Source organism: Streptomyces saintjeani (assembly GCF_055409605.1).
On sequence record NZ_CP189624.1, the window covers coordinates 167,782 to 391,602 of the forward strand.

Here is a 223,821-nt window from a genome sequence, read left to right on the forward strand (position 1 = left end):
AGCGCCTTGATCACGGTGCCGGACGTGTAGCGGATGAGGGCGCCGGGGTCGACGCCCCGGCCACCGCACCGGTTCGGGGTGGGCGGTCGGAGCGGTACTTCGGCGGGCCGCGACGAGCTGATCACCGAGTTGGTCCGCGACGCGTACCGCAGCCTCGCCGACACCTTCCGCACCGCAGCCGAGTCCGGCGCCGACCTGCCCGCGCTCGCGCACACCCTGCGTGAATGGGCCCTGCGCGACCCGCAGCGCTCCTTCCTCATCTACGGCACCCCCGTCCCGGGCTACGAGGCCCCCGACGACACCACCGCGATCTCCTCCGAGATCATGGCGACCCTGCTGGACACCGTCGCCGCCCTGCCCCCGGCGGCCCGGCGACCCCGTTCGACGCCCACCTGGCAGCGCACCGCGACTGGGCGGGCGAGACCCTCCACCGGGCGCTGATGTTCTGACCCGGCGGCACGGCGCCCTGTTCCTGGAACTCTCCGGCCGCTTCACGGGGATGGGCGTCGACCCCGCGCAGTTCTACGCCGCCGAGGTGGACGCGATGGCAGGGGCGGGGAATGCTTCTGACGCGCACGCCCCGACCGACGGCTGAGGAGACAGCGCATGAGGATCGTGATCACCGGCGGTTTCGGCTTCCTGGGACGCGAGATCACCAGCACGCTGCTCAGGACCGGGACGTACGGCGGGGCCCCGATCGACCGCCTGGTGCTGGCCGACCGGTACGTGCCGCCGGAGGCCGAGGCGTACCCCGTGGACATCGTGCGGGGCGATCTGACCGACTCTCTCGGCGGGGTGTTCGCGGAGCCCGTCGACGTGGTCGTCCACCTCGCCGCCGCCGTCTCCGCCGAGTGCGAGGCCGACTTCGACCTCGGGATGAGCGCCAACCTGGACACCACCCGCGCCCTGCTCGAAGCCTGCCGGGCCCAGTCGGCGGGCGGCGGACCGGTCCCGCGCCTGGTCTTCGCCAGCAGCGTCGCGGTGTACGGCTCCGACCCGGCGCTCCCTCTCCCGCCGGTGGTCAGCGAGTCGACCCTGCCCATGCCCCGGTCGAGCTACGGCGTCCAGAAGTTCGTCTGCGAGCAACTGATCGCGGACTACACGCGCCGGGGTTTCCTGGACGGCCGTACCGCCCGCCTGATGACCGTCTGCGTACGCCCCGGCAAGCCGAACGCCGCCGCCTCCGGATTCCTCTCCGGCATCATCCGTGAACCCCTCGCGGGGCTCCCGGCGACCTGCCCCGTCGACCCCGGCCTCCGGGTGGCCCTGGCGTCACCGCGCCGCACGGTCGAGGGAATCCTCCGCGTCGCGGAAGCCGAACGCGGCACGGGCAAGGGCCGCCTCGACGGCACCCTCCCGGTCAACCTCCCCGCGCTCACGGTCTCGGTCGCCGAGATGCTGGCCACGCTCCGGCGCATCGCGGGCGACACCGTGGCCGGCCTCGTGACGGTCGCCCCCGACCCGGCCGTCGAGGCCGTCGTGGGTTCCTGGCCGGCCGTCTTCGACAACGCCCGCGCCACCGAGCTGGGTCTGACACCCGACCCGAGCTTCGATTCGGTGGTCCGGGACTACCTCGCCGACCATCCCGACGCGGTTCTGGCCGACGTATAGATGCCGTCGCCGTTCACCGGCAGCGGGACACCGTCACGCAGGCAGATGGGCCAGGACCGCTATGTCCGCGCCGAAACCGACCACCAGCCGCCCGTCGGGCGCTGCCGCCAGTATCTGCCGCCGCACCCCCGCACCGGCGTCACGGTGGACATGCCCTGACGCCCGGTACACAGCGGCTGCCAGCAGTTCCTCCGGCGAGGCGGCACCGTCCAGGCCCGCGAGGATCAGCTCCGGGTCGCCGTGCACCAGCCGGCCGGGATCGGTCAACCGCCCGCCCACCGCCGCGACTTCGCGGGCCGGACCACTGCTTGGGAGTTCACCGGGCATGGCCGGAACGGTAGCCGTGCCACCCTCGTCGACCGGATGACGAGCTGCGCAAAGGCTGCCGGACACCACGCCGCCTCCGGATTGTCGGTGTCGGCTGCGAGACTCGATCCATGATTGCGAAGCTGCCCCTGCACAGCGCTCGTTGGCGTGATCTCGACGGTGTGGAGGTCGAGGAGGTGGAAGCGCTCCTGGAGCAGTTGGCCACCGGGAGCGGCGATGCCTGGAGGCAGACCTGGTCATGCGTGAGCGGCGGCCTGCTGGACGACGGAGTCGTCTCCGACGGGGCCTATGCGGCCCTGCCGCATCTCGTCGAGGCGGCAGCGGCCCTGCCTCCGGAACAGACCGTGGACTTCTGGGTGGACATGGGATGCATCATGACCGCCGACTACCGGCCCCCCGTCCCGGCCGATCTGGAGGCGGGGTTCGCCGCCGCACTGCGCCTGGCCGAGCGGGCGGCCACCCGGAGCCTCCTCGCCGCCGAGGCTCCCGCGCGGGTCTGCGCGCACCTCGTGCTCTCCTGCGTGGCCTTCGCCGGCCACCACCTGGGCGAAGCGCTGGGGCAGTTCCTCGGCCTCGGTGGAAGCGGCCTCCTGCTGGTGTGTCCCGGGTGCGGGAGCGACACGGAGATCCCCGAGTTCTTCATGGACCCGGCGCGTGCGCCTTTCGAGGCTCCGGTGCTGGCTGAGCCCCTCCCCGCCCGGCAGGGAGGGGCTCCCTGGGAGGAGGTCGCCGCAGCACTGCGGGAAGAGGCGCTGGGGAAGGGGTGGGAACCCTTCCTGCGGGTGGCCCGCGACGTCGCGGCGGCAGGGGTACCACCCGGGACACCGGGTCAGGCCGTCCTGTGCCTGGTCGGCGGCATGGTCGCGGTCAAGGGCACCCCGCAAGGGACCGCGAGCGAACTGGCCCGCCGATTGATGTCCCTCACCGGACACTTCCGCTGCTGGGACTGCGAGCAGACGTGGACGATCGCCGACGGCCTGGCGGAGAGCCCGGACGGCGCGACGAACTCTGTCACGGTGGAGTCGGCGGCGCCCGGACGAACAGGTGACCCGGCGACCCGGTTCCGGCAGGACGGGAACACGGTGCACGCGGCCGACGGCACCCCCTGGGGTCGTACAGCGGTGTTCGCGGATTCCGCACCCGGGGATGTCGACGCCCTGGCGGTGGTGTCCCACCCCGGTCGGCCGGCGCTCGTGGCCGGCGCCGGGGACGCGGGCGTGGTGTGCCTGTGGGACGTGACCGACGGCCGGCTCGTCCGTGAGCCGCTGCCAGGGCATCCCGACCGTATCCGCTCGATGACGGCCCTCCCCCTGCCCGACGGCCGCGTCCTTCTGGCGAGCGGAGGCGACAGCGGGACGATCGCCGTATGGAACCCCGTCACCGGGCAGCCGGTCGGCGAACCGTCCGGCGCCGGGCCCGGCGGGGTGACCGGGATGTGTGCCGCGGCCGTCCCCGACGGCCGCACCCTGCTCGTCACCGCCACCCTCAAAGGCGCAGTCCGGCTGTGGGACCCGGACACCGGCGAGTGCGTCGGACGCCTCAACCCCTACGGCAGTCCGATCCAGTCGATCACCGCCGTCCCGATCGCCGACAGCCACACACTGATCGCGGCCTCGGACACCGCGGGCCGCCTCCACGTGTGGGACCCGGCCGTCGACGACCCCTGGGACAAGGGCGCGGCCGTGCAGCTGAGCGCCCGTGCGCTCGCCGATGCCGACCACCGGGTGGCGGCCGTGGCGGCCGTACCCGCACCCGGCCGAGCGATGCTGGCCACGGGAGACGACCGGGGCGCGGTCATGCTGTGGGACCTCGCCACCGGAGCCCCGGCCGGCGACGGTCTGCCCGTCTCCACCGGCACCGCCGGCCTGCCGGTCATCACCGCCGCCACCCCGCACGACGGTCGCACCGTCCTGGTCGTCGGCACCCGTCACGGTCACCGGCTGCGGGTATGGGAACCGGAGACCGGCGCGGTGGGGCACATAGCCCTGGACGTGGCGCTCACCTGTCTGGCCACCGCAGGCCCGGACCTGATCGTCGGACACGACCGCGGAGTCCTCAGCCTCCCGCTCACCGGACGGTGAACGCGTCCGGCCGGAGCAACAGGCCCTGGGACCAAGTGAATCCACGATTGCGGTAGCCCGCAGAGCGTCAGGAGGGGGAAGCGACCACCGGTGCACGTGAGCAGCGAGGACGACTCCTGTACGCGGTTCGCGCCTGACCGGACCTGAACGACCCGTCAGACGGCCGGCCGGTGGATCACCGCACCCAGTGCGCGCGGCAGTGCCGCCCGGGAGGGGATGTCGAGCTTGCGGTAGACGCTGCCGAGGTGGGCTTCGACCGTCCTGGTGCTGACGAAGAGCTGCTCCGCGATCTCTTTGGTGCGTTTGCCTCCGGCCGCCAGTTCCGCGATCTCCCGCTCCCGCTCGGTGAGAAGAGCCGCTGTCGCGCGGGACACCGGCAGCAGGCTCCTGGCCTTTGCCGCCTCCTCCAGAATCCGCTGTGCTCCGCAGGCCCGAGCGGCCTTTCCCGCCGTGTCGAGCCACTCCAGCGCCTGCTGGGTGCCCTGGGCCGCGTGCACGGAAGGCACCCCGGTCACCAGGGTCCAGGCGTGTTCCACCGGCAGGCCCGCGCGGCGGAACGACTCCGCGACGTCGAAGAACAGCCCTGCCGCCAGGCGGTGTTCTCCTTCGGCGGCGTGGAGTTCGGCTCGGGCTCTGCGTACGTGCTGCTGTTGCAGCGGCAGCCCCAGCTGTTCGGCCACGGTCTCCCCCGTCTCGGCCCAGTCGCGTGCGGCGTCGACGTCACCGCACCGCAGTGCCGCGACGGAGGCGAGGGCGAGGAGGGAAGGCTGCCAGGCTCGCAGCAGCCGCTCCAGCCGTGGACCGCCCTCCTCGACGAGGGTGCGCAGGCAGCCTTCCAAGTCCCCGCCGAGGAACTGGGCCTGGGCGCGCAGGCCGACCGCCACGGCTGCCCGCCAGCCCCGCTTGCGCAGGGCGAGAAGGAGCCCTTCCTCGGTGAGTTCGAGCAGCCTGTCGGTGTCCCGCCGCGGACGGGTCCAGAGCAGCCCCGTCGCCCGCAGGATCATGGCGACCCCGGCGGCTTCGTCGACCCCGCTCGTCCGGGCGAGCAGATGAGCCTCCTCGGCACGGCGGCAGAGGGTCTCCAGGCGCCCCGTCAGCTGGTCGAGGTGGCACAGGGCCACCAGTTGGTTGATCCGGATGAACCGCCGGGTGGCACCCGTGGTCGCCTGGAGTCCTCGTTCCAGATGCCGGTAGGCGTCGTGGAACCGCTCCTGGAACAACTCCGCGCAGCCGAGCATCGCCAGGACGTCAGGCATGGTGACGGCGGCGGCGTCCGGCAGGGCGTCCACGATCCGCGCGCACTCGGTGACCTCCACGACGGCCTCGGGCAGCAGCCCGAGCTGGGTGTCGCCGAGGGCGCCCAGGGCCCGCAGGTAGGGCACCGCCGGGCCGGCGGTGCCGGCCGCCTGCGCCGCCTCCCGGACCACGTCACGTGCCTCGCCGTACGTGCCCCGGAACAACTGCACCCGCCCGTACGCGGTGATCAGTTCGGCCGTCGGCCGCGGCAGCGGAACCGGCAGTGGGCGGGGTACGAGGTCGAGTGCCGTCCGGATCACCGCTTCGGCCTCCTGGTGACGGCCCAGCAACCGCTCCAGCTCTCCGCAGACCGCGTAGACGTTCAGCAACAGGTCCTCGGAGAGATCCGACTGATGCCGGAGCAGTTCGTGCACGAGCGTACGGGCTTCCTGTAGGCGGCCCACGGAACTGAGCGCCTGGCAATGGTCGAGCACCAGAAGGACCCGGGGGGCGCCGATCCGCTCGCCGGCAGGCAGGTGGTCCAGCGCCAGGCGCAGCCAACGGGCGGCGGAAGCCGGGGACTTGGCCATCGCCTCCGCCGCACCGTCGACCAGAACCTGCCGGGCCTGAGCACTGCCCGCGCCCACCAGGTGCTCGGCCTGCCGGGCACGCAGGAGCGCCGAGGCCCCTCGTGCGGTGAGCAGGTCCATGGCCCGCCGGTGAGCGCCGACGCGCGTGGACGGCGAAGGGTGTTCCAGGGCGACATGGCCGAGGACGGGGTGCCGGAAGACGTAGCCGCCGCCCCAGGGCAACGGCCGTATCAGGTCCACGTCGACGAGTTCGGTGAACGCTCCGAGGGTCCGTTCCAGACCGAGGCCGGAGACTTCGGCGACGTCGTCCGGCAGGAAGGGGTCGCCCAGAACGGCGGCGGCCTGGACCGCGTGCGCGGCGTCGGCGGTGAGGGAGTCCAGTTCGTTGACGACGAAGACGGCCTCCCGGAGCATGCCGTCCCGGTCCGTACCGGCGCTGAGCGGCCACTCGTCCGGGTCCCACCGCGCCGCGAGCAGAATGCGCAGCATCCGCGGGTTGCCGCCGGAAGCGGCGTGCAACTGCTCGACGTAGGTGCCGTCGACCACGGGCGCCTCGGAGGCGCGCCACTCGGTGTACGCGTGGTCCCGCGCCGGGCGGGAGACGGCGTCGGTGGGGGACCCCGCGTGGCCGAGCAAGGCGGATATCGCCCCGAGGTCCAAGGAGGAGGGGGCCAGGCGGACGACCGAGCCGGTCTCCACTCCGTGTTCGAGCGCTTCTCTCAGCACCGGGCCGGACTGCCGGGGACGGTGTGCCAGGGCCAGGACGAACGGGCCGGGCGGGGGTGTCCGCACCAGCTGCGCGATCAGTCTCGCGGACTGCTCGTCGCACAGGTGCACGTTGTCGAGGACGAGCACACCGCCGTGCCGCGCCGCCCAGCGCCCCAGCGCGTTCCGCACCTCGGCGTCCGGCTCCCGTGTCGTCGAGGGGTTCCGCGCCTCCAGGGCGTCCAGCACCTCGGTGATGATCTGGCCGGGTCGTGTCGCACCGCGCGCGGCGTGGGCTCGCGCCACCAGGGCTCCTGCCTCGGCGGCCCGCTCGGCGAGCAGACCGAGCAGGGTGGTCTTGCCGATCCCGGGTTCTCCCGTGACCTCCAGGACCGCTCCCCGGCCGTCGGCCAGATCCTTGACGACCGCGGAAAGACACGCGACCTGCGCCTGTCTGCCGACGAGAACGGTGTCGTTCCCTCGGGCCCGATCCTTGGGGGGCAAGCGGTCCTCTCCCTTCCCCTGGACGTGCGCACGAACGAGAACACCATCTGTTACCGGCCAATTCGGATATTAGGCCATCCCGTTGGCCGGCTCGCGGCGTGAACGGTGCTCTGCGGGAGGGCCGGGCTCGGCAGGGAACCTAGGTAGGCGATTACGTAGTTCTACGAATGCCTCCGGGAGACGGCGTCGGGAGACTCGCCTCATGAGCTTCCGGGCGGGGCCGTGGTGTCACGGCGGGGGAGCTTGCTGCCTCTGTGCTGGGCAGCCGTCATCAGCGGAACGCCGTCCGGTCGGTCGACAGAGTCCAGCTGAACAGGGGAGAGTCCTCCATTGGTTTCCAAGATTCGTGTCCTTCTGGGCATGCTCGTGCTTCTGGCGCTGGCCATCGGCGCCATCGCCGTGCTCGCGGCCATGAAAGCGGGCGCCGTCTGGTTCACGATCGTTCCTCTCGGCATCCTCTTCATCGGCGCGTCCGTGATCCGGTCGCTCGGATGGTTCGACAAGAAGACCGGCAGCTGACCCGGCGGCTCGCGGGGCACGGCGTTCGGGGAGAGGCAGACGCGCGGGGTGCCGGGAGGGGACGACGAACGGGATCATCGGCGCGTCTCCGATGCCGGCCTCGCCTTCCGGATGGGCAGTTGACCTGACGGCAGGACACTCAGGCTCCGCCGGCACACCGTCAGGCCGGTTCGCGCTGTTGCACGACACGCAGGCGGACGGCCTCGTCAGCGATACCGAAGGCGGCGGTGCGCCACTTCCACGCGTACGGACGGCCGAGCCTCCGCCGCTCAGGTCCTGGTCCGGTACCGCCGTGTGCGCCGCCCTGCTGGCCGAGGACATGGTGGCGCCCTCCCTCACCCGGCGTCTGGTCGAACGCCTCGGCCTGACCGATCAAGAGAGGCCCTCACCCTGGTCGCACGGGGACTGGCCGACAGTGAGATCACGGCCGTCTCTTCATCGAGGAGACGGCCGTCACGCCCCACCTCGGCCGTGTCCACGCCGCCGTCTTCGCCTACGGGAGCGGGCTGGTACGGGCCGTGCCGGGGGCCAGCAGCCGGCGGATGCGCTCGTACTCGGCGGCCATCTCCGGTGTGGCGAGGATGTCGTCGAGGTCGGCGGAGACCTCGTGGTCGATGTCCTCGACGGAACGGATGGCGAGTTCGTAGAGCTCACCGCGCCGGCGCTGCTCCAGGTAGCTCTTCCAATGCGCCAACGCGCCGACGGCGGTGAGGACTCCGGGGTCCAGATCGTCCTCGACCAGGATGCCGTCGTAGATCGTCGCGAGCGCGTCGTGCAGCTCGGCGGCACTGATCGTCAGAACGTTCGCGCAGGCGGTCGTCAGAGCCGCCCGGGCCTCTTCGCTGAGTTCGTCCTCGGCCGCACCACGGAGCAGCTCCGGCCGCACCAGACGCGTGACCGTCTCCTCCCCGAAGGCACGAACGTCGTCCTCGGTGGCCGCGACGACCATCCGGAGGATGTCCTCCTCAAGTTCGCTGTAGTCCACGGCCGCAGCTTAGGCGGAGCATGACCGAGACCCGCGTCCGGGCTCCTCAGGAAGGTCACCGCAGCCTCGGACAGCGGCGTCCCCGGTGACAGACTTTCAAGGACCTGCGTGACGGGACAGGGTTGTCGTGCCCCTCTTGCGGGAGGGCAGCAGGGCGAGGTGTTCCTCGCGGACGAGGCCGAAGCGCAGGGCCACGGAGACCAGGGCGGCGCGTTTGGCCCCGGTACGGGCCGGGACGTCCGGGGAGTCGGTGAGGTCCAGGCGGAGTTTGCGGCAGGCCAGGTAGTCGATGTGGTAGTTCACCGCGGACCGGGTCAGATCCTCGCAGTCCGGCAGACCACGCAGACGTTCCGCGATGTCCCCGGCACCGGGCAGGGTGCTGTCGGAGGGGTCGCGCAGGCGCGGTTCGCACAGGGCGACGAGGACGAGGAAGTACTTCGCGGCCGTGTCGAGGGCGTACGGGTGCACAATGATCGTCTCCACGCCAGATCCCCCCGAACACACCGGCTGCCTCACCAGTAGAGGACGCACACCACGACCATCGGTTGCATCGCTCCGGTGCACCTGCCCTTTCGGATACGGTTTGCCCGCTCCCCTCCCTCTCGTCTGGCCGACCCGCCCGCGAGACCAAGCGGATCGCGAAGGCCGTTGAGGCGATCACCCCGACCGAGATCTCCGTCTCCCGCAAGCTGGCGGCGCACATCCGAACGACACCGAGCCGGGGCGCGTGCCGTGCTGTCGGGGCGGCTCATGCCGAGGCAGTCGGCAGCGGGGCAGAACTTGCGGCGTCCGCAGGGGAGACGGCGCGGATCTCCCGCCATCTGCCGGCGGGGCCCGCCTGCCGCCGAACGCTGCCGGATTCACCCAGAGCATCGCCGATGCCACCCAATACCTCCTGCCCGCCAAGGCCGTCGACGCGACCGGAACCGCCGTAGACATCTACCGGAGGCTGCCCGCCACCGTTCCAGGGGCCTGACCAGGAAGGCCGCCCTCGCGGGACGGCCGGCACCCCGGCAGGCGGCACCTATTGACGACGCCGCACGGTCCGCCCGCGACGCCATCACGATCACCAAGGCCATCGCCAACGACCCGGCGTACCAGGAGAACCACACCAGCTACGGCCGCCGCGTCCTGATCACCGCCCGAGACCTGCCCGAGGAGAAGACGCTCGCGGCCACCGAATACACGGTCGGCCTCCACAGCAGGGCCGTCACCGGAACCCGTACGACCCGGCCCCCTCGACCGCTATCTGCACCGGCCGCCCGGCGGCAGCCGTACGCGTCGGCCGTGGAGGCCAGGGCACCGGCGGCCTCGGTCGCCCTCACCGATGCGAGCGGTCCTGTCCTTCGGCGGGCGCGGTGCGACCGTCGGCCGCCGACCCCGCCAGGGCCCCTTCCGCGACGGCCTTTCCCGCCCGCAGGGCAGCCACAGGGTCGGCCGCCTCGTCCAGTTCGACGAGCACGATCCCGGTACCGGGCGTGCGGGACATCGCGTCGGCCCAGGCCCGCCACTCCACGATGCCGGTGCCCAGTTCGGTCATGTAGGGCTGCTGCTGCGCGAAGACCGTCTCGTCGATGGTGAGTTCGACGTCGATCGGCTTGACGGCGTCCTTCCAGTGCGCGAGCGCGATGCGCTGGGAGTGGCGGCGCGCGACGGCGACGGGATCGCCCCCGCCGAGTGCGATGTGGCAGGAGTCGGGGCACAGCCATACGTAGCGCGGATCGGTCAGGGCCATGAACAGGTCGATGTCCCGTTCGTACCAGAGGGTGCTGTTGGACTCGGTGTGGAAGGCGAGCTTCACGCCGTGGCGGGAGACGGCCTCGCCGACCACGTGGGCGATGTCGGCCATCCGGGTCATGTACGCGGCGTCGACGAAGAACGGCGGACGGGTCCCGAGCGTCGTACGCATCGGCAGTCCGGCGACGAGGAGCCTCGCCCCCGCCTCGGAGAGGAAGGCGGCGCGGCGCTCGGCGTCGGCGACGATCGCGGGCAGGCTGCCGGCCTGCCGCCAGTCGGGGGCGTCGGCGCCCGCGATGAACGCGCTGACCACGGACAGGCCACGGTCCGCGAGCGCGCGGCGGAAGGAGGCCGCGCTCCCGAAGGCGCGCAGCGCGGAGTCGATGTCGCCGGGCGGGAAGGTCAGCTCCAGGCCGGTGATCCCGGCCTCGGCCAGCGCGTCCATCACGCGTTCCCAGAAGGGCCGGGGGTGGTCGTGGGCCCAGTCGCGCAGGGCCTCGGCGGAGTCCAGTCCCCAGAAGTCCGGGTGGTAGAAGGTGACGGCGTCGGTCGCGAAGAGCGGTGTCACGCGGCGCCTCCACGGGCGTTGTAGACGGTGACCCCGTCGGCGTCGACGGCGTCCCGGTAGGCCCGGAACACGGCCAGCGCCTCGCCGCGCAGCACGTCCGGTACGACGGTGATGCCGCGTGCCTCGAACTGCTCGGCCCAGTCCGCGCCGAGGGGGCCTTCGTCGAAGGTCGTGATCTCCTCCAGGTCCGGCCCCTCGCCGGCGACCACGAGGCCGCGCACCCCGGACCACATCGCGGCGCCGTAACACTGCACGCACGGGCGCCAGTTGACGACGAGTTCGTGCGCGGGCAGGCCCTCGCCGCCGAGGTCCCAGCCGCCGGTCGCCCGTTGGGCGAGGCCCAGCGCGACGACCTCGGCGTGCGCGCTGGAGACGCCGGAGGCGAGGACCACGTTCACGCCGACCGAGACGATGCGGCCGGTGTCCCGCTCGGCGACGAGTGCCGCGAACGGCCCCCCGTTGCCCTCTCGCCAGTTGCGGTCGGCCAGGCGGTGGACGAGACGCATCCGGCCTTCGTGGGCGGGGATGACGGCCGGCACGTCGGCGAGTTCGTCATCGATCCACGCGGGCAGGGCGACGCGGTATTCCTTCGGGACGTCGATCATGGTTGCGGATTCCTTTCAGAGGGCGGGCGGCGACGGCGCGCGCGGCGCGTACCGCCGTCACCGCGCCGGCCAGGGTGACGTTGGCGGCCATCGCGGTGGGGATCACGCCGTTGCCCGCGAGGTAGAGGTTGTCGAAGCCCCACACCCGGCCGTCGGGGTCGCACACGCTGGTGCCGTCGTCGGCGAGACCGGCGCGGACGGTTCCGGTCTGGTGCAGCGAGGAGCCGGGCGGGAGCAGGGCCCGTTCGGTGGCGGGGTCGAACGGGCCGAACTCCTCGGCGAGCGAACGGACTTCGTCGAGTGCCCGGCCGATCAGCGTGCGGTCGGCGTCGGAGTAGCCGAACTCGACGGTGATCCGTGGCATCCCCGCGAGGTCGGTCCGGGTCTGCGAGAACACGAGCCGGTTGTCGGGGCGCGACTCGACGGGGACGTACAGCGACAGGCCCACCGAGTGGGCCAGGGGCCGGCCGGTGTCGTCGACGTAGGTGCGGTTCATGACCTGGCCGTGGAACGGCTGCGCCGCTCCGTTGTGCGGCAGCCAGAGCGAGTCGGTGGCGAACTCGCCGGGGCGCGGCAGGGGCAGGGAGTCGAGGCCGATACCGAAGCGGTCGAGGTCGAGGAGGACCCGGGCGCTGATGAACGCGTGCTCGTTGAGGTGACGTCCCAGCGCCCGCGGCCGGATGCCGGACGCGAACAGCAGTTGCGGGGTGCGCAGCGCGTCGGCGCACACCACCACGGTGTCCGCGCTCAGTTCGGACTCGGCGCCGTCGGCGACGCGGCGCAGGCGGGCGCCCAGGGCCCGGCCGTCCTCGGTGACGAGGGCGGTGGCGAGGGTGCCGGTCAGGAGCGTGAAGGCCGGGTCCCCGCCGACCGCGATCGGGGGGAAGATCGTTCCCGGGGCCGTGCGTGGCATGGGTCCCGTCGGGGTCGGGGTGACCGCCATGGGCATCGGCTGCGGCTGCCGGTCGTGCGGTCCGACGCCGTCGAAGCGGCGGCCCAGCACGTCGAGCACCACCCGGCCGACCGGGGTCGGCCCGATCGCGGCGGGCGTGACCGCGAGCAGCCGGCGCGCGGTGTCCAGATCCGTCGTCCAGCGGTCCGGGTCGCCGAAGTCGAACGCCTCGTCCCCGGCGGGCCAGGGGGTCGCGGCGGTCCAGTGCACGCCCATGCCGCCCGCGTTCCAGGCGAGCGCGGCGGCCGGCATCGCCTCGGCGTCCTGGCCGAGGGCGAGCGCGTGGAACATGCCGGGTGCCAGGCCGGTGACGCTGTCCGCGACGTCGCGGACGACGTCGGCGCCCGTGTACAGGCCCTGGACGCCGGTGGCGACCTGTTCGTTGTAGCGCGACCACAGAGCCGGGTCGTCGAGGTCGTGCAGGTGCAGGCCGGGGGCCGCGCCGATCGGCCGGCCGCCGTCGACCATGGTGATGTCCAGCGCCGGATCGGTGTCCCGCAGCAGCCGGGCCACGAGGGATCCCATGATGCCGCTGCCCACGATGAGAACGCCGGTCCTGCTGGTGCCGGTCATGGTCGGGCTCCTGAGGTGTGAGGGGAGAAGCGCGGGTGGGGTGTGTGCTCACGCGCGCGGGACGGGCGGGCCGAACAACTCGGTGTCCATGTGGTCGAGCACGAACTTGACGGCGCCGATGAGCGGGCCGTCGGAGCCCAGTGCGGTGGCGCGCAGTTCGACGGCGGGGGTACGGGCGCCGCGCATCGCCGCGCGCACCCGGGGCAGCAGCACATCGGCCGCGTCCTCCAGCCCGCCGCCGAGGACGATGAGCGACGGCGCGACGGTCCACGACAGGGTGGTGAGGATCGACGCGATGTTCGCCACGAACTCGTCGACCTCCCCGAGCGCCGCCGCGTCGCCCGCCCGGGCCTCGGCGAAGCGGCCGAGCGCGACCCGCCGCCGGGCCTGATCCGGTGAGGTCAGCCACGCCACGGGGCGGTGCTCGACCGAGCCGGCCGGCAGCGACACCGCCTCGGCGATCTCACCCGCCGCGCCTTCGAGACCGCGGTGGACGTCACCGCGGATGAGGATGCCGAGACCGGTCCGGTTGCCGAGCATCGCCCAGACGACGTTGTCGTGGTCACCGGCCGCACCCCGCCAACGCTCGCCGAGCGCACCGAGGTTGGTGTCGTTGTCCGCGAACCACGGCACACCGACGCGCCGCCCGAGTTCCTCGGGCAGACGTACGCCTTCCCACTGCGTCGTGTGCACCAGGCGCCGTACGACGCCGTCGTCGTCGATCGCGCCGACGCCCGCGATCGCGCCGGCCCGCAGCCGGTCCGCCGTCCCGCCCGCGTCGGCCAGTGCCTCCAGGACCAGGGCCGCCGCGTCGTCGAGGGTGGCCTGCGGGTCCTGGTAGTCGCGCAGTGGCCGGTGCGCCCGGCCGACGATGCGACCGCGTACGTCGGCGACGACCGCGGCCCCGTCCAGGGTGGTGATGCGGACGGCCGCCAGCAGCGCGTGGTCGGCCCGCAGTTCGTACCGGCGCGCGGGGCGCCCGGCGCAGCCGCTCACCGGCACCCGGTCGAGTTCGCTCACCCAGCCCGCGTCGACGAGCGAGTCCAGGACGAGTTCGACGGTACGGCGGGACAGGCCGACCCGCTCGGACAGTTCGGCCAGCGTCATCGGCCCGGCCGACACGGCCAGCGTGCGCAGGATCACCGAGGTGTTGACCCGCCGGACGGCGCTCTGGTTCATCCCGGGCATCGGCACGCCTTTGCCGCGTCGTCCCCGAAACCGCGCGCGGGCGCCTCCACCGCGATCACCGCATTCCCGATCCGGCGACGCCCTGGACGAAGTAGCGCTGGAGGAACAGGAAGAGCACGAGCACCGGCAGCATGACGACGATCGCGCCGGCGAGCATCAGGCCGTAGTCGGTGACGTGCGCGGCGGCCTGGCTGGTGGCGGCGAGGCCCACCGGCAGCGTGTAGGTGGAGGTGCTCTGGGCGACGACGAGCGGCCAGATGAAGTTGTTCCACGAGGTGAGGAACGACATGATCGTGATCGTCGCGACGGCGGGACCGGCCAGCGGCAGGAAGATCCGGAAGAAGATCCGCAGCTCGCCCGCCCCGTCGATCCGGGCCGCTTCCAGCAGTTCGTCGGGGACCGACAGGGCGTACTGCCGCATGATGAACACGGACAGCGGCAGCGCGGCGCCGGGCAGGGCGATACCGGTGAGGGTGTCCGCCAGGCCCAGGTCGACGGTGATGACGAACTGGGTGACGAACACGGTGGTGAACGGCACCATCATCGCCGCCATGACCGCGCCGAACGCGATCCGCCTGCCCGCGAAGTCCAGCTTGGCGAGCGCGTATCCCGCGGCCGACGCGGCCACGATGTTGCCGGCGACGACGATGGCCGCGACCACGACGCTGTTGGCCAGGAACCGGCCGAAGCCCTGGGTCCGGAACAGCCGGACGAAGTTGTCGAGGGTGATGTGGTGCGGGAGCCAGGCGCCGGGGTCGGAGCGGATCTCGTCGAGGCCGCGCAGCGAGCCGCTGAGGACCCAGACGAACGGCAGCAGCGTGAGCAGCGCGCACAGGACGAGCGCGCCGTACAGCAGGGGACGGGCGATGGACCGTCGGCGCGCCCGTGTCTGTTCGTGCGTCAGTTCGGCGCCTCGCGGTGCGGCGATGGTGGTCATGCGCGGGGCCTCAGCATTCGGAACTGGACGATGCTCACCAACGTCACGAGGAGGAGTGTCATGAAGGACGCCGCCGAGGACATGCCGAACTCGCCGGCCCCGAACTGGTGGTAGGTGTAGAGGGCCATCGACTCGGTGGAGCCCAGCGGGCCGCCGCCCGTGAGGAGATACGGCTCGTCGAAGACCTGGAGGTAGAACACGGTCAGCAGGACCGACACCATCAGCGTGGTCGGCATCAGCAGCGGCAGGGTGATGTGCCGGAGCTTGTGCCGGCGGCCGGCGCCGTCGAGGGAGGCGGCCTCGTACACGTCCCGGGGTACCGCCTGGAGACCGGCGAGGAACAGCACCATCGCGATGCCGACGTTGCGCCAGACGCCGAGCGCGATGACCACGGGCATGGCCAGGTGCGTGTCGTCCAGCCAGTTCGGCCCGGCGAGGCCGATGGCGCCGAGGACCTTGTTGACGGTGCCGTCGGTGTTGAAGGCGTACTGCCAGATCATGGCGACGGCGACGACGTTCGTGACGACCGGCGCGAAGAAGACGGTACGGAAGACGCCGCGCAGCCGCCGGATGCCGGAGTTGAGCGCGAGGGCGAGCGCGAACCCGAACCCCATGGTCAGCGGCACGCCGACGGCCACGAACAGGACGGTGTTGAGGATGTCGCGCAGGAAGACCGGGTCCTCCAGCAGCCGGGCGTAGTTCTCGATGCCGGTGAAGTCGACGGCGAGCGGATGCCGCAGGTCCGTGCCGCGCAGGTCGGTGAGGCTGAAACCGAGCGCGGCGACGGTGGGTATCGCCGTGTAGAGCAGGAACACCAGGGTGAACGGTGCGAGGAACAGCCAGGCGACAGCCGTTCGCCGGGCGCCCCGGGACCGGCGCGCACCGCGTGGCCTCGTCGGCCCGATGGCGGCGGTCATCGGCCCGTGCCGAGGCTCTCGGCGTACGCCTGCACGTTCGCGGCGGCCTTCGCGGCGGTCCCCTGGCCCTTGGCCACGGCTTCCATCTCCTTGCCCAGCCGGGTGGCGACCTGCTGCCAGTTGCTCACCCGCGGGAACGCCCGGGTGTTCTTCAGCTGCGTGAGGAAGGCGGCCAGCAGCGGCTGGCCCGCGAGGGCCTGGTCGGTCCAGGCGGAGGCGACGGCGGGCAGTGAGCCGTACGCCTTGTACTGCGCGACCTGGGCGCTCGGCTCGCAGAGGTGCCGGACGAGTTTCCACGCCGCGTCCGCGTTGCCGCTGTCGGCGAGCACGCCCCAGCTGCCGCCGGCGGAGAAGGAGACGTTGCCCGACGGTCCGGCCGGCAGGGGTGCGGTGGCGACGTGGGCGGCGGTCCAGCCGGTCTTCTTCGCGACCGCGTCGAGCTGGCCGATGACCCACGGGCCGGTGATCATGCAGGCGGTCCGGCCCGACACGAAGGACGGCTGCGCGTCGAGGAACGTGGGCCCGCTGGTGTCGGCGACGCCCGAGGTGAAGAACGACGCGTTGTACGTGATCGCGTCGGCCATCGCCGGTGTGTCGAGCGTCCACTTGCCGCCGGGCGAGAGCAGTGAGCCGCCCGCCTGCCAGGCGTACATCGCGGCGTCCTGGCCGTTGAAGACGTCCCAGCCGATGTCGGCCCCGAGGCCGTGCCCGGCGCCGGCGCGCTGGAGCGCCTTGAGGAACGGCACCGTCTCGTCCCAGGTCGCCGGGGCCTTGACGCCTGCCTTCTTGGCGAGGTCGGAGCGGTAGACGAGCGCGTAGGTGTAGGCGTACCAGGGCACCGTGTAGGCGACGTTCTTCACCACACCGGCGTCCCACAGGCTCGGGAAGAAGGCGGACGGGTCGACGAGGCCGCCGGGGACGGGCCGCAGGATCGACGGGTCGAGGAACTGGGCCTGCGACTCGGGGAAGAACTGGGCGACATCGGGCCCCTTGCCCGCCGCGATCGCCGACTGGAGCTTGGTGTAGTACTCGGCGTTCGGGATCAGCGTGAACGTCACGTCGAGGCCGGGGTTCGCGGCCTTGAACGGCTTGATGACCTTGTCGAGCACGTTGGCATCGCCCTGTGCGGCCCAGACCTTGACGGTTCCCTCGGCCGGGGAGTTGTCGACGGGCTTCGCGGTGGCCGCGGTCGCCGTGCTGTCACCGCGACCGCAGCCCGCCAGGGCGAGACCGCCGAGGAGAGCTGTGCCGGCGGTCAGCCGTAGGACGCCGCGTCTGGAGGGGTGGGACACGCTGGGCTCCTGTCACATGGGCGCTGGGCGCAGGGGGGATTTCGGGGGAAGTAGCGATTTCGGTCCGGTGGGGCCGGTGGTGCCTGTGCGGCGTGGCAGTGACCGTAGGCGGGGCGGGTTGCGGTGGCATCGCGGATCCGTCACCGGGCAATTTCGGAACTTGTAGCAAAATCCCTCGGCGCTGCGCCGTACGGCCTCCGGGCGGCCGGTACTCCCGCGGTGCTTCGCGCTGTGACCTGTGGGGACGCGGCGGGGCGGCAGTGGCGAGCCACGGTTGGCGCTCGTTCGCGGGGAGGGGCTCGGGCGCGACACCAGGAGAGCGCTTCCGCCGAATCACGCGTCAGGACCCGAAGCTGTCCCTCTTCTTCACCGCCCCCCGACGGCACACGAGCGGGACGCGTCTTCCTGCGTCCTACGGGAGGGGCGGGCCGCCCTGATCCAGCTGCGTCCGATGGGTCGGAGCGGGCCGGATCAGGGAGGGCGAACCTACGTCAGTCCTCCATGCGGACCGGCATCAGGATCGAGAAGGCGCCCTCGTCGTCGGGCCGGCGGATCGCGATCGGCGCTGTGGGGGCCCCGAGCTCCAGAAGCAGTCGGTCCCGGGCTCCGGCGGCCAGCGCGTCCAGCAGGAACTCACGGTTGACCGCGACGCGGTTCGGGTCGTCGTCGCCGTCCGCGCAGAGGGTCACCATGCCGCCGTCCTCCACCCTGAGCACGCTGAGCTCGGGCGCTCCCGCCTCGGCGGCACGGACAGGACCGGTCTCCAGGGCCTTCCGGAAGGCCGCCACCTCGACAAGGGCGCGGCGTCCGCCGGCCGCCGGCAGGAGACGACGGTAGTCGGGGAAGTCGTGGTCGAGGCACTGACCGGCCGCCTGCCGGTCCCCGGCCTCCAGAGTCACACGGCCACCGTCGACGCAGAGCCGTACGGGTCCCTCGCCGTCCGACAGCGCCCGCATCGCGTCGACGAGCGGGGCGGGCACGATGACCTGCACCCGGCTCCCGTCGTGTCCGGCGACGCCGGCCCGCGCGACAGCCATTCGGTACCGGTCGGTGGCCACGGCATGGAGGCTCTCCCCCTCGATGTCGAACAGGACCCCGCCGAGCATGGGCAGCTCCGGGTCGGTGCTCGCCGCGAAACGGACCGTGTCCAGCGCGGCTGCCAGCTCGGGCGCGGCGATGGACAGCCGGACGGTGGCGATGCTGAGCGAAGTCATGACGTTCTCCCTGTGATCGAGCAGTGCTTGGAGCGCGGAGAACTCGCTGCGGGCATCGGACACCCCTTGTTCGATACGGCGCAGGTGTGCCTTGAGCAGCTTGCGGACCAGGCCGGTGTCCGCGCCGGACCAGCCGGCCAGCACCAGCCGGATGTCCGCCAGCGGCATCCCGGCCCGGCGCAGGCGGGCCAGCACCCGGGCCTCTTCGAGCTGCTCGGGTTCGTACCAGCGGTATCCGCTCACCGGATCCACCCAGGCCGGGACCAGTACACCGGCACGGTCGTAGAACCGCAGGGCGCTCACGCCCAGGCCGCTGTCGCGGGCCATCTCGCCGATGCTGCGCATGTCGTTCTCCACACCCGGCACTCTGGGCCCTGCACAAGGTCGAGGGTCAATCCGGCTCCGGAAGGGAGGCTTCGTCGACCGTCTCGCCTCCGGCGGGAACATCATCGAGACCGGCACCAACTCCTACCGGCTCGCCAGCCGACCCGCCTGCCCGGAGGATCCGCCCAGGCGGAACAATCACCCCTCGTGGGAGAAGCACTTCAGGTCATCGGCATCGTCGCGGCCACGTTCGCCACCGCGACCCTGTCGGCGGTGGCCGGGTTCGGCGGCGGAGTGCTTCTGCTGCCGGTGTTCGTCGCGGTCCTCGGCACCCGGGACGCCGTCGCCGTGCTGACCGTCGCGCAGTTGGCCGGCAACGGCAGCCGGGTGTGGTTCAACCGCCGCGAGGTCGACCGGCGCCTGGTCGGCGTCTTCGCGATCGGCGCCGTCCCGGCCGCCGTCGTGGGAGCGTTGTTGTTCGCCACCGCCCCGCTGCCCGCCCTCACCCGCCTCGTCGGCGTCTTCTTGCTGGCCATGGTCGCCTGGCGGCGCTGGAAGCCGCACGCCGCCCGCCTGGACGACACCGCGTTCGCCGCCGTCGGGGCCGCGTCCGGGTTCGGCTCGGCGCTGGTCGGCTCGGTCGGCTCGGTCGGCTCGGTCGGCTCGGTCGGCCCGATGGTCGCCCCGTTCTTCCTCGCCCGCGGCCTGCTGCGAGGCGCCTGCATCGGCACCGAGGCCGCTTCGGCGGTGGTGATGCACCTGACCAAGCTGGTCGTCTTCGGCGCCGCCGCGGTGCTGACCGCTTCCAACGCGCCCATCGGTCTGGCCCTGGCCCCAGCAGGCACCGCCGGCGCTTGGGCCGGAAAGAAGATCGTCGACCGGCTGCCCGCCCACGTCTTCGTCCTCGTGGTCGAGACCGGCCTGATCGTCTCCGGATTCCTGCTGGCCGTCACCGGCGGCTGATCACTGACCCGCATGACGCGTTCCGGCCTTCGGGCCGCGGCGAGACCGCGCTTGTCGCGCTGTGACACGGCGAGGCAGCCGACGAATCCGACGATCGCGGCCCGGTAGAACGTCTCGCGGCGGCGGGTGCGGGCCGAGCGTGCGGGCCAGGAGGTCCGACGCCGTCTCCCCCATGCCGGTGGTCAGCACCTCGACGATCCAGAAGCGGACGGTCACCTCCGGCACCCCTGAACGGCGTGCGCGCGGCAGCGGTGTCAGGTGGTACCGGGGTACTACCTGACGGGCGGGGATCGGTCCGCGGTACGACCGGACCGGGGTGTTCCGGGTCCTAGCGTGGCCGGTGTCCGACAGGAAGAGGCGCGCATGATCGACGCACAGCAACTGACCAAGAAATACGGCGAGAAGACGGCCGTCGACGGGCTGGACTTCGCCGTCGAGCCGGGGACGGTGACCGGCTTCCTGGGCGCCAACGGCGCGGGGAAGTCCACGACCATGCGGATGATCGTCGGACTGGACGCCCCGACGAGCGGCTCCGTGACGGTCAACGGCCACCGCTACGCCCGGCATCAGGCACCGCTCCAGGAGGTCGGCGCCCTGCTGGAGGCGAAGTCGGTCCACCCGGGCCGCTCGGCCTACCACCCAGCACGCCGAAGGCGGCCAGCAGAGAATGGGCATCGAGCACGTTGACAGTGAGCGTGGACATCGTCGCGACCCCTTCGGTCCGGCAGAGTGGGTGTGGCGCACCAGCGCCCGACCAATGACTACAATCCTGTAGACGGTCTACTGAACTGTAGACGACAGCGGGGTGAGGATCGTTCCCATGACCGACCCGAAGGACGAACGCCGGCCCGCCGGCGAACTCGAAGCGGCCGTCATGGCCGCACTGTGGGCTGCCGACGCGCCGCTCACCCCGACACAGGTACAGGTCGAACTCGCCTCCGGCCTCGCCCGGACGACGGTGACAACGATCCTGTCCCGCCTGCACGACAAGGGCGTCGTCGACCGCCGCCGGCAGGGGCGCGGCTACGCCTACGTCCCGGTGCAGGACTCCCCCGGGCTGACCGCCCGGCGTATGCATACCGAACTCGACCGGGACGCCGACCGCGAGACGGTCCTCGCCCGCTTCGTCGCCCAGCTCAGCCCGGACGACGGGGAGTTGCTGCGCCAACTGCTGGAGGCCGACGAGCAGTGATCGCCCTCCTGCTGATGCCGCTCCTGCTGCCCTTCGCCCTGCCGGTGCTGGCCCGTCGCGCCCTCGCACGCCTCGACCCGGTCACCGCTCTGCGCGCGCTGACCGCCTGTGCTCTGGTGTGCGCCGGTGCGTGCGTGGCCGCCCTCGGCGCCCTCGTGCTGATCGGACTGCTCAAGCTCTCCCTCTTCGCGGCGCTCGGCGACCTCGTCCACCCCCTGCGTACTCCCTCGAACCTGCTCGTCCTCCCGGCCGCCGCGCTCGCCACCGGCGCGCTCACCGTCGGCGCCGGGACTCTCGCCCGCTCAGCCCTGCGGCAGGTCCGGGCCCTGCGCGCCGCCCGCGCGGAGGCCGACCGCCGTCCCGCCGCCGGTGACCTGTGCGTCGTCCACTCACCGCACCCGGACGCGTACGCCCTGCCCGGCAGACCCCACCGGATCGTCGTCACCACCGCGATGCTGCGCAGCCTCGGCCCCGCCGAACGGGAGGCCCTCTTCGCTCACGAGCGGGCCCACAACGCGGGCGGCCACCACTACTTCCTGGCAGCCGCCGAACTCGCCGCACACTGCCACCCCGCACTGCGCGCGACACGTGCGGCCATCCGGCTCGCCGCGGAACGCGCCGCCGACGAGAGTGCCGCCGCCACCGTCGGCGACCGCCGCCTGCTCGCCCGGGCCATCGCCCGCGCCGCCCTCGCCGGAGACACGCGGCGCTCCACCCGCCCGGACTTCGCCCCCGGGGCCACCACGGGCCCCGTTCCCCAGCGGGTCGCCGCGCTCCTCACCCCCCGCGACGGCCGCTCGCCGTCCACACGATGGATCGCCCTGCTCCTCACGGTCTGCGCGATCCTCCCCGCCGCGACCGTGACCACCGGAGTGGTGGCCTTCCACCACGAGGTCGAGGTCGCCCAGGGCGAAGAGAACGGCTGAGGGCTCGGCGCCGGCGGGGGAACGGGCCGCGTCGTCGCCGCATCCGCCCGCGAGCGCGGCACAGGGCGGGGCGAGCGGCCCGGATCCGCCGGCCCGCCGACTCGGCTCCGTACGCATCCGCTTCGCGCCTCCCGGCCGGACGGCCGACCGGCAGGGGCACCCGACGGGCGAGTGCTCGCCTGCCGGCGGCTACGGCGCCGAGTCCCTCCGGCCCGGCACGCCCTCCCTAGGCGGGCCGGCCGACCTGGATGCCCCGGCCGTTGGTGGCCAGGTACACCTTGCCGGGGTCGCGGGGGTCTCCGGTGATGGCCTCGCCGAGCCAGCCCCACTGGTGCTGGTCGTCGTTGATGCGCCGCCAGGTTCTCGCGGCGTCGTCGGAGCGGTAGACGCCGGTGACGCCCGCGACGGTGGCGACCTGGTAGACCGAGAGGTAGGAGGCGCCGTCGGCCGCCGCGCCGAAGCCGAGTGTGTACGAGGCCTCGCAGCTCGCGACCTTCGCGAAGGTTCTGCCGCCGTCGGTGGACCGGTACAGCCCGTTGGTCTTGGCGCTGAGCCACAGGTCGCCGGAGCGTCCGGGCGCCGCGACCAGTTTGAACCCGGCGTCGCCGGAGGGGAGTCCGGTGGCCCGGGCCCTGAACGTCACGCCCCTGTCGGTGCTGGCGAACAGCGTCCCCGTGCCGGTGTCGAAGGCGTAGAGGACCGCCGGGTCGGCCGGGTCAGCCACCGGGGTGGCGCCGCTGGGGAAGGAGGAGACCTCCGGCCACGTGGCGCCGTTGTCCGTGGAACGCCGCGTCGGCTGCTTCGTACCGTCCCCGGTCACGAAGGACCACACCAGCACGTTGCCGTCGGCGGTGACGGCGATCGGTCCCGACGCGTCCTTCGCGGCGGCCGGCTGGGACGCGAAGGGGCTCCAGGTCTGCCCGCCGTCGTTCGAGTAGGCGCCGTTGCCGCTGTTCCCCAACCCCGTACGCACCACGTAGGACGGCTGGTCGGCGGCCTGCGCGAGGCCCGTCGCGGTGACGAAGACCGGGTTGGTCGCCAGGCCGCCGGACGGTGAGGCCGTCAGCTGGTCGTGGTACAGGGTCCCGATGTCCCGTGAACCGCTGAGCACGTGTGCCTGGCCGGCGGGAGGAGAGATCAGGAAGAGCACCGAGGTCTCTTCCAGGCCGCGGATCTGCGGGGCCCAGTTCTTCAGGTCGCGGGTCCCGTAGAGGGTGGCGCCGGTGCCGTAGACGATGTGCTGGGAGTCGTACGGGTCGATGGCGGCCATCTGGATCCACCAGCCGAACGTCGGCGCGTCCTTGCCCCACTTGAGGAACGGGGTCTGCGACACGTCCAGCCGGGCCCCGTCCGCGAGCGAGGTCCAGGTCCGGCCCCCGTCGGTGGTGCGGAACAGGGTGTCGCCCGACGACCAGCGGTTGTTGGTGGTGACGACGACGGTGCCGGTGTTCTGGGGATCGACGGCGGCCCCGCCGTACCCGAAGCTGTCGGAACCCTGGGGCTTCACCGGCGTGACGTCGGTCCACGTGCCGGAGGTGACGGCCAGTTTGCGCACGCTTCCGTCGGACTGGCCGTTGGGGCCCGGGGCGTTGGCGTACGTCACGTACAGCTCCTTGGCGCGGCTGTCGTACGCGGCCCGCATCGGCATCTTGGCCTCCGGGCCGGCCGGCTGCCCGGGGACGGGTACCCAGGTGGTGCCGCCGTCGCTGGTGCGGTACAGGGTGATCGCGGCCGAGGTGCCGTCGCCGTCGCCCCAGCCGGCGTAGAGGTCGCGCTCGGCGGCGACGAGGACGGTGACGCCCTGTCCGGTGGCGCTGGGTTTGGGCGGGAAGCCCTTCGCGGCGGCCCAGGTCGCGCCCCGGTCCGTCGACTTGAGCAGGCCGTCGTGCCGGGTGCCCAGCCACAGGGTGTCGCTGTCGCGCGGGTCCACGAGGAGGCGCTCGCCCGCGCCCCGGCCGTCCTCGTTGGAGCCGAGCTTCACGGTGAGGTCGGTGCGGGTCCAGGTGGTCCCGCGGTCGTCGGAGCGCAGGAACGCGCCGTTGCCCGCCCACGGCTGGGAGTAGGTGCCGACGGCCAGGTAGATGCTGTCCGCCCGAGCGGGGTCGATGGCCAGGGATTCGACGCCGAGGAGGTTCTGGTCGGCCTGGCTGATCCAGTCCAGCAGCGGGATCCAGCGGGTCGCGTCGTCGTCCCAGCGGTAGGCGCCGCCCATGTCGGTACGGGCGTAGGCGAGTCCCCGTACGGCGGGGTGGAAGATCACACCGGTGACGAATCCGGTGCCGCCGATGACCGCGTTGTCCCAGTGGTAGGGCTGGGTGGGGGGCGCGGCGCCGGCCCTGGAGTCCGCCGCCAGGGAGCGCCCCTGGAGGGCCGGGAGGCCGATGAGCGCGGCGCCGGCCGCGGTCCCGGCGAGGACGGAACGCCGACTCAGGTCGGACGGATGCATGTCGTACCTCGATCTGTGGAGCTGAGGGGGCCGGTCGCAGTGGGAGCCACTGGCCGAGTCACACAATGATCACCGACGGTCACATTAGATGCACGATGAGTAGTTGGCCTTGCGGTCGACGCCAAGGGAGTGGCGTGGCGTCGAAAAACCGGTCCTCCGCACGCCCTCCGTAAGCCGCCGAGGTCGCGCCGCAGCTGGTTCGAAAGCGCCGCACACGTGTTCTGCCTCACTATCGAGGCCGCTGGGCAACCCTGCCGGTGCCGAGCTCTTCTCCCTGAGGTGAAGATCCTGAAAAGGCGGCCTCGCCTGCTCATACTTCTGGCCCTGGCTGTGGCGGCCGTGGCGGTGACTGTCGTCCTGGTCATCCAGGCGAACAAGATGGAGACGCTCTCCCCGCGCGAGGAGCGTGATCGGGCCGCGTCCGGAGCAGGTGTACCGCCGGGACAGGCGGACTGCCGGAAGGCCAAGTGCATCACGCTCACCTTCGACGGCAACCCGGGCGAACCCACCGACCGGCTGCTGGACCTCCTGAAGAAGTACCAGGCGCCGTCGACGTTCTTCCTGGAGGGCCGGGGTATCCACCAGTTCCCGGCCGTGGTGCGGCGGATCGCCGAGGACGGCCACGAGATCGGGGACCACACCTGGACGCACGCGGTGCTGACCGATGTCTCCGACGCGCAGATCCGCGACGAGCTGCGCCGCACGGCTCGGGCCATCACCGGCATCACCGGCAGCGAGCCGACACTGATGCGCCCGCCCCAGGGCCGCACCGACGACCGCGTCTCCCGGGTCGCGAAAGAACTGGGGATGGCACAGGTGCTGTGGACGGTGACCGCGAAGGACTACGCGACGGACGACACTGCGCTGATCACCGAGCGCGTGCTCGACGGCGCCGCCCGCGACGGGATCGTCCTGCTCCACCCGCTGCACAAGGGCACCGTGCCGGCCATGCCTTCCGTCCTGAAGGAGCTCAGCGGGCAGGGCTACACCTTCGTGACCGTCTCCCAGCTGCTCGCTCCGGCCGAGGCCGAGCCCGGCAGGATCTACAGGTGACCGGCCGCACGGCATGGCGGCCCCGACCGCGGCGTACACCGCCGCCGGGGCTCTTGTCGCCCTGCCGGGTCCCGCGCTAGAAGGTGAGGTTCCAGGCGTCGATCTTGCCTGTGTCGGAGGCGGCGTTGTCGTTGACGCGCAGCTTCCAGGTGCCGTTCGCGGCCTCCGAGGAGGCGTCCACGGTGTAGGTCTGGGCGATGTTGTCGGCGCTGCCGCCGGCGCGGTTGTGCAGCGTGTAGACGGTGCCGTCCGGCGCCACCAGGTCGACCTTCAGGTCACCGATGTAGGTGTGCTTGATGTCCACACCCACCTTGAGGGCGGCCGGGGCGTTGCCGGTCACGCCGGTGACGGCGATCGGGCTCTCCACGGTCGCGTTGTCGTTGATGGCGAAGTCCGCGAGGTTCTCGAAGTACGTGCCGGGCGGCGGGGTGGCTCCGACGGCCTTGAGGGCGTCGACCTGTCCCTCACCGAAGAACGCGTTGTTGGCCGTCGTGCCCGTGCAGCGGCTGTCCGAGGGGCAGGCGATGTCGTTGGCCTGGGCGGCCAGCTTGGCGCGGATCTGCGCCGGGGTGATGCCCGGGTCGGCGCTGGCGATGAGTGCGGCCACGCCGACCACGTGCGGAGTGGCCATCGACGTACCGCTCTTGCTGCCGTAGCCACCGCCGGGGACGGTGGAGTACACGTTGCTGCCCGGCGCCGCGACGTCGATGACGCCCTGCCCGAAGTTGGAGAACGATGCCTTGGTGACGCCGGTGCCGTTGGCCGCGACCGTGACCACGCCCGGCAGCTCGGTCGGGATGTCGAGGCAGGCATTGGTGATGGTGCGGGTGACCGGCGTGGAGTCGTTCGGGCTCGCGGAGTCGGTCGTCTTGTGGGCGAGGTCGTAGTTCTCGTTGCCCGCTGCGGCGATCTGGAGGGAGCCCTTGCTCTCGGCGTACTCCTGGGCGCGCTCGACGCCCTCGATGATGGCGGCCTGGTCGATGTTGTCCGGGCAGTTGAACTGCCACGGGTCGGTGTAATAGCTGTTGTTGGTGACCTTGAAGCCGTGGTCACCGGCCCAGACGAAGCCGCAGATGGTGTTCTCGGCGAAGAAGAAGGAGTTGCCCGGCTCGGCGACCCGGACCGCGGCGATCTTCACCCCGGGTGCCACGCCGACGACGCCCTTGCCGTTCTTGGCCGCGGCGACGGTGCCCGCCACGTGAGTGCCGTGCGTGTCGACGTCCCGCCAGGCGCCGGTACGGGTGTCGGGCTTGCCGTAGGCGCAGGAGACCGAGTCGGCCGCGTCGAAGTTGGGCGCCAGGTCCTGGTGCTGGTCGTCCACACCGGTGTCCAGGATGCCGACCTTGACCGAGGCGGAGCCCGGGTTCACGGCCCACGCCTGGTCGGCCTTGATCTGGCTCATGTCGGCCCGGACCGGTTCTCCGGCCGGGGTGGACGCCTGGGGCGGATTGGCGGGGAGCGCCGGGTTGTAGGCGTCGGCGGGGACGTCCGAGGTGCGCGTGGCACCGACCTGCTGCACGCCGGCGACGCCGCGCATGGTGGCGGCGAATCCGCTGGACGCCGAGTGGGCGACGATCACGCCGATGGCGTCGAAGTTCGAGAAGACGGTGCCGCCATTGGCCTCGATCGCGGAGCGCACCGCCGAACTGTCGCCGGGGGCGGTGATCACGAGGTAGGCACGCGTGCCGGCCACCCAGGCCGCGCTCTGGGAAGCCTGTACGGCGGCCGGAGCGAGGGCCTTGGCGGCCGGCGTGGTGGAGGGCACCACGGGGAGCGTGCCCGCGAGGGCGCTCGTGGCGCCGAACGTGAGGGCGACGCCGAGCGTGGCCGCCAGCGCCAAGGTGCGTCTGGCGCGGCTGGATATGTGGGGTGTCAATGCGTCCTCCGGAGACGGCCCGGCCGTGCGGAGGCACCGGCCGGGTCGTACGAAACGAGTGGTGGATGCAAAATGTCAGGTGCATGACCCTGTAGGGAAGTACCTTTCCGTGCAGGACGTGGCATGGCTGAAAAGAGACGTGCTTCGGGCGTCGGGAGAGCACGTGGGCGGCGCGCAAGCGCGAGCTGACTCCGCTGCCGGCTCTCGGGACAGGCGGCGGCGATGCTTCGCAGCGGTTCGAGGACTCCGTCCGGGCGTGGTGGCTCGTACATGGTCTAAAGGCCCGGCTGCTGGATGCCGCTCAACGCCTCGGCGAGCCCCAGACCCAGCGTGCGCAGCGCCCGGCCGTCCAGCGCTCCGCCCGACGTGGGACCGGGCACGTACAGCGTCGCCAGCCACGGCTGCTCGGCGTCCACCACCGGAAGCGCGCCCGGAACGTACCGGGCGTGCACGACCTTGGCCGCGGCCTGCCGTCCGGAGGCCGAGCGCGCCAGATGGGCGACGCCCGTGCCCCCGCTGCCCAGTCGCCGATGGGCCGTACGGACCGTCTCCGGTCGCCTTTCGCCTTCGGTGCGTTCTCGTTCCGCCGAAGACGGCGCGCGCCGAGAGACACACGGCCGGCACGGGCCTCGGTGTGCTCAGGCTCGCCCGAGTGCCGTGAGCACCTCGCGGGCGACACGTTCGCCGCTTTCCACAGCGCCGTTGAGGTACCCCTGGCTGTGCGTGCCGGTGCGTTCGCCCGCGAAGCGCAGCCGGGAGGTGTCGCCGGTGCGGCGTACGGCGAGCAGCGGCGCGCCGAAGTGCAGGGCGGGTTTGGGCAGGCGGGCGGCCAGTCCGCGGGGGATCAGGTCGTTGCCTCCCTCGACGTGGTACTTCTCGTCCGCGCCCGCAGGGCCGAGGAACTGCTCGATGAGGTTGATCGCGCTCAGATCGGCCGCGCCGCTGCCGTAGAAGGTGCCGACGCCGCACGCGAGACGGGAAGCGAGCAGCGAACTCATCCCCCCGGGCACGTTGACCTGGAGCCAGTCGCGTACGGAGAGCTGGTCGAAGTCGCGGGCGGCGCGGTCCGCGACGTAGCCGCTTGTGGAGGTGCGTGTGCCGGGTGTCGATCCGCTCGCCCCCGTGCTCGGCGAGCTGGCCTCCCGCGAACCCCCTCGCGGTCCAGCAGCGACCGCCGACGCGGTCGTCGCGCGCTTCGAAGACCTGGACGTGGACGCCCTGGCGGGCGCCGACGACGACCACACGCGCGTCATGCGGGGTGGAGCGCCCCATGGCCGCGGGAGAGGGATCCGCAGCGCGGCCGGCGGCCGACGCGGACTGGCCCAGCGGGACGTCGAGGGCGGCTATCCCGGCCGTGGCGAGCGCGCCGCGCATGACCGTGCGCCGGGACATGTCGCGTGAAGCGCGCAGGGTTCGCATCCAAGGGGTACTGCCAGCAGGCACCGGATCTCCCGAGAGGTTGTGAAGGAGGGGGCTCATGTGCCCCGTGAGCGCCTTGCTTGGTTGATCCGTTGACTGCCAGCGTGATCCAACGACGGAATTCGCAGCCTGTGCCCATGTCCCGGGTAACCCTCTGCGACGTGGCCAGGGCGGCCGAGGTCTCGACGGCCACGGTCTCGCGCGCTCTCTCGTATGACCGCGCACACCCGTGATCGCGTCCGCGCGCTGGCCTCGGTCCTGGGCTGCGACGGTGGTTCAGCGGTTCCGCGTGCGCTCGGGCTCGCCGTCACGACGTACGGGTACACGGACTGGAACTTCGCCGAGGTCCCCTTCTTCTCCCGGTCGATCACCGCGGCCACCGCCGCCGCCCACCGCCACGGCTACGCGCTCATCACGCTCCCCTGCGCCGTCCGGCAGAATCTGTGGACGGCGCTGCGCGTCGCCGGCGTCGTCCTGATGGACAGCCCCGCCGGCGACCCCGTCGCGGAGGTTCTCCGGGCCCACGGGATCCCGCTCGCCTTCGACGGCCGCCCCGTCGACCCGAGGCCGGGTGAAGTATGGGTGGACGACGACCACATGGCCGCGACCCGCGGCGTGCTCGACCATCTGGCCGCCCAGGGGGCCCGCCGCGTCGCTCTCCGGGCCGGCGGGGCTACGTTCCGGCGACAGCGCCGTGTGCGCGTTCTCGGGGCGCAGGTGCACCGCGGAGCGCTCTTCGGCCCCGAGGAACGCGGCCATCGTGAAAGCCCGACTCCAACCGCCGTGGTTACTCAAGCGGATAGCCGCCGTCACCCGCGATGCAGGCGCTCAGCGACGACCGAGTGCGCGGGGAACCGCGTGATGAGCGCCCCCGGACGGTTGAGGAGGTCGTTGCCCAGAGGGGTCAAGGAGTGGCGTACGGTGCGTTGTTGGCGGCGGCTGTCGGCAAGTCCGGCCTGCCGCAGCACAGTCGCGTGTTCCGACGCCGAAGCCATGGAGATGCCCAACTGCCGGGCGAGTTCGGCCGTGCTGCTGTGCGGCGCCCGCGCGAGGGCCCACAGGACGCGGGCCCGAGTGCGTCCGAGGGCCGCTGCCAGGGCCTCGTCCATGCGAGTGCCGGGGCTGTCCGCGCCCGGTGCCGACTGCCGGGCCGCATCCCAGGAAGCGGGATGGACGAGGACCGGAGTGTCGGTGTCGTTCAACTGCACCCGTGGGCTCGGCCAGCAGAAGAAGTGCCCGGTGATGACCAGACCGCGCCCCTGTAGGCGCAACGTGGAATCGTGGCGGTACGGCAGGGTGAGGAATGGCGGTTCCCAGGTGACGGACGGGTGCAGCGTGTGCAGGAGCGCGTCCACCCCTCGTGAGGCGAGTGTTTCGGCGCGCGCGGCACGATCGGCGTCGAGGACGGCCCGGATCGCGGGAGCGAACGGGCGTACGGCGGCGTCGTAGAAGGCTTCGAGATCGTCGACGAGAAGGCCGAGACACGGGTCTCCCGCCTCGGCCAGTCGGCCGGCCCAGACGGGCAGGGGGTGATGGTGGGACAGCCGAGCGAGTTCCTGGCGGATGCGGGCGCGGGGCGTGGCCCTGATGACGTCGAACACTCCCGCTTCCGGCCAGGCGCGATCACCTGGCGTGAGGAAGTCGGGCGCGCAGCCGCAGGTGGGCACCAGGGTCTTCAGCACCACCCCAGGCCTGATGCCACGAGCGTGAACGGCCTTCTGCCAGGCCCGGAAGCGCAGAGCCGAATCCCTGCGCCGCAGAACCTGTAGACCCATCACGGCCTCAGCGACGGGCAGGTGCGCCGGGCGGCCGATCGCCAGCCGGCCCAAGTCCCGTGGGCCGAACTCGATGCGCAACGTCATAGCGCCGCCTCCCCCTGACCATCGCCGGGCCGCCCAGCACCGTTCCCGCGGCGACACCCGCGATGTGGGGCGCGAGCCGCCCAGGGGTCCATCGGACCTCGCCGGTCTGACGTGGCGCATGGCATCCAGGCGGCTCCACCACCCATGCCGGCCAAGTGGCAGACCTGGACGAAGGGCATGAGCGCCGCATGGTGGCGTGACTGCTCCGAGCCTGACAAGAGACCTCCAGCACAGCAGAACGATGTCCGCGACCGCAGGGCCCGCGGGCGTCGACGGGGCATCACCTTCCCTGCCCGCCCCTTGTTGCGCACGCCCCGGGCGCCACATGAAACAACTCTCCGGCCGGCCGGCCGTAGCCGGTCCTCGGCCGAAACGCGGTGGTCATAGGTGCGGTTGGCGCGTGGTGGTGCCAAGGTCGCGTGCATCGAACACACCGACGGGGGGAGAGGGACATGGGGCGTCGAGAGGGAGCACTGAATCCGGAAGCCGGTCCCGTGCAGCGTTTCGCTGTCGCGCTGCGCGCACTGCGCCAGGAAGCGGGCGGGCTGACGTACCGAACCATGGCGCAGCACGCGGGTTACTCCGTGGCGACGTTGTCGCGGGCGGCGGCCGGGGAGCAACTGCCGTCCCTCGACGTGACGTTGGCCTACGCGCGAGCCTGCGGAGCGGACGCCGCCGAGTGGGAGCGGAGCTGGCGCGAGGCAGCCGAGGAAGTGGCGGAGGAGACGGCTGCCGAGCGGAGGTCCGAGGACGACTCGCGGGCACCGTACCGCGGGCTGGCCCGTTTCGAAGCCGCGGACGTGGGTGTGTACTTCGGGCGGGACGAACTGGTGGCCCAGCTCGTCGAGCGGGTACGGACGCGTCGACTGGTCGCCGTCGTCGGCGCTTCCGGAAGCGGCAAGTCCTCGTTGCTGCGCGCGGGACTCGTACCCGCCCTCCAGCGGGAAGGGGCCCTCGACCGCCGTCCGGCGGGTATCCGCATCCTCACCCCCGGGGCCCAGCCGTTCTCGGCCCATGCCGCCGCGCTCGCTCCCGCGTCGGGGCGCGGCGACGCCGTCGTCGTCCTCGACCAGTTCGAGGAACTCTTCACCCTGTGCTCCGATCGCGCCGAGCGCTCGGCCTTCCTCGACCGGCTGCTGACGGCCGCGGAGCCGATGAACGGGCTGCGGGTGGTGATCGCGGTGCGCGCGGACTTCTTCGGCCGCTGCGCGGACCACCATCGACTCGCCGCGGCGCTGCGCGACGGCACCCTGCTCGTCGGACCGATGGGCCCCGCCGAACTGCGCGACGCCATCATCGGACCGGCGACCGCCGAGGGACTGATCGTCGAGCGAGCACTCACCGCGAGGATCATCGAGGACGTCGACGAAAGACCGGGCGGTCTGCCGTTGATGTCCCACGCTCTGCTGGAAACATGGCGACGCCGCAGAGGCCGCGCCCTGACCCTCGCCGCCTACCAGGCGGCGGGCGGCGTCGAAGGCGCCATCGCCAGAACGGCGGAAGACCTCTACACGCGGCTGCCCGCACCCGAAGCCGGGCACGTCCGGCGCATCCTGCTGCGTCTGATCGCCCCCGGCGAAGGCACGCAGGACACAAGGCGCCCGGCGGACCATGAGGAACTGGACACCCGAAGCTCTCCCGTTGCCGCGCAGGTGCTTGAGCGCTTGGCCGAGGCACGGCTGGTCACGATCGACGGGAGCACCGTCGACCTGGCGCACGAGGCCCTCATCGCCGCCTGGCCCAGGCTGCGGGAATGGGTCGGCGAGGCCCGGGAACGCATCCGTCTCCAGCGTCAGCTGGGGGAAGCCGCCCGTGCGTGGGACGCCCTGGGCCGCGACCAGGGGGCCCTGTACCGCGGCGCCCGCCTCGCGGCTGCCGAGGAAGCCTTCGCCTCTCCCGGCGGAGCCGACGATCTGAACAGTCTGGAACGGGACTTCCTGTCCAACAGCACGACCGCTCGCGACCATGAACGCCTCGCCGCCGCACGTACGGCGCGTCGTCTGCGCCGTTCCACCGCCGTCCTGTCCATCCTGCTCGCAGTCGCCCTGACCGCGAGCCTTACCGCCTGGAAACAGTACCGAGCCAGTGAACGCCGACGAGAACAAGCCGCAGCGGCACAGCAGACCGCCGTGTCCCGTCAGCTGGCCGCGCAGTCGGCCGCTCTCCTGCACGACGACCCCGACCGCGCGATGCTCCTGGCCGTGCGTGCCTACCGCATCCGCCCCACAGCGGAGGCCGTCTCCAGCCTCTACTCCGCCGCAGCCCTCCCCCTTCGACACCGACTGACGGGTCCCGAAGCCCCCGTCAGCGCGGTGGCGTTCAGCTCCGACGGGCGCTCGATAGCTGCGGGCGGCTCCGACGGCCGCGTACAGCAGTGGAACACGGCGACCGGCAGGCCGCGCACGACCCCGCCCCCGGTGGCAGGCGCAGTCGCGGGCCTGGCCTACCGCGCGGACGGCAACCTCCTGGCCGTCGGCGAAGCCCACGGAACGCTGCGACTGGAGACTGTCGCGGCGCCCCGAAAGGCAACTCCCCTTCACCGTGGCGCGCGGGACGCGGGGCCGGTGGCATTCAGCTCGGACGGCCAGTGGGTGGCTGCCGGCAGTTCCGACGGACACGTGCAGCTGTGGAGTACGGCGACCGGCACCCCGCACACCACCATCTCCGTTTCCGCGCGGGGTGTGGCATCGCTCGCCTTCAGCGCGGACGGTCACCTGCTGGCCGTCTGCGACTCGGCCGGGACGATCCGGGTACGCGACCTCGTCCACAGCACCACCCGTGCGCTCCGGTACCAGGCGGTCGGCCCCGTGTCGTCGATGGCCTTCAGCCCCGGCAATCGCCTCCTGGCCGCAGGCAGCGGCGAGGGCTCGGTGCAGTTGTCGGACGTGTCGACAGGCGCTCTGCGCACCCGGTTCACCGGGTACGCCGGACCGGTGCGGGCGGTGGCGTTCAGCCCGGACGGGCGCCTGGTGGCCGCGGGCAGCGACGACCGCAGGGCGTGGCTGTGGGACACGGCCACCGGCCAGAGCCAGGCCGTCTTCACCGGCCACCTCGACAGCGTGCTGTCGGTGGCTTTCAGTCCGGACGGCAGCACGCTGGCCACCGGAAGCCGTGACCGCACAGTGCGGCTGTGGAGTCTCGCCCAGCAGACGCCCGACAGCAGGCGGGCCGCCTCCGGCACCTTGTCGAGCATGGCCTTCACCGATGACGGACGCACACTGGAGACCGGCGACGGGCAGGGAACGGTGCGCTCCTGGGACGCGGCGGGCAAACAGCCGCGCGGCGCCCGCTCCACCGGTTCAGGCACCGTATCGTCACTGATCCACCGTCGGGACGGTCAGACAATGGCCGCCTTGATCAGCGACGACGGCCGCTCCGTGCGCATCTGGGACGCGCGCACCAGCGCGCTCCGTACGGTCGTGCGCCGGCGTCCCCCGTCCGACACCGTGCTGGCGACGGCGCTGAGTCCCGACGGGCGCGTTCTCGTCACCGGCGGCACAGGCTCGCGCATGCGCCTCTGGGACGTGGCCACAGGCCGAAGCCGGCCTGTCCTCGCCACACAGACAGACGTCGTGGAAGCACTCGCTCTCAGCCCTGACGGACACACACTCGCCTCCGCCGGCGCCGACGGCCGACTACAGGTGTGGGACATCACCACCGGCATGAGACATGTCGTCCTCACCGACCTGGCCGGCTCGGTGGCGTTCAGCCCCGACGGCCGCACCCTCCTGGCCGGACACGCCGACGGAACCGTACGACTGTGGGACCTGGCCACACGTACCGTCCGCGCCACCCTGAGCGGGAGCCGCCAAGCGGTGTCCACGCTGGCTCTCAGCCCTGACCAGCGCACACTCGCCGCCGGCAGTACCGATGGCTCGGTCCAACGCTGGAAACTCACTCTGCCCAGCCCGCTTCAGGCCATCGACATGATCCTCGACGCGCTTCACTGAGGTCGGACTGCGGCAGCCGCGCGCGGGACTCCTTGTCAGCGAGCGCGTGGTGCATCCGGGGCAGCGTAGCGGTGGACACCATGAACCCTATGGCGATCAAGAGCTTCTGCCACTGCCGTTCCGTTTCTCGTACGGCCTTTCGTCTCGCCCGTGTGGCCGCCCGTCAGCGCGAGTCTTCGCGCTGACGGGCGGCCGGGCTGCTCCCAGCAGAGCCGTGGAGCATTCGACCGTCGGCGGCTCCCCTGTTGCCGCCGGCTCAGTCGCGCCTCAGCAGGGCTTCACCCAATAGACCCAGCTCCAGTCGGCGTCGGAGTCCGAGGAGTAGGCGCCGCTGTCCCGCCAGCGCGTCACGTGGTCGGAACTCCTGAACTGCGCGCTGGTTCCAGGGGTCTGGTTGTTGATCCACGAGCCGACAGACGTCCACGGGATTTCTCGCTCGACGCAGCGGTACATGAGGATCGGCGTCCCGGTGAAACCCCGTCCGGGGTAGGCACAGAAGTATTCGTACGGGCAGCTGGCCGCCACCTTCGCCGCGGTCCCGGCGCTGTGCGTCGCCGCACCGGCGGTGGAGGCCATGGTGAGGGCGGCGGAAAAACCGGTGGCGACCGCCACCATGCCGCGCACCCATGTACGACGGCTCCTGCCGTGGTTTTCGGTCATGGTCAAACTCTCCTCGAAGAGAACCTGTCGGTTGACTTCACCGAAGCTAGGTCTGCCGAAGGAACGACGCATCACCCTTCGACCTCAGCCGAAAACAAATCTGAGATCCATCTCTCGATGCCCGGAATCGCCGAGGTCACCGGTGCCCAGATGCTCGCCGGGCACGCCCGCGATGCCGGTGCGCGACTGGCTGGATGCGCTGTTCGAGGACGAGGAGTTCGCGGACCTGTATCCGTCTGACGGGTGTCCGTACCGGGATGCCCACGGTCGGCTGCGCCGGCGCGACGGCCACGCGCTGCCCCCCGGCCTCGCTCCGGTTCGCCGACCGTCTGCGCTCCGCCTCCACGATCCGCGAGTCGGTGCGCAAATCCAGCGCTCGATGCGCAATCGCCACAGCCCGTGGCCGTCATTCTCGATCTCTTTCGGACTTTCAAGAAGGCACATTCCAGGACTCCTTACTGTGCAGATCGGTACGTGAAGTGACGCGAGGGATTGAGGGCCGGGTACGGCATCACGTTCCGGATTTTTTACCGGCCATGCGTTCGGGGACGGTGCGGGTGGTCGACATGAAACCGGCGAGCCAGCCGCAGGACCCGAAGATCGTGGCAGCCCTGACACGGCTGCGGGTACGAAATCTGGTCCGGAGCGGATGGGTTGCGGCTGGAGAACGTGCGGTTCCTGGCCCGCGGCGGTCCGCAGCCACCGACCAGGTAGCGAACACCTGCGGTCGATCAGAAGTCCGTCCGCACCCTCTCACCAGAAACACCTACAAGGAAAGCGGCTCATATATGCCGAATGGACTGGTCAGGGTATCTGACGGTCATCTCGTCTTCGGCGAGGCCGTGTCGCGCATCGCCGATTCACTGAACCCGCTCGGCGCCGCCGCCAGGATTGTCGCCGAATCGTACGCCCTGGCCACCGAGATGCGGCGAATCAATCTGGAGAGGACCCAGGTCGCCGACAGCAAGGAGATCACCCTGGCGCTACTGGACCAACGCCGTCGGGAATCCTCCGCGATGCTACGACAGCGGCAACAGGAACTCGGCCGAGCCGGCACCAGCGCGCAATCCCTGCGGGAGTGCATGGTCAACATGCAGCGTGAAACCGTCAAGCCCGGACTGGCGTCGGAGGAACGCATCGCATACGGCGAATTGACCAAACACTTGACCACCATGCTTGTCCAGCATCACACGGAGCAGGCGGGCGGCCTCGCGGTCGCCCTCGATCAACTGCTCAACGGCGGCGGCGCAACAGCTCTCGCCCCGGCGCCACGCAATGCCGGATCACAGCGGCCGGCAGCGGTCCGGGCGGAATGACGCCGGGCAAACGCCGCGCACTGCGGGCCGTGATCGCGGGCGACGAGGGTGACGACGGGTCGCTGAACTGTGCCCAGTAATCGCAACGGCGGCACTGGTTGCGCCATCGCGCTACTCGTTGTCGGCGGCCCGTGCTTCGGCGTTCCAATGACGATGGCCCTGGCGGCACCGGCGCTCGTGGCCCGCATCGAGTTCAGTGGTGCGCATGGTCTGGCGCCCTACCTGCGGGAATGGCTGTGGGCGTCGATCGCCTCGCCGCTGCCGGCCGTGGCACTGGTCCGGCTGGTCCTCTTCGCGAAAGGCCGGCTTCGCAGCCGGTCAGTGCCCGCGGTGAAACGTTGGCTCGGCCTGCTCGCGCGGGCCGCGATCATGCTCGGTGTGATCAACGTTGCCGTCTTCGTCCAGTTGACCGACGCGGGGCGCACCGACCACGTCATCGCGAACGGGCTACCGCTGTTCACTCTCGCGGCTGCGCTCGGCATCGCCACGCTCATCGCGATCTCGGTGTTCGACCGTCGGCCGACGCCCGTCTCCGTCCAGGAGATCCACGCCGCGACCGCGGAAGCGAAGCGGGCACTGAGCCGGGTCCACGCCGAGAACGAGCGGGTACGCCGACAGGTCGAGCAGGTACAGGCGCGACCGGCGAAGCTCCGCGTTCGAGCTGCCGGTCCGGCCGGCCGTTCGACTCACCTCACCGGCGGACGGGCGAGGGACAGAAAGAATGAGCGCCGGCAGTCAGCTCGATCCGATCTCGATTTCCACGCCCTTCGTGTCTTCCACCGCGAGTCGTATCTCTGTGCCGACAACGCGCATGTGGCGTACCAGTCCGCGCAAACGTCGCTGCGGACGATGTCGCATGTAGTGCGGCGAGCTACGGACACAGGTCGACCAGGGATTGGGCCTGGTACGTACCCTCAATGCCAATACCTCCGATCTCAAACACGAGATCCGCGACAACTACGGTGAGGACGGCCGGTCGTGGTTCGAGGCACTCGAACAGCGCGTCGCGGAAGCTCGAGCCGAGCGTCGCGCGAGCCGTATCGGCTGATGACCGCGTCAGGCTCCGGTCGTTCGGGGGGGGGCGGTACGCGCACACGTTGAGCCTGAGACTCCGGGCATGGCTTTCAGAGGGTTGCCCTCGATGGTTCCCCCACCCGGCCACGACGAGGTCGTCCGGACGGACAGAGCACATCGAACGAACGGAGGAACAGGCGGCCCAGATCTGGGCGGGCACAGACCTCGTCGTCCACCACCACTGCGTGATGGTGGACGACGGACCACCCGACGCCCTCAAGGTCGAGAACGTGGCTCGTCCAGTGACTCACTCGTGACGAGCCGCCCGACACCGCGGACCTCAGCAGCTCTGTCACGCCTGGTAGGCGACCAGGGCCATCATCCCCGCCTCACCGTGGTAGGCATTGTGACAGTGCAGCATCCACTGGCCGGGGTTGTCCGCGTCGAAGAACACGGACACGGTCTTCTTCGGCAGCACGATGGCGGTGTCCTTGCGCGGGCCGTCGGTGCCGAGCTGGTAGGTGTGGCCGTGCAGGTGCATCGGGTGCCACATGGTGGTCTTGTTGACGAAGTCCAGCCGGACCCGCTCGCCCTGCTGGACCAGGATGGGGTTGGCGGTCGGGTCGTCCATGTCGAACCGCTTGCCGTTGATACCCCAGTTGTAGTGCATCATCCCGCCGGTCAGCTCGATGCGGTGCACCCGGTCGGACTTCTTGGAGTCGAACCGGACGTCGTCCGCCGCCTTCAGCTGGGAGGCGGTCATGATCATGCCGTCCAGTTCCTTCGGGCGGACGGTGGGCTTCGGCACGCTGCCGGAGCCGGTGCGGACCAGTGCCATGCCGCTCGCGTCTTTGCCCTCGGCGAGGGCGACCAACGGGAAGACGCCGTCGGCGAGGGTCACCAGCACGTCGTAGCGCTCCCCCATACCGACCAGCAGAGCGTCGAGTCGCTGGTGCTGGACCGGGAAGCCGTCGGTGTGGGTGACGGTCAGCTCGTGGCCACCGAGCGCCACCCGGTACGCCGTGTCGCCACCCGCGTTGATGATGCGCAGCCGCACTCGCTCGCCCGGCTTGCCGCTGTAGACGTCCGGGTCGGCCGGGACGCGGCCGTTGACCAGGTGGTACGGGTACTTCACGTCGCCGGCGTCACCGCCGAGCAGCTCGCTCTCGGCGCCGGTGGGCATGAACTTCATCGACATGCCACCGGAGGCGGACGGCGAGGCGCTCTCCGAGCCCATGCTCATGTCCATCCCCGTCCCGCCCATGCCCCCCATGCCCTGCTCTAGCTCGGCCAAGACCTCGTCGGGGGTACCGGTGACGCCGTCGACCCAGTCATCGAGAACGACGACCCACTCGTCGTCGTACGACAGGGGTTCCTTGGGGTCCTCCACGATCAGCGGGGCGTACAGGCCGCGGTCGAGCTGGACGCCGACGTGCGGGTGGAAGAAGTAGGTGCCGGGGGTGTCGGCGACGAACCGGTAGGTGAAGTCGCTGCCGGCGCGCACGGCGGCCTGGGTGACCGGGGGCACGCCGTCCATGTCGGCGCGCAGGGCGATGCCGTGCCAGTGGATGGACGTGGTGGTCTGGTCCGGCAGCCGGTTCGACAGCTCGGCGGCGAGTGTGTCGCCCACGGACAGACGCAGTTCCCTGCCCGGCGTCTGTCCGCTGAAGGCCCAGCTGTTCGCCATGATGCCACCGCCGAGGTCGAGCATGGCGCGCGCGGCGGTGAGAGTCACCTTCCGCGTCCTGCCGGTGCCCTTGCGCTTCTTGTCGGCGGCGGCGACCGCCGCGCTGGTGGGACCGACCAGGGAGGGGCCGCTACGGGAGCCGCCGGAGCCACTGCCGCACGCGGCGAGCGCGCCCGCGCCTGCGGCGCCGAGGCCGGCCATCAGGACGGAGCGGCGGTTGATGCTGTTCATGTCGGGAGTCCTCTTCTCGATGTGCCGTTGGTCGGACCGTGCGCGGCAGCACCGCTCGCGTGTCTGGGGACGCGACGGTGGCTCGCGGGATCCGGCCTAGAGCAACAGCCGGGAGAGGACAGAGAGATCGGGTGGCGCACGGTGCGACGTTCCCGGCGGATCACGCTGAGCGGAAACGTCGCGGAAGGCGTCCGGTCGGACGATGCCGGCAGTGGCGGGCGGGGGCACGAGTTTCACCGTGCCGATGTCCCCGGCAGAGCAGTGCTGCATGGCGGAGCCCGAGCAAGCGCCGCCGCCATCGTCCATGGCCGTGCCGTGTCGGCCCGAGGCCACCGTCGACGTCATGGCCCCTGAGGTGTGGTCCATACCGGTCATCGCGCTCGTGGCGTGGACGGGCATGGCCACGGACGTCGTGTCGTGGTGGACGAGTACGGCGAGTGCGGCGACCAGCGCGACGAGTACGGTCCACGCACAGCGCACGGCGCTGCTGCGGGGTCCGGTCCGCCGGCCTGTCGCTGTCGTCATCGCTTTCCACACCCCGCGTCATCCGTCAGGAGTCGCCCACTATACCTGGTAGGGGTATCCCGGTTACTTGGCTGTCGACGGCGTACGACGTGTGCCGGCGGTGGTCGGAGCCGGCTGCCCTGCCTCCTTGCGCAGCAGATCCGCTTCGGAGACCACGCCCACGGGCCGGCCGTCGTCATGAGGTCGCCGGCCATCCGGTACTGCTCGGCTTCCGCCTCCTCTTTTCCCTCACGTCCCCGTTCTGCCGTCCTGCGCTCCGGAACGCCGCCCCATCCAGTCAGGCTCGGCACGGGCTCGCACGTCAGGACTGTCGGCAGGGGCACGATCCTCAGATCGTGCCCGCCGGGATCAGCCACCCGGTGACCGCGACCACCCTGATCGAGTCGTATGCGCCGCGTACCAGCGAGCCGGAGGTCCTCCAGGCGAAGGCCGGGAACCCGATCCATGGCGTCACCTCACATCACGAGCGACACATCCCACGGAGTACACACATGTTCTGTTAGCAGTGCGAACAGACCGACCGCACCGGCGCGGCGGGATACTCAGGCCCGCTGGGCAACTGCGGGAAGGACCCCGCCACCGCCGATGTGCAGGACCCGCTCATCCACTCGGTGAAAGGCACCGTCCAGTACGCGAACCGGGCCCGCGCCCTGGACGCCGGGGACGACGAGGCGGCCGGGTTCGTCCTGTACGCCGTGTCCACCACGCTGACCAACGTCAACGTCAACCCGACCCGTTTCGTCGCGCTGCTCCGGGAGGCCGCAGCCGTACGGGACCGGGTCCGGGCAGGTTACGAGGCAGCCGCGCGAGCACGGCCTGGAGCCGCAGCGGCTGCCCGGACCGGCCGAGTGGTGCCCCGCACCGGACCTGGACGGACTGCTGGCGCACGCCCCGGACTTCCGCGTGGATGCCGGCCTCGACCCGGTCGGCCCGGACGTCGTCGGCCTGCGCTCGCTGCACCTGTACGCCCTCAAGGGCATCTGCGCCTACGCCCACCACGCCCACGTCCTCGGCAAGCACAGCGCGGAGGTGTTCGCCGGCGTGGAGGACAGCCTGGCCTACCTGGCGGGCGAGCCCACGAACACCGACGAGCTGCTGGAGCGGGCGGTCGGCCACGGCCACCTCAACCTCTCGGGCATGGAACTGCTCGATACCGCCAACACCGGCACGTACGGCGCCCAGCAGCCCACCGCTGCGCGGACAACTCCCGTGGCGGGCATGGCGATCCTGGTCAACAGCCACGATCTGCGCGACCTGGCCGCCCTGCTGGAGCTGACGAAGGACACCGGCATCAACGTCTACACGCACGACGAGATGCTGCCCGCGCACGCCTACCCGCTGCTGAGAGCCTGTGTCACACCCCCGGTCGGATCAGCGCACGTCGTCTGGTGCCCCCCAAGCTCTGGCGAGCAGGGGGACCCCCAGATCGCAAGGCGGCGGGCGCCCGGCCGGGGATGTGACACAGGCTCTGCGGGCGTACCCGCACCTGGTCGGCGACTACGGTGGCGCCTGGCAGGACCAGCAGCGCGAGTTCGCCAAGTTCCCCGGCCCGATCCTGATGACGTCGAACTGCATCATCGAGCCGTATCCCGCCTGCCGTCGGCGTATCTTCACCGTCGGCCCGGTCGGCTGGCCGGGCGTGCGCCACCTCACCGACGGCGACTTCTCCCCCCCTTCTCCAGGCCGCGAATCGGCGGCTGCGACGGCCCCACGATCGGCCGCGACTACTACCGGGACTTCGCCCTGGGCGCGCCCGACGACGCGGTCGTGCTCACCCTCGGCTGCGGCAAGTACCGGTTCAACCAGCACGACTTCGGTGTCATCGACGGCATCCCGCGACTGCTGGACCTCGGACCGTGCAACGATGCCCACTCCGCCGTCAAGATCGCCACGGCCCTGGCCGACGCCTTCGAGTGCGGCCTGAACGAACTGCCCCTGTCCCTCGCCCTGGCCTGGACCGAGCAGAAGATGGCCCGGCAGATGGCGGAGTGGCAGGACTCTCAGCCGGTGAGGTTCTTCTTCGGCGTGAACGAGGACGAGGACGTCTTCGGCGACGCCGAATTCAAGGCCGTGGCAGCCGCATGGGCGTCCTTCGCGTACGAGGTCTGCGTCTGGCGCCCGAGCGACGGCCGGCATGGTGTCGCAGGCACTCCCGCCGAGCGGGTCACCGAGGCACTGCGCACGGCAAACGAGCCGCCCGACGTGTATGCGTGCGGACCGCCCCCGCTGGCCGAGAGCGTGACGGACTCGGCGCTGACGGGCGGAGTCCCGACGGACCGGATCTTCCGGGAGCGGTTCCTGCCGACATGATGCGTACATGCGACGGCTGCTTCGTCATGGCCGACGACGAGCACGAGATCACGGCGCGGGGCGCGGCAACGCCGCAACACCCCTGCGTGGCGCCTGACCGGCGACGGGAAGGCCGTGGCGGGATTCAGCGGGTGCGTGCGCTGCCGCTGGGTGGAGGCATCGTCGGCTCCACCCGGCGGCGCAGCGGCGGCCCCGCGCAACTGCTGCTCCAGGGACCGCCGTTGCTCCACCACGGCCGGCGCGTCGGAACACGGCAGCAGCGGACCGGGACAGCGGACCGACGCCTGGTTCACCCGCCCCTCGGCGACCAGCGCGGCCACATCCGCGAAGTCACCGCGCGCGGGGCGCAGCAGCGCATACGGCCGGGAGCCGAGCCGGTGGACACGCCCCGGCGTGTTCCGGCAGAGCGCTGTCCCGGCCCAGCGCGGCCAGGCGCACGGTCACGCGATCGGCCGTCGAAACCGGCAGAATCCCCGACGCGGGCAGCCGGGTGAGCAGGCCGCGGATGCGGTTGCTGGTGCGGCGAGGTCCTGGTCGAAGCCGACGAGGACGGTGAGTTCGGCGGCGCCTGCTGTTCGTCGCGGGCGCGGGCGCGGCCACGGCGATCTGAGCGGAGGATCAGGGGATCGGCCGGCTGGTGCCGCCTTCCCGGAGCCGCCCCGCTGAACGGGCCCCGGACACCGCCCGACAGTACGAAGCACCGTCCCGTGCGGCGCCTCGGTGCTCGATACCTTCGCCCGGTTCAGGACCTCGGGTCGGATCCCATCCACGCCATGAACGTCTCCGGGTCGGTGTCGAAGCCGCAAAGCGCGGACCGTAGTTCCCAGACGCCGGTCTCCTTGGTGAACTCCGCGACGGTGGCCGCGCGGGAGTCGGCAAACTGCGCGAAGTCGTCTTTCACCAGTTCGGTGTAGCCCTCGACGACCAGCACTCCGGTGTTCGAGACGTCCCCGAAGGTCTTGGGGCCGGAGGTCTGATGGACCACCACGCCGACGACGACCCGGGCGAAGGAGGGGGCGAGACGGTCGAGTTCGAAGGTCATGGCCTCGACGTAGCCGAGGCCCTGGCCGGTCTGGCTGTGGCGGCTCATGTTGATCGTGCCGTCCGGGGAACGGCTGTCGTAGTGGACGACGTACACCGGCTTCCCGTACGGCGCGTCCGCGGAGTAGGTCGCGGCGACGATGTCGAGGTGATGCGGAGGCTGACCGAAGGGACTGGGGTCCCACTTGAGCCGTATCTCGACCTTCTTCAGCCCTGTGCCGCTGTTCACCTGGTGCTGCCTCTCCCGCCGCTGTTCACTGCGGGTCGCTCCCCCGCACCTGAAGTATGGCTCTGCGCAGGCACGTTAAAGCATCGTCAGGGAAAACGCGGTGGAGCCGGGGCTTCTGTGGGGCAGTCAGCCGTCGAGCACGGGCCCGGCCGTGTCCAGTGCAGCGCCCGCGTGGTCGGCCAGGCTGACGGCGACCAGGCGGGTGCGCAGTGGGGGCGGGGGTGTGCCGGGTGTCGGGGTGAGCATGAAGCGGCCCAGGTAACGGCCGCCCGCCGAGGTGCGCAGTTCGATCTCCTCGGCGGGCCAGCCGTCGGTGTCCAGGTCCCAGGTGGTACGGCCGACCGTCAGCGAACCGTCCTGTTCGAGGCGGGGGTGGCGGCCCAGCAGTGTGCCGTGTTCGAAGCGGCAGCCGTCCAGGCCGAGGACGGCGACGAGGTGCTCCCGCACCTGTTCCACCACCGCGTACGGTGACCCTCCGGCCTGGGCGAGCGCGGCCGTCTTGTGGATGCGTGCCAGATGGGCCGCGTCGGTGACGGTGACCAGTTCGAGGGTGCGGGCGTGGGCCGCGATCTGGGAGACCGCGACGCCGACGGCCAGCAGCAGGACCGTGGTGGTGATGTCGTCGGTGTCGGTGATGGTGAAGTGCTGGTAGGGGCGGGTGAGGAAGAAGTCGAACCATGCCGCGGCCGACAGCGCGGACAGGGCCCCGGCACCGCGGTTGCCCAGCGCGGCGACCGCCACGACGGTCACGACGAGGATCAGCGCCAGGTTCGCGGACGTCATGCCGGTGCGCAGCGGCACCAGGCCGAGGGCGACGGCGAGCGGGACGAGCAGGGCTGCCGCCAGGGCGGCTCGGTCACGCGGGGGCATCCGCATTCCATCACCTCGTGGACGGCAGGAGCGGCGCTTCCTCCCGGAGCACCGCCGGCACGGCCAGAATCCCGCCGCTGCGGGCGTGCGGCCAGCGGCGCACACGTTCCTTGACGCGCTCCTGACGCCGTGTGTCCGGCGGTCTGGAGGGTGTAGCGGTGGGTGGGGTCGAACGGGGCGGAGCCGGTGAGCCGGTGGATGCGTTCGAGGCGGTGGGTGAGGGCACGCACGCTCAGGGACAGCCTCCGGGCCGCTTCCGCGGGCGCCGCGCAGCGGGCCGAGGGCGCTGTCGACGAGGTCGGTCATGGCCTGCCGGTCACGGGTGAGGACGGGGTGGACGAGGAGGTCGGTGGCGTGCAGGACCGGTTCGTCGACCGGGAGGCGTTCGGCGACGTTGAGCGTGTTGAGGGCTTCCTCGTAGGACTGCACGACGCCGGCCGGGCCGAGGTGCGGGCGACCGATCGCCATCTGGCCCCCGCCGGTGACGGCGAACGCCTGCTTCGCGAAGCACGCGAGGACCTCGTGCTGGTCGCCGGGCACGACACACACCAGGCGGCCGTTCTTGGTGGTGAGCAGGATCTCGCGCTCCCCGAACCGGCCGACCAGGGCATGTTCACCGCGCGCAGGACGGGATCGCCCTCGTCGTAGGCGGCCGGGCCACGGGCCACGGCGACCGCGTGGGCACGGGCCGGACACAGGCCGTAGCGCTCGGCGCGCTGGGCGAGACTGCCCAGGTCGCTGCGGCCGTACAGCAGGGCTTCGATGAACTCCCGGCGGGCCGCCTCCTCCTGCCGTACGGCGTGGCGCTACGCGCGTTCGCAGCCTTCGGCGAACGCGTCGAGGGCCTGTTCGGTGACGGCCGGCACCGCGTCCACCGACACCCCCGCCCCTGTCGGGCACCCGGCACGCGTGGCCGCCAGACGCGCGGCGACCAGAGCCCGCAGCCCCACACCGGCCTCCCCCGCCCGCTCCCCCGTCGTCCGCCGGCCGCTCACGCCGGCGTCCTTCAGGATCCCGGCGGGCGAGGACCCACCAGGGAACACCCTCACCCGCCGCGTCCAAGGCCCCGCCTCCACCGCGACCGCCGTACTCGACTGCTCCGCCTGGATCGGCGTCACACGGCAGAACGGCGTCAGCAGGCTGGTGATGTTCGACGGCCTGACCATGGACACCAGCTGGAACACCAGCGGCACCGGCACCGAGCAGGCCCGCGCCGCCATCAGCCCGGGACCGGGCCGCCGGGCGACGTTCTCCCACAGCACCGACGGCACCACCTTCACCCCGCTCGGCCCGGCCTTCACCATGAACGAGAGACCTCATTTCTTCATGGGCTACCGCTTCGCCGTCTTCAACCACGCCACCAAGGCCCTCGGCGGCAAAGTGCGGGTGGAACGCTTCGACCTGCGCGCGTGCGCGCCGACGGCGCAAGCGGCCACTGTGGACACGAACGCCTGGTACGCCGTGGTCAACCGCAACAGCGGCAAGGCACTGGACGTGGCGGGCGCGAGCTCCGCGGACGGCGCCGCGAACCGGTCCCACAGGGGTTCGAGCAGGCACGATGGCAGGACAGGCACGAGCCCTCCGGTGATCACTCAGGCTCGTGCCCGCCCCGTCTCCAGGGCGCCCGCTGGACCCACCCGGCACGCCTGCATCCGCTTTGCGGAGGGGAGCCGTCAGCGTTCCTCGGGGCGGGCGTCCGCCGGGACCGCCGCCGGGCGTGCGCAGTCGCTGGACACCGCGACCGAGGAGCCGCTCTCGGCCGCCGCGAGCAGGGACTCCATGATGTCGAGGACGTGGTAGGCGAGTTCACCGTCGGCGCGGTGCGGCTCGCCCCGCGAGACGGCTCGGGCGAGGTCGGCGACCCCGTAGCCCCGGGAGGCGTCGCGGTAGCCGCCGAGGACCGGAAGCTCCTCCCACTCCTGAGCGCCGGCCCGGAAGAGCCCGACCGGTCCGTCGAAGTGGTTCGGGTCGGGCACGGCCAGCGAGCCGTCCGTGCCGTGGACCTCGATCCGGGGGAGCGTGCTGCCCCACACGTCGAAGCTCATCACCAGCGTGGACAGGGCGCCGGAGCGGTGTTCGAGGACTCCGGTGACATGGGTGGCGACCTCGACCGGGAATCTCGTCCCGGCCCGGTACCCCTGGCCGATGAACCGTTCGGCCCGGGGCGCCGAGGACATGCCGGCGACCCGGTGCACCGGCCCCAGCAGGGTCACCAGCGAGGTCAGGTAGTACGGGCCCATGTCGAGGAGCGGCCCGCCGCCCGGCTGGTAGTAGAACTCCGGGTCCGGATGCCAGCGTTCGGGTCCCGAGTTGACCATGAACGCGGTCGCCGCGACCGGCACCCCGAGGTCCCCCGCGTCCAGTGCCGCCCGGGCGGTCTGCACGCCGGTGCCGAGGACCGTGTCCGGCGCGCATCCGACACGGACGCCGGCCTCGGCGGCGGCGTCCAGCAGCGCACGGGCGGCGGGGGTGGTGGTCGCGAGGGGTTTCTCGCCGTAGACGTGCTTGCCGGCGGCTATCGCCGCGTGGGCGACCGTCGCGTGGGCGGCGGGGATCGTGAGGTTCAGGACGAGGTCGACGTCCTCGGCGTCGTACACCTCGTCGAGGGTCGCCGTACGGGCGCCGGGTGCCTTCCCGGCGGCGGCGCGGGCGCGTTCGGGGTCGAGGTCGGCGACGGCCGTCAGGCGCAGGTTCTCCAGCTCCGCGAGGGTCGTGAGGTAGGCGTCGCTGATCTTGCCGGCGCCGACGAGGCCGACGCGGAGCGCGGGGTGCGGGGTCAGCGGGTCGCCCATGTCATGCCCTTCGTGATCATCGCGTGGACCTGGGGTACGGCCAGGTCGTCCAGGGTGTGTCCGATCGCGGTGACGAACACCCGGCCCGCGCCCCAGGACCGGGTCCAGGTGACGGGGACGACGGTGCCGGCGAGTTCGGGGTGCTCGGGGTCGTCGAGGTAGTCGGTCACCGCGAGGACGTCCACGGCCGGGTCCAGGTGCAGGTAGTACTGCTCGGTGGTGACGAGGAACGGGGTGAGCCCCTCGACGACGGGATGGCCGGCCGCCCCGGGCAGCGGTCTGACCTGGTAGGTGGAGTGCTCCCGGGGGTGGTGGACGAACTGGCCGCCCGTCATCAGGTGGTAGCGCGGCTCGGAGCGGAACGCGTCGACGATCCCGCCGTGCCAGCCCGCGAACCCCGTCCCGGCGCGGACCGCCCGGGACAGGCCGGTCATCTGGTCGGGGGTGATCTCGCCCATCGTCCAGCACTGCACGATCAGATCGGTGCCGGCGAGGAGGTCCTCGTCGAGATAGCTGTCGAGGGAGTCGGAGACGGTGACCTGGTACCCGGCCTCCTTGAGGCCGGCGGCGCGGAGGTCGGTGGCCGGAACCGGGACGTGTCCCTGCCAGCCGCCTCGGACGACGAGGGCGTGCTTGGCGGCCACGTCAGCCGTCCTTCAGGCCGCTGAGGAAGCCGAGGCTCTTCGCGACCGGGTCGAGGATGTCCCCGTCGAAGTCGTCGAGTTCGACGACGCGCAGCGCGTCCGGGGCGGCGGCGAGGATCTCCCCTACCGGGAGCACGCCGTCGCCGACGGCCACCTGCGCCTTGGTGTTCAGCGTGCGGTCCCCGTCCTTGAGGTGCAGGGCGGCGACCCGGTCCCCGAGCCGGCCCAGCAGCGCCGGTACGTCCGCGCCGCCGACGGCCGCCCAGTACGTGTCGACTTCGAGGACCACCTCGTCCGCCAGGCGGTCGGCGAGGATCTCCAGGACGTGCGTGCCGTCCTGCCGGAGTTCGAGTTCGAAGTGGTGATTGTGGTAGCCGACGGTGAACCCGTGGTCGGCGGCCTCGACGGCCACCCGGTTCAGGTCCGCGGCGAGGCCCTCGACACTCTCCCGGGTCTGCCAGCGCTCGGGCGCCGCCATCGGTACGACGAGCGTGCCGACGCCGAGGCGCCGTGCGGCGGCGTAAGCGGTGGGCCGGTCGTCCGACAGCAGCGGCACGTGCGCGGTCGGCGCGGACAGCCCGTGCGCGGTCAGCGCGTCCGACATCCGCTCCGCCCGGTGGACGAAGCCGTAGGGCTCGACGGTGGTGTAGCCGATCTCGGCGACGCGGGCGAGCGTGCCTTCCAGGTCCTCTTCGAGGAGGGAGCGGAGCGTGTAGAGCTGAAGGGATATGTCTCGGTTCGACATGCGGCTCCTCAACAGTGTTGATCTGCAAGGAGGTTCACACGAACCGGGGGTCCGACGACAGAGGGCGCCGACTGCCGTCACCAGGAGTGGGCGGCGGCCACCTGAGAGGTGGCCGCGGTCCGCTCAGTGGAACTCGGTGTGACGCGCGGCCGTCGGAGCGGGACCTTGGCGGAGCGGTCCGGCGCCCGTGCAGGTGCGGCGGGCCGGTTCCCGAGCATCCGGCTACTGAGAGGCACCCTCACGATGACTGGAACGGTCAGATCGATGGGCACAAGGCTGGTGGGCGCAGCGACCGCGCTGACGACCGCCGCGGTCGTCGCGTTCGCCGGTGCGCAGCCCGCGCGCGCGGACACGGTCTCGGACTTCACCGGCTATCTGGGCTACGTGAAGCAGGCGTACGACGCGTACCAGAAATTCTTCGGGAACCAGCTCACGCTCGACGAGGCGACGACCCGGATCGAGAACGCGATCAGCGTGGCGAAGACCGAGATCCTCAACGAGGTCGACGCCGTCGCGACGGCGGACGTGCAGGCGTGCGCCAGGAGCGCCGTCATCGAGGTCGCGGACATCCGCCGGCTGTCCCCGGACAACCTCCAGGCGTTCGCCATGTCCGCCACGTCCTGCGCGACCCTGGCGCAGTCGGACATCAGCAACGTCTCGCAGCTCGACTCCGTCAACCAGCTCGGGTTCGCCCTGAACACCGTCGGTCCGATCGCCCTGTTCGCCCGGACGTACGCGGGCCTGAGCACCGACCTGTTGAGGCAGACGCTCGTCTCCGCCAACCAGACGGTCGTCACGAGGCTGACCCCGCGCTGTTTCGCGACCCCGCTGTGGGGAGACGCCGAACCCGGTGCCCGGTCCGTCGAGGCGCAGCTCCAGTGCACGGCGTTCAACGGCAACATCGGCCTCGACTGGGTCACCGTGACCGGGCTCAGGTACCGGCAGCCGCTGCCGCCGCTGCCCGCGTCCACCTACGCGTACGCCTCGACCCAGGCCGTGCGCTCCACCAGCTATCTGTCCTCCACCGCGGCCCTTCCGGAGCTGACCGCGTAGCGGAAGCCCGGCCGCCGATGTCCGTCCCCCGCATCCCGCCTCGGGGTGCCCCGTCCAAGGAGTGAACCAGCGTGAGAAAGATCCTGACGACCGCCGCCGTGGCCCTCGCCGTGGGCGCCGCGATGAGCACCGTTCCCGCCGCCTCGGCAGCCGAGGCGCAGACGTCCCACCAGACGTCGTCCACCGACCGCAACGTCCGGCGGGTCCCCGCGCACCTGTCGCTGAGGGACGTCAAGTACAGCCCCGGCTGTTCGGGCACGACCCTGCCGATCGACTGCACCATCACCGAGCCGGTCGTGACCGAGCCGTCCACGACCTACTCCTTCTCGTTCCTGCCCGGCGACCACGTCACGGTCGACGGGGGAGGCTGCGTGCAGACCGGCGGCAGGGGGCTCACCTGGAAGCGGTACGTCGACCCGGCCTCGGACAACGACCTGTACCACGGCCTCATCACCATCCCGGGCGCCACCGGCAGCCTGGAGCGCCTGCTGAACGTGGTCGGACGGCAGTACGTGGTCGGCGGCCGGGGCGGCAGTCTCGTCCTCGGCTACCAGGACGACGGCTACTCCGACAACGGCTACACCGCGCACGACAACGGCACCGGGAACCAGTGCCTGAACTCGGTGAACGCCTACGTGCACATCGTCATCCGCTGAACCGCCGGCCCCGCGACCGCCGAGGTGCGGTACCGGATCATGCTGCGGGATCCGGCACCGCACCTCGGCGAGAGCGGGCGTCCGGTACCTGTACGGCCAGTCGAAGGAGGAACCATGCCCACCTCGCACAGCGCACCCGCCGCACTCGGCACCCTCTGCCGCCTCGGCGCGGCAGCGGTACTGGTGTGGGGCGCCACGCTCGCCGCCTCTCCCGCGGCACACGCGGTCCCTTCTGACCCGGTGCCGGTCTGCGACGGCAAGGCCGCCACGATCGTCAGCGACGCGCCCGTCGTCAGCGGAACCGACGGCGACGACGTCATCGTGACCGGGGACGGGAACCACGACGTGCTGGCGGGCGGCGGGAACGACACGGTCTGCACCGGCGCCGGGGACGACACCCTCTCCGGCGGGGACGGTGACGACGACCTGTTCGGCGGCGACGGCCGCGACAGCCTCCACGGCCAGGCCGGCGACGACATCGTGCGGGGAGAGGGCGGCGACGACTTCGCGGTCGACGGCGGTCCGGGCGCCGACCTGGTGGACGCCGGTCCCGGAGCCGACGGGGCACGCGGCGGCCCCGGCGACGACGAACTGCGCGGTGGACCCGGCGACGACCGGCTGGACGGCGGTCCGGGCACCGACGTGATCGACGGCGGCGACGACACGGACGTCTGCGTCAACGCGGAGACCGTCAGCAACTGCGAGTCGACCGGATGACGACCCGGACGCGGCCCGTGCCGGTGCCTGCCTCGTTCAGTCGCGGTCGGGGAGCGCGGCGACGGCCGGATCCTTGCCCAGGTGGTGCTGGAGCCGGTCGCGCAGCGCGGCGGCGTCCGGGTGCCCGAGTTCCTCGAAGAGGGCCAGCGACCGGCTCCAGGCGTCCCGGGTCGAGCCGGTGTCCCGGGCGGCGTGGAGGGTGTCGCCGAGGTGGGCGAGGATGTCCGCCTCGAAGTAGCGGTCGCCCAGCTCGTGGAAGAGCCGGGCGGCCCGCTCGTAACAGGCCGCCGCCTGCGCGTACTCGCCGAGATGGTGGTGGGCGTAGCCGAGGGTGTCCCAGGTGTGGGCCTCGCCGGAGGGGTGACCGGCTCCCTCCAGCAGGGCGAGCGCCCGCCGGCCGAGGTCGACGGCCTGCCGGTGGCGGCCGAGCATCGTGTGGTCCCAGCCGACGTTGTTGAGCGCCATGCCCTGCCAGCCCCGTTCCCCCGCGACGGCGAAGAGGTCCACCGCCCGCCGCGAGTGGGTGAGCGCCTCCGCGCGGCGGTCCTGACGGGTCGAGACCCTGCCGAGGGCCAGATGCGTGTGGGCCTCGCCCGCCGGGTCGCCCAGCTCCCGGTACAGCCGCATGGCGCGGTCGAGGCGTGCTCGGGCGTCCGCCTGACGTCCGAGCGACGACTGGGCGTTCGCGATGTTGCGCAGCGCGCACGCCTGCGCCGCCCGGTCGCCCAGACGCTCGGCGGCGGCCAGCGCGACGGTGTGGGCGGCGGCCCACTCGGACCACAGGACCGCGCGCTGGTGGTACGTGCTCAGCGCGGCGGCCAGCTGCCAGACATGGGTGTCGAAGCCGTCCCGGGCGGCCTGGTGCAGAGCGGCGGACAGCACGGAGTGGTCGGCGGTGAACCAGGTCATGGCGGCGTCCCGGCCGGCCGGTTCCTCGGGGCGGACACCGGGCCGGACGGGGGCGGGCACGATGCGGTCGGCGGGTGGGCCCAGCAGGCGCTGCGCCCTCAGCGCGGTGTGCAGGTAGTGGTCGAGGATCCGGTGCGCCGCCCGCCGCCGGCCGTCCTCGTCGTCCTCGGCACGGGCCAGCTCACCGGCGTAGGCGCGGAGCAGGTCGTGGAAGGAGTAGCGGCCGGGGACGGGCTCGGCCAGCAGATGGGCGGTCGTCAGTTCGGCCAGCAGCAGGCGGGTGCGCGCCGGGGGCTCACCCGCCAGGCTCGTCGCCGCCGGAGCGGAGATGTCCGGCCCGGGATGCAGCCCGAGCAGCCGGAACAGCCTGGCGGCGGCGGGGCTCAGGGCCTTGTAGGACCAGGAGAAGACGGCCCGCACGCGAGTGGCGTGATCGCCTCCGTCGAGCGCGTCGAGGCGGCTGTTCCCGTCGCGCAGTTCGCCCGCGAGGACGGCGAGCGGCAGGTTCGGCCGGTCGGCGGCCCGGGCCGACACCACGGCCAGCGCCAGGGGCAGACCGGCGCACCGGGCCGTGATCTCGGCGACGGCGGCGGGATCGGTCGCCGTACGCGGCCTGCCGAGCCGGTCGGCCAGCATGGACTCGGCCTCGGCGCGGGAGAGCACGTCGATCGCGAACATGTGGGCGCCCTCCACGGCCGCCAGGCTGGTGAGCCGGTTACGGCTGGTGACGAGGACGAGACAGCCGGGCGCCCCGGGCAGCAGCGGTCTGACCTGGTCGGCGTCCCGGGCGTTGTCCAGCACGACGAGCATCCGCCGGTCGGCGAGCAGACTCCGGTAGAGGGCCGCCTGTGCGTCCAGACCCGTGGGGATCCTGGCGGGGGACACCTCCAGGGCGTCCAGGAAAGCGCGCAGCGCCTCGGCCGGGTCCCGCGACGAGCCACCCGGGTCGAACCCGCGCAGGTTCACGTACAACTGCCCGTCGGGGAAGGACTTCCGCACCCGGTGCCCCCAGTGCACGGCCAGCGACGTCTTGCCCACCCCCGCCGTGCCGGACACCGCCGAGATCACCACGGGAGCCGACGGCGCCGTCGTCAGGAACGCGTCCAGCCGCGCGAGTTCCTCCGTCCGCCCGGTGAACCCCCGCACCGCGACCGGCAGTTGAGCGGGAACCACCCGCTGGGGTGTGGCCTTGGCGCCGCTCGGTACCGGCGCCCTCCCCCGCAGCACCGCCTGGTGGGCGGCACGCAGCGCCGGGCCGGGCTCCGTGCCCAGTTCCTCGGACAGCCGGCGCCGGACGGCGGCGTAGCACTCCAGCGCCTCGGCACCCCGGCCGGCCGCGTAGAGCGTCCGCATCAGCGTCTCCGCCAGCGGCTCCGTCAGCGGATGCTCGTCGAGCAGCGCGGACAGCGGGCCGATCGCCACGGCGGGGTCGTCGAGCGTCTGGAGCCGCGCCCACGCGACGGTCGCCTCCAGGTGCTCACGCCGCCACGCCTCGCGCGTCTGCACCACCCACGGACCGTCCAGCCCGCTCAGCGGCTCGCCCCGCCACAGGCCGAGCGCCTCGCCCAGCAGCCGCGCCCGTACGCCTTCCGGCAGCCCGGCACCGCGCGCGTCGCCGACCAGCCGACGGAACCTGTGGACGTCGATCCGGTCCCGGTCGGCCTCCAGGACGTACCCTCCGGACCGGCGCGTCACCCTGATCCGGCCGGTCCCCTCACACACGGTGCGGAGCCGGGCGACGTGCGCGTACACCGAACGCCGGGCCCCCTGCGGGGAGTCCGGGCCCCAGACCCGCCGGATCACCACATCGGGAGCCACCGGCCGGCCGGCGTCCACGGCCAACGCCGCGAGCACGGCGCGCCGTTGCGGCGGTCCGATCTCGGCCGTCCCTGCCTGCGCGGCCAGTTCCACAGGTCCGAGCAACCGTAATTGAGGCATCGACCCCCTCGATCTCTCCCCCGTGCACCAAGTCCGCCCGCGAGTGGGGACCAGGACGGTCTCGACGGCGGGTCACGACAACCTATCGACAACATCTCGCCCCACTCTCGTCCCCCAGCATGGCGATGCGCCGGAGGTCCGACCACCGCCGTGCGCGCGGGAACTCGGGGAGCAGGGGGAATCATGACCGGAATCTCGTACGGCGCGAGTACGTCGACGGGCGGTGCCGGGCGGAGCGTCCTGGAGGGAGCCTTCGCGCTGCTGGCGGCGGTGGAACGCGCGCAGGGAGCGGGGCTGAGCCGGCTGTCGTCCGAGAGCGGACTGCCCAAGGCCACGGCGCACCGTCTGCTGGAACAGCTGGCCGCCCTGGGCGCCGTCGAGCGCCACGCGGGGGGATACCGCGTCGGCTGGCGGATGTTCCAGCTCGGGCAGGACTGGCAGCCGCATCCCGGGTTGCGTTCGGCAGCGGCCGAACCCGCGCGCAGGCTGGCCGAGTTGACGGGCACCGCCGTGGGGACCGCGGTGCTGCGGCGGCACCGGACACTCCTGATCGAATGGTTTCCGGGGAGCGGGAGGGCCTCGTTCCCCGCGCCGACGGACCGCTTTCCCCGGCCCTGGTACACCGCCGCCGGGAAGGCGTGCGCCGCGACGACCCCCGGTCACCGGCTCCCGCCCGGCCCGGTACCGGCCTCCTGGCCGCGGGAGGCACGGGACATCCGGGAGCGCGGCTTCGCCGTGGACCGAGGTGTCCTCGCGCCCGGAGCGCGCTGCGTCGCCGCGCCGCTGTACTGCGCGGGCGACACCCCCGTCGCGGCGCTGTTCGCCGTGGCCGGCCCCGCGCATCGGCTGGAGCGGGTCGCCGAGGTCGTCCGGCGGACGGGCGGCTGCATCAGCACACGCCTCAGCCGCGAGAGCGACTGAGCCCCGGTTCGAAGTGGTGAACGCGCAGCCCGCCCCGTGAAGCAGGTGGCCCCGATCCCCTGGGCGGGCTGCGCGTACGTCCCGCTGCCCTGACGCGGCGGAGGACATCCGCGAGCGCCTCGCGGATGTCCGTGGACGTCTGCGGAGTCGCTCCGCCGGGGCGGATGCCGCTTACGGGCAGCGAGGAATAAGGGGGTCCCGGCCCACGGTGCGGGCATTGCCGTCGGCGTATCCGGCGAAGACGTGGGCGTTGCCCGTCCAGTACCGCCCGCTGCCGTTGTTGTAGTTGACCTGGTTCACCCGGTACCAGGTGTTGCCGTAAGTGCCGATGCTCTGGCCGACGGTCCGGCACCGGGCGTAGACCGAGCCGCCCGGAGGGACATCCGGCCACCCGATCTTGCCGTCCGTGGTGTTGGGGTCGTTGTAGAGACCGACCCAGTGGCCGACGCCGATCGGGACGATGTCGTCGGCGGAGGCGCTCCCCGCTGACGTGATGAGCGCGCAGGCGCTCACGGCTGCGACCGCCGCGAGAGTCGCGGTGCGGCGTCCGGATCCGATCCTCACACGGGTTCTCCTCACGGTGTGGTGTCAGTGGTGCGGCCATGACGGAGCGCACTCAGCCCGGCGCGTCCGTAGCCCGTCGGCGATGTCTTCTCTTCTCACCAAAAGGCTTGCGAACAAGGGGAATTGGGTGTGTTGCGCATTGAGTTGTCGGCACAGGACCTGACTCGGATCCGGTTCGCACCGCAGCCGGCGCCGCTTCACCCTGCTGCCCACGAGGCCCACGGACGCGATCGGCCGTTGATGCCGCTGACCACCGCCACCTGGGCGGAGGGACGGCAGCAGCACCGGTTTCCTGTTCCGTCACTGCTCGGACCCGGCGTCGTGGTCGTCGCCCGACGGTGCCGATGCGGTCCACGTCCGCCTCTGTGAACTCGGGCGGGCGCCGGCCGCATCGCTCATGGCGTCGCCTCAGTCGAACAGGTCGGGCTGTTCCGCGGTGATCTGGTCCCACAGGGGACGGAACTGGAACCAGACCGGCAGGGCGCCGGAGATCTGCGCGCGGACCGTCCTCGCTGTCTCGGCGTCGATGAGCTTCGGCTCTCCGGCGGCCATGGCCAGGAGCTGGGCCTGGCAGGACCGTTCCATGGTGATGAAGTACCAGGCCGCCTCGGCGACGGACTCCCCGACCGTCAGCAGCCCGTGGTTCTGTAGTACGACAGCCTTGCCCGCGCTCAGTGCCACGCCGATGCGCCGGCCTTCCTCGGTGTCGTTCACCACGCCCCGGTAGTCGGAGTAGATGCCGTGGTCCTCGAAGAAGGCACAGGAGTCCTGGGTGATCGGCTCCAGGGGGATGCCGAGGCTGGAGAATGCCTTGCCGTGCGGGGAATGGGTGTGCGCCGCGGCGACCACGTCCGGCCGGGCCCGGTGCACCTCCGAATGGATGCAGAACGCGGCGTTGTTGACCGGGCTCTTGCCTTCCAGGAGCGTGCCGTCGTGGTCGACGAGGATCAGGTCCGAGACCCGGATCTGGCTGAACGACATACCGAAGGGATTGACCCAGAAGGCCGACGGGTTCCCGGGGTCACGGGCCGTGATGTGCCCGGCCACCCCCTCGGAGAACCCGAAGCGGGCGAACAGGCGGAAGGCGGCGGCGAGTTCCCGCTTGCGGATCTCGCGCTCCTGCTCGACGCTCAGGTTCTGCTGGGGCAGCGGCAGATGGACGCCCTCGGGCATGGCGCCGACGGACGCGTGCGGGACTGCGGCAGGTGTCACGGTCATGGGGCCGGCCTCTCGAAATCCGATGATCCGATCAGGGGTGGTGCGGTTACTTGGCACGGCCGCGCGGACCGGCGCCGTACATCACGTCCGCCAGGCGCAGGATGAACCGGTAGGCCGAAGGCTCGTACGGGATCATGTGCAGGTCACGGCGCATGGGGAACCGGTTCGTGCTGACGGCCTGGAGCCTGGTGTACTTCCTGAGCCCCTCGGCGCCGTGGCGGACACCGAGGCCGGACTCCTTCCAGCCGCCCATGGGCAGGCCGAGGGCCATGTAGTTGGTCTGGGCGTCGTTGATGGTGACGCAGCCGACCTCGAACCGCTCCGCCAGTTGCCGGGCCCGCTTCATGTTCGAGCCGATGACGGATGCCTGTAGCCCGTACGAGCTGTCGTTGACCAGCCGGACGGCTTCCTCGGCGCTCGCGACCTTCATCACGGGCAGGGTGGGACCGAAGGTCTCCTCCCGCATGCACCTCATGGTGTGGTCGACGTCGACCAGCAACGTGGGCTCGAAGAACCGGCCGGGTCCGTCGGTACGGTGGCCTCCCACGAGTACCCGGGCGCCCTTGTCCAGTGCGTCGTCGACGTGTTCCTTCATGACGGTCAGTTGCGGAGGGAAGGTCACAGCCCCCACGTCGGTGCTGCCCAGACCTTGCGGCCTGCCCGAGGTGACCTGCTGGAACCGTTCGCGCAGCAGATCGATGAACGCGTCGTACACGGGCTCCTCGACGTACACCCGCTCCACCGAGGTGCACATCTGCCCCCCGTTGGACAGGGCGCCCTGGATCGTGACGTTCACGGCCCGTTCCAGGGAGGCGTCCGCGAGGACGACCAGGGCGTCCTTTCCCCCGAGTTCGAGGGAGCAGGGGATGAGCCGCTCCCCCGCCCGTGCCGCGACCAGCCGGCCGGTCCTCGTCGACCCGGTGAACATCACGAAGTCCGCGGTGTCCACCAGCGCCCGGCCGGTGGCTCCCGCGCCGGTGACGACCTGGAAGACGCCCTCGGGCCAGCCGCACTCGCGCGTCATCCGCTCCATGAGCAGCGCCGTCAGCGGTGTGTGTTCGGAGGGCTTCAGGACGACCGTGTTGCCCGCGGCCAGCGCGGGGATGGCGTCGCCGAAGGAGTTGAGCAGCGGGTTGTTCCACGGACCGATGACGCCGACGACCCCGAGCGGCACCCGGCGCGTGTACATGCTGCGACCGAGAACGAACGGTGAGAAGGAGCGGACCTTCGTCCTGGCGAGAAGGCTCCGGGCCTGCTTCGCCCAGTGGGCGAAGGCGCCGGCGCAGTAGACGATCTCGACGATCGCGTCCTCCTGCGCCTTGCCGTTCTCCTCGACGATGCGGTCCGTGATCTCCTGCCGGTGCGCCATCAGCCAGCGACGGCCGCGCGCGAAGAACTCCGCGCGCGAACGCACGTCCAGCTCCGCCCAGGCCCGTTGCGCCCGCCTGGCACACGCGACCGCTTCAGCCACCTCCGCCGCCGGCGCGTCGAGGACATGGCCGACCACCGCTCCGGTGGCGGGATCGTCCACCGCGATACGTGCGCCCGTCGAGGAGCTGTCTGTCATGAGGGGTCGAGTCTGTGCCACGGAAAACTCCCACTGGAACGTTGACTTCTCTTCGCCCAGAATGAGACGGTCGCTCGTACAAGTCAAGCGACTTGTACGAGCGTCCAAGTACCGTGGGGCGGCTGCGACTCTCTTCGATCCGCGTCACGAAGGAGCGGTTGGATGAAATGGACGGCGGAGGTCGCGCTGAGCGGCCTGGGCGTGCCCGAATCCCTGCGCTGGCACGAGGGAGCCCTCTGGTTCTCCGATCTCGCACACGGCACGGTGCACCGTTGGGGCGGGACCGGTGCGCCGGAAACGGTTCTCGAGGTCCCCGGCCGGGCCGGCGGGCTCGGCTGGCTCCCCGACGGCCGCCTGCTCGTCGTGTCCATGGACGGAGGGCGCGTGTACCGGCGGGAGCCCGACGGCTCGCTGGCCGAGCACGCCGATCTGCGCACCGTCGTCGGCGGTCCGGTCAACGACATGCTCGTCGATCCGCAGGGCCGGGCCTACGTCGGCAACTTCGGCTTCGACTACCACGCCTTCTCACGCGAGCACCCGAACTCCATGCTCTACGCGCCGCCGGGCCCGCCAAGAACCCCCATCGCGTGCCTCGCCCCGGACGGAAGCCTGCTCGGACTGACCGAGCCGCTGCTCTTCCCGAACGGCACCCTCCTGACCGCCGACGGCGGCGCCCTGGTGGTGGCCGAAACCCTCGCCATGCGACTCACCGCCTTGCCCAGGGCCCCCGACGGCACTCTCGGAAAGCCGCAGCCCTGGGCTCCGCTGATCTCACCGCTGCTCTGGCGGCTGGTGAACCACCCGGGGCCGGCCGGACGCGTCACCCGTAAGATCTCGGCGCTCCTCGACCACCCCGCCATCGCGAAGCGTTCCACGTCGCCGATCGCGCCGGACGGCATCGCGTGGGACGTCGACGGCGAGTCGATCTGGGTCGCGAACGCCCTGCGCGGTGAATGTGTACGCGTCGCCCCGGGCGGTCGCGTCCTGGATCGGGTCGCGACGAGCCAGCACACCCTCGGCTGCCTGATGGCCGGACACGACGGGCGGACACTCTTCGCCGCCACCGTGCCGACGGACGACCCGGTCCGGGCCGCCGAACTGGGCGGCGGCCGGATCGAGATGGTGCGGCTGTGGCTGCCGCGATGACGATCAGGTCCCACCCGAACTGGACGATCGACCGAGAGGAAGCTGTCGCCATGCGCCACATATCCGACAAGGGCCGGGTCATTCTCGTGACCGGCGCGGCCAACGGGATCGGGGCCGCCGTCGCGGAGCGCGCGATCGCCCTCGGCCATCGCGTCATGCTGACCGACGTGGACGAGGAGGCCGTCCTGGCCCGCGCCCGTGACCTGGGGCCCCGGACGGCCGCCTGTGGGCTGGACATCCGGAACACCGAAGGCTGGAGCGCCGCGTTCGAGAGAGCGGAAGCCGCTTTCGGCGTCGTCGACGTGCTGGTCAACAACGCCGGCATCACCCATACCGGACACGCGCGGGACCTCAGTCCGCGACAGCACCGCGACATCGTCGAGATCAACCTGCTGGGCACCATCACCGGGGTCTGCACGGCCCTTGAGCGCATGACCGCACAGGGGCACGGTCACATCATCAACGTATGCAGCATGACCTCGTTCCTGCCGCTGCCCGGATACGCCACCTACTGCGGCACCAAGTACGGTCTTCGGGCCTTTCACCACAGCGTCGCCATCGAGGAACGCGACGGGCCACTGGACTTCACGATCGTCCATCCGCCGTCCACCCGGACGGGCATGCTCGACCGGGAGATGGACGATCCCTCCTGCGCCATCTCCTTCGCGGAGAAGTCCTACGCACCGGAACAGATCGCCGAGGCCGTCGTCGACGCGGTCACCGCCAGACCGGTCGAGGTGGTGTTCCCGCCGCTGGCCGGCCGCGTCCAGCGGATCGCCGGCGTGTTCCCCAGGCTGATGCGCCGTGTCATCCCCCTCGCCGAGGCCAGGGGGATGCGCCAGAGGGAGAAGCTCCTCACCGCCCGGCGGACCGCCCCGTCAGCGAAGTAGCGGATACCCGGCCGTCACCAGCAACCTCCCAGAAAGGGTGCGGATGTGAGTACGCACATGCCTTCCCCGCCCGACGTGAAGCAGGCGGTCTCCGCCGTCGCGGGCCCGAGCCAGGTCCGGATGGCCCAGCTGAGCAGGGCCACCGAGCACCTGGAACCGCCGTTCGCCGTGGTGGACCTCGACGCCTTCGACCGCAACGCCGCGGATCTGGCGCACCGGGCGGCGGGGCAGGCGACCATCCGCCTCGCCAGCAAGTCGGTCCGCAGCCGGGACCTGATCCGGCGTGCCGTCCGACGGCCGGGATACCGGGGAATCCTCGCCTTCACCCTGCCCGAGGCCCTGTGGCTCGCCGAAGAGCACACGGATGTGGTCATCGGGTATCCGACGACGGACCGTGCCGCGCTGAAGCGGCTCGCGGCGGACGAGCGCGCGGCCTCGCGCATCACACTCATGATCGACTCCGTCCGCCAGCTGGACTTCGTCGACGCGGTGGTGGGCACCTCCCGGCCCGACATCCGCGTCTGCATCGATCTGGACGCCGCGCTGGAACTGGCGGGCGGCCGGGTCCACCTCGGCCCGTACCGCTCCCCGGTGCACACCCCGCGGCAAGCCGCGGCACTTGCCCGGGCCGTCCAGGACCGGGCCGGATTCCACCTGGCAGGGCTGATGTCCTACGAGGGCCAGATCGCCGGACTCGGCGACAACCGGCCCGGGTCACCGCTCATGCGGGCCGCGATCCGCGTCATGCAGCGCTTTTCCGCACGGGAACTGGCGGACCGGCGCGCCGCGGCCATCGCCGCCGTCGAAGCCGTCGCCCCGCTGGAATTCGTCAACGGCGGGGGTACGGGCTCGATCGAGCAGACCGCCTCCGAACGCGTCATCACCGAGATCGGCGCCGGATCGGGCCTCTACGGGCCCGGGCTCTTCGACTTCTACCGGCGCTTCCGTCCCCGGCCGGCCGCCTACTTCGTCATGTCCGTCGTACGCCGGCCGAACGCCGGCATCGCCACCGTTCTCGGCGGCGGCTGGACCGACTCCGGCCGCTTCGCGAAAACGTACGCATTTCCATTTGGTCACTCGTCCAAGACGCCGAGTTAGGATGAGGTCTCCCAGCAAGCGCGGAGGAGCGGCGCCCGGATGTCTCGCATGGCAGCGAAGGATCGACGAGAGCACCTGATCGCCGCGGCGGTCCGCGTGATGGTCCGCGACGGAGTCGCGAAGGCCACGACACGCGCGATCGTCAATGAAGCGGAAATGCCGTTGGGAGTCTTCCACTACTGCTTCCAGTCGCGCGAGGAACTCCTGCAAGAGGTCATCGCTCGCCTCACGGACAGCAGTGTGGCCACGGCGCGGCAGGTGTTCGCGTCGGAAGGCGATTTCGGCTCGCGTATCACCAACAGCCTCAACGCGTTCTGGCAGGGCGTGGAGAACAGTCCGGGCGAGCAGCAAGTGGGGTACGAACTCACCCACTACGCGTTGCGCCAGGCCGGGTTCGAGGAACTGGCTCAGCGGCAGTACACCCACTATCTGGAAGTGCATCAGGAACTGCTCGCGGAAGCGGCCGAGAGCGCCGGTATCCGGTGGACCGTCCCCCTGCCCGTCCTGGCCCGCTACATGTGCTCCGTCCTTGACGGGGTCGCCCTGACCTGGCTCGTCGACCGAGACAGCGAGTCCAGCCTCGATGTGCTCCGCCTGGTCGGCCGGCACCTCGAGACCCTCACCGAGAAGGCGGAGTAGAGGGTCGGGGCGAGGGCCGACTTTCCCTGTCCGGGACCGCCGACGAGAACGACGTGAGGCCGCTCGGCACAAGCGGGCCGACCGGGCCGCAGTGCCGTGTCACCGGTCTCGATCACATGCTGAACCGCTTGGACGAGAGAGCTGTTCGCGACATCGACCACGGCGGAAAGGCCGGTACCGTCAGGAGCCCCGCGCCCTCGATGACGGGGAGTTCGCCTGTCCGGGGTACGCCTCGGTGAATCGGCGTTGTGTGCTCAGCTGGGGTTTCAGGGTCGGTTGCGCCCAGGGGGCAGGCCGTCCGGCATCGGGAGGGCCCGCCGTCGAGAATTCCGGCCTCGCTCTCTTCTCTCACGCGCTCTCTTCGCCGAGGCTGAGGCGGTCGACCGCCCACGGCATGAGGTCCTTGGCCACCGCGAGGCTGAACGGCCTCACCAGTGAACGGAGTTCGGCGCAGGCGGCAGGGCCGAGCGTGGTGTAGGGGAGGGCCGCCAGCCTGTCGGTGGTGTGCTCGATCTCCGCCCTGCGCCGCGTACCGTCCTCGGTCAGGGCCAGGTCGGGTCCGTCGTCGAGCCAGCCACGCTCACGCAGACCCTGCACGGCCTGTTCCCACTGCTCCGGCGTCCATGCCCGCGAGTCGCGCAGCGCCGCCACGCTGATGTCGCCTGTGGCGGCGTGCGTGACGAGGGCCTCGATCCCGCTCAGTCCGGCAGCCAGCAGTGCCGCCACGTGGCCGTCGCCGCGGAACTCCCGCAGCAGAGTCTGCGCGTGCCAGAGCACGAGGTGGGGTGCGTCCGGCCACGGCAGTGCGGCGTGCGCGGCGAAGAGGGGGCGGCCTTGTGGATGGCTCACGGTCGCCTCGGCAGCGGTACGGGCCAGTTCCGCCGCGCGGGCCAGCGTCGGTGAGGAGACGTCCGTGCCGAGGATGCGGCGGAGCGTGGCGTCGATCCCGGCGAGCCGGGCGGCGGCGAACTGCTGCGGCGTGGCGGCTTCCCATGCCGTGGGTATGGCTCGGCGCACCAGTCGGGGATTGAAGTTGTAGAACGTGGCGATGACCAGATCCGCCGGAGCGGCGCCGAGCGCGGCGGAGCGGGACGCGAAGTACCCCGTCCTGGCGTCCACGCCCAACTCGGCGTACCGGCCTGCGGATTCGGGTGAGAAGTAGACGGCCCCGTGATAGGGCTCGAGCGTTCTCCAGGTCTGGCGCGCGAGGGCCAGGCTGTCGCGGTCCGTGTTCTGCGTCATGAGGGGTTCGCCGTCCTGTGGCAGATGACGTGTTCATCGAGCACACGACGGCGCGCGGGGCACACCCAGTCGTACCGTCTGGTCGGTACGTTATCGGAGAGCGGCTTCGGCGGCTACCGCCCTACGCCCAGTTCCCTCCTGGCCAAGGTACGACCCACACGCCGTCACCAGTCAACGGCGGTTCAGCCTTTGGGGCCGAACAGGTAGGCGCTGGCGATAAGTGCCGCGGTGGTCTCCGGCAGCGCGTGTACGGGGACGCCGAAGCGGGCCGCGCCCTGGTAGTGGCCGGGGTGCGCGTGGCTGATGACCAGGCGGTCGATGACGAGGCCGGCGTAGTGGCCCAGGTCGCGCTCGATCTCGTCGATGCCGATCTCGGCGATGGCCTTTCCGAGTCGCGGCAACCGGGCCTGGAATCCCGGCCGGTCGCACCCGGCGAGGACGAGCACGCGCGTGTCGGGCAGGGCGGCGCGCAGTCGCGCGGTGGCCGACCTCGTCGTCCAGGAGCGCAGCCGCACCCCATGACGACGAGGTCGGGGCGTAGCGTGAGTGCCTGTGCCACGGCCGCCTCGCCGTTCCCGGCCTCGCCGACGACCGGGAGATCCGGCTGGCCGTCCACCACCATGCGCAGTCCGACCCGCATCAACTCCTGGTCGTCACAGACCAGTACGCCGGCCTCGGTCATGGCGCCCCGCCCCCGGACCGCACCACCCGCGCCGACCGGCGCTCTTCGGACACGGCCGGGGCGACGGCGACGGCGACGGCCGACAGGTACGCCGGGGCCGTGGTGAGCGCGGTGCCGGTGGTCATGGCCGTCTCGCCCAGCGCGATGATCACGAACAGGCGTCCGTGCTCCAGCGGGTGTCCGCCAGCTCGATCGTGAGTGCCGCGGCCCACCACGCCGGCCGTGCGCCGCCATCGGCCGCCGCGCCGGTCAGCCACAGGGGTGCGGCGGCGGCGAACCGGACCGGCACGCGGCGGAAGTGCTCCTGGTCGATCGCGAAGACGTGGACCAGGTCGAAGAACAACTCCAGCGGCCTGACCTCGCGGCGTACCTGATCGCCGGTCGACTCCGCGAGGGGCTCCTTGTCCGGGGAAGCGTGCCGACTCCCGTGGTGCCGGGCTTCGTTCAGTGGTCAGCCGGCGAGGAAGGCCGTCACCTGGGCGGCGAAGTCCTCGGCGTGCTGGAAGAGGAAGGCGTGTCCGGCGTCGCTGTAGGCGACGAGGGTGGCGTGGGGCAGGTGCCGTACGGCGGTGTAGGAGGCCAGAGGGGTGATCATCACGTCCCGCATCCCGGTCGCGTACAGGACGGGCTGGTGGATGCTCGCCAGGTCCGCGCGCACCTGCTCGAAGGGGATCGCCCCGTCCTTCGCGATCGCGGTGAACTGGCCCGTGGCCGCCGCCTCGGACACCTCGGGGAGCCCGGTGGCCAGCCGTGTGGCCACCCTGGCGAGGTGGGCGTGACCGGCGGTGCGTCCGGTGTCCGTCTCCGGGAAGAACAGGAACACCAGGTCGTCCCCCGTGACCTCGGGTCTGGTCATGGTGGCCCGCACCTTCGGGTCGGGCTCGGGTGCGCCGGGCACCGTGCCGCCGGGGTTGGCGGCTGCCACGACCAGCCTGCGCACGAGGTCGGGCCGGGTGCGGGCGATGTGCTGGGCGACGGTGCCGCCCAACGTCCAGCCGAGCAGGTCGACTTGGGCGAGGCCGAGCGCCTCGACGAACTCGACGGCGCCGTCGGCCATCCCTTCGACCGAGTCGCGCGGGGTGCCGGTGGTGTAGCCGGTGCCGACGTTGTCGAACACGATCACGTCGCGCTCGGCGGCCAGGTGGTCCAGGAGTTCCGGGTCCCACCAGTCGAGGGTTCCCCGGACCCGGTTCAGAAGGACCAGCGGGGTGTCGCCGGCCGGGCCGAGGCGCCGGTAGGTGAAGGTCGCGGAGGGACCGTCGACGGTGAGGTCCTCGGCGGCGTCCGCCAGATAGGTGCTCATGGAGAGCTTCGCTTTCCTGTCGTTGTTGTCGGGGGCGGGGGCCGAACGTCAGGCGGCGGGCAGGCGGTTGAGCTTGCGCAGCTGCTGGTCGAACATGCGGGAGGGGACCAAGCGGCGCATGGTGCGGACGCGTCCGGTGATGGCGCCGGCGGTGTAGCGCAGCCTGGGCCTGGCGTCGGTCGCCGCCGCGAGGATCTCCTTGGCGACGACGGCGGGGTCGTCGCCGTCCTTGACGGCCTGGGCCATGTACTCCTCGAAGACGTGCCGCTGGCGGGCGTAGACGTCCAGGGGCTGGTCGGGGCGGACGCTGGCGGCATCGAACGCGGTGCTGGTCCAGGCGGGTTCGACCAGCAGGACCCGTACGCCGTACTCGCGGACCTCGTGGTCGACGGACTCGGAGTAGCCCTCGACGGCGTGCTTCGAAGCGGCGTAGACGGCCATGTAGGGCTGCGGCATGAACCCGACGATGGACGAGATGTTGATGACGCGTCCGCCGCGCTGGGCGCGCATGTGGGGCAGGACGGCGTTCGTCATCCGGATGACGCCGAGGACGTTGATGTCGAACAGGCCCTGCGCCTGCCCGGCGGAGCTCTCCTCGGCGGCGCCCGCCGCGCCGATGCCCGCGTTGTTGACCAGGACGTCGATGCGCCCGAACCGGTCGATCACCTCGCCGACCGCGGCGGTCACCGACGCGTCGCTGGTGACGTCGAGGCCGAGGAAGGTCACGCCCTTGAGCGGGGTGACGCGCGCGGTGTCGCGGCTGGTGCCGATCACCTCGTGACCTGCCTCGGCCAGCGCGAGGGCTGCTGCCCTTCCGATGCCGGAGGACGCGCCTGTCACGAGGGCTACGGGCCGTGTTGTCGTCATCTTGGACTCCTGGTTCCGGGACCGGGGGCGACCCCCGATCGGTTTCATCAACGTATCAGTTAATCCAAAAGAAGCAACATCGATGCATCAATTAAGGGGAAACTCGTAGCGTTCACGTATCATCTACAGAGGGACAAGCGCGTGAGCCGACGAGACAGGAGACCGACATGGGCCGAGCACTGCGGGCAGATGCCGAGCGCAGTGTGCGCGCGATTCTGGAGGCGGCCGAGCACGTCCTCGCCCAGGACGCGGGCGCTTCGATGGAGCAGATCGCCGAGGCCGCGGGGCTGACCAGGATCACGGTGCACCGGCGGTTCGCGAACAGGCAGGCACTCCTGGAGGCGCTCGCCGTATCCGCGAAACAGCAGCTCATCGACGCCATCGAGGAGGCCCGGCCGGACGCGGCGCCCGCCCTCGTCGCCCTGCACCGGGTGACCGCGAACGTGCTGCGGGTCAAGAGCACCTGGCGCTTCACGCTCAGCCACGCCACGGCTCACACCGAAACCGCCGCCGCCCTCTGGGAAGAGATCGACACCCACACCGTCTCTCTCCTGACCCGGGCGCAGCACGAGGGGCTGCTGGCCCCGGGCGCCGACCTGGAGTGGACGCGGCAGGTGTACTACGCCCTCCTCAGCGAGGCCATCGACAGGCCCGGCGCGGAGCAGGACCCGGACGCACTGGCCACACTCGTCATCGACACCCTCCTGCACGGCGCCGGACCGCACGACTGAGCGAGTTCCGCGCCAGGCCGTGTTCCGCGAGGTAGGCAGGTTCGAAGCACCGTCCGAGGAGATGCATGATGCCCGAGCGCCGCAGCGTTCTGTACGTGACCGACCTCGCCTACCAGGCCCGGGGGCGACGCTACTGCGACGAGGACATCTTCCTGGCCTCCCGGCTGCGTGACGGCTTCGACATCGCCCTGTGCCACCCGCTGGACGCCGCCGCGCTGATGGACGCCTTCGACGCGGTCGTGGTCCGCAACAGCGGGCCCGTGCTGCACTACCAGAAGGAGTACGACGCCTTCCGGGAGCAGGCCGTGGCCCGTGGCGTCCGGGTCTACAACCCGCTGTCCGGCCGGGGCGACATGGCCGGCAAGCAGTACCTGCTGGACCTGACCGCCGCCGGACACCCGGTCATCCCCACCGTCGACCGGCCCGAGGACCTGCACCTGCTGCCCGAGGCCGGCCAGTACGCGGTCAAGCCGAAAGCGGGCGCGGACTCCATCGGCCTGGCCTTCGTGCCCCGAAAGCAGCTGAGCGACCTGGCCTACGGCGACGTCCTGGTCCAGCCGCGTATCGACTTCCGCTACGAGGTGTCCTTCTACTACGTCGACGACGCCTTCCAGTACGCCCTTCATGCCCCCGATCCCGAGCAGCGCTGGGTTCTTGAGCCCTACGAGCCCACCGACGCCGACCTGGCCTTCGCCCGGCGCTTCATCGACTGGAACACCCTCGGCCACGGCATCCAGCGCGTGGACGCCTGCCGCACCCGGGAAGGCGAGCTGCTCCTCGTGGAGCTGGAGGACCTCAACCCGTACCTGTCCCTGGACCTGGTCCCCGACCGGACCCGTGACGCGTTCGTGGAGAGCATGGCGGCATCCCTCCACCGGTTCCTGGACGCTCGGCCCCGCGCCTGAGGCGGCGTACGAGCGCAGGCCCCCGTCGAACCGCTAGAGCACCCTCGGAGCCTGCGACCACCGCCGCACGCGGTACGGCATCCACCAGACGAACTCCCCGATTCTCGCGGCCAGTTCCTCCTGGAGGAAGTCGTCCAGGACCGGGCCGGGTACGCGGGACGCGGGAGCCCCGTCGGTGAGCAGGCCGATCGCCGCCCGGTACTCGGGCTCGTCGATGGTGAACCGGCGCAGTTCACCGTGGCGTCGGTCGCGGACCTGGACGAATCCGGGTCCCTGCCGGTAGACGCACTTGCAGATGTAGTAGCTGTCGCGCCAGTGCCGGAGCGCCCCCTCCTGGTCCGGCACGCCCAGGATCGAGGTCGGCGGGTGGAGGTGGCTCAGTGGGATCCAGGTGTCGGGACCGGGTCCGGGGCGCACCTGCCAGTCGACCGCGATTGCCAGGCTGGTGAGGTCTCCGACGAAGCTCAGCGCGCGTACGGTCCAGGCGGCGTCGGTCTCGTCGGTGAGGTCCACGAGGCGGGGCAGGGCGACGCGGCGGGCCCCGGCCTCGAAGAGCCGCCGGGCCGCGTCGCCTCCCGGGCCGTCGATGTGCTGAGGGTCCAGGCGCATGCCCGGGAGTTCGTTCACGGTCTCGTCGTGGTCTCGCCAGGCCGTCACCGTGAACGCGTGGGGCCGGGTGGGAGCGGGCAGCGCGGTCATCGTCTTCTCTCCTGTCTCCTGCTTCGGCTGCTGCGGAGGGGGCTCAGGCGGGTGCCGGCACCGGCTCCTGGACGGTGGGCCGGCGCAGGGGATGCATCCTCAGCAGTTCCTCGTTGACCGCGGGCACCGCCACCTGCACGACGTGGCCGCCGTTCTCGAAGGTCAGCCCCAGCTCCCGCCAGCGCCGGAGGATCTCGCCCAGCTCGCGGTCACCGGCCGCGTCGCCGTGCTCCGTACGGAGTTTGCGTACGGCTGCGGCCACGGAGTGGGGCTGGTCGAGCAGGCGGAAGAGGGAGACCTCGACGGGTTCGGTCAGTTCCCGCACGTGCCACGCGAAGGCGCGCCGGGTGCTGACGAGGACGATCCGGTCGCCGAGGTCGCAGGAGGTGAGACGGCTGCCGGGGTACGACTGTTTCCACTGCCTGATCGCCGCGTTGAGCCGTCCCACGACGGCCTCGTCGACGCCGCGCGGCGGTACGGCGAACACGTAGGCGAGGTCGAACATCTCGGCTTCCGGCAGGTCGTAGGTGAGGTGGTACGGCTCGGCCGGCCGCAGGTCCGAGAAGCCGAGTGCGGGGTTGTTGAAGTAGGGGCTGAAGCGTTCGATGGCGATCCTGGCGGATTCGTCGACCGGCGGCTGGAGGTGCTCCAGGGCCGGCAGCTGGACCGTCACGTCGTCGTAGTCCTCGGTGGCCTCGCCCGGGAAGCCGTGCAGGTAGTTCCAGACCACCGACAGCCCTACGGCGGCGCCGTCGCGCATCATGCGTACGTTCTGGCAGCCGGTGACGCCCTTGTCCATCAGGCCGAGGACCCTGCTGCTGAGGCTCTCGATGCCCGGCTGGACGTAGATCAGTCCGGCGTCGGCCAGGGTCTGCAACTGGCCTCTGCGCATGTTCGACTTGATCTCGTAGTGCATCCTCAGGTCGAGGCCGCTCTCGATGATCCTCGGCAGGAGCGAGGAGATGTATCCCATGTCGAGGATGTTGTCGACGACGTACATGTCCAGGATCCGGTGCCGGCGGGCGAGTTCGACGATCTCGTCGAGGAACGCGCTCGGGTTCTTGCTCCTGAACTGCATGAACGAGCCGTTCAGACCGCAGAACGTGCAGTGGTGCTTCTCCCCCCACCAGCATCCCCGGGCGCCCTCGACGACGAGTTTCGGTTCGACCCAGGACCGGGCGGCGGAGGCCGAGAGCCGTTCGAAGTAGCCGGTGTAGTCGGGTGACAGGATCGCGTCGGGCGGCAGCGGCACGGTGCTCATGGCGTTCGTCGTGGACCCGCCGTCCGTGTCGCGCCGGCACAGCCCGGGGACGGCGGCGAGGTCCCCGTCCCCCTCCAGGGCCCTGAGCAGGGCGGGGAAGGACGCCTCGCCCTCACCGCGCACGACGTGGTCGACGAACGGGAAGTTGCGGTGCACGGCCTCGCCCTGTTTGCCGTCGCAGTTGGCGCCTCCCATGACGGTCACGATCCGCGGGTCCAGCCTCTTGACGTGCTGGGCGGCGGCCAGTGCGGCGGTGTTCTGCTGGAAGGTGGAGGTGAATCCGACGACATCGGGTTCGAGTGCGGCGACGCGTTCGGCGATGTGCCGGACGAATTCGGGCGCGGCCGTGTGCAGTTCCCTCGTCATCGCCATCCGTTCGCCGGACAGCCGGTCGTGCATGGCCTCGGTGAATTCGGCGACCCGCCACTGCGGGTCGTCGTACAGGGCCGAGGAGAAGACCCAGTCGCCGCAGCCGAGGAAATAGGAGGCGAGGGAGTAGTAACCGTAGTCCCCGAGAGAGAAATCGGTGCGCTCCGTCACCCAGTCCACGAAATCGATGTTGGCGTGCATGATCTCGGCCCGGCCGCCGGGAACGTGTTCGTCGACGCTGCGTTTGAGGATTCCGAGGGCCAGCGACGGGAGATCGATCGGCGCCCAGGGCATGTTCACCAGGAGTACGCGCACGGCTTGCCTCTTTTCATGGGTCGGGATCGTTCGGCCGGGCGGGGGTCGGCTCGCTGTGGATGTCCGGGCCGACCCCCGGTACTGCTACTGCTCCTGGTGCTCCTGCTCGTCGGCATTGCGGAATCGGATCCTTATGCCGACTCCGACCGCACGGTTCTCGTCGGCGTCCTCAAGCGGGTCGTCGTGGAATACGTCCTTCTGCATGGCGCACCCCCTCTCTGTCGATCGGATCGGGCTGGGTCGTGGTGCTGTTCACCCCGGCTCACTGCGGAGCCGGGACGTCTGGGGCCGGTGCGTCGCGGGCTCGGGTGCCCGCCAGACTCCGGCCGAGGAAGCGCAGGGACCGTTCCATGACGGCCACGTGTTCGGCGCCGTCGTAGCCGTCGTGCCCCGAATCCAGCCAGAGCAGGTCGTGGCGGACCGCGCCGGCGCGCAGTGCGGCGAGGTACACCTCGATCTGCTCGGGCGGGCATTTGGCGTCGCCCCGCGCGGCGACGATGAGCAGGGGCGAGCGGACCGCGCCCGCCCAGGTGGTGGGCGACGCGTGGGCGTAGCGCTCGGGGACCTGGTCGGGGGTGCCGCCGAACAGGGCGGTGTCCAGGGCCTGGAGGGCCGGGGTGGAGTGGCGGAAGGACGTCGCGCAGTCGGCCACCGGTTTGACGGCGACCCCGGCGTTCCACAGCCGCGGGTGGGTGCCGAGGGCGAGGAGGACGAGGTAGCCGCCCCAGGAGGTGCCGCACAGGCCGACCGCCCCCGCGCGGCTGACGCCGCGGCGCAGGAGGTCCGCGCGGACCCGTACCAGGTCGGCCACCTGCGTGTGGCCGACGCCTTCCGGGTAGGCGGTGCGCCAGGCCGGGCCGTACCCCGTGGAACCCCGGTAGTTGACCCGGGCCGCGGCGAAACCGGACGCGGTGAGCGACTGGACCATGGGGTCGTAGGCGTCGCGGTCGTGGTCGGCCGGGCCGCCGTGGAGCAGGAACACCAGCGGCCAGGGGCGGGGCCGGTCGGTGGGGAGGGAGAGCAGGGTGTGTACGGGGCCGTCGGGTCCCGGGGTCCACAGGTCCCGGTGCCGGCCGTGGGCGGGGACCCGCCAGTCGTCGCGGCCCGGCATGCGGGTCCCCGACAGCGACAGGGTGCGCGGCGGGGTGACCGCGTCGGTCCAGAGGTAGTGGACGTCTCCGCCGCCGCGCGGGGCGGCGTCGAGAACGCTGCCGGCGGGGACGGGCAGTGCGGTGACGGTGCGCCGCAGCGGGTCGGCGGTGAACAGGCGGCTGCGGCCGTGGCGGTTCTGGCGCAGCAGGATGCGGCCGTCGTCCGGGTACCAGCGTGCCGTGGTCTCGGTGTCGAACGAGCACCAGGGATACAGGCGGACGCCGTGCGACGGCCGCCAGGTGCCGAGGCGGTAGCGGCCGTCCTGCTCCCGCATGACCAGCAGCAGGGGGTCGGCGCAGGCGGGGTGGAAGCCGAGGGCCCAGATGCGGCCGGCGGTTCCTGGGAGGGTGTCGGCCGTGGTGCCGTCGGGGGTGAGGAGGGTGATCGCGTGCGGGGAGTGGGCGGGGCCGGCGAGCGCCAGCAGGTCGCCGTGCGGGGCCAGGTCGCACAGCCGTGCGTGCCGGTCGGTCCGCAGGACGACGGTGTCGGGGCCGCCGCGTCGGCCCAGGTGGACGCGGAGTCCTTCGGGGTCCTCCAGCCCGGCGGCCACCAGGCCCCGGTCGGTCATGGCCAGGCCGCGCGGCCGGCCGGGGGCCGCGTTCGGGAACGCCGGGAGGTGCGGTCCGCCGTCGAAGTCCTGGACCCGCCAGTGTCCGTGGCCCCGGTGGTCCTCGTCGAACCACCACACGGCCGCCTGCGCGTCGATGGTGCACAGCAGGGTGCCGTGCGGGCGGTCGGTCACCTGGCGGTGGACGCCGGTGGCCCGGTCCCAGGCGAAGATCTCGCAGCGGCCGTCGGCGTCGCCCGCGTAGGCCATCCGGTCGGGGTCGGCCGGGCAGACCGCGGGCAGCAGGGGCCGGTACACGCCGTAGTCCCGCCCGGTCACCGTGGGCGTCCCTCGGGTGCGGGCTCGCGTTTCCGCTCCGCGTCCGGCCTGGGGTCGTCGGCGCGCAGGTGGGTGGCGCCGAAGGTCGCGTAGAGCGCCAGCAGGCCGAGGGCGCCCGCGCAGCCGAGCCCCGTCGTCCGGCCGCCGTACGCGGACACCAGGATCCCGGCCGCCAGCGGCGCGCAGGCCGCCAGGCCCTCACCGGCCGTGCCCAGCACGGTGCCGACGCGGGCTTGGAGGGTGTCGGGCACCACGAGGACGGCGCGCGCGTGCAGGACGATGACGACGGACGGCGCGGTCAGCGAGACGGCGCCGAGCAGCAGCCCGTAGCCCCAGGTCGTGGTGGTGAACGCGAGCCCCACGGCGGCCGGCACCATGATCCACGAGGCTGCCGCGACGACCAGCGCGCGGGGCAGCAGCCGCACCAGCCAGGGTGCGCCGAGCGCGCCGACGAGCCCGCCGACGCCGGAGAAGGTGAGGATCAGGCCGATCGACGAGGCACTGGCGCCGCGGCTCTGCGCGCTGAAGACGGCGTGGTAGTAGAGGGCGCCGAGTACGGCGTTGAGTCCCGCGGTCCACAGCAGGACGAAGCGCAGGAATCCGTCGGTCCACACGAAGCGGATGCCCTGGGCCAGCTCGGAGCGGAACGAGGCGCCCGGACCGTCCCGTTCGGGCGACAGTTCGGCGCGTACGGCCCTGACGAGGGCGGCGGAGAGGAGGAAGGAGAGGGCGTCGGCGAGGAACGGCACCCATCTGGCCATCTGGTACAGGACGCCGCCGACGGCGGGGCCGACGATCTGGGTGGCCTGGTCACGTGCCTGGAGGCTGCCGATCGCGCGCGGGTAGTCGGCCGGCGGGACGAGCCTGCGGACCGTGCCGTGGGCGGCGGCCAGGTAGCACGCGCTCGCCGTCTGTTCCACGACGGCGGCGGCCAGCAGGTGGGTGAAGACGATCCTGTCCCCCGCCACCGCGGCGAACACCGTTCCCATGGCGGCGGCTGCCACGAGTGAGGAACCGATCATCATGGGTTTGCGGGGCCATCTGTCCGCGAGTACCCCCGCGAACGGGGAGACGGCCAGTCCGCTCGCCGTCGCCGTGGTGGCGAGTAATCCCACGAGGCTCGACGGATAGCCTGCCCCTAATAATGTCAGGGGGAGAACCAGGACAGATGCGTGCGTGCCCAGGCCGTCTATCGCACCGGCCGTCCAGAGTAATCGAAAATCCCGCACCCGAGAAAAAGCGGGAAGCTGATCTAATTCACCCCGCGTGGTCATAGCGGCCCCTCCCGCTTCACTCTCCGACCGCGTGCGGAATAATTCGACGCCGTTCGCGATGGAGCGGGCTCAGCGTAGCGAGGCTCCCGGGCTTCCGCAATACTGCGCGTTACGTGGATTCTCGATCTCTGCACGATCGGCGGGCACCGGGTGTGAGCTGCGAGTTCGTCGTCCCATAGATATCGTGGCGACCTGGCCTGCTCTTGATCCGCCATAAAAGAATCTTCGCGGAAATTCCGGAGCGCTATGGAGGGGACGGTTACCGGAATTAAACCCTTCGCAAAATTCCGCCTCGCGGCGGGTCAAAGAGCGGCCTCGGCGGGCCGCGTCGACGTCGCTGTCAGGAGAGCGAAGGCGGCGGCGAACAGGACGGCGGCGCCCGGCAGCACCCGCACGCCGTGCCGGCGCCAGAGCACCGCACAGGTCGCGAACGAGGCCACGGCCACCAGCGCCGTTCCGGCCGCGTGCTCGTGTCCCATTGCCGACGAGTCCGGCTCCGCCCACGAGAGCGGCAACAGCCCCTGTGAACCTTTCCGCCCTGGGCGCCGACTCTCTTGGTGACGCGTGACGCGTGGCGTGGGACAGGGAGGTGCGGTGGACGAGGACAGGCGCAGGGTCCGGGTACCTGGCGGACGATCTCGTCCAGGAGGCGTGGGTCGCCGTGGTGCGCGGGCTGCCGCGCCTGCGGCGGCCGGAGCGGTTCGCGCCGTGGCTGTTCACCATCGTCCGGCGCACCGTGGCCGACCACCTCCGGCAGGCGTACCCGGCTCTGGGCACCTCGGCGGTGGAGAACGGCGCGACCGCCGACGGCGGCGACCCGTTCGCCGCCGTCCTGACCACGCTGGAGATCGAGGCCGGCCTCGGTGGTCTGCCGCCGCTGGAGCGGGAGGTGCTGGTCCTGTTCCCCTTGCAGGACCTGTCTCTGGCCTCGTGCGCGGAGGTACTGGGCGTACCGCCCGGCACGGTCAAGAGCAGGCTGCACCGCGTGCGTCGCTTGCTGCGGGACGTCCTGACCGAGAGGGGTTACAAGGCATGAGCGGGCGGAATCACGGAGTGCCCGAGGAACTGGAGCGCGTGCTGGCGGCGGAGTTCTCGTTGCGCTCCCGGATGCGGTACGTGGCCGTCGGGCTGGCGGGAGGGTGCGCGGCGGCGCTGATCGCAGTGCTGTGGGCGACCGAGCCGGACCCGCTGCCCGCGCGCACGCAGGCCGCCTTCACGGTGCTGATCGCCATCGGGGTGGCCTGGGCCGCCTTCTCCGGCTGGGTCCTGTCCCGGCGCAGGCCGCTGTTCGCCCGGGACCGGGTGCTGGGCGCCCGGCTCGCGCTGGTGGCAACCATGACCACCGGCGTCGCCGGGACGGCCCTGGCCGCGGTACGCGGTACGACGGCCGAGGCGCTGGCGGTCGCGTCGGCCGGCACCGCACTCGCCGCCGCCGCGGGACTGCTCCTGACGCGGGCACACTCCCGGCGCCGGGAACTGTTGCGACTACGCGAGTCCCTGCGGGAGGAACCCTCGTAAGACACCGCCACGAAGCGCCCTTCCGGCTCCGGACAGAGACCGTCCGTGACCCTCCGGGCGATCGAGCAAGACCTCGTACGAGCCGATCCCGTCCGTCAACGCAGGATGGTGCGCTACGGCCACGAATGCCTGTTCCGGTTCGGCGTCGGGCTTTGCGGCCACAAGGTCGCCGACGGCCTCACCCAGCGGCTTCGCCCGGACCCCGGCCGGGCAGGGACCGGTAGAACGCCAGGTGCCGACGCGCCGCCGCGTCCCAGGTGTGCCCGGCGGCAAGCTCGCGTCCGGCGTCCCGTCGGGCCGGGTCCGCGACGGACAGGGCGTCCCCGAGTCCGGCGGCCAGCGTGTGCGGGTCGTCGGCGAAGCGCGCGGCGGGTCCGAACACCTCCCGCAGCACGGGCAGGTCCCGCACGACCAGCGGTACGCCGGCCGCCAGCGCCTCCATCGCGGCCAGGCCGAAGCCCTCCTTCAGGGACGGGAAGGCGAAGGCCGCCGCCGCGCCCACCAGGGCCGGCAGTTCGTCGTCGGCCACCGGCCCGAGCACGACCGGCTCGACCCCGAGTTCACCGGCTCGCGCCTCCCAGCGGGCCCGGTAGTCCCGGTAGTCGAAGAGTGTCTCGCCGCCGGCGATCACCAGCCGCACGTCCGGGTGTCCGGTGCGCAGCAGGGCGTAGGCATCCAGCAGGTCGAGGGAGCCCTTGCGGGGTTCGATGCCGCCGACGGCCAGGACGTAGCGGCCGAGGCGTGAGCGCCACGCTTCCCGCGCCGCCGGATCGGTGGCGGCGAACCGTTCGTACGCCACCCCGTTGGGGATGACCTCCGCCGTCAGACCCCAGCCGTCCTTCAGCTCCCGCGCCACCGCCCCTGAGACACAGATGTGTGCGTACGGCTCGACGATCGCCTTCTCGTGGCAGGCGGCGAGTTCGGGGGTGGTGAAGTGGTCGAGGTGGTGGACGGTCCGCACGCAGCGGCCGACGGCGTTGGCGCTGATGCAGTCCTGGGCGTGGACGATGTCGTAGGGGCCCGGTTCGAAGGCGGCGCGGAGGGTGTCGATGGAGCGCAGGACGCGCGCACCGACGCTCTCGCCGGGCGGGCCGTCCGGGAACGGTACGACGCACACGCGTACGGCGGGGTCGACGCGGCGGTAGAAGCCCTCGTCGCCGCCCCGGCCCAGGGTCCACACGGTGACGTCCTCGCCCAGCGCGGCGAGGGCCTCCGCGAGGGCGAGGGTGTGGACGACTCCGCCGCGCGGTCTGGTGGAGTAGCTGAGCAGGGCGATCTTCACGACGGGGTCTCCCGGTAGGCGGTCGGTCTGCGTTCGTCGAGGTGGCGCAGGACGCGGCGGGCCCGGTCGATCTCCTCGGCGACGTCGACCTCGGCCACCGCGAGTCCCGCCTTGGCCCAGGTGCGGGCGAGGATGTCGCCGCCGGGGCCGACGACCTTGGCCTGGCCGAGGAAGCGCATGCCGCCCATGGCGCCGGTCTGGTTGGAGGAGGCGAGGACGACCTGGTTCTCGGCGGCGCGCGCCTGGTCGTAGAGGTCGAACAGCTTGGCCTGGCGGTCCTGGGCCATGCGCGGTGCGCGGTTGGTGATGCTGGTCGGCCAGGCGGACAGGCAGGCGAGGATCTCCGCGCCGTCCAGCGCCAGCGAACGGGCCGACTCGGGGAAGGTCTTGTCGTAGTCGATGAGCATGCCGAGCCGGCCGGCCGGGGTGTCGAAGGCGTCGAAGCGGTCGCCGGGCGTGTAGGCGGCGGTCTCCCCCGCCGGGAGATGCACCTTGCGGTGGCGGCCGAGGACACCGTCGCCGGACACACAGACGGCGGCGTTGTAGCGGTCGGTGCCGTCGTCCTCGCAGTAGCCGACGCACACCACCATCTCCGCCGCGAGCCGGGCGACCCGGAGGATCAGCGGGTCGTCCGGCTTGAGCGCGGGCGGCAGCGCCCCGGGGTCGGGGTGGCGCAGGTCGGCGAGGTAGCCGCCGAGCGCGGCGTCCGGGAGGACGAGGAGCCCGGCGCCGGAGGCGCGGGCGTCGTCGATGAGCTTGGCGATCCTCGCCAGGTCGAACTCCAGGTCGCGGCCGAAGTGGGCGGCTGCTGCCGCGATCCGGACGGTGCTCATACGGTGACTGCTCCTGCGGGTGTGTAGGCGTCCGGGCGCCGGTCGCGCAGGTGCCCCATGGACCGGCGGGCGGTCTCAAGGGCCTGCGTGACGTCGATGTCGGCGACGGCGATACCGGCCGCCACCCCCGTTTCGGCGAGGATCTCGCCGCCGGGGTCGACGACCTTGGCGCTGCCGACGAAGCGTAGCGACCCGAAGGTCCCCGCCTGGTTGGCGGACAGCCACACGATCTGGTTCTCCAGGGCGCGGGCCCGGTCGAAGAGGTCGAAGCGGCGCTTCCAGCGGTCCTGCGCCAGGTCGGCGACGGCGTTCGTGCGGGCGCCCGGCCAGGCGGAGACGCAGACGCCGATCTCGGCGCCGTCGAGGGCCAGGGAGCGGGCGGACTCCGGGAACGCCTTGTCGTAGCAGATCATCATGCCGATCCGGCCGACGGGGGTGTCGAAGGCGTGGAAGCGGTCGCCGGAGGCGTAGGAGGCGTCCTCGCTCAGGGGCTGGTGGACCTTGCGGTGGTTGCCCAGGACGCCGTCGCCCGTGACGCAGACGACGCTGTTGTAGTGCTGTCCGTCGGGCGCCTCCTCGCAGTAGCCGGCCACGACGGTCATCTCGCCGGCGAGCGCGGCCAGCCGGCGGATCTCGGGCCCGTCGAGGGCGAGCGCGGGCGGGCCCCCGTCGGCTTCGGCACCGTCGTCGAGGCTGAGCAGATAGCCGCCCAGGCACGCCTCGGGCAGCGCCAGCAGCCCTACGCCCTCCTTACGCGCTTCCTCGATCAGCCGTTCGGCGGTCGCGAAGTCCTCTTCCAGGTCGCGGCCGAACTCGGCGGCGACGGCCGCCAGACGCAGGGTGCTCATGCGGGTCCCATCCCGGTCACCGTGGACGTGACCGCTTCGGTGATCTCTCCGTCGGGCCAGCGCAGCCCGACGCCTTCTCCCGTGGTCAGCGCGCCGCACACGGCGCCCGTGGCGGGGCCGGCCGCGAGCGGCGGGCCGCCCGCCGTGCCGGCGGTGAGCATGGCGAACCCGGGGAAGCAGGTCAGCCAGTCGCCCATGGTCGCGGTGCGCGGCCGGGGTACGGCGGCCACGTCCAGCACGGCCCGGCAGCCGCCCGCCTCGGCGAGCATGCCCAGCGTCCCGGCGATGCCCGCCATCGAGACGTCCTTCGCCGCTGCCGGGCGGGCGGCGGCCACCGCGCCGGTCATGGCGCGCAGTTCGTCCGGGCTGCGACGGCTGGTCGAATCCCATTGGCGGCCGGTGTATCCGGGACGCCAGCCGCCACCGAGGTCGGCGGTCAGCCGCACCAGGTGTCCGGGACGGCCGCCGCCTCCGGGAACGGGACGGTCGGTGCGGCCGAGCGCGGTCACCGACAGGGCGGCGGGGACGCCGAGTTGGGTGTGTCCGCCGAGCACCGGGACGCCGTACGCCCGCGCGGCCCGGGTCAGACCGGCGAGGACGCGCCGGGCGTGGGCCGCGTCCTTCGCGCCGACCGCGTCGAGCAGGCCGACCGGCGTGGCGCCCATCGCGGCGAGGTCGTTGACGTTGACCAGGACCGAGCACCAGCCGGCCCACTCCGGGTCGCGTTCGACCATCGACGGCACGATCGCGTCGCACGCGGCGATCACGTCGGTGCCGGGGACGGGCGCGCCGTCGTCGCCGACGAAGCCCTCGGCGCCGGGTGCGAGGGGCGCCAGGAGGGAGCCGAGGGGGGCCTTGGTGGCGGCGACGAGAGCGGCGATCCGGCCGATCGGCCACCGCATCAGGACGTGGGGCGCGGCGGCGACCGTCACGTCCCGCACCCGCTGCCAGCCGAGCCGCCGGAACAGGGTCTCCGCCCGGGCCTGGACGGTCGCGTCGAACCGCAGCACGCCCTCCGACTCCGCCCGGGCGCAGGCCGCCCGGACCAGAGCGGCGCCGATGCCGTGGGCGCTGCGGGCCCGCCGGTCGACGACCAGCCGCCCGCCCTGCCACCAGCCGATGTCGGGGCCGTCGTCGACCGGGCCGAGCCGTACGCCGCCGACGACCGTGCCGTCCTCGGCGGACCTGGCGAGAAGGACGACGGTACGGGGGTCCGCGTCACGGTCGTCGAGGTCGTCGTCCGTGAACAGCCCCTGTTCGTGGACGAACGTCTCCTTGCGCAGTGTCCGGTAGGCGGCCAGTTCGGCCGTGCTGTCGGCCTGCCGGAGGTGGAAGGCCGGGCGGCGGGCGAGGGTGCTGCGGTCGCCGAGCAGCGCGAGGATGTCGGTCTGCTCGCCCACCGGGGGCGCGGCCACGTCGTCGAGGTACACGCCCCTCACCCGCCCGCGGTCCGCAGCACGCCGCACGCCCCGCAGGCCGCGCAGCCCGCCCGCTGGTCGGCGCCGCTCATGCCGGCCGCGCGCAGCTTCGCCGCCACGCCCTCGGTGACGTACCGCAACAGGTCGGCGCTGGGGGCCCGGACGCCGTCGCGGGCGGCGAGGGTGCCGCTCATCGGGCGGAAGGGGACGACGAACGGGTAGACGCCCCGGTCGATCAGCTTCCCCGCCCCGTCGATGAGTTCGTCCGCGTCCTCGCCGAGCCCGACGAGCAGGTAGGTGGAGACCCGGTTCGGGCCGAACACCCGCACCGCCTCGTCCCACGCGGCCTCGTACTCGGCCATCGGCACGGACGACTTCCCGGGCATCCAGCGCCGGCGCACCTCGTCGTCGAGGGACTCGACGTGGATGCCGATCGCGGTGGCCCCGGCGTCGTACAGAGCGCGGATCCAGGACAGGTCGCCGGGCGGCTCGCACTGCACCTGGACCGGCAGCTCCGGTACGGCCCGCAGGACCTCGCGGACGGAGCGGACCAGGGTGCGGGCGCCCCGGTCCGGGCCGGTGGTCGTACCGGTCGTCATCACCATCTGCTTGACGCCGTCGAGGCGTACGGCGGCCTCGGCGACCTCGGCGAGCTGTGCCGGTGTCTTGGCGGCGACGGTCGCGCCGGAGCGCAGGGACTCCTCGATGGTGCAGAAGCGGCAGCGGTCCGCCTCGGCGTAGCGGATGCAGGTCTGGACGACGGTGGTGGCGAGGACGTCGGCGCCGTGCAGGCGGGCGATGTGCTCGTAGGGGGTGCCGTCGTCGGTGACGAGGTCGTAGAACTTCGGGCGCTGTACGGCGGTCAGGGTGAGGCCGGTGTCGGTGAGGTGTCCGTCCTCGTCGCCGAGCCAGACCTTGCCGTCGCGCACCCGGTAGGGGCTCTGTGGGTCGATGGGCAGTGCGGCGTTGGCACCGTCGACGAGGACGTGGCCGTCGTCGCTGGGGCCCGCGCCGTCAGGGCGCCGTACCGGGGCGTCCAGCGCGACTCCCCGCAGGGCGAGTTCGGCGCGGGTCATGATGCGGACGTCCACGGCTGTCGGTCCGGTGCCGACGCTCACGTCGTCCTCCCTTACAGCTGGTAGGTGGAGTTGATGATGGCGCCCTTGCGCGCGTAGTGGATCAGCGCGTCCTGGACGTCGAGGGGGTGGGTGGGGATGACGCCCTCGATGAGGTCCTCCTCGCGGGCGCCGTGCAGGGAGAGGCCGAAGCGGCAGCAGTAGACCTTGCCGCCCTCGGCGATGAACGTCTTGAGCTGGTTGTTGATGTTGTGCTCGCCGGGGAAGGCGGAGTTGCCGACGGTCGGGAAGCCGCGTGTGGCGAGGCAGTTGAGGGAGCCGGGGCCGTAGAAGTAGATGGCGGTCTCGAAGCCCTTGCGCAGGGCGCGGGTGGCCTGGAGGACGGCGACGAAGGACACCGACGACTCGTGGGCGATGCCGTGGACGAGGGTGAAGTAGGTCTCGCCGTTCTCGGCCTGGTAGTCGGGGAAGACCTTGGTGGAGCCGTAGATGCTGGAGCCCTCGGCCAGGGAGGGGTGCGGGATCTCGTCGAGGGACTTCCGCTCGATGTCGCTGAGTTCGGCGGGGGATGCGGACATGGCTGTCTCCTTGTGCGGTACGGGAACGAGAGGTACGGGGAAGAGGGGTACGGGGAAGAGGGGCGGACGTCAGTCGTAGAGCGCGGCGAAGGTGTCCCGGAAGACGAGGTCGCCGAGTTCGCCGCCGCCGGTCGCGGAGGTCATCCGGGCGTACTCGCCCGCGAAGTCGCCCCACGGCTGGTCGCTGGCGAAGAGCACCCGGTCGTGGCCGATGCCGCGGTGCTCGATCTCGCGGGCCAGCCAGTGCGGCAGGAAGCCGATGGCCCAGGAGAGGTCGGTGTAGACGCGTTTGCCGGCCGCGATCCAGTCGAAGAAGCGGGAGCCGGCGAGCTTGATGTGGCCGCTCATGCCGCCGCCGAAGTGCACGAGGTGGACGGCGACCCGGTCTGCGTACCAGTCCACCAGGTGGCCGACCTCGTCGATGTCGGAGGCGGCGCCCGGGGAGGTGTGGACGTGGACCACGAGGTTGTGGCGGGCGGCGGTGGCGAAGATCCGGTCCAGGTGGGGGCGGCAGGCGGGGTCGGTGGGACGGCCGCCGAGCAGGAAGCTGAGCTTGAGTGCCCGTACTCCGGGCTCGCCGGCGAGGCTGAGGGCCTGTGCGGTGTGCTCGGCGTCCTCGGGCCGGGGCGAGACCCACAGTCCGGCTCGGATCCGGTCGTCCGTCTGGGCGGCCTCGATCGCCAGGGCGTTGAAGGAGAAGGCGATGGCGGGGTCGGGGACACCGTAGTTGGGGATGACCAGGGCGCGTTCGGTGCCCTCCGCGTCCAGGTCGGCGATCAGCTGCTTGACGGTGGCGCGGGCGGTGGTGTCGGGGTGGACGGGCGGGCCGCCGTAGAAGGGGAAGGCGGGCAGGACGCCGATGTGGCGGTGTGCGTCGTGGACCATGGGGCGCTCAGCCGATCGGGAGGGCGCAGGCGAGTTCACCGGGCGCGCCGGTCAGGGTGCCGCACACGTCGGCGAGGCGGCGGGAGGCGTCGATGTGGCCGGCGAGGAACTCGGCGTCGCGGCCCACCGCTTCGAAGCGGCCCGAGCCCCACGAGTACTGCCAGGGCAGACCCAGGAAGTACAGGCCGGGCACGTTGGTGACGCCGCGCCAGTGCATGGGGTAGCCGCGCCCGTCGAAGACGGGTATCTCGATCCACCGGTGGTCGCGGCGGAAGCCGGTCGACCAGACGACGGAGGTGATGCCGGCCTCGGCGAGACCGAGTGCGCGGGGCTGCTCGGCCGGCTCCCACACGGGTACGTAGCGTGCCTCGTGCGGGGCGTCGATGCCCTGTGCGGTGATGTGGGCGTCGATGGCGTCCTTGATGCCGTCCGCCACCGCGTCCGCGTGGTCGAGGTTGGCCTTCAGGTCGTCGGCGAACTCCAGGCGCTCGCCGGAGACGCCGGTGAGCCGCCCGTACAGGCGCATCCCGTCCCGGGCGAAGGCGCGCAGGTCGATGTCCCGGCCGCCGTCCCGGCCCGTCACGTAGTGGTTGACGCGCATGCGGACCGCGTCGGCGTCGTCGAACTCGTCGATCGGCCTGCCGTAGTGGCCCATGTCGTCCAGCCAGGCCACGCAGTCCCGGCCCCGGTAGGAACGGGCCACGCGCGGTGCGCCGCCCACGGCCAGGTGGACCTGCCGTCCCGCCAGGTGCAGGTCCTCGGCTATCTGGCAGCCGGACTGGCCGGTGCCCACCACCAGCACCGCGCCCTCGGGGAGCTGTCCGGGGCTGCGGTAGCCGCTGGAGTGGACCTGCGCGACGCCGTCGGGCAGGCGCTGGGCCGACGCCGGAACGGACGGCGTGTGGTAGGGGCCGGTGGCGACCACCACCTGGTCGGCGGTGAAGTCCCCGTCCGTGGTGGCGAGTTCGTACGTCCCCTGCGGCGCCCGGCGCAGCCGGGTGACCGACACGCCCTCCACCAGCGGCGGCCGGAAGAAGGCGACGTAGTCCTCCAGGTACCGCACGATCTCGTCGCGGGCCATGAAGCCGTCGGGGTCGTCGCCCTGGTAGGGGAAACCGGGAAGCCGGCACTGCCAGTTCGGGGTGACCAGGCAGAAGGAGTCCCAGCGGCGCTCGCGCCACTCGTGTCCGACCCGCTTCGCCTCGATCACGACGTGCTCGACTCCGCGCTGCCACAGGGCGTAGCTGACGGACAGGCCCGCCTGGCCGCCGCCGATCACGGCGACCGGGTGGTGCGAGCCGGCGAGCCCGGGTGTCTCGCCGTCGGGCCGGCGCACGGGGAAGTACGTCTCAGGCATGGGATCCTCCGGGGGAGGCATGAAGCGGCGGCCTCTCGCCGCTGCCTTACGGAGAACCACTTCAGCCTTGGCGGATTACCGAACGGATTCATCCGGAACAAGGCACCGTTACCAAACCCTCACCGGGCTTTTCCCCTCGCTCCGGGTCAGGTCACCATGCGGTGATGCCCGCCGTGCCGGGTCCCTGCCGCCGCCATGCCTCGCCGAGGCGCGCGGTAGGCCGCCCCTACCGCGCGGACCGCTTCCAGAAGTCCCTGATCCAGCACAGGATGTCCTGCATGACGTGGTGGTTCTGGTAGGGCCGCAACGCGCCCAGCTGGAAGAACATCACGCCTTCGCTGGGCGGGCCGAGGATGGTCAGGCGCGGGTCGGGGCGGCCGTCCCGGCTCAGGGGGTGGAAGCCGGGGGTGAGGTCGAGGCCGCCGGGGACGAAGTCCGGGGTGCCGGGGTTGCGCCACTTCCGGATCAGGCCCCGGCGCAGGAGGTTGGGGTAGAAGGGGCTCGCGTCGTGCTCCGCGTCGAAGGGGTGGACCCGGGAGTCGACCAGGACGTCCACCGTGATCGCCGCTCCCGTCGCCGGGCCCTCCACCTGGTAGCGGCCGGATACGGCGTCGGTCAGGACTCGCGCGTCCGGGCCCGCCGACACGTCCACCATCCCGGCGCGGATCAGCGCCCGCATCTTCTCCATGACCTCCAGCGCGGCCCCGTTGCACAGCCGGTTGTGGTGGCGCATGAAGACGTCCAGGAAGTCGCGGTGGGAGGGGGCGAGGAGCCCGCCGAAGTCCAGCGCGTCGGCGAGGACGTCGCGCAGGTCCCGCCAGACGCCGTCGGCCGCGGCCTTCGCGGGGTTGGTCAGGTTGTCCTGCGCGGCCCAGCGGTGGTCGCGGTCCATGAAGTCGAGCACGGCCGCCGTGTAGTCGCCGGGCCCGTCCCACTGCCGCCCGGCGAGCGGGTGGACGGTGCCGGCCCAGGAGAAGCGGTGCTCCTCGGCGGATGTGGGGTGCCGGTACGGGGACCGGGCGGCGGCCACCGCGTCGGCCAGGGCCACCGGGGTCGCGTCCAGCAGATCCGCCAGCGGTTTCGCCGACTCGGCGCCGAACACGACGGTCAGGTATCGGCGTACGGCCTCGTCGGCCCAGGGGGTCTCCCGTACCGTCTCCGCGTGCGTGCGGGCTCCCGACAGCACGCCGTCCACGATGTGCACCGCCTCGTCGACGGCCCGCTCCAGGGGCGCCAGCAGCCGCTGCTGGGCGTCCTCGGGTCCGGCGCCCGCGCCGCCGTCGGCCAGGAACGCCTCGTACTCGTCCCATGCGGCGTGCCGTGCGCGGGCGCCGAAGGCGGGGCCGAAGAGGGTCGTGTAGTAGAGGTGGGCCATCTCCAGGAGGAGGACGGGCAACAGGTGGGCGCGGAAGTCGAGTTGGCGCTGGATCCGGTCGCCGACCCGGCGGGGTGCGCCGACCGCGGCGCGCAGGCGTCGTACCGCCTCCGGGACGAGGAACACGCCTCGGTGCTCCAGTTCCTGGGGGGCGCGCTCCTTCGCGTTGTAGGGGCGGGCGAAGGTGAACAGGCCGGCCCGGCTGAAGACGGCGATCGCGTCGGGTTCGGCGCCCGAGCGGTGGTACTCGGGGCGGCCGTCCGCGCCGGTGCGGAACGTGCCGCCGCGGCCCTCGGTGAGGTGCAGGATCACATCGATCGCGGTCAGCCCCATCCCCAGGCAGCCGACGACGGTGCCGGGCCCTGCTTCGCCGGGCGCGAAGGCGTTCTCCAGCGGATACGCGGACGGCACGAACCGCGCGCCGTGCTCACGGGCGAACTCGGCCCAGCCGCGCTGGCGGGCGTAGTGGCGGGGGTCGTTGGAGGAGTGGCCGGTGAGGATGAGCACCTGGTCGGCGCGGACGGTGCGGTCGCCGTCGGAGGTGACGACGGCGAGCCGGCCGTCGGCTGCCCGGTCGTCGAGGTCGACGACCTCCGCGCGGTGCAGGACGACGGAGGCGCCGGCCCGCTCGCGCAGCATCCGTACGTAGAAGTCGAAGCGGTCGCGCAGGGCCTGGCCGTGGATGTACCGCTTGGGCCAGTCCTCGGCCGCCAGGTCGAAGACGGGGTCCCCGGTGTCGCGGAACCGGCGGCGACACCACTCCAGGAGGGTGGGCCGGTCGGCGGGGGCGAGGAGCGGGCCGGCGTCCTCGACGCTCTCGTCGGCCGCGAAGCCGACCTGGCCGACGATGCGGTTGAGGTAGCTGGTGACTGGCTGGTCGGGGCTGTGCACCTGGCCGGCGCCGAACTGCCCGGTGCGGTCGAAGATGTGGATGTTCAGCCGTCGCCCCGTGGCGCCGTGCGCGACGGCCGTGGCGGCGAGGCGTTCCAGGACATAGGTGCAGCTGGGGCCCGCGCCGATGACGGCGAGGGTGGTGGCCGGGGCGGGGTGGGGCGTCGTCCCCATGGAGAAGCCTCTCGTCGGTGCGGCTGTTCGCTCTGGGTGATCAGACCTGCGGTGCGGGCGCGGTGACCTTGTCGTAGGCGGCGAGGAAGCCGGTGATGTCGTCCTCGGTCAGCCGGCCCATCGTGGCCACTCTGAACTCGTGCTCCCCGGGGGACTGTCCGGCGTACACGACGTACCCCTCGGCCTTGAGTCCGTCGTGGAGCGCCTCGTAGGTGAGGCCGTCGGGCAGGCGGAAGGCGGTCAGGGAGCTGGAGCGCTGGTCCGGGGGCAGGCGCAGGCTCAGTCCGCGGTCGGCGAGACCGGCGCGGACCTGTTCGGACAGGGTGGCGTAGCGGGCTCCGCGGGTGTGGACGCCCTCCTGGAGCATGAGGTCGAGGGCGGTGTCGAACGCGTTCATGGTCTGCACCGGGAGCGTGAACAGGGAGGTGCCGGCGTGTTCCTGGGCGGTGTGGTGCCGGTGCAGGTCGAGGGAGAAGGTGCGCGGCGGCACGGTCTCCAGCGCGGCCAGCCGCTCCCGTGGGGCGACGACGAAGCTGAGTCCGGGGTAGCCCTCCAGGCATTTGTTGGCGGTGCCGACGCACCAGTCGACGTGGTCGGCGTCCAGGTCCAGCGGTTCGGCTCCGAGGCTGCTGACCGCGTCGACGATCAGGGATCTGCCGTGACGTGCCGTCAGGGCGCCCAGTTCCCGCAGCGGGTTGAGCATTCCGGTGCTGGTCTCGTGGTGGACGGCGGCGACGTGGGTGAGGGAGGGGTCGCCGGCCAGGGCGCCGTCGACGGCCCTCAGGTCGAAGGGGGCGCCGTGGCCGAGGTCCAGGTAGCGGTGCGGGAGTGCGTGGACGGCGGCGATCTGCCGCAGGCGTTCGCCGTAGTGACCGTTGCCGACGATCAGGACCCGGCCGTCGGGCGGGATCACCGAGCTGATCGTCGCCTCCAGGGCGGAGGTGCCGGAGCCGCCGAGCAGGACGGCGCTGTGCCGTTCGTCGCCGCCGCAGACGAGGGTGACCTTCTGCCGGATCAGGGAGAGCAGCCGCAGCACCTCGGGTTCGCGATGGCAGCGGTCGGGGGAGGCGAGGGCGGCGCGCACGTCGTCGTGCACGTTCACGGGTCCGGGGTTGAGCAGTACCTGCCGGGATGCGGGGACGGTCGGGGATGACGTCATGGGCCGGGCTCCAGGAAGTTGGCGCGGACGGCATGGGGCACGAGGCGTACTCGTGGGGCGGAGGCGCGGGGGCGCACCGCAGGTCCGTGGCCTGGTGGGTGACCGAGCAACTGATCACCGATGAGTAGCGGGAGCCTATGCCCGGCTCCGGGGAGCGGCAATGGAGCACATCCGCAATGACTGAAAAGCTGCGGTCCCGTCGGCGGGCGCTGCGAGGCGGACGCGACCGGAACCGTCAAGGGGTCCCCTCGCTTTGCAGATGAACAGTGATTTACCTCCGGGTTGCCTTCCAGTGGACTGCTGTTTTCCGCAATCCGACCGGAAGGCCGGAAAGCAAGCTTGTTTGAATCCTAAACGGCGTCGTAGGCTATTTCCGGCAGGACCTATCGACCCCCCACGGCATCCAAGGTCGTGCTGCCGTTCCGGGCGGTCGCCCCCCGCTCCTTTCGACACATCCTCCAAGCGTCGACATCCGAGCAGGAATTCAGGTCCACCCCTCCACCGTGCTCGTTGAAGAGAGGGTGTTACACGCGTATGCAGCGCATCACTCACCGCTCGTTCCGTTCGGTCCTCGAAGGCAGGGCCGATGACGTCGTCCGCATAGCCGGCGCCCATGACGCCCTCGGCGCCCTGCTCGCCCAGGAGGCGGGATTCCAGGCCGTCTGGTCCTCGTCCCTGGAGGTTTCGGCCGCTCGCGGGCTGCCCGACGCGAGCCTGCTCGGCATGGACGAATACCTGCGGGCCGCGGCCCGGATGCAGAGTGTCCTGGGCATACCGGTCGTCGTCGACTGCGACACCGGGTACGGCGGCCGGATGAACGTGGCCCACATGGTGCACGAGTTCGAGGCCGCGGGACTGACCGCCGTGTGTGTGGAGGACAAAGTCTTCCCCAAGATCAACAGTTTCGCGGGAGGCGATCAGGCACTGGTCGACACCGATGAATTCGCCCATCGGATAGAGATCGCCAAGAACGCGCAGAGCACGGCGGAAATGGTGGTCATCGCGCGCACCGAGGCAATGATCTGCGGGCTCGGTGTGGATGCCGCACTGAAGAGGTGCATGGCATATGCAGATTCCGGCGCGGACGCGGTACTCGTCCATTCCAAGTCCAGCAATCGCAAAGAGGTTTCCGAATTCCTGGAGAAATGGGATGCCCGCTGTCCCGTGGTCATCGTCCCGACCACCTATCCCGACTGGCACGTCGCGGACATCCGCGAAGCGGGGGTGGCGGCCGTGATCTACGCGAACCATGGGCTGCGGGCGACGGTCAGCGCGCTGCGTGCCACGTTCCGCTCCGTGTACGACCACGGCCACACGCTGGCGGTCGAGGAACGGATCGCCAGCGTGCAGGACGTCTTCGCGCTGCAACGGCTCGACACCTGGCGGGCGCTGGAGGACTAGGGCGTGTTGCGAAAATCCCGTCGTCCGCCCGGAGGGCAGGCGGGACTTCCGCAACACGCCCCAGCCCACCGAACCGAGCCGGTCAGGCGCCCGCCTCGTCCGGCACCGCCCGAGCCGCCACGATCTCCCGGGAAACCCCATGGACAACGTCCACCTGGATGCCTCCGCCGTCGCCGACACCTTCCTCGACGCCGGCTTCGGACCCTTCACCGGTGTCCCCTGCTCCTTCCTCGGTCCGCTGATCAGTGCTCTACAGACCGAGCACCCCGACGCCTACTTCCCGGCCGCGAACGAGGGCGAGGCCGTGGCGATCTCGGCCGGTGCCCGGCTCGCGGGCCGCCGTCCCGTGGTCATCCTCCAGAACTCCGGGCTCGGCAACACCGTCAACCCCCTCACCTCGCTCTGTCACACCCTGCGCCTGCCGGTGCTGCTCCTGGTCACCTGGCGCGGCCGTCCGGGCCATCCCGACGAGCCGCAGCACCGGCTGATGGGCCGCATCACCCCCGAACTGCTGACCTCGATGGAGATCCGGCACGAGCGGTTCCCCGCCGATCCCGGCCGGCTGGCGGGCACCCTGCGGCTGGCGCAGGCGCACATGGAGGCCACCCGGCTGCCGTACGCGCTGATCGTCCCCAAAGGCACGCTCGCCCCCTACCGCGCCGCACCGCCGCCGGACGCGGGGCGCGGGGAGCTCATGCTGCGGGCCGACGCGATCGGCCGGGTCGTCAAGTCCGTCGCCGAGGACGCGCTGATCGTCGCCACCACCGGCAAGACCGCGCGCGAGCTGGAACGGGACTGGGACCGCGCCGGAAACCTCTACGTCGTCGGTTCCATGGGGTGCGCCTCCAGTGTCGGGCTCGGCGTCGCGCTGGGTGCCCCGGACCGGGAGGTCGTCGTCCTCGACGGTGACGGCGCCGCGCTGATGCGCCTGGAGTCCCTCACCACCATCGGCCGCCAGGCGCCGCCCGGGCTGCTGCACATCCTGCTCGACAACGAGGCGTACGAATCGACCGGCGGCCAGCCCACCGTGTCCGGCGGCGTCGACTTCTGCGCCGTCGCCTCCGCCTGCGGCTACCGCTCGGTCGCCGAGGTCAGCGAGGCCGGGATGCTCACGGCCGCGGTGGCCCGGGCCCGCACCCGGCCGGGACCCCACCTGGTGCGGGTCCGTATCCGTCCCGGCTCCGACCCCGCGCTGGGCCGCCCGGCCCTCACCCCGCCCGAGGTCGCCGCACGGTTCGCCGCAGCCGTGGCCACAGCCGCATGACGCCATCCCCCCACTGCAAGAGGAGCGACCCCCGATGACCGAGGAGACTTCCGGAGCGCAGGAACGTGACCTCCGGGTGAAGCAGGGCAAACTCGACCAGCACCTGCCCCAGGAGAGCCCGCTGCGGATCTACCTGGCCGAGAAGGACGAGACCGCCCGCGTCCGCAAGCCCCGCCCCAGCGGACCCCAGCTGCTCGACGTCGCCGAGCCGCTCGGCCGGCTGCCGCGGACCCTGCTCGTGATGCCGCCGATGTGCATGTACGAGGGCGCCGTCAAACGCGTCGTCCCGCCCATCGGCCTGTGCTACATCGCGGGCGCGCTGGAGGCGGAGGGCATCGACATCGACGTCCTCGACTGCATCGTCGAAGGCATCGACGAGGAGGTGCGCGTCGCCGAGGGCGTGTGGAACATGGGCATGACCGAGGAGCGGTTCCGCGCGTACATCGCCGAGAACGACTACGACGTCGTCGGCTTCACCATGATCTACTCCTCCGACCTCCAGAACCTCTACCGGTACGCGCAACTGGTCAAGGAGGTCAAGCCGGAGACGACCGTCATCGCGGGCGGACTGCACGCCAGCATCTACGCCAGCCGCTTCCTCAAGGACGCGGTGCAGGACGGTGTGCCGTTCATCGACTACGTCCTGCGCGGCGAGGGCGAGATCCGCCTCGGTCCCTTCCTGCGCAACCTCGCCGACGGCAGGATCGACACCAACGCGGACGGCCTCGCCGGCTGGCGCGACGGCAAGGTCTTCGCCAACCCCCAGTTCGCGCGGATCACCGACCTCGACGGGCTGCCGTTCCCGGCGTACCACAAGCTCCCGCTGGAGAAGTACTTCGCGCACAACGTGCCGTTCTCCCCCTACCCGCGCGGCAAGCGCGTCCTGCCGCTGTACACGTCCCGGGGCTGTCCCGTCGGCTGTACCTTCTGCGCCAGCACCAACTTCTCCAAGCAGTACCTCGCGCGCACCCCCGACAACGTCATCGCCGAGATCCAGTACTACAAGGACCGCTTCGGGGTGGACGAGGTCCAGTTCGCCGACGACAACCTCACCTTCGACCGCAAACGCGCGCAGGAACTCTTCGAGAAGATGGTTCCGCTGGAGCTGCCCTGGTGCACACCGAACGGCATCATGGTCAACACGCTCAGCCCGCCCCTGGTCGACCGCATGGTGGAGTCGGGCCTCTACCAGATCACCCTGTCCCTCGACAGCGGCAGCGCGGAGACCCTCAAGGAGAAGCACCGCAAACCCGTCGACCTGACCAAGGTCCCCGACCTCATGGCCTACCTCGACGGCCTCGACGTCCTCATGCACGGCACCCTCGTCGTCGGGATGCCCGGCGAGACCGAGGAGCAGATCAAGGACGGCTTCGCCTACGTGGAGCAGCTGCCGTTCCACTCCATCAACGTCTTCATCGCCGCCGCGATCCCCGGCTCCGAACTCTTCGAGGAGTCCGTCAGCAACGGCACGATCACCTACGAGGGCGCCCTGCACATCGACACCGCCCGCTCCACCCTGCGGCTGTCGGAGATCTCCGCCGAGACCCTGGAGAAGCTCGTCAACGGTTTCCTCCAGCGCTACAACCAGTCCATCTACGAACGGGATCCGGTGGCCTGGGAGCGCAAGTACGAGGAACACCGCGAACGGCTGTCCCGCATCTGTGTGGGCTCCGCCTCCGCGATCACGTCCACCATCATCGACGTCAGCAGCGCGGCGAGCTGAGGAGCCACCATGACCGAATGCGCGATCGTCCTCGCCGCCGGGGAGAACCGGCGGATGGGCTCGGTGGAAGGGGTCCCGCTGCCCAAGTCGCTCCTGCCGATACGGCAGGAGGACGCACCGTCGGCGGCGGCCCTGCCCGGTTCGGCCGGGGAGCACACCAGTTTCATGAGCCGGCATCTGGAGCTGTTCCGCGGCATCGGGGTCGAGCGGACCTTCGTCGTCGTGAGTCCGGCCGGCCTGCCCTGGTTCGAGCCCTTCGGCAAGGACGACGGCGTCGAACTCGTCGTCGTGGACACCTCCGGTGAGGAACGCACCGGGTCCAGCGTGAGCATGCTCGCCGGGCTGCGGGCAGCGCTCGCCTGGCGGCCCCAGGGAGCGCGCACCCTGGTCACGGACGCGGACATCGTCTACGAACGCGGGGTGCTGGACCGCATCGTCGCCGAGAGCGCCGCCGGCGCCGGAGCGAGGCTGAGCGTGGTGAAGCGGGTCAGCGGCGACAGCGAGGAGGTACGGGTCTACGGCCTGAGCGCCGACCAGCCCCTGCTGATCGGCAAGGGGATGACCGACGCGATGACCCAGGGGCTGTCCCTGCTGGGCGAGAGCCTCGGGCTGATCGCTCTGGACGCGTCGACCGCCCGGCTCACCGCCGAGATCACCGAGTGGATCGTCGGGGACCCGCCGGAGCGGCGGCCCTACGGCTACAGCGGCCGGCTGTCCGAGCACGAGGAGGTCTGGCAGTACCTGTTCACGCTGGGGCTGCTCGAACTGACCGAGTTCCCCGGGAGCCTGCTCTTCTCGGAGTGCGACTTCCCCGAGGACTACCACGCGATCCGGGAGGGGCTGTTCCCGCAGATCGCGCGAAGGGACGCGATGAAGGAGAAGGCGGGACCGCTGCTCCTCTGAGGGAGACCGCGCGGCGGGGGGAGAGCGTCCTGGTGCGCTCTCCCCCCGGCCGCAGGAGACGGCGCCGTTCCCGTTCGAGAGGCTTTTTCCTGTGCCGCACCCCTACGCGATCGTCACCTTCGCGCTGGCCCTGCTTCCGCTGACGATCGCCCCTGGAGCCAGTCTCACTCTGCTGATCCAGCAGGTCGCAGAGGACGGCCGCAGACAGGCATGGTCCGTGATCCTGGGCACCACCACCGGGATCTACGCGCACGCCACCCTCGCGGCCGTCGGCCTTTCGGCGCTGGTGATGAGTTCGCAGCGCGCGTTCACGGCCGTCCAGTTGACCGGTGCGGTGTTCCTGGTCGGCCTCGGGATCTGGACCTGGCGCAGTGCCAGGCCGACGGCCGCGGGCGAGCCGTCGCGCCGGCGCCGGCCGGCCTGGGCCTCCTCGACGTACTCGAAGGCCCTGATGATGAACCTGCTCAACCCGAAGGCCGTGTCGATCTACCTCATCCTGGCTCCCCAGTTCATCCGTCCGGGACACTCTTTCGCCGCGCAGATGCTCTCCTTGGCCACGGTCCACGCCGCCCTGACCGCGCTGTGGCTGGGCTGCTGGACGTTCCTCGTGGAGAAGGCCGCTCACATCACGCGCACTCCCCGGTTCAAGATGGTCCTCACCAGGGTGACGGCGGTCGTCTTCATCGCCCTCGGGGTCCGCGCCGCCCTGTCCTGAGCGGCGCGTCTCACTCCACGGCGCCGCGCGACGCGAGTTCCACGGCGCCCGGCACGCTCCATCCGGCAGGCATCCGCCAGTCACGCCACGACTCCCACCAGTCGCGCCCGCGCCCGACCGCGTCACGCACCTCGCGGGCGGCGCGGCACACGGCGTCGGCCTCCTCCTGCTCGAACTCGCCCCGCCCGGCGCGCGCTTCGAACTCTTCGAGATCCTTCCACTGCGGCGCCGAGCCGTCGGCCGGGATCACCAGGTCCAGCTCAAGGTCCAGGGTGTCGAAACCCCGGTCCGTACGCCGCAGCGGGCGCTGGAAGTTGACGTACCAGTCGGCGAACTCGTCGCCCTCCCAGCGGCCCCAGACGGCGTACCAGTCGCCCGGCCGCTGGAGCTGGAGGACGCCTGCGGAGCGCCAGAACCGGCCGGACGCCGCCCAGGGATGCTCGCCGAGGCTGAAGTCGCTTCCACCGAAGGTGAGTCGGGTCCCCTGGTGCACGTACACGGCGAGCAGGTCCGGTGTGTCCAGGACGACCCGGACCGGGTAGACGACCCACTCCTTGCCGTCGAGGACCTCGCTGCGGACGATGACCTCACCGGGTGCGAAGGACCGACTCATACGATCACCTCTGGGTGGTAACTCCCCTGACTGATACGCCAGTTGCCGAAGGTATCAGCGCGACCACGGCCGTGTCGGGTGGTTCTCGGTGCGGAAAACCGCATGGGCCGGTGTCATCCGGCGGCGAGGGTCGTCCACTTCTGGTTGGTGCCCCCGTGGCAGTCCCACAGCTGGAGCTGGGTACCGTCGGCCGTCGAGGAGCCCGGGACGTCGAGGCAGCGGCCGGAGGCGGGGTTGCGGTAGCCGCCGTCGTAGGGCTGCCAGACCTGGTTGGCACCGCCGTGGCAGGTCCACAGGTGCGTCTTCGTGCCGTTGGCGGTGCCCGCGCCGACGGCGTCGAGGCACTTGCCGAGGGAGCGCAGGGTGCCGTCGGTGTAGGCGGACCACAGCTGCTGTGCGCCGTCGCCGCAGCTCCAGGTCTGGACGGCGGTTCCGTCGGCGGTCCCGGCGCCGGCGACGTCCAGGCACTTGCCGGCGATGCCGGAGGACACGCGGGCGGGGGCCGGGGCGGGGTTGCGCAGCCAGCCGGCGTCGTCGGCAGCGCGGACGCCGCGGTGGAAGGCGGCGGCCATCTTCTCGTAGCCCGCGTCGTTGGGGTGCAGGGCGTCGGCCAGATCGGCCCTGGTCAGGGCGCTCATGTCCACGTACCCGACGTGCCGGCCCGCCGCCTGCGCCTCGTTCACGATCCCGGGGACGGCCTGGTTGTACGCGGCGCGGTACTGCTCCTCGGAGCCGCTGGTGGACACGACGAGGGAGGCCACGAGGACCGTCGCGTCGGGCACGGCCGCGGTGATCCGGTCGACCAGCGACTTCAGCCGGGCGGTGGCCGTGGAGACCTGGTACGACTCGTTGAGGTCGTTCGTTCCGATCATCAGCGTCACGACGTTGGGCCGGTAGCGGGTCAGCGCGGCGTCGGCGAGCGCGGCGATCTGGTGGATCTTGTATCCGGAGTGGCCCTCGTTGTCGGGGTCGGACATCGAACCGGCTCGCCCGGTGCCGACGAAGTCCACGGGATGACCGTCCGCCGCGAGCTTGTTCCACAGCGAACTCCGGTAGCCGTTGCCCGTGCCGCTGCCCACACCCCACGTGATCGAGTCGCCCAGCGGCATGAGCCGCACAGGGGTGGTGGGGGCGGCGGAGGCGGGGACCGCCGATCCGAACAAGGCGGCGGCGAGCAGGGCCATCAGGAGAATCCAGGGTTTTCTCATGGCGCGTCCTCGTTTCACGGGGTGGTGAAGGGCCGGTCGTAGATCTCCAGGCTGCGGATCGAGGCCCAGGCGCCGGAGGGCAGGCCGGTGACGGTGACCCGTACGTACCGGGCCTGCGTCTGGAAGGCAGCGGCCTGTACCTGTGCGGTGGAGGCCGTGGCGGACAGGTCGGCCAGGGTGGTCCAGCCGGCGTCGTCGGGGGAACCCTCGATCCGGTAGCGGTAGTTCGTGTCCGGGAACTCCCAGGCGATCCGCGCTCCGGTCAGCTGCCTGCGCTCCCCCAGGTCCACCTTCAGCCACTCGCCGCTGCCGCCCCCGGCCGCGCACCAGCGGGTGGCGGTGGAGCCGTCGACGGCCTTGGCCGCGGTGTTGCCGTGGGCGCTCTCCTGGCTGCTCGCCGTGGCGGTCCGGCCCGCGGCGATGTCGGCCGGCTCCACGGAGCGGTCCAGCGTGACGCCGACGACGCTGTCCTCGGGGACACGCGTGCGGTCGATGCCGGTGACGGTCACCGAGCCGTCCGGGCCGACGGTGTACGGCAGGCCGGTGCCCGTGGCGACGTCGAAGACGCGGACGACCCGGGCGTCCCCGGTGGACGGGGTGGTGAAGGCGGTGCCGCTGTGGCCGGGCAGCAGGTGGACGTAGAAGGTGTCGCCCCGGTAGGTGAAGCCGTGGCGGCCGTCCACGGGTTGCCAGGGGCCGCCGCGCGTGCCGTAGACGGCCTGGCCGCAGGTGGTCAGGAAGGCGCCGACCCGGCGCACCGCCGCCGCCTGGTCGGCCGGTATGGCGCCGGTGCGGTCCGGGCCGACGTTGAGCAGGCAGGTCATGTTCCGTACCCAGGCGTTGACCAGGATGTTCATGATGGCGCCGAAGCTCATCACGGGCGCGCCGGCCGTGTAGCCCCAGGCACCGCCGATGGTGAAGCACTTCTCCGCCAGCCTCCCGGAGCGGATCGCGCCGGTCGGCACCGCGCCGCCCTCCTCGCTGGTGTAGTCGCCGATCCAGCCGGAGCGCAGGGTGGTGACGATGTCGGGCTGATGCTTGCGGACGAGGCCGGTCAGGCCCAGGGGTTTTCCCGTCTCGGTGTCGCTGTAAGCGGCGTCCACCGGCCACTCGTTGGCCGGGTCCCGGAACCTGCCGGGTTCCCAGAAGAAGGCGGCGTCCGCGTCGGAGCCCTGCTGTCCCAGCCAGCCGCCGTCCCACCACAGGTCGTCGATCGTGCCGTACTGGGTGACCAGCTCCTTGACCTGCTGGTACACCTCGTTCTTCATGACCCGCGCGTTCTCCTTGTGCGCGGGGTCGGTGACGTAACCCCACTTGTTGGGGAGGCAGCCCGTGCCGTGGACGTCGTAGTAGCCGGGATAGCGCCAGCTCAGGGGCGAGTAGTACAGGCCCACGCGCAGTCCGGCGTCGCGTACGGCGGAGACGTACCGGCCGATGAGGTCGCGCCGCAGCGGGGCCTGGCCGGAGTGCCAGGCGTTCGGGTGCGTGGACGGCCACAGCGCGAACCCGTCGTGGTGACGGGCGGTCAGGACGGTGTACCGGGCGCCCATGTCCCTGGCGAGGCGGGCCCACGCGGCGGGGTCGTACGCGTCGGCGGTGAACTGCTCGGGGCCCGCGTCGGTGACGTACGTGCGGTAGTGCTCCGGGGTGACGGCCGCGTTCTCCATGTACCACTCGCCCCTGGCCGGGCCGGCGTAGACCCCCCAGTGGATGAACATGCCGAGCTTGGCGTCCTGCATCCAGCGGATCTTCTCGTCGGGCTGCTGCTCGACGCCCAGGTCCGGCCGGGGGATCCGCAGCGGGGGCAGGGGCAGGGGCTGGTTCGCGGCGGCGGCGTGGGCGGGGGCCGCCAGGGCCGTCGGCACCACCGCGGCAGCCGTCACGGCGGCCACGCCGGTCAGCGCCGCACGGCGGCTGATCGGTTGGGACACGGCTCTCTCTTGCCTATCCATGGGATGTATTAGCGGGTGCACAGGCGGTGATTGTCCAGAACCGGGACGGAAGTAGCCTTAAAACAGCAGTACTTGCATGGTTCACTCCTGTCCAGGAAACGCTTTACATCGGATGTATCGTCGACGCGCACGTGTACGGGGCGGGCCCGCTCGTCCGGCAGGCCCGCCCCGATCCTGGGATCGCGCGGCTCAGGTGAGTGTGCAGACAGCGTTGCCGGGCAGGCCGGAGGCGTCCCCGGTGGCGTTGAAGCCGAACGTCGTCCGGCCGGAGGGCGGGATCGTGCCGTTGTAGTCGGCGTTCGAGCCGGTGACCGAGGAACCCGACTGCGTCAGCTTGGTGTTCCAGGCGGTCGTCACCTTCTGGTTGCCGGGCCAGTTCCACCCGGCCCGCCATCCCGCGCTGGTGGAGGTGCTGGTGTTGGTGACCGTCACCTCGCCGGTGAAGCCGCCGGACCAGGAGCTGACCAGCCTGGTGGTGGCGGTGCAGCCGGAGCCCCCTGCGCCGCCCGTCGTGACCGAGACACCGACCGAGGCGGCGGAAGTGCCGCCCGCGTTGTCGTGCGCCTTGACCGTGTAGGTGTAGGAGGTCGCGGCGGACAGGCCGCTGTCGGTGAAGGACGTGCCGGTGGTGCTGCCCACCGGCTGCCCGTCGCGGTAGACGGTGTAACCGGCGGCGCCGGACGAGGCGTTCCAGGACAGCGAGACGCTGGTGGCGGTGGTGGCGGTCACCGCGAGGTTCGTCGGTACGTCCAGCGCCCCGCTCCCGCCGGTGGTGTAACCGACGCCGGTGTACGGCTGGGAGCATCCGGAGGAGCAGGAGCCCGGCAGAGCGAAGGCGTACGTCCGGCCGCCTTGGACGAGCTTGTCGTCGACGTCACGGACCCGGATGGTGTAGTTCGAGCCGCCCGAGGAGTTCGGGCCGATCGCGTACTGCTGTCCCAGGTCGCTGACCATGGTGGCCGACACCCACGCGGTGCCGTCGTAGTACTCGACACCGTGGATGCCGTTGGGCAGGTGGGTGACGTCGATGGTGGGCCACCACGGCGCGGCGTTCTGGACGAAGCCGATCGAGATGTCGCCCACGTAGCCGGGGGCCGGGATGAACGACCAGGAGATGTGCCGGTTGTTCCACCGGCCCGGGTACATGTCCGCCACCGGCCGCCCGCCGAGCTGGAAGGCGTTGAGCGACTGTGTGGCCAGGTCCAGGTGGTACGGGTCGTCACGGCACCAGGCGTTGGTGTCGCCGCAGCTGTCGGCGACCAGCATGTCCAGGGTCGCGCCGTTGTACTGGTCCGGCGTCCAGCTTCCGCCCCGGCAGAACGCCTGGCCCGCCGCGCCGTCGTTGACGCCGGTGCAGTAGTCGCCGATCGCCACCCGGACCCAGCGACCGCAGTTGTGGCCGTTGGCGAACAGTCCCATGCGGGCGGCGTCGCCGGAGGCGATCGGCCGCGGAGTGGGCTGCCCGGCGTAACTGCCCGGCGTGTTCCACACGTTGAGCGCCACGAAGTTCTGTGACTCCAGGTTCGCCTGCGGTACTCCGCACCCGCCGTACGGTGCTCCGAGGCCGTCGAAGTGCGTGGCGTTGCCCGAGGAGTCCGCGACGGCGGCTCGCGCGGCCGGTGCGGCGGACGCGGACGGGGACGACAGGCCGGACAGGAACGACGAGACGAGCAGGAGCACGCCGAGCACCGCCGTGCGGAGTAATCGCCGGCGCGCGCGAGGGGTGGTGATCACGGTGACCTCCCTGGTGCCGGCCCGATGACCGGCACGTCGACAGTCCCGACCTCGCGATCCCGCTCCATCGGTCGGGTCCATGCCAATAATGCGACCGGAAGCGCTCCCGGTCACGCCCTCGCCCGGACCGCTCCTCAAAACCTCCCGCACACTTGAAACTTTGAGCATCCTTTGACATGAAGTGCCTTACGAAGTTCACGAGTTGGGGCGAATGATCATCGGCGGCGGCCACTGCCGTCCCGCACCCCCCACCAGCGGAGAACTTCATGCACGACAACAGAAGAAGAGCGGCGCTCGCGGCCACGGTCCTGTTGGGAGCCTTCTCCCTGGGAGCCGCCCCCGCACAGTCGGCCGGCGACAGCCCGAGCGGCCCCGCGCAACGGGTCATCGTCGTCCTGCGCGACCAGCTCACCGGCCTCCCGATGCGGACGCGCTCCACCGAGCGCGCGCACGCCGCGGCCGAGGACCAGGCCCCCGTCATGGCGCGGCTGGAGAAGGACGGCGCCACCCACGTCAGCGGCATGAGCCTGATCAACGCCGTCTCCGCCACCCTGAAGCCGGACGCCATAACGCGCATCCGCGCCGACCGGAACGTGGCCGCCGTCGTACCGGACCTCCCGATACGCCTGCCCGACACGCACGGCGCCACCACGACCGCCGCGAGCACCGGCACGGCCACCGGCGCCCCGTCGTACTGCCCCAAGACCCCCGCCGCCCCCCTCCTCGAACCCGAGGCCCTCCAGCTCACGCACACCGACGCCGCGCAGCGCACCGCCACCGGCAAGGGCGTGAAGGTCGCCTTCTTCGCCGAGGGCATGGACGCGGACAACCCGGAGTTCATCCGCCCCGACGGCACCCATGTGGTCACCGACCGCGAGGACTTCAGCGGCGACGGCGTGAACGCCGCGACCGGCGGCGGCGAGGCGTTCGGCGACGCGAGTGCCATCGCCGCGCAGGGCAGCCGTACGTACGACATGTCCGCGCAGCTGCCGTACGCGGGGCTGCCCAAGGGCTGCACCTTCCGGATCCGCGGGTTCGCGCCCGGCGCCGAGCTGATGGACCTGCGGGTGTTCGGGAAGAACGCCTGGACCTCCGGGTTCGTGCGGGCCATCGAGTACGCGGTGGCCCACCACGCCGACGTCCTCAGCCAGTCCTTCGGCGGCAACACGTACCCCGACGCGGCCACCGATCCCATCCGGCTGGCCGACGACGCCGCGGTCGCCGCCGGGGTGACCGTGGTCGCCTCCAGCGGTGACTCGGGGACGTCCGGCACGATCGGTTCACCGGCCAGCGACCCGCACGTGATCGGCGTGGGCGCCACCACGTCCTTCCGGCTGGCGGCGCAGGGCCTCGGCTACCGGAAGTGGACCAGCGACAACATCACCGCGCTGTCCTCCGGCGGCACGACCCAGGACAACAAGCTGGTCGACCTGGTGGCCCCCGGCATGGTCGGCATGTCCGCCTGCACGGCCTCCCCGCGCTTCGGCGACTGCGCCCTGCCCACCCAGGTGTTCGGCGGCACCAGCCAGTCGGCGCCCTTCGTGGCCGGCGCGGCGGCCGTCGTCATCCAGGCGTACAAGGACGCGCACGGCGGGCTGCGGCCCGCGCCGGACCTCGTCAAGCGGCTCCTGACCGGCACGGCGCGGGACCTGCGCGCTCCCGCCGACGAACAGGGCGCGGGGCTGCTGGACACCGCCGCAGCCGTCCGCGCGGCACGGTCGAGCGGCGCCGAACTGGTCCCCTCCGCAGGCCAGTTGACCATCACCGGCAAGCCGGGGAGCACGCAGGACACCACCGTCTCCCTGACCAACACCGGCGCCCGCCCGCAGCGGGTCACCATGACCTCCCGCACGGTCGGCGCCCAGACCTTCAGCGACCGGCGCAAGGTCACCGTCGGCGCGCCCCTGGCCGGGGACGACCGCGAAGGCGCGCTCGCCGCGCGGCCGTTCACCGTCCAGGTCCCCAGGGGCACCCCGCTGCTGGACGCCGAGATGGTGTGGCCCGGCACCGCCGACTCCGGGAAGCTCGCGCTGGTCCTGGTCGATCCGGACGGGCGGCTGACCCAGTTCAGCTACGACTACGACGGCTACGGCCTGCACAGCAACTACCAGCACGTCGACGTCCACGACCCGCGCCCCGGCGCCTGGACGGTCAAGGTGGTGTGGAACAACGGCCGTATGCACCTCCAGGAGAAGCCGCTGAAGCCCGGCAGCTACCGGGGCCCGGTCACCGTCCGGCTCACCGGTCACCGCTACACCACGGCCGGGGTGCCCGAGCAGACGCGGGTCGTCCCGGCGGGCGGCACCGCCCGGTTCCCCGTACGGGTCCCGCTGCCGCGTACGGCCGGTGACGCGCCGTTCTCGCTCCAGTTCGCCTCCGACGCGGGCACCCGGCTGTCCCTCCCGGTGGCCCGCCGCACGCTGATCCCCACGGCGCCGGGGCACAGCACGTCCTTCGCCGCCACCGTCACCGGCGGTGTCGGCCGGGACGTCGGCCAGACCAAGGGCTACTACCTGGACGTACCGGCGGGCAGGCGCGGCCTGACCATCGACCTCACGGCCGAGGACCCCGCCACCACCCTGGTCTACTACCTGATCAGCCCCGACGGCCAGGTCCTCGCCCGCGACACCGACCGCACCGCGGAGAAAGAGAGCGTTCCGACGAAGTACGCGAGCCTCTCCGCGAACCGTCCGGCCGCCGGGCGCTGGACCCTGATCGTCGGACTGCCCGACGCCGTCAGCGGCAAGGCGTTCAGCCAGCAGGTGACCGGTAAGGTCCGCTTCGACGCCGTGACGGCGTCGGCGCCGGGGCTGCCCGACAGCCCGTCCCGCGTCCTCAAGCGCGGCAGCTCGCTCACCGTCCCGGTCCGGGTGGTCAACTCCGGCCCGGCCGTGCGGCACTACTTCCTCGACCCCCGGCTCGACACCATGGCCGAGATCAGCGCCTTCGAACTCGGCGACGACAAGTCGGGGACGGGGAAGGTCAACGAGGGCGGCCCGTCCTGGACCGTGCCCTCGCACACCACCGGGCTGGTCGCCACGGCGAGCGCGGACCGCCCGGTCGACCTGAACCTCTACCCCTGGACCGGCGCGCCCGCCGTGTTCGGGCAGCCGGGTACCGGCACCACGGTCGCCACCGCCCGGGCCGGCCAACTGGCCGCCGGGCAGTGGATCACCGACGTCACCGACCAGGGCCCCTACCGGGACAAGCCGGCCGGCACGGGCACCGCGAAGGTCACGCTCACCGCCACGACCCAGGCGTTCGACCCGGCGGCCAAGGCATCCACCGGTGCGTACTGGGACCCGAGCGCCGACTTCGACAGCGTCCGGGCCGCCCCCGGCAAGGCGGCGACGATGCACCTGACGCTGACCCCGGCCGCGCCCGTCGGCACGGTCGTCCACGGAACCGTCTACATCGACACGGACTCGCCGTTCACGGCGGGCTCCGAGCTGATCGGGATCCCGTACACGTACACCGTGGGCTGAGCCCCCGGTCCCGCCCCGCCCCGCGTGCCGTTCACGGACGCGGGGCGGGGCGGGCCTCAGTTCATTCGACCCGCACAACACCCGCCGCTTCCAGCGGTGTCGGCCCAGGCCGAAACCGTCGAGCCTCATGCGGTCGTCGTACTCGGCAAGGGCTTGACGAGACATCATCGAGGACGGAACGACATGGACAGCACGCACGACGGAAGAACCCCCGGCCGCCGCCGGTTCCTCGGACTGGCCGCCGCCGGCGCGGGTGCGGTAGGACTCGTCGGCCTCGGGGAGTCGGCGTTCGCCACGGACGAGACACCGGTGCGGACGTACCGTTCCCCGTACGGGATCGACCACCGCAAGTGGGCCGTCGCGCACGTGCTGAAGCACTCCGACCCCGCCGCCGTCGCCGCGTGGATCACCGGCACGGGGACCGCGCCCGGCGACCTCAAGGCGGAGATGGACGCCCAGGTCGGAGCGCTCGCCGACGCCGCCGCGACCGGACTCGGCGTCCCGCGCGACACCGTCGTCGTCTCCTGGGTGCGCGCCGCGTCCGTACAACGCCAGATATGGGACCGCAAGTACGACTTCCTGCGCACCGGTTCGGGCGGCGCCGGGACCTTCGGGATCATCGTCGACGCCGTACGCGCCCAGTACGCGGCCCAGTTGGGCACCGACCCGCAGTGGGACCCGGACAAGGACTCGCACCGCGAGGTCTGGGCCGCGCTCACCCCCGACGAGCGGCAGATCGAGATCCTGCGCACCTCGACCGCCCCCGGTGTCTCCCGCCACCACCTCGGCAGCGACGCCGACTTCTTCGACACCACCCCGCAGAACTGGGCGGACGGCGGCCCCCGGTCCGCCGACTACGCCTGGCTGCGCGCGAACGCGTCCCGCTACGGCTTCCTCCAGACCTACACCGCCTCGTCCGCGCAGGGCTCCCCCGCGATCAGCGAGGAACGGTGGCACTGGTCGTACGCCCCCGTCTCCGAAGCCGTGCTGGACTACATCCGCGCCGACGAGAGCGTGATCGAAGGCGCGCTGGACCAGCTGTGGAGTTACGACCCGGCGCGGTTCACCTACATCAAGGCGCACTGGCGGGACTACATGTTCCACGTCAACGAGAGGGCTTACTTCGGGAGTTGAGCCGCTTCAGCCCCTTGGAGCCGGGCGGACCGAGGGGGGCCTTCCCCGGCTGTGAACTCCTGGCCGCCTCAGGTGAGGTCTTCCGCGGTGATGCCGTCGGCATGTCCGGACGGCCACTCCACCAACTCGATCCGGTAGCCGTCCGGGTCCGTGAGCCATGACGTCTTCGGGCCGTGGGGGCCGCCCGGGTACTGGAGGGGTCCGGGGCTCAGGCCGGCTCCGGTCAGCGTCTCCCGCGTGGTGGCGAGCGCTTCCACCTGGATCGCGAGGTGGTCGAAACCGCTGCCCACGTCGACCGGTCCGGCGCCGGGGCGGTGGACCAGTTCGAGCGAGGCCGCCGGTTCGCCGGGGAACTTGAGGATCGCGAGGCACGCGCCGTCGCCGCTCTCGACCCTGCCCAGTTCGGCGTAGCCCAGGGCCGTGTAGAAACCGAGCGAGCGGTCCAGGTCGGTGACGCGGTACGAGACGAAGAGCGTCTTCACGCCGCCCCCCGTACCCGGTACCGAAGGTGTGTGACGTCCCGGTCCTCCAGCCGCCGGACGAGGTCGAGTTCGATGTGGCCACTCCCCAGGTGGTCGAACAGCCGCCGGCCGCCCCCGAGGAGGACCGGAACCAGATGGATCTCCATCTCGTCCAACTGCCCGGCCCGCAGCAGCGCTTGGGCCGCCCCCGCGCCGTGGACCAGGACCGGCCGGTCCCGCGCAGCCGCGCGAGCCCGACGGGCGCAGTCCTCGGCGTCGGTGACGAATCGCGCGTGGCCGGGTGGCACGTCCCCGTCCTCCACCCGGTGGGTGAGGACGAAGATCGGTACGCCGTCGTGGTGGTCGCCCTGCCAGCGACCGGCGAGTTCGAAGGTCCGACGGCCGGAGATCACCGCACCGGTCCCCGTCGCCTCGCGGTAGACCTGGCCGCTCGGGCCGTCGGACTCCCGGTCGTCGAGCCAGTCGAAGAGCCGTCCACCGTCACGCCCGAGCTCCTGCCCCGGCCGATCGTCCGGGCCGGCGATATAGCCGTCCAGCGACATCGACATGTACAGCCGAATCGGATTGTCCATCCTGTCCTCCATCGTTCCTGATCCGCCGCCGGGGCGGGCTTGTCACGAGGAAGACCTCAGCCGGCCGGCAAACTCATCGGCCCGCCGAGCCATACGGCTTGAACTGCGGTGTCCTGGGTTTTCCCGTCATTCAGCGGCGCGACCGATGAGTTCGCGGCTCCCGGCCGGTCCAAGCTGGTGACACCCGAGGAAAGGACACCGCCATGTCGGAGCTTCTCGTCGACTTCATCACCTCCCTCGACGGCTACGCGTCGGGAGAGGGGTGGCCCGGGTTCTGGGGCCTGGAGGGCCCGGAGTACCTCGCCTGGCTGGGCGAGCAGCCCGAGGTCACCTATCTGATGGGAGCGAACACCTACCGCCTGATGTCGGGCTTCGCCGCGGGTGAGGTCCCGAGCGGCCAGGACGAGTTCAGGCCCGAGGAAGAAGCGTCCGTCGACGGGCTCACGCAGGCGTCCAAGGTGGTGTTCTCCTCCTCGCTCAAGGAGCCGCTGACGTGGGCCAACTGCACGCTCGTCCGCGACGACGCCGTCGAGGCGGTCCGCGCCATGAAGGCGAACGGCTCGGGGCTCCTCAGCACGATCGGCAGCGTCAGCCTGTGCCGGTCCCTGCTCCGTGCCGGACTCGTCGACCGCTTCCGGGTCGTGATGTTCCCGGTGATCACCGGGGCCACGGGTGAAGAACGCATCTACGACGGCTATCCGGACGTCGCCCTCAACATGACCGGGCAGCGCACCTTCGACGGCCGCATCCAACTGGTCGAGTACAGGCCCCGCGTACTCGACCACCCGCCGCTCGGCACCCCTGCGTGACGTCACCCCGTCGGCGCCGGTCCGGACACTCACCGGACCGGCGCCTGCGGATCTGCTCCTGGGACGCCTCGGCGCCGTGCGCGGCGATCTCGGCTCCGGCGGCAGCGTGGATGCGCCGACCGGGCACGATCTCCTCGTTGCCGAACGGCGGGCCCTGCCCTACCTTGGCGCCACACAAAGCGGAGGGCTCCGCCGTTTTCCCTCCCGGTCCGTGAGGAGCAGCGACCATGCCCGTCGACAGCGACACAGTCCTGGTCACCGGCGCCACCGGCCAGCAGGGCGGGGCCACGGCTCGCGCGCTCCTGGCCGCCGGGGTACCGGTACGTGCGCTCGTACGCGATCCGCAGTCCGAGCCCGCCCTGGCGATCGAGTCGCTGGGTGCCGAGCTGGTGCGGGCGGACCTTGCCGACCGGTCCTCCCTCGGCCCGGCGGTCGAGGGGGTCCGCGCGGTGTTCTCCGTGCAGATGCCGCCGATGACCGAGACCAGCGTGGACTTCGCGGGCGAGCTCGCCCAGGCCACCAACCTGGTGGCTGCGGCGAGGGCCGCAGGAGTACGGCAGTTCGTGCAGTCCTCGACCAGTGGAGTCGGTGAGCACACCCAGGTCCCCGGCTGGGCCGAGGGCCGCTGGGCGGCGTCGGCCGACTACTTCCACACCAAGCAGGCGATCATCGAGGCGGTACGTGGTGCGGGTTTTGCCCGCTGGACAGTGATCAAGCCCGCCTTCTTCATGGAGAACCTGCCCCTGCTGGCACCCCGGGGGCCCCGCGGCGGGCTGCTGACCGTACTGAAACCGGATACCGAACTGGCCCTGGTGGCCGTACGGGACATCGGCACGGCCGCGGCGCACGCCCTCCGGGACCCCGACCGGTTCCACCGGGTGGAACTGGAACTGGCCGGTGACCTGCGCACGATGGAGCAGATCGCGCGGACCTTGTCCGCCGCCTGGGGCGTGCCCGTGACCGCGCCCTCCATGAGCCTGGCAGAGGCCCTCGCCGCGGGCATGCCGACGTGGGGAGCCGGGCACGAGTGGAACAACGCGGTCCTCCAGCCCGCCCGGCCCGCGTACGCCCACGAGCTGGGCATCCCGCTCACCACGTTCACCGAGTGGGCGGACGAGCAGCTGACGCCCGTGTCCGGCGACCGGAATCCGGCGCCCTGACCTTCGGCGGCGCCCGCCGCCGACGGCCGGCATCGACGCAGGGCGCGGCCCCGCCGGCCAGAACCGCGCGGCCGGACCACGAGACGCCGGGCGCGATGGCCGAAGACCGCTGCCCCGCCGTACACCGGCCCTTCGTGTGCCCGCCGCGCGGGGACTAGACTGCGGGTCCGAGCTGCCGGTGTGCGCACCCCCGCCGGTTCCGCTATCCGCACACCCCTCCGAAGAGGCGAGCTTGACCGCATCCGACTCCCATCCGCTCCACCGGTACGGCTGGAACGACGCGTGGGCCGCCGACTTCGCCCCGTACGAGGCCGACGGTCTTCGGCCCGGCCGTGTGGTGCGGGTCGACCGCGGGAGCTGCGAGACCGTCACCGCCGCCGAGGACGGCCGGGTGTCGACCGTCCGGGCGGGCACCGGGCCCGTGGCCTCCCCCGACCCCCTGCTCACCCCCTGCACCGGGGACTGGGTGGCGCTCGACGCGGACCAGGAAGTCGTCCGGGTGCTGCTGCCCCGGCGTACGGCGTTCGTCCGTGCCGTCTCCTCGCAGCGCTCCGACGGTCAGGTCCTGGCGGCCAACATCGACCAGGTGCTCATCGCCGTCTCGCTCGCCGAGGAGCTGGATCTCGGGCGCGTCGAGCGTTTCCTCGCCCTGGCGTGGGAGAGCGGCGGGCAGCCGGTGGTGGTCCTCACGAAGGCCGATCTGGTTCCCCACCCGGTGACGCTGTCCCATCTCGTCGAGGACACGGAGCGGGCGGCCCCCGGAGCGCGCGTGCTGCCGGTCAGCGCGGCCACGGGGCAGGGCATGGACGCCTTCGCGGCCCTCGTCGACGGGACCGCGGTTCTCCTCGGCCGCTCCGGTGCCGGCAAGTCCACCCTCACCAACGCGCTCACGGGAGCGGACGCGCAGCGGGTCGACGCCACGCGTGACAGTGACGGCAAGGGGCGGCACACGACGACGACCCGCGACCTCCTGCCGTTGCCGGGCGGCGGTGTCCTGATCGACACCCCGGGGCTGCGCGGGGTGGGGCTGTGGGAGGCCGACCACGGCGTCGCCCAGGCGTTCACCGACGTGGAGTCCCTCGCCGGGGACTGCCGTTTCCCCGACTGCTCGCACCGTGAGGAGCCCGGGTGCGCGGTGCTCGCGGCCGTCGAGGAGGGCGAGTTGTCCCCTCGGCGGCTGGAGAACTACCACAAGCTGCTCCGCGAGAACGACCGGATCGCCGCCCGGAGCGACGCGCGGCTGAACGCGGAGATCCTGCGGAGCTGGAAGCGGAAGAAGGCGCTGGGCCGCCACATGATGGAACGCAAGCGCGGCCCGCAGCAGTGACGTCGGCGTATACGGCTATGCGGCCGTGTCGAGGTGCCGCGCGTCGTCGAACCGGAGCAGGCGCCACCCCGAGCCGTCGTGCACGAACTCGTTGATCGACGTCGCGGCGGGTGTCGAGTCCGTGAACAGCACGGGCGGAAGGACGTCGAGCAGCGCGGACATCGCCGCGACGATGAACCCGGCATGGCACACCACGAGGACCGTTCCGCCCCGGTGACGGGAGACCAGGTCCTCGACGACACGGCCGGCCCGGGTCCGGAACCGGTTCCAGGTCTCCCCGCCGGGGGCGAACGGCCGGTCGGGATGGGCGGTCATGTCGAACGCCCCGTGCACACGCTGGTATTCGTCGATGGACAGACCGTCGGCCGCCCCGAAGTCGAGTTCCCGCGCCCGCGTCTCGACGACCGGTGCCGCGAACTCCGGCCCGCTCGCCAGGATCTCGGCGGTCTCGCGGGCTCTGCGCACCGGGCTGGTCAGCAGCGCGTGCGGCGGCTGCGGTTCGGCCGCGAGCCGTGCCGAGAGCCGGGCGGCCTGTTCCCGCCCCCGCTCCGTGAGCCCGGAACAGGTGCGGACCCCGGCGATCAGTTTCTTCACGCTGGCGTGCGACTGGGCGTGCCGCACCAGCAGGAGCCGGGTGGTGGAGTGCTGTTGCCGTTCGTGTGCCATGGGCGTCAAGGTTCCTCGGATCGGCCTGCGCGGGCAGGTCAGTGGAGATCCCAGCCGCCGTCGACGGTCAGACTCTGGCCCGTGATGAAACCGGCTCCGGGAGAAGTCAGAAACGCTACCGCCGCGGCCACGTCATCGGGGCGGCCATGGCGTTTGATGCATTGCCGGTCGAATTCCCGTTGCCTCCAGGAAGGGTAATCCGGGTGGGACCTCTGTTCGGTACTCAGTTCGATCGGACCCGGTCTGACGGAATTCACGGTAATACCGTGCGGGCCGAGTTCACGGGCAAGGGCGCGCACGAATGCCTCCAGACCGCCTTTCGCCGCGATGTACGGGGCGAGTTCCACGCGCCCGATCCGGGTGAGCACCGTGGAGACGGCCACGATCCGGCCGGTTCCGCGCGCCACCAGATGAGGTGTGGCGGCCCGGACACAGGCGATGTGCGCCAGGAGATTGACGTCCACGGCCGAGCGCACGTCGTCCCACGTGGTGTCCCGCCAGGGGGTGTAGGTGTACGCCCCGGCGTTGCAGACCAGGACGTCCAGTCGCGGCCCGCAGGCGGCCATGGCCTGTCCCAGACGGTCCGTGGTCTCCTCGCGGGTGAGGTCCCCGACGACGGTCGCGACGACGTCCGCGCCGGTCGCTGACACCTGGTCAGCGGTGTCGGCGAGCCCGGTGTCCCGGGTCAGATGGGTCAGCACCAGGTCATGGGTGGTGGCCAGCCGTACGGCGATGGCGGCCCCGAGGCCCGATCCGGCCCCCGTGATCACGGCGACGCCCCGAGACGACATCACATTCCCCTTCCGCTACGGGCGCCGATCACCTGTCCGATAGTGCCATCCAAGACAGGCCGATCACCCCCCATGATCCGGCCAATCCGGCAACGCCCGCTGTCGGCCCCGAAATCCCTGGGGCATTCTGTGATGCTGGATCAGGCCGACGAAGCTGGAGGTTTTCAGTGGGTGCCATGGACGCCAAACGTCGGACGAATGCTGATTGTCTGGAGGACATCAAAGAGGTCATCGCCGGCGGTGTCAGCAGCAGTATGCGTGCGGCGGCCGTCCCCGTTCCCCTGGTCGTGCGGCGTGCCGAAGGCTGCCTGATCCGCGATGTCGAGGACGGCGAGTTCGTCGACTTCAACATGGGCTACGGCCCGAATCTCTTCGGCTATGCCGACCGCGACGTGGCCGCCGCCCTGGCCGACCAGTTCACCCGGGGCCATATGACCGGCCTGCCGCATGAACTGGACGCCGAGGCCGGAGCCCTGGTGGCCGAACTGGTGCCGGGCGTGGAGCAGGTCAGGTTCGCCAACTCCGGGACGGAGGCGGTCACTTCCGCGCTGCGGCTGGCGCGCGCCGCCACGGGACGCTCCCTGGTGGTCACCTTCGAAGGGCACTACCACGGCTGGAGCGAGACCGTCCTGCGCGCGGGCAAGAACACGCTCCAGATCCAGGGCACCCGGCCGACGGACGTCGTCCCGGGCGCGCCCGGGATGATCCCCGAGGCCCTCGCGCACACCGCGCAGCTGCCGTGGAACGACGCCGGGGCCGTCGAGGAGCTGTTCGCGCGCAGCGGCGACCGGATCGCGGCCGTCATCCTGGAGCCGGTCCTGGTCAACGCCGGGGTGATCCCCCCGGTGCCCGGCTTCCTCCAGCTGCTGCGCGATCTGACCGCGCGCAGCGGTGCGATGCTGGTCTTCGACGAGGTGATCACCGGTTTCCGGGTCGCCCGAGGAGGGGCGCAGGAGCTGTACGGCGTCGAGCCCGACCTCACGGTCCTGTCCAAGGTGATGGGCGGGGGGTTCCCGGTCGCCGCCTTCGGCGGGCGGAAGGCCGCGATGCGGATGCTCGCCACGAACGAGGCGCACCACGCGGGCGTCTACGCCGGGAACCACGCGGCCCTGCGTGCGGTCGTCACCGTACTGACCAAGATCCGCGCGCTGCCCGGCCTCTACGAGGAGCTTGAGGCCGTCGGCGCCGGTGCGGAGGAGGCCGTGCGCGAGGTCTTCGCCGTGGAGAAGCGGCCCGTGCACATCAGCCGGGTCGGCTCCCTGATGTCCGTGGCCCTGCTCAGGAAACCGCTGGAGAGGGGCGACAGCCTGCGCGACCTCGCCGAGGCCGCCGACTTCTCCCGGCACCGGCGCTTCCAGGCCCTCGCCCAGCGGGAGGGCGTCTACTTCCACCCGAACGCGCTGGAGCCGTGGTTCCTGAGCACCGCGCACACCGGGGACGTCCTCGACAAGGCGGTGGGGGCGCTGCGGCGCGCGCTGACCGATCTCGGAGGATGACCGCCGCGCGCACGGAGCTGCTCTCCCTGCTGCGCGCCCAGGCTGCCCGTGCCGGGGACGCGCCGCTGATCAGCGACGACTACGGGACAACCAGCGCGGCGCAGTTGGCCGAGCGGGTCGACTCCCGGGCGCGGGCCCTGCGGGAGGCCGGCGTCGGGCCGGGCGTCCTGGTGGGAACCGTCGCCTGGCCCGCGGCCGAGTTCACCGCCGACGTGTTCGCGATCATCTCCACCGGCGCGGTCGCGGTGCCGCTCTCGCGCCGGCTGACGCCGTGGGAGCTCCAGCGGCTACAGGAACGCTGTCCGCTCGACTTCCTCGTCGCCCCGGACTCGTCGCCGGCCTTCCCGGTCACGGCCGCGCGCTGGGGGGAGCGGACCCTGAGCGTCGGCCGGGAAGGGGCCCCTCGGCCCGCCTTCGAGGAGGCGGCGACGGCGCAGATCACGTCGGGCACCACCGGCTACCCCCGGGTCGCGCTGCGCTCCGCCGCCGCCCTGCTGTCCGAGGCCGGGCATTACCGTACGGCGCTGGGGCTGGGCCCGGAGAGCCGGTTGCTGTGCCCCGTACCCCTCCAGCACGCGTACGGCTTCGGCCTGTGTGCCGTCGCCGCGGTCCTGGCGGGCGCGCCCGTGCGCTGTACGACGCCGGGCAAACCGCGGCTGCTGCTGCGTGAACTCGCCGCCGGGGACGTGACGTTGTTCGTCGGTGTGCCCCCCATGCTGCGGTTGCTCGCCAAGTCCGCCCGCTCCCGCCCGTACGACGGTCCCGCGATCGGTTTCCTCTCCGCCGGCATGGCGCTGGACGCGCACACCGCCGAGCTGGTCGCGACCCGGCTCGGCGGGCACGTCGGCCAGGTGTACGGCACCACGGAGACCGGGCCGATCTGTGTGAGCCGCCCGGCCCCGTGGCTGCCCGGTGTCCGTGGTCCCGGCCCGCTCCTGCCCGGGGTGCGGGTCGAGCTGTCCCCGGTTTCGGGGGACGGCGCGGGCGACGGCGTGACGGGGCTGGTGACCGTCAGGTCGCCGTCGATGATGCTCGGGTACGTCGAGGGCGGTGCCGTCGACGCGAGCGAGGTGTGGGACGGGTTCACCACCGGCGACCTGGCCCGCTGGGAAGGGCACGACCTCGTGCTCGCCGGGCGCCTGTCCACCAGCATCAACGTCGCGGGCGCCAAGGTCAGTCCCGAGGAGATCGAAGCCGTCCTGCTCGCCTTCCCGGATGTCGCCGCCTGTCTGGTGTCCGGTGTGGACGATCCTGTCCTCGGACAGCGCATCAGCGCGACGGTGACGCCCGGCACGGTCGACCTCGACAAGCTGGAGCGCTTCTGCCGGGAGCGGCTGTCGCCCTCCTGGGTCCCCCACGCCTTCGCCTCCAGGGCGGAACTGCCGACCACCGAGACCGGGAAGGTCATCAGGCCCCGGACCGGTCAGTGAGGACATGTGAGAGTGAGAACAGAGAACATCTTCCTGGCAGGCACCGGGGCGTTCATCCCGCCCCGGGTGAGCGTGGAGGAAGCGGTCCGGCGCGGGGCGTACGACCGGGAGCGGATGGAGTCCTGCGGCTGGCGCAGCATCGCCGTGGCCGACGGTATCTCCGCGCCGGACATGGCGGTGGCGGCCGTCCGGCAGGCGGTGGACCGTTCGGGCCTCGGCCCTGAGGACATCGACCTCCTCGTCCACTCCTGCGCGTACCACCAGGGCCCCGACGGCTGGTCGGCGCCCCACTACATCCTGCGCGCCACCCTCGGCTCCCCCGTCCCGGCGCTGACGGTGGAGCAGGGGTGCAACGCGTTCCTCGCCGCCGTGGAGATGGCGACCCAGTACCTGCTGTGCTCGCCGTCGCGCACCGGCGCCGTGGTGAGCAGCGCGGACAACTTCGGCGCCCCCTCGGTCGACCGGTGGTACGCCCACCGTGACGCGGTGCTCGCCGACGCGGCCACGGCGGTCGTCCTGTCGAAGCAGTCCGGCTGGGCGGCGCTGCGCTCCGTCGAGTCGGTGTCGCTGCCCCAGTACGAGATCCTCAACCGTGGGCACGAGCCGATCTTCCCTCCGGCGGTCACCACCGGGCGGGCGCTCGACATGAACGAGCACCTGGAGGCGATGGTCGAGGAACTGGGCCCGAAGGCGTCCGAGATCGGCCAGGAGTACGGCGCGAGCGGCGCCAAGCTGGTCGAGCAGGTGACGGGCGAGGCGGGGATCACCGTCGCGGACCTGTCGAAGGTGCTCCATCTCGGGGCGGGCACCACGGACTTCCTGGACAGCCATCTGCGGCCGATGGGCCTGGACGCGTCGCTGGGCGCGGTCGACTTCTTCCGCGACATCGGCCACGCGGGCGCCGCCGACGTCGGGCTACAGCTCAACCACCTCGTCGAGGACGGGCAGGTGGACGCCGGTGACCATCTCCTGCTGCTGAGCGCCGGCCCCGGGCTCATGATCACCGCGGCCGTGGTCACGGTGCTGGAACCGCCCGCCTGGCGCGCCACGGGGAGCCTCGTGTGACGGGCGCCTCGCAGGAGCAGGGCGACGAGGAGCCCATCGCGGTCGTCGGGCTGAGCTGCCGGTTCCCCGGTGACGCCGACTCCCCCGACGCGTTCTGGGACCTCCTCGTCCAGGGTCGGGACGGCATCGGCGACGGGGCGGAGCGCTGGGCCGCGTACGCGGGCACCGGGCCCGAACATGCGGCCGTCGTGCGGGAGACCCCGACCCGGGGCGGCTTCCTCGCCGACATCGCCGGTTTCGACGCGGAGTTCTTCGGGATCGCGCCGCGCGAGGCCGAACTGATGGACCCTCAGCAGCGGCTGCTGCTGGAACTGGCGTGGGAGGCCCTGGAGCACGCGGGGCTCCCGCCTCTGGGGCTGGGCGGCACCGCCTGCGGAGTCTTCGTGGGCGTCGGCTCGGACGACTACGGGCGCCGGCTGCTGGAGGACCTCGCCCGGATCGAGCCCTGGACCGGTATCGGCGCGGCCCTGTGCGCCACCGCGAACCGCATCTCCCACAGCCTCGACCTGCGCGGCCCGAGCCTCGCCGTGGACACCGCGTGCTCCGCCTCCCTGGTCGGCGTCCACCTAGCGTGCCGGAGCCTGCTCGCCGGGGAGTCGGACGTGGCGCTGGCGGCGGGCGTGAACCTGATGGTGGCGCCCGGCCTCTCGGTCACCCTGGCCCGTGCGGGCGCCACCTCCCCGGACGGCCACAGCAAGCCGTTCGACGCCTCGGCGGACGGCTACGGCCGGGGCGAGGGGGCGGGCGTCCTCGTCCTGAAGCGCCTCTCGGACGCCGAGCGGGCGGGGGACCGGGTCCTGGCGGTGATCCGGGGCAGCGGGGTGAGCCAGGACGGCCGGACCGCCGGCATCATGGCGCCCAACGGCGAGGCGCAGGCGGACCTGCTGCGCAGGACGTACGCGCAGTGCGGGATCGCCCCGCAGAGCGTCGACTATGTCGAGGCCCACGGCACCGGAACCGTCGCGGGCGACCCGCTGGAGGCCGGTGCGCTCGCCGCGGTCTTCGGTGCGGGCCGGCCGGCGGACAGCCCGTGCCTCATCGGCTCGGTAAAGGGCAACATCGGGCATCTGGAGGCCGGTTCGGGGATCGCCGGGATGATCAAGACGATCCTCGCGCTCGTCCATGAGGAGATCCCGCCCAGCGTGCACTTCTCCGCCCCCAACCCGCGCATTCCCTGGGCTCAGGCACGGCTGCGGGTGACGCGGGAGCGCACTCCGTGGCGCCGTGGGGAGCGGCCCCGCCGAGCGGGTGTCTCCAGCTTCGGCTACGGCGGCACCATCGCCCACGTCGTCCTGGAGGAGGCGCCGGCGGCACCCGAGGACACGCGGACCGCCCTGGAAGACGCCCAGCGCGAGCCGTCCGCCACGTCAGAGGGCAGCCCGATGCCCCTCCTCTTCCCGCTCTCCGGCCGCTCCGAGCCGGCCCTCAGGCAGGACGCCGCGCGGCTCGCCGACTGGCTGGACGGGCCGGGCGCGGGCGTCGCGCTCGCCTCGGTCGCGCAGGACCTGGGCACCCGGCGCAGCCACCTGGAGCGCCGGATCGCCGTCGTCGCCGCCGACCGCGCGGAGCTGGCGGGCGGGCTGCGCCGCTTCGCCGCCGGTGACGCGGCGCCCGGCCTCGCCGAGGGGACGGTGACGGACGAGGGCCTGGACGACGTGGTGTGGGTCTTCTCGGGGACCGGCGCCCAGTGGCCGGGAATGGGCCGCGAGCTGCTGGCCACGGACGCCGTCTTCGCCGAGGTGATCGACAGGGTCGGGCCGGTCTTCGCCGAGGAGTTCGGCAGGACGGCCCGGGAGCTGATCGAGGACGGCGACGTCAGCCGCGTGGACGTGGCCCAGATGATGATCTACGCGGTGCAGATGGGTCTGGTCGCCGTCTGGCGGTCGCTCGGGGTCCGGCCCGCCGCCGTCATCGGCCACTCCATGGGGGAGATCGCCGCCGCCGCGACGGCGGGGGTGCTGTCGCTGGAGGACGGCGCCCGGCTGGTGTGCCGGCGCAGTGTCCTGCTGCGGCGGGTGGCCGGCGCGGGCGGCATGCTGATGATCGGCCTGCCCGCCGACGAGGCCGAGGCACGGCTCGGCGGCGCCGACGGCGTGGTGCCTGCGGTCCTCGCCTCGCCCACCACGACCGTGGTGGCCGGCGCGGTCGCGGAGATCGAGGCCCTCGCCCGGGACCTGGCCTCGGACCCGTCGCTGCTGGTGCGCCGCGTCGACAGCGACGTGGCCTTCCACAGCCCGCAGATGGAGCCCCTGCTGAAGGAGCTCGCGGAGGCCGCGGCCGACCTCACCGTGCACGCCCCCCGTATCCCCGTCTACAGCACCGCGCTGGCCGACCCGCGCGATGGAGCCGTCCGCGACGGCGCCTACTGGGCGGCCAACCTGCGCAGCCCGGTACGGCTGTCGGGTGCCGTGGCCGCGGCGGCCGAGGACGGGTTCCGTACGTTCCTGGAGGTGTCGGCCCATCCGGTGGTCCGGCACTCCGTGCAGGAGACGCTGGACACGGTGGGGGCCGACCGGCACTGTCTCGCCGCCTCCCTGCGCCGCGACACCGGGGAGCGGGAGCACCTCCTGCTGAACGCGGGGCTGCTGTACTGCCACGGCGTCCCGCTCGACTGGCCGTCCGCCCCGGGCGCGCGGCCCCTGTCGCTGCCGGTCCGCAGCTGGCGGCGCCAGCGGTACTGGCGCGACCTGCCGGTCCACCGGGCCGACCGGGGGCGGCACGACCCGGCGAGCCGTACCCTGCTGGGTCCGCGCACCACGCTGGCCGGGACGACGCCGCTGGACCTCTGGCGTACCCGTGTCGACCTGGAGTCCCGGCCGTATCCGGGCAGTCACACCATCCACGGCGCGGAGATCGTCCCGGCGGCCGTCGTCCTCCAGACCTTCCTGGACGCGGCCGGGGTGAGCGGCCTGTCCGACGTGTCGTTCGAGCTGCCGCTGGCCCTGTCCACGGCCCAGGACGTCGACGTGATCGCGCAGGACGGCGTGCTCCGCCTGCTGTCCCGGACCGCCGACCCGAAGGAGTCGGACGGGGACGAACGGTCCTCGCTGACCCACGCGGTGGCGTCCGTGTCCGGCGACACCTCGCCGCCCCTTCGGCCGGCCACGTCCGGACCGGGGACGGCGCTCCCCCTCGACCGGATCACCACCCACCTCGCCTCGGTCGGCGTGCCGAGCATGGCCTTCCCCTGGCGCGTGGAGCGTCTGGAGCAGGTCCCGGACGGGCTGTGCGCCGACATCGTCGCGGCCGACGAACCGGCGTCCTGGGCCCCGCTGTTCGACGCCGCGCTGTCCATGGCGGCCGTCGCCTTCCCCGGACCCGCAGCGCTCAGGGTCGTGGCCGGCGTCGGCCGCGTCTGGACCACGGGCGAGCCCCCGCCCCGCGCCCGCCTTGAGGCGTACGTCGACGGCGGGGACACGGTGGAGGTACGGATCACGGCGGCCGACGAACGGACCGTGGCCGTGCTGGCCGGAGTCCGGTACGCGGGCGGCGAGAGCGAAGCCCGGTCGGCCCCGCCCGGCGAACTCCTGTTCCGGACGGACTGGCAACCCCTCCCCCTCGACACCCCCCGCCCGCACCGGCCCCTGGTGCTGGTCGGCGCGGACGGCGAGCTGACGGCGGCCCTGCGCGCCACGGCCGACGCACTCGGTGTCCCGTGCCTGGCGGCGGAGTCCCCGGACGGTCTCGACGGCCTGCGCGGGCAGGCCCCCGGTCCCGTGGACGTGCTCCTGCTGCCCCTGCCGGACCGTCCGGCCGGGGAGACCGAGGTCGCGGAGCGTGCCGTGCGCGAGGCGTGGCAGCTCGCGTCGGCGGCCCGGCTGCTGGGCGCGTGGCCGCCCGGTACGGCGCGGCTGTGGTCACTGACCCTCGGTGTCCGCGAGGCGGACCGGCTGGAGGCGGTGGCCCAAGCGGCCCGGTGGGGTCTCGGCCGGGTCGTCGGGGGCGAGCATCCTGAGCTGTGGGGCGGCACGGTCGATCTCGGCCCACGGCCCACCGGGGACGACCTGGCCGCCGCGCTGCGCGTGGTCGCCGCGAACCCGGGCGAGGACGTCGTCGCCGTCCGCGAGGGCGGGGCCTGGGCGAACCGGCTGGTCCGCTCCGTGGGCGCGGAGGGCGCGCCGCTGCGGTGCCGGCAGGACGGGACGTATCTCGTCACGGGCGGTCTGGGCAGTCTGGGCGGGGAGATCGCCCGGTGGCTGGTGGAGCGGGGCGCGCGCCGCCTCGTGCTCGCCGGACGCAGTGGGCTGCCGCCTCGTTCGGAGTGGGACGCCGTCACCGACGAGGTCCAAGCGCGCCGCGTCGCGACGGTCCGCGGGCTCGAAGCCCTCGGGGCGACCGTGCGGGTGGTGTCCCTGGACCTGTCGGACGCCGAGGCGGCTGCCGCCGCCCTGACCCCGGACGCGCTGGGCATGCCTCCGATCCGGGGGGTGGTGCACGCGGCCGGTGTGCTCCAGGACCAGTTGGTCGACGGGCTCGACGCCGACGCCCTGGCGGCGGTGATGCGGCCGAAGGCGGGCGGCGCGCTGACCCTGCACCGGCTGTTCCCGCCGGGGAGCCTGGACTTCCTGGTCCACTTCTCGTCGTGCGGGCAGTACCTGGGTCTCACCGGCCAGGCCGCCTACGCGTCGGCCAACGCCTTCCTCGACGCCATGGCCGGGTACGACCACGCCCTCGGTGCCGTCGGCAGCATGAGCCTGGCGTGGACGTCCTGGCGGGGCATGGGCATGGCGGCCAACGCGGCCGTGGACGCCGAGCTCCAGGCGCACGGTGTCGGTGACATCACGGCGCCCGAGGCATTCGCCGCCTGGGACCTCGCCGGCCGGACCGGCGCCGCGTCCCTCGCGGTGCTGCGTACCGTGCCGCTGCCGGGCGGGGTCCGCCGTACGGGGCTGCTGCGGGACCTCGCCGAGGAGGCCCCGGCGGGCTCGGCGGGGGCCGGGGTCCGGCCGTCCGAGGAGCTGTCGGAGGAGGAGTTGCGGGCTGTGCTGCACGAGCAGACGGTCTCCGTGATCGTCAGCGAGATGAAGCTGGACCGGGCCCAGCTCGACCCCGACCGGTCGCTGCTGAAGTCGGGCCTGGACTCCGTGATGGCGATCGTCATCCGGCGCCGTCTGGAACGGCTGCTGGAGCGCAAGCTGCCGGCCAACCTGGTCTGGCACCAGCAGACGGTCACGGCCATCGTGAACTATCTCGTGACCAGTGCACGCTCCTGAGGCGCCGTTGACGCTGAACTGCCGGGTCGCGGGTGACCCGGCGGGGAGGCCGGCGGTGCTGCTCCACGCGCTGGGGAACACCGGGCGGAGCTGGGACCGGCTCGTCTCCGAACTGCTGCCCCGGGGCCGCCGATTGTTCGTGCCGGACCTGCGCGGACACGGGCGCAGCCCCCGGGCCCAGGCGTACACGTTCGAGCTGATGTACCGGGACGTGCTGTCCCTGCTGGACCGGTACCGCCTGGACGAGGTGGACCTGGTGGGCCACTCCATGGGGGGTCATGTGGCCTGGCTCATCGCCCAGCGCCATCCCGCGCGGGTCCGCAGGCTGGTGATCGAGGACACGCCTCCGCCGCCCCGGGACGCGGCGGCGCAGGCGGAGCTGTGGGCGCGGCCCGGGCCGTCCGGCGGGCAGGCGCACGTCATCTCGCTGTACCGGGAGTTCCGCGAGCTGCACCGGGCCGGAGAGCTGGACAGCGCCGCGGTGCGCCCCGTCATCGACGGCCTGCGCACGGCGGATCCCGGGTGGTGGCGGCGGCTCGCCGACGTCACCGCCGAGACGCTGGTGATCAGCGGCGGACTGTCCAGCCCGGTCCCCCGCTCGCTGCTGGCCGAGGTCGCCGAGGCGGTGCCCCGGGGGCGGCTGCTGGCCATCGACGCGGGCCACTACGTGCATCGCACCGAACCGGAGTGTTTCTGCGCCGAGGTGGCCCGTTTCCTTCGCTGACCGTGCGTCACCCGCCTTGCGGCAGGGGTGCCGTGGCGCGCCGGTAGGCCGACTCCACGACGAGCTGGACCTCCAGGGCGTCCTGGGCGCTCACCTTCGGATGTGCGGCGGGGGCGCCCGTCACCAGGTCGAAGTGGGCCGAGATCGCGGCGAGTTCGGGGCGTTGTCCGGCCGATGCGACCGTGCCGTCCGCCCGGCGCAGTTCATTGCGGCGCAGGTCGAGGACGTGGTCGCCGTCCTCGGTGGTGACGGTGACCGAGGTCTCCAGCCTGCGCGCGGCCCGGTCGATGCGCAGTGTCGCCGGTACGCCCTGGAACGACAGGTCCAGCCGGACCCGCTCCTCCACGCCCGGCGCGTCCACCTCGCACGCCTCCACGTCCGGCGGTCCGAAGACCGTCATGAGCAGGTCCAGGGCGTGCGGCCCGAGGTCCAGGAGCGCGCCCCCGCCGGCCCGTCGCGCGTCGCCGTACCAGGGTGTGCAGGCCCGCCACACCCGGTTGCCGGGGGTGGCGAAGGAGAAGTCGACGCGCTGTGCGCCGGGCCGTGCCGCGTCCGCGAACGCCTCCAGGAGCGGATGGAAGCGGAAGGGCATGTTCACCCCCAGCAGCTTCTCGGCCGCCGGGTGGGCCGCCATCCGCCGGGCCTCCTCCACCGTGGCGGCGAGGGGTTTCTCGCACAGCACCGCGATGCCGGCGTCCAGTGCCGCCAGCACCGGTTCGGCGTGGGCGTCGTTGGGCGTACAGACGCTGATCAGGTCCGGGCGCGTCTCGTGGATGAGGCGGTCGACGGAGGTGCCGGTCCACACCTGCGGGCGGTCCGCCGTCAGCGACCGGGCCCGGTCGGCGTCGGCGTCGACCAGGCCCACCAGTTCCATGGCGTCCCGCTCGTCGGCGCAGGGCAGGTGGTAGCGCTCGAAGACCCGGCCGCAGCCGACGGCCGCGTACCGGATGCGCTCGCGGGTCACCGCCTCACCCCCTCACCTGGGCGAGGGCGTGCTCGCCGCACGCCTTCGCCGTCTCGGCGACGAAGTCGGGGAAGGTGTGGCCGAGGTGTTCGCGGTCGTACGCGGTGATCATGGCGCGCAGTTCGGTCTCCAGCCGGTCGGCGAGTCCGGGCGGGTTCTCGTCCGCGAGGAGCAGTCCCGCGTTGAGGAAGGCGATCAGCAGCCCGGCGAGCCCCTGGTCCCAGCTGCGCAGTCGGCCCAGCAGGGGGCGCAGGGACGCGGCGCCGGTGCCGCGTCGGGCCCGTACGGTGTCCGCGATGCTCTGGGCGAGGAAGGGGACCTCGTTCTCCTTGCGGTCGTTGATCTCCGAGGAGACCCGGCTCCAGGCCGTCCACAGGTGTTCCACCCGCTCGTCCTCGACGCGGTAGTCGCGGCGGGCGTGCCGCAGCACTTCCCGGGCGACGCCGTCCACGCCGGGGATGTCGGGTTCCTCGTACCGCGTGGCCTTGTCGTAGATCTCGGTTCCGCGCAGGGCGATGGCCCGGTTGATCAGGAAGAACGGGTTCTCGCTCTCGTGCACCCGGGCGGCCACGATGAACTTGAGGTTCTCCCAGAGCTCGTCGAGGGTGGTGCCCGGTTCGATCATGATCCAGCCGGGTTCGAGTTCGATGCCCTCCTGTTTGAACAGGCGGGCGGCGTCGAAGTTGTACTCGACGGTGGTCCCCTTGCGGAACCGCTTCATCATGCCGGGCGACCCGCTCTCCATGCCGAGGAGGGCCAGGTCCATGCCGGCCCGGCGCAGGGTGCGCAGCGCCTCCCGGTCGATGAGGCCGGTGTCGACGCGGAACTCGCAGTGGAAGGTGAGCTTCAGGCCCCGGCGGAGGATCTCCTCGGCGAAGCCGACGGCGTGGTGGTAGCCCTCTTGGAAGGCGCCGCCGAAGTTGTCGTCGTTGAACCACAGGAACCGGGTGCCGAACTCCCGTTGCAGGTACTCGATCTCGTCGACCGCGTCCCCCACCGGCCGGACCCGCCAGGGCCCGTCCACCACTCCGGGCTGCCGGGGCGCGTAGCAGAAGGTGCACTTGGCGTGGCAGCCACGGCTCGTGTACGTGGACGCGCGCGGTGTGGGGATGCCGTTCTTGCGGTGATGGACCAGCAGGTCCCGGGCCGGCCAGGGCTCGTTGGCGAGGTCGGGGAGTTTCGGCGGGCCGCTGCTGCGGACCCGGCCCTCCTGCCAGAACCACAGCCCCGGCACACCGTGCCAGTCACGGCCGGCCGCGAGGCACTCCATCAGCCCTTCCACCGTCAGCTCGCCCTCACCGAAGGCCACACAGTCCGCCTCCGGGATGCGCTCGGCTATCAACTTGGCGTTGTACGTGCAGAACGCCCCGCCGATCGCCACGAACACCGACGGATCGGCCTCACGCACACACCGCAGCAACCGCACCGCATCGACGATGTGCAGGTCGTACATGATGCTGATCCCGACGAACTTCGGCCGCTCACGCCGGATCAGATCCGTGATCACCTCGTCGCTCGGATTACGCCCGTGCAGGTTCAGCGCCCGCACCGAGTATCCGCACGACCTCAGGTGACCGGCGATGCAGGCCACTCCCAGGTTCTCCCGGACGCGCTTGTAGAACAGGCGCATCGCGGGGTCGAGGGACAGGTACTCCTCGTCGTTGATCAGGACGTTCTGGTTGTTCAGGCTCGCGGCGCCGGTGGGGATCTCCCGGGGGGTCAGCAGGACCACATCCGCCATGACCGGTCTCCTCTCTCGTCTTCATGTGCGCGTCCCGACACCGGCCGGGTCAGCCGGCCATGACCTGCTCTCCGCACAGCCTCTTGGTCTCTTCGACGAACACCTGGTAGGTCTCGCCCAGTACCCTGCGGTCGTAGGCGTCGACCAGCGTGCGCAGCTCGGCTTCGAGCCGTTCGGCGAGCCGTGGCGGGTTCTCGTCCGCGAGGAGCAGCCCGACGTTGAGGAAGGCCACCAGCAGGTCCGGCAGGCCGTCGGCCCACCCGCGCAGCCGGCTGAGCAGCGGGCGCAGCCCCTGCTCCCCCCGGGCCCTGCGCGCCCTGGTGGCGTCGACGATCATCTGGGCGACGAAGGGCAGTTCCTCCTTGCGGTTGGCGACCTCCGCGCTCACCGTGCTCCAGGCCGTCCACACGTCCTCGACCCGGGGGTCCGGGATGCGGTACTCCCGGCGGGCCTCCAGCAGGACGTCCCTGGCCGGTCCCTCGACGCCCGGGAGTTCCGGCGGAGTCGGATCGGCGATCTTGTCGTACATCTCCGTGCCGCGCAGGGCGATGGCGCGGCTGATGAAGGAGAACGGGTTCTCGCTCACGGCGATGTCGGCGGCCACGATGAACTTGAGGTTCTCCCAGAGTTCGTCGAGGGTGGTGCCCGGTTCGACCATGATCCAGCCGGGTTCGAGTTCGATGCCCTCCTTCTTGAACAGGCGGGCGGCGTCGAAGTTGTACTCCACCATGGTTCCCTTGCGGAACCGTTTGGCCATCGTCGGGGCCCCGGTCTCCATGCCGAGCAGCGCGGAGGCCATGCCGGCCCGGCGCAGGGTGTTCAGGGCCTCCCGGTCGATGAGGCCGGTGTCGACGCGGAACTCGGAGTGGAAGGAGATGTCCAGCCCCCGGCGGAGGATCTCCTCCGCGAAGCCGACGGCGTGGTGGTAGCCCTCCTGGAAGGCGCCGCCGAAGTTGTCGTCGTTGAACCACAGGAACCGGGTGCCGAACTCCCGTTGCAGGTACTCGATCTCGTCCACGACGTCGACCGGCGAGCGGACCCGCCAGGCGTTGCCCGCCGTGACGCCCGGCGCCCGGGGCACGTAGCAGAAGGTGCACTTGGCGTGGCAGCCACGGCTGGTGTAGGTCGACGCCACCGGTGTGGGGATGCCGTTCTTGCGGTGGTGCACGAGCAGGTCCCGGGCCGGCCAGGGCTCCTGGGTGAGATCGGGAAGTTTGGGCGGGCCGCTGCTGCGGACCCGGCCCTCCTGCCAGAACCACAGCCCCGGCACACCGTGCCAGTCACGGCCGGCCGCCAGGCACTCCATCAGCCCTTCCACCGTCAGCTCGCCCTCGCCGAAGGCCACACAGTCCGCCTCCGGGATGCGCTCGGCTATCAGCTTGGCGTTGTACGTGCAGAACGCCCCGCCGATCGCCACGAACACCGACGGATCGGCCTCACGCACACACCGCAGCAACCGCACCGCGTCCACGATGTGCAGGTCGTACATGATGCTGATCCCGACGAACTTCGGCCGCTCACGCCGGATCAGATCCGTGATCACCTCATCGCTCGGATTACGCCCGTGCAGGTTCAGCGCCCGCACCGAATAACCGCACGACCTCAGGTGACCGGCGATACAGGCCACCCCCAGGTTCTCCCGGACCTTCTCGTAGAAGAGGCGCATCGCCGGGTCCAGGCGGAGGTACTCCTCGTCGTTGATCAGGACGTTCTGGTTGTTGACACTGGAGAACCCGGTGAGGATCTCCCGGGGTGTCATCAGCACCGCGTCAGCCATCCGTACCCCACTCCCTGCGCCCGGCCGCGCCTCCCGTCAGGAGGAACGCGGCGTTGTTGCCGCCGAACCCGAAGTTGTTCACCAGCACGGAGCGAATCCCGTCACAGGGCTCCGGATCGCGCAGTACCCGCACATGCCGCGCGTCGAGGGGCTTGCGCAGCCCGGGGGTTCCCGGAAGCACCTGGTGGCGCAGGGCCCGGACCGCCGCCACGACGCCGGGGAACACCGAGGCGTGCAGCAGGTGGCCGGCCGCCCCCTTGTACGAGCTGACCGGGACACCCCGCCAGTCGTGCTCGGCGCCGATCTGGTCCAGGGCCAGCAGTTCGGCCTCGTCGCCCTGCCGGGTGCCGGGGGCGTGGCCGTGGACGTAGTCGACGGTGGTGAGGCCGGCCATGGCCAGCGCGTCGCGCATGCACGCGGCGCCGATATGCGCGTTGAGCCGGCTGACGCCCTGTCCCGCGACCCGGCAGGAGATCCCGCTGAGCGTCGCCAGGGGCGTCTGGCCACGGGCCGCCGCGCGCTCGGCGGTCTCCAGCACGATCACTCCGGCGCCCTCTCCTATGGTGACGCCGGAGCGGTGCTCGTCGAACGGGCGGGCGGCGGTCGTGCTCGTCGCGCGCAGCACGTCGAGGCAGGCGTAGTCGTAGGCGTTGAGGGACGACACCCCGGTGACGACGGCCGTGTCCGCCAGGCCGCACAGCAGCCATTCGCGTGCCATGGCCAGTCCGAAGGCGCCCGAGGCGCAGGCGTGGGCCAGCAGTACCGCGTCCGGCGGGGCGACGCCCGATCCGTCCGCGTCCCAGTCGGGCTCCACCGCGATCTCGTCGATCCGGGGGGCGCCGGCGACCTGCGGGAGGTGCGGGACGACCCCGGCGGACACGAGCAGGGTCCGGCCCGGCAGTTCGTCGAGTCCCGCCTCCCGCAGCGCCTCCGAGCGCGCCCGCTCCAGCAGCGCACGGCGTGTCGGGTGCCCGGGGGGCGCCTGGACCCGTGTCTGGCACACGGTTCTGCTGCGGAAGCGGGACGCGTCGAACCGGGTCAGCTCGGACAGTTCCCGTCGGCCGTCCAGCAGGCCCTGCCAGAACGCGGTCCCTCCGTCGCCGAAGGCGGTGACCAGGCCGGTGCCGGAGACGACCACGGACGGTTCGCCGGGTTCGCCGGTCCGGGAGGCGCGGGCGCCGTCGGCGGCGGTCACGGGGACGGCCGCGACCCGGTAGCCGTCCTCGTGCTCGGCCTGTACGACCTCGCACACGACCATCGCCTCGTGCAGTCCGGCGGCGAGGGCGCCCCACGCCCAGCGCACCGCCTGGAGGGTGGCCGCGCGCGGGCTGATCAGCACATGGCCCGTCCCGTTCCAGCCGGTGGCCCGCGCCAGCTCCTGGAGCAGTTGCGCCGGTTCCGGGGTCATGGCCTCGGACGGCCGTAGCCTGCGGCCCCCCGCCTCGGCCTCCACGCACCGGCCGACGTACTGAGAGGTGGCCGCCACGCAGTAGTCGGTGGCCGCCATGAGCACGGGGACACCGGCGCGCAGGGCGGCGGGCAGGTGGTCGAGCGCGGTGGACAGCACGTCGACGAAGGCGGCGGGCAGGGACTCTCCGGCGGCGAGGACGGACAGGTCCCGCCGGGAGCGCAGTGCCTCCAGCGACCGGGGCGCCGTTCCGCCCACGATCACCGTGCCTGCCGTCGGGTGCGTCATGACACCGCCGTTCCGGGTGCCAGTGCGGGGCCGAGTCTCGCGGCCAGCTCGTCGAGGGAGAGGCGGCCGGTGAGGAAGGGGCCGACGTCCGCGAGGCGCGGGTCGCCGTGCCGGTCGGCGACGCGCCGCCAGAACCTCGGCAGGAGGTCGCCGGTGTCCCGGCGGGCCGTCGGCAGGTGGTACGCGGTCGCGTCGAGCAGGCCGAAGGCGGTGCCCTCGGCGGCGAGCCGCAGTCCCAGTTCGAGGTCCTCGCCGCCCCACAGCTGTCCGTAGTGCTCGTCGAAGCCTCCGACTCCGTCGAACACCGTGCGCCGGACGCTGGTACTGGTGCCGATGCAGCTCAGCCAGCGCAGCGGGGCGTACGCGGGTGACCGTGTCACCTGCCGGGCGGTCCGTTCGATGAACGAGCGGCGTGGCCCGAGCAGGGGGACGGCGGAGTCGAGGCCGGCGACGGTGGCGGGGTCGATCATGCGGCCCCGGGCGCCGATCAGGGCCGTTCGCAGGGGCCGGGGGTCGGGCGTCAGCGCGAACGCGGACAGATCGGTGACGGCGCCGTGCACCACGGTGTCACCGGCCGCCTCCCGGTGGGCCGCGAGGTGCGCCGCCAGGAGCCCGGGGGTGGCCAGGGTGTCGTCGTCGAGGAAGAGCAGGAGTTCCCCGCGTGCCAGCCGGGCCCCGGTGTTGCGGGCGCGGGCCACCCCGCGCCCGCCCGTGGTGGCCTGGCGGACCGGCAGGCCCGGGGGAAGGGCGGACAGCACCTCTTCCACCGCGCCGCGCTCCGGTGCGTCGTCGACCAGGACGACCTCGAACCGCTCACGGTCAAGGGTCTGGTGTCCCAGGGCCGTCAGGGCGAGCAGGAGCCGGGTGGTCCGGTCGCGGGTCGGTACGACCACGCTGACCGCCACGGCTGCCGGTGTCATGGCCGTCGTCACGTCAGGGAGGGGCTCTCGCCGGCCTTCTGCTGGAGGATGTAGGAGGCGAGGCCCTCGATGGAGAAGAGGGTCTCCTCCGTCAGGTCCTCGTCCTCGAAGACGACATCGAACTTCTCCTCAAGGATCAGCAGGTACTCCAGGGCGTCCAGCGAGCTGAACCCGTACTGGTCCACGAGGCTGGCGTCGCCCTCCTGGGGGGTCGGCCGGTGCTCGCCCTTGGTCATGCCCGCCGCTATCTCGTGGAGCTCCCGAATCAGCCCGGCGCGGTCCATCGTCGTGTCTCCCGTGGTGAAGGATCTCGGTCAAACCTTGGTGAACTGTTCGTCGAGCTGCTGCTCGGTCAGCCCGCGGAAGCGGTCCATGCGGAAGTAGTGCTGGAGGTCACCGCCGAATTCGGTCCGGTAGTAGAAGTCAGCGGTGTGGCGCTCCGGTTCCGTGCTCACCGTCTCCCCGCGCCGCAGCGCGGCGATCAGCCGGGGCACGGGGTGGGTGAACTCCGTGTCGCTGCGCAGGTACCAGCTCTCGCCGTACTTGCTGACGACCGGGAGGTCCTCCTCGGGGCCCGATCCGTCGGGCAGCCGGCGGACGGGCTGGCACAGCAGGTCGTAGCGGAACACCTCGTCGAGGACCGGCAGCAGGTGCTCGGGCAGCGCGGGGCGCATGGCCTCCTCCCACCACTGCCGCAGCAGCCGCTTGGTGAGCAGTCGCCAGACGTTGGGGTCGACGAGTTCACTGGCGGAGTTCGCCGGCCTGGCCACCGCGCACAGCTCCCTGGCGTCGGGGTCCTCGCTCTTGTCGACCCAGTCGGAGAAGCTGAGGAGCACCTGTGACTGGGGGACGCCGGCGAGCGAGCGCAGGGCGACCCAGATGTTGTGCAGGAACAGGCTCCGGGCCAGGACGCGGTTCCAGCAGATGAAGCGGAGCATGCGCTCGTTGTCCGCGAGCGTCATCGTCCGGTGGGAGAGCACGTAGTCGAAGTCGTCCTGCTCGCCGCGCACGGTCACCAGTCCGTGCTGTTCGCGCTTGTCGTGGTATTCGGTGTTCGGCAGCAGCATCAGCGGGTGGACCGCGATGAACGGCGTGTGCTGTGCCGCGCGGTCATAACCGTCCAGGAACGATTCGACCGTCTCGCCCGGTGCCCCCCAGATCAGTTCCAGGTACGGGGTGATGCCGTGATCGGTCAGCCAGGCGACGAGGCTTTCCCAGTCGTTCAGCTTCATGTTCCGCCGGCGCATGAGATCCAGCACCGAGTCGTCCATCGTCTGGAGGGCGAGGATGAAGGCGCTGTGCATCCCGGACTGTTTCATCTTCTCCATGATGCGGTAGAAGCCGGGTGACTTGTTCTTGGCCCAGGAGGTTTCCAGCCGCTTCGGGAACCCGTACTTGCGGCGCACCCGGAGCATGTCGTCCAGGAATTCCTCGTCCTGGCGCATGAGTCCGAAATTGGAGTCGGCGAGCATCAGGATATCCGCGCCGTGCCGCCCCAGGACTTCGAGTTCCTCGCGCAGCCGCTCCCGGGAGAACGCCCGGATCTTCTGCCCGGTGGCGCCTCCCCAATAACAGAAGGCGCACTTGTACGGGCACCCCCGGTTCGTTTCCATCAGCGCGTAGTCGTAGCGGAAGCCGCCCTTTTTGTCGACCAGTGGAATCGCGCCGGTCAGAATGGGGGACGGCAGGATCTCCAGGTCCTGGATGCGCTCGCGTTCGGGGGTGGTGACCAGGTTCCCGTCGGCCTCGCGGAAGGAGATGCCGCCGATCTCGTGGAGTTCGCCGCGCTGGGCGCCGTCGAGGTAGCCGTTCAGCAGGTCGCGGAAGATCAGCTCTCCCTCGCCGTTCACCACCACGTCGACCTGGGGGAACATGCGGAAGACCCGCTCGGCCTGGTAGGCGACGTGGTTGCCGCCGAAGACGACCCAGCCCTGCGGGTTCATCTGCTTGAACGTCTCCGCGAGGGTTCCGAAGGCGCGGAAGTTCCAGCCGAGGACGGAGAAGCAGAGGATGTCGGGGCAGCCGTCCCGGATCAGGTCCCGGGCCATGGCGTTCAGGCCGGCGTCGCCCGGATAGTTCCTGATGGAGATGTCCATGCGGCGTCGAATGCGGTCGTCCGCGTCGGCATAGGCCTTGAGGTAGCCGATCGCCAGAGGCATGGAGGCAGCGGAATTCCCCCAGACTCCTTGTTGAACCAGCAGTACGCGAGTCTCCATTCCCCTGCCTCGTCCTCTGAGTCGCCCGACAGGTCAAATCGCACTTTGAGGCTACAGGAGAAGATCTCCGACGCAATGGCGCATCCGGAACCGGGCCGTCGGCGTGGCCTATTCCCTGCGTTTACCATCCGTTCGGCCCTGTCGACGGCCTGATGACGGCCACCGCCCGGGTCCGGTTCCGCCGCTCACGGCACCTTCGGAAAAATGGGCGCTGACATGCGAACTTCGTCGGCGCGGGCCCGGCCGCCGCCGAATTCCGGAGACGGCCTCCGGATGTAACGCGCGAACCGAAACGAATGACCGAAAGCTATCGTCCCGGTGGTTACCCAGGGCAATCGTGATCATTAGAGCACGGTATTTTCGGCCACCCGTCCCCCCATTTTCTGCCTCTTCGGATCACGCCCTGGGCACACCTGGAGGTGATCTGTATGCTCCGGCCCTATGGCGTCTGTCATTCGTCACCACGGGCTCGGAGTCATCGGAGTTATCGGAGTTACATGACGGAGATTCCTGACACGTGGTACCCGACGGTCCTGCCGCACGTGGAAACAGTGGACGGGAAACTGCGTTTCCTGGGGCACCGGGTCGAGGGGTACGGCCGTCTGCCGGACCGTGCCGCCACCCTGCTGTCCCGCTGCGACGGCAGCCGTCCCCTCGCCGGGTTCCCCGAGGCGGACCGCGAGACCATCGGCCGGTGGCATCGGCACGGCCTGCTGCTCATGGCGCCCCCGCTCCCGCCCGGCCCCCCGGCCACCGAACCCCCGGTGATCGTGTCCCCGCATCCGGACGACGCCGCGCTGGCCCTCGGCGGGACGGTGGCCCGGCAGAGCGCCCGGTTCCTCGACGTCTTCAGCGTCGAGACCTGGACCAAGGACCCGTACTACGCCGAGCGCCCGGCGCTGACCCAGCGTCTGCTGCTGGACGAGGAGGGCGTCGCCGCCCGTGTGCTGCGCGCCCGGGTGGAGCTGCTGGGCTTCGTCGACGCCGCCGACCGCGACCTCAGACGGGACCGGTTCTTCACCGACCCGGCCTGGTCCGACGGGTCCGTACGGGAGGAACCTCAGCTCTTCGACGCCCTCACCGAACGCCTCGCCCCCCTGTTGGAGGGCGTCGGCCCGGTCTACGCGCCCCTCGGCGTCGGCGGCCACGTCGACCATGTCGCCTGCCGGGAGGCGGTGCTCGAACTGGCCCGGACCGGCCGGCTCGGCGCGGCGCGGGTCGCCTTCTACGAGGACCAGCCGTACTCCCTGTTCTCCTCCGCGGAGGAGACCGCGAAGAACCTCGGCGCGCGCCTGGCCGGGCAGGGACTCGGCGGGCTGCGCCCCGAGCTGCTGCCCGTGGACGACGAGGCGCTGCTCACCAAGTGTGAGGCGCTGGGCGCTTACCGTATCCAGGTACGCAAGGGCATCATCCAGCGCATCCGCCGGCACGGCGTGCGCCTGGCGGAGGGCTCCGGGTTCCCGGCCGCCGAGCGGATCTGGCTGATGCGTCCCCCGACAAGCGACCGCGGCCCCGCCGCTCTGTGAAGGGTTTCCTCCATGTACGTACTGGCTCAGTCCCTGACACCGGCAGACCTGGAGGTGCTCGCGGAGGCATGTGCCGAAGTGGGCATCGCCCTGCATGTCACGGACCCCGCGACGGGCCACGCCCCGCCGCCCGGCGCGCTGCTGGTCTCCTTCCACCGGGTCGCCGCCGCCCGGCCGGACGACCTGTCCGTGGCGGACCTCAAACGCCGGGGCGGTTACGCCGTCGCCGTGCTGGACAGCGTCTCCGCCACCGAGGTCCTGGCGGCGGTCACCGCCGGCTACGGCTTCACGCTGGCCAGTCCCCTGCGGCGGCCCAGGCTCGTGGAGACCCTCAGCTATCTCAAGACGGTCACGCCGTCCGAGAACACCCAGGTGCTCACGCTCGCGAACGGCTCGCTGAACTCCGCCGCGAAGTCGTTGCCCGTGACCGACGCCGAGGCGGGGCTGCTGCGCCTGCTGTCCGGCCGGCCGGGCCAGATCGTCTCCCGCGAGGAACTCAGCGAGGCCACGGGCGGGGAGGACGTGAACAAGGTGACCTCGGTCCTGAAACAGAAGTTCCTGGACATCGACTCCGGCGCGAAGCTCCTGAAGATCCCGCACCTGGGCTTCCGCCTGGTCGGCACGGTCCACGAGGGGGCCAGCTGATGCGGGCCGTGGTGATCACCGGCGCCCCGGGCGTGGGCAAGACCCGGCTGGGACACCAGCTGGTGACGCGGTACGGCATGCCGGCCGCCGCGATGGACTGCGATCCCATCGTCCACCCCTGGAACGGCGGCGAGGAGGTGTACGACCTGATGGCCTCGACCGTACGCGCGGCCCTGCCCGTCTACCGGGAGTGGGGTGCCCGCGTCGTGATCGTCACCGGGGTGGTCCTCGCGGGCCGTGCCTACGAACGCTTCCAGAAGGTGTTCGAGGAACTCGGCGCGGAGGCGGTCTACTACGGCCTGCGGGCGGACCCTGAGGCGCTGGCCGCCCGGATCGAGAGCGACGCGGGCGGCCGGCTGTTCGTGGAGGGCCGGCTGGCGGAGCGCCACCTCGACGCGGAGGTGCCGGACGTGCCCGGCGTCCGGCTGGTCGACACCACGCACCTGACGCTGACGGAGGTCGCCGACGCGGTCGCGGCCCTGGAACGCGCCGACCTCGGGCCGACGGTCACCGGATGACCGGGGGCTGACCCGTGGGCCGCCCCCGGTGTCGATCACTGGAAGCGGCCCACCGCCAGGCCCTCGCCGTCGCAGCGCACCGAGAGGACGAAGCCGTAGTAGTGGGTGGCACCGATCCGCGTGACGTACTCCCGGACCTCGTCGCCGAGCGGGCCGGTGAGCTGCTGTTCCTCGTCGCGGGGTGCGAAGGCGGGCCAGCGCGGGGGTGTGGAGGGCCGCAGCAGCAGCCGTCCGAAGACCCCCAGGCGGCACAGTTCGGCTTCCAGTTCCGGGACGAAGAACGGCCCGCGCTCGTCCCCGTAGGCCGCGGCCTGGAGCAGCGCCTCGCCTTCCCGGGTGAGGAGTCCGGGGACCTGGCGCAGGAGTTCCCAGAAGAACTCCAGGCCGTCAAGACCCGCCTCGCCGGCCAGCCAGCCGAGCGAGCCGCGGCGCAGCGGGAGGCAGGGCGGGTTGGAGACGACCAGGTCGAACCGGGAGTCCAGCGACAGGGACATGATGTCCCCCTCGACGGCGGTCAGCCGGTCCCCCAGCCCGTTGATGTGGGCGTTGACCGTCGCGGCGGCCGTGCACTCCGGGTTGACGTCGACCGACAGCACCTCGGCGCCGTTGCGGGCCGCCGACAGTCCGAGGATGCCGGTGCCGCATCCCAGGTCCAGGGCCGACCGGGCACCTCGGCGCGCCGCCACCAGCCGGGAGAGCGTCATCGAGTCGGTGCCGACCCAGGGCGCGTACGAGCCGGTGTCCCGGCCCGCCGCCCGCCAGGCGGCCAGCAGCGACATGCCCTCGCCTCGGACCAGGCAGTAGTCGGCCGAGATCTTCCCCGACTCCTCGGAGAGCACCCGGGCGCGGAGCAGCAGGTCGAGCAGGGGTGCGGGGACCTCGGAGCGGACGTCGGACTCCGCCACCTGCTCCCCGAAGACGAACAGGGAGGACAGGACCGACTCGGCGGCCAGGCTGGTGGAGATCGCCGCCAGGGTCTCGGGGTTGCGCCACGGCGCCAGCTCACCGAGCCAGTCCCCGGCGAGCGTGAGCAGATCATGCTGGGGGAGCGTGAGAAGCCTCTCCAGGCCGGCACCCGTGAAATCGTCGTCGGACATCCCATCCACGGAAATCATTACGTCTCCTCGTGGCCTCGGTATGCTCTGGGGTCTTCTGGCATTCCGCCGCCCACGGGGGTCAGTGGGACGACGGTTCCCCGGCCGGCTCGAAGACCGGCGTGAACGCCGATTTCAGCTCGCGTAGCCGTTCCAGAGCGCGGGGTCCGGCGTACGGGGCGCAGCGCGCGATTTCCTGCTCGGAGATGTTCCCGAACAGATAGAGGTTGACCACGTCGATCGGTCCGGTGCAGCTCTTGCAATACGGGAAGCGCGGCCGGGGCTGCATGAACATATCGTAGTGCTGGTGTTTCCCGAACTGTTCGTGGATGAGTTCGGGATTCTCCTTTATGTTGCCCATGGGTTTGAGCCAGGCATAGGGGCAGCAGGAGACGTCTCCCTGTCCGAAGAGTTGCATCGTGGTGGCCGTCGCGTAACACCGCAGAGTGCGGACGCCGGTGCTCAGCTGATTCCCGATGTGTTCCACGAAGGCCCGTGGGGGAAGTACCTCGGACAGTTCGTCGTAGCGTTCGAGGAGTGGCGCGAAATGGTCGCCGAGGGGCGGTGCGTGGGTGGTCCTGGTCTCGCCGCGCACCGGGAAGAAGTAGAGCATCACGCCGCGCCCGTACCGCTCCAGCAGGAACTCGGCGAAATCCGCCTGGCCGGTGGCGTTGACGTCGCTGATCACCGACTGGATCTCGATGGGGATGCCCAGCTCCACCGCGTGGTCCAGGTGGCGCATGATGACGTCGAAGAGCTTGTGCTGCTTCGGCGGCAGCCGGTGGCTGTTCATCTCCAGGGTGTGGCCGTCGAGGGAGAGGCACAGCTGGACGTTGCCCAGCTCGGCGAGCGCCTCAAGCCGGTGCGGTGTCAGGAAGGCGCCGTTGGTGATGACCTGGACGACCTCGTACTTCTCGCTGCACTCCGCGACGAACTCGGTGGAGCCTTTCAGCCAGAAGAACTCGCCGCCGCTCAGGCGCATGATGGGGCTGTCCACCTGGCGGTGGTAGGCGTCGAGGATCTCGTGCCAGTCCGCTCGCCGGTCGGTGGTCAGGCGCAGGCGGGCGTCCGGGACCGCCATGAGGAGGTTGAAGTCCTCGGTGAGGCAGTAGGAGCACCGCATCTGGCACAGCTGTTCCTCGATGACCATGTCGTTCATCAGGAGTTTGAGACGGTCCTGCCCATCGCGATTCGCGAACATCGCATCACGATATTGACTCTTCAGGGCCATGCCTATCACCGCACCCAGGTCGTATTCGCGCACGACTCTTCCGTTGGGCGACGATCCTAACTTCACCTTCAAGACAGGGGCAATGAAGGTTACCGAGGGCGTTGCCGTTCGGCCGGAAGTCGACTTGATCCGGCCCGAGGATGGCTCATATCCGCCTGCTGACTGACTCGTTGCGACCGGGTAACCTTACGCCCCACGTACTCGCCAAATCCGCAGACCTGCACCGGGAGTAAGGACGGCAGTATGCTCGCTCTGGGGCTCGGCGGTTCCAACCACGATTTCTCTGCCTGTCTCGTCGAGAACGGCGAGATCGCCGTCGGTATTGAAGAGGAGCGGCTGCGGCGCCGCAAATACGCGGTCAATGTGAATTCGCTGGCGAACCAGTGCTGGCGATACTGCCTGACGACACACGAGGTGCGTCTCGCCGACGTGGACGCGATCGTCGCGGACGACACCCTGCTGCCCAGCTGTTATTTCCCGTTCCGCAGCCGGACGACGCTCATCCGCCACCACCTGGCGCACGCCGCCAGCGCCTTCCTCCCCTCGCCCTTCCCCGAGGCCGCGGTCCTCGTGGTCGACGGGGCCGGCAGCCTCTTCGAGGGCCAGGGCGTCGAGACCATGACCATGTCGGTCGGCAACGGCACGGAGATCACCGAGATCTCCAAGGTGTACGGGACCAACTGGAGCACCGACGGCCTGCGGGAGGCCCGGGTCTACCAGGCCGGGGACAGCGACCACTCGCTGGGCTTCATGTACAAGGCGGTCAGCAGGGCCATCGGCTTCACCCTCTACGAGGAGGGCCCCTGGTACCTGACCGAGGACGGCAAGACCATGGGGCTGGCGCCCTACGGGAGCGACCGCTACCGGGCGGAGTTCCGGCGCCACCTCGCCCTGCTGCCGGAGGGCCGCTTCGAGCTGCACCTCAAGGACGGCGGGCTGCTGGACTTCGTCGAGCACGCCCTGGACGGCCTTGAGGGGGACGAGCGCTTCGCGCGCGGCGCCGACCTCGCCTGGGCCGCCCAGGACCTGCTGGAGACCGCCGTCCTGCACGCCGCCGGCTGGCTGCACCGGGAGACCGGTCTCACCCGCCTGTGCCTGGCGGGCGGTGTCGTCCTCAACTCGGTCGCCAACGGCAAGATCCTGCGGCACACGCCGTTCACCGACGTCTTCGCCCAGCCCGCCGCGGGCGACAACGGCTGCGCGGTCGGCTGCGCCTACTACGGCTACCACGTCCTCGGCGAGCAGCCCCGGCCGCGTGGTCCGAAGGCCCCGCGCACGGCACCCCGGCCGCAGCGCCACACCTACCTCGGCCGCCGGTACACCGACGAGGAGATCCAGCGCGCGCTCGACGCCTCGGGCCTGCCCCACCGCCGGGTGGAACGGCCGGCCCGGCTGGCCGCCGGCCTGCTGCCGCAGGGCGCGCTCATCGGCTGGTTCACCGGGGGCTCGGAGTTCGGGCCGCGCGCCCTCGGCCACCGCAGCATCCTCGCCGACCCCCGCCGCGCGGAGATGAAGGACATCCTCAACAGCAAGGTCAAGCACCGCGAGGCGTTCCGACCGTTCGCCCCCGCCGTCCTGGCCCACCGGGCCGCCGAGTACTTCGACCTCGGCATCGAGTCGCCGTACATGCTGCTCGTCGCGCCGGTGCGGGACGACAAGCGCCAGGAGGTGCCGGCCATCACCCACGTGGACGGCACGGCGCGGGTCCAGACGCTGACGCCGGAGGCGAACGGCGCCTTCTACGAACTGGTGGAACGGTTCGGCGAACTCACCTCCGTACCCGTGGTGCTCAACACCTCCTTCAACGACCGCGGCGAGCCGATCGTGGAGACCCCCGAGCAGGCGCTGGCCTTCTTCGGGCCGAGCCAGCTCGACTACCTCTTCCTGGAGGACTTCGTGGTGGCGCACAGCGCGACGGACCTCGACACGGTGACGGAGGCGGGCGCGTGACGGGCGCCCCGGGGATGCGGTACGAGACCTGGCGGGCCCTCGCGCTGTGGGGCGACGAGGAGGAGGCCGCCGCCCTGGAGGTGATCCGGTCACGGTCGCTGTTCCGTTACTACGGGCCGGACCTGGGCCACCGGACCGACCGGTTCGAGGCCGCGTTCTCCGAGACAGCCGGGGTCGCGCACACCGTCGCCGTGTCGTCGGGCACCGCCGCGCTCACCGCCGCGATGATCGGCCTCGGGATACCGGCCGGGGCCGAGGTGATCGTGCCCGCCGTGACCTTCGTCGGCAGCGTCGGCGCCGTCGTCGCCGCCCGTGGCGTCCCCGTCTTCGCCGAGGTCGACGACTCGCTGACCCTGGACCCCGCGCTGCTGGAGGAGCGGATCACCGAGCGGACCTGGGGGGTCATGCCGGTGCACCTGGGCAATGTCGCCGCCGACATGGAGCCCGTCCTGGAGGTCGCGCGGCGACGCGGACTGCGGGTGATCGAGGACGCGGCCCAGGCCGCCGGCGTCCGGTACCGGGGACGGCCCGTGGGCAGCCTCGGCGACGCGGGCGCGTTCAGCTTCCAGCTCGACAAGAACATCACCGCCGGCGAGGGCGGCGCGGTCACCACGGCCGACGCCGACGTGTACGACCGGGTGGCCCGGTACCAGGACCAGGGCGGCCAGTTCACCACCGCCAAGGGCGCGACGCGCGGGAGCGGCGACGGCCCGCCGTTCGTCGGCGTCAACCTGCGCATGACCGAGCTGACCGCGGCCGTCCTGTCCGCACAGCTCCCCCGGCTGGCCCCCATGTGCCGGCGGCTGCGGGACGTGGCACGCCGGGTACGCGGCGAGGTCGCCGATCTGCCGGTCCGCTGGCGGAGGCTGCCGGACGAGGAGGGGTCGGGCGGCGACCTCACGCTGTTCCTCGACTCCCGGCTCCAGGCGCGTGCCTTGGTCGCCGACCTGAACGCCGCCGGCATCCCGGCCCACACCATGTACCAGGGGCAGCCGGTCACGGCCAACCGCGCCGTACGGGAGGGCCGGACACCCTGGGGCGTGGAGTGGGAGCGCCCTGCGCGCTACCGGATCAGCGAGGGGCTCCTCGGCCGCTCCGTCACCATCGGGCTGGGCGCCGCCATGACCGACGAGGACGTCGACGCCGTCGTCACCGCCTTCCGCAAGAGCTACCAGGACGTCACCGCGGCCAGCTGAACGATCCCGGCCGTCCGTCACCGACACGAGCGGAGCGACATGTCCCTGTACGACATCCCCGTCCGCACCCTCGCCGGGGAGCCCGGTGACCTGAGCCCCTATCGGGGCAAGGTCCTTCTCGTGGTGAACGTGGCCTCGCGGTGCGGGCGCACGCCGCAGTACGCGGCGCTCGAAGAACTGCACCGGCGCTACGGACCTCGCGGGTTCACCGTCCTGGGCTTCCCCTGCAACCAGTTCGGGCAGCAGGAGCCGGGCACCTCCGAGGAGATCCAGGAGTTCTGCTCGACCACGTACGACGTCACCTTCCCGCTCTTCGAGAAGGTGGACGTGAACGGTACGCGACGGCATCCGGTCTACGAGATCCTCACCGCCGCCCACGACGAACGCGGGGTGGGCGGGGACGTCGAGTGGAACTTCGAGAAGTTCCTCGTCTCGCCCGACGGCTCGGTGATCCAGCGCATCGGGTCGCGCGTCAAGCCGGACGCCCCTGACGTCATCGCCCGGATCGAAGCGCTGCTGCCGTCCTGACGCCGAAGCCGTCGGACCGGGCTCCGGCGTCAGGGTTCGGTCAGTGCCGGCGGAGAGCCAGGCGGATCGCCCGCTCCACGTGGACCGCCGTGTTGGCGTGTCCCGCGGCGTTGGGGTGGATCATCGTGGCGTGCTTGTCGATGGGAGCGCACTCCACGCCCGTGCCGGGGAACGTGGTGGGCCAGTAGTCGGCGGCGTCGCCGCAGATCCCTTCCATCCACTTGGTGCCCTCGGGCTGACAGACGTCGTGGCCCTCGCTGGACGAGAAGACGTTGACGTAGCGGTCACCGAAGGACGCCGAGGCCCGCTGGAGCGTCCTGTTCAGCGGCTTGAGGACGTCGTCGCGGAGCCAGTCGATGTCGGCGTGGGTGGTCGTGCCGAGTCCGGTGAGGGACCCTCGGGCACAGGCGCTGCCCCGGGTCGGCATGATGGTCGGGTAGCCGATGTTGATCACCTTGGCGTTGGGCGCGGCCCGGTGCACCTCGGCCAGCATCTCGACGTACTCGTTCTGGACCCGGGCGAGCCTCTCCCCGACGCTCTCCACCCCTGCGGGCGGGTCGGTGAAGTACGCGCGGCAGGACTGGTCGACCGCGCCCAGTTCGAGGCACTTGGGGAAGATGTCGCCGAAGGGCAGGCTGTTGCCGCCGATGGCGATGGTGACGATGTCGGTCCCGGCGTCGAGCCCGGCCCGCTCGATCTGCGTGTCCACCGCGGGCCAGCCGCCGGGCGGGGTCTCGACCGGGCTGATCGGCGTCTGCCTGACCTTGGCGATGTTCGCGATGACGGCGCTGCTGCACGCGACGTTGGTCAGGCGGACGTGCTTGCCCGGCGGGACCTCGGCGAGTCTCCGTTCGACCACGCTGGGGTAGGAGCCGCTGGTCCTTGCGCAGCCGTCCTGCGACGGATCTCCCAGCGGGGGCTGTGGGTCGCCGACGAAGACGCCGGCGGTGAACGAGTCGCCGAGCGCGGCCCACTCGTACGCGTCGGCCGCGCCGGCAGAGCCGGCGGGTAAGAGCGTGGCCGCGGCGAGCGTGAGCCCGACGGCCAGGGCTCGTGTGCGCGGGCGGGAGACAGCGTGTCGCATGGATACTCCAGGGTCAGTGGAAGACGTCCGGGGCGGAACGCACCTCGATCAAGATTGTCCGGGCCGTGACCCCGCCCTGTCCGGCGAAACAGCCCGTCATCATCCGATGGACCCATTTGGTCGAATCTTTAGCGTCGACTGCCGACCATTTTGCTAAAATCCCGCGCGCCCCCCGGCAGGGCCCAGCCGCTCTTCCGGGAACGGATCAGAGGTCCAGCACCAGGCGGTCGCCCTTGGCCCGCGAGACGCAGATCATCATGGTGTCGCCCGCCGCACGTTCCTCGTCGTTCAGGACCGAGTCGCGGTGGTCGATCCCGCCGGAGAGGACCGTCGTTTCGCAGGTTCCGCAGATGCCTTCCTCGCACGAGGTCATCACCGAGACGCCGGCCCCCGCTACGGCCTCCAGGACGGACATGTTCTCGGAGACCTTCACTGTCCGGCCGCTCTGGGCGAGTTCGACCTCGAAGGTCGTGAGCGGGCCGGTGGTGGCGTCCGTCTTCGGGGTGAAGCGCTCCAGGTGCAGGGAGCCGGCCGGCCACTTCGCGCAGCCGGCCTCGACCGCCGCGAGCAGGGGTTCCGGGCCGCAGGTGTAGACGGCCGTCTTCCGTTGCGGCTTGCCGAGCAGGGCGGGCAGGTCCAGCAGCCCGTACTCGTCCTGCGGTCGCAGGCTCACCCGGTCTCCGTACGTCTGGCGCAGGGTCTGCGCGAAGGCCATCGACGCTCGGGTACGGCCGCCGTAGACGAGACGCCAGTCGGCGCGGGTCGCGTCGACGGCCGCGATCATGGGGAGGATCGGGGTGACGCCGATGCCGCCCGCGATGAACAGGTAGCTCTTGGCCTTCACGAGCGGGAAGTGGTTGCGCGGGCCGCGTACGCGCACCGGCTCGCCTTCGGTGAGCACGTCGTGCACGTGGCTCGACCCGCCCCGGCTCTCCGGTTCACGCAGCACCGCGATCTGGAGGCGGGACCGGTCCGCCGGGTCCCCGCACAGTGAGTACTGCCGGACGAGGTCGGCTCGCAGGACCAGGTCGATGTGTGCTCCCGGCTCCCATTCCGGCAGGGGTCGGCCTGCCGGGTCCCGCAGCGTCAGCAGTACGACGCCGTCGGCTATCGCTTCTTTGCGTTCGAGTACGAGGTCGAGTTCGGTCTCGGTGCCGAGAGTGCTCATGACCGGCCTTTCGCTTTGTCGGGGGTGGTCTGCTTTTATTCGTGACCGATCAGGACGGAAAGCAACGGCCGAATTCGCGCAACAGCCGAGGAGAGCCCTGCAATTTGATCTGGCGCCGGACCAGTGCCCACGCCAGCACGGTCGGTTTGGTGAGGAAACGCAGCCAAGTGGCCGTGTCGGCGGTGACCTTGAGATCCGCGTCGCCGTGATGTCCGTCGGTGATATCGAGTTCACGGTCATGGATGGTCACGGTGATCTGCCGGGACTCGGCTCCGGTGAAGGTGAAGTGGTAGGTGGCGGACATGTCCTTGGCCTGTTCGCGCTGGAAGATCAGCGGCATGCCTTCCACGAGGCCGTCGATACTGTTCGCGCGCAGGCTCATCGCGACATGCTTCGTCCGCTTGTTCGGGAACTGTCTGGCCACGTGCTGCTCGGCGTCGGAGCCGGGGACGACGTAGACGGTCTCTTCCTTGTCCACCAGGGGGCGTACGACCTGGGTCAGGTGCGACTTGCGGTTCTCCAGCCAGGGCCCGATGACGTCCTCGCCGGCCGGGCACACCGACATGCAGTAGGCGGCTTTGTAGTTGGCGCCGAAGGACAGGCTCTGCCACATGGACGCGCTCTCGCTGTCACTCACGCGCGAGCGGTAGTCGTCGGCGGTTCGGCTTTCGGCGACCTGTTCCGCCCAGTCGCCGAATCCCCCCATGAATTCACGGTAGTTGTGGGTGTAGCAGGCGGAGAAGTTGAAGTGGCCGTCGGACGCGATCGCCCCGGTCGGGCAGGCCGTCACGCACAGCTTGCATTCCAGGCAGGGGTTGTAGTCGATGGGGCGGTCGTATGCGCTGACTTCGCTGTCGACGAGGATGGTGCCCAGCAGGATGAAATTGCCGAACTGGGGGTGGATGACGTTGCGGTGGATTCCCATCTTGCCGAGTCCGGCCGCGACGGCGACCGGTTTGTGCCCGACGACCCACGTCTTCCGGGGGAACTTGTCCATTTCCATCGGAAAGCCCATCGCGGGGTTGATGGCGCGTACGCCCATCGCCTCCAGCTCCCCCACCACGTGCCGCCCGACCTCGTTGGTGTGGTCGCCGGTGTGGTGGAACTCCAGGTTGGCCACCGAGCGCGCCGGGGTGCGGATGTTCTCCCGGTTCATCCGGGTCACGAAGCTGATCAGCGTACGGACACCCGGCAGCGCGGCTTCCAGGTCCGCCCGCTGGTCGGCGATGTCCGGCCGGTCGATCTCGACGAAACCGACGTCATCCGCGCCCGCGTCGAGACACAGTTGCCGCAGCCGGACGGCGTCCAGTGGCCCGGCGGGCCGGGTGACGCCGTGATCGTTCCGCTGGCGGACTTTCACGACGGTGGGATGGTCGCCGAGCCTGTTCTTGCCGGCCATCGGGCATCCTTTCCTGTTTGTCCGACGCGGTGGGAGGTACACACGACCGCGTCACGCACTTCGATGGGGGGTGGATCAGCAGGCCGCGTTCAGCGGCGAGTTGGGGCAGAGAGGTCATCCGGACGCCGGGCAGGGCGCACGCGATGCGGGTGGCGCGGATACTCGGATCGGGGTCGAAACCGTGGCTGGAGACGCTTCCGCTGACGCGCGTGCCAGCTCAGCGCAGCCGCCAACTCCTGGTTGTGCGGGTAGTTCTCCAGCGCCCACCGCACAGATCAGCCGGGTCAGGGTCTTCATGTGCTGCGCGGTGTGCGGGAGTTCGCCGAGGCTGCCGTCGACGAAGGCCGCGTTCCAGGTCTCGACGTCCTCGGGAACGTAGGCGACCGGGTGCCCCAGCACGGCCGCGAAGTCCTCCGCCACGTCGTATCCGGCGACGGGTGCGAGCCGGTGCTCGCCGAAGGGCAGGCGCGGTTCGCCCTTGCTCAGCGGCTCCAGCGCGAGCCAGGTCGGCAGGGGGTTCTCGACGAACACGGCCCCGCGGATGTTGACGGTGGGCAGGCCCGACCACTCCATGACGAGCCCGCCGAGCAACGCGCGCCGTTCCTCCAGCGGTGCGGTCATCTTCTCCAGCGTCATGAACGACTGCTCGTACTCGGAGATGCCGACGAACGCCGCGATGTCACCCTGCGCGTACGCCGCCGCGATCATCAGGCCGGCGGCAGCCCTTCGGTGCGGCGGTCACGTCGGCCAGGTTCAGCAGGTCGCCGACGAAGACCTCGGCTCCGGCGATCAGGACGGGAGGGGTTTCTGACATCAGGGTGCCCTTTGCCGGGTCGGAGTGGGTCGGGGGTCACCGTGCTACTGGTTCAGCTGCGCGTACAGCGCTTCCAGGTCCTCGGACAGCTGCGACTTGACCCAGCGGGTGGTGTCGTCGGCGAGGACCTCGTGGGCTCCCGCCTCGATGCCGTCGAGCGCTGCCACGGCGACGTCGCGGGGGTCGGCCTTGGCCGCGTCGAGCCCCGACGTCATGTCGGTGTCCACGTAGGCGACATGGAGTCCGGTCACCGCGATGCCGCGCGGCTTCAGCTCCAGGCGCAGGGAGTTGGTCTGCGACCACAGGGCGGCTTTCGAGGCGCTGTACGGCGTGCCGTCGGCCAGCCAGGACAGGGCGGAGTGGACGTTGAGTATGTGTCCGCCGCCGTTGCGCTCGATGATCGGTGCGAAGGCGCGGGTGACCAGCAGGGGGCCGTAGAAGTTGGTCTCCAGGTCCCGGCGTACGTCGTCCATCGGGGAGTCGAGGTAGGAGGCGCGGACCGAGGCGCCGGCGTTGTTGATCAGGACGGTGACGTCCTGGGCCTGTTCGGCGGCGGCCGTCACGGACGCCGGGTCGGTCACTTCGAGTGCGAGCGCCACGGCGCGGGAGTGCGTCACCGTGCGCGGGTCGCGGGCCGTCGCGTAGACCTTGGCGGCGCCGCGCTCGTAGAGATTCTCCACCAGCATCCTGCCGATGCCCCGGCCGCCTCCGGTGACGAGGACGGTGGCGCCCTTGAGTGTTGTCACGACTGCCTCCAGAAGTAGGAAACCGATCGGTTTCAGTGACTGTAAACCGATCGGTTTCACGATGCAAGCCCGGCAGGCGGTGACCCCGGCCGAGGGTCGGTCACGCCACCGCGTTCACCAGACCGGCCACCACCTCGGGCCTCTCCAGCGCGATGAAATGACCCACCCCCGGCACCTGCGTGAACTCGGCGGAAGGCAGCAGTTCCCTGTTGGCCTCCCGGTCCGAGGGCCGGGACCAGTCGTTCTCGCCGTAGACGAGGTGGACGGGGGCCTTGACCTCGGGGTAGCGCGAGCGGGCCGCGATGAGGCTGGGGATGCTCTGGTACACCCCTCGGGCCACGGCCGGATAGCCGGGACGGCCGCCCACCTGGAGGAGTTCGTCCACGTAGTCCTCCCGCAGAGCGCTCTTGTCGCTCAGTCCGCCCTGGAGGATCCTGCGCACGACCGGCCGGGGCTCCACCCCGGCGACCGTCGGGCCCACGCCCGGAGCGAGAACGGCGCCGACCACCACCCGGGCGAGGAGGCTGGAGCGGGCGATCCCGTCGCGGAAGTCGTACGTGTTCACCGCGACGACGCGCCGCACCCGTTCCGGCAGATCCGCCGCGGCGGTCAGGGCGAGCACCGCGCCCATGGACTCCCCCACCAGGGTCGCGTCCCGCAGGTCGAGTTCGGTGAGGAGCCGTTCGACGCCCGCGCGCATGGCGGGCTCGTCGTGCGACGCTCCGGGCACGATCTCGGAGTAGCCCATCCCCGGCAGATCGAGGGCGTAGACCGTGTAGTGGTCCGCGATCAGCGGGATGAGGGAGCGGAAGTGCTCGGCCTGCGTGCGCACGGTGTGCAGCAGGACCAGAGGCGCACCGGAACCGGCCTTGAGGTAGCGCAGCTCTCCCTCGCGAGGGTGGCGTCCCGCGCGCGGGGCGAGCGTGTGGCTGGTGGTCCCGGGGATGCGGATCGTGGGGTGGGGCATCTCGCCGACTCCTTGCGTGTGTGCTGCGGAAACGTGACTGGCGCGGTCCGGTGGAGCGGACGACCCAGCAGGGGACGGTCATGTCCGCACGAGGCGAAACCGATCGGTTCCCGCCAATGGTAAACCGATCGGTTTCTTCGCACAATCCCTGGCCGCCACCAGCACTTGCATCATGGAAACCGATCTGTTTACCTGAATGGAAACAGATCGGTTTCCGGCCATTGGCCGGTCCGCGCCCAGCGACCAAGGGGAAAAGTGAGTACCACCTTCGACCGCGAGGCACCCGCCTCCGGAAAAACAGACCCGGGCCGTCGCGGCTCCCACGCCGTGCGCTGGTTGGTACTCGCCGTACTGGGCACGGCGCAGCTCATGGTCACGCTCGACGCGACCGTGGTGAACATCGCACTGCCCGCGGCGCAGCACGACCTCGGCTTCAGCGACGGCAGCAGGCAGTGGGTCATCACGGGATACGCCCTGGCGTTCGGCAGCCTGCTGCTGCTCGGCGGCCGGCTCGGCGACCTCTTCGGCCGCCGCACCACCTTCCTGACCGGCCTGATCGGCTTCGCGGGCGCGTCCGTGCTCGGCGGCGCGGCGGGCAGCTTCGAGGTCCTCGTCGCGGCGCGTGTGGCCCAGGGGCTCTTCGCCGCGCTGCTCGCACCCGCGGCGCTCTCGCTGCTCAGCGTGACCTTCACCGAACCGGCCGAGAGGGCGAGGGCCTTCGGCGTCTTCAGCGCGCTGGCCGGTGCCGGGGGCGCGGTCGGGCTGCTGCTCGGCGGCATGCTCACCGAATGGGCGTCATGGCGCTGGGTGATGTACGTGAACGTCGTCTTCGCGGGCGTCGCACTGGCCGGCGCGCTGCTGTGGCTGGCCAAGCCGGCGATCACCAAGCGGCCCCGGATCGACGTTCCCGGCACCCTCGTGGTGAGCGCCGCGCTGTTCGCCGTCGTCTACGGGTTCGCACACGTCGAATCCACCAGCTGGACCGACCCGGTCGCCCTCGGCTCCATGATCGTCGGCGCGGTGCTGCTCGCGGTGTTCGTGTGGCTGGAGTCCAGGGTGGCGCATCCGCTGCTGCCGTTGCGGCTCGTGCGGGACCGGACCCGCGGTGGTTCGTTCCTGGCGGTGTTCGTCGTGGGCATGGGGATGTTCTCGATCTTCCTGTTCCTCACCTATTACCTGGAGGCCAGCCTCGGCTACTCGCCGATCAAGACCGGGCTCGCGTTCCTGCCGATGGTCGGGGGGATCGTCGCCGCGGCGACCACGGCGCCCGCGCTGCTGCTGCCCAGGGTCGGCCCGAAGGTCGTGGTCAGCGCCAGTTTCCTGGTCGCCGCGACCGGTATGGCCCTGCTGAGCAGGCTTGAGCTGGACAGCGCCTACGCCGCCCACATCATGCCCGGCATGATCCTGCTGGGGCTCGGCCTCGGCGGGGTGATGACCACCGCGTTCCAGGGTGCGACCGCCGGTGTGCACCACGAGGACACGGGCGTCGCGTCGGCGCTGATCAACACCGGTCAGCAGGTGGGCGGCTCGATCAGTACGGCGCTGCTGACCACCGTCGCGTCGTCGGCCGCGAGCGACTACCTGTCCTCGCACAAGGCCGGCGCGCTGACCGCCGCTCAAGCGGGGGTCGAGGGCTACACGGCCACTCTGGCGTGGGGCGCCGGGTTCTTCGTGGTCGGCGCGGTGCTCGCGGCGATCCTGATACCGAACACGGCGCTGGCGCCGTCGGAGGGCGAGCCCGTGATCGCCCACTGAGTCCGCATCGCTGCGCGGCACCTGCGATAAAGCTCATAAACCGATCGGTTTCCATCTCGGTGGAATCGCGTTAACCTCGCAATATGACCACCGAAGTGAAGCCAAGCCCCAGAGAGCGGCTGCTGGAGGCGGTAGCCACGCTCACCTACCGGGACGGCGTCGGTGTCGGCGTCGACGCACTGTGCAAGGCGGCGGGAGTGTCGAAGCGCTCCCTGTACCAGCTGTTCGAGACCAAGGACGAACTGCTGGCGGCGAGCCTGGAGGAGCGTGCCTCCGCCTTCGTGGCGTCGCTCCTGCCCGCCGCCGACGACGGCCGTTCTGCCCGCGAGCGGATCACGCACGTCTTCGAGCAGGTGGAACTCCAGTCGGGCGCGCCCGAGTTCCGCGGCTGCCGGTACCTGGCCGTACAGATCGAGCTGAAGGACCGGGATCACCCCGCCAGCAAGGTGGCCCATCGGATCAAGGGGAACCTGACGTCGTTCTTCCGGTCCGAGGCCGAACGAGGCGGCGCGGGTGACCCCGGTCTGCTGGCCCGCCAGCTGATCCTCGTCTTCGACGGCGCCAGCGCCCGTGCGGGCATCGGCGCCGACAGCCTCACCGGGCTCATCACCCCCACGGTCACGACCCTCCTCGACGCGGCGGGCGTGCGCTGAGGTTTCAGGGGCGGTTGCCGAAGCGCCGCCGCTGTGCGATTTCGGCGTCACGGGCAGACGGCGGAAGCGGCTTCGGACGTGTACTTCTACGGCCTGACCGAGAAGGCCGACCTCACCCTGGCGGACGCGGGGCTGCCGGCGACTCCCCCGGGCGGTCAGAGGTCGCTCAGCTTCTCGGCCGGCGACGCCGGGCACCCTGGGCAGCAGCACCACGACATCCGGCGGCGGAGGCGCAGCGGCTGCTGGTGATGGCGATGCGGGGGATCGCGCCGCAGCCGTAGCCGGACCGGCGGTTCGATGCGGGGTGCGTCCGGCGTGTGCGTACGCCGTCGGGGCTCGGGTTCCCCGGCTTTGCCGTCGGGACCGGCCCGTCAGGACGACTCGGAGCGTTTCGCCGGGGGCTGCCAGCCGCCGGTGACCTCCTTGACCGGCTTGTGGGGGAAGCGGCGCCGGGCGTACTCCTGCGCGTGGGAGCCCGGCAGGACGTACAGCGTCTCCGTCTTGTCCTGGAGGGGGCGCAGCACGGTGTCCATGAAGTTCTTGCGGTCGTCCAGGTAGGGACCGAGGACGTCCTCGCCGCCGGGGCAGACCGCGAGGCAGTAGCCGGACTTGTAGCCGGGGGGCGAGGAGAGGCTCTGCCACATCGAGGCGCTCTCGGAGTCGGTGACCCGGGAGCGGTAGTCCGCGGCGTCCTCGCTGTCGGCGACGGTCTGCACCCAGTCGGTGAACCCGCTCATGAACTCACGGTAGTTGTGCGTGGCGCAGGCCAGTCCGTCGAACGCGCCGCCCTTGTCGATCGCGCCGACCGGGCAGACGGCGACGCACAACTTGCAGTCGATGCACGGGTTGTAGTCCAGCTCCCGTCCGTACTCGCCCACTTCCGCGTCGACCAGGACGGTGGCCAGCAGTACGAAGTTGCCGAACTTCGGGTGGATGACGTTGCGGTGCAGCCCCATCACGCCGAGTCCGGCGGCCACCGCGACCGTCTTGTGCGCCACGACCCAGATCCGGCCGGGGTACCGGTCCATCTCCTGGGGGAACGCGGCCGACGGGTTCAGCGCGCGATGCCCGGCGTCCTGCAACGCCCGCGTGACGGCCCGCGCGGCGTGGTTGGCCTGCTCGTCGGTCTGGTGGAACTCCTGGTTGGCCACGCTCCGCGCCGGGGAGCGGCAGTTGTCGCGGTTCATCCGGAACACCATGGCGATCAGGGTGCGGGTGCCGGGCAGCGCGCCGAGCACGTGTTCCCGTTCGCCGGCCAGGTCCGGGTGGTCCAGGCTCACCGCCGCCGCGTCGTCCGCGCCGGACGCGAGGCACAGCTCCCGCAGCCAGGCGGCGTCGATCACCTTCGGCGGGTTCGCGACGTCACCGGCCTCGCGCCGGGCGAGCAACGCCTGTACGGAGGGGTGGGCGGCCAGTTTCGCCGGAAGCCTGGGTTCTGTCGGATCGGTATCGCGTACGGCAGTCATCCGGCGCTCCTTGTCCGTCTCGCGGCCCGCCCGAGCAGCGAGAAACCGATCAGTTTGCATCACCGTAAACTGATCGGTTTCCGCACGCAAGGGCCCGCCACGGCCTGAGGCGATGTCAGTGCCCCGCGCCATACTGGCCTCACCGACCGACAGGGGGAGGCCGGCGTGGCGTTCAGGGCCGTGCACGCACAGTGGGGAACCGTCTTCGCGCACCTGCCCGATCTCGGGTGCGGGCGCAGTTGGGAGGCGGTGTGGAAGAGCCGGCCGCCCGCGCCGATCACCTGCGACGAGTGCCACCACCCCATGCACGCGAAGACCTCCCGCACCGGCCTACGGTTCTTCGCCCACGCCCCCGGCGCCCCCACCTGCGCGCTCGGCCTGGAATCCGTCGCCCACCATCTCCTCAAGCTCGAACTCGCCACCGCCGCCCGCGACGCCGGCGCCCACGCCGAACTCGAAGTCCCCGGCCCCGACGGCGCCTGGCGGGCCGACGTCCTGGCCACCGACCCCGCCGGGACCTGGAGAACGGCCCTCGAAGCCCAGCTCGCCCCGATCACCGGCACCGACATCGCCGCCCGCACGGCCAGGATGCGCGCCGACGGGGTCGCCTCGATCTGGTTCAGCGACCGGCCGCGCCCGCCCTGGCTCGGCGCTGTCCCGTCCGTGCGCCTGGAGCGGCCCGAGGGGAGCACGGAACTGGCCGCCGCCGAAGGGCTGGTGAAGTTCACCGGCCGGGGCTGGAGCGCCGTTCCGGCCCCGCTCACCCAGTTCCTCGGCTGGGCGTTCGCCCGCCGGATCGTCACGCACACGCCGCGTATCCCGCTGCCGTACCCGCACAGGCCGCTCGTCACGGTGTGGACGGCGCCGCAGTACGTCACCGCCGAGGACGTCCATCTCGCCGAGGAAGAGCGCCGCCGGCGCGAGCGCGAGCCCCAACTCGCCTCGCTGCGAGCGGCCCACGACAAGAAGCGGGACGAGATACGCGCCAAGAACGCCGCCTCCCGCGCGAAGGCCCTGAGCGCGGCGACCGCGGCCGAGCAAGCCGCCCGCGCGACCGGGGACGGGCGGCTGCGGGAGGCCGCCGTCCGCTTCCGTCCCGGCATCGGCCCGGCCCTGGCGAAACTCGCCGACGAGTACGGCGTCACCGCGACCGTGGGCTTCAGCACCGGCGATCCCCGGTACGCGGGCGGCGTCCCCCTCGTCGACGAGGACGGTGTCACGGCCGCGGTCTTCGACCCGGACCCCGGGCGGGTTCTCGGCCGCTCCTTCCGGCTCCTGGCGGGCCTCCTCCTGATCTTCCCCGGCCGGACCGGCCGGCAGCGCTTCGAGAAGGCCATGCGGCGGACCAGGTACAGGCCGGTCGACGGCTACCGGACCGCCTTCGTCGACGCCCCCGCCCTCTCGCAGCCACCCACGCCCCGCGCCCCCGCGTGCATCTGCGCCACCCCGCGGCTCGTCGCGAGAATCCAGAACGCCGAGTACCCCGCCGAGCCGAGTGACCGGATGGGCCCCGGCACCGCACTCTTCCGAGCCCGGTGCGGGGCCTGCGGCGGCAGATACGAAAAACCCTGGTGCCGGACCGGCGACGTCCCCGTCAACCCGGGCGGAGACGCTCGCCGAGGAGCGTAGGCGGGTCTACGCCTCTGGGCTCACGCACGCGAGCGGCATATCGCCGCCGTATCCAAAAGGGACAGCGCGGGCCCGGTCACCTCCGGGCCGTCGCCGGTCGACACCTCCGCGTCGGTCGCCGTGAGGCGGAGGGGCCACGCGTTCCTTCGCGCCGCCGAAGGACACCGGGGTGCGGCCTGGAGGCGGAGCGCCCTGACGACGGCGTCCCGGGGTAGCCGCGGGTGAGGTCCAGCGGGCGGCGGATGTCCTCGCCATGGACGATCTCCTCGACGAGCCGGCTGTCGGGGGGCGCCGGAGGGACCGGCGTCCGTGAGGCCACCTGCCGGAGCCGGGCCAGCGTCTCCCCCGGTGAGGCGCCGCGCTCGCGCGTCACCCCGTACGCGTTCTGGCGGTCGAAGTCGAACCGTGCCCGAACGAGGCCGGCCACGAAGCCGAGACGCGTCGTGCGGGCCGAGGCGGACGGCGAACGCGCCGTGCGTCTTGAGGTACGCCGCCGGCGGGTCGAGCCGCGCGGCGGTGTCGCCCGTCCAGTCGATGACCGGGTCCTCGGGCAGGTAGGCGAGCGTGTAGCGCTCCAGCCTCGGCACCGGGCGGTGCGGGACGAGCCCGGCGCCGGCCAGCCGCCGGCCGTCGTACCAGCCGAGGGACTCGCCGCGCCACTCCGTCTTGACGCGGCCCCAGGCCAGAGTCCGGAGGAAGCTGGCCGAGCGCTGGGCCCGGACGAACGCCAGGTGGTCGGCGGCACTGATCGGGCCGACCGTCAGGCTTCCCCGGCGGGGGGCGGTTCGGCTCGCTGGTTCGCTGGAGGACATTCGCCCAGTCAAAGGCGCGCGGCGTTGTCGGCGCGTATGCGGTTTCCGATATGCCGACGATATGCGGCGGACCGTAGCGTGGGGTGGTCGTCGCCGGAAAGCCGGAAAGCCGGAAACCCAGAGAGCCGGAGAGCCGGAGAGGGAGGACCGTGGACAGGGCGCCCGGACCGAGTGTCCGGCTCAAGCTGACCCTCAGCTATGCCGGATTCCTCATGCTCGCCGGTGCCTTGCTGCTGGGCGCCATGGGGGTGTTCCTCCTGCGGGAGGGGTGGTTGCAGACCAACGAGAAGGGGGCGTGGCGGGCCACTCCGGGCACCGTGTTCGTCAACGGTTTCGCGCCCATGGCAGCCGCCGTCATGGCGTTCCTGCTGGTGTTCGGGCTGCTGGGGGGATGGGTCCTCGCCGGCCGTATGCTCGCTCCCCTGGCCCGCATCACCGGCGCCACCCGCACGGCGGCCACGGGGTCGCTCGCGCACCGCATCCGGCTGCCGGGCCGGCAGGACGAGTTCCGTGAACTCGCCGACGCCTTCGACGCGATGCTCGCGCGGCTCGAAGCGCACGTCGACGAGCAGCGGAGGTTCGCGGCCAACGCCTCGCACGAACTGCGCACCCCGCTGGCGATCTCGAAGTCACTGCTCGACGTGGCCCTCGCCGACCCCTCGCACGACACCGGCGAGGTCCTCGGCCGCCTCCAGGCCGTCAACACCCGGGCGATCGCCCTCACGGAGGCGCTGCTCCTGCTCGGCCGCGCCGAACGGCGCTCCTTCACGCGCGAACAGGTCGACCTGTCCCTCATGGCGGAGGAGGCCACCGAGACGCTGCTCCCGCTCGCCGAGAAGAGCGGCGTGACCGTCGAGACCCTCGGCGGCGTCACCCCGACGAGCGGGTCACCGGCGCTTCTGCTGCAACTGACCATGAACCTCGTGCACAACGCGATCGTCCACAACCTGCCCGAGCGGGGCACCGTGCGGGTCACGACCGGCGTCCGTGCCGGGAGCGCGGTGCTCACGGTCGAGAACACCGGCGCCCGCCTCGGTACGGAACTCGTCTCGACCCTCACCGAGCCGTTCCAGCGCGGCACGGAACGCGTCCACGCCGACCACGCGGGCGTCGGCCTCGGCCTGGCCATCGTCAGAAGCATCACCGAGGCACACGAGGGACGGCTCACCCTCACCCCTCGTCCCGCCGGGGGCCTCCGTATCACTGTGGAGTTCCCTCCGCCCTGTTCCTGAGGCGCCGCGCACGTTTACCACGGGCCTGCGGGGAAAGATCGCCCTCTCCGTCGACCTATGGAGAGACATGACCGTCGTATTCGTCCACGGCGTACCCGAGACCGGAGCGGTCTGGGACCGGCTGCGCCGCCGCCTCGACCGGGAGAGCATCGCCCTGCACCTGCCGGGATTCGGCACCGGGAGGCCCGCCGGGTTCGGTGGCGGGAAGGACCGTCACGCCGAGTGGCTCGCGGCGCGGCTGCGGGAGGTACCGGGGCCGGTCGATCTCGTCGGGCACGACTGGGGCGCCCTGCTGACGTACCGGGTGGTCACGGCGTACGACGTACCGCTGCGGAGCTGGGCCGCGGACGTCGCGGGTGTCCTGCACCCGTCGTACGTCTGGCACGCCCTCGCGCAGATCTGGCAGACCCCCGGCGACGGCGAGGCGTGGTTCGACCGCCTGTTCGCGACGCCGTACGACGCTCCCGGCAGCATCGCCGGGGTCCTGCGGGCCCAGGGGGTCCGGGAGGCCGACGCGCGGTCCCTCCAGGAGGGGATCGACCCGGTGATGGGGCGCGAGATCCTCGACCTGTACCGGTCGGCGACGCCGAACCTGTACGCCGACTGGGGGGGCCGGGCTGCGTGAGACGTCGGCTCCCGGTCTGGTGCTGCGTCCGGCCGGGGATCCCTACGACGACCGGGATGCGGGGGCCGAGGTGGCGCGGATGCTCGGCGCGGGGGTGCGGGTTCTCGACGGGGTCGGGCATCAGTGGATGCTCCAGGATCCGGAGCAGGGGGCTGACGCGCTGTGCGGGTTCTGGGACGCGGTCGGGTGACACGTCGTCCTTGATGCCGGTGTGGTGCTGAGCCGTCGCCGCTCGTCCTGGCGCGTGCCTGTGCCGGACGGCGTCGATCTCGTCGCCACGTACGTCGCAGGCCGCCGGTTTCAGCCCGGAGACGGCCGCCGAGGACGCCCGTCCGCTCCGTCCCGGGCTGGGCCCCTGGCAGGCGTTCGCCGCGCTGTTCCCGACGGTGACCGCGACCGGCGTCCCCAAGGCCCCGGCCTCCTCCCTCGTCCGCGCCCTCGACGCGGCGCTCGTCCTGCGCACGGTCTTCCCGCAGGACGGCCGCTACCGGCGCCGGGATCGTCCGGCAGCCGACGGCCCGTCAACCTGACAGCCGGGCCTTCCAGATCTCGTCGCTCGGCCATTGCCGGGCCCAGTCGGCGGAGACCTCCGGGTAGTCCCGCGCGTGCTGAGGTGCCTGGATCTCGATCAGGTCCTCGACGACGAAGCCGCAGGATCGCAGCAGACGGAGCATCTCGCCGTGCGGCAGGATGAACTGCGTGTGGTTCCCCTGGTCCAGTCTCGTCAGGCCGAACTGGCTGCGGGACAGGGTGGTGGTTGCGGTTTCCTCGGGCCGTGCGCACAGCGCGAACAGCGGTGAGTACTGCGAGAACACCAGCCGGCCTCCGGGGACGAGGAGCCGGGCCGCCTCCGGGATCCAGACGTAGGGGTCGCACCACAGCGAGGCGCCGTACTCGCTGATCGCCAGGTCGAACGTGTCGTCCTCGTACGGCACCTGCTCGGCATCGCCCAGGACGAGGGGGAAGTCGATGCCGAACTCCGCCTGCATCGCGCGAGCGGTGGCGAGCTGCTTCTCCGAGAGGTCGATCCCTACGGGGTGGGCGCCGGCTCTGGCCAGCCATGCGGAAACGTAGGCGGTACCGCAGCCCAGTTCGATGGCGCGCATCCCGTCGATGCCGTCGGGAAGCACGCGGGCCTGCGACTCGGGGGTGCCCCACAGTCCCCAGGACGGTTCCGCCTGCGCCCAGTGGTCCCGGGCGAGGGGACCGTGCCACGCAGCCGCCTCGTCGTCCCAGAAACGCCGGTTCCGCTCCACATGATCTGCCGGGCCGTCATGAGTCATGGAGGCATTCGACCGAAGGCGCCGCTGGGCCGGCAACGGAATTTCCGCGTACTCGCCCGGCCCTACGCCACCGCCGGCTCCCGGTTCCGCCGTACCGACGACCAGAACGAGCTCCCGATGAGGACGACCCCCACGAGCCCGGTGACGATGTCGTTGATCTCGTACTGGATGGTGACCAGCAGCAGCACCGCGAGGGCGCCGATCGCGTAGTGCGCGCCGTGCTCCAGGTAGACGTAGTCGTCGAGGGTGCCCTGCCGGACCAGGTAGACCGTCAGCGACCGGACGTACATCGCGCCGATCCCGAGGCCGAGGGCCATCAGGACGATGTCGTTGGTGATGGCGAAGGCGCCGATGACCCCGTCGAAGGAGAACGACGCGTCGAGGACTTCGAGGTAGAGGAACATGAAGAACGCGGCGCGTCCGGCGAGGGCGAGCGGGGAGCCGGGGGACGGCTGGTCCTCCTCTTCCTCCAGCCGGTTCTCGAAGAAGCCGGAGAGCCCGCCGACGACCAGGTACGTGACGAGCCCGGCGATGCCGGCGACGAGGACGGTCTGGGCCTTGTCGGCGTGGGCGCCCCCGTGCTGGTGGGCGTGGGCGGCGAAGGTCATGGCGGTGACCAGCAGGGCGCCGAGGGCGACGCAGACGGACAGCGCGTCGACCTTGCCGAGTCTGGCGAGGGGGCGTTCCAGCCAGCGCAGCCACTGGATGTCCCGTTCCTCGAAGATGAAGTCGAGGAAGATCATGAGCAGGAACATCCCGCCGAACGCGGCGATCGCCGGATGCGCGTCCGTGACCAGCTGCTGGTACCGGTCCTTGTCGGTCAGCGCGAGGTCGACGGCGTCGTACGGATTCAGCTTGGCGGTCATCGCCACGATGACCACGGGGAACGCGAGCCGCATCCCGAACACCGCGATCAGTACGCCCACCGTGAGGAAGATCTTCTGCCAGAAGGCGTTCATCTTCTTCAGGACCCCGGCGTTGACGACCGCGTTGTCGAACGACAGCGACACCTCAAGCACGGCGAGGATCGCGACGACCCCGAGAGCCGACCAGCCCCCGTACAGCACCCCCGCGACCAGCCCGAGCACGGTACAGGCGAACGCCCATCGGAAGGTTCTCAGCACCACGGCCACTCACTCCTGTTGTCGACGCCCGTTGTCTATCACGATCACACCAGGCGCCTCTGGCCGGAGGGCGGACGCGGAGTGAGGGAGTCGCGCATCAGGCCAACAACAACGCCCCGTCCCACGACGTCGCCGGAACACCCCCGGTCGCGTACGTGTGCAGCGCCAGCGCGATCCCGGCGGCCCCTTCCAGCAGTCCGGGCCGGTCGAGGGGACGGTCGGCGAGGTGGTGGTCGTACCGGTAGGCGAACGGTGCTTCAGGAGTGAACCCGTCGATCACCCGAGCAGCCAGCCCGTCCGCGAGGCGCAGAAGGCCCGGGTCCCTGCTGTCGTGCGCCATCCGCAGCGTGATCTGGAGCATCCCCGCCCACCCGTGGCACAGCACGGAGTCGATGGTCAGTTCGTCGCTCGCGGCGTCCACCGCACCGGCCAGAGCGGCACATGCCTCGGCGCACCAGTCCCCGCGCCCCAGCGCGAGGCCCGCGAGCTGGACGGCGCGGGCCGTGCCGACGGTGCCGTAGCACCAGGAGTCCCGCCCGCGTTCCGGGAGTTCACCGCCGTCCAGGTGGGCCCGGGTGATCAGGTGCGGCCAGTACCCGTCGGGCGTACGCCACCGCGTCAGCAGCGCCGTGATCCGCTCGACGGCCTCGGCGTGCCTGCCCGCCAGGCGAGGGCGAGCAGCGCGAGGGGACCGGAAATCCCGTGCGCGAGGCCGAGGTTGAGGTGTTCGGGGAGTCCGTGGTCGAGGCCGTCGGTGATCCACCAGCCGTTCTCGGCGGTCGCGGCGGCCACGAGGGCGGCGGAGAGGTGGGCGTGGACCTGGGCCGCCGGCCGGTGGGGTTCCGTGTGGAGGAGGGCGATCGCGGGGTGGCCGTCGGAGAGGCTCTGGGGGTGCCAGACGGGCTGGGGGGGGCGCCGGGGTAGCGCATGAGGTTGTCGGAGGCGAAGGTCACGGCCGCCACCCGTTCGGGGTCCGTGAGCCGGTCGGCGATCTCGGCGGCGATCCGGGCCGCCGCCTCCCGGTCAGTGGAGGTCGACGCGGGTGACGGCACGGATGCCCTCCAGTTCCTCCAGCAGACGGCGTTCGGACGCGGGCAGGCCGTGGACGCGCACGGTCTCCCCCGCCGCGAGCCGCTCCACCAGCGCGGGCACGGTGCCGGACACGACGTGTCCGCAGGCGGCGATCCGGCCGTGCCCGGTGAGGAGGGGCGCGCAGGCGTGTACGGCGGTGTCGTCGCCCAAAGGGCGGGGTGCGGCCGGTGGTTCGGTGGGCCAGAAACCGCCCGCCGACGCGACGCTCAGGGCGAGGTCGGTGGCGCGGTCGGTGAAGGCGTCCTCGCGCAGGAGGCCGGCGAAGGCGGTCACGGCGTCGTCGAGGGCTGCGGGGAGGGCGTCGTGGCGTCCGCCTGGGCCGGCGTCGGGGGTGAACAGGGGTGCGGAGGCGGTCGGCCTGGTGCCCGGAAGAGGTCCTTGACCTCGTAGTACGGCCGGTGTTCGCGGCGCGGGACGCCGACGTTGACGCTGGTCGCGGGGGCGATGCCGGTGCTCTCGCCGACGCGGTGGTAGCGGGCGGGCCAGTACAGGAGGTCGCCGGGTCCGCCGCTCAGGGTCGGTACGCCGCCGGGGTCGGCGATCTCGGCGGGCGGCGGCCCCTGGCGCTCGTCCCACAGCCCCTGGATCGCTTCGCGTACGGCCGGTCAGCACGTACACCAGCGCCGTGAACGCGGTCCGCTCATCTCGCGGAGCGGTCCCACCGCCCTGTGGTCGGGTGGCGGTTCACGCCTTCGGTGGCATGTGCTCCCCAGGCGGCGAGGTTCTCCACGGAGCCGGTGTCAGTGTTCGGTGCTGGGGTGTGCGGCGGGGGTGGTCTGCTTCTGGGTGGCGGCCCAGCTGGCCAGGAGCTTGAGGGCGTCAGCCGCCGGAGTGTCCGGGTCGGCGCTGTAGACGGTGAGGCAGAGTCCTCCCTCGCCGGGCAGGTCGAGGGACTCGTGGACGAGTTCCATGTCGCCGACCGCGGGGTGGTGGAACCGTTTGGTGCCCTCGGTGAAGACGTGGACGTCGTGGGCGCCCCACAGGGTGCGGAAGGCGTCGCTGCGGGTGGACAGTTCGCCGATCAGGTTCGACAGCTCGCGGTCGTAGGGGTCCTTGGCGACGGCGACCCGCAGGGCCCCGACCCCGTCGCGGGCCACGCGTTCCCAGTCGGGGTAGAAGCGGGTGGCGCGCGGATCGAGGAAGACGTAGCGGGCGTTGTTGGCGGGGTCCCGCTCAAGGGCCTCGTGGTGCAGGGCGCGGGCGAGCGGGTTGGCCGCCAGGATGTCCAGCCGGTTGTTGCGCACGTAGGCCGGCTGGTCGTGCAGCCCTTCGATGATGCGCAGCACGCTGGGCCGCACGGTGGGCGTCTTCGGGCGGCGGCGTACGCGGGGCGGGCCCGCGTTGGCCGCGCGGGCCAGGACGTGGAGGTGGTCGCGTTCGGTGTCGTCCAGGCGCAGGGCCTTGGCGAGGGCGTCCAGGACGCTGTCGGAGACCCCGCCGAGGTTGCCGCGTTCCAGGCGGGTGTAGTACTCGACGCTGACTCCGGCGAGCATCGCGACCTCGCCGCGGCGCAGCCCGGGAACCCGCCGCTGCCCGTACACCGGCAGGCCCGCCTGCTCGGGGGTGATCTTGGCGCGGCGAGACCTGAGGAATGCGCTGACTTCGTCCCGGTTGTCCATACGTCCAGCGTAGGAAAGCGAAGGGGCTGGTGGGGGTCCCTGCCAGTACCCCTCACCGCGTGGACTCCCTCGCACGGATGAAAGCCGGTTGTCTGGTTCTTGGTCGCAGAGGGCTTCCCCCTCCAGCCCTCTTGGACCGGCAGCGCCGCCCTCACCTCCGCCCTGGACCTGAGAACTCCGTCGCTCGCCGGTGCCTGGCTGCCGCTGACGGCGGCTGCGCAAGCCACTCAAAAGGAGATCGGAATGCACACACGTACGTTGGGCCAGGGCCTTGAGGTCTCGGCCATCGGCCTGGGCGCCATGGGCATGTCCCAGGGCTACGGCCCCAACCCCGGCAGCCGCGACGACATGATCGGCGTGCTGCGCGCCGCCGTCGACCGGGGCGTCACCTTCTTCGACACCGCCGAGGTCTACGGGCCGTACGTCAACGAGGAGTTGGTGGGCGAGGCGCTGGCCCCCGTGCGGGACCAGGTCGTCATCGCGACGAAGTTCGGGATGCGTATCGAGGATGGCGCGGTCGGCGGGGTCGACAGCCGTCCGGAGCGGATCCGGCGCGTCGCCGACGCCTCGCTGCGCCGCCTGCGCACCGACACCATCGACCTCTTCTACCAGCACCGTGTGGACCCCGACGTTCCCGTCGAGGAGGTCGCCGGGGCGGTGGGCGAACTCGTGCGGGCGGGCAAGGTGCGCCACTTCGGTCTGTCGGAGGCAGCGGCGGGCACGATCCGCCGTGCCCACGCCGTGCATCCCGTCACCGCGGTGCAGAGCGAGTACTCGCTGTGGACCCGCGATCCCGAGCCGGAGGTGCTGCCGACGCTGGCCGAACTCGGCATCGGCTTCGTGCCGTTCAGCCCGCTCGGCAAGGGCTTCCTCACCGGCACCGTCGACGCGGCCACCCACTTCGCCGAAGGCGACGTCCGGGGCACGATCCCGCGCTTCAGCGAGGACAACCGGACGGCCAACCAGGCACTGGTCGACCATGTCGCCGCGCTGGCCCGGGCCAAGGACGCCACCCCGGGGCAGGTCGCTCTCGCCTGGCTGCTCGCGCAGCGGCCGTGGATCGCCCCCATTCCTGGAACCCGCCGCATCGAGCGTGTCGAGGAGAACGCCGGGGCGACCCACGTCGGGCTGTCAGCAGATGAGTTGGCGGACCTTGACGCGCTGGCGTCGCGCGTCGGCGTACAGGGTGACCGCTACAACGAGACGCACATGGGCCTCGTGGGCAAGTAGGCCCTTCCCGTGTACGGGCCGTTCTGGTTCGCCGTGCGTGCCGCGCCCGGCACGTTCGACGCCGGCCGGCCATAGCCGTCGGCCCATCATCAAGCAGCACCCAAGCCCCCACAGGAGCCATCCCTCATGTCGAAGCGTTTCACCATCTATGCCGCGACAGCCGCCGTGACGGCAACCGTCCTCGTCTCGGCTCCGTCCGCATCCGCCGCCGGGCACCCTCCGAAGCCGGTCGTCACCCAGGTGAGGACCGTGGCCGAGTTCGACTTCGCCACCGGCGACGCGCCGGAGAACATCACCGTCAACCCGGACGGCTCCGTGACGCTTTCCATGCTGGGAGCCGTAGCGGGGAAGGCGCCGAGGCTGGTGAAGGTCACACCGTCCGGGCGTCGCACCACCCTCGCCACCGGGCATGAGGGGGATCGGATCACCGGCAACACGCGCGGCGGTGACGGCACCGTCTACTACAACGTGTGGTCCGACGACGCTTCCCGCTCCGGCGTGTGGAAGCTGCCGGTCGGCGGCAGCCCTCAGCGGCTGGCCGCACTGCCCACCGACGGGCTTCCCAACGGCCTGGCCCTCGACCCGGCCGGCCGGACCCTGTATGTCGCCGACAGTCTCAGGGGCACCGTCTGGACCGTACCCGCCTCGGGCGGCCGGGCGAGCGCCTGGCTGACCGGCCCGGCTCTCGCCCCCGCCCCGGACGCCTCGTTGAAGGTGGGTGTGAACGGCCTGCGCATCCACAACGGCGCCGTCTGGGTCACCAATTTCGACAAGGCGACGCTGGCCAGGATCCCGGTCACCGCCGACGGCGCCCCCGGCCGGATCACCACCGTGGCCGACAAGCTCACCAGCGTCGACGACTTCGCCTTCCTCGACGAGCACTCCGACGTGGTGTTCGCCGCGCAGAACGACCCGGCCGACAAGGTCACCGTGGTCCACCCCGACGGCACCACCAAGACCGTACTGACCGCGAAGGACGGACTCGCCTCGCCCACCTCCGTCGCGGTGAAGGGAAACCGGCTGTACATCACCAACGCCGGCCTCGACGCGCCCCACGACTCCCGCCTCCAGCGCGGGACCGTCAACCTCGGCCAACGGGACACGTCGCCGGTCGGCGCGACGACGTGTCCATGAGCATGGACGGCGTGGACGTCCTGCGCGTCGGCGACGGGAAGATCGTCGAGGCGTGGCTCTTCTCCGCCGGCCGGGCCGCCGAGGACGCCTTCTGGGGCGAGTTGGCGACCTCGTCCAGTTCGAGATCGAGCTGGGGAACGGCGTCGACGCACGGTTGCAGGCCGCGCACGGCCTCCCCTCACCTCGTTCGAGGGTTACTGCCGCCGGCGCTCCTCCCTCATCGAACTCACCCCCGGGGGACGGCGGTTGACGGACGCGGCGCAGAGGGACTTCGAGGCGGAAATGGAAGCAACTTCCCAGGATGGATGTTCCGTACTCTCGCCGCCTCGCCGTCAGGACGCGTGGACCTCGACCGTGCGGCCGTCCGGGTCGGTGAGCAGGTGGCGGCCCGGGGACAGTGGCGGTGCGGCGGTCGCGCCGTCGATCGCGAGGCCCAGCCGGAGGGCGTCGGTCCGGCGGTCCGGGCGGGCGGGGTAGAGCTCGAAGACCGTGCCGTCGTCGAGGACGGCGGCGTAGTGGTCGGGGCCCTGGCCGTGGCGCTCCGGTATGAAGCGCAGGCCGAGGTTCTCGTAGAAGCGGCGGCACTCGTCCAGTTGGGGTGTGTACAGCACCAGCAGCGTCACGCGGGCCGAGTTCGAGTTGCTCATGAGGTGGTGGGTCCTCTTGCTGGGGGACTTCCGTGATCCCCTAGTCTCAACCCTCCGGCGATCAGCGCGTACGGCCCTGGCGGCGGGCCCTGTCGGGAGGGGTCGCCGCCAGAGCCTCATGTCAGGCGGTGCTTGTGAGAGCGCTCACCTCAGGTCGCGCTCCCTTCTAGCAGCGCCCCCTTCAGGTGGCGGCCGTAGAAGCGGTCGCCGTCCTCCAACTCGAACCACGGGGTGCCGGTGTGGCCGCCCAGGTTGGCGTGGAGTGTCTTCTGTTCGCTGCCGAACGCGTCGAACAGGTCCAGGGCACGCTCGCGGGGATTGCCCTCGTCGTCCCACTGGAGCAGGAGCAGCAGGGGGACGGTGACCTTCCGGGCCTCCTCGCGCTGAGCGTGGGGGACGTATCCCCCGGCGAAAAGGCCGACGGCCCGGATGCGGGGGTCGGTCGCCGTGAGGTGGATGCCGAGGGCGGCCCAGCCGGAGTAGCCGACCGGGCCGTCGATGCCGGGGAGGGCGAGGAGGGCGTCCAGGGTGGCCAGCCATTCGGGGGCGGCGTCGGTGACCAGGGGTCCGACGAGGGACTCGAAGGCGTCGTCGGCCGGTTCGCCCGCCCGCATCGCCCGGCGGATCTCGGCGCGGGCCTGTTCGGCGGCGGCCGGCCGGGGGCGGTCGCCGCAGCCGGCGGCGTCGATGGAGGCCACCGCGTAACCGCGGGCCGCCGTGTAACGGGCCCTCGCCACCAGCCGGTCCTGCTTGCGGGACATGCCGTTGTTGTGGGCCATGAGGATCAGCGGGAGCGGCTGCGCGAAGTCCGGCGTCCACAGGGTGCCGGGGGTCTCGCCGAGGGTGAAGTCACGTTCGAGGACGCCGTCGTCGAGGCGCTGCTCGGAGATGAACTGCATGGGTCAAGCCTTTCGGGAGTACACGACGGCGCTCCCGGACGATCTATCGCCCGACCGTGACCCCGGAGGGGAGCACCCATGTCGATACAGCGTCCACGGGTACCACCTCCTCGTTCTCTCGCACGGCCACCGGAAACCTAACAGGGGCCGCGCGGTCCGCCAACGGGTTTTCTACAGGTCGAGCACCGCGCGCAGGGCGTTGTCCACGAGTTCCTGCTGTTCGGGTCCGATGTTGCCGTGCGGCGTGCCGGTCTCGAAGCGCGTGGCGGCCAGCTGGAGGAGGTTGACGGCGACGAGGGAGGCGTCGACCGGCGTGGTCAGGCGCACGCTCATCGCCGTATCCGGGTGGTGCGCGGGCGCGTGGAGCACCACGGCGACGACGGCGCCGTACGCCTCGGCGAGGCCGTCGAGGCTGACGACGAGAACAGTGCGGGTGCCTTTGCCGGTGTCGACGTCCCAGACGTCGCCCTTGCGGACGGTCACAGGGCGTCGCCCTCGCCCGCGAGGTCGAGGGGCGCGAGGGAGGCGAGCGTGCGGGCGGCGTCGAGCGTCATCTGGCGGCGTACGGCGCGGACGATGTAGTCGTTCAGCGAGGGGGCACCGGCGGCGGCGTCCCGCAGCGGCTTGTCCATGGCGTCGGGGATGCGCAGGGTGATGGCGGTCATGACACCGAATCTAGTGGCAGAGGTGCCGTCACGGAAGCGGGTCTTCCCCGTCGGCGGCTGCTTGACTCTCCCACGGAGGGAGAGTCGAGGGTGGAGCACATGCGCGAGGACGACACGTCGGGGCCCACATGGGGCATCGGGGCCGTGGCACGGCGGACCGGGCTGCCGGTCAAGGTGGTCAGGCACTGGTCCGACGTGGGCATCGTGACCCCGGTTCGCCGGACCGCCGGCGGCTACCGCCAGTACGACACCGCCGGTGTGGCCCGGCTCCGGATGGCCCGCACCCTGCGGGACCTGGGGATGGGGCTCGGCGCGATCCGGGCCGCGCTGGATCGCGAGGGCGGGCTCTCGGAGGTGGCCGCGGCCCACGCCGAGGCGCTGGAGGCACAGATCCGCCGACTGCGGACCCACCAGGCCGTCCTGCGCGCCGTCACCCGCCGTACCACTCACGAAGGACTCGCTCTGATGACCCGTACCGCCCGCATGTCCCCCGACGAACGCCGCGAGCTGGTCCACGACTTCCTCACCGCCACCCTCGGCGATCTGGACGTGCCCGACTTCCGCGAGGGGCTCCTCGCGGCCGGCTCCGAGCTGCCGGAGGATCCCACCGACGAACAGGTCGAGGCGTGGCTGGAGCTGGGTGAGCTGGTCGCCGGTGACGAGCTGCGGGCCGCCATGCGGCGCATGGCCGAGTACGCCGCTCGTCAGGGGCGGGGAGTGCGGGATCCCGGCGCGGCGGCGGAGATGCGCGCGCTCACCGACACCTGGACCGCACGCGTCCGCGAGGCGATACGGACCGGCATCGCGGCGGACTCTCCGGCCGCCGATCCGGTCGTCGCGGGTATCGTCGCCGCCTGGCTGCCCAGCCGCGCGAACACCGACCCGGCCGTGACCGCCGACGGTCCCGGCGCCCGTGGGCTCCTGCGCGAGCAGCTCACCGCCGCGGCCGAGCCCGCCGCCGAGCGCTTCTGGCATCTGCTGTGCGTCCTCGGTGGCCGGCCCGTGCCCGCCGGGATCGCCGAGGAGGGCCGGTGGCTCGTCACCGCCCTGCTCACCAACCCCGCGCCGGGCGCGCGCGACGCCCGGCTCGAAGCCCTCTACGCCGACGACAGCGACCCCTGGCCGGGGGGTGTGCTGGAGGCTTTCGTCCGCGTCCAGGACACCGTCGGCACGCTCGTACGCGCGGCGGGGCCGGACCGGTTCGGCCTGCCCACCCCCTGTGCGGACTGGACCGTACGGGATCTCCTCGACCACCTGGTGTGGGAGAACCTCGTCTGGGGCGCGCTGGCTCAGGGCACGTCTCCCAGCGTCGGCCACGCCGAGGACCACCTCGGCGACGACCACGTCACCGCCTTCGCGACCGCCGCCGCCACGGCGCGCGCCGCCTTCCGGCAGCCCGGCATGCTGACCCGCTCCTTCGGCCCCGCCCCCGGTCGCCGTGTGGTCGAGCAGCTCCTCGTCGAACTCCTCGTGCACGGCTGGGACCTCGCGACGGCCCTCGGCCACGGCCACGACCTGGAGCCCGACATCGCGCGCGCCGCCCTGCCGGTGGTCCGGGAGATCTACGGCGGCCTGCCCCGTGCCGTCGGCGGGTCCCTCGCGCCGGCACAGCCCGCCCCCGAACACGCCCCGGCCCTCGACCGGGTGGCGGCGTTCCTGGGCCGACCGCTGCGGCCGTAGGCCGTGGAGCCCGCCGTTTCATGGACGCGGTGTCACTCGTAGCGGTACTTCAGGGAGTCCGCTTCCGCCTGCTGGATGTCCGCGATCGTCAGGTCCGGGTTGCGCAGCTGGGCCAGGGTGACCTCCGCCGAGGTGGGCTGCGCGTCCGCCGGGAGCCAGGCGTCCGGTTTCCATGCCGAGCTGCGCAGGAGGGCCTTGGGGCAGTGGGGGTAGACCGCCTCGATGCCGATGACCAGGGCGCTGGCGGGCGGTTTGCCCACGGCGGTGAGCTGGGACAGCAGGTCGGGGCGGGTGGAGACGCAGGCCCGGCCGTTGACCCGGAGGGTCGTGGTGCGCCCGGGGATGACGAACAGGAGCCCGGCGCGGCCGGTGGCGATGACGTTGTGCAGGGTGTCGAGGCGCTTGTTGCCGGTCGCGTCCGGTATCGCGAGGGTCCGGTCGTCCAGGACGGAGACGAACCCGGCGGGGCCGCCGCGCGGCGAGACGTCGCAGTTGCCCTCGGCGTCCGCGCTGGCGATCATCACCAGCGCGGCGCAGCCGATCAACCGCCGCGTCTGCTCGGTGAGTTCGGTCATCTCCTTGCGCCTGGCCGCGTCTCCGGGGTCTTCGTAGGCCAGGCGCAACGCCTCGGTGTCGCGTACGGCGTCGAGGCTGAGGGAGTCGAAGGCGGTGCCGGTGAGCGATGTCGTCATGCCGTCGACCCTAGGCGGTGCCGGCGATCTTCGCGGAGGGGTTTACGCGGGGCGTTCGCGCGGGGAGTTCACGCCCCGCCAACCGCTCCGGCCGCCGACCGCCGTCCCCGGGCCCACGCCCACGCCCACGCCCACGCCCACGCCCACCGGGCCAACTGCCGCCCCGAACCCCCGCCTACCGCGCCAACCGCCGCCCCCCGAACCCACCCGCCCCGGTCGCCTCCTTCCACCAGGTCTCCAGCGCCGTCCGGTCGAACGTCCGCCAGTTCGGCGTCTCCGTGACCAGCGCCTGCCCGAGCGTCCACACCGGTGCGGACGCCCCCCCTCGGGCACCCGGCGGCTCAAGTCCTGCCAGAGGGAACCCCAGTTGTAGGTGCGGAAGGGGAAGGGCATGACGACTGCGTCGATGTACCCGGCGGACTCCGGTTCCGCGTACCGATCGTTGTGCACGGCGGCCCCGACCCCGCGCTCGGCCATCCGGCCCGAGGCACGCTCGTACACCGTGATCTCCCCAGACCCCACCCGCCAGCCACGTGGTTGCAGTGGATCACGCCCCCTGCGCCAGCGGCTGCGCCGCGTACGTGATCCGTACGACGCCGTCCGTGTGCCGTTCCGTCGTCGCGTGGACGCCGAAGACGTCCGCGAGGATCTCCGGGGTGAGGACCTCCAGGACCGGGCCCGCCGCGACGACGGAACCGGCGTTCAGGACCACCACGTGGTCGCAGAGGCGGGCCGCGAGGTCGAGGTCGTGGAGGACCGCGAGGGTGGTGATGCCGGTGGTGCGGATGAGGTCGAGGAGTTCGAACCGGGCGCGGATGTCGAGGTGGTTGGTGAGTTCGTCCAGGACCAGGAGGTCCGGGTTCTGGGTCAACGCCCTTGCCAGGAGGGTTCGTTGGCGTTCGCCGCCGGACAGGGAGGGGTAGGGGCGGTCCGCGTACGGGCGTACGCCGCAGCGGTCGATCGCGTCGTCCACGGCTCGTCGGTCCTCGGCGCCGTCGCGGGTCAGGAGGCCATGGTGGGGGCTGCGGCCGAGGGCGACGATCTCCCTGACCGTCAGGCCGGTCGTGTTGCCCGCGGTGTCCTGGAGGACGGCGGCGGTACGGCGGGCCGCGGCTCGGGGCGTCAGGGACCAGACGTCGTCCTCGCCGACCCGGACCACTCCCCCGGCGGGGCGCAGGGAGCGGTAGACGGTCCGCAACAGGGTTGATTTTCCACTGCCGTTGGGGCCGATCAGGCCGACGATGTCGCCCTTGTGGGCCGCCAGGGTGACGCCGTGGAGGATCGGGGTGCGGTCGAGGGTGACGTGGAGTCCTTCGACGGTGAGTTTCATCGGTCCAGCTCCCGGTTCCATCAGTCCAGCCCCTTGTTCCGCCGCAGCAGCCACAGGAAGAACGGCGCGCCCAGCAGCGCGGTCAGAATCCCCAGCGGCAGTTCGTTGGGCCGGCTGAGCGTGCGGGACAGCAGGTCCACCAGGACCAGGTACACCGCGCCCAGCAGCGCCGTCAGCGGCAGCAGCCTGCGGTGGTCCGCGCCGAGCGTGAGCCGGACCAGGTGCGGGATCATCAGGCCGACGAAACCGATGCTGCCCGCGACGGCGATGACGGTCCCGGTGAGGAGCGCGCACAGGACCAGGAGGACCGCCCGCAGCCGGTTGACGTCGACGCCGAGCGCCGTGGCGGACTCGTCGCCGGCCAGCAGGACGTTCAGGCGGCGGCCGAACAGCGCCAGCAGGACCGTCGTGGCGAGGACGACGACCGCGACCGTGGGGACCTGGTCCCACTCCGCGCCCGCGACGCTGCCCAGCATCCAGAACATCACCGTCCGCAGCTCGGTCGGTGACGCCTGGAGCTGGACGAAGCTGGTCGCGGACAGCAGGACGTACCCGACGGCGACCCCGGCGAGGACCAGCCGGGTCGGGGCGAGGCGCCCTTGTCGCCGGCCGAGCGCGAAGACCACCGCCCCGGCGGCGACCGCCCCGAGGAACGCCGCCCCCGACACCCCGAGCCCGGCGAGCGCGGCGCCCCCGCCGAGGGTGATGACGAGGACCGCGCCGAGCGTGGCGCCGTAGGAGAAGCCGAGGACGATGGGGTCGGCGAGCGGGTTGGAGACGACGGTCTGGAGGACCGCGCCGCAGACGGCGAGCCCGGCGCCGACGAGGGCGGCGAGCAGGACGCGCGGGGTGCGGAAGGTCCAGACGATCTGGTCGAGGGCCGGATCGGAGGGCGGGGTGCCGGCGCCGGTGACGTGGTGGAGGACGATCGTCCAGACGTCGCCGACGGGGACGGTGACGGCGCCGACGCTGATGCCGAGGATCATCGAGGCGGCCAGCGCGAACGTCAGGAGCGTGCCCGCCAGCGCGGCCCGGTGCCGTGTCAGAACGCCTCCGGGTGCAGCGTCCTGGCGATCTTCTCCACGGCCAGGTCGTTGCTCGGGCCGAGGTACATCGAGTCGGACAGTGTCACGTACGTCTTGCTGCGCGCGGCCGGCCACTGGGGGAACTCCTTGAGCAGTTTCTCGGCGTAGGCCGCCGGGTTCGGGTCGTTGTAGGCGATGACGACGAGCGCGTCCACGCCGGTCGCGGCGGCCTTCTCCTTGCTGAGGTCGGCGAAGGTGGTCGAGGCGGCGTTCGCGAAGGCGTTGGTGGCGCCGGCCTTGGCGAGGATGTCGTTGAAGATGCCCCGGGAGACGACCGAGCTGAAGTCGTCGGTGCCCATGGACATGTTGGAGAAGAGGACCATGACGTTCGGCTTCTTCTTCGCCGCGACTTTCGCCGTCACGGACGCGATGTGTGCCTGCGAGGCGGTGATCAACTGCTCGGCCCTGCCGGGGACGCCGAAGGTCTTCCCCATGTCGCGCAGGAGCCGATAGCTGTCGGCGACGGTCATCTTCGACGGGTCCTGGTCGCAACCCGCCGGTGAGACATAGCTGTTGGCGCCGACCGTCCTCAACTGGTCGCGCGTGGCGAAGCCGTTCTTCTCCTCGAAGCCGTACGAGGTGACGGACAGGACGAGGTCGGGGCGCAGGGCGAGCATCGACTCGCGGGGGATGTCGTAGGCGTCGTTCGGTTTCACGTTCCCGGTGGGCAGCGCCTTGATCTCGGCGGCCCGGCCCGGGACTTCGGAGGCGCCGTAGCTCTGTTGGCTGGCGACGATCCGGTCCTTCAGGCCGAGGGCGAGGAGGGTGGAGACCTCTGCGACGGAGGCGCCGTTCATGACGACGACCCGGCGCGGGGACTTCGTGAACGTCACCTCCTGCCCGCAGTTGGTCAGGGTCACCGGGTAGCCGGCTTCCGCCGTACCGCCCGCCCGCTCCTCGGCGGGCGACGCGCCGCACGCCGCCGTGAGCAGGCACAGCGCGGCGGCGACCGGCCGTTTGATCGACATGGGGGCTCCTTGCTCGATGTGTTCCGGTGCAGTAGTCGGGCGCCGGGGCCGGTCAGTTCCCGCGAACACGCGTCAACTTCCCTGCACGCAAGATGCCTTGATGCCGACGAGCAGGGCCGAGCGAGCGCGGGAGCGTACGGTCCCGACGGGGCAGCCGGCGACCGTGCGGCGGGCGATGGACAGCAGCCGGGTACGGGCGCAGGCGCGGCCATTGAAACGGTGCAGGCTGCCGAAGGCACGCGCGAAGGGCCCCTCGTCGACGAGGTGGGTGACGAAACGCAGGACGTCGCCGTGGAGCGCGCGAACGAAGCACTCGGCCGCGTGGTCACCGCACGTCGCGGGCAGGGAAGAAGCGATCACGTGATGCCCCGCTCGGGCCTCGAACGGATGCGCCGCGCCGACTCGGCCACGGCGGTGCACGGGACGCGGAGCCGCCCCGGTGGTTCCGGCCGCCTCAGAAGGTGGCGGCACCCGTGGGCGGTCCCCGGGAGGTGACGGGCCGGTGCCGGGGCGCGGGCGGGTGGTACAGGGCGGGGACGGCGAGGAGCATCCGCAGGGGTGCGGCGAGGCGGACGGCTACGGCCGACAGGAGCCGGAAGAAAGCACGCCCCTCCCCGCAGACACGAGGCCCTGCGCCTCGGCGAACGTCTCATGGAGTACGACCTGCACGGCGACCACACCCGAGACGATCACCCCACTCCCCCGCTCCCGCCCGGCCAACCCTCACCCCACCGGGCGCTCGCGATCACACCCGGAACTCCCGGATCACGGTGTCCCGGAACACGGCGGGGCCGCCGATGGTGAACAGGGCGAGCCCCGTGTCGGAGGGGTCGGGGAAGACCTCGGTCGTGTGCGTGTACCGCCCGTCGCCGACGAACATCTCGACGGACGTCCGGTCGACGAGGATGCGCAGCGAGACCGTGCCGGTGGACAGGTCGTACGGCGTACGGCTCTCCAGCCAGCGGTCGGAGGGGCTGACGGTGTAGCCCCGGTTGACGAAGGCGTAGTCCCCGTAGACGCCCGCGTCGATGTGCCGCGCGCCGTCCGGGGAGCGCCTCAACTGCACGCCCGCACCGGCGAGTTGGTCCCAGGCAACAGTGCAGGTCAGTTCGTACGCCGTACCGGTGTAGGGGAGCAGCCGCGAACCGTCGACGGTGAGATCGCCGAGGTCGACCTCGCGGGACACGTACCGGTCGAGCGCCGCCACGGGCTGGGACGCCAGGTGGTACGCCCCCGACGCGTCGCGCCGTAGCCGCACCTCGCGGACGATGGAGTCGGTCCCGTTGAACCCGTCGCACTCGATCGTGGGTGTCGTGCCCGCGTAGTCCCAGTGGTTCAGCCACCCGATCGCGTGCCGGACCGCCGGATCGAGCACCCCGTCCGCGTCCCGCTTCTCGAAGGTGACCGCCGCGTACCAGTCCCAGCCGTGGTCCAGCCACTGCGGATCGGGCGCGTCGGCGGTGAAGGCGGTCCCGTCGAAGGACCCCGTCCAGTACGCGTACGTGCTGGGCAGCCCGGCCCCCTTGCCGTTGGCGCTGACGCCGAGGACCCATTTCCAGGTCCCGTCGTCCGCCCTGATCCGGAACAGGTCGGGGCACTCCAGCACCCCGATGCCGCCCTTGACGAACCCGCCGACGTACGCCCACGACTTGAGGTCGGCCGAGTGGTAGAACCCCACCTTGTCGTTCTCGGCGAGCAGCATCACCCACCGCCCGCGCTCCTCGTCGCGGATCACCTTGGGATCGCGGAAGTCCCGTACACCGGGGTTCGCGAGGACGGGCGCCGTCCCGTGGTTGGTGAAATGCCGGCCGCCGTCGGTGGAGTAGTACAGGTACTGCGCCTGCGTGACGTCGTCGGGCGCCATGGTGGCGAGGACGATCACCGCGCCCGCCCCGAACCCCGCCGTGTTCTGCGTGTCGACGACCGCCGAGCCGGACCAGACGTCGCCGTTCGGGGTGGTGTCCTTCGGTACGGCGATGCCCCGGTCGGTGAAGGTGACGAGGTCGGTGCTGGTGGCGAGGCGCCAGGCGGTCCCGGCGGCGGTGCCGCCGGTCGAGTAGTCGGGGTTGTAGAGGTAGTAGTAGTGGTACTCGCCGTCGATCCACAGGGGCCGCTGGGGGTCGTTCATCCACTGGTCGGGGACGGTGAAGTGGTACGCGGCGCGGTAGCTGCCCGCGCACGCGGCGGCCAGCGCGGGACCGGGCCGCAGCACAAGCCCTGCGGCCGAGGCCACCAGCAGCGACCGTCTCGACAAAAACCTGGGCATCACACGGCTCCCTCCCCCGACTCCGTCGTCAGGATGGCCGGAACCCTACCCCTAACTCGTTAAAGGTCAACCCTTCCGTACACCCGACTACCCACGCGTACCCATCCCTTGACAGAGCCTCAGCGCGTTCCCATCATCGGGGAGTCAAGTTGGGCTAACACGAGTTAGGTCCGTCGATGACCCACCCGCTCCTCTCCCGCCGGGACCTGATGCGCTACGGCGCGTACGGCGCCGGCACCGCCGCGCTCGCCGGTGTCGCGGCCAACTGGGACCGCCTCACCGGCGCCGACATACCCGGCCGCGACGACGGCTCGCTCGTCATCGCCACCCTGGGTTCCGCCTTCGACCCCGCGACGCAGCGCGCCCTGCGCGACGGGTTCCGCGCCGTCCACCCCGACATCAGGATCCGCATCAACGCCGTGCAGGCGTACGACTGGTCGGACTTCTTCTCCAAGATCCTCACGCAGATCGCGGCGGGCACGGCGCCGGATCTCGTGTACGTCGCCACCGAGGGCGTACAGCTCTTCGCCCAGCGCCTCGGGGTGCCGCTGGACGCGTGGGTGAAGCGGGACGCGGCCGAGCTGCGCCCGTACTTCGCCGACGTCCACCCCTCGCTGGTCGAGTCGATGATGTACGAGGGGAGCCTGTACCAGCTGCCGGTCGAGTTCAACGCGGCCGACATGTACGTCAACAACCAGGCCCTGGAGCGCGCCGGTGCGGCCCTCCCCGGCGACGACTGGGACCGGGACGACTTCACGGCGCTGCTGCGGTCGCTCAAGCGCGCGGGCGGCGACCGGTTCACGCCGTACTTCTGGACGAACCGGCTGTGGGGCGGGGTGGTGCCGTGGCTGTTCGCCAACGACACGAACCTCCTCGCCGAGTCCAAGGCGCCGGGCGGCGACTGGCTCTGGGACGCCTTCTATCCGGAGGCCGAGCGGCGCGGGCGGGGCGGCGGGTACCGGTGGACGACGCCGCAGGCCGACTCCGAGCGGGTCGCGGAGGTGTACGACTACCTCGCCGGGCTCATCCAGGAGGACCTGTGCACGCGGCCCGAGGGGGGTGACGGCCGCAACCTGGTCGGCGTGTTCTCCACGGGCCGGGTCGGGGTGACCCCGGCGGGCGGCTTCTGGGCGGGGGGTCTGCATCTGGCGGGGATGAAGCCGGACGCCTACGACGTCCGGTACTTCCCCCGCTGGCGTACGCGGCGCCACCAGTTCGGCGCCGCCGGGTACGCGCTGCTGCGGACGTCGACGATGCGCGACGAGGCGTGGGAGTTCATCAAGTACACGGCCCGCGAGGACGTCATGACCCGGCTCTTCGCGGCCAACCAGACGACCCCGGCCCGGCGTTCGATGGTGAACGCGGCCCGCTACCGCTCGACCGGGCCGTCCCACTGGCAGACCTTCTACGACACCCTCGACAAGATCCCCTCGACCGGCCCGATCCCGGCTCCGCCGCAGGTCAACGAGGTCGAGCAACTGCTGATCAAGCACACCGGAACCGCGCTGGCGAGCCCCGGCGCGGTACGTCCGGCGCTGCGACGGCTCCAGGGGGACCTGGAGAAGGCCATGGAGCGTGAGCTGTGACGGACACCGAGATCAGACCCGTACGTCCGCTGCCGGTCCCCACCCGGGAGGCGCCCGCCCGCCATCGGGGCAACCGGCTGCTCGCCGTCCTGTTCCTCGCGCCGACCGTCGTCGGGATCGTGGTGTTCACGGTCGTCCCGATCGTCGGGTCGGTCGTGCTCAGCTTCTTCCGGTGGGACGTGATCGACGATCCCAAGTGGGCGGGAGGCGCCAACTACCGGGAGATCCTCACCGATTCGACGGTCCTGGTGTCCTTCCGGAACACGCTGGTGTTCATGGTCCTCGCGGTCGCGCTGCAACTGCTGATCGCGCTGGTGCTGGCGATCGCGGTGAACGGGCGGATGCCGGGGTGGCTGCGGTCGGTGTTCCGGTCGGCGTTCTTCTTCCCGCTGGTGCTGTCCGCCGCGTCCATCTCGGTGGTGATGAAGTACCTGTTCAACCAGGACTTCGGCCCGGTGAACTGGCTGCTGGGCACGGTCGGCATCCCCTCGGTCCCCTGGCTGACCTCGGAGCACGGGGCGATGGCGGCCGTCGTCCTGGCGTACGTGTGGCAGCAGTTCGGGTTCTCGTTCCTGCTGTTCGTCGGCGGCCTCAACACCATCCCGAAGGAGGTCCACGAGGCGGCGGCCCTCGACGGCGCGGGCGGCATCCGCAAACACCTCGCCATCACCCTGCCGCTGCTGTCGCCGACGCTGCTGGTGGCGTCCGTGGTCGGGATCATCAACGCGCTCCAGGTCTTCGAGCAGCCGTACGTCCTCACGGCCGGCGGCCCCGGCGACTCGACGCGCACGGTCGTCATGGTCATCTACGAGACGGCGTTCGAGCAGCTCCGCTTCGGCGAGGCGTCCGCCGTGGGGGTCCTGCTCTTCGTGCTGATCATGGCGGTCACCGCCCTCCAGTTCCGGCTCAGCCGGCGTTACGTCCACTACCAGTGAGCCGGGTGAGTCCCTTGAGTACGTCCTCCCTTCCCGTTTCCGTGGCGCGGATGCGGCCCTGGGCCCGTGTCGCCGGTCTCGCGGTGTGTGCGCTGCTGACGCTCGGTCCGGTGATCTGGACGGTGTCGACGTCGCTGCGGACCCCGGCGCAGTCCTTCGACCTGCCGCCGAAGATCGTCCCGACCGATCCGACGCTCGACGCCTATCGCGGGGTGTTCGACCAGATCGACGTCTGGCTGTACGCGCTGAACTCGACGCTGGTGACCGGGCTGGTCGCGGCCGGTCAGATGGTCACGGCGGGGCTCGCCGGGTACGCGTTCGCGCGCCTCGAATTCCGGTTCAAGAAGCCGCTGTTCGCGCTGGTCCTCGCGACGATGATGGTGCCGTTGCAGGTCACGATCGTCCCCGTCTTCCTGGAGCTGAAGGAGCTGGGGCTGACCGACACCCTGCTCGGGCTGATCGTCCCCGCGTTCCCGACGGCGTTCGGCACGTTCCTGATGCGCCAGTACTTCCTGGGGATGCCGAAGGACCTCGGCGAGGCCGCGATGATCGACGGCGCGGGTCCGTGGCGGGTCTTCCGGTCCGTGTACGCGCCGCTCGCGGCTCCCGGGCTCGCCGTCGTCGGCGTCCTCGCCTTCAACTACCACTGGAACGAGTTCTTCCGGCCGCTGATCCTGGAGACCTCCTCCGAGAACCTCACGCTGCCGCTCGGCCTGGTCTCCCTCCAGGGCAACCTCGGCACCGGCTCGATCTCCGTCGTCCTCGCCGGGGTCGTCCTGTCCATGCTTCCCGCCGTCGCCGTGTTCGTCGTCGGCCAGCGCCCTCTGCGCGAGGGCATCACGTCCGCAGGAGTCAACCGTTGAGTCACCGTCCGCGTTTCCGGGTCCGTCCGCCGGCCAACTGGATGAACGACCCGAACGGGCCCGTGCGTTGGGGAGGCCGCTACCACCTCTTCTACCAGCACAACCCCGAGGCTCCCGTCCATACGAACGTCCACTGGGGGCACGCCTCCAGCCCCGACCTCGCGCACTGGGACGACCACGGGATCGCCCTGCGGCCTGTTCCCGGCGGTCCCGATGAGGCGGGGTGCTGGTCGGGGTGTGTCGTGGACGACGACGGGGTTCCCACGGCCGTGTACTCCGGCATCCGCCACGACCACCGGGGGCTCAGCGCGATCTGCCTCGCCGTCGCCGAGGACGACGAGCTGCTCGTCTGGAAGCAGCTTCCGGTGCCGGTCGTCGCGGGACCGCCGCCCGGCCTGGACGTGACGATGTTCCGGGACCCCTTCGTCTTCCGGTTCGGCGGCCGGCGTTGGGCGTTGGTGGGGGCGGGGCACTCCGACGGTACGCCGTCGGTTCTCGTGTACGACTGTGAGGATCTGTACGCGTGGCGGTTCGCCGGGGTGTTGCTGGACGGGCGGGATCCGGTGGCGGCGCGGGTCTTCGGGGCGCGGGCGGTCGGGTGGGAGTGTCCGCAGCTGTGGGAGAGCGGTGGGGGGTGGACGCTGGCGGTGGCTCTGTGGGACGGGGACCCGATGAGCACGGCGTATCTCGCCGGGCAACTGGTCGAGAGTGGCGGCGAGTTGAGATTCGCGGCGGGTGGGGGCGGTCCGCTGGACCGGGGCCGGGACTTCTACGCCCCCGCCGTTCTCCAGGACGCCGGCCGAACTCTCCTGTGGGGCTGGTCCTGGGAGGCGCGCCCGCGTGAGGAGGTGGAGCGGGCAGGGTGGTCCGGGGTGCTGACGGCGCCCCGGGTGGTGGACCTGCGCGAGGACGGTACGTTGCGTGTCGTTCCGGCGCCGGAACTCGAACTCCTGCGGGCCGCCGGCCCGTTCGGCGCCGGGGCGCTGCCGCCTGCCTACGATCTGCTGGTGACCGCTCGTTCGGCGGCGACGGTGAGGTTGTTGCGGGGGGCGTCCGGGGCCGAACTCACTGTGCGGATCGATCCGTCGGGCGGGACGGTGACGTTGGATCGGGCGGGGTGGCCGCGCAACGGGCGGGACGACGGGGGGTTGCTGATCCTGTCGGTCTTGCCTGGTGGGCCTCTCACCGTGCGGGTTCTCGTGGACGGTTCCCTGCTCGAACTCTTCGTGGGTGACCGGGCCTCGGCGACCGAGCGTGTGTATCAACGGGCCGACGACATCGCGGAGTTGGCCGTGTCCGGAACCGACGTCGAGGTCAGTTGCTGGGAGCTGGGCCCACCGAACCCCGTGTGACGACCGGGCACTCCAGGCGCTGAGTGCTGACAGGGGGCGCGGTCCCGGTGGCGAGGGCGTCGAGGAGGAGGCGGACCGCCGCCTCGCCCATCGCCCGGTGCGGCAACGCGACCGTCGTGAGCGGTGGGGTGAGGAACGCGGACATGTGCTCCTGGTCGTCGTAGCCGACGACGGACAGGTCGGCGGGGACGTCGAGGCCGAGGCGTGCGGCGGCGTGCAGGACGCCTGCCGCGACGCGGTCGTTGTAGCAGACGATGCCGGTGGGGCGCAGCTCGGCGGGGACGCCGTCGAGGAGCCGCAGCGCGCCTTCGTATCCGGCGCTGATCTCGCCTCCCGTCCGGGTGATCCACTCCTTCCGCGCGGTCAGTCCGACCGTCCGCAGCGTGTCCCGGAACCCTCTCAGCCGTTCGGCGGTGGCGATGTCGTCGAGGCCGCCGACGAGCGCGATACGGCGGTGGCCCGCGTCGGTCAGGACACGGGCGGCGCTGCGGCCTCCGGCCCGTTCGGCGGGGATGACGGCCGGCAACGAGCCGTCCTCGGGCAGGCAGTTGGCGAACACGGCGTACGTGCTGTGCAGTCCCTGCGGGACGCGGGCCCGGCGCAGGGACAGGGCGGCGTAGATGATCCCGTCGACCCTGCGGTCGAGGAGTTCCGCGACGGCCGCGTCCTCGGTGGCCGCGTCCTGGCCCGAGTCGACGGTGAGGACGAGGTGGTCGGCGGACCAGGCCGTGTCCATGGCGCCGCGCAGCAGCCGTCCGGCGAAGGGTGAGGTGGCGATCGCGTCCGTGACCAGGCCGATCACAGCGGTACGGCTGCGGCGCAGACCTCGGGCAACGGCGTTCGGCCGATAACCGAGCCGGGCCGCCGCCTCGCGGATCTTCTCCTGCGTCTCGGCGGAGAGGTTGCCCTCGGCGCGCCCGTTGAACACGAACGACACCGCCGTATGGGACACCCCGGCGAGCCGCGCGACGTCCCGCGAGGTCGCCCGCCCGACCCGCACCTTCCCGACCCCGTCCATGCCCGTCCCCACCGACCTCGTCCGACCGGGCCAGCCTACCTGCGAACGGCCCTGACGAGGTCCGCGCCGGCGGGTGCGGGGAGGCGCGGCCCGGCGGGGTGCCGGGAGGCCCGGTTCGCGAGGGGCCCGGAGGGCGGCGGCCCTCTCGCAGGACCGCGAAGAACATGACGGGGACAGTCCGGACACAGACCACGGGTCGGCCGTCCCTGGTCACGGTTGCGGTGCCCCGGTCGGTCCCGGTCGTGGATCGGGCGCCCGCCGGTCAGTGATCTCGTTACCCGATATCGGTGAGGAGCGGCGCGAAGCAGCCGCCGTTCCCCTCGGCGAACGCCGTGAGCAGGGCAGCGGCATTCGCGCGGTCGGTCTCGTCGGGTTCGCCTTCGGCCGGTTCGTCCTCCAGCACCCACATTTCGAGCATGCCGGAGTAGCCGACGAGCACGTCGGGTCCGCCCGCCGCGTCCGGCGCCGATGCGGCGATGCGACGGACCGCGCCTTGCGACGGTCCGCGTTCCTCGGGGTCGCCGGGGCCGAAGGCCATCTTGATGACCTCGTCGAGGTCGATCGCGATGGGCGCGACGACCTGGCCGTCGTACCAAAGGGTGTTCGGCGTGCAGAAGTCGCCGTGGTTCAGTGCCGTGGGTGCCTCGGGCAGGGCGGCCCAGAAGCGGTCGGGCACCCGGCCGAGTCCCTTGGCCTGGGCCGTGGTGAGTTCCCCCGCCGTGACAAGCCGTTCGAGGCCGGCCGCTGCTTCCGCCGGGCTCTGCGGGAAGAACGGAGCCCTCACCGATCGGAACGTGAGGAAGCAGGTACGCGCCCCGGCGTCGGACACCGGTCCGGAGGCCCGTCGCGGGTCTCTCAGCGCTGCCGGCCGTCCGGCGTCCGCAGGCCGAAACCCAGGGTGCGGGACAGCGCGATGCTGGTCAGCCAGCTCATACCGAAGGTGAAGGGAGCCGCTATGTCGTCCGGGCCGTCCCCGAGGAACGAGAAGACGACCATGATCCCGAAGGGGATCGGGGCACGGTTCAGCAGGTTGTGCGGCCGTACGGCCCGGGGAGCGAGCTGACCCCGCTCATGGGCCTGGCCCCATCCCGCGAACCGGGCGAGGAAGGGAAGGGCCGCACCGAAGGCGGCCCCCGGAATCACCCACCCCATGTGCTTGAGCACCTCGAAGACGTCCCAGAGCAGAAGGAACGCTCCCAGCACCCCCCAGAGCACACGCGGCATCAGAGGGGTGGAACTTCTTGCGGCACCGGTGGTTTCGGTCATCAGTACGCGTTTCTCCTGGGTGTCGGGGCTCACGACCGGGTCGGCCGCTCCGGCCGTACGGCACGAGCGATCGGACGACGCCGCATCCGACGGTCACGGGCGTGCGGCCGAAGTCCCGGGCGGCTCACTAGGACAGTGTGCGGCCTACATGGCATCTAACGTCACCACCACGTCGAGCCACTCGCACCCCCAGGAGGCAGTCACATGTCCGTCAAGCCGGTCCCCCAGGGCTACAGCACGGTGACGCCGTGGATCATCTCACGGGACACGGTGCGGCTCATCGACTACATGAAGAGGGCTTTCGGCGCGGAGGAGTTGGCGTGTCTCACGGGCGAGGACGGGGCCGTCGAGCATGCGGAGGTGCGGATCGGTGACTCCGTGGTGATGATGTTCGACGCGCGGCCACAGTGGCCGCCGACCCCCGGCTTCCTCCGCCTGTACGTCGAGGACGCCGACGCCGTACACCGCCAGGCCGTCGCGGCCGGCGGCACTTCGGTCACGGAGGTCACCCACCTGTTCTTCGGGGACCGGGTCGGGCGGGTGAGCGATCCGCTGGGCAACCTGTACTGGATCCAGACCCGCGTGGAGGACCTCAGCCCGCAGGAGATGGAACGGCGCCTGGGCGACCCGGAGTTCACGAAGGCGATGGAGTACGTCCAGAGCGCCGACTTCTTCCCCGCCCGGTAATCCCCTCCCCTTCTCGTTTTCCGTGAAGTATCCGCACCATTTTCTGGAGTTCTCTTTCATGTCCACCGATACCGCGGCGTCCACCGCCATAGCGTCGTCGACCGGTACGCCCGGCCGCGACCGGCACCTCGGGCCGGCCCTGTTCGTGATCGCGGCGGCCCAGTTGATGGTGGTCCTCGACGCCACCATCACGAATATCGCGCTGCCCGCGATCCAGACCGACCTGGACGTCACGGACGCGAATCTCGCCTGGATCGTCAACTCCTACGCGCTGGCGTTCGGCGGTCTGCTGCTGCTCGGCGGCCGGGCCGGTGACCTGTTCGGCCGGCGGCGGATGTTCCGGGCCGGCATCGTCGTGTTCACCCTGGCCTCCCTGCTGGGCGGACTGGCCCCCGGTGAGGGCCTGTTGATCGGCGCGCGGGTTCTCCAGGGCGCCGGTGCGGCGCTCGCCGCGCCCAGCGCGCTCGCGTTGATCACGACGACGTTCCCGCAGGGCAGGCCCCGCAACACCGCGATGGGCGTGTACGCGGCGATGGGCGGCGTCGGCGCCACCGTCGGCCTCCTCCTCGGGGGCACGCTCACCGATCTCCTCGACTGGCGCTGGGTCTTCTTCGTCAACATCCCCATCGGCCTCGCGGTCCTCGCCGGTACGAAGACCTTGGTCGAGGCGGAGCGCCACCCCGGTCGCCTCGACATCCCCGGTGCGATCACCGGTACGGGTGGCCTGATCGCCCTGGTGTACGGCATCACGCGGGGCGGCGAGCACGGCTGGACCGGCACGGTCACCCTGGTCTGCTTCGCTGCCGCCGCCTCGTTGCTCACCGCGTTCCTGCTGCTCCAGGCCCGCACACCCGACGCGATGATGCCGCTGCGTCTGCTGAAGGACCGCAGCCGGTCCGGGAGTTACGCGACGATGCTGTTCCTCGGCGCGGGCATGTTCGCCACGTTCTACTTCCTGACCCTCTACATGCAGCTCATCCTCGGCTACAGCGCCGTGCGGACCGGTTTCGCCTACCTGCCCTTCAGCTTCGGCATGGCGGTGGCGGCCGGTGTCAGCTCGAAGCTGGTCACCCACTACGCGCCCCGTCTCATCGCGGGGCCCGGTCTGCTCGTCGGCGCGGGCGGCATGTTGTGGTTCGCCGCGCTGGAGCCCGGCTCCTCCTACGCCGGGCAGCTGGCGCCCGCGATGTTCGTCACCGCTCTCGGGCTCGGCATGAGTTTCGTCCCGATGACCCTCGGCGCGGTCAGCGGCGTCGCCCACCACGACACGGGCATCGCCTCCGCCCTGCTGAACACCGCGCAGCAGATCGGTGGCGCCCTCGGCCTGGCCGTCCTGTCGACGATCGCCACCTCGGCGGCCGACGACAAGCTCCCGCACGCGGCGGCCTCCCTCTACCAGGGGCGCGCCGCCGAGGACTCCGGTCTGATCGCCCGCGCCGGCGACGCGGTGACCCACGGCTACACCGTCGCCTTCGCCGCAGCGGCCGTCATGTTCCTGGCGGGCCTGCTCATCACCGCGCTGGCCGTCGACGCCGGACGCCAGCACACCGGGGACGACGCACCCGCCGTCCACATGGGCTGACTCCCGAGGAGGGGCTGCCCGCCGACCGCTCGGCCGGGCGACTCGCGTACCGAAGGAGGCCGGGGCCGGGTAGGCGTGGTGCACGGCAGGCACGGAGACCGCAGGGTCCGCGCCTGCCGTGTTCCCGTCTCCGCTGCCCGACGGCACGGTGACCGAACTGACCGCGAACGGGCCGGTGACAGCGGCTCGCCGGTACCCGGTGACTCCCGCGCAGGGGCGTGAACACCGGTCCGTGGGCGACCGGATACAGTGCGCGGGACGGCAGCCCGGTCTGTGAGGGGAAGCGTGACCGACACCAGCGACACCCGGCCCACCGACAGTGAAGCGCGAGCGCCACGGCAGAGCCGGCTGCTCCGCCTGATGCGCTACCTCCCGCTGATCGCCCCCGTCCTGCTGTGGGCCGTGCCGTACGGGGTGCTCCTGCACACCGGCCAGCACTGGCCGCTGCCCGTCACGCTCGCCGGTACCGCCCTGTTCGTCCTCGGTCTCGCCGGCATGCCGCTGGCGATGGCGCGCGGCCACGGCCAGCGCCAGCAGGACGGGGCGGCGATCGTCGGCGACACCCTGCTGGGCATGAGCTGGGTCCTGTTCACCTGGTCCGTCCTCCTCGGCGTCCTGCTGCGGCTCGCCCTGACCGTGGCCGGCGTCGGCGACGGCCAGGACCGGGCCCGCATCGTCACCTGGGCCGTCCTCGGCGTGAGTGCCGTCCTGCTCGCCTGGGGGTACGCCGAGGCCCGCCGAGTACCGCGTGTGCGCCGACTCGACGTGCGACTCCCGCGCCTGGGTGCGGGGTTGGACGGCCTGCGCGTCGTCCTCATCACCGACACCCACTACGGCCCCCTCGACCGGGCCCGCTGGTCGGCACGGGTGTGCGAGACGGTGAACACCCTGGAGGCCGACCTGGTCTGCCACACGGGCGACATCGCGGACGGCACGGCCGAGCGGCGCCGTGCCCAGGCCGCCCCGCTGGCGACCGTGCGGGCGACTCACGCGCGGGTGTACGTCACCGGCAACCACGAGTACTACAGCGAGGCCCAGGGCTGGGTCGACCTGATGGACGAGCTGGGCTGGGAGCCGCTGCGCAACCGCCATGTGCTGCTGGAACGCGGGGGCGACACCCTGGTGGTCGCCGGTGTGGACGACGTCACCGCCGAGTCCTCCGGTCTGGCCGGCCACCGCGCCCACCTCGCCGGGGCCCTGGACGGCGCCGACCCCGGCCTGCCCGTCCTGCTCCTGGCGCACCAGCCCAAGTTCGTCGACCGGGCGGCAGCCGGCGGCATCGACCTCCAGCTCTCCGGTCACACCCACGGCGGCCAGATCTGGCCCTTCCACCATCTGGTCCGCCTCGACCAGCCCGCCCTCGCCGGGCTCACCCGCCACGGCCCCCGCACCCTGCTCTACACCAGCCGCGGCACCGGCTTCTGGGGCCCGCCCTTCCGCGTCTTCGCCCCCAGCGAGATCACCCTGCTCGTACTGCGCTCCCCGCACCTGCCCGCCGTGGCGTAGGGCGACGGGACAGTGCCCGGCGGGACGGGGGCCGGCGGGACGGGGCCGGGCCACCCTGCCCGGCAAGGCCCCGCGTGGCCCGGCCCAGCCAGGAAGCCCGGCCCACAGCATCCGGAAGGGGCCCCGTTCGCAGGATGCGAGGCCACCCGGCCCGGCGGGACCCCGGAAGGCCCGGTTCGCAGGGTCCAGGAGGGGCCCGGTTCGCCGGGTCCGGGAAGTCCGGCCGTCTACACCGCGAGCCACACCGCCTGGTCCGGCGCCAGCGCGTCCCCCTCGACCGGCCCGCTCGCCAGCAGGACCCCGGCGTGCTCCGGCAACTCGTACGGCTCCCCCGACAGGTTCACCACGCACACGAACCCCGGTTCACGGCGGAACGCCAGAACACCGGCCGGTACCGTGTCGTCCAGCCACGTCAACTCGCCGTCCCCGAGGGCGGGTTGCTCGCGGCGTACCCGCAGAGCCGTCCGGTACAGCGCCAGCATCGAGTCCGCGTCGCCACTCTGCGCGGCCACCGTACGCGGCGCCCAGTCGTCAGGCTGCGGCAGCCACGGCGCGGCAGAACCCGCAGGGCTGAAGCCGTACGGCGTCCCCGTCCCCGACCACGGAATCGGCACCCGGCACCCGTCCCGCCCCCGCTCGGTGCGCCCGGACCTCTCCCACACGGGGTCCTGGAGGACAGCCTCGGGAAGGTCCTCCACCTCGGGCAGCCCCAACTCCTCCCCCTGGTAGACATAAGCCCCGCCGGGCAGCGCAAGGGTCAGCAGCGCAGCGGCCCGCGCGCGCCGGGTTCCGAGCGCGAGGTCGGCCGGCCCTGCCGGGACGTACGACTCGTTCGCCACCCACTTCCGCGCGGCCTTGCGCCCGTACCGGCTGGCGTGGCGCATGACGTCGTGGTTGGACAGCACCCACGTCGCGGGAGCCCCCACCGCCCCCAGCGTCGCGAGCGTGTCGTCGATGACCGCGCGCAGGTCCTTCGCGTCCCAGTCGGTCATCAGGAAGTCGAAGTTGAAGGCGGTGTGCAGGACACCGGGGCTGACGTACGCGGCGAGGCGTTCGGGCGTGTCCGTCCACGCCTCGGCGACGAAGGCACGGTCCCCGGGGTACTCGTCGGCGAGCCTGCGCCAGGCGCGGTAGATGTCGTGGACCTCGTCGCGGTCCCAGAAGGGATGGACGACACCCTCGGAAACCTCGGGGAGTTCGGGGTCCTTGACCAGACCGTGCGCGACGTCGATGCGGAACCCGTCCACGCCCCGATCGAACCAGAACCGCAGGACGGACTCGAACTCGGCGTGCACGTCCGGGTGTTGCCAGTTCACATCCGGCTGCTGCGGCGTGAAGAGGTGGAGATACCACTCCCCGTCGGCGACCCGCGTCCAGGCGGGCCCGCCGAACCGGGAGTCCCAGCCGTTGGGCGGCAGCGCACCGCCGGGCCCGCGTCCGGGCCGGAAGATGTACCGTTCGCGTTCCGGACTCCCGGGCCCCGCAGCCAACGCCGCCCGGAACCAGGCATGTTGGTCGGAGGAATGGTTCGGCACGATGTCCGGCACGATCCGGATCCCCAACGCGTGCGCCTCGTCGATGAGTTGCTCAGCCTCGGCGACCGTCCCGAACAGCGGGTCGATCTCACGGTAGTCGGCGACGTCGTAACCATGGTCGGCCATCGGCGACTTGTACCAGGGGTTGATCCACAGGGCGTCCACGCCAAGGGACTTGAGGTACGGCAGCCGGGACCGGATCCCGGCGATGTCGCCGACACCGTCCCCGTTCCCGTCGGCGAAACTGCGGATGTAGACCTGGTAGATGACGGCGTCGCGCCACCAGGGAGGAGTGGACACAGCGGGCTCCTTCGGGCGTCAGGCGAGTGTGTTGTCCGTACGCGGCACGAGGCCGTAGTAGATCCTCGGCGCCCCGTCCAGTGTCAGCGAAGCCTTCCCGTTCGTGACGGGGATCTGCCGGACCTGCCCGACGGCGTCCACCTGCCGGACGGCACCTGGCGCGGCGGCGACGAGGGTGGTCTTGGTGGGCCAGGGGTCGGTCCACACCTCGGGGGCGGGGAAGTGCCAGTCGGTGCGCTGGCCGGTGGTGTTGAGGAGATAGCCGTCGGCCCGGTTCCACAGGACGACCGCCGGTCCGGCAGGCGTGTCGAACCACAGACCGAACGTCTTCGGGTCGGCGAAGGTCAACTTGCCCCGGAAGGTGGCCTGATCGAGGGCGCGGGCGGCGGTCGCGTAGGCGAGGAGCGACGGCTTCGGGCTGAGGTCGCGGTTCATCAGGCCGTAGTGGTACTCGACGTTGTCGGGGTCGGCGACCTGCGGCATACCGAGGACGCTGTCGTGGAACTGGTACCAGCACACGCATTTCACGCCTTCGGCCTTGGCGAGCGCGAGCGTCAGAAACACGTTCTCGGCGGCGTGCCGGTACGTGTCGTGCCACCAGCTGTTGGGCTTCGTCGGCGCGTACGCCTCGGTGAGCCAGATCTCCTTCTCGCCGTGCTGCGCCATCAGCGCCTTCAACTGGCGCAGCCCGCCGGAGAAGTTCCAGTACGTGCCGTCGCCCCCGGTGCTCCAACTGTCGCCCGGCGGAATGTAGTCGGGGGTGAAGTTGCCGCGTCCCGGGTGGTAGGCGAAGGCGTCGATGAGGTCCCAGCCGCCCGCCGCGATGAAGTTCTCCACCCACGGCTTGTCCATGCCGGCCAGGCCGTTGTTCATCAGCTTGATCGTGGCGCCGGTGGCCGCACGCCGGTCGAAGACGGGGCGCAGCGCCTTGTCGAGGTAACTCTGCGCCGCGTCACCGGTGTTGAAGGGCCGGTTCAGCTCGTTGCCGACCTCGAAGTACCCGGCTCCCGCGCCGACGGCCACCGCCAGGTTGTCCGCCGCCCAGCCGGCCGCTGCGGCATCGGTGGCCTCAAGCGTCGGCTGGAGTTCGATGTTGTGCCGCATGCCGCGCGCGTCGAAGGCGGCGGGCGGGAGCCCGGGCCCGCCGTCGTACGCGATCCGCACCAGGCTGACGCCGGCCTTCTGCCACAGGTCAAGGACGGCGGTGGCGTTCGGGCGTTGCAGCCAGGGGTAGTTGGCCATGCCGAACATGCTGCCCGCGCCGGCCTGGTAGGTGTACGGCGGCAGCACCGCGAGGTTGGTGCGGGCGAACGCCTCGTCGCCGCCCGATCTGACGGCGACCTCGGCGAGGGCGATACCGGAGGCGGGCGCCCCCAGGGTGAAGGTGTGCCCCCAGGTGGAGTCGGCGGCGACGGTGCCGGTCACGGTCGTCGCGGCGAGCATCACGCCGTCGAAGTTCCTTACCCACAGCTCCAGTTCGACCGTCTTGGCCGCGCCGCCATTGGCAACGAGGGCGGTGAGTGCGATCTGTTCGCCGGGGGTGTCGTAGAGGTTGAAGTCGCGGTTCGTGGTGAGTTCGAGGCCGAGTTCGCGGCCCCGGCCGATGGTGGCGGTGGCCGAGGGGCGGGTCTCGGAGAAGTAGAAGTCTGCGCGGCTGGTCCAGCCTCCGCCAGAAGCGGCCGTACCCGGGGCGTGGATCCAGGTCGCGTTCGTCCATGCCTGGCGGGAGCGGTCGAGGAGGAAGAGGCCGTGCAGGGCGGTGCCCCAGGTGGAGGTGTGGGCGACGCCGAGGGTCTCCTCGTACGGGATGCCGCCGCCCGCGTCGCGGACCCATTCGGTGACGGGGATGTAGTCGTCGGGTGCGGTGGGCGCCTGGATCGCGCGGCTGAACAGAAAGCCGTCGGGGACGAGGGTCGCCGCGCCGGTGACGTGCCATTCCAGGGCGGCGTGGGAGGTGCTGACGGTGAACCAGCCGGTCACGGTGACGGCGGTGTCGAAGGTGTAGTCCATGCGGATCGCCGGGGTGCCGTCGGGGAGCGCGCTCAGGGTCGGAGTACCGCCGGTCGAGACGTGGATGCCGGTGACGCTGTCCTTGACCTGGAACTTCGACCCGGCGGACCGGGTGACTCCGGCGCCGTCGCGGATCGCGAGCCGGCCGCCGGGACTGGCCAGCAGGCTGATGCCCCCGGCGGTCAGCGTGACGTCGCCCGCCGCCGCGTACGCGGTGACGGGGGTGGACTCGGCGACGAGGACGACGCCTGCGGCGAGGGCAGCGCCGAGGAAGCCCCGGCGGCCGAGAGGGGATCGGGAGAAGGTCATCGTCTGCTCCAGTCAAGCGTCTGATAATGCCTATCTTCAGATTCGTTAACGACACGTTTCCAGCCGGTCACTCTGCTGTCAACGGGTACTTGTCAGGAGATCCGGCGTGAACTACGGTCATCGCTCAGAGATTGAAGATAGGCATTATCACGATGGAGGAGCGATGGCGTCGAGACCTCGCCGTGTCACGCAACGCGAGATCGCGGAGCTGGCGGGCGTCAGTCAGACCACCGTGTCGGTGGTACTGAACGACCGCGACGGCTCGAACGTGCGGGTCCCCGAGGCCACCCGGGCGCGGGTCAAGCAGGCCATGGAGCAGCTCGCCTACGTCGCCGACCCCGCCGCCCGCAGGCTCGCCGGTCTGGACAACCAGATCATCGGCGTCTTCACGTACGAAGCGGCGCTCTCCCCGGAGAGCATGGACTTCTACGGCCCGCTCCTGAACGGCATCGAACGGGCCGCCGAGCAGATCGGCTGGGACCTGCTGTTCTTCACGTCCTCGCCGGTCGAGAACGGCACCCGCAGCCTCTTCCACCGCAAGACGCGCCTCAGGCTCACCGACGGCTGTGTCCTGCTGGGCCAGCAGATGGTCGCCTCCGAGCTGGAGCGGCTGGTCGCCGAGCAGTTCCCGTTCGTGGCGATCGGCCGCCGGGACGAGACGGCCGCCCCCGTGCCGTACGTCGCCATCGACTACACGACCCCGACGACCGCGCTGATCGACCAGGCCGCAGCCATCGGTCACGAGCAGGCGCTGTACGTCCACCGGGGCCGCGACACGCCGACCGCGCGGGACCGGCGCGACGCCGTCGAGTCCGCGTCGGCGCAGGGCCGGCTGGCGTTCCTGCTGGTCGGCGAGGAGCGGATCGCGGACCTGCCCCGGCTGGCGCGGGCCACCGGGGCCACGCTGATCATCGCCGAGGACGCTTTCCTCGCCGAGGACGTCGCGCACGCGCTGTTCGGGGCCGGGGTCGCCGTACCGGAGGAGATCTCGGTCGCCGCGCTCGGTGAGGTGCGCGGTCATCGGGTGGAGGGGCGGACGCTCGCCGGGTTCCACGTGCCCCGGCAGCGGTTGGCGGCCGAGGCGCTCGACCTGCTCCAGCTCCTGATCTCCACCGACCCGCAGGAGTGGGACGGACTGGAGAGGGAGCGGCTGCTGATCGCCGAGGTCGAGCCCGGGGACACCATCGTCGCGCGGACGGAGTCGACGTCATGACCGGCCGGATCACGACCGAGGTGGCGATCGTCGGCGGGGGTCTCGGTTCCGTCGCCGCCGCGCTGGCGCTCCTGGAGCAGGGCCGGCGGGTGGTGCTGACCGAGGAGTACGACTGGCTCGGCGGCCAGTTGACCTCGCAGGCCGTGCCGCCCGACGAGCACATCTGGGTCGAGCGGTTCGGCGTCACCGCGCGCTACCGGGCGCTGCGGGAGGGCATCCGCCGCTACTACCGCGACCACTACCCCCTGACCGCCGCCGCCCGCGCCGACCGCGAACTCAACCCGGGGCGCGGCCGGGTGAGCAGGCTGTGCCACGAGCCCCGGGTCGCGCACGCGGTGATCACCGCGCTCCTCGCGCCGTACCGCTCGACCGGCCGCCTCACCGTCCTGCAACCGGCGGTCCCCGTGGCCGCCGACGTACACGACGACGTGGTCCGCAGCGTCACCGTCGCCGATCCGCGCACCGGCGCCGAGACGGTGATCGCCGCCGAGTACGTCCTCGACGGCACCGAGACCGGCGATCTGCTGCCGCTGACGGGGACGGCGTACGTCGTCGGGGCCGAGGCGCGGTCCGAGACCGGGGAGCCGAGCGCGCCCGAGACGGCCGATCCCGGGAACGTGCAGTCGATCGCGTGGTGCTTCGTCTTCGACCACGTCGCCGGGGACCACACCATCGAGCGGCCGGACGACTACGACTACTGGCGGTCCTTCGAACTCCCCTTCTGGGGTGCGCCGATGCTGTCGTTCACGGCGCCGGACCCGCGCACCCTCGTGCCGGAACAGCGGACGATGAACGTCAACCCGGAGGGGGACGCCACCGGGGATCCCCGGTTCGACGCCGGGGACCGGGATCTGTGGCAGTTCCGGCGGATCGCCGCCCGGCAGAACTTCGCCGAGGGGTTCTACGAGAGTGACGTCGTGCTGGCCAACTGGCCGCAGCTCGACTACGTGGGCGGCTCGATCATCGACACCGATGCCCGGCAACGGCACCTGGACGCCGCGAAGGCGCAGTCCCGGGCGTACGTGTACTGGCTCCAGACCGAGGCGCCCCGCCCGGACGGGGGGCGGGGGTGGCCGGGGCTCAGGCTGCGCGGGGACCTGGTCGGTACGGCCGACGGGTTCGCGCAGGCGCCGTACATCCGCGAGTCGCGGCGGATCAGGGCGCTGACGACCGTGCGGGAGCAGGACGTCTCCGTCAAGGTCCGGGGCGACGCCGGGCCCGCGCGGTTCGAGGGGTCGGTCGGGGTCGGGATGTACCGGATCGACCTGCACCCCTCGACCGGCGGCGACAACTACATCGACGTCGAGTGCGCGCCGTTCGAGATACCGCTCGGCGCCCTCGTACCCGTATCCACCCGCAATCTGGTGCCGGCCGCCAAGAACATCGGCACCACCCACATCACCAACGGCGCCTACCGGCTGCACCCGGTCGAGTGGAACGTCGGTGAGTCGGCCGGGGAGCTCGTGGCGTACTGCCTCGACCTCGGCCTGAGCCCTCAACAGGTGGCGGCGGACGAGCAGCTCGTCGAGCGCCTCCAGGGCCGGTTGACCGGGGCCGGGATCGAACTCCACTGGCCCGAGATCGCCGGGTACTAGCCAACTCCCAGACGAAAGACGCACGCCATGAACAGAACCAGAACGCTGGTCGGCGCCCTCGCGCTGATGGTGACAGCGGCTTGCAGCGCCTCCACCGACGGCTCCGGGGCCACGGACGCCAAGGACGTCAAGCTCCGGATGACGGTCTGGACCTCGAACCAGGACCAGCTCAAGCTGTTCGACTCGATCGCCGCCGCCTACCGCGCGCAGCACCCCGACGTCTCGTCGATCACCTTCGAGAGCCTGCCCTTCGACGCCTACAACACGACCCTCACCACCCAGATCGCCGGCGGCAACGCCCCCGACCTGGTCTGGATGGGCGACCTGTCGCGGGACCTGATCGCCGCCGACGCGCTGGTGGGCCTCACCGACAAGCTGAAGTCGACCGCCGACTGGCAGTACGACGACCTGGAGGCCAGCGCCACCAAGGAGTTCAGCCGGGACGGCACGCTGTACGCGTACCCGTTCTCGACGTCGCCGTTCGCGCTGTACGTCAACACGGACCTGCTGGCGAAGGCCGGTCAGCGGGTCGACCCGAAGAACCTGACGTGGGACCGGGTCGCAGCCGCCGGGGCCGCCGTCAACAAGGCGACCGGGAAGGCCGGTTTCGTCGTCCGGGACTTCGACTACAAGGCGTGGAACACCCTCGCCACGGTGTGGACCGGCTTCGGCGCCTCCGCGTGGAGCGAGGACGGCAAGAAGTGCGCGTTCACGAGCCCGCAGATGCGGCAGGCGTTCACGTTCCTGCACGACGCGGCGTTCAGGACGAAGGCGATGCCGGGGCCGGGGACGACGGCCGACTTCTTCGCCGGTGACTCCGCGTTCACCGTCGCGCAGGTGTCCCGCGCCTCGCTCCTCACCGGCAAGTTCAAGTACGCCCTGTACCCGCTCCCGGCGGGTCCGGCCGGGCAGCACTCGGTCATCGGCCAGGCCGGGGTGGGCGTCCTGTCCGCGAGCAGGCACAAGACGCAGGCCACCGACTTCCTCGCCTACCTGACCAACCCCGCGAACTCGGCGAAGCTCGCGCGCTTCTTCCCGCCGCCGCGTAAGTCCCTGCTCACCGGCGCGAAGCTCGCCGCCGACAACAAGGTCCTGACCGCCGAGCAGCTCCAGACGGCCGTGGTCGACCAGCTCCCGAACGCCGTCACCCTCCCCAACCACACCAACCCCGCCGAGATCGCCCAGCGCGGCAAGACGGCGCTGGACGCGATGTGGAAGGCCGACGCGGACATTCCCGCCGTACTGAAGTCGGTCTGTTCCGCGATCGAACCGGTCCTGGCCAAGTAGCCATGGCCACGCTCACGCCTTCGCGGGTGCAGGCCAAGGCCCCCGGCACCACCGCCAAGCCGCCGTACTGGACGACCCGCCGCCGGGACGTCCTCGCCGGCTACCTGTTCATCGCGCCGCAGCTCGTCGGGGTCCTGCTGTTCGTGCTGATCCCGGTCGGGCTGGCGGTCTGGTACAGCCTCAACGACTGGAACGTCTTCACCGGCGAGCAGACCTTCGTCGGCGCCGACAACTACGCGGCCCTCGCCGACGACCCCCAGCTCCCGTCCGTCCTGGGCGCGACCGCGCTCTTCTGCGGCGGGGTCGTGGTCCTCAACATCGGCCTGGGACTGCTGCTCGCGGTCCTCCTCAACCGGCGGTTCCGGGGTGCGACGTTCTTCCGGACCCTGTTCTTCTCCCCCGTCGTGGTCTCCGTCGTGGCGTGGACCCTCGTCTGGGGGTTCCTCCTCCAGGACAACGGCGCGATCAACAGCCTCCTCGACGGCGTCGGCATCGACGGGCCGAACTGGCTCCAGCACGGTGACACCGCGATGGTCTCCGTGATCGTGACGCAGGTGGTCCGGAGCGTCGGCGTCAACATGGTGCTCTTCCTCGCCGCGCTGCAAGGTGTGCCGGCGCAGCTGTACGAGGCCGCGCGCATCGACGGCGCGGGGAGCAGGGTGATCTTCACGCGGATCACGCTGCCGCTGATCTCGCCGACGCTGCTGCTGACGGCGATCATCACGGTCGTCGGGGCGCTCCAGTCGTTCGCGCAGATCGCCGTACTGACCGGTGGCGGGCCGGAGTTGAGCACGACCGTGCTCGTCTACTACGTCTTCCAGCAGGCGTTCGAGTTCAACCACATCGGGTACGGCTCGACGCTCGCGCTGATGCTGTTGTCGTTCGTCATGCTGCTGACGCTGGTGCAGTGGCAGTTGCGCCGGAAGTGGGTGTTCCATGAGGAGTAGGCCGAGTCCCGTGCTGCGGCGGGTGCTTCTGGTGGTGGCGCTCGGGGTGCTGGCGATCCCGTTCGTGGTGCCGACGGTGTGGATGGTGGCGGCGTCCGTGAAGCCGCTGCCGGAGATCTTCAAGGCGCCGCCGTCGCTGTGGACGTCCGATCCCACGTTCTCCGCGTACCGGGAGGCGTTCGACTTCCAGCCGTTCGCCCGGCAGTACGCGAACAGCGTCTACATCGCCGTCCTGGTCACGCTGATCACGCTGCTGGTGTCGAGCCTCGCCGGGTACGCGTTCGCGCGGATCAGGTTCCCCGGTGCCAACGCCCTGTTCCTGGTCGTGCTGGCGGGGCTGCTGGTGCCCAGTGAGGTGACGATCGTCCCGTTGTTCCAGATGTTCAAACAGGTCGGGATGATCAACACGCACTGGCCGCTGATCCTGGTCACCGCGCTCGCCGGGCCCTGTGTGCTGGCCACCTTCGTCATGCGGCAGTTCTTCATCGCGCTGCCCGCCGAACTGGAGGAGGCGGGGCGGCTCGACGGGCTCGGGCGGCCGGCCATCTGGTGGCGGATCTTCCTGCCGCTGGCGAGGCCCGCGCTGTCGGCGGTGGCGATCCTGACGTTCCTGACGTCGTGGAACCTGTACCTCGAACCGACGGTGTACCTGACCTCGCCCGAGCTGTTCACGCTCCCGCAGGCCCTGACCCGGTTCACGGACTCCTACGGCGGCGAGATGTGGAACACCCAACTGGCCGCCGCCACCATGACGGTTCTGCCGGTGCTGGTCGTCTTCGTCGTCGCTCAGCGGCAGTTCGTGGAGGGGCTGGCGCACTCGGGGCTCAAGTGACCGTCCGGTCCCCCCGCCAGATCTCCGTGAACCGGCCCAGCAGCCGGGCCGCCGCACCCACGTCGTCCGTGAGGGGACGGTCGGCGTGTTCGGCGTCGAGGGCCTTCTCCGCCAGCGCCAGGGCCCGGGCGACCGGCAGGTCCGCTTCGGGGCGCAGGTCGCGCAGGCGCAACGCCCGTACGGCGGCGACGAGTTCGCACCCCACGACGAGCCGGTACGCCGCGCAGGCGCGCAGGGCCTGCCGGGCGGCGAGGGACGCGAAGCTGGCCTGTTCCTCGACGCCCCGGGAGAGCACGGCGTGGCCGAGGGAGGCGGGGGCACAGAAGGCGCGCAGGTCGCCGAGGGCGGCGCCGGCGGCGTACTCCAGGATCATCACGCCGGAGGAGCCGGGCCGGTCCTCGGCGAGGAAGGGGCGCAGGCGGGTGTAGGCGGGTTCGTTGAGGGTGGAGAGGCGGGCCGTGGAGAGGCGGGCGACCTGGACCAGTGAGAGCCTGAAGTGGTCCAGGGCGAGGGCGAGTTGGGCCTGGTAGAAGCCGCCGTGGTGGTAGGCGGCCTGGTCCTCGGGGCAGATGAGGGGGTTCTCGGCAGCCGCGTTGATCTCGATGCCGAGGACGGCCTCCAGGGCGTCGGCGGCTTCGTGCGCGGGGCCGTGGATCTGGGGCAGGCAGCGGAAGCCGTAGGGGTCCTGGATGCGTCCGAGGGGCGGTACGGGACGGTCCTCGGCGCCGATCAGCTCCCGCATCCGGCGGGCGACTTCGACGGAGCCCCGGTGCGGGCGGGCCGCGTGCACGGGGGCGGCGTACGCCTCGTGGGAGCCGTCCACGGCGAGCAGGGAGAGCGCGGCGACGACCTGGGTGGCCTCCAGCAGTCCGCGCAACTCGGCGACGGCCAGGGCGGCTTGGCCCAGGGTCAGGGCGTTGCTGCTGATGAGGGCCAGCGCGTCGTTGTTGTCGAGGGGCTGGGGTTCGGGTGCGCCGGCGCCGCGCCAGGGGTGTTCGCCGGCCAGCGCGAGTCCGACCTGGGCGAGGGCCGCGAGGTCTCCGGTGCCGACCGATCCGAACTCGTTGACGACGGGGTGGGCGCCGCTCTCCAGCGCCTCGCACAGCGCGGTGACGACGTCGGGGCGCAGGCCGGCCCCTCCGGCGAGGATCTGGTTGGCTCGCACGGCGAGCATCGCGCGGACCTGCCGGGCGGGGAGTTCCTCGCCGATGGCTCCGGCGTGGCTGCGCAGGAGGCGCAGCCCGTGGGCGGCGGCCTCCTCGGTGGGGACGTCCTCGCCGCGGTTGGCGCCGACGCCGGTGGAGCGGCCGTAGACGCGTCCGGTCGCGGCGATCTGGCGGGCGGCGTCCCAGACGTCGGCGGTGCGGCGCATCGCGTCGGTGCCGGGGACCGGCCGGGCGGTGCCGTCGGCGAGGCGGACGACGTCCGGGACGCCGAGGGCGGTGCCGTCGAGGACGACCACGCCGTTCGCTGTGTCCAGAATCCGAGACGACATTGAAGAGATAACCTCCCAGATGCGGACACTTAGTCTCACTCACCGATCATCCGCCACGATGGATCAGCGCTGAACCGTTGACAAATTATTCAGTCACGATGAACTCTGCATGATGTTATGCATCCCGGGCAAGGGGCACCACATGATCCAATTCGACGCGGTCCACAAGCGCTTCCCCAACGGCACGACAGCGGTGCACGACCTCACGCTGGACATGCCCGAAGGCGGCGTGACCGTCCTGGTCGGCTCCTCCGGCTGCGGCAAGACCACCACGCTGCGCATGATCAACCGCATGGTGGAGCCGACCTCCGGCACCATCGAGGTCGCGGGCAAGGACGTCACCCGCCAGGACGCGGCCGACCTGCGCCGCTCCATCGGCTACGTCATCCAGCAGTCCGGGCTCTTCCCGCACCGCACGGTCCTCGACAACATCGCGACCGTCCCCCTGCTGCTCGGCCACGGCCGCCGCAAGGCCCGCGCCCGCGCCGGCGACCTCCTGGAGACCGTCGGCCTGACCCCCGAGGTCGGCAAGCGCTACCCCCACCAGCTCTCCGGCGGCCAGCAGCAGCGTGTCGGCGTGGCCCGCGCGCTCGCCGCCGACCCGCCGGTCCTGCTCATGGACGAGCCCTTCGGCGCGGTCGACCCCGTCGTGCGCACCCAGCTCCAGGACGAACTCCTGCGCCTCCAGAAGGAGTTGAGCAAGACCATCGTCTTCGTCACGCACGACATCGACGAGGCCGTCCGGCTCGGCGACAAGATCGCCGTCTTCCGCACCGGCGGCCACCTCGTGCAGTGCGCCTCCCCCGCCGAACTGCTCGCCCGCCCCGCCGACGACTTCGTGGCCGGGTTCCTCGGCGCCGAGCGCGGCCTGAAGCTGCTGTCGCTGAAGAACCTCGCGGACGTCCCGCAGGGCCAGGCCCCCGAGGGCGGCGACTGGCGCCTCGTCCTCGACGCGGCCCGCAGGCCGCAGCACTGGAAGTCCCGCGACGCCGAGCTTCCCGTACGGCCGCTCAAAGACACGGACTCCCTGCTCGCCGCGCTGGACGAGTCCCTCGCCTCCCCCACCGGCCTGGTCGCGCGCGTCGACGCCGACGGCGTCCTCACCGGTGTCAGCTCGCGCGACGACATCCACGACCGCGCGGGCCACGCCCACACCGAGGCGCGGACGGCGGGCCACACGCACGAGGGCGAGGCCGCGTGAGCGTCGACTGGTCCTGGATCGCGGACCACACCGACGAGCTCACCACCCTCACGGTCTCCCACCTCCAGGCCGCGCTCACCGCCGTCCTGCTCGGCCTGCTGATCTCGCTGCCGCTGGCCGTGCTCGCGCACCGGGTCCGCGCCCTGCGCGGCGTCCTCCTCGGGATCTCCAACATCCTGTTCACCATCCCGTCCATCGCGATCTTCGTGCTCCTGCTGCCGGTCAGCGGCCTCACCCGCACCACGACCGTCATCGGCCTGACCGTCTACACCCTGGTCGTCCTGCTGCGGAACACCGTCGAGGGCCTCGACTCGGTGCCCGCGAAGACCAAGGAGGCGGCCGTCGCGATGGGCACCCGCCCGCTGCGCGTCCTGCTCACCGTCGAGCTGCCCCTCGCGCTCCCCGTGATCATGGCCGGGGTCCGGATCGCCACCGTGATGTCGATCTCCCTCGTCTCCGTCGCCACCTACATCGGCGACGGCGGACTCGGCCAGCTCTTCACCGACGGCTTCCAGCGCGACTTCCCGACCCCGGTGATCGCGGGCGTGGTCCTCACGATCCTGCTCGCCGTCGTCGCGGACGCCGCGCTGGTCGCCGTCCAGTACGTCCTCACCCCGTGGAAGAGGCGGCGAGCCTGACATGTACGAACTCTTCGAGAACCTCGGCTCCTGGCTGACCAGCGGCGCCCAGTGGTCCGGCACCGACGGCATCGCCCACCGGCTCGCCGAGCACCTCCAGTACTCGCTGATCGCCACCCTCGTCGCGGCGGCCATCGGCCTCCCGCTGGGCCTGCTCATCGGCCACACCGGCAAGGGCGCCTTCCTCGCGATCAACCTGGCGTCCTTCGGCCGCGCCCTGCCGACCGTCGGCCTCGTCGTCCTGGTCTTCCTGGCCGGCGGCCTGTCGATGCTGCCGGTGTACGTCGCGCTGGTGGCGCTCGCCGTCCCGTCGATCGTGACCAACACGTACGCCGGGATGACGGCCGTCGACCCGGACGTCAAGGACGCGGCGCGCGGCCAGGGGATGCGCGGCCACCAGGTCCTGTTCCAGGTCGAGCTGCCCCTCGCGCTCCCCCTGATCATGACCGGCCTGCGGCTCGCGCTGATCCAGGTCGTCGCCACGGCGACCATCGCCGCGTACGTCTCCTTCGGCGGTCTCGGCCGGTACGTCTTCGACGGACTCGCCCAGCGCGACCTCGTCCAGGTCCTCGGCGGCGCGGTCCTCGTCGCCGCGGTCGCCGTCGTCCTCGACCTGATGCTCAGCGGCCTCCAGCGCTTCCTCTTCCGCCACCGCACCGCCTAGGGAACCCTCACATGAACCGACGCGCTCTCCTCGGCGGCCTGTTCGCCGCGGCCTCCGTCCCCGCGCTCGCCTCCTGCTCCGGCGGCATCACCTCGCTCGACAACCAGAGCTCGGGCACCTCCGGCGGCGGCTCCAGCAAGGGCGGCCTGACCATCGGCACCGCCAACTTCACCGAGAACCAGATCCTCGGCTACCTCTACGCCGCCGTCCTCACCCAGGCCGGCGTCAAGGTCAAGGTCCGGCCCAACCTCGGCACCCGCGAGATCGTCATCCCCGCGCTCCAGGGCGGCGACATCGACCTGCTGCCCGAGTACCAGGGCGCCCTCCTCGACTACCTCGACCACAAGGCGACGGCCACCGAGGAGGGCGAGATGCAGAACGCCCTCACCATCGCCCTGCCCGCCGGGCTCCAGGTCCTGCCGTACGGGCTCGCCGAGGACGCCGACGCGTTCGTCGTCACCCGCGAGACCGCCGAGAAGTACGGGCTGACCTCGCTCGCCGACCTGCGCAAGCAGAACGGCAAGCTGGTCATCGGCGCCGCCCCCGAGGTCAAGAAGCGCAAGGTGGGGGTGGTCGGGCTGAAGGAGGTGTACGGGGTCGACTTCAAGGAGTTCAAGTCCCTCGACTCCTCCGGGCCGCTCGTCAAGGGGGCGCTGAAGAAGGGGGACGTCGACGTCGCGAACCTCTTCACCACCGACACCGACATCCTCGCCAACAAGTGGGTCGTCCTGACCGACCCCAAGAACCTCATCCCCGGCCAGCACATCGTCCCGCTCATCGCCGACCGCAAGGCCGACGACACGGTCCGCAAAGCGCTCGCCCGGCTCGGGAACGTCCTCACCACCGACGACCTGACCGAGCTGAACCAGCAGGTCGACGGCGAGAAGAAGGACCCGAACGACGTGGCGAACGCGTACGCGAAGAAGCACGGGCTCCTGAAGTAGCGGGCCCTCAGACGGCGGCGGGCCTGCCGCACACCTCCACGCAGACCACCGAGACGTCCGGGTTCGGCGCGGTCGCCGGGACCGTGACGGTGATCGTGTCGCCGGTGCGGCGGTAGCGGAGGCTCGTCGTGGGGGCGTTCAGCAGGTAAACGCGGGTGATCCTGTTGCGGACCGCCGGGATCTGGAGGGTTCCGGCGGTCGGCCAGGCGAAGACGTGCGCGAACAGCTTGCCGTCCTTCGCGGTGAACTTCCCCCACGCCGGTTCGGTCCGGAAGGGACTGCCGGTGGTGCCGTAGATGCTGTCGCCGTAGGTGGCCGTCCACGCGCCGAAAGCGGTCAGGACCTTCGTCGTACCGGCGGTGACGGTCCCCGCTCCCGTGGGGCCGATGTTCAGGAGGTAGTTGCCGTCGCGGGAGACGACGGTGACGAACTCCTGGAGGAGGGCGTGGACCGAGCGGTACGAGTTCTCCTTCGCCTCGTTGTAGCCCCAGGCGCCGTTCATGGTCACGCAGGTCTCCCACGGCCGGTCCAGCGGGGCCGGGGGCACCTTCTCCTCCGGGCACGCGAAGTCGCCGAGGCCCAGGTCGCGCTTCACGCGTTCGTTGACGACCAGGTTCGGCTTGCGGGCGATCAGCCAGTCGTACAGCTCCCGGCCGTCGGCCTCCACCCACCAGTCGTCCAGCGTCGGCGTCGCCGGGTTCCCGCACCAGTCGCCGTCGAACCACAGGACCGCCGGGTCGTAGCGGTCGAGGAGTTCCTGGAGCTGGTCCTTCATGTCGGCGATGTACGCGGTGCGCGCGGACAGGGAGGACACCGACGAGAAGTTGTTCTGGTTGGCGGTCTGCGAGGAGTGGTTCCAGTCCATGATCGAGTAGTAGAGGCCGAACCGTACGCCGCGCCGCTCGCACTCCCGCTTCAGCTCCGCGAGCAGGTCGGGGCGGTAGCCGCTGTAGTCGTGGAGGTTGTACTCCTTCGTGCCGGTGGTGTCCGTGAAGCCGGGTACGTCCGAGTCCCACATCGCGTAGCCCTCGTGGTGCTTCGCCGTGATCACGAGGTACTTCATCCCGGCGTTCGCGGCGAGTTCGGCGATGGTGGCGGCGCTGAACGAGGTCGGCGCGAAATGGGCGCTGACCTGGTTCTGGTACGGGGCCTTGGCCCAGTTCTCGTTGTAGAACGCCCACTCGCCGTGGCCCCGGTAGGAGTACGAACCGAAGTGGATGAACATCCCGAACCTCGCCTGGTACCACCAGTCCATCTTCGAGGGGACGGTGTACGCCTGTGCCGTCCCCGGCAGTCCGAAGGCGACAGTACCTCCGGCGAGGGCGGCGGCCTTCATGAGCGAACGTCGGCTGAGGCTGGACACGGAGCGACTCCTGGGGGTCCGGGGACAGCGGGGCGACGCGTGACGGGCGTGGGGCCCGGTGTCACACATCGGATGAATTCTGGAGGGTGGATCAGGATCACGTCCAGAGGTGCGCGACGATGCTTCACACGCCCTACGAAAGGTCGGACCTCCGAGGGGGGTCAAAAAGGGCCAGTTCCCCCTCATCGGGCGCCTGGAACACCTTCACGTACCCCTCAGGCAGCTCGACGCCAACGCCGAGCGCCCCCCTGCTCGCAGACCTTGGGGGAGTGCGTGCCAAGCGGCGGGCGCCCGGCCGGCGAGGTGACGCAGGCTCTCACCGACCGGCAGCCTCCGTACGGCTCACCCGGTCAGAACCTCAGGACGGGGCGCCCCCGCACGCCCCTTTCCATGACGAGTTGCTGCGCCTGTGCCGCCCGCTCGGCCGGGAAGACCTCCGCGACACGTAGCGTGAGTGTGCCCGCCTCCGCCATGTCCCGCAGTTCCGTGAGTGCCGCCGTGTCCGTCACCCGGTCCCACACCAGCACCAGCGGCCAGCGCACCCCGCGTTCGCTCTCGCCGAAGTACGCGGACGCCGTCGCGATCGCCCCGCCGTCCCGGACCGCCCCGAGCACCCGGTCGTGCAGCGGCACCGCGTCGACGACGCCGTCGGCCCCGTCCGGGCGTAACTCCCGCACCCGCTCGGTGAACCGGTCGCCGCGCGGGAGTACGTGGTCGGCGCCGAACCCGGCGACGAGGTCCCGGTCGCGTTCGGCCGCGTCGGCGATCACCGTCAGCCCGGCGGCCTTGGCCAGTTCGACGGCGTACCCGCCCACCGCACCGGCCGCGCCGGTCACCGCGACGGTCGCCCCCGGGGACAGATCGAGGGACTCCAGGCACATGCGTGCGGTGAGCGCGTTCATCAGCAGGGTGGACGCGGCCGTGAGGCCGGCGCCCGCGGGGGCACGGACGACCGACTCCGCCGGGGCGACGACGTACTCCGCCTGCGCTCCCAGCGCCAGCCTGGGCAGGAGCAAGGCAATGACCTCGGTGCCGACGGCGAGCTCGGGGCGTACGTCCGCGCCGGCCTCGTCGATGACGCCGGCCGCGTCCCAGCCCACGACGTGCACGTCCGACGGCGGGAACAACTCCCTTATCGTCGCGTCGAGTTCGGGGGACGGCACCGCCTGGCCGGCCGCGCCGCCACCGCGCCAGAAGATGTCGGACCTGTTGACGGACGCGGCGGCGACCTTGATCCGTACCTGTCCCGGACCGGCGTGGGGTTCGGGCAGGTCCAGGACCCGCATCACCTCGGGACCGCCGTACTCGGTGAAACCGACGGCTTTCATCTCGCCACCTCACGATCATCGAACGCGGAACACTTTTGTTCCGCGTTTCAGCGGAAGCTAGCAGACGCGGTAAACTCGATACAAGTCAGTCCCGGTCGTGAAAGAGGCGCGTGTGTCCGAGGCCAGTTCAGCGTTGCGCCGTCCGAGCGGCAGGTCGGGCCCGCCGCGCGATCCCGCCCGCGACGCCCGTATCCTCCGCGCGGCCACGGAACTCCTCACCGAGGGCGGATACCCGGCGTTGACCATGGACAACGCCGCCGCGCGGGCCGGGGTCGGCAAGGCGACCGTCTACCGCCGCTGGAAGTCCCGCGCCGAACTCGCCGCCGAGGCCCTCGACCACGCCGGTCTCACCGACGCGATCACGCCGGCCGACCTCGGGCCGGGACAACTGCGCGCGGAACTCGTCGCGACGCTGGCGAGCGCCACCTGGGGCCCGGACCTCTCGCGCGCCGACCTGATCGCGGCGCTCCTCGACACGGCCCGCCAGGAGCCGGAGCTGTGCAACCTGGTGCGCCGGCGGTACATGGACTCCCTGCACCAGGCCGTGGAGGACGTCCTCGCACACGCCGCCGAACGCGGCGACCTGCCCCCGCGCCCGGCCGGTCCACGCCCGGTCGAGGTCTCCGCCGCCGTCGCGCTGCTGCTGCACTGGGAGCCGATGCGCGGGGAGCGGCTCACCGAGGACGACATCGGTGAGGTGGTCGACAAGGTCCTCATGCCGCCCCGCTGACCGGGGGCGCTCCTCCACCGCCGTCCCGGGTCGGGGAGCAGCTCCCGGGCGAGGCGTACGGCCTCCGTGCCGTCTGCGGCTTCGCGGACCGGTGCCATGTCGGACTGGGCCTCCAGGGCCGTGCCGAAGGCCATCCGGAGCAGCGGGGTGTTGGTCAAGGCTTCCTGCACCAGGCGGTAGACGGTCAGTTGCCCGGTGGCGGGTCTTGCCAGTCCGACCGCCTCGGTCATCACAGGTCCCTGTCGATCGAGCGTCATGGTGGGCCCACCGCGAGTCTGCCGGTGAGCTGGGTCTCGGCGGCGCAGGCGGCGGCCCCCTCGTCGCCTGACTGCCTCAGGGTGTCCACCAGTTGCCGCTCGGGTTCCGCATCGCCGGGAGCAGGGGCTCAGTCCAGCTCGATCAGCCCCCGGCGGACGGCTTCGGTCACCGTGCTCGCCCGGTTCTCGGTACCCAGCTTGCGATAGATGCGCACGAGGTGCGTCTTGACCGTCGCCTCGGTCAGGAACAGCGCCCCGGCGATCCCCCGGTTGCTGTGCCCCCGCGCCAGCAGCCGTACGACCTCGGTCTCCCGCCCGGTCAGCGCCGAGCCGGGGTCGGCCACGTGCCCGGCCAGCCGCTCGGCGGCCTCGGGCGCGAGCACCGTCCCCCCGGCGACCGCCGTACGCACCGCCCGGAACAGCTCCTGCGGCGGCCCCGCCTTCAGGACGTACCCGCGCGCCCCCGCCTCCATCGCCCGGACGACGTCCCCCTGGCCCTGGTAGCTGGTGAGGACGACGACCCGTACGTCCGGCAGCGCGGCGGCGATCCGGCGGGTCGCCTCGATGCCGTCCTCCCGTTCGCCCACGCCGGGGGCGTCGGTGAGGCGGAGGTCCATGAGGACGACGTCGGGGCGCAGGGCCTCGGCGAGGTGGAGGGCCTCGTACCCGTCGCCGGTCTGGCCGACCACGGCGAAGCCGTCCTCGCCGTCGAGGAGGGCGAGGAGGCCGGCGCGGACCACGGCGTGGTCGTCGACCAGGAGGATGCGGACGGGGCCGGTCATCGGGGGGCTCCGGTGACGAGAGCGGGGACGGGCAGGGTCGCGAGGGCTCTGGTGCCGTGTCCGGGGGTGCTGTCGACGGTGAGGGTGCCGTCGTACGCGGCGAGGCGGTCACGGGTGGCGGCGAGGCCGAAGCCGCGTCCGGCTTTTTTCGGCGCGGCGGCTGTTCCCTGTACGTCCCGGTCGAAACCCACCCCGTCGTCGCGGACCTCCACCGCGACCGTGTCCGTCTCCCGGCGGTCCAGGGTCACCCACACGTGCGCCGCGTCCGCGTGCTCGCACGCGTTGGCCAGCAGGCCCTGGGTGATGCGCAGGAGTGCGGCGGCCCGCTCCGGGGGCACCTCGCGAACCGCCTCGCCGAGCGCGCCGAAGGAGATGCGCGGCATCCCCTCGGGGACGCCCTTGTGCGTGCACAACTCCCGTAGCGCCGCCGCGAGATCGCCGCTCGCCAGGGGCGCCGGGGTCAGGTCCCGGATGATGCTGCGCGTGTCGGCGAGGCTCGCGCCGAGGGCCTCCGCGACCGCGTGGACCTGGCGGCGGGCCGAGTCGGGGCGGCGGTCCCAGTCCCGTTCGGCGGCCTGGAGGAGCATACGGTTGCCGGAGAGTTCCTGGGCGAGGGTGTCGTGCAGGTCGCGGGCGATGCGGGAGCGCTCCGCGAGAACCCCGGCCTCCCGCTGCTGGCGCGCCAACTCGTCGCGGGTGCGCCCGAGTTCGTGCACGAGCCACTGCTGGCTGCGGTAGAGGGCGACGGTGAACCAGACGGCCGCCACGGGCGGCGCGACGAGGTCCGGCTTGAGCACGCCCTCCGTACGGAGGATCGCGACGGCCAGCAGCACCGTGATCAGTCCGACGGCGGCCAGCGCGGCCCAGTCGCGGAACATCCGCAGGGCCAGCACCGCCAGCGGTACGGCGAGCCACATGTACCCGCCCGCGAAGCGCGCCGGGAGGACCCAGGCGACCCACGCCCACAGCCCCAGGAGCAGCGCGAACCAGACGCGCCGTACCCGGGGGCCCATCCGCTCCCACAGGCCGAGGCCCAGGCCGTAGCCCGTCGCCAGGAGGACGACGGGCGGGGCGACCGACCAGCACAGCGCGCTCGGCAGGCGGGCGAGCCGGGCGAGGGTGCTCAGGACGACGGCCAGGAGCAGGAGGTGCGGGAGCGACCGCAGCAGCGGCAGGCCCTTGTAGGTGGCAGGCGGCACGGGGGCGGTCCTCAGGTCCGATGACGGACCGCCCAGTGTAAACCGCTTACGGATCAAGGGAGTTGAAGGTCTGCCCGGGTACGGTGCCTGGTCAGCGCCCGGGGTGCAGCCCCGGCCAGCCCGGCGTGGGCTCGCCCCTGACCTCGCCGAAGTACAGCGCGAACGTCTGCTTCAGGCGCTCGACCTCGGCGCGGTCCTCCATGAAGCGGGGGAAGCCGTCGAGGTGGGCGTCCGGGTACTCCCACACCGGCTTGAGGCCCGTGGGCGCGGCGAGGTCCGTACGTACCGACCAGCGCGCGGAGGACTGGCGTTCGGTGGAGATCTGCCAGTTGAGGAAGAGCTTCGCCGCCGTGGGGCGCGGGCTCCGCTTGAGGATCGCCATGCGCTGGCCCCACGCCATGAAGGGGTGCCCCTCGGCCATGCCCATCTGCGTCGGGCTGGTGACCGTCGGGTTGGTGCCCGTGCCGACGCCGATGACCTTCTGCTTGCCGGTGACCGCGGCGCCGGGCGAGAAGGAGCCGCGGGCGAACTGCGGCTGCTGCGCGGCGAAGGCGGCGGCCCAGTCCCAGCCGTACTTCTCCACGTACAGGGCGAAGAGGTAGAGGACCGCGTCGTCGTCGTGCGGGTACGCCGAGGCGATGGCGCCCTTCCAGCGCGGGTCGATCAGGTCCAGCGGGGTGCGCGGCGCGTTCGCGCCGGCCGCCGCGACGTCGTACAGGTAGCTGAAGGAGATGACCGAGCCGGCCACCCAGGCGCCGTCCGGGTCGCGGAACTGCGGGTGCAGCCTGCCGAATCCGGCGGGCCGGTAGCGCAGGAGCTGTCCCTGGCGCTTCCAGCGGGTGAAGTCGTGCAGGGTCTGGAGCTGGACGACGTCGGGAACCAGGGTGCCGGTCGCGAGCTGGTTGTCGATGCGGACGTCGTGGTACTTGCTGTAGTCCACGATCAGCGTCAGGTCGATCCCGGGGAACCGCTGGCGGAACGCGGCGCCGGCGCTCGCGCCGCTGCCGGAGTCGGCGAGGTCGCCGCCCGCGTAGACGACGAGCTTGCCGCCCTCGGCGATCGCGTCCCGGTACAACTCGTCGAGTGTGCGGGTCTCTTCGCGCGGGCCGGTGACCGCCTGCGCGGCTGCGGGCATCGCCGCCGCCGCGACGACGGCGCCCGCGCCGGCCGTGAGGATCCGCCGCCTGCTGAACTTGCTGGGCATGTGGGGGGTGAGTCCCTTCTCGGCACCGGGACGACCGCCGCCCCGGCGTCCCCCACCCTGTCCCGGCACCGGCCGCCCGCGCGTCGTCCGGAAGCGGGCGATGCGTTCAACCGTTCGGTTGAACAAGGGAGTCGGCCCGCACGCCCCGACAGCTCACGAGTGCTTCGGCTCCGCGGCCTCTGTCACGGTCTGGCCGGCCCGGGTGCGTGCGTACAGGACCTGCCGGCCGGCGCGGTGGGCGCTCACCAGGCCGGCGTTCCGCAGGGCGGTGAGGTGCTGGGACGTGCCGCCGGGCGTCAGGCCGGTGCGGCGGGCGAGTTCGGTGGTGGACGCGGGGGCGGTCAGCTCGGTCAGGATCATCGCGCGGGAGCGGCCCAGCACCCCCGCCAGGGCGTCGGGGACGGTCGCGGTCCGGGTGTGCCAGAGCGTGCCGACGGCGCGGGGCGGATAGCGCAGCGAGGGCTGCCACGGTTCGTCGAGTACGGAGAAGACGCGTGGCCAGACGAAGGCGGAGGGCACCAGCAGCAGTCCCTGGCCGTCGAGCCGGCGCGCTCCGCGCACGGTGCGGTGATCCAGGTGCAGGGTGCCGTGGGCCCAGGTGACCTGCGGGTCGAGGTCGGTGAACAGGTGCTGTGCGCCGCCGTCGACCAGGCGTCCGGCGCGGTAGCGGATGTCGCTCTCCAGCAGGGTGAGGATGCTCGGCCAGTACGGGGCCAGCGCCAGTTCCCAGTACGCCTCGATGGTGTCCGCCAGCCGCGCGAGCTCGGCGGCCGGATCGGCGCGCAGCGCCGCCAGCCGCGCTTCCGGCACCCCGGCCGTGGTGCGCAGGAGCGCCGGCGGCATGGCCCGCACCGTGGCGAGCTCCACCTCCAGCGACGGCAGCGGCGTCGTGGGGGCCGGGCAGATGAACCCCGGGACACGGCCGGCCCAGGGCGAGCGCGCGGGCATCGGGACGAGGTCGAACAGCGGGCTCAGGTCGAGACCGGCCGCCGCCAGCCGGGGGCGTACCCGGTCCGCCCAGGTGCGGTGCAGGCCGTGTTCGTCCGCCCCTTTGAGGACCCGGACGCTGGCCACCACCTCCCACAGCGGGGAGATCGCGAAGCGGGTGCGGGCCACGTCCTGCATGGTGAATTCGATTTCGATCATTTAGCTCAGCCTAAATCTCTGGGGCGAGCCGCACGGCGTCCCGCACCGTACGCCGCATGACCGAAGCACCGGATTCCCCGTGGCGCGTGGGCGCCTTCCGTACGCTCTTCGCCGCGAGCGCCCTCAGTCACCTCGGCAGCAACGTCGGTTATGTGGCGATACCGCTGCTCGCCGTCACCGTGCTCGGCGCCGGTCCGGGCCAGGCCGGTGCGCTGGCCGCGCTGTCCACCGCCGCGTTCCTGTTCATCGGGCTGCCGGCGGGCGCGTGGGTGGACCGCTTGTCCGGGCGCCGTGTGCTGGTCGCCGCCGACGCCGCTCGCGCGGTGCTGCTCGCCTCGATTCCGCTCGCCTGGTGGCTGGGGGTGCTCTCGCTGCCGCAGCTGTACGCGGTGGTGCTGCTGACCGGCTGTGCCACGGTGTTCTTCGACGTCGGCTCGCAGAGCGTCCTGCCCGAACTGGTCGGCCGCGAGCACCTCGTCCCGGCGAACGCGGCCGTCGTCAGCCTGATGGCCGGTGCCAACATCGCCGGCCGGGGCGCGGGCGGCTTCCTGGTCCAGCTCCTCACGGCGCCCCTGGCGATTCTGGGCGGGGCCCTCGCCTACCTCGCGTCCGCCTGCGGCCTCACCGGTATGGCCCGCCACCACGCCCGCACGAAGCCCCCGGCCGCCGGGCGACGGCTGCGGACCGAGATCGCGGACGGGCTGCGCCATGTCTTCGGCACCCGCGAGCTGCGGGCCCTGGCGCTCACCGCGACCCTCACCAACCTCGGCGCGCAGATGGTCAACGCCATGCTGCCGGTGCTGTTCAGCCGCGAACTGCGCCTGTCCGCCGGGGCACTCGGCCTGTACTGGGCGGCCGGCGGCGTGGGCATCCTGCTCGGTGCCCGCCTCGCCCGCCCCCTCGCCGCCCGCCTCGGCCACGGCCGCACCCTGGCCCTGGCCGGGCCGTGGTTCGCGCCCGCCGCACTGGCCGTCGCGCTGGTCGGCACCGGCCCGTGGCTGTGGGTGGCCGGCGCCGGGTGGCTGGCCGTCATGACCAAGACGGGCATCGACAACGTCCTCGGCGTCACCCTGCGCCAGCATCTGACGCCGGACCCGCTGCTCGGCCGCATGAACGCCACCTTCCGCTTCCTGCTCACCGGCGCCCTCGCCGTCGGCTCCGCCCTGGGCGGCCTCGTCGGTGAGGTCGCGGACGTGCGCGTCGCCGTGTGGGCGGGCGCAGCGTGCCTGGCCTGCGCCTTCCTCCCGGTCTTCCTCTCCCCCGTCCGCGCGCTCCGGGAGCTGCCGGCTCCGGCGCAGCCCCACCGGGCATCGTCGATTAGGCTCGGCTGAACCGGCGGAAGTTGCCACGTCAACCATGCCGTGCCGATTCGTTTGACGCATCACTCCCAGGAGGACATGTGACGGTCGAGGTCGTCGACGCACCCGAGGCGCGCCGCTACGAGGCGCGGATCGACGGGGGTTCGGAGGTCGCCGGGTTCGCGGAGTACATCCGTACGGCGGAGCTGATCGTGTTCGTCCACACGGAGGTGTCGCCGGCCCACGAGGGCCGGGGCATCGGCTCCGCCCTGGCCCGGACCTCCCTCGACGAGGCCCGCGCCGCCGGCCTCAGGGTCCTGGCGACCTGCCCCTTCTACTCGGCCTGGATCGACCGCCACCCGGCGTACGCGGACCTCCTCTACCAGAACCGCAGCAGCGTCAGCGACTGAGCGCCCCGGCTCCTGTGGTGAACGCCAGCAGCGAGGCGGCGGTTCGCTGCGGGGCCTCCAGGATGGGCGAGTGGCCGAGGCCGGGCAGGAGTTCGATCCGGGCGCCCGGAACCGTGCCGTAGTCGGCCGCCGACGAGGAACGCCACCTGCGGTCGTCCGCGCCGAAGAGCACCAGCAGCGGCTTGCCGAGGGGGGCCAGCCGGTCGGGGAGGGGGCGTTCGTCGAGGTACGCGCGCGTGGCCTGCATCGTCGCCGTGAGGGTGTGGAGGGTCATGTGGCGCACCTCGTCCAGGAGTTCCGGCGGGATCTCGTAGCCGGGACGGCTGAAGCCGGTGCTCGCGAACCGGCGGATCTGCTCGTCGGTCGGCGGCCACTGGGAGATGTCGGCGCCGGACGCGATGTACGCGTACAGACCGGGACCGGTGTTGATCAGGGCGAGCCCGGTCACCAGGTCGGGGCGCTGTTCGGCGAGGGCCGTGGCGACCGCGCCGCCGCTGGAGTGGCCCACGGCGACGGCGTGTCCGATGCCGAGGCGGTCCAGCAGGGCGCCGAGGCGCCGCGCCTGGGCGGGGAGGGCGTAGCCGCGGTCGGCGGGTTTGGCCGACCGGCCGTGTCCGAGGAGGTCGGGGCGGACGACGTGGTGGGAGCCGGTGAGGTGGGGGACGAGCGCGTCCCACGAGCGGGCCGAGGACGCGGAGCCGTGGATGAGGAGGAGTGCGGGGGCGTCGCGGGGGCCGTCCTGGCGTACGTGGAGGTCGCTGTCGTCCGGCGTCGGAGTGTCGGTCATGCGCCCACTCTCACCGTCGGCGCCCGCCGCCGTATTGGACGAATGTTCCCCGCGCCCCCTCAAGTAGCCTGCGGTCATGGGGACTTTCCAGCACGGTGCCGCTGTCTGGGACGTCGCCTGCCCCGAGCGCCCGAGCCGCACAGCCGGTCTCACCATGGCCGGGTTCCGGGTCCGTGACCTGGACGCGCTGCGCATGGTCCCGCACCCGGCGGTGACGCTGCTGCTGGAGTTCGGGGCGGGAGCGCCGGTGCTCGACAGTGCGGGCGGGCGGCAGCGGGGCTGCCTGGTCGCCGGGCCCGGACTGGGGTCGGGCGGTACGGCCGTGGTGAGCGGCGAGGACGTCGCGTGCGTACAGGTACGGCTGTCCCCCGTCGTCGCCCGCGCGGTGCTCGGCGTCTCCCCCGCCGGCCTCGACGGCGACGCCGTGCCCCTGGACGCCCTGTGGGGCCGCGAGGCCGGCCGGATCCGGGAGCGGCTCGCCGAAGTGCCGTCCTGGCAGGGCCGGTTCGCGCTGGTGGACGCGTTGCTGGGCCGCCGGTACGAGGCGGGGCCGCCGGTGGACCCGGAGGTCGCGTGGGCGTGGCACCGGATCGCCGTCAGCCGTGGCCTGGTCCGGGTCGACGGGCTCGCGGCGGAGGTCGGCTGGAGCCGCAAGCGCCTGTGGTCCAGGTTCCGTTCACAGCTCGGGCTGCCGCCGAAGCGCGCCGCGTCCCTGGTCCGCTTCGACCACGCCGCCCACCGCCTGGTCGCGGGCGAGCCCGCGTCCCGGGTCGCGGCGGACGCCGGGTACGCCGATCAGTCGCACCTGCACCGGGAGGTCGCGGCGTACACGGGGGCGACCCCGGCGACGGTGGCCCGTGAACCGTTCCTCGCGGTGGACGACTTGGCGTGGCCGGACCTCATGTCCCCGGGCGCCGCCCGGAGTTGACCGTGACCTCGGCCTGGGGGATCTCCTGGCCAAGGTCACGGTCGACTCCGGGCCTGCCCGGTCCGTGCCGGGCAGGCTGACGCGGCACGTCCGGTCAGCGGACGGCGAGTTGTGCTTCGGGCGCAGTCAGGGCCGTACCGTACGGGCACTTCGTCCGCGAGCGGGAGATGCCGCTCGGGTCCGCGAGGGACGGGCACAGGAACTGCGTGTAGCGCGTGTCGTTGTCGAGGAAGATCTTCAGCCAGGGGATCGTGCGGCGGGTCACGGCAGAGTTGCCCCAGGTGGGGAAGCCGTGGCCGCCGGTGGCGAGTTCGAGGGCCGCGCCCGGGGTGGCGGCGGGCATGCTCGCGTACAGGTTGTCCACGGACGACGGCGTCACGACGCCGTCGTCGCGCGCGCTCACGATCATCGTCGGGACGCGGAGGGTCGAGAGGTTCTGCGAGGGCGAGAAGGGGGCGAGCGGTACGGCCGCCTTCAGGGTCGGCCGGCGTTCGGCCGCGCTGATCGCGCCGCCGCCTCCCATGGAGTGGCCGAGGACACCGAGCCGGTTCGGGTCGACGCGGTCGCGTACGGGGCTGCGCTGCGTCAAGTAGTCGAGCGCGGCGAGGAGTTGGGTGCCGCGCGCGGTGTCCCAGTCGAGGGTGCTGTTCGTGTCGATGCCGATGACGACGAACCCGAAGGAGGCGAGCCAGGGCCCCATCCAGGCGCCCTCGTTGTCCCAGCGGGCCGTGTAGCCGGGTACGGCCGCGATCGCGGCCCACGTGCCCTGGCTGGTGTCGGTCGGGTAGTAGATCTTCCCGCCGTTGAACCCGTTGCCCGGCGCGACGGTCAGCTCGGCCGTGGCGAACGTGCCGCGCTGGGCGGCGACGCTGCTCACGGTCGGGTCGGGGCCGCGCTGGTAGGGGTTGGCCTGCGCGGTCGCCGGCGCGGTGGAGACGAGCGCGGCGAGCAGGCCGATCACGGCCGCGATCAGCGCGGCTCGCAGTCGTACTGTCCTGTTCGGGTGCATGCGGTGCGGTCCTCTCTACTGGCGGTGGAGGTCAGGAGGTTCGCGCGGTGCAGGTGACGGTGGCCGAGGGGGTGCCCGGCGTGCTGGCGATGAAGCCGAAGGCGGCGCTCGCGCCGGGGGCCAGGGCGCCGTTCCAGGACGCGTTCGTGACGGTGGCGGTGCCGTCGGCCGCCGTGCTCAGGGTGCCGTTCCATGCCTGGGTGATCCGGGCGCCCTCACCCGGTACGACGGTGACGGTCCAGCCCGTCGCCGGGGACGTGGAGGTGTTGGTGACCGTGACCTCGCCCTGGTAGCCGCCCTGCCAGGAGGAGACGGCGCGGAACGTCGCCGCGCAGGCGCCCGGGTCGCCGGGATCGCCGGGGTCGCCCTGGACGAGGAGTGCGGTGAGGGCCGGGTACCAGCGGGCGGCGATCTTCGCGTTGCCGGGGTCGGAGGGGTGCACCCCGTCGTACGTGTCCGTCGCCGTGTCGAACCCCGTCCACTGGTCGACGACCGTCACCGGGGAGCGGCTCGTGCTCGTCGCCTGGGCCCAGGCGGGGATGCGGGCGTTCAGGTCGACGGCGCGTTGTGCGCAGGCGGAGCAGTTCGCGGGGTTCATCGGGATGATCTGGGCGACGAGGATCTTCATGTCGGGGTTGGAGGCCCGCATCTGGCCGACGAGTTTCGTGTACGCGGCGAGGATGCGGTCGGGGGCGATCGCGCTCCACACGTCGTTCGTGCCGAAGTGCATGGCAACGATGTCCGGGCGGGTGGCCGCGAGGCGGGCGGGCATCAGGTCCTGGTCCGCGACGTTGGTCACCAGCTCGCCGCCGTGGCCCTCGTTGTCACCGTCGAACGGCTGGCCGCAGCCCTGCTGTCCGAGGGTGCCGACGAAATCGACGTTCGTGTATCCGGTGCTCTGCAACTGGTTCCACAGCAGCGCCCGCCAGCAGCCCGGGGAGCCGGTGATGGAGTCGCCGAGCGGCATGATGCGGACGGGGGGTGCGGCCGAGGCGGGCGGGGCGAGGGCGATACCGAGGCCGAACAGGAGCGCTGCGAGAAGGATCCGCAGGAGGGGGGACGGGCCGGGTCTGCGCATACTGGTCCTCATTCCTTCGCGAACGTGCCGTTGTTCGTTCTCCCGGAACCCATGGACCGCATCACGAGCTTCCCGACGATCTGATGAACTGTCAATCACCCGTCACGCAATATGACCGGTAGCCACTGCCGCCCGGCCAGTTACCCGCCGCCCCACCGGGGGTGCCGCCGCCTCCACCGGGAGCCCCGAACCGCCGATCACGTGGTCACCCTCGCCGGGTTCGGCCCACAGCCGCTCCGTCGCGGGGCCGATGCGGAGGATGGTCAGGCCGGGTGGGATCAGCTCCAGGCCGGTGAAGAGGGCTTGGAGTTCGGCCGCGGTGGAGAACGTGCCGCTGCCCATCATGCTGTGCAGGAACATGTGCTCCAACTGCCGGGCGGTGGCGCGTCGGCGTAGGCACGCATGATGTCCTCAGCGGCGATGACCATGTTCTCGGTCCCGCTCTCCTGGAGGAGCGCGCGGCCGTGGGCCAGGACCAACGGGTCGTTGTCGACGTACACGACCCGGGCGTCCGGGGCGGTGCGCCGTACGACGTCGTGGGTGTTCTCGGCGGCCGGCAGGCCGGAGCCGCAGTCCAGGTACTGGGCGACGCCGGCCTCGCCGGCCAGGAAGCGGCAGGCGCGGATCAGGAAGGCACGGTTCTCGACCGCGAGGTCGAGTACCGGACATGGCGCCTCGCAGGAAGTCGGGCGGGTCACCACGCCCCGCCCGCTCGCCTCACCCTTTCACCGACCCCTGCAACAACGCGGTCACGAACTGCCGTTGGAACACGAGGAACACGATCAGGGTGGGCGTGAGGATGAGGAGGGAGCCCGCGCAGAGGAGGACCAGGTCCGTGCCCCACTGGCCCTGGAAGGCGCCGAGGGCTCCCGCCATCGTGCGTTTCGTGGGGTCGTCGACCATCACGATGCTCAGGAGGAACTGGTTCCAGGTCCAGAGGAACAGGAGGATCGTGAGGGAGGAGATGGCGGGGCGGGCCAGCGGGACGTGGACGCGCCAGAAGAGCTGCCAGGTCGTGGCGCCGTCGACGCGGGCGGCCTCGGAGAGTTCCTTCGGCACGTTGAGGAAGTGGGCGCGCATCCAGTAGACCGCGAACGGCATGTAGAGGCCGATCAGCGGGAGGACGATGGCCCAGCGGGTGTTCAGGAGGCCGAGGCCGTCGATCTGGTGGTAGATCGGGGTGATGACGGCCTCGAAGGGCATGGTCAGGCCGAGCAGCAGGACGCCCATCGCGATGCCCCCGCCGCGCACCTTGAGGTGGCCGAGCCCGAACCCGGCCATGGTCGCGAGGACGACGGCCGCCGGGACGACACCGAGGACGATGAGCACGCTGGAGTTCAGCAGCGCGCCCATGTTCGCGACGTCGAAGGCGTCGGCGAAGTTCCCCCACTGCGGGTCGGAGGGCCACTCCAGGCCGGAGGGGACGGTCCCCCGGGGCTGGAGCGCGGCGGACAGCATGCTGACGAACGGCAGCAGGGTGACGACCATGAGCAGGACGAGGAAGGCCCGCCCGGTGAGGGCCTCGCGGCGGCTGATGTTCACTTCACTTGCCCTCTCGGGAGAGCCGCTGGATCGGCAGGACGCAGAGCAGGACGAGCAGCATGAGGACGACGGCGAGCGCGGAGGCGAGCCCGACCTGGCGCTGGGCGAACGCGAGCCGGTAGATCTCCAGGCCCGGCACGGTCGTCGAGGTCCCGGGCCCGCCGCTGGTCGAGATGTACACGATGTCGAAGCTGGCGAGCGCGGCGATGACGGTCACCGTGAGGCAGATCCCGATCTCGCGGCGCAGGCTCGGCAGGGTGACGGCGAAGAACTCCCGCACCGACCCGGCCCCGTCGATGCGCGCGGCCTCGTACAGCGCCGGGTCGATCTTGCTCATGCCGGTGACGAGGAGGATCGTGCACAGGCCGAGCATCACCCAGGCCCCGATGATCCCGACGGCGGGCAGCGCCGTACCGAACTCGCCGAGCCAGGCGCGTGTGTACCGGCCGAGGCCGATCGCGTCCATGACCTGGTTGACCATGCCGGTCGTACTCAGGACCCAGCTCCAGGCGATGCCCGCGGCGACGAGCGGGATGACCTGCGGGAGGAAGAGGACGGTCCGGGCGGCCGTGCCGAGCGCGCCGGTGCTGACGCGGTGGATGAGGCTCGCGACGAACAGGCCGAGGACGACGGGGACGAAGCTGAAGAAGACGATCAGCACGAACGCGTGCCCGATGATCTCCAGGAGGTCCGGATCGGTCAGCACGGTCCGGTAGTTGTCGAGCCCGACCCACTCCGAGGGACCGATGCCGTCCCAGCGGTAGAGGGAGTACTGAAAGGTCGTCAGCAGGGGCTTGAGGACGAAGAACCCGTACACGGCGAGGGCGGGGACGACGAACAGCCAGCCGCTCCAGCGGGTCCCCCGCCGCTTCCTCACGACCTTCCCAGCCGTATGCGACAGGGGTCGCACCTCGGGCAGAGTAGCGGTCACCGCGACAGCTCCTTCGCGTACTCCTTCTGTACGGCCTTCACGTACCCCCCGGGCGTCTGCTGGCCCACGATCAGCTTCTGGAGCTCGGGCGTGATGGCCGACGCGAAGATGGACCCGGTCGCGTTGGCGGTGAAGTCCACCGCCCCGTTCTCGGCGGCGAGTCGCTGCGACGCGGCGAGCGTCGACGCGAGGACGGTGCCCGCCTTGGCCTGCGGTACGGCGAGATCGGCGGGCCCGCCGGGGCTGGAGCCGCCGACGTCGACGAGGATCTTGCGCGCCTTCGCGTCCGTGTGCAGCCAGTTGAGGAAGTACGCGGCCTCGTTCGGATGCTTCGCGCGGGCCCCGATCCCGAAGGTGTTCGGCGAGGACATCGCGACGTGCCGTCCCCCGGACTTCTCGGCCGGGAAGAGGAAGAAGCCGACGTTGCCGGGCATCTTCGCGTCGAGGTTGGCCGACTCCCAGTCCCCGTTGAACATGAACAGGCCCCGGCCCTTGGTGAAGTCACCGACCATGGTGGTGTAGTCCATGGCGTTGGCGTCCTTGGTGAAGTACCCGGCGCGAGCCCACTTCCCGATGGTCTCGGCGGCCTTGAGGGACGCCGGGGTGTCGAAGGTGGCGCCGGTCTTCTGGAAGATCCAGTCGTTGACGGCGGCCGGGTCGGTGAACTGGTTCTGGAGGGCCTGGTACGGGAAGTTGATGCCGGCGGTGTTCTTGTTGAACTGCACGATCGGCTGGACCCCGGCCTGCTTGGCCTTGCCCAGCAGCGCCTCGAACTCGGCGACGCTCCCCGGCACCCCGCTCATGCCCGCCTTCTTCGCGAGGTCCTTGTTGTAGAAGACGCCGGTGACGCTGTAGCCGAGCCCGGCGCCGTACAGCGGCCCCGAGCCGCGCTGCCCCGCCTTGTCCACACGGAGTTGCGCGAGCTGGGAGGCGGGAAAGGCATCCCAGCCGTACGCCTTGGCATAAGGGTCGAGATCCTTCAGCAGGTTGTCCTTGACCAGGTCGACCATGGTCGGCAGCCGCATGATGTCCGGCGCGTTGTCCCCGGCCAGGACGCGCGGCGCGTTCTCGACGAGCACCGTGAACTGGTCCTCGCGCACCTTGAAGGTGACGTTCGGATGCTGCCGGGTGAACTCGTCGGCCAGCGCCTTGGCCAGCGGGAACCCGGTCTCGGCGTACATCTGGAGCGTGACCTCGCCGGTGCCGAGCGAGGTGCTCACCGCCGGGTCCCCGGTGGAGGCGGCGGGAGCGCCGGAGCCGGGAGCGCTGCACGCGGCGCCCAGGAGTATGAGGGGGATCATCAGGGCCCTTGCCGGCCATGGTTTCGCCGTGCCTTCGTACATGGAGCACTCCTTGCCTGGGTCACGAGGGAGGGATCGGGGAGTCCCGGTCGAGGTCGTGGTGGCGGACACGGTCCGGCGGCTCCGGACGTGCCTGTGGGGAGGCCGTGACAGCCGGTTCCGGTGATCCCGGCACCGTCGGTCCAGACGGTTGCCAAGGCGGCTTTCACCGGTGCTAAATAGATTTAGCAGTGAGCATGAGCCCTGCCCCAGACCCTGTCAAGCACCGTGCGGAGGAACGCATTTGAGCCGACGACGCGTCACGATGACCGACGTGGCCCGCCGGGCGGGGGTGTCGCCGACCACGGCGTCCTTCGTCCTCGCCGGCCGCCGCGACATGCGCATCTCGGGCGACGCCGAGGAGCGCGTACGGCGCGCCGCGCGCGAACTCGGCTACCGGCCCAACCTCACCGCCCGTGGCCTGCGCACGTCGGTGACCAGGACCGTCGCCCTGATCTCGGACACCATCGCGACGACCCAGTTCGCGGGCGAGGTCATCCACGGCGCCCTCGACGCTGCGGGCGCCCGCGAGCACGTCCTGTTCGTCGCGGAGACCGAGGGGGACCCGCAGACGGAGACCCGGCTCGTCGAGGGGATGCTGGACCGGCAGGTCGACGGGTTCGTGTACGCCACGATGTACAGCCGCGAGGTGCGGCTCCCCGCCGCGCTGCGGGACGCCCGGGTGGTGCTGCTCAACTGCTATGAGCGGGACGCGCGTTGGCCGAGCGTCCTGCCGGACGAGGTGAACGCGGGCCGTGACGCGGCGCGTGTGCTGCTCGACGCCGGGCACCGGGAGGGCGTGCACGTCATCGGCGGGCGTCATCTGACGGACGCGACGCCGGACGGGGTGTGGGCGGGGCTGGAGCGGATGCGGGGCATCGAGGAGGTGCTCGCGGGGGCGGGCGTACGGGTCGACGGGGTCGCCGAGTGCGACTGGCAGCCCGAGGACGGGCACCGCGAGGTGGGGCGGCTCCTCGCGGCGGGGATCGTGCCGCGCGCGCTGGTCTGCCTCAACGACCGGCTGTCGCTGGGGGCTTACCAGGCGCTCCAGGAGGCGGGGCTGCGGGTGCCGGACGACGTGTCGGTGGTGTCGTTCGACGACTCGGACCTCGCGGTGTGGGTCCGGCCGCAGCTGACCAGCGTGGCGCTGCCGCACTACCGGCTGGGGCGGCTGGCCGTGGAGACGCTGCTCGACGGCGACACGGAACCGGCCGTCCACCGCGTGCCCATGCCGGTGATGCCGCGGGCGTCCCATGCGCGGCCTCGCGGCTGACGGGGGATCAGCGGAGCCCTTCGGGGGTCCAGTGCACGGGTACGGGGTCGGAGAGTTCCCCCACGAACACCCCGTCCCGTTCGTCGACGAACCCGATGAGCTGCCAGGTTCCGTCGCCGCTCTGGACGAGGCGGGGCGCGTAGAGGTCCGGGCCGGGTACGGGAGTTGCCGCGGCCGGGTCCCAGGGGCCCGTGACCGACGCGCCGGGGATCGCCCACAGGCGGCCCTCGTCCGCGCGCGGGTGCGGGGTGTTGGTGCAGAACAGCAGCAGCGGCTGTCCGTCCACGACGGCGACCTGCGGCACCTCCAGGTGTCCGAACCCGGCGGGTTCCGTGAGGGGCGGTCCCACGGTCCAGTCGAGGAGGTCCGCCGAGCGGGCGTGGCCGATGACGCCCCGGCCCTCGGCGGGGCCCTGGCCCGCGCGCGCCGTGATCAGCATGTGCCAGCCCTCCCCCGCCGGGTCCGGGAACACCCACGGGTCGCGCCACGCCTCCTCGTGCCAGGTTCCGGCGCCGAGGCGCTCGTACCAGGCCGGGTCGGCCTCGACGAGGGGCTTGTCGCCGTGGCGGTGCCAGGTGTGGAGGTCGTCGGAGACCGCGAGGCCGATGCGCTGGACGAGGCCGTTCTCGGCGCGGCTGACCCCCGTGTAGTACAGGTGCCAGCGGCCGTCGGGGGCCCGGACCACGCAGCCCGTCCAGGTGGCGAGGTCGTCCCAGGCGGGTTCGGCGGCGGCGGTCAGGGCGTCGGCGGTGAGGTGCCAGGTGCGCAGGTCGTCGGAGACGGCGTGGCCGACCGAGGCGCGGTGGTGGCGGCGGTCGGGGTCCAGGAGGGCGCGGGACGCTCTGAGGAAGAAGGCGTGGTGGCGGCCTTCGTCGTCCCGCGTGTACCAGCTGTCCCACACCCAGTGATCGGGCAAGCGCAACATCGACGTGCCTCTCGCTCACAGACGTTGCGGGAAAACTAGCAGGCTAAATCGTTTTATCAAACAGTCGGCTCGTCCGGCCCGGCGAACACCCCGACAGACCCCCGCACCCGCACGGGCATCGGCACCCACCGCACGCCGGGCCGCACCTCCTGGTCGAGCAGGGTCTCCACGGCCAGCCGCCCCATCCGCTCGTGCGGCAGCGCGGCCGTCGTCAGCCCCGGACGCAGCCAGCCCGCGATCGGGTCGTCGTCGAAGGAGACCACGGAGACGTCCCCCGGCACGGACAGCCCCGCCTCGGCCAGCGCCTGGTACGCGCCGAGGGCCAGCCGGTCGTTCATGCAGACGATGCCCCGGGGCGGGGTGCGGCGGCTCAGCAGGTCGCGCATCGCCTCGTACCCGTCGGCGGGCTCCCACGCGTCGGCCCGGCCGCCGGGGGTGAGGCGCAGGCCGTACGGCTCCAGGGCGCGCCGGATGCCGCGCAGGCGGGGGCCTGCGGCGAGGGAGCGGCGGGGGTCGCGTTCGACGGCGTCGGCCCGGCCGATCACGGCGATACGGCGGTGGCCGTGCTCCAGGAGGAGCGTCGCCACGTCGTGGCCCGCGCGTTCGTCGTCCGGGAGGATCGCGGCGACCGGTTCGGTGCTGTCGGCGTTGAGGAGGACCGTGGGGCGGCTCGCCATCGCCGGGGGCACGGTCAGGCGGCGGCACGCCATGGCCGCGTACACGAAACCGTCGATCTGGCGGTCCAGCATCGCTTCCACGGCCTGCCGTTCGGCCTCCGGGTCGCCCTGCGTCTCGGCGATGAGCAGGACGTGGTCGCGTTCGCGGGCCGCTTCGAGGGCACCGCGGATCATGTCGCCGGCGAAGCGGGTGGTGGCGACGGCGTCCGAGACGAAGGCGAGCGTCGCGGTCTTGCGGGTACGCAGGCTGCGGGCGGCGACGTTGGGCCGGTAGCCGAGTTCCTCGGCGGCGGCGAAGACCCTGGCCCGGGCCTCCTCCGAGATCCGGGTGCCGGGGCGGCGGTTGAGCACCAGGGACGCCGCCGTCACCGACAGCCCCGCGTGCCGTGCCACGTCGGCCAGTGTCACTCTGCTCATGTGCCGCTCCTCCCGCGCGGGGCCCATCTTCGCCCATCGCGCGGGCGCGCCCGGCCACCCGGCCCTGACGGCGCGGGCCCGGGGCCGAGCGGCTGTGCCCACCGGGCGCCGCCGCTCGGCATCGGTGTCGTACGGCCCGTCACACGGGCGTCGGCAGCAGTTCGCCGAGCCGGATCGAGGACAGGACCTCCACCGGACCCCCCGCGCCACGGCCCACGAGGGCGATCCGCCCGTCCCAGCCCGCGACCACCACCCGGTCGCCGTCCCAGGGGAGCATGCACGACAGCCCCTGCCCGAACTCGTCGACGACCCGCCCGGAGGCCAGCGTCGCGGTGCTGTCCGTCCAGTCGATCTCCCAGGCGTACAGGTGGAAGTCGTAGGACCCGGCGAGGACGACGGGACGGTCCGGGGTGCCGAGGAGGCCGACGCACTTCACGGACTCGTCCGGGCCGAGGAGGGTCTGTACGCCGCCGGCGCGCCCGTCGAGCAGTCGGCCCACCTTCACCGTGTGGTCCCGCGACGCGCTGGCCACGACGGCTCCCGCGAGCTGGGCGACGGCGTTGACGAGGTTGCCGTGTTCCCACAGCGGCTCGCGGTCGGCGTAGGCGCCGGCGGCCACCGTCCGGTCGGTCGCCGCCGACAGGAACCCGGGGCCGTCGAGGGAGACGAGCGACTTCACCGAACCGCCGTGCGCCTCCTGGCGGTCGATCACGTCGAGCGTGCCGGGGTCGAGGGCGACGAGTTCGCCGTTGTAGGTGCCGGCCATGAGGACGTCGCCGTCCAGGCACAGGGACGGCACGGGCGCGCCGAGGGGCTCGCTCACGGCGCGTACGCCGTCGTCGGGTCCGCCGGACCAGCTGATCACCCGCCCGTCGTAGGTCCCGGCGTAGAAGGTGTCCGCCCGGACGGCCAGGGCGAGGACGGGGCCGTCGGTGACCTGGTGGACCTGGGCCGGGGTCTGCGGGTCGTCGGGGTCGAGGGCGGCGACCGCGCCGGAGTCGCAGCCGACGAGGAGCTGACGGCCCTTGCGGGCCAGCGCGTTGGGGCCGTAGGTGGGGGTGGTGGGCGCGGACAGTTCGCGGCCGTCGTCCAGGGCGAGGAGGTGGGGGGCGCCCCAGAAGCTGCCGGCGGCGACGAGGCCGCCGGCCGTGGAGACGGACCTGGGCCAGATGCGGGCGTCGTCGATCCGGCGCAGCCGTCTCCCGGAGCGGTCGTAGAAGTGCAGGCCGCCTTCGTAGGCGCCGACGATGAGGGTGTGGCCGTCGTCGGACCACTCGACGCTGCGGGCGGCGGACCGGGAGACCTGGAGGGTGGTGAGGGGCTCCAGTGCCCTGGAGAGCAGCTCGACCGTGCCGTCGTCGCGGGCTATCGCGAGGGCCGTGCCGTCGGGGGACCAGGAGCAGCCCTCGACGGACGACTCGTAGCGGCGGGTGACGGGCGGTGTGTCGGCGTCGGGGGCCGTGACGGAGACGAGGCCGTCCTCGCCGACGGTCGCGACGAGCCCTTGGGCGCTGACCGACACCATCATGCAGTGCGCGGTGTGGGAGCCGATCTCGGAGAGGAAGGCGCCGGTGCGCGCGTCCCAGACCGTGGCGCGGCCGTCCTCGGAGACGCAGATGAGTCTGCGGCCGTCCGGCATCCAGGCGACGGAGTTGATGTCGTCGGTGTGCCGGGCGAGGACGGTGACAAGGCTGCTGGCTCCGTCGTCGGCCACGTGCCAGACGGCGGCGGTCTTGTCGGCGGACGCGGTCGCGAGGAGTGCGGGGTCGGCCGGGTTCCACGCCGAGGAGTTGACGAGGCGGCGGTGTCTGAGGCTGGCCAGGCGGGCCACGTCGTCGGGGGTGCTGGTGTCCCAGATGATCACCGTGCCGTCGTAGGAGGCGGTCGCCAGGCGTCGGCCGTCGGCGCGGAGGGCGACGTGGGTGAGGGGGGCGGCGTGCCCCGTCGGGCTTTCGGGCAGGTCGATGGCGCGCATGGGGGCGTCCCTTGAGTCGTGGGCTGAAGGGTTATTCGCTGAACTCGATGCCGGGGGCGCCGGGTACGGGGCGCAGCAGCACGCCGTCCGGTGTGTGCTCCACGGTGGCGTTCTCGACCGTGGCGGGTGCGGGCGTGGCGACGAGGAGGACGGACCAGCCGGGTACCGGCCGGTCGGGGGTGACGCGGGTGCGGCCGTCGGCGCGTTCGACGGTGAAGGAGGCGTGGAGCGTGCCGTCGGGGGCGACGATGCCGGTCGTCGTGAGCGGTGTCGCGGGCGGGGTGTGCAGGCGCAGGGTGACGCCCGCGGCGTAGTCGTACTCGGGTGTGTCGTCCACGGCGCCGATCGGGAGCACCGTGCCGGGGCGCACCAGCAGGGGCAGGCTGTCGAAGCCGTGCTGTTCGTCGGTCCAGCGGGGGCCGGTGACCGTCTCGCCGGTCAGGAGGCTGGTCCAGGTGCCTGCGGGGACGTAGTAGCGGACGTGTCCCTCGGCGTTGAAGACCGGGGCGACGAGGAGGGAGTCGCCCAGCATGTACTGGGTCTCCAGGTGGGCGCAGGCCGGGTCGTCGGGGAACTCCAGGATCATCGGGCGCATCATCGGCAGGCCCTCGGTGTGGGCCTCGTCGGCGATCCGGGCGAGGTAGGGCATGAGGCGCATCTTGAGGCGGGTGAAGTCGCGCAGGACGCTCACGGACTCCTCGTCGATCGTCCACGGCACCCGGTAGGAGGCGCCGCCGTGCAGGCGGCTGTGGGAGGAGAGCAGTCCGAAGGCGATCCACCGTTTGAACACGGCGGCGTCGGGCCGCCCGGTGAACCCGCCGATGTCGTGGCTCCAGTAGCCGAACCCGGAGAGCCCCAGGGAGAGTCCGCCCCGCAGGCTCTGCGCCATGCCCGCGAAGGTGGCCTCGCCGTCGCCGCTCCAGTGCACCGGGAAGCGCTGGGTGCCGGCCGCCGCCGCGCGGGCGAACAGGACGGCGTCGCCGCTCCCCCGGTGCCGTTCGAGGACGTCGAAGACGACCTCGTTGTAGAGGTGGGCGTAGTGGTTGTGCATGCGCTCGGGGTCGGAGCCGTCGAAGTAGACGACGTCCAGCGGGATGCGCTCCCCGAAGTCCGTCTTGAAGCTGTCGACGCCCATGTCGAGGAGCGCGCCGAGCTTGTCGGCGAACCAGGTGCGGGCGGCCGGATTGGTGAAGTCGACGACGGCCAGGCCGGGTTGCCACCGGTCCCACTGCCACACCCCGCCGTCGGGCCTGCGCAGCAGGTGGCCCGCCCGCCTGCCCTCCTCGAAGAGGGGTGAGTGCTGGGAGATGTACGGGTTGATCCAGAGGCAGATCCTGAGGCCGCGCTCCTTGAGACGTTTCAGCATGCCCGGCGGATCGGGGAAGGCGTCCTCGTCCCAGGCGAAGTCGCACCACTGGTAGCCGCGCATCCAGAAGCAGTCGAAGTGGAACACCGACAGCGGCAGTTCCCGTTCGGCCATGCCGTCGATGAACGAGGTGACGGTGTCCTCGTCGTACGAGGTGGTGAACGAGGTCGACAGCCACAGGCCGTACGACCAGGCGGGCAGCCGGGCCGGGCGGCCGGTGAGCGCGGTGTAGCGGCGCAGGACGTCCTTGGGGGTGGGGCCGTGGACGACGTAGTAGCGCAGGGACTGGCCGGGCACGCTGAACTGCACGCGCGCGACCGCCTCGGAGGCCACCTCGTACGACACCTTGCCGCTGTGGTGGACGAAGACCCCGTAGCCGGCGTCGGTGAGGTAGAACGGCACGTTCTTGTACGCCTGTTCGCTGGACGTGCCGGCGTCGGCGTTCCAGATGTCGACGGACTGGCCGTTGCGGACGAGGGGTCCGAAGCGCTCGCCGAGTCCGTAGACGTGCTGTCCGACGCCGAGGTCCAGTTGCTCGCGGACGTAGGGCTTGCCGTCGGACTCGATCACCGCCATCGCCTTCTCGCCGCTGCGGGTCAGGACCCGGCCCCCGGCGAGGAAGTCCATGCTCCAGGTGTCGCCCCGCGAGAAGCGCACGGACAGGTCGCCGCTGGTGAGGACGGCGGCCTCGTCGTCGACGGTCACCTCGACGGGGGCGGCGTGGGAGAGGTCCAGGTCGAGTTCGGGTCCGGCCGGGGGGTCGCCGTAGAAGTGGCTGATGTCGACGGCGATGACGTCGGGCATGGGGCTGGTGCAGCGGACGGTGACGACGGGGCCGCTCGTCAGGTCGCCTTTCGTCTTGAGCTGCTTGACGGGGGCGAGGACGGTCAGGGAGTCGGGGGTGGGGGTGACGCGGTACACCTGTGCGGGATGGACCGCTTCGGTGCCTTCGCGCCACAGCCAGTACCCGTCGGTGAACTTCACGGGGAGTCACTCTCCTCACGGGATGTGTTCAGTTCCCGGCGCTCTCGTAGCGCCGGAGTCCGTGGTGGAACACGGACCGGGCCAGCAGGTGGAGCAGGACGGCGGCGACAGGGGCGGCCGGCAGGACCCAGAGGGAGGTGTCGCCGGTCAGCGCGGTCACCGGGAGGTAGGTGACGAACGCGAACGGGAGGGGGAAGAAGAACGCCGCCGACAGCGGGCGGGGGTACATGTGGAGGGGGAAGCGGGCCAGGTCGGTGAACTGCTGGACGAGGAACGGGACGTTGTTGACCTCGCGGAACCAGAAGGCCAGGGACGCCGAGGCCAGGTTGACGGAGCCGTAGATCACGCTGCCGGAGACGACGCACACCAGCAGGGCCGGGAGCGTCCAGGCGCTCAGGTCGAGGTGGTCGGCGGCGAGGCCCATGGCGACGCAGCCGATGGCGAGGTCACCGAGGCCGTGCAGGCTGACGTTGCGGGTGCAGAGGTGCAGGACCGGGTCGACGGGGCGCAGGAGCAGGGCGTCGAGTTCGCCCTTGCGGATCAGCTCGACGAGTTTCCAGACGCCGTCGAAGAGGAGGACGTTGAGGCCGAGGGGTGCGGTGGCCAGGCCGTACAGGAAGATCATCTTCCAGGTGGTCCAGCCCTCCACCGCCGGGGTTCTGCGCAGGAGGACGAGCATGAAGGCGAGCCAGGTGCCCTGGCGCAGGAGCGCCGAGACGATCTGGAGGGCGAGGTCGGCACGGTAGGCGGACTTGGCGCGGTACTGGAGGCGCAGGAGCAGCGCGAAGTGCTGGTCAGCCGCCATAGCTGTCCAGCCGCCGGAACCCACGGTTGAGGAGCAGCGCCGCCACGCCCGCGAGGACGGCGAGCCAGGCGACCTGGAGGGCGACGAGTCCGGCGGCCTCGCCGGCGCCGACGCGGCCGAAGTAGATGAGGGTGGGGGTGTTGAAGGAGCCCTGGAAGGGCAGTGCGTAGGCCACCGTGCGCAGCCAGTCGGGGAGCATCTGGAGGGGGAACATGGCGCCGGACAGCAGGAGCGCGAGGGCTTGCCGGCAGGCGATGAGGCCGAGGACGTTGGTCGTCCAGAAGCAGATGACGCCGGTGGTGACCGCGATGGCCGCCTTGAGGGCGACGGCGAGCAGGAAGGAGAGGGCCAGCAGGGTGCGCGTGCCCGTCGCGGGGGCGACGGCCGGGAGGACCGTGAGGACGGCCGCCGCCAGGCAGATGCCGACCGAGAGGAGTTCCATCAGCAGGGCGGCGAGCAGTTCGGAGACCCGTAGCGTCATGTAGTGGACGGGCTTGAGGAGTTCCATGGAGACGCTGCCGTCGCGGATGCTCGCCGAGACGCGTTCCTCGGTGCCGAAGGAGAGGACCAGCGTCAGCAGGAAGGACAGCAGGAGGTAGGTCCGCATCTGCGGCCAGTCGTACCCGGACTGGGTCTGGCCGTTGCCCATGATGGCGCGCCAGATGTAGAAGAGCACCGAGATCTGGACCAGGCCGATGAGGACGCCGACCACGTACCGGCCCCGGTACATGAAGGCTTCCTGGGCCGCCGCGCCGACCAGGCTGCGGAAGGCCGTCACGGAAGGTCACCTCCGCCGCTCGCCGCGGTGGCGCGCGGGCGGAAGAGGCGCTGCACGATGTGTTCCAGGGTGGGTTCGCGCAGTTCGAAGTCGACGATCTCGTGGTCGCGCATGATGGCGCCGACCAGGTGCGCGGCGCTGGTGGTGTTGCGGTCGAAGGCGCAGGACAGCCGCTGCCGGTCGAGGACCTCGCAGGTGACGCCGGTGGCGCGGACCGTGCGGGCGACCTCGTCGACGTCCTCCGTGGCGGGCACGGTGAGGACGAGGCGCCGGTCGGCGGCGAGGCGCTGCTTCACGCTCGCTATGTCGTCGTCCAGGACCTTGCTGCCGTGGTCGAGGATGATCAGCCGGTCGCACATGCCCTCGATGTCGGCCATGTCGTGGCTGGTCAGGAAGACGGTCGTGCCCTGCCGCTGGTTGAGGTGGCGGATGAACTGGCGTACGGCGGCCTTGGAGTTGACGTCGAGTCCGCCGGTCGGCTCGTCGAGGAAGACGAGCTTCGGGTCGTGCAGCAGGGCGGCGGCGAGGTCGGCGCGCATCCGCTGGCCCAGGGAGAGCTGGCGGACGGGGACGGACAGGAACTCGCCGAGTTCGAGGAGGTCGGTGAAGAGGGCCAGGTTGGCGCGGTAGGTCGCCTCCGGGATCTCGTACATGCTGCTGAGGGTCTTGAACGAGTCGACGACCGGGAGGTCCCACCACAGGCCGGTGCGGTGGCCGAAGACGGCGCCGATGCCGCGCACATGGCGTTTGCGGTCGCGGTGCGGTTCCAGGCCGCTCACGCGGACGTGGCCGCCGGTCGGGGTCATCAGACCGGTGAGGATCTTGATGGTGGTGGACTTGCCGGCGCCGTTGGAGCCGAGGTAGCCGACCGAGTCGCCGGGCTCGACCTCGAAGCCGACCCCGTCGAGCGCCACCTTCGCCCGGTACCTGGGGTGCAGGAAGTGCTTGAGCGTGCCCGTCGGTCCTGGTTCCTTCTGCGGAATCCGGTACTCCTTGCGGAGACCGCGTACCTCGATGGCCTTCATGCCCCTCCTCGGTACTGGGCGGTGGGTGCCGCTCGACAGGGCCCGGGCGTCAGCCGCCTGCCGCGAGCCGGAACCCGATGTCGTGCGGTGTCTCGTCGTAGGCGGCGTGGCGGCGGGCGCAGCGGGCGAGGTCCCGGTTGTGGCGCCAGGAGCCGCCGCGCGTCACGTGCGGGTCACTGGCCCAGTTCTCGGTGGGCGGCACGCTCGCCGGTGCGCCCGGGTACGGCTCGTACCGCGTCGACGTCCATTCGTCGACGTTGCCCGCCATGTCGAGGGTGCCGAAGGGTCCGGCGCCGGACGGGAAGGAGCCGACGGGGACGGTGCCGCCGATGCCCGCGGTCAGCAGGTTGGCGTGCGCGTCGTCGAAGCGGTCGCCCCAGGGGTAGACGCGGGCGTCGTCGCCGCGGGCCGCGCGCTCCCACTCGGTCTCGGAGGGCAGCCGTACCGGCAGGCCGGTCAGCTCGGCGACCCAGGCGCAGTACTCGGTGGCCGTCTTCCAGTCGACACCGGTGACCGGGTGGTCGTCAGCGGGTTGCTCGGCCAGCCCCTGGTCCTGGGCGAAGGGCGCCCACTGCGCGCGGGTCACCGTCGTACGGCTGAGCGCGAACTGCGGGACGGTCAGCTCCACGCGCGGGCACTCCTTGAGGAACCAGTCCGCCGGGATGCCGAGGTCGGCGTAGTCGCGCACCAGTCCGGGTACGTCCCGCTCGTCCGTCCCCCGCACGAGGACTCCGGCCGGGACGGTGACCCAGTCGATGTCCGGAAGCGCTGCTCGGGTCATGCGAGTACCTGCCTGTTCTGTTCTCGGGTGTCTCGTCAGTCGTGCCCGCCGGCACGGACGCTGTGCCACACCCGGTTGTCCGTGGCCAGCTCCAGCACGGCCCGCCAGCCGGCGGCGCCCTGGAGCACCTCGAACACCAGGAGCGTGCACCAGCCGTCCCTTATACCGAGGTGGCGCCACTCGGGGGAAACCGCGGTACGGGCGATCCGGGCCGCCTCCAGGCCGAGAACCGCGAGCGCCAGCCGCCGGGTACGGCTGCCGCGCCGCGCCAGTAACAGGGCGGGCGGTACGGCGAGTTGGGCCACGATGCTCGCGCCGGTGATGCCCAGCGCGATACGGCCCGCCGGGGTGAGGCGCGGTGACGGGAGGTGTTTCAGCGCGGCGAGCTGTCCGCGCAGCCACCGCACGCGCTGTCTCAGCGCCGTCGTCAGTTCGTCGATCGGCGCGCCGTACGAGAAGTTCGCGAGGAACCGGACGTCCGGAGCGTGCCGGCTCGCGAACATCGACCAGACGAAGCACTCCTCGGCCTCGTCCTCGATGAAGCCGCCGGTCTTCGCGAGGAACGTGGTGCTGACGTAGACGGAACTGCCCTGGAGGAACGCGGTGCCGAGACGCCGCTGGAGGAAGATCATCGAGGCGAGGTGGGTGGCGTTCTCGGCGGCGATCGTCCGGCCCACCCAGGTGCGGGACTCCTGGAACTCGAACGCCTCGACGATGTCGGCGCCCTCCGCGAACTCCCGCACCACGTCGGTGAGTTGTGTCGGGCCCGGCAT

Annotated in this window: 200 protein-coding genes and 12 pseudogenes (2 of these 212 cut by a window edge); 85 read left to right on the forward strand and 127 right to left on the reverse strand. The window is 71.6% G+C overall.

The annotated features are described in order from the left end of the window. Positions 1 to 215 (reverse strand): annotated as a pseudogene (locus ACQCO7_RS00790) (SRPBCC family protein); it reaches 396 nt to the left of the window's first position. On the opposite strand from ACQCO7_RS00790, the pseudogene ACQCO7_RS00795 reads away from it, so the two are divergent. After that, a pseudogene (locus ACQCO7_RS00795) lies at positions 103 to 595 on the forward strand (TetR-like C-terminal domain-containing protein); the annotation flags it as partial. The pseudogenes ACQCO7_RS00790 and ACQCO7_RS00795 sit on opposite strands and share 113 nt — an antisense overlap. Positions 596 to 606: 11 nt before the next feature. Further along, positions 607 to 1,611: a D-erythronate dehydrogenase gene (gene denD / locus ACQCO7_RS00800; RefSeq protein WP_464069898.1), complete on the forward strand. Its 1,005-nt coding sequence runs from the start codon at positions 607 to 609 to the stop codon at positions 1,609 to 1,611. 33 nt (positions 1,612 to 1,644) lie between these two features. On the opposite strand, the gene ACQCO7_RS00805 is transcribed toward denD, so the two are convergent. Further along, positions 1,645 to 1,938 (reverse strand): hypothetical protein, encoded by a 294-nt coding sequence (locus ACQCO7_RS00805; protein ID WP_464069899.1) that lies wholly within the window; start codon positions 1,936 to 1,938, stop codon positions 1,645 to 1,647. A 110-nt stretch (positions 1,939 to 2,048) separates the two neighbouring features. On the opposite strand from ACQCO7_RS00805, the gene ACQCO7_RS00810 reads away from it, so the two are divergent. Then, positions 2,049 to 4,019 (forward strand): WD40 repeat domain-containing protein, encoded by a 1,971-nt coding sequence (locus ACQCO7_RS00810; protein ID WP_464069900.1) that lies wholly within the window; start codon positions 2,049 to 2,051, stop codon positions 4,017 to 4,019. Between the two features lie 155 nt (positions 4,020 to 4,174). Here the strand turns inward: ACQCO7_RS00810 and ACQCO7_RS00815 are convergent, their stop codons facing one another. Beyond that, on the reverse strand, positions 4,175 to 7,054 hold the full coding sequence (locus ACQCO7_RS00815; RefSeq protein ID WP_464069901.1) for a BREX system ATP-binding domain-containing protein: 2,880 nt from the start codon (positions 7,052 to 7,054) through the stop codon (positions 4,175 to 4,177). A gap of 360 nt (positions 7,055 to 7,414) precedes the next feature. On the opposite strand from ACQCO7_RS00815, the gene ACQCO7_RS00820 reads away from it, so the two are divergent. Further along, positions 7,415 to 7,573, forward strand: coding sequence for a hypothetical protein (locus ACQCO7_RS00820; protein ID WP_464069902.1), 159 nt, complete (start codon positions 7,415 to 7,417; stop codon positions 7,571 to 7,573). A 160-nt stretch (positions 7,574 to 7,733) separates the two neighbouring features. Here the strand turns inward: ACQCO7_RS00820 and ACQCO7_RS00825 are convergent, their stop codons facing one another. The 11 genes and pseudogenes from ACQCO7_RS00825 to ACQCO7_RS00875 all read right to left on the reverse strand — a co-directional run bounded on the left by ACQCO7_RS00825 (position 7,734) and on the right by ACQCO7_RS00875 (position 18,886). Continuing rightward, positions 7,734 to 7,949: a hypothetical protein gene (locus tag ACQCO7_RS00825; RefSeq protein ID WP_464069903.1), complete on the reverse strand. Its 216-nt coding sequence runs from the start codon at positions 7,947 to 7,949 to the stop codon at positions 7,734 to 7,736. Between the two features lie 117 nt (positions 7,950 to 8,066). Further along, entirely contained in the window at positions 8,067 to 8,558 is a 492-nt protein-coding gene (locus ACQCO7_RS00830) for a hypothetical protein (protein ID WP_464069904.1), read from the reverse strand. A 96-nt stretch (positions 8,559 to 8,654) separates the two neighbouring features. Continuing rightward, positions 8,655 to 9,029, reverse strand: a pseudogene (locus tag ACQCO7_RS00835) (serine/threonine protein kinase); the annotation flags it as partial. Positions 9,030 to 9,879: 850 nt separating this feature from the next. Then, on the reverse strand, positions 9,880 to 10,863 hold the full coding sequence (locus tag ACQCO7_RS00840) for a sugar phosphate isomerase/epimerase family protein (protein WP_464069905.1): 984 nt from the start codon (positions 10,861 to 10,863) through the stop codon (positions 9,880 to 9,882). Beyond that, positions 10,860 to 11,468 (reverse strand): nucleoside deaminase, encoded by a 609-nt coding sequence (locus ACQCO7_RS00845; RefSeq protein WP_464069906.1) that lies wholly within the window; start codon positions 11,466 to 11,468, stop codon positions 10,860 to 10,862. The genes ACQCO7_RS00840 and ACQCO7_RS00845 overlap by 4 nt, the downstream gene beginning before the upstream one ends. Beyond that, positions 11,416 to 12,993 (reverse strand): GMC oxidoreductase, encoded by a 1,578-nt coding sequence (locus ACQCO7_RS00850; protein WP_464069907.1) that lies wholly within the window; start codon positions 12,991 to 12,993, stop codon positions 11,416 to 11,418. Before ACQCO7_RS00850 ends, ACQCO7_RS00845 begins: the two co-directional genes overlap by 53 nt. Positions 12,994 to 13,041: 48 nt before the next feature. Beyond that, on the reverse strand, positions 13,042 to 14,181 hold the full coding sequence (locus ACQCO7_RS00855) for an ROK family transcriptional regulator (protein WP_464069908.1): 1,140 nt from the start codon (positions 14,179 to 14,181) through the stop codon (positions 13,042 to 13,044). A gap of 55 nt (positions 14,182 to 14,236) precedes the next feature. Then, positions 14,237 to 15,118, reverse strand: a complete 882-nt coding sequence (locus tag ACQCO7_RS00860) for a carbohydrate ABC transporter permease (protein ID WP_464069909.1) — start codon at positions 15,116 to 15,118, stop codon at positions 14,237 to 14,239. Continuing rightward, positions 15,115 to 16,035, reverse strand: coding sequence for a carbohydrate ABC transporter permease (locus tag ACQCO7_RS00865; RefSeq protein WP_464069910.1), 921 nt, complete (start codon positions 16,033 to 16,035; stop codon positions 15,115 to 15,117). Before ACQCO7_RS00865 ends, ACQCO7_RS00860 begins: the two co-directional genes overlap by 4 nt. After that, positions 16,032 to 17,327 (reverse strand): extracellular solute-binding protein, encoded by a 1,296-nt coding sequence (locus ACQCO7_RS00870; RefSeq protein WP_464069911.1) that lies wholly within the window; start codon positions 17,325 to 17,327, stop codon positions 16,032 to 16,034. The genes ACQCO7_RS00865 and ACQCO7_RS00870 overlap by 4 nt, the downstream gene beginning before the upstream one ends. Positions 17,328 to 17,818: 491 nt before the next feature. Then, on the reverse strand, positions 17,819 to 18,886 hold the full coding sequence (locus ACQCO7_RS00875) for a DNA polymerase III subunit beta family protein (protein ID WP_464069912.1): 1,068 nt from the start codon (positions 18,884 to 18,886) through the stop codon (positions 17,819 to 17,821). 186 nt (positions 18,887 to 19,072) lie between these two features. Between ACQCO7_RS00875 and ACQCO7_RS00880 the strand changes: the two genes are divergently transcribed. The 4 genes and pseudogenes from ACQCO7_RS00880 to ACQCO7_RS00895 all read left to right on the forward strand — a co-directional run bounded on the left by ACQCO7_RS00880 (position 19,073) and on the right by ACQCO7_RS00895 (position 21,946). Then, on the forward strand, positions 19,073 to 19,828 hold the full coding sequence (locus ACQCO7_RS00880) for a sulfite exporter TauE/SafE family protein (RefSeq protein ID WP_464069913.1): 756 nt from the start codon (positions 19,073 to 19,075) through the stop codon (positions 19,826 to 19,828). 363 nt (positions 19,829 to 20,191) lie between these two features. Continuing rightward, positions 20,192 to 20,467 (forward strand): annotated as a pseudogene (locus tag ACQCO7_RS00885) (ATP-binding cassette domain-containing protein); the annotation flags it as partial. Positions 20,468 to 20,648: 181 nt separating this feature from the next. Beyond that, a complete protein-coding gene (locus tag ACQCO7_RS00890; RefSeq protein ID WP_464069914.1) occupies positions 20,649 to 21,020 on the forward strand; it encodes a BlaI/MecI/CopY family transcriptional regulator in 372 nt (123 codons plus the stop codon). After that, the gene (locus tag ACQCO7_RS00895; RefSeq protein ID WP_464069915.1) at positions 21,017 to 21,946 is read left to right on the forward strand and encodes a M56 family metallopeptidase; all 930 of its coding nucleotides are present in this window, start codon (positions 21,017 to 21,019) and stop codon (positions 21,944 to 21,946) included. Before ACQCO7_RS00890 ends, ACQCO7_RS00895 begins: the two co-directional genes overlap by 4 nt. Positions 21,947 to 22,172: 226 nt before the next feature. Here ACQCO7_RS00895 and ACQCO7_RS00900 read toward each other — a convergent pair whose 3' ends face one another. Beyond that, positions 22,173 to 24,392, reverse strand: a complete 2,220-nt coding sequence (locus ACQCO7_RS00900; RefSeq protein WP_464069916.1) for a WD40/YVTN/BNR-like repeat-containing protein — start codon at positions 24,390 to 24,392, stop codon at positions 22,173 to 22,175. Between the two features lie 279 nt (positions 24,393 to 24,671). Between ACQCO7_RS00900 and ACQCO7_RS00905 the strand changes: the two genes are divergently transcribed. Next, complete coding sequence (locus ACQCO7_RS00905) at positions 24,672 to 25,445, forward strand: polysaccharide deacetylase family protein (protein ID WP_464069917.1); 774 nt, start codon at positions 24,672 to 24,674, stop codon at positions 25,443 to 25,445. A 76-nt stretch (positions 25,446 to 25,521) separates the two neighbouring features. Here ACQCO7_RS00905 and ACQCO7_RS00910 read toward each other — a convergent pair whose 3' ends face one another. The 3 genes from ACQCO7_RS00910 to ACQCO7_RS00920 form a co-directional block, all read right to left on the reverse strand. Continuing rightward, on the reverse strand, positions 25,522 to 27,321 hold the full coding sequence (locus tag ACQCO7_RS00910; RefSeq protein WP_464069918.1) for a S8 family peptidase: 1,800 nt from the start codon (positions 27,319 to 27,321) through the stop codon (positions 25,522 to 25,524). 275 nt (positions 27,322 to 27,596) lie between these two features. Then, positions 27,597 to 27,773: a hypothetical protein gene (locus ACQCO7_RS00915; RefSeq protein WP_464069919.1), complete on the reverse strand. Its 177-nt coding sequence runs from the start codon at positions 27,771 to 27,773 to the stop codon at positions 27,597 to 27,599. Positions 27,774 to 27,959: 186 nt separating this feature from the next. Beyond that, positions 27,960 to 28,319 (reverse strand): FAD-dependent oxidoreductase, encoded by a 360-nt coding sequence (locus ACQCO7_RS00920; RefSeq protein ID WP_464069920.1) that lies wholly within the window; start codon positions 28,317 to 28,319, stop codon positions 27,960 to 27,962. Between the two features lie 97 nt (positions 28,320 to 28,416). On the opposite strand from ACQCO7_RS00920, the gene ACQCO7_RS00925 reads away from it, so the two are divergent. Next, complete coding sequence (locus tag ACQCO7_RS00925) at positions 28,417 to 28,722, forward strand: hypothetical protein (protein ID WP_464069921.1); 306 nt, start codon at positions 28,417 to 28,419, stop codon at positions 28,720 to 28,722. 155 nt (positions 28,723 to 28,877) lie between these two features. Then, entirely contained in the window at positions 28,878 to 28,973 is a 96-nt protein-coding gene (locus ACQCO7_RS00930) for a LacI family DNA-binding transcriptional regulator (protein ID WP_464069922.1), read from the forward strand. Positions 28,974 to 29,016: 43 nt separating this feature from the next. Here the strand turns inward: ACQCO7_RS00930 and ACQCO7_RS00935 are convergent, their stop codons facing one another. Together ACQCO7_RS00935 and ACQCO7_RS00940 are read right to left on the reverse strand one after the other, a co-directional pair. Continuing rightward, positions 29,017 to 29,499 carry a hypothetical protein gene (locus ACQCO7_RS00935; RefSeq protein WP_464069923.1) on the reverse strand — a complete coding sequence of 161 codons (483 nt, stop codon included), beginning with the start codon at positions 29,497 to 29,499 and terminating at the stop codon, positions 29,017 to 29,019. Between the two features lie 50 nt (positions 29,500 to 29,549). Beyond that, positions 29,550 to 30,602 carry an ArsR/SmtB family transcription factor gene (locus tag ACQCO7_RS00940; protein ID WP_464069924.1) on the reverse strand — a complete coding sequence of 351 codons (1,053 nt, stop codon included), beginning with the start codon at positions 30,600 to 30,602 and terminating at the stop codon, positions 29,550 to 29,552. A 494-nt stretch (positions 30,603 to 31,096) separates the two neighbouring features. On the opposite strand from ACQCO7_RS00940, the gene ACQCO7_RS00945 reads away from it, so the two are divergent. Then, positions 31,097 to 34,552, forward strand: a complete 3,456-nt coding sequence (locus ACQCO7_RS00945) for an nSTAND1 domain-containing NTPase (RefSeq protein WP_464069925.1) — start codon at positions 31,097 to 31,099, stop codon at positions 34,550 to 34,552. Positions 34,553 to 34,819: 267 nt separating this feature from the next. Here the strand turns inward: ACQCO7_RS00945 and ACQCO7_RS00950 are convergent, their stop codons facing one another. Then, complete coding sequence (locus tag ACQCO7_RS00950) at positions 34,820 to 35,212, reverse strand: peptidase inhibitor family I36 protein (protein WP_464069926.1); 393 nt, start codon at positions 35,210 to 35,212, stop codon at positions 34,820 to 34,822. Between the two features lie 788 nt (positions 35,213 to 36,000). On the opposite strand from ACQCO7_RS00950, the gene ACQCO7_RS00955 reads away from it, so the two are divergent. Both ACQCO7_RS00955 and ACQCO7_RS00960 read left to right on the forward strand, forming a co-directional pair. Beyond that, complete coding sequence (locus ACQCO7_RS00955) at positions 36,001 to 36,528, forward strand: hypothetical protein (RefSeq protein ID WP_464069927.1); 528 nt, start codon at positions 36,001 to 36,003, stop codon at positions 36,526 to 36,528. Positions 36,529 to 36,675: 147 nt separating this feature from the next. Continuing rightward, positions 36,676 to 37,494, forward strand: coding sequence for a hypothetical protein (locus ACQCO7_RS00960; RefSeq protein WP_464069928.1), 819 nt, complete (start codon positions 36,676 to 36,678; stop codon positions 37,492 to 37,494). A 400-nt stretch (positions 37,495 to 37,894) separates the two neighbouring features. Here ACQCO7_RS00960 and ACQCO7_RS00965 read toward each other — a convergent pair whose 3' ends face one another. The 3 genes from ACQCO7_RS00965 to ACQCO7_RS00975 form a co-directional block, all read right to left on the reverse strand. Next, positions 37,895 to 39,460: a multicopper oxidase family protein gene (locus ACQCO7_RS00965; protein WP_464069929.1), complete on the reverse strand. Its 1,566-nt coding sequence runs from the start codon at positions 39,458 to 39,460 to the stop codon at positions 37,895 to 37,897. A gap of 96 nt (positions 39,461 to 39,556) precedes the next feature. Then, entirely contained in the window at positions 39,557 to 39,985 is a 429-nt protein-coding gene (locus ACQCO7_RS00970) for a DUF6153 family protein (protein ID WP_464069930.1), read from the reverse strand. Between the two features lie 328 nt (positions 39,986 to 40,313). Then, positions 40,314 to 40,439, reverse strand: coding sequence for a hypothetical protein (locus ACQCO7_RS00975; protein WP_464069931.1), 126 nt, complete (start codon positions 40,437 to 40,439; stop codon positions 40,314 to 40,316). Between the two features lie 97 nt (positions 40,440 to 40,536). Between ACQCO7_RS00975 and ACQCO7_RS00980 the strand changes: the two are divergent. The 4 genes and pseudogenes from ACQCO7_RS00980 to ACQCO7_RS00995 all read left to right on the forward strand — a co-directional run. After that, positions 40,537 to 40,770 (forward strand): annotated as a pseudogene (locus tag ACQCO7_RS00980) (hypothetical protein); the annotation flags it as partial. A 94-nt stretch (positions 40,771 to 40,864) separates the two neighbouring features. Continuing rightward, positions 40,865 to 41,308, forward strand: a pseudogene (locus ACQCO7_RS00985) (hypothetical protein); the annotation flags it as partial. Between the two features lie 133 nt (positions 41,309 to 41,441). Beyond that, positions 41,442 to 41,579, forward strand: a pseudogene (locus ACQCO7_RS00990) (hypothetical protein); the annotation flags it as partial. A 95-nt stretch (positions 41,580 to 41,674) separates the two neighbouring features. Further along, complete coding sequence (locus tag ACQCO7_RS00995) at positions 41,675 to 42,295, forward strand: ferredoxin reductase domain-containing protein (protein ID WP_464077124.1); 621 nt, start codon at positions 41,675 to 41,677, stop codon at positions 42,293 to 42,295. Positions 42,296 to 43,037: 742 nt separating this feature from the next. On the opposite strand, the gene ACQCO7_RS01000 is transcribed toward ACQCO7_RS00995, so the two are convergent. The 3 genes and pseudogenes from ACQCO7_RS01000 to ACQCO7_RS01010 form a co-directional block, all read right to left on the reverse strand. Continuing rightward, positions 43,038 to 43,565, reverse strand: a complete 528-nt coding sequence (locus tag ACQCO7_RS01000; RefSeq protein WP_464069932.1) for a TerD family protein — start codon at positions 43,563 to 43,565, stop codon at positions 43,038 to 43,040. Between the two features lie 126 nt (positions 43,566 to 43,691). Beyond that, a complete protein-coding gene (locus ACQCO7_RS01005; protein WP_464069933.1) occupies positions 43,692 to 44,441 on the reverse strand; it encodes a DUF4118 domain-containing protein in 750 nt (249 codons plus the stop codon). Between the two features lie 131 nt (positions 44,442 to 44,572). After that, positions 44,573 to 45,478, reverse strand: a pseudogene (locus tag ACQCO7_RS01010) (PucR family transcriptional regulator); the annotation flags it as partial. Between ACQCO7_RS01010 and ACQCO7_RS01015 the strand changes: the two are divergent. Next, positions 45,474 to 45,839, forward strand: a pseudogene (locus ACQCO7_RS01015) (xylosidase); the annotation flags it as partial. The pseudogenes ACQCO7_RS01010 and ACQCO7_RS01015 sit on opposite strands and share 5 nt — an antisense overlap. A 269-nt stretch (positions 45,840 to 46,108) precedes the next feature. On the opposite strand, the gene ACQCO7_RS01020 reads toward ACQCO7_RS01015, so the two are convergent. From ACQCO7_RS01020 to ACQCO7_RS01030, 3 genes are read right to left on the reverse strand one after another with little or no spacing between them, the layout of a single operon-like run. Then, positions 46,109 to 47,227 carry a Gfo/Idh/MocA family protein gene (locus ACQCO7_RS01020; RefSeq protein WP_464069934.1) on the reverse strand — a complete coding sequence of 373 codons (1,119 nt, stop codon included), beginning with the start codon at positions 47,225 to 47,227 and terminating at the stop codon, positions 46,109 to 46,111. Beyond that, a complete protein-coding gene (locus tag ACQCO7_RS01025) occupies positions 47,212 to 47,871 on the reverse strand; it encodes a ThuA domain-containing protein (RefSeq protein WP_464069935.1) in 660 nt (219 codons plus the stop codon). Before ACQCO7_RS01025 ends, ACQCO7_RS01020 begins: the two co-directional genes overlap by 16 nt. A 1-nt stretch (position 47,872) precedes the next feature. After that, on the reverse strand, positions 47,873 to 48,616 hold the full coding sequence (locus tag ACQCO7_RS01030) for a sugar phosphate isomerase/epimerase family protein (protein ID WP_464069936.1): 744 nt from the start codon (positions 48,614 to 48,616) through the stop codon (positions 47,873 to 47,875). A 264-nt stretch (positions 48,617 to 48,880) separates the two neighbouring features. Between ACQCO7_RS01030 and ACQCO7_RS01035 the strand changes: the two genes are divergently transcribed. The 3 genes from ACQCO7_RS01035 (at position 48,881) to ACQCO7_RS01045 (ending at position 51,042) form a co-directional block, all read left to right on the forward strand. Further along, complete coding sequence (locus tag ACQCO7_RS01035; protein ID WP_464069937.1) at positions 48,881 to 49,669, forward strand: hypothetical protein; 789 nt, start codon at positions 48,881 to 48,883, stop codon at positions 49,667 to 49,669. Between the two features lie 71 nt (positions 49,670 to 49,740). Next, positions 49,741 to 50,325, forward strand: coding sequence for a hypothetical protein (locus ACQCO7_RS01040; RefSeq protein WP_464069938.1), 585 nt, complete (start codon positions 49,741 to 49,743; stop codon positions 50,323 to 50,325). 114 nt (positions 50,326 to 50,439) lie between these two features. Further along, complete coding sequence (locus tag ACQCO7_RS01045) at positions 50,440 to 51,042, forward strand: calcium-binding protein (protein WP_464069939.1); 603 nt, start codon at positions 50,440 to 50,442, stop codon at positions 51,040 to 51,042. A gap of 36 nt (positions 51,043 to 51,078) precedes the next feature. On the opposite strand, the gene ACQCO7_RS01050 is transcribed toward ACQCO7_RS01045, so the two are convergent. Beyond that, the gene (locus tag ACQCO7_RS01050; RefSeq protein WP_464069940.1) at positions 51,079 to 53,889 is read right to left on the reverse strand and encodes an AfsR/SARP family transcriptional regulator; all 2,811 of its coding nucleotides are present in this window, start codon (positions 53,887 to 53,889) and stop codon (positions 51,079 to 51,081) included. A 183-nt stretch (positions 53,890 to 54,072) separates the two neighbouring features. Here ACQCO7_RS01050 and ACQCO7_RS01055 point away from each other — a divergent pair, with 183 nt between their 5' ends. Then, positions 54,073 to 54,810 carry an IclR family transcriptional regulator gene (locus tag ACQCO7_RS01055; protein ID WP_464069941.1) on the forward strand — a complete coding sequence of 246 codons (738 nt, stop codon included), beginning with the start codon at positions 54,073 to 54,075 and terminating at the stop codon, positions 54,808 to 54,810. Between the two features lie 171 nt (positions 54,811 to 54,981). Here the strand turns inward: ACQCO7_RS01055 and ACQCO7_RS01060 are convergent, their stop codons facing one another. The 3 genes from ACQCO7_RS01060 to ACQCO7_RS01070 all read right to left on the reverse strand — a co-directional run bounded on the left by ACQCO7_RS01060 (position 54,982) and on the right by ACQCO7_RS01070 (position 58,159). Continuing rightward, a complete protein-coding gene (locus ACQCO7_RS01060) occupies positions 54,982 to 55,374 on the reverse strand; it encodes a hypothetical protein (RefSeq protein ID WP_464069942.1) in 393 nt (130 codons plus the stop codon). 408 nt (positions 55,375 to 55,782) lie between these two features. Next, positions 55,783 to 56,592: a class II aldolase/adducin family protein gene (locus tag ACQCO7_RS01065; protein WP_464069943.1), complete on the reverse strand. Its 810-nt coding sequence runs from the start codon at positions 56,590 to 56,592 to the stop codon at positions 55,783 to 55,785. 46 nt (positions 56,593 to 56,638) lie between these two features. Next, on the reverse strand, positions 56,639 to 58,159 hold the full coding sequence (locus ACQCO7_RS01070) for an aldehyde dehydrogenase family protein (RefSeq protein ID WP_464069944.1): 1,521 nt from the start codon (positions 58,157 to 58,159) through the stop codon (positions 56,639 to 56,641). 162 nt (positions 58,160 to 58,321) lie between these two features. Between ACQCO7_RS01070 and ACQCO7_RS01075 the strand changes: the two genes are divergently transcribed. From ACQCO7_RS01075 to ACQCO7_RS01090, 4 genes are read left to right on the forward strand one after another with little or no spacing between them, the layout of a single operon-like run. Beyond that, entirely contained in the window at positions 58,322 to 59,305 is a 984-nt protein-coding gene (locus ACQCO7_RS01075) for an SMP-30/gluconolactonase/LRE family protein (protein ID WP_464069945.1), read from the forward strand. 50 nt (positions 59,306 to 59,355) lie between these two features. Further along, positions 59,356 to 60,195, forward strand: a complete 840-nt coding sequence (locus tag ACQCO7_RS01080; protein WP_464069946.1) for an SDR family NAD(P)-dependent oxidoreductase — start codon at positions 59,356 to 59,358, stop codon at positions 60,193 to 60,195. Between the two features lie 57 nt (positions 60,196 to 60,252). Next, positions 60,253 to 61,293, forward strand: coding sequence for an alanine racemase (locus ACQCO7_RS01085; RefSeq protein WP_464069947.1), 1,041 nt, complete (start codon positions 60,253 to 60,255; stop codon positions 61,291 to 61,293). 39 nt (positions 61,294 to 61,332) lie between these two features. After that, positions 61,333 to 61,932: a TetR/AcrR family transcriptional regulator gene (locus tag ACQCO7_RS01090; protein WP_464069948.1), complete on the forward strand. Its 600-nt coding sequence runs from the start codon at positions 61,333 to 61,335 to the stop codon at positions 61,930 to 61,932. Positions 61,933 to 62,280: 348 nt separating this feature from the next. Here the strand turns inward: ACQCO7_RS01090 and ACQCO7_RS01095 are convergent, their stop codons facing one another. The 6 genes from ACQCO7_RS01095 to ACQCO7_RS01120 form a co-directional block, all read right to left on the reverse strand. Then, positions 62,281 to 63,174: an SCO6745 family protein gene (locus ACQCO7_RS01095; protein ID WP_464069949.1), complete on the reverse strand. Its 894-nt coding sequence runs from the start codon at positions 63,172 to 63,174 to the stop codon at positions 62,281 to 62,283. 182 nt (positions 63,175 to 63,356) lie between these two features. Beyond that, positions 63,357 to 63,689, reverse strand: coding sequence for a hypothetical protein (locus tag ACQCO7_RS01100; RefSeq protein WP_464069950.1), 333 nt, complete (start codon positions 63,687 to 63,689; stop codon positions 63,357 to 63,359). A gap of 163 nt (positions 63,690 to 63,852) precedes the next feature. Then, positions 63,853 to 64,008, reverse strand: coding sequence for a hypothetical protein (locus tag ACQCO7_RS01105; RefSeq protein WP_464069951.1), 156 nt, complete (start codon positions 64,006 to 64,008; stop codon positions 63,853 to 63,855). After that, positions 64,005 to 64,199: a hypothetical protein gene (locus tag ACQCO7_RS01110; RefSeq protein WP_464069952.1), complete on the reverse strand. Its 195-nt coding sequence runs from the start codon at positions 64,197 to 64,199 to the stop codon at positions 64,005 to 64,007. The genes ACQCO7_RS01105 and ACQCO7_RS01110 overlap by 4 nt, the downstream gene beginning before the upstream one ends. A 108-nt stretch (positions 64,200 to 64,307) precedes the next feature. Beyond that, positions 64,308 to 65,159, reverse strand: coding sequence for an alpha/beta fold hydrolase (locus tag ACQCO7_RS01115; protein WP_464069953.1), 852 nt, complete (start codon positions 65,157 to 65,159; stop codon positions 64,308 to 64,310). A gap of 48 nt (positions 65,160 to 65,207) precedes the next feature. Beyond that, the gene (locus ACQCO7_RS01120) at positions 65,208 to 66,026 is read right to left on the reverse strand and encodes an oxidoreductase (protein WP_464069954.1); all 819 of its coding nucleotides are present in this window, start codon (positions 66,024 to 66,026) and stop codon (positions 65,208 to 65,210) included. 167 nt (positions 66,027 to 66,193) lie between these two features. Here ACQCO7_RS01120 and ACQCO7_RS01125 point away from each other — a divergent pair, with 167 nt between their 5' ends. Continuing rightward, a complete protein-coding gene (locus ACQCO7_RS01125) occupies positions 66,194 to 66,757 on the forward strand; it encodes a TetR/AcrR family transcriptional regulator (RefSeq protein ID WP_464069955.1) in 564 nt (187 codons plus the stop codon). Between the two features lie 68 nt (positions 66,758 to 66,825). Then, the gene (locus ACQCO7_RS01130; protein WP_464069956.1) at positions 66,826 to 67,662 is read left to right on the forward strand and encodes an ATP-grasp domain-containing protein; all 837 of its coding nucleotides are present in this window, start codon (positions 66,826 to 66,828) and stop codon (positions 67,660 to 67,662) included. Positions 67,663 to 67,695: 33 nt separating this feature from the next. Here ACQCO7_RS01130 and ACQCO7_RS01135 read toward each other — a convergent pair whose 3' ends face one another. From ACQCO7_RS01135 to ACQCO7_RS01155, 5 genes are all read right to left on the reverse strand, one after another. Beyond that, positions 67,696 to 68,361: a DUF5825 family protein gene (locus tag ACQCO7_RS01135; protein ID WP_464069957.1), complete on the reverse strand. Its 666-nt coding sequence runs from the start codon at positions 68,359 to 68,361 to the stop codon at positions 67,696 to 67,698. A gap of 43 nt (positions 68,362 to 68,404) precedes the next feature. Next, positions 68,405 to 70,306, reverse strand: a complete 1,902-nt coding sequence (locus ACQCO7_RS01140) for a RiPP maturation radical SAM C-methyltransferase (RefSeq protein WP_464069958.1) — start codon at positions 70,304 to 70,306, stop codon at positions 68,405 to 68,407. A 262-nt stretch (positions 70,307 to 70,568) separates the two neighbouring features. Next, complete coding sequence (locus ACQCO7_RS01145) at positions 70,569 to 72,344, reverse strand: alpha/beta hydrolase family protein (protein WP_464069959.1); 1,776 nt, start codon at positions 72,342 to 72,344, stop codon at positions 70,569 to 70,571. Beyond that, positions 72,341 to 73,618: an MFS transporter gene (locus ACQCO7_RS01150; RefSeq protein WP_464069960.1), complete on the reverse strand. Its 1,278-nt coding sequence runs from the start codon at positions 73,616 to 73,618 to the stop codon at positions 72,341 to 72,343. Before ACQCO7_RS01150 ends, ACQCO7_RS01145 begins: the two co-directional genes overlap by 4 nt. A 302-nt stretch (positions 73,619 to 73,920) precedes the next feature. Beyond that, positions 73,921 to 74,097 (reverse strand): hypothetical protein, encoded by a 177-nt coding sequence (locus ACQCO7_RS01155; protein ID WP_464069961.1) that lies wholly within the window; start codon positions 74,095 to 74,097, stop codon positions 73,921 to 73,923. Positions 74,098 to 74,189: 92 nt separating this feature from the next. Here ACQCO7_RS01155 and ACQCO7_RS01160 point away from each other — a divergent pair, with 92 nt between their 5' ends. Beyond that, complete coding sequence (locus ACQCO7_RS01160) at positions 74,190 to 74,654, forward strand: RNA polymerase sigma factor (RefSeq protein ID WP_464069962.1); 465 nt, start codon at positions 74,190 to 74,192, stop codon at positions 74,652 to 74,654. Then, positions 74,651 to 75,136 (forward strand): transmembrane transport protein, encoded by a 486-nt coding sequence (locus ACQCO7_RS01165; RefSeq protein WP_464069963.1) that lies wholly within the window; start codon positions 74,651 to 74,653, stop codon positions 75,134 to 75,136. The genes ACQCO7_RS01160 and ACQCO7_RS01165 overlap by 4 nt, the downstream gene beginning before the upstream one ends. Positions 75,137 to 75,314: 178 nt before the next feature. Here the strand turns inward: ACQCO7_RS01165 and ACQCO7_RS01170 are convergent, their stop codons facing one another. The 10 genes from ACQCO7_RS01170 to ACQCO7_RS01215 form a co-directional block, all read right to left on the reverse strand. Beyond that, the gene (locus tag ACQCO7_RS01170) at positions 75,315 to 76,418 is read right to left on the reverse strand and encodes an MSMEG_0565 family glycosyltransferase (protein ID WP_464069964.1); all 1,104 of its coding nucleotides are present in this window, start codon (positions 76,416 to 76,418) and stop codon (positions 75,315 to 75,317) included. Further along, entirely contained in the window at positions 76,415 to 77,251 is an 837-nt protein-coding gene (locus ACQCO7_RS01175) for a carbon-nitrogen hydrolase family protein (protein ID WP_464069965.1), read from the reverse strand. The genes ACQCO7_RS01170 and ACQCO7_RS01175 overlap by 4 nt, the downstream gene beginning before the upstream one ends. Further along, positions 77,248 to 78,099, reverse strand: a complete 852-nt coding sequence (locus ACQCO7_RS01180) for a carbon-nitrogen hydrolase family protein (RefSeq protein ID WP_464069966.1) — start codon at positions 78,097 to 78,099, stop codon at positions 77,248 to 77,250. Before ACQCO7_RS01180 ends, ACQCO7_RS01175 begins: the two co-directional genes overlap by 4 nt. After that, positions 78,096 to 79,529, reverse strand: coding sequence for an MSMEG_0567/sll0787 family protein (locus ACQCO7_RS01185; protein ID WP_464069967.1), 1,434 nt, complete (start codon positions 79,527 to 79,529; stop codon positions 78,096 to 78,098). The genes ACQCO7_RS01180 and ACQCO7_RS01185 overlap by 4 nt, the downstream gene beginning before the upstream one ends. Before the next feature lie 5 nt (positions 79,530 to 79,534). Next, positions 79,535 to 80,635 (reverse strand): MSMEG_0568 family radical SAM protein, encoded by a 1,101-nt coding sequence (locus ACQCO7_RS01190; protein WP_464069968.1) that lies wholly within the window; start codon positions 80,633 to 80,635, stop codon positions 79,535 to 79,537. A gap of 11 nt (positions 80,636 to 80,646) precedes the next feature. Continuing rightward, a complete protein-coding gene (locus ACQCO7_RS01195; RefSeq protein ID WP_464069969.1) occupies positions 80,647 to 81,171 on the reverse strand; it encodes an MSMEG_0572/Sll0783 family nitrogen starvation response protein in 525 nt (174 codons plus the stop codon). A gap of 69 nt (positions 81,172 to 81,240) precedes the next feature. Next, positions 81,241 to 82,056 carry an amidohydrolase family protein gene (locus ACQCO7_RS01200; RefSeq protein WP_464069970.1) on the reverse strand — a complete coding sequence of 272 codons (816 nt, stop codon included), beginning with the start codon at positions 82,054 to 82,056 and terminating at the stop codon, positions 81,241 to 81,243. 7 nt (positions 82,057 to 82,063) lie between these two features. Then, entirely contained in the window at positions 82,064 to 83,413 is a 1,350-nt protein-coding gene (locus ACQCO7_RS01205; protein WP_464069971.1) for an MSMEG_0569 family flavin-dependent oxidoreductase, read from the reverse strand. 226 nt (positions 83,414 to 83,639) lie between these two features. Continuing rightward, positions 83,640 to 85,853, reverse strand: a complete 2,214-nt coding sequence (locus ACQCO7_RS01210) for an FAD/NAD(P)-binding protein (RefSeq protein ID WP_464069972.1) — start codon at positions 85,851 to 85,853, stop codon at positions 83,640 to 83,642. Positions 85,854 to 85,893: 40 nt separating this feature from the next. Next, positions 85,894 to 87,012, reverse strand: coding sequence for a pyridoxal-phosphate-dependent aminotransferase family protein (locus tag ACQCO7_RS01215; RefSeq protein ID WP_464069973.1), 1,119 nt, complete (start codon positions 87,010 to 87,012; stop codon positions 85,894 to 85,896). Between ACQCO7_RS01215 and ACQCO7_RS01220 the strand changes: the two genes are divergently transcribed. From ACQCO7_RS01220 to ACQCO7_RS01245, 6 genes are all read left to right on the forward strand, one after another. Beyond that, complete coding sequence (locus tag ACQCO7_RS01220; RefSeq protein WP_464069974.1) at positions 87,003 to 87,140, forward strand: hypothetical protein; 138 nt, start codon at positions 87,003 to 87,005, stop codon at positions 87,138 to 87,140. The genes ACQCO7_RS01215 and ACQCO7_RS01220 overlap by 10 nt on opposite strands. 406 nt (positions 87,141 to 87,546) lie before the next feature. Next, complete coding sequence (locus tag ACQCO7_RS01225) at positions 87,547 to 88,413, forward strand: isocitrate lyase/phosphoenolpyruvate mutase family protein (RefSeq protein ID WP_464069975.1); 867 nt, start codon at positions 87,547 to 87,549, stop codon at positions 88,411 to 88,413. 139 nt (positions 88,414 to 88,552) lie between these two features. Further along, positions 88,553 to 89,677: a phosphonopyruvate decarboxylase gene (gene aepY / locus ACQCO7_RS01230; protein WP_464069976.1), complete on the forward strand. Its 1,125-nt coding sequence runs from the start codon at positions 88,553 to 88,555 to the stop codon at positions 89,675 to 89,677. Positions 89,678 to 89,711: 34 nt separating this feature from the next. Continuing rightward, positions 89,712 to 91,400: an Sden_1168 family B12-binding radical SAM P-methyltransferase gene (locus ACQCO7_RS01235; protein ID WP_464069977.1), complete on the forward strand. Its 1,689-nt coding sequence runs from the start codon at positions 89,712 to 89,714 to the stop codon at positions 91,398 to 91,400. Positions 91,401 to 91,409: 9 nt separating this feature from the next. Continuing rightward, positions 91,410 to 92,303, forward strand: a complete 894-nt coding sequence (locus tag ACQCO7_RS01240; protein WP_464069978.1) for an Sden_1164 family protein — start codon at positions 91,410 to 91,412, stop codon at positions 92,301 to 92,303. Between the two features lie 91 nt (positions 92,304 to 92,394). Further along, positions 92,395 to 93,018: a LysE family translocator gene (locus tag ACQCO7_RS01245; protein ID WP_464069979.1), complete on the forward strand. Its 624-nt coding sequence runs from the start codon at positions 92,395 to 92,397 to the stop codon at positions 93,016 to 93,018. A gap of 10 nt (positions 93,019 to 93,028) precedes the next feature. On the opposite strand, the gene ACQCO7_RS01250 is transcribed toward ACQCO7_RS01245, so the two are convergent. The 4 genes from ACQCO7_RS01250 to ACQCO7_RS01265 all read right to left on the reverse strand — a co-directional run bounded on the left by ACQCO7_RS01250 (position 93,029) and on the right by ACQCO7_RS01265 (position 98,525). After that, positions 93,029 to 93,631: a ribonuclease FAU-1 family protein gene (locus tag ACQCO7_RS01250; protein WP_464069980.1), complete on the reverse strand. Its 603-nt coding sequence runs from the start codon at positions 93,629 to 93,631 to the stop codon at positions 93,029 to 93,031. A gap of 113 nt (positions 93,632 to 93,744) precedes the next feature. Then, entirely contained in the window at positions 93,745 to 94,839 is a 1,095-nt protein-coding gene (locus tag ACQCO7_RS01255) for a ricin-type beta-trefoil lectin domain protein (protein WP_464069981.1), read from the reverse strand. Between the two features lie 14 nt (positions 94,840 to 94,853). After that, positions 94,854 to 96,770 (reverse strand): alpha-L-fucosidase, encoded by a 1,917-nt coding sequence (locus ACQCO7_RS01260; protein WP_464069982.1) that lies wholly within the window; start codon positions 96,768 to 96,770, stop codon positions 94,854 to 94,856. Between the two features lie 210 nt (positions 96,771 to 96,980). Continuing rightward, positions 96,981 to 98,525, reverse strand: a complete 1,545-nt coding sequence (locus ACQCO7_RS01265) for a cellulose binding domain-containing protein (RefSeq protein ID WP_464069983.1) — start codon at positions 98,523 to 98,525, stop codon at positions 96,981 to 96,983. Between the two features lie 266 nt (positions 98,526 to 98,791). Here ACQCO7_RS01265 and ACQCO7_RS01270 point away from each other — a divergent pair, with 266 nt between their 5' ends. Both ACQCO7_RS01270 and ACQCO7_RS01275 read left to right on the forward strand, forming a co-directional pair. Then, the gene (locus ACQCO7_RS01270) at positions 98,792 to 102,010 is read left to right on the forward strand and encodes a S8 family peptidase (RefSeq protein ID WP_464069984.1); all 3,219 of its coding nucleotides are present in this window, start codon (positions 98,792 to 98,794) and stop codon (positions 102,008 to 102,010) included. Between the two features lie 183 nt (positions 102,011 to 102,193). Further along, a complete protein-coding gene (locus ACQCO7_RS01275; RefSeq protein WP_464069985.1) occupies positions 102,194 to 103,144 on the forward strand; it encodes a D-alanyl-D-alanine carboxypeptidase family protein in 951 nt (316 codons plus the stop codon). A gap of 68 nt (positions 103,145 to 103,212) precedes the next feature. Here ACQCO7_RS01275 and ACQCO7_RS01280 read toward each other — a convergent pair whose 3' ends face one another. Then, complete coding sequence (locus tag ACQCO7_RS01280) at positions 103,213 to 103,626, reverse strand: VOC family protein (protein WP_464069986.1); 414 nt, start codon at positions 103,624 to 103,626, stop codon at positions 103,213 to 103,215. Further along, positions 103,623 to 104,198, reverse strand: a complete 576-nt coding sequence (locus ACQCO7_RS01285; protein ID WP_464069987.1) for a dihydrofolate reductase family protein — start codon at positions 104,196 to 104,198, stop codon at positions 103,623 to 103,625. Before ACQCO7_RS01285 ends, ACQCO7_RS01280 begins: the two co-directional genes overlap by 4 nt. A 203-nt stretch (positions 104,199 to 104,401) precedes the next feature. Here ACQCO7_RS01285 and ACQCO7_RS01290 point away from each other — a divergent pair, with 203 nt between their 5' ends. The 3 genes from ACQCO7_RS01290 to rsgA all read left to right on the forward strand — a co-directional run bounded on the left by ACQCO7_RS01290 (position 104,402) and on the right by rsgA (position 107,494). Continuing rightward, positions 104,402 to 105,007: a dihydrofolate reductase family protein gene (locus ACQCO7_RS01290; RefSeq protein WP_464069988.1), complete on the forward strand. Its 606-nt coding sequence runs from the start codon at positions 104,402 to 104,404 to the stop codon at positions 105,005 to 105,007. 227 nt (positions 105,008 to 105,234) lie between these two features. Beyond that, positions 105,235 to 106,167, forward strand: a complete 933-nt coding sequence (locus tag ACQCO7_RS01295; protein WP_464069989.1) for an NmrA family NAD(P)-binding protein — start codon at positions 105,235 to 105,237, stop codon at positions 106,165 to 106,167. 232 nt (positions 106,168 to 106,399) lie between these two features. Continuing rightward, positions 106,400 to 107,494 (forward strand): ribosome small subunit-dependent GTPase A, encoded by a 1,095-nt coding sequence (gene rsgA, locus ACQCO7_RS01300; protein WP_464069990.1) that lies wholly within the window; start codon positions 106,400 to 106,402, stop codon positions 107,492 to 107,494. A 15-nt stretch (positions 107,495 to 107,509) separates the two neighbouring features. Here rsgA and ACQCO7_RS01305 read toward each other — a convergent pair whose 3' ends face one another. Together ACQCO7_RS01305 and ACQCO7_RS01310 are read right to left on the reverse strand one after the other, a co-directional pair. Beyond that, positions 107,510 to 108,160 carry a histidine phosphatase family protein gene (locus ACQCO7_RS01305; protein ID WP_464069991.1) on the reverse strand — a complete coding sequence of 217 codons (651 nt, stop codon included), beginning with the start codon at positions 108,158 to 108,160 and terminating at the stop codon, positions 107,510 to 107,512. 38 nt (positions 108,161 to 108,198) lie between these two features. Continuing rightward, positions 108,199 to 108,951, reverse strand: coding sequence for an SDR family NAD(P)-dependent oxidoreductase (locus tag ACQCO7_RS01310; RefSeq protein ID WP_464069992.1), 753 nt, complete (start codon positions 108,949 to 108,951; stop codon positions 108,199 to 108,201). A 176-nt stretch (positions 108,952 to 109,127) separates the two neighbouring features. Here ACQCO7_RS01310 and ACQCO7_RS01315 point away from each other — a divergent pair, with 176 nt between their 5' ends. From ACQCO7_RS01315 to ACQCO7_RS01335, 5 genes are read left to right on the forward strand one after another with little or no spacing between them, the layout of a single operon-like run. After that, on the forward strand, positions 109,128 to 110,447 hold the full coding sequence (locus ACQCO7_RS01315; RefSeq protein WP_464069993.1) for an aspartate aminotransferase family protein: 1,320 nt from the start codon (positions 109,128 to 109,130) through the stop codon (positions 110,445 to 110,447). Further along, positions 110,444 to 111,877: a class I adenylate-forming enzyme family protein gene (locus ACQCO7_RS01320; RefSeq protein WP_464069994.1), complete on the forward strand. Its 1,434-nt coding sequence runs from the start codon at positions 110,444 to 110,446 to the stop codon at positions 111,875 to 111,877. The genes ACQCO7_RS01315 and ACQCO7_RS01320 overlap by 4 nt, the downstream gene beginning before the upstream one ends. A 12-nt stretch (positions 111,878 to 111,889) precedes the next feature. Further along, complete coding sequence (locus ACQCO7_RS01325; RefSeq protein ID WP_464069995.1) at positions 111,890 to 112,942, forward strand: ketoacyl-ACP synthase III family protein; 1,053 nt, start codon at positions 111,890 to 111,892, stop codon at positions 112,940 to 112,942. Next, positions 112,939 to 118,155, forward strand: a complete 5,217-nt coding sequence (locus ACQCO7_RS01330) for a beta-ketoacyl synthase N-terminal-like domain-containing protein (protein ID WP_464069996.1) — start codon at positions 112,939 to 112,941, stop codon at positions 118,153 to 118,155. The genes ACQCO7_RS01325 and ACQCO7_RS01330 overlap by 4 nt, the downstream gene beginning before the upstream one ends. Continuing rightward, positions 118,142 to 118,879 carry an alpha/beta fold hydrolase gene (locus tag ACQCO7_RS01335; RefSeq protein WP_464069997.1) on the forward strand — a complete coding sequence of 246 codons (738 nt, stop codon included), beginning with the start codon at positions 118,142 to 118,144 and terminating at the stop codon, positions 118,877 to 118,879. The genes ACQCO7_RS01330 and ACQCO7_RS01335 overlap by 14 nt, the downstream gene beginning before the upstream one ends. A 7-nt stretch (positions 118,880 to 118,886) precedes the next feature. On the opposite strand, the gene ACQCO7_RS01340 is transcribed toward ACQCO7_RS01335, so the two are convergent. From ACQCO7_RS01340 to ACQCO7_RS01370, 7 genes are read right to left on the reverse strand one after another with little or no spacing between them, the layout of a single operon-like run. After that, the gene (locus ACQCO7_RS01340; protein WP_464069998.1) at positions 118,887 to 119,843 is read right to left on the reverse strand and encodes a Gfo/Idh/MocA family protein; all 957 of its coding nucleotides are present in this window, start codon (positions 119,841 to 119,843) and stop codon (positions 118,887 to 118,889) included. A gap of 4 nt (positions 119,844 to 119,847) precedes the next feature. Continuing rightward, positions 119,848 to 121,584, reverse strand: a complete 1,737-nt coding sequence (locus ACQCO7_RS01345) for a B12-binding domain-containing radical SAM protein (protein ID WP_464069999.1) — start codon at positions 121,582 to 121,584, stop codon at positions 119,848 to 119,850. Between the two features lie 49 nt (positions 121,585 to 121,633). Beyond that, entirely contained in the window at positions 121,634 to 123,361 is a 1,728-nt protein-coding gene (locus ACQCO7_RS01350; RefSeq protein WP_464070000.1) for a B12-binding domain-containing radical SAM protein, read from the reverse strand. Continuing rightward, complete coding sequence (locus ACQCO7_RS01355) at positions 123,354 to 125,057, reverse strand: beta-ketoacyl synthase N-terminal-like domain-containing protein (RefSeq protein ID WP_464070001.1); 1,704 nt, start codon at positions 125,055 to 125,057, stop codon at positions 123,354 to 123,356. The genes ACQCO7_RS01350 and ACQCO7_RS01355 overlap by 8 nt, the downstream gene beginning before the upstream one ends. Further along, entirely contained in the window at positions 125,054 to 125,962 is a 909-nt protein-coding gene (locus tag ACQCO7_RS01360) for a glycosyltransferase family 2 protein (protein WP_464070002.1), read from the reverse strand. The genes ACQCO7_RS01355 and ACQCO7_RS01360 overlap by 4 nt, the downstream gene beginning before the upstream one ends. Before the next feature lie 23 nt (positions 125,963 to 125,985). After that, positions 125,986 to 126,261, reverse strand: a complete 276-nt coding sequence (locus ACQCO7_RS01365) for an acyl carrier protein (protein WP_464070003.1) — start codon at positions 126,259 to 126,261, stop codon at positions 125,986 to 125,988. A gap of 30 nt (positions 126,262 to 126,291) precedes the next feature. Continuing rightward, on the reverse strand, positions 126,292 to 128,193 hold the full coding sequence (locus ACQCO7_RS01370) for a KedN5 family methylcobalamin-dependent radical SAM C-methyltransferase (RefSeq protein ID WP_464070004.1): 1,902 nt from the start codon (positions 128,191 to 128,193) through the stop codon (positions 126,292 to 126,294). Between the two features lie 497 nt (positions 128,194 to 128,690). Between ACQCO7_RS01370 and ACQCO7_RS01375 the strand changes: the two genes are divergently transcribed. Genes ACQCO7_RS01375 through ACQCO7_RS01385 form a run of 3 tightly spaced genes read left to right on the forward strand, consistent with a single transcriptional unit; the run spans position 128,691 to position 130,882 of the window. Continuing rightward, positions 128,691 to 129,719 (forward strand): PIG-L deacetylase family protein, encoded by a 1,029-nt coding sequence (locus ACQCO7_RS01375; protein WP_464070005.1) that lies wholly within the window; start codon positions 128,691 to 128,693, stop codon positions 129,717 to 129,719. Positions 129,720 to 129,731: 12 nt separating this feature from the next. Next, complete coding sequence (locus ACQCO7_RS01380) at positions 129,732 to 130,364, forward strand: hypothetical protein (protein WP_464070006.1); 633 nt, start codon at positions 129,732 to 129,734, stop codon at positions 130,362 to 130,364. After that, positions 130,364 to 130,882 carry a DEAD/DEAH box helicase family protein gene (locus tag ACQCO7_RS01385; RefSeq protein WP_464070007.1) on the forward strand — a complete coding sequence of 173 codons (519 nt, stop codon included), beginning with the start codon at positions 130,364 to 130,366 and terminating at the stop codon, positions 130,880 to 130,882. Before ACQCO7_RS01380 ends, ACQCO7_RS01385 begins: the two co-directional genes overlap by 1 nt. A 35-nt stretch (positions 130,883 to 130,917) precedes the next feature. Here the strand turns inward: ACQCO7_RS01385 and ACQCO7_RS01390 are convergent, their stop codons facing one another. Together ACQCO7_RS01390 and ACQCO7_RS01395 are read right to left on the reverse strand one after the other, a co-directional pair. Beyond that, entirely contained in the window at positions 130,918 to 131,979 is a 1,062-nt protein-coding gene (locus ACQCO7_RS01390; RefSeq protein ID WP_464070008.1) for a methyltransferase, read from the reverse strand. 79 nt (positions 131,980 to 132,058) lie between these two features. Beyond that, positions 132,059 to 133,177 carry a radical SAM protein gene (locus ACQCO7_RS01395; RefSeq protein ID WP_464070009.1) on the reverse strand — a complete coding sequence of 373 codons (1,119 nt, stop codon included), beginning with the start codon at positions 133,175 to 133,177 and terminating at the stop codon, positions 132,059 to 132,061. Positions 133,178 to 133,450: 273 nt separating this feature from the next. Here ACQCO7_RS01395 and ACQCO7_RS01400 point away from each other — a divergent pair, with 273 nt between their 5' ends. Genes ACQCO7_RS01400 through ACQCO7_RS01410 form a run of 3 tightly spaced genes read left to right on the forward strand, consistent with a single transcriptional unit; the run spans position 133,451 to position 136,881 of the window. Then, the gene (locus ACQCO7_RS01400) at positions 133,451 to 135,157 is read left to right on the forward strand and encodes a carbamoyltransferase family protein (RefSeq protein ID WP_464070010.1); all 1,707 of its coding nucleotides are present in this window, start codon (positions 133,451 to 133,453) and stop codon (positions 135,155 to 135,157) included. Next, positions 135,154 to 136,353: a DegT/DnrJ/EryC1/StrS family aminotransferase gene (locus ACQCO7_RS01405; protein WP_464070011.1), complete on the forward strand. Its 1,200-nt coding sequence runs from the start codon at positions 135,154 to 135,156 to the stop codon at positions 136,351 to 136,353. The genes ACQCO7_RS01400 and ACQCO7_RS01405 overlap by 4 nt, the downstream gene beginning before the upstream one ends. Positions 136,354 to 136,392: 39 nt before the next feature. Next, positions 136,393 to 136,881 (forward strand): glutathione peroxidase, encoded by a 489-nt coding sequence (locus ACQCO7_RS01410; RefSeq protein WP_464070012.1) that lies wholly within the window; start codon positions 136,393 to 136,395, stop codon positions 136,879 to 136,881. A 40-nt stretch (positions 136,882 to 136,921) separates the two neighbouring features. Here the strand turns inward: ACQCO7_RS01410 and ACQCO7_RS01415 are convergent, their stop codons facing one another. The 7 genes from ACQCO7_RS01415 to ACQCO7_RS01445 all read right to left on the reverse strand — a co-directional run bounded on the left by ACQCO7_RS01415 (position 136,922) and on the right by ACQCO7_RS01445 (position 143,059). Next, positions 136,922 to 137,965, reverse strand: coding sequence for an SGNH/GDSL hydrolase family protein (locus ACQCO7_RS01415; protein ID WP_464070013.1), 1,044 nt, complete (start codon positions 137,963 to 137,965; stop codon positions 136,922 to 136,924). A gap of 205 nt (positions 137,966 to 138,170) precedes the next feature. Then, a complete protein-coding gene (locus ACQCO7_RS01420) occupies positions 138,171 to 139,133 on the reverse strand; it encodes a PDR/VanB family oxidoreductase (protein WP_464070014.1) in 963 nt (320 codons plus the stop codon). Positions 139,134 to 139,182: 49 nt separating this feature from the next. Beyond that, on the reverse strand, positions 139,183 to 140,532 hold the full coding sequence (locus ACQCO7_RS01425; RefSeq protein WP_464070015.1) for an SCP2 sterol-binding domain-containing protein: 1,350 nt from the start codon (positions 140,530 to 140,532) through the stop codon (positions 139,183 to 139,185). A 114-nt stretch (positions 140,533 to 140,646) separates the two neighbouring features. After that, positions 140,647 to 141,240, reverse strand: a complete 594-nt coding sequence (locus ACQCO7_RS01430) for a Rossmann-fold NAD(P)-binding domain-containing protein (RefSeq protein WP_464070016.1) — start codon at positions 141,238 to 141,240, stop codon at positions 140,647 to 140,649. Continuing rightward, the gene (locus ACQCO7_RS01435) at positions 141,212 to 141,346 is read right to left on the reverse strand and encodes a hypothetical protein (protein ID WP_464070017.1); all 135 of its coding nucleotides are present in this window, start codon (positions 141,344 to 141,346) and stop codon (positions 141,212 to 141,214) included. Before ACQCO7_RS01435 ends, ACQCO7_RS01430 begins: the two co-directional genes overlap by 29 nt. Positions 141,347 to 141,390: 44 nt before the next feature. Further along, a complete protein-coding gene (locus ACQCO7_RS01440) occupies positions 141,391 to 142,092 on the reverse strand; it encodes an SDR family oxidoreductase (RefSeq protein WP_464070018.1) in 702 nt (233 codons plus the stop codon). A 100-nt stretch (positions 142,093 to 142,192) separates the two neighbouring features. After that, positions 142,193 to 143,059 carry an alpha/beta fold hydrolase gene (locus ACQCO7_RS01445; RefSeq protein WP_464070019.1) on the reverse strand — a complete coding sequence of 289 codons (867 nt, stop codon included), beginning with the start codon at positions 143,057 to 143,059 and terminating at the stop codon, positions 142,193 to 142,195. A 255-nt stretch (positions 143,060 to 143,314) separates the two neighbouring features. Between ACQCO7_RS01445 and ACQCO7_RS01450 the strand changes: the two genes are divergently transcribed. From ACQCO7_RS01450 to ACQCO7_RS01460, 3 genes are all read left to right on the forward strand, one after another. Next, a complete protein-coding gene (locus ACQCO7_RS01450) occupies positions 143,315 to 144,814 on the forward strand; it encodes an MFS transporter (protein ID WP_464070020.1) in 1,500 nt (499 codons plus the stop codon). A gap of 83 nt (positions 144,815 to 144,897) precedes the next feature. After that, positions 144,898 to 145,467, forward strand: coding sequence for a TetR/AcrR family transcriptional regulator (locus ACQCO7_RS01455; protein WP_464070021.1), 570 nt, complete (start codon positions 144,898 to 144,900; stop codon positions 145,465 to 145,467). A 33-nt stretch (positions 145,468 to 145,500) separates the two neighbouring features. After that, the gene (locus ACQCO7_RS01460) at positions 145,501 to 145,716 is read left to right on the forward strand and encodes a hypothetical protein (protein ID WP_464070022.1); all 216 of its coding nucleotides are present in this window, start codon (positions 145,501 to 145,503) and stop codon (positions 145,714 to 145,716) included. A gap of 122 nt (positions 145,717 to 145,838) precedes the next feature. Here the strand turns inward: ACQCO7_RS01460 and ACQCO7_RS01465 are convergent, their stop codons facing one another. Next, a complete protein-coding gene (locus tag ACQCO7_RS01465; protein ID WP_464070023.1) occupies positions 145,839 to 146,933 on the reverse strand; it encodes a 4Fe-4S binding protein in 1,095 nt (364 codons plus the stop codon). Positions 146,934 to 147,098: 165 nt separating this feature from the next. Here ACQCO7_RS01465 and ACQCO7_RS01470 point away from each other — a divergent pair, with 165 nt between their 5' ends. Continuing rightward, a complete protein-coding gene (locus tag ACQCO7_RS01470; protein WP_464070024.1) occupies positions 147,099 to 148,562 on the forward strand; it encodes a competence protein CoiA family protein in 1,464 nt (487 codons plus the stop codon). A gap of 20 nt (positions 148,563 to 148,582) precedes the next feature. Here the strand turns inward: ACQCO7_RS01470 and ACQCO7_RS01475 are convergent. Both ACQCO7_RS01475 and ACQCO7_RS01480 read right to left on the reverse strand, forming a co-directional pair. After that, positions 148,583 to 149,016: pseudogene (locus tag ACQCO7_RS01475) on the reverse strand (maleylpyruvate isomerase mycothiol-dependent enzyme family protein); the annotation flags it as partial. Further along, a pseudogene (locus ACQCO7_RS01480) lies at positions 149,009 to 149,374 on the reverse strand (peptidoglycan bridge formation glycyltransferase FemA/FemB family protein); the annotation flags it as partial. The pseudogenes ACQCO7_RS01475 and ACQCO7_RS01480, both read right to left, overlap by 8 nt. A gap of 149 nt (positions 149,375 to 149,523) precedes the next feature. Here ACQCO7_RS01480 and ACQCO7_RS01485 point away from each other — a divergent pair. The 4 genes from ACQCO7_RS01485 (at position 149,524) to ACQCO7_RS01500 (ending at position 151,761) form a co-directional block, all read left to right on the forward strand. Continuing rightward, complete coding sequence (locus tag ACQCO7_RS01485; protein WP_464070025.1) at positions 149,524 to 150,606, forward strand: sensor histidine kinase; 1,083 nt, start codon at positions 149,524 to 149,526, stop codon at positions 150,604 to 150,606. A gap of 67 nt (positions 150,607 to 150,673) precedes the next feature. After that, positions 150,674 to 151,231 (forward strand): alpha/beta fold hydrolase, encoded by a 558-nt coding sequence (locus ACQCO7_RS01490; RefSeq protein WP_464070026.1) that lies wholly within the window; start codon positions 150,674 to 150,676, stop codon positions 151,229 to 151,231. 19 nt (positions 151,232 to 151,250) lie between these two features. Beyond that, entirely contained in the window at positions 151,251 to 151,421 is a 171-nt protein-coding gene (locus ACQCO7_RS01495; RefSeq protein ID WP_464070027.1) for a hypothetical protein, read from the forward strand. A 196-nt stretch (positions 151,422 to 151,617) separates the two neighbouring features. Further along, on the forward strand, positions 151,618 to 151,761 hold the full coding sequence (locus tag ACQCO7_RS01500; RefSeq protein ID WP_464070028.1) for a hypothetical protein: 144 nt from the start codon (positions 151,618 to 151,620) through the stop codon (positions 151,759 to 151,761). Here the strand turns inward: ACQCO7_RS01500 and ACQCO7_RS01505 are convergent. The 5 genes from ACQCO7_RS01505 to ACQCO7_RS01525 all read right to left on the reverse strand — a co-directional run bounded on the left by ACQCO7_RS01505 (position 151,753) and on the right by ACQCO7_RS01525 (position 156,349). Continuing rightward, a complete protein-coding gene (locus ACQCO7_RS01505; protein WP_464070029.1) occupies positions 151,753 to 152,514 on the reverse strand; it encodes a class I SAM-dependent methyltransferase in 762 nt (253 codons plus the stop codon). The two genes, ACQCO7_RS01500 and ACQCO7_RS01505, sit on opposite strands and share 9 nt — an antisense overlap. Positions 152,515 to 152,576: 62 nt before the next feature. Beyond that, positions 152,577 to 153,641 (reverse strand): DUF475 domain-containing protein, encoded by a 1,065-nt coding sequence (locus ACQCO7_RS01510; RefSeq protein ID WP_464070030.1) that lies wholly within the window; start codon positions 153,639 to 153,641, stop codon positions 152,577 to 152,579. Positions 153,642 to 153,735: 94 nt separating this feature from the next. Next, a complete protein-coding gene (locus tag ACQCO7_RS01515; protein ID WP_464070031.1) occupies positions 153,736 to 154,401 on the reverse strand; it encodes a lanthionine synthetase LanC family protein in 666 nt (221 codons plus the stop codon). A gap of 260 nt (positions 154,402 to 154,661) precedes the next feature. Further along, positions 154,662 to 155,003 carry a hypothetical protein gene (locus tag ACQCO7_RS01520; protein ID WP_464070032.1) on the reverse strand — a complete coding sequence of 114 codons (342 nt, stop codon included), beginning with the start codon at positions 155,001 to 155,003 and terminating at the stop codon, positions 154,662 to 154,664. A 467-nt stretch (positions 155,004 to 155,470) separates the two neighbouring features. Then, on the reverse strand, positions 155,471 to 156,349 hold the full coding sequence (locus tag ACQCO7_RS01525) for a helix-turn-helix transcriptional regulator (protein ID WP_464070033.1): 879 nt from the start codon (positions 156,347 to 156,349) through the stop codon (positions 155,471 to 155,473). A 243-nt stretch (positions 156,350 to 156,592) separates the two neighbouring features. On the opposite strand from ACQCO7_RS01525, the gene ACQCO7_RS01530 reads away from it, so the two are divergent. Continuing rightward, positions 156,593 to 157,579 carry an aldo/keto reductase gene (locus ACQCO7_RS01530; protein WP_464070034.1) on the forward strand — a complete coding sequence of 329 codons (987 nt, stop codon included), beginning with the start codon at positions 156,593 to 156,595 and terminating at the stop codon, positions 157,577 to 157,579. Positions 157,580 to 157,705: 126 nt separating this feature from the next. After that, positions 157,706 to 158,713 carry an SMP-30/gluconolactonase/LRE family protein gene (locus ACQCO7_RS01535; protein WP_464070035.1) on the forward strand — a complete coding sequence of 336 codons (1,008 nt, stop codon included), beginning with the start codon at positions 157,706 to 157,708 and terminating at the stop codon, positions 158,711 to 158,713. A gap of 332 nt (positions 158,714 to 159,045) precedes the next feature. On the opposite strand, the gene ACQCO7_RS01540 is transcribed toward ACQCO7_RS01535, so the two are convergent. The 4 genes from ACQCO7_RS01540 to ACQCO7_RS01555 all read right to left on the reverse strand — a co-directional run bounded on the left by ACQCO7_RS01540 (position 159,046) and on the right by ACQCO7_RS01555 (position 160,924). Then, entirely contained in the window at positions 159,046 to 159,360 is a 315-nt protein-coding gene (locus tag ACQCO7_RS01540) for a VOC family protein (protein WP_464070036.1), read from the reverse strand. Between the two features lie 149 nt (positions 159,361 to 159,509). Further along, the gene (locus tag ACQCO7_RS01545) at positions 159,510 to 160,259 is read right to left on the reverse strand and encodes a dienelactone hydrolase family protein (RefSeq protein ID WP_464070037.1); all 750 of its coding nucleotides are present in this window, start codon (positions 160,257 to 160,259) and stop codon (positions 159,510 to 159,512) included. Between the two features lie 171 nt (positions 160,260 to 160,430). After that, positions 160,431 to 160,742, reverse strand: coding sequence for a hypothetical protein (locus ACQCO7_RS01550; RefSeq protein ID WP_464070038.1), 312 nt, complete (start codon positions 160,740 to 160,742; stop codon positions 160,431 to 160,433). Continuing rightward, positions 160,739 to 160,924, reverse strand: a complete 186-nt coding sequence (locus ACQCO7_RS01555) for a hypothetical protein (RefSeq protein ID WP_464070039.1) — start codon at positions 160,922 to 160,924, stop codon at positions 160,739 to 160,741. The genes ACQCO7_RS01550 and ACQCO7_RS01555 overlap by 4 nt, the downstream gene beginning before the upstream one ends. A 99-nt stretch (positions 160,925 to 161,023) precedes the next feature. Here ACQCO7_RS01555 and ACQCO7_RS01560 point away from each other — a divergent pair, with 99 nt between their 5' ends. Continuing rightward, positions 161,024 to 162,604, forward strand: a complete 1,581-nt coding sequence (locus tag ACQCO7_RS01560; RefSeq protein ID WP_464070040.1) for a TIGR03086 family metal-binding protein — start codon at positions 161,024 to 161,026, stop codon at positions 162,602 to 162,604. A 32-nt stretch (positions 162,605 to 162,636) separates the two neighbouring features. On the opposite strand, the gene ACQCO7_RS01565 is transcribed toward ACQCO7_RS01560, so the two are convergent. From ACQCO7_RS01565 to ACQCO7_RS01595, 7 genes are all read right to left on the reverse strand, one after another. Further along, positions 162,637 to 163,296 (reverse strand): MSMEG_1061 family FMN-dependent PPOX-type flavoprotein, encoded by a 660-nt coding sequence (locus ACQCO7_RS01565; protein ID WP_464070041.1) that lies wholly within the window; start codon positions 163,294 to 163,296, stop codon positions 162,637 to 162,639. 175 nt (positions 163,297 to 163,471) lie between these two features. Next, positions 163,472 to 163,603: a hypothetical protein gene (locus ACQCO7_RS01570; protein WP_464070042.1), complete on the reverse strand. Its 132-nt coding sequence runs from the start codon at positions 163,601 to 163,603 to the stop codon at positions 163,472 to 163,474. A 240-nt stretch (positions 163,604 to 163,843) separates the two neighbouring features. Then, positions 163,844 to 164,626, reverse strand: coding sequence for an ABC transporter ATP-binding protein (locus ACQCO7_RS01575; RefSeq protein WP_464070043.1), 783 nt, complete (start codon positions 164,624 to 164,626; stop codon positions 163,844 to 163,846). Positions 164,627 to 164,646: 20 nt separating this feature from the next. After that, the gene (locus tag ACQCO7_RS01580) at positions 164,647 to 165,612 is read right to left on the reverse strand and encodes a FecCD family ABC transporter permease (protein WP_464070044.1); all 966 of its coding nucleotides are present in this window, start codon (positions 165,610 to 165,612) and stop codon (positions 164,647 to 164,649) included. 56 nt (positions 165,613 to 165,668) lie between these two features. Beyond that, the gene (locus tag ACQCO7_RS01585; RefSeq protein ID WP_464070045.1) at positions 165,669 to 166,679 is read right to left on the reverse strand and encodes an ABC transporter substrate-binding protein; all 1,011 of its coding nucleotides are present in this window, start codon (positions 166,677 to 166,679) and stop codon (positions 165,669 to 165,671) included. A gap of 72 nt (positions 166,680 to 166,751) precedes the next feature. Beyond that, on the reverse strand, positions 166,752 to 167,039 hold the full coding sequence (locus tag ACQCO7_RS01590; RefSeq protein ID WP_464070046.1) for a hypothetical protein: 288 nt from the start codon (positions 167,037 to 167,039) through the stop codon (positions 166,752 to 166,754). Between the two features lie 385 nt (positions 167,040 to 167,424). Continuing rightward, positions 167,425 to 168,945 carry a glycoside hydrolase family 32 protein gene (locus ACQCO7_RS01595; protein WP_464070047.1) on the reverse strand — a complete coding sequence of 507 codons (1,521 nt, stop codon included), beginning with the start codon at positions 168,943 to 168,945 and terminating at the stop codon, positions 167,425 to 167,427. A gap of 176 nt (positions 168,946 to 169,121) precedes the next feature. On the opposite strand from ACQCO7_RS01595, the gene ACQCO7_RS01600 reads away from it, so the two are divergent. From ACQCO7_RS01600 to ACQCO7_RS01615, 4 genes are read left to right on the forward strand one after another with little or no spacing between them, the layout of a single operon-like run. After that, the gene (locus tag ACQCO7_RS01600) at positions 169,122 to 170,531 is read left to right on the forward strand and encodes an ABC transporter substrate-binding protein (RefSeq protein ID WP_464070048.1); all 1,410 of its coding nucleotides are present in this window, start codon (positions 169,122 to 169,124) and stop codon (positions 170,529 to 170,531) included. Beyond that, entirely contained in the window at positions 170,528 to 171,466 is a 939-nt protein-coding gene (locus tag ACQCO7_RS01605) for a carbohydrate ABC transporter permease (protein ID WP_464070049.1), read from the forward strand. Before ACQCO7_RS01600 ends, ACQCO7_RS01605 begins: the two co-directional genes overlap by 4 nt. Before the next feature lie 50 nt (positions 171,467 to 171,516). Further along, positions 171,517 to 172,329: a carbohydrate ABC transporter permease gene (locus ACQCO7_RS01610; protein ID WP_464077125.1), complete on the forward strand. Its 813-nt coding sequence runs from the start codon at positions 171,517 to 171,519 to the stop codon at positions 172,327 to 172,329. Beyond that, positions 172,326 to 173,681 carry a glycoside hydrolase family 32 protein gene (locus tag ACQCO7_RS01615; protein WP_464070050.1) on the forward strand — a complete coding sequence of 452 codons (1,356 nt, stop codon included), beginning with the start codon at positions 172,326 to 172,328 and terminating at the stop codon, positions 173,679 to 173,681. Before ACQCO7_RS01610 ends, ACQCO7_RS01615 begins: the two co-directional genes overlap by 4 nt. On the opposite strand, the gene ACQCO7_RS01620 is transcribed toward ACQCO7_RS01615, so the two are convergent. The 3 genes from ACQCO7_RS01620 to ACQCO7_RS01630 all read right to left on the reverse strand — a co-directional run bounded on the left by ACQCO7_RS01620 (position 173,644) and on the right by ACQCO7_RS01630 (position 175,923). Further along, positions 173,644 to 174,699, reverse strand: coding sequence for a LacI family DNA-binding transcriptional regulator (locus ACQCO7_RS01620; RefSeq protein ID WP_464070051.1), 1,056 nt, complete (start codon positions 174,697 to 174,699; stop codon positions 173,644 to 173,646). The genes ACQCO7_RS01615 and ACQCO7_RS01620 overlap by 38 nt on opposite strands. 274 nt (positions 174,700 to 174,973) lie before the next feature. Continuing rightward, positions 174,974 to 175,483: a hypothetical protein gene (locus tag ACQCO7_RS01625; protein WP_464070052.1), complete on the reverse strand. Its 510-nt coding sequence runs from the start codon at positions 175,481 to 175,483 to the stop codon at positions 174,974 to 174,976. A 71-nt stretch (positions 175,484 to 175,554) separates the two neighbouring features. Continuing rightward, positions 175,555 to 175,923: a hypothetical protein gene (locus tag ACQCO7_RS01630; protein ID WP_464070053.1), complete on the reverse strand. Its 369-nt coding sequence runs from the start codon at positions 175,921 to 175,923 to the stop codon at positions 175,555 to 175,557. 246 nt (positions 175,924 to 176,169) lie between these two features. On the opposite strand from ACQCO7_RS01630, the gene ACQCO7_RS01635 reads away from it, so the two are divergent. From ACQCO7_RS01635 to ACQCO7_RS01645, 3 genes are all read left to right on the forward strand, one after another. Beyond that, positions 176,170 to 176,652, forward strand: coding sequence for a VOC family protein (locus ACQCO7_RS01635; RefSeq protein ID WP_464070054.1), 483 nt, complete (start codon positions 176,170 to 176,172; stop codon positions 176,650 to 176,652). A gap of 58 nt (positions 176,653 to 176,710) precedes the next feature. Then, the gene (locus ACQCO7_RS01640; protein ID WP_464070055.1) at positions 176,711 to 178,234 is read left to right on the forward strand and encodes an MFS transporter; all 1,524 of its coding nucleotides are present in this window, start codon (positions 176,711 to 176,713) and stop codon (positions 178,232 to 178,234) included. A gap of 285 nt (positions 178,235 to 178,519) precedes the next feature. Beyond that, positions 178,520 to 179,740: a metallophosphoesterase gene (locus ACQCO7_RS01645; protein ID WP_464070056.1), complete on the forward strand. Its 1,221-nt coding sequence runs from the start codon at positions 178,520 to 178,522 to the stop codon at positions 179,738 to 179,740. Positions 179,741 to 179,967: 227 nt separating this feature from the next. Here the strand turns inward: ACQCO7_RS01645 and ACQCO7_RS01650 are convergent, their stop codons facing one another. Together ACQCO7_RS01650 and ACQCO7_RS01655 are read right to left on the reverse strand one after the other, a co-directional pair. After that, the gene (locus ACQCO7_RS01650; RefSeq protein ID WP_464070057.1) at positions 179,968 to 181,575 is read right to left on the reverse strand and encodes a glycoside hydrolase family 13 protein; all 1,608 of its coding nucleotides are present in this window, start codon (positions 181,573 to 181,575) and stop codon (positions 179,968 to 179,970) included. Positions 181,576 to 181,593: 18 nt separating this feature from the next. After that, positions 181,594 to 183,894, reverse strand: coding sequence for a hypothetical protein (locus tag ACQCO7_RS01655; RefSeq protein WP_464070058.1), 2,301 nt, complete (start codon positions 183,892 to 183,894; stop codon positions 181,594 to 181,596). A 163-nt stretch (positions 183,895 to 184,057) separates the two neighbouring features. Here ACQCO7_RS01655 and ACQCO7_RS01660 point away from each other — a divergent pair, with 163 nt between their 5' ends. From ACQCO7_RS01660 to ACQCO7_RS01680, 5 genes are read left to right on the forward strand one after another with little or no spacing between them, the layout of a single operon-like run. Next, positions 184,058 to 185,107, forward strand: a complete 1,050-nt coding sequence (locus ACQCO7_RS01660) for a LacI family DNA-binding transcriptional regulator (protein ID WP_464070059.1) — start codon at positions 184,058 to 184,060, stop codon at positions 185,105 to 185,107. Then, positions 185,104 to 186,702 carry an FAD-dependent oxidoreductase gene (locus ACQCO7_RS01665; protein ID WP_464070060.1) on the forward strand — a complete coding sequence of 533 codons (1,599 nt, stop codon included), beginning with the start codon at positions 185,104 to 185,106 and terminating at the stop codon, positions 186,700 to 186,702. The genes ACQCO7_RS01660 and ACQCO7_RS01665 overlap by 4 nt, the downstream gene beginning before the upstream one ends. A 27-nt stretch (positions 186,703 to 186,729) precedes the next feature. Further along, positions 186,730 to 187,989 (forward strand): ABC transporter substrate-binding protein, encoded by a 1,260-nt coding sequence (locus ACQCO7_RS01670; protein WP_464070061.1) that lies wholly within the window; start codon positions 186,730 to 186,732, stop codon positions 187,987 to 187,989. 2 nt (positions 187,990 to 187,991) lie between these two features. Further along, complete coding sequence (locus tag ACQCO7_RS01675) at positions 187,992 to 188,936, forward strand: carbohydrate ABC transporter permease (protein WP_464070062.1); 945 nt, start codon at positions 187,992 to 187,994, stop codon at positions 188,934 to 188,936. Further along, on the forward strand, positions 188,926 to 189,768 hold the full coding sequence (locus tag ACQCO7_RS01680) for a carbohydrate ABC transporter permease (protein ID WP_464070063.1): 843 nt from the start codon (positions 188,926 to 188,928) through the stop codon (positions 189,766 to 189,768). Before ACQCO7_RS01675 ends, ACQCO7_RS01680 begins: the two co-directional genes overlap by 11 nt. Here the strand turns inward: ACQCO7_RS01680 and ACQCO7_RS01685 are convergent. Beyond that, positions 189,761 to 191,263, reverse strand: coding sequence for an aromatic amino acid ammonia-lyase (locus tag ACQCO7_RS01685; RefSeq protein ID WP_464070064.1), 1,503 nt, complete (start codon positions 191,261 to 191,263; stop codon positions 189,761 to 189,763). The genes ACQCO7_RS01680 and ACQCO7_RS01685 overlap by 8 nt on opposite strands. Before the next feature lie 142 nt (positions 191,264 to 191,405). Here ACQCO7_RS01685 and ACQCO7_RS01690 point away from each other — a divergent pair, with 142 nt between their 5' ends. The 4 genes from ACQCO7_RS01690 to ACQCO7_RS01705 are packed head-to-tail and all read left to right on the forward strand — an operon-like array spanning position 191,406 to position 194,710. Continuing rightward, complete coding sequence (locus ACQCO7_RS01690) at positions 191,406 to 192,464, forward strand: ABC transporter ATP-binding protein (protein ID WP_464070065.1); 1,059 nt, start codon at positions 191,406 to 191,408, stop codon at positions 192,462 to 192,464. Beyond that, positions 192,461 to 193,102, forward strand: coding sequence for an ABC transporter permease (locus ACQCO7_RS01695; RefSeq protein ID WP_409111897.1), 642 nt, complete (start codon positions 192,461 to 192,463; stop codon positions 193,100 to 193,102). Before ACQCO7_RS01690 ends, ACQCO7_RS01695 begins: the two co-directional genes overlap by 4 nt. A gap of 1 nt (position 193,103) precedes the next feature. Further along, on the forward strand, positions 193,104 to 193,766 hold the full coding sequence (locus tag ACQCO7_RS01700) for an ABC transporter permease (protein WP_464070066.1): 663 nt from the start codon (positions 193,104 to 193,106) through the stop codon (positions 193,764 to 193,766). Positions 193,767 to 193,777: 11 nt separating this feature from the next. Further along, positions 193,778 to 194,710: an ABC transporter substrate-binding protein gene (locus tag ACQCO7_RS01705; RefSeq protein WP_464070067.1), complete on the forward strand. Its 933-nt coding sequence runs from the start codon at positions 193,778 to 193,780 to the stop codon at positions 194,708 to 194,710. A gap of 10 nt (positions 194,711 to 194,720) precedes the next feature. Here ACQCO7_RS01705 and ACQCO7_RS01710 read toward each other — a convergent pair. Further along, positions 194,721 to 196,073, reverse strand: a pseudogene (locus ACQCO7_RS01710) (alpha-L-fucosidase); the annotation flags it as partial. Positions 196,074 to 196,423: 350 nt separating this feature from the next. Next, positions 196,424 to 197,401 carry an NADP-dependent oxidoreductase gene (locus tag ACQCO7_RS01715; RefSeq protein ID WP_464070068.1) on the reverse strand — a complete coding sequence of 326 codons (978 nt, stop codon included), beginning with the start codon at positions 197,399 to 197,401 and terminating at the stop codon, positions 196,424 to 196,426. 112 nt (positions 197,402 to 197,513) lie between these two features. Here ACQCO7_RS01715 and ACQCO7_RS01720 point away from each other — a divergent pair, with 112 nt between their 5' ends. After that, a complete protein-coding gene (locus ACQCO7_RS01720) occupies positions 197,514 to 198,131 on the forward strand; it encodes a TetR/AcrR family transcriptional regulator (RefSeq protein WP_464070069.1) in 618 nt (205 codons plus the stop codon). 385 nt (positions 198,132 to 198,516) lie between these two features. On the opposite strand, the gene ACQCO7_RS01725 is transcribed toward ACQCO7_RS01720, so the two are convergent. The 4 genes from ACQCO7_RS01725 to ACQCO7_RS01740 form a co-directional block, all read right to left on the reverse strand. After that, positions 198,517 to 199,170 carry a response regulator gene (locus ACQCO7_RS01725; protein ID WP_464070070.1) on the reverse strand — a complete coding sequence of 218 codons (654 nt, stop codon included), beginning with the start codon at positions 199,168 to 199,170 and terminating at the stop codon, positions 198,517 to 198,519. After that, a complete protein-coding gene (locus tag ACQCO7_RS01730) occupies positions 199,167 to 200,369 on the reverse strand; it encodes a sensor histidine kinase (RefSeq protein ID WP_464070071.1) in 1,203 nt (400 codons plus the stop codon). Before ACQCO7_RS01730 ends, ACQCO7_RS01725 begins: the two co-directional genes overlap by 4 nt. 91 nt (positions 200,370 to 200,460) lie before the next feature. After that, on the reverse strand, positions 200,461 to 201,573 hold the full coding sequence (locus tag ACQCO7_RS01735) for an ABC transporter substrate-binding protein (RefSeq protein WP_464070072.1): 1,113 nt from the start codon (positions 201,571 to 201,573) through the stop codon (positions 200,461 to 200,463). A gap of 153 nt (positions 201,574 to 201,726) precedes the next feature. Then, a complete protein-coding gene (locus ACQCO7_RS01740) occupies positions 201,727 to 202,719 on the reverse strand; it encodes an ArsR/SmtB family transcription factor (protein WP_464070073.1) in 993 nt (330 codons plus the stop codon). 56 nt (positions 202,720 to 202,775) lie between these two features. On the opposite strand from ACQCO7_RS01740, the gene ACQCO7_RS01745 reads away from it, so the two are divergent. Together ACQCO7_RS01745 and ACQCO7_RS01750 are read left to right on the forward strand one after the other, a co-directional pair. Continuing rightward, positions 202,776 to 204,050 carry an MFS transporter gene (locus ACQCO7_RS01745; RefSeq protein ID WP_464070074.1) on the forward strand — a complete coding sequence of 425 codons (1,275 nt, stop codon included), beginning with the start codon at positions 202,776 to 202,778 and terminating at the stop codon, positions 204,048 to 204,050. A 68-nt stretch (positions 204,051 to 204,118) separates the two neighbouring features. Then, positions 204,119 to 204,427, forward strand: a complete 309-nt coding sequence (locus ACQCO7_RS01750) for a GNAT family N-acetyltransferase (RefSeq protein WP_464070075.1) — start codon at positions 204,119 to 204,121, stop codon at positions 204,425 to 204,427. Here ACQCO7_RS01750 and ACQCO7_RS01755 read toward each other — a convergent pair. Beyond that, on the reverse strand, positions 204,417 to 205,214 hold the full coding sequence (locus ACQCO7_RS01755) for an alpha/beta fold hydrolase (RefSeq protein WP_464070076.1): 798 nt from the start codon (positions 205,212 to 205,214) through the stop codon (positions 204,417 to 204,419). The genes ACQCO7_RS01750 and ACQCO7_RS01755 overlap by 11 nt on opposite strands. Before the next feature lie 76 nt (positions 205,215 to 205,290). Between ACQCO7_RS01755 and ACQCO7_RS01760 the strand changes: the two genes are divergently transcribed. After that, on the forward strand, positions 205,291 to 206,142 hold the full coding sequence (locus ACQCO7_RS01760; protein ID WP_464070077.1) for an AraC family transcriptional regulator: 852 nt from the start codon (positions 205,291 to 205,293) through the stop codon (positions 206,140 to 206,142). Between the two features lie 94 nt (positions 206,143 to 206,236). Here ACQCO7_RS01760 and ACQCO7_RS01765 read toward each other — a convergent pair whose 3' ends face one another. The 7 genes from ACQCO7_RS01765 to ACQCO7_RS01795 form a co-directional block, all read right to left on the reverse strand. Then, complete coding sequence (locus ACQCO7_RS01765; protein WP_464070078.1) at positions 206,237 to 207,151, reverse strand: alpha/beta hydrolase family protein; 915 nt, start codon at positions 207,149 to 207,151, stop codon at positions 206,237 to 206,239. Between the two features lie 31 nt (positions 207,152 to 207,182). Then, on the reverse strand, positions 207,183 to 208,229 hold the full coding sequence (locus ACQCO7_RS01770) for a cellulose binding domain-containing protein (RefSeq protein WP_464070079.1): 1,047 nt from the start codon (positions 208,227 to 208,229) through the stop codon (positions 207,183 to 207,185). A gap of 102 nt (positions 208,230 to 208,331) precedes the next feature. Continuing rightward, positions 208,332 to 208,589: a hypothetical protein gene (locus tag ACQCO7_RS01775; protein WP_464070080.1), complete on the reverse strand. Its 258-nt coding sequence runs from the start codon at positions 208,587 to 208,589 to the stop codon at positions 208,332 to 208,334. After that, positions 208,571 to 208,927, reverse strand: coding sequence for an SAM-dependent methyltransferase (locus ACQCO7_RS01780; protein ID WP_464070081.1), 357 nt, complete (start codon positions 208,925 to 208,927; stop codon positions 208,571 to 208,573). The genes ACQCO7_RS01775 and ACQCO7_RS01780 overlap by 19 nt, the downstream gene beginning before the upstream one ends. Positions 208,928 to 208,946: 19 nt before the next feature. Then, positions 208,947 to 209,771 carry a carbohydrate ABC transporter permease gene (locus tag ACQCO7_RS01785; RefSeq protein ID WP_464070082.1) on the reverse strand — a complete coding sequence of 275 codons (825 nt, stop codon included), beginning with the start codon at positions 209,769 to 209,771 and terminating at the stop codon, positions 208,947 to 208,949. Position 209,772: 1 nt separating this feature from the next. Further along, positions 209,773 to 210,702: a carbohydrate ABC transporter permease gene (locus ACQCO7_RS01790; RefSeq protein ID WP_464070083.1), complete on the reverse strand. Its 930-nt coding sequence runs from the start codon at positions 210,700 to 210,702 to the stop codon at positions 209,773 to 209,775. After that, entirely contained in the window at positions 210,699 to 212,045 is a 1,347-nt protein-coding gene (locus ACQCO7_RS01795) for an ABC transporter substrate-binding protein (protein ID WP_464070084.1), read from the reverse strand. Before ACQCO7_RS01795 ends, ACQCO7_RS01790 begins: the two co-directional genes overlap by 4 nt. Before the next feature lie 241 nt (positions 212,046 to 212,286). Between ACQCO7_RS01795 and ACQCO7_RS01800 the strand changes: the two genes are divergently transcribed. Further along, positions 212,287 to 213,315 carry a LacI family DNA-binding transcriptional regulator gene (locus ACQCO7_RS01800; protein ID WP_464070085.1) on the forward strand — a complete coding sequence of 343 codons (1,029 nt, stop codon included), beginning with the start codon at positions 212,287 to 212,289 and terminating at the stop codon, positions 213,313 to 213,315. Positions 213,316 to 213,322: 7 nt separating this feature from the next. On the opposite strand, the gene ACQCO7_RS01805 is transcribed toward ACQCO7_RS01800, so the two are convergent. The 9 genes from ACQCO7_RS01805 to ACQCO7_RS01845 form a co-directional block, all read right to left on the reverse strand. Continuing rightward, positions 213,323 to 214,240 carry a glycoside hydrolase family 68 protein gene (locus tag ACQCO7_RS01805; protein WP_464070086.1) on the reverse strand — a complete coding sequence of 306 codons (918 nt, stop codon included), beginning with the start codon at positions 214,238 to 214,240 and terminating at the stop codon, positions 213,323 to 213,325. A 56-nt stretch (positions 214,241 to 214,296) separates the two neighbouring features. Further along, complete coding sequence (locus ACQCO7_RS01810) at positions 214,297 to 215,334, reverse strand: LacI family DNA-binding transcriptional regulator (protein ID WP_464070087.1); 1,038 nt, start codon at positions 215,332 to 215,334, stop codon at positions 214,297 to 214,299. Between the two features lie 139 nt (positions 215,335 to 215,473). After that, a complete protein-coding gene (locus tag ACQCO7_RS01815; RefSeq protein WP_464070088.1) occupies positions 215,474 to 217,309 on the reverse strand; it encodes a WD40 repeat domain-containing protein in 1,836 nt (611 codons plus the stop codon). Between the two features lie 31 nt (positions 217,310 to 217,340). Beyond that, positions 217,341 to 219,659, reverse strand: a complete 2,319-nt coding sequence (yicI, locus tag ACQCO7_RS01820; RefSeq protein ID WP_464070089.1) for an alpha-xylosidase — start codon at positions 219,657 to 219,659, stop codon at positions 217,341 to 217,343. A 28-nt stretch (positions 219,660 to 219,687) separates the two neighbouring features. Continuing rightward, on the reverse strand, positions 219,688 to 220,464 hold the full coding sequence (locus tag ACQCO7_RS01825; RefSeq protein ID WP_464070090.1) for an ABC transporter permease: 777 nt from the start codon (positions 220,462 to 220,464) through the stop codon (positions 219,688 to 219,690). Beyond that, entirely contained in the window at positions 220,454 to 221,242 is a 789-nt protein-coding gene (locus ACQCO7_RS01830) for an ABC transporter permease (RefSeq protein WP_464070091.1), read from the reverse strand. The genes ACQCO7_RS01825 and ACQCO7_RS01830 overlap by 11 nt, the downstream gene beginning before the upstream one ends. Next, a complete protein-coding gene (locus ACQCO7_RS01835; RefSeq protein ID WP_464070092.1) occupies positions 221,239 to 222,267 on the reverse strand; it encodes an ABC transporter ATP-binding protein in 1,029 nt (342 codons plus the stop codon). The genes ACQCO7_RS01830 and ACQCO7_RS01835 overlap by 4 nt, the downstream gene beginning before the upstream one ends. A 49-nt stretch (positions 222,268 to 222,316) precedes the next feature. Then, positions 222,317 to 223,048: a formylglycine-generating enzyme family protein gene (locus ACQCO7_RS01840; RefSeq protein ID WP_464070093.1), complete on the reverse strand. Its 732-nt coding sequence runs from the start codon at positions 223,046 to 223,048 to the stop codon at positions 222,317 to 222,319. A 35-nt stretch (positions 223,049 to 223,083) separates the two neighbouring features. Continuing rightward, on the reverse strand, positions 223,084 to 223,821 hold the 3' portion of the coding sequence (locus tag ACQCO7_RS01845; RefSeq protein WP_464070094.1) for a glycosyltransferase. Its footprint extends 378 nt past the window's final position; only the last 738 of its 1,116 coding nucleotides appear in the window; its start codon lies off the right edge, out of view — the gene reads right to left on this strand; its stop codon occupies positions 223,084 to 223,086.

Excerpts from the sequence above, each read along its gene's own strand:
- ACQCO7_RS01795 (WP_464070084.1), bottom strand. The coding sequence starts at position 212,045 with ATGTACGAAGGCACGGCGAAACCATGGCCGGCAAGGGCCCTGATGATC.
- ACQCO7_RS01165 (WP_464069963.1), top strand. The coding sequence starts at position 74,651 with ATGAGCGGGCGGAATCACGGAGTGCCCGAGGAACTGGAGCGCGTGCTG.
- ACQCO7_RS01070 (WP_464069944.1), bottom strand. The coding sequence starts at position 58,159 with ATGACAGACAGCTCCTCGACGGGCGCACGTATCGCGGTGGACGATCCC.
- ACQCO7_RS01035 (WP_464069937.1), top strand. The coding sequence starts at position 48,881 with ATGGGCACAAGGCTGGTGGGCGCAGCGACCGCGCTGACGACCGCCGCG.
- ACQCO7_RS01290 (WP_464069988.1), top strand. The coding sequence starts at position 104,402 with ATGTCGGAGCTTCTCGTCGACTTCATCACCTCCCTCGACGGCTACGCG.
- ACQCO7_RS01680 (WP_464070063.1), top strand. The coding sequence starts at position 188,926 with ATGAGGAGTAGGCCGAGTCCCGTGCTGCGGCGGGTGCTTCTGGTGGTG.
- ACQCO7_RS01235 (WP_464069977.1), top strand. The coding sequence starts at position 89,712 with ATGACCGAGGAGACTTCCGGAGCGCAGGAACGTGACCTCCGGGTGAAG.
- ACQCO7_RS01075 (WP_464069945.1), top strand. The coding sequence starts at position 58,322 with ATGAAATGGACGGCGGAGGTCGCGCTGAGCGGCCTGGGCGTGCCCGAA.
- ACQCO7_RS01350 (WP_464070000.1), bottom strand. The coding sequence starts at position 123,361 with ATGGCTGACGCGGTGCTGATGACACCCCGGGAGATCCTCACCGGGTTC.
- ACQCO7_RS01810 (WP_464070087.1), bottom strand. The coding sequence starts at position 215,334 with ATGAGCAGAGTGACACTGGCCGACGTGGCACGGCACGCGGGGCTGTCG.
- ACQCO7_RS01840 (WP_464070093.1), bottom strand. The coding sequence starts at position 223,048 with ATGACCCGAGCAGCGCTTCCGGACATCGACTGGGTCACCGTCCCGGCC.
- ACQCO7_RS01225 (WP_464069975.1), top strand. The coding sequence starts at position 87,547 with ATGCAGCGCATCACTCACCGCTCGTTCCGTTCGGTCCTCGAAGGCAGG.
- ACQCO7_RS00845 (WP_464069906.1), bottom strand. The coding sequence starts at position 11,468 with ATGATCGACGTCCCGAAGGAATACCGCGTCGCCCTGCCCGCGTGGATC.
- ACQCO7_RS01670 (WP_464070061.1), top strand. The coding sequence starts at position 186,730 with ATGAACAGAACCAGAACGCTGGTCGGCGCCCTCGCGCTGATGGTGACA.
- ACQCO7_RS01545 (WP_464070037.1), bottom strand. The coding sequence starts at position 160,259 with ATGCAGTTCATCTCCGAGCAGCGCCTCGACGACGGCGTCCTCGAACGT.
- ACQCO7_RS01555 (WP_464070039.1), bottom strand. The coding sequence starts at position 160,924 with ATGACCGCCATCACCCTGCGCATCCCCGACGCCATGGACAAGCCGCTG.
- ACQCO7_RS01620 (WP_464070051.1), bottom strand. The coding sequence starts at position 174,699 with ATGGACGGGGTCGGGAAGGTGCGGGTCGGGCGGGCGACCTCGCGGGAC.
- ACQCO7_RS01080 (WP_464069946.1), top strand. The coding sequence starts at position 59,356 with ATGCGCCACATATCCGACAAGGGCCGGGTCATTCTCGTGACCGGCGCG.
- ACQCO7_RS01660 (WP_464070059.1), top strand. The coding sequence starts at position 184,058 with ATGGCGTCGAGACCTCGCCGTGTCACGCAACGCGAGATCGCGGAGCTG.
- ACQCO7_RS01195 (WP_464069969.1), bottom strand. The coding sequence starts at position 81,171 with ATGTCCGCATCCCCCGCCGAACTCAGCGACATCGAGCGGAAGTCCCTC.
- ACQCO7_RS01535 (WP_464070035.1), top strand. The coding sequence starts at position 157,706 with ATGTCGAAGCGTTTCACCATCTATGCCGCGACAGCCGCCGTGACGGCA.
- ACQCO7_RS01745 (WP_464070074.1), top strand. The coding sequence starts at position 202,776 with ATGACCGAAGCACCGGATTCCCCGTGGCGCGTGGGCGCCTTCCGTACG.
- ACQCO7_RS01390 (WP_464070008.1), bottom strand. The coding sequence starts at position 131,979 with ATGTCCGACGACGATTTCACGGGTGCCGGCCTGGAGAGGCTTCTCACG.
- ACQCO7_RS01365 (WP_464070003.1), bottom strand. The coding sequence starts at position 126,261 with ATGGACCGCGCCGGGCTGATTCGGGAGCTCCACGAGATAGCGGCGGGC.
- ACQCO7_RS01275 (WP_464069985.1), top strand. The coding sequence starts at position 102,194 with ATGGACAGCACGCACGACGGAAGAACCCCCGGCCGCCGCCGGTTCCTC.
- ACQCO7_RS00935 (WP_464069923.1), bottom strand. The coding sequence starts at position 29,499 with ATGGCCGCGTTCCTCGGGGCCGAAGAGCGCTCCGCGGTGCACCTGCGC.
- ACQCO7_RS00820 (WP_464069902.1), top strand. The coding sequence starts at position 7,415 with ATGCTCGTGCTTCTGGCGCTGGCCATCGGCGCCATCGCCGTGCTCGCG.
- ACQCO7_RS00955 (WP_464069927.1), top strand. The coding sequence starts at position 36,001 with ATGCCGAATGGACTGGTCAGGGTATCTGACGGTCATCTCGTCTTCGGC.
- ACQCO7_RS01175 (WP_464069965.1), bottom strand. The coding sequence starts at position 77,251 with ATGAGCACCGTCCGGATCGCGGCAGCAGCCGCCCACTTCGGCCGCGAC.
- ACQCO7_RS01030 (WP_464069936.1), bottom strand. The coding sequence starts at position 48,616 with ATGTCGAACCGAGACATATCCCTTCAGCTCTACACGCTCCGCTCCCTC.
- ACQCO7_RS01320 (WP_464069994.1), top strand. The coding sequence starts at position 110,444 with ATGACCGCCGCGCGCACGGAGCTGCTCTCCCTGCTGCGCGCCCAGGCT.
- ACQCO7_RS01205 (WP_464069971.1), bottom strand. The coding sequence starts at position 83,413 with ATGCCTGAGACGTACTTCCCCGTGCGCCGGCCCGACGGCGAGACACCC.
- ACQCO7_RS00900 (WP_464069916.1), bottom strand. The coding sequence starts at position 24,392 with ATGCATCCGTCCGACCTGAGTCGGCGTTCCGTCCTCGCCGGGACCGCG.
- denD (WP_464069898.1), top strand. The coding sequence starts at position 607 with ATGAGGATCGTGATCACCGGCGGTTTCGGCTTCCTGGGACGCGAGATC.
- ACQCO7_RS01430 (WP_464070016.1), bottom strand. The coding sequence starts at position 141,240 with ATGATCGCGGCGGCGTACGCGCAGGGTGACATCGCGGCGTTCGTCGGC.
- ACQCO7_RS01285 (WP_464069987.1), bottom strand. The coding sequence starts at position 104,198 with ATGGACAATCCGATTCGGCTGTACATGTCGATGTCGCTGGACGGCTAT.
- ACQCO7_RS01815 (WP_464070088.1), bottom strand. The coding sequence starts at position 217,309 with ATGCGCGCCATCGACCTGCCCGAAAGCCCGACGGGGCACGCCGCCCCC.
- ACQCO7_RS00920 (WP_464069920.1), bottom strand. The coding sequence starts at position 28,319 with ATGAGTTCGCTGCTCGCTTCCCGTCTCGCGTGCGGCGTCGGCACCTTC.
- ACQCO7_RS01465 (WP_464070023.1), bottom strand. The coding sequence starts at position 146,933 with ATGACTGCCGTACGCGATACCGATCCGACAGAACCCAGGCTTCCGGCG.
- ACQCO7_RS00890 (WP_464069914.1), top strand. The coding sequence starts at position 20,649 with ATGACCGACCCGAAGGACGAACGCCGGCCCGCCGGCGAACTCGAAGCG.
- ACQCO7_RS01090 (WP_464069948.1), top strand. The coding sequence starts at position 61,333 with ATGTCTCGCATGGCAGCGAAGGATCGACGAGAGCACCTGATCGCCGCG.
- ACQCO7_RS01455 (WP_464070021.1), top strand. The coding sequence starts at position 144,898 with ATGACCACCGAAGTGAAGCCAAGCCCCAGAGAGCGGCTGCTGGAGGCG.
- ACQCO7_RS01435 (WP_464070017.1), bottom strand. The coding sequence starts at position 141,346 with ATGTCAGAAACCCCTCCCGTCCTGATCGCCGGAGCCGAGGTCTTCGTC.
- ACQCO7_RS01050 (WP_464069940.1), bottom strand. The coding sequence starts at position 53,889 with ATGCCTCAATTACGGTTGCTCGGACCTGTGGAACTGGCCGCGCAGGCA.
- ACQCO7_RS01525 (WP_464070033.1), bottom strand. The coding sequence starts at position 156,349 with ATGGACAACCGGGACGAAGTCAGCGCATTCCTCAGGTCTCGCCGCGCC.
- ACQCO7_RS01600 (WP_464070048.1), top strand. The coding sequence starts at position 169,122 with ATGACCCACCCGCTCCTCTCCCGCCGGGACCTGATGCGCTACGGCGCG.
- ACQCO7_RS01305 (WP_464069991.1), bottom strand. The coding sequence starts at position 108,160 with ATGGCACACGAACGGCAACAGCACTCCACCACCCGGCTCCTGCTGGTG.
- ACQCO7_RS01765 (WP_464070078.1), bottom strand. The coding sequence starts at position 207,151 with ATGCACCCGAACAGGACAGTACGACTGCGAGCCGCGCTGATCGCGGCC.
- ACQCO7_RS01505 (WP_464070029.1), bottom strand. The coding sequence starts at position 152,514 with ATGACTCATGACGGCCCGGCAGATCATGTGGAGCGGAACCGGCGTTTC.
- ACQCO7_RS01095 (WP_464069949.1), bottom strand. The coding sequence starts at position 63,174 with ATGACGCAGAACACGGACCGCGACAGCCTGGCCCTCGCGCGCCAGACC.
- ACQCO7_RS01400 (WP_464070010.1), top strand. The coding sequence starts at position 133,451 with ATGCTCGCTCTGGGGCTCGGCGGTTCCAACCACGATTTCTCTGCCTGT.
- ACQCO7_RS01150 (WP_464069960.1), bottom strand. The coding sequence starts at position 73,618 with ATGACCACGCGGGGTGAATTAGATCAGCTTCCCGCTTTTTCTCGGGTG.
- ACQCO7_RS01595 (WP_464070047.1), bottom strand. The coding sequence starts at position 168,945 with ATGCCCAGGTTTTTGTCGAGACGGTCGCTGCTGGTGGCCTCGGCCGCA.
- ACQCO7_RS00965 (WP_464069929.1), bottom strand. The coding sequence starts at position 39,460 with ATGAACAGCATCAACCGCCGCTCCGTCCTGATGGCCGGCCTCGGCGCC.
- ACQCO7_RS01295 (WP_464069989.1), top strand. The coding sequence starts at position 105,235 with ATGCCCGTCGACAGCGACACAGTCCTGGTCACCGGCGCCACCGGCCAG.
- ACQCO7_RS01775 (WP_464070080.1), bottom strand. The coding sequence starts at position 208,589 with ATGTTCCTGCACAGCATGATGGGCAGCGGCACGTTCTCCACCGCGGCC.
- ACQCO7_RS01635 (WP_464070054.1), top strand. The coding sequence starts at position 176,170 with ATGTCCGTCAAGCCGGTCCCCCAGGGCTACAGCACGGTGACGCCGTGG.
- ACQCO7_RS01255 (WP_464069981.1), bottom strand. The coding sequence starts at position 94,839 with ATGAGAAAACCCTGGATTCTCCTGATGGCCCTGCTCGCCGCCGCCTTG.
- ACQCO7_RS01315 (WP_464069993.1), top strand. The coding sequence starts at position 109,128 with ATGGACGCCAAACGTCGGACGAATGCTGATTGTCTGGAGGACATCAAA.
- ACQCO7_RS01180 (WP_464069966.1), bottom strand. The coding sequence starts at position 78,099 with ATGAGCACCCTGCGTCTGGCGGCCGTCGCCGCCGAGTTCGGCCGCGAC.
- ACQCO7_RS01835 (WP_464070092.1), bottom strand. The coding sequence starts at position 222,267 with ATGAAGGCCATCGAGGTACGCGGTCTCCGCAAGGAGTACCGGATTCCG.
- ACQCO7_RS01085 (WP_464069947.1), top strand. The coding sequence starts at position 60,253 with ATGCCTTCCCCGCCCGACGTGAAGCAGGCGGTCTCCGCCGTCGCGGGC.
- ACQCO7_RS01045 (WP_464069939.1), top strand. The coding sequence starts at position 50,440 with ATGCCCACCTCGCACAGCGCACCCGCCGCACTCGGCACCCTCTGCCGC.
- ACQCO7_RS01805 (WP_464070086.1), bottom strand. The coding sequence starts at position 214,240 with ATGTTGCGCTTGCCCGATCACTGGGTGTGGGACAGCTGGTACACGCGG.
- ACQCO7_RS01385 (WP_464070007.1), top strand. The coding sequence starts at position 130,364 with ATGCGGGCCGTGGTGATCACCGGCGCCCCGGGCGTGGGCAAGACCCGG.
- ACQCO7_RS01735 (WP_464070072.1), bottom strand. The coding sequence starts at position 201,573 with ATGCCCAGCAAGTTCAGCAGGCGGCGGATCCTCACGGCCGGCGCGGGC.
- ACQCO7_RS00810 (WP_464069900.1), top strand. The coding sequence starts at position 2,049 with ATGATTGCGAAGCTGCCCCTGCACAGCGCTCGTTGGCGTGATCTCGAC.
- ACQCO7_RS01415 (WP_464070013.1), bottom strand. The coding sequence starts at position 137,965 with ATGCGACACGCTGTCTCCCGCCCGCGCACACGAGCCCTGGCCGTCGGG.
- ACQCO7_RS01740 (WP_464070073.1), bottom strand. The coding sequence starts at position 202,719 with ATGATCGAAATCGAATTCACCATGCAGGACGTGGCCCGCACCCGCTTC.
- ACQCO7_RS01155 (WP_464069961.1), bottom strand. The coding sequence starts at position 74,097 with ATGGGACACGAGCACGCGGCCGGAACGGCGCTGGTGGCCGTGGCCTCG.
- ACQCO7_RS01530 (WP_464070034.1), top strand. The coding sequence starts at position 156,593 with ATGCACACACGTACGTTGGGCCAGGGCCTTGAGGTCTCGGCCATCGGC.
- ACQCO7_RS01640 (WP_464070055.1), top strand. The coding sequence starts at position 176,711 with ATGTCCACCGATACCGCGGCGTCCACCGCCATAGCGTCGTCGACCGGT.
- ACQCO7_RS01220 (WP_464069974.1), top strand. The coding sequence starts at position 87,003 with ATGACGTCATGGGCCGGGCTCCAGGAAGTTGGCGCGGACGGCATGGGG.
- ACQCO7_RS01665 (WP_464070060.1), top strand. The coding sequence starts at position 185,104 with ATGACCGGCCGGATCACGACCGAGGTGGCGATCGTCGGCGGGGGTCTC.
- ACQCO7_RS00875 (WP_464069912.1), bottom strand. The coding sequence starts at position 18,886 with ATGCGCAGCATCGGCGAGATGGCCCGCGACAGCGGCCTGGGCGTGAGC.
- ACQCO7_RS01215 (WP_464069973.1), bottom strand. The coding sequence starts at position 87,012 with ATGACGTCATCCCCGACCGTCCCCGCATCCCGGCAGGTACTGCTCAAC.
- ACQCO7_RS01395 (WP_464070009.1), bottom strand. The coding sequence starts at position 133,177 with ATGTTCGCGAATCGCGATGGGCAGGACCGTCTCAAACTCCTGATGAAC.
- ACQCO7_RS01540 (WP_464070036.1), bottom strand. The coding sequence starts at position 159,360 with ATGAGCAACTCGAACTCGGCCCGCGTGACGCTGCTGGTGCTGTACACA.
- ACQCO7_RS00805 (WP_464069899.1), bottom strand. The coding sequence starts at position 1,938 with ATGCCCGGTGAACTCCCAAGCAGTGGTCCGGCCCGCGAAGTCGCGGCG.
- ACQCO7_RS01445 (WP_464070019.1), bottom strand. The coding sequence starts at position 143,059 with ATGCCCCACCCCACGATCCGCATCCCCGGGACCACCAGCCACACGCTC.
- ACQCO7_RS00930 (WP_464069922.1), top strand. The coding sequence starts at position 28,878 with ATGTCCCGGGTAACCCTCTGCGACGTGGCCAGGGCGGCCGAGGTCTCG.
- ACQCO7_RS01630 (WP_464070053.1), bottom strand. The coding sequence starts at position 175,923 with ATGCCGCGTGTGCTCTGGGGGGTGCTGGGAGCGTTCCTTCTGCTCTGG.
- ACQCO7_RS01055 (WP_464069941.1), top strand. The coding sequence starts at position 54,073 with ATGACCGGAATCTCGTACGGCGCGAGTACGTCGACGGGCGGTGCCGGG.
- ACQCO7_RS00865 (WP_464069910.1), bottom strand. The coding sequence starts at position 16,035 with ATGACCGCCGCCATCGGGCCGACGAGGCCACGCGGTGCGCGCCGGTCC.
- ACQCO7_RS01770 (WP_464070079.1), bottom strand. The coding sequence starts at position 208,229 with ATGCGCAGACCCGGCCCGTCCCCCCTCCTGCGGATCCTTCTCGCAGCG.
- ACQCO7_RS00850 (WP_464069907.1), bottom strand. The coding sequence starts at position 12,993 with ATGACCGGCACCAGCAGGACCGGCGTTCTCATCGTGGGCAGCGGCATC.
- ACQCO7_RS01065 (WP_464069943.1), bottom strand. The coding sequence starts at position 56,592 with ATGACCGTGACACCTGCCGCAGTCCCGCACGCGTCCGTCGGCGCCATG.
- ACQCO7_RS01135 (WP_464069957.1), bottom strand. The coding sequence starts at position 68,361 with ATGACCGCGCTGCCCGCTCCCACCCGGCCCCACGCGTTCACGGTGACG.
- ACQCO7_RS01675 (WP_464070062.1), top strand. The coding sequence starts at position 187,992 with ATGGCCACGCTCACGCCTTCGCGGGTGCAGGCCAAGGCCCCCGGCACC.
- ACQCO7_RS01715 (WP_464070068.1), bottom strand. The coding sequence starts at position 197,401 with ATGAAAGCCGTCGGTTTCACCGAGTACGGCGGTCCCGAGGTGATGCGG.
- ACQCO7_RS01655 (WP_464070058.1), bottom strand. The coding sequence starts at position 183,894 with ATGACCTTCTCCCGATCCCCTCTCGGCCGCCGGGGCTTCCTCGGCGCT.
- ACQCO7_RS01425 (WP_464070015.1), bottom strand. The coding sequence starts at position 140,532 with ATGGCCGGCAAGAACAGGCTCGGCGACCATCCCACCGTCGTGAAAGTC.
- ACQCO7_RS01130 (WP_464069956.1), top strand. The coding sequence starts at position 66,826 with ATGCCCGAGCGCCGCAGCGTTCTGTACGTGACCGACCTCGCCTACCAG.
- ACQCO7_RS01410 (WP_464070012.1), top strand. The coding sequence starts at position 136,393 with ATGTCCCTGTACGACATCCCCGTCCGCACCCTCGCCGGGGAGCCCGGT.
- ACQCO7_RS01580 (WP_464070044.1), bottom strand. The coding sequence starts at position 165,612 with ATGATCCTCGGCATCAGCGTCGGCGCCGTCACCGTCCCCGTCGGCGAC.
- ACQCO7_RS01200 (WP_464069970.1), bottom strand. The coding sequence starts at position 82,056 with ATGGTCCACGACGCACACCGCCACATCGGCGTCCTGCCCGCCTTCCCC.
- ACQCO7_RS01120 (WP_464069954.1), bottom strand. The coding sequence starts at position 66,026 with ATGACGACAACACGGCCCGTAGCCCTCGTGACAGGCGCGTCCTCCGGC.
- aepY (WP_464069976.1), top strand. The coding sequence starts at position 88,553 with ATGGACAACGTCCACCTGGATGCCTCCGCCGTCGCCGACACCTTCCTC.
- ACQCO7_RS01310 (WP_464069992.1), bottom strand. The coding sequence starts at position 108,951 with ATGTCGTCTCGGGGCGTCGCCGTGATCACGGGGGCCGGATCGGGCCTC.
- ACQCO7_RS00940 (WP_464069924.1), bottom strand. The coding sequence starts at position 30,602 with ATGACGTTGCGCATCGAGTTCGGCCCACGGGACTTGGGCCGGCTGGCG.
- ACQCO7_RS01705 (WP_464070067.1), top strand. The coding sequence starts at position 193,778 with ATGAACCGACGCGCTCTCCTCGGCGGCCTGTTCGCCGCGGCCTCCGTC.
- ACQCO7_RS01700 (WP_464070066.1), top strand. The coding sequence starts at position 193,104 with ATGTACGAACTCTTCGAGAACCTCGGCTCCTGGCTGACCAGCGGCGCC.
- ACQCO7_RS01380 (WP_464070006.1), top strand. The coding sequence starts at position 129,732 with ATGTACGTACTGGCTCAGTCCCTGACACCGGCAGACCTGGAGGTGCTC.
- ACQCO7_RS01610 (WP_464077125.1), top strand. The coding sequence starts at position 171,517 with ATGCGGCCCTGGGCCCGTGTCGCCGGTCTCGCGGTGTGTGCGCTGCTG.
- ACQCO7_RS00855 (WP_464069908.1), bottom strand. The coding sequence starts at position 14,181 with ATGCCCGGGATGAACCAGAGCGCCGTCCGGCGGGTCAACACCTCGGTG.
- ACQCO7_RS01375 (WP_464070005.1), top strand. The coding sequence starts at position 128,691 with ATGACGGAGATTCCTGACACGTGGTACCCGACGGTCCTGCCGCACGTG.
- ACQCO7_RS01125 (WP_464069955.1), top strand. The coding sequence starts at position 66,194 with ATGGGCCGAGCACTGCGGGCAGATGCCGAGCGCAGTGTGCGCGCGATT.
- ACQCO7_RS01005 (WP_464069933.1), bottom strand. The coding sequence starts at position 44,441 with ATGCGGATGCCCCCGCGTGACCGAGCCGCCCTGGCGGCAGCCCTGCTC.
- ACQCO7_RS00960 (WP_464069928.1), top strand. The coding sequence starts at position 36,676 with ATGACGATGGCCCTGGCGGCACCGGCGCTCGTGGCCCGCATCGAGTTC.
- ACQCO7_RS01370 (WP_464070004.1), bottom strand. The coding sequence starts at position 128,193 with ATGGAGACTCGCGTACTGCTGGTTCAACAAGGAGTCTGGGGGAATTCC.
- ACQCO7_RS00970 (WP_464069930.1), bottom strand. The coding sequence starts at position 39,985 with ATGACGACAGCGACAGGCCGGCGGACCGGACCCCGCAGCAGCGCCGTG.
- ACQCO7_RS01420 (WP_464070014.1), bottom strand. The coding sequence starts at position 139,133 with ATGAGCACTCTCGGCACCGAGACCGAACTCGACCTCGTACTCGAACGC.
- ACQCO7_RS01270 (WP_464069984.1), top strand. The coding sequence starts at position 98,792 with ATGCACGACAACAGAAGAAGAGCGGCGCTCGCGGCCACGGTCCTGTTG.
- ACQCO7_RS01755 (WP_464070076.1), bottom strand. The coding sequence starts at position 205,214 with ATGACCGACACTCCGACGCCGGACGACAGCGACCTCCACGTACGCCAG.
- ACQCO7_RS01685 (WP_464070064.1), bottom strand. The coding sequence starts at position 191,263 with ATGTCGTCTCGGATTCTGGACACAGCGAACGGCGTGGTCGTCCTCGAC.
- ACQCO7_RS01020 (WP_464069934.1), bottom strand. The coding sequence starts at position 47,227 with ATGGGCGACCCGCTGACCCCGCACCCCGCGCTCCGCGTCGGCCTCGTC.
- ACQCO7_RS01240 (WP_464069978.1), top strand. The coding sequence starts at position 91,410 with ATGACCGAATGCGCGATCGTCCTCGCCGCCGGGGAGAACCGGCGGATG.
- ACQCO7_RS01345 (WP_464069999.1), bottom strand. The coding sequence starts at position 121,584 with ATGGCGGATGTGGTCCTGCTGACCCCCCGGGAGATCCCCACCGGCGCC.
- ACQCO7_RS01490 (WP_464070026.1), top strand. The coding sequence starts at position 150,674 with ATGACCGTCGTATTCGTCCACGGCGTACCCGAGACCGGAGCGGTCTGG.
- ACQCO7_RS01690 (WP_464070065.1), top strand. The coding sequence starts at position 191,406 with ATGATCCAATTCGACGCGGTCCACAAGCGCTTCCCCAACGGCACGACA.
- ACQCO7_RS01210 (WP_464069972.1), bottom strand. The coding sequence starts at position 85,853 with ATGGGGACGACGCCCCACCCCGCCCCGGCCACCACCCTCGCCGTCATC.
- ACQCO7_RS01565 (WP_464070041.1), bottom strand. The coding sequence starts at position 163,296 with ATGACGACATCGCTCACCGGCACCGCCTTCGACTCCCTCAGCCTCGAC.
- ACQCO7_RS01250 (WP_464069980.1), bottom strand. The coding sequence starts at position 93,631 with ATGAGTCGGTCCTTCGCACCCGGTGAGGTCATCGTCCGCAGCGAGGTC.
- ACQCO7_RS01115 (WP_464069953.1), bottom strand. The coding sequence starts at position 65,159 with ATGAGCACCTATCTGGCGGACGCCGCCGAGGACCTCACCGTCGACGGT.
- ACQCO7_RS00950 (WP_464069926.1), bottom strand. The coding sequence starts at position 35,212 with ATGACCGAAAACCACGGCAGGAGCCGTCGTACATGGGTGCGCGGCATG.
- ACQCO7_RS01560 (WP_464070040.1), top strand. The coding sequence starts at position 161,024 with ATGCGCGAGGACGACACGTCGGGGCCCACATGGGGCATCGGGGCCGTG.
- ACQCO7_RS01725 (WP_464070070.1), bottom strand. The coding sequence starts at position 199,170 with ATGACCGGCCCCGTCCGCATCCTCCTGGTCGACGACCACGCCGTGGTC.
- ACQCO7_RS01585 (WP_464070045.1), bottom strand. The coding sequence starts at position 166,679 with ATGTCGATCAAACGGCCGGTCGCCGCCGCGCTGTGCCTGCTCACGGCG.
- ACQCO7_RS01575 (WP_464070043.1), bottom strand. The coding sequence starts at position 164,626 with ATGAAACTCACCGTCGAAGGACTCCACGTCACCCTCGACCGCACCCCG.
- ACQCO7_RS01760 (WP_464070077.1), top strand. The coding sequence starts at position 205,291 with ATGGGGACTTTCCAGCACGGTGCCGCTGTCTGGGACGTCGCCTGCCCC.
- ACQCO7_RS00860 (WP_464069909.1), bottom strand. The coding sequence starts at position 15,118 with ATGACCACCATCGCCGCACCGCGAGGCGCCGAACTGACGCACGAACAG.
- ACQCO7_RS01355 (WP_464070001.1), bottom strand. The coding sequence starts at position 125,057 with ATGACGCACCCGACGGCAGGCACGGTGATCGTGGGCGGAACGGCGCCC.
- ACQCO7_RS01825 (WP_464070090.1), bottom strand. The coding sequence starts at position 220,464 with ATGGCGGCTGACCAGCACTTCGCGCTGCTCCTGCGCCTCCAGTACCGC.